Below are 211,766 nucleotides of genomic sequence, written 5' to 3'. Positions count from 1 at the left end.
GAGACAGGGGGTGGGAAGGGGCCATCGTCATCGTCGTCATCGCACGCCGCCAGCAGTGACAGGCCGCCGGTCATCGCTGCTGCTCCGCCGCACAGGCGGATGAAGTTGCGCCGCGCCTGCCGCTGGGTCTCGGCACGCTCCATGAGGTCGAGGAATTCCATCTTGTCGCTCATCGCCGCCTCCTCAGTTCGCGCCCGAGCGGCGCAGCGCCGGGTTCGGATTGTTGGTCCCGTTGGGGAAGAAGCCGCCCGATGTCGCCGCATTGGGCGTCAGGTACGCGATGTTGTGCACCTGTTCGGCGTTGCGGCTGAAGACGATCCCGTTGCTGTCGGTGGGGACGAAATTGGCGGTGAGGCCGAATTGCGTCTGCACCGGCGAGACACCGGAATCGTCATTGGCGACACGCTGGGGCGGTCCGGGCGAGTTGACGTTGCCGTCGACCTGATTGCGCAGCGCGGAAATCTTGTCGGTGTCGGTCCACAAGGCGGGGATTTCCACCCCGCGGCGATAAAGCGCGCCGCGGATGATCCCGGCATGGAAGCCCTCCGCCGCGAGGATGCCGGCCGCCCCGTCGATATTGTCGATATCGCTGAGCAGCGGCGCCGCACCCTTGTAGGCTGTGACGCCGACATCCTCGAAAATATAGGCGGCGAGCAGGAAGTTATCGTCGCTGGCATAGGGATCGAACACCCCGCCGCTGGCCGATAGGTCGATCCCCGCCAACGTAGCGCCGGTGGTGAAGATCTGCGGCGACAGATCAATCGCCGGCTGGGCAACGACGGCGGAGCCCAGCACGCGCCGCAGCGTGGTGACATGCGCCAGTTCGTCCGAGGCGATTTCCCGCGCATATTGGATCACCACCGGATCCTGCAGGTTGGCCTTGCGCGCGCCGGTGGCGGCGCCCTGCGTCTGGCTGCCGGTGAGGAGGTTGGGCGGGATGCCGGTGCCGATCGCGGCGAAGCTGTAGAATTGCGCCTCGAGATATTCGAGGTTGAGCGCAAAGTTGAGGATATCGGTGTCGCTTGGCGCGGCGGATTGGGCCGCTGCGCGCCCGGCCAGCCCGGCTGCGCCTAATCCGACCGCGGCGCCGGCCGCTGCCAGCTTGAAGAAGTCGCGTCGCCCGGCGCCCCGCGCCGCGCGCGCCTCGCGCATCAAGGTGAGCTGCTCGCTTTCAGCCATGGGTCTCTCCTTCCCGACATGCGCGATTCTGGTCGCCCTGGTTCGTGCGCCACGCGCCGGAAGGGGCACAATCATCGAAGAAGGATGGTGCCGCGATAAGGAAATAGACCTAGCAGCCGTCGCCTAAGTCGCTGAATCCTCAAGCCGCGCCTGGGCGACCGCGGCGGCATGAGGCGCGACAACAAATTGTGCGGGCAACAAAAAAGCCGCGACGGATGCCGCGGCTTTTTTGGTTTTCAACGCTGGTGCGGCCGATCGCTGTGCCGGCCGACGCGGGCGTCAGCCGTCGTAGTCGGCACCCAGGTTCTGGTTGCGCGGCGGGGCAGCGGCGGTGAGGCGGAGCGCCTCTGCCGATGCGGCCAGCGAGCCGACGGCATCCGCCTCTTCCTCGTCGTCGATCTGGACGCGCTGCAGGCTCTGCACCACGGCTTCCTTCAGATCCTTGGGCTTGACCGTCTGTTCAGCGATCTCGCGCAGCGCGACCACCGGGTTCTTATCCCGATCGCGATCGATCGTCAGCTCGGCGCCACCGGACACCTGCCGCGCACGCTGTGCTGCGAGCAGAACCAGATCGAACCGGTTCGGGATCTTGTCGACGCAATCCTCGACCGTGACGCGCGCCATAGACGCTTCCTTCGCTTAACTATCGCTGGATGAAGGACGGCGATCTAGGGGAGGGGCTTGGGGAAGTCAAGAAAAGCGCGTCCTTGCCGCTGCGGGCCCGGACGGCCAAGGCAGGGCGGATGAACCATGCAGCGCCCTTCACCGTAGACGGAAACCGATTGCGCCTGCTGGTCGAGGGTCCGGAGCGGCTCGACGCGCTGATCGACCTGATCGCGGGGGCCACGCGATCGCTGCGCATTCTTTATTATATCTACGCCGATGATCAGGCGGGAGAGCGGGTGAATGCGGCGCTGATCGCGGCGGCGCGCCGCGGTGTCGACGTGAACCTGATCGTCGACGGATTCGGCAGCGACGAGGCCGCCGATCGGCGCTTCTTCGATCCGCTGGACGAGGCGGGGGTCCATGTCTGCCGCTTCGTACCGCGGCTGGGCCGACGCTACCTGCTGCGCAACCACCAGAAGCTGGCGCTGGCCGATGCGGAGGAGGCCAATCCGCGCATCATCATCGGCGGGTTCAACATCGAGGACGATTATTTCGGCACCACCGGCGACCAGGCGTGGCGCGATCTTGGCCTGTTGATGGAGGGGCCGGCGGCGGCGCGGATCGCCGGCTATTTTGACGCGCTTCGGGCCTGGGTGCGGTCCGATGACGGCAAGCTGCGCCACGTGAACCGTGCGTTGTCGCGGTGGAGCGAACATGCCGGGCCGGTGCGCTGGCTGATCGGCGGACCGACTCGGCGCCTGTCGCCCTGGGCCCGCGCGATCCGACGCGACATGAGCAAGGCACGCAGGATCGACATCATCGCGGCCTATTTCACGCCGAGCCCCAATCTGCTGCGGCGGATCGACAGGGCCGGGCGGCTGGGACAGCAGGTTCGTGTCGTCACGGCGCGCAAGTCCGACAACAATGCGACGATCGCCGCGGCGCGCTTCACCTATCGCGGGCTGTTGCGGCGGGGCATCCGGGTATTCGAATATCTGCCGACCAAGCTGCACACCAAATTGTACGCGATCGACGATGCGGTTCACATCGGCAGCGCCAATTTCGACATGCGCAGCCTGTTCATCAACCTCGAGCTGATGCTGCGGATCGACGACCCGGCGTTCGCCGCCCATGTCCGGCAATATATTGATGGCGAGATCGCCCAGTCGGAGGAGATCACGCTCGACCGCTACATGGCGGCGACCGGCCTGTGGCAGCGAGCGAAGCAGTTCATCGCCTATCTGCTGGTCGGTGTCGCGGACCCGCTCGTCTCGCGCAGCCTGAACTTCGGCATCGACGAATAAAGCCGGCCGTGCGCTGTCACGGATCCGAAACAGTATCGTCACGCATCCGACCCTGAACCTCCACGCGGCTGTCACGCGCCGCGCCTAGCGGCGCTGGGGAGGGCGGCGGGCAATCAGCTCGACTCGCTTCCGGTCCAGGGGACGGACCGTCTGTTCAACGGGAGTGAGACATGCTGAGCTTCAGCCGCCGCAATCAGTTTCTTGCCGGTACCGCCTGCCTTTTGCTGGCCGCTTGTGGCGGCGCTGACGGCGTCGCTTCGCCGGGCGCGGGCAACATCGACGTGATCGTCACGCCGGCCCCGACCCCGACCCCCGCGCCGACCGGCACGCCGAACCCCGGCCCGATCACCGCGGCGCAGTTCGCCCTTGCGACGACGCAGAGCGGCGTCACCATCACCGCCGAAGAGCAGCTCGCCATCGTCAACGCGGGCGCGAACAACAACGTCAACGGCTTCGCGGGGCTGAACGGTGTCTATCCGGTCAGCGCGACCTCGCTGACCCCGGCGACGAACCCGGCCACGATCAACCCGTTCTTCACCGCGACGAACTTTGTCGGCGCGCTGAATGGCCCGAACGACACGTCGTTCCAGGGCTGGACCTGCAATTCGACCTCGGCAAATTTCGGTGGCACCACCGCTGCCTGCACCGCGGTGCCGAACATCGGCACCCTGGCGGCGGGCACGGCCTGCCCGACTGGCACGATCGATGACAATGTGACCGTCGGCGGCTTCAAGGCATGCCGCCTGCCGCAGACGATCACCACCAGCCTGACGCTGCCGAAGATCCCGGGGGTCTTCTACCGCTTCCGCGGGCAGACCGAAGTGGGCACCGACGTCGGCTCCACCGGCGCCGCCTCGGGCGTGGTGCTGACGATCGCGCCGGGCGTGGTGCTGGCGGCGGATTCGAGCGAGAGCTCCAACGACCTGATCCTCGTCAACCGCGGCGCGCAGATCAACGCGGTCGGCACCGCCGAAGCGCCGATCATCTTCACCGCGCAGCAGAACCTGACCAATAACGGCGTGTCGGAAGCCTCGCAGGGCTTCTGGGGTGGCCTTGTCATCCTCGGCCAGGCGCCGACCGCAGTCTGCGCCACGGGCACCGGCCCGAACAATGCAGGTGGCACCAGCACCAGCTGCCAGAACCCGATCGAGGGCGTCACCGGCCGCTTCTATGGCGGGCCGAACCAGACGAGCAATTCGGGCACGCTGCGCTATGTCCAGATCCGCTACACCGGCATCGCGATCAGCGAGGGCAACGAGCTGCAGGGGCTGACGCTGGGCGGCACGGGCAGCGGCACGACGATCGACCACGTGCAGAGCCACAATTCGGCCGATGACGGGATCGAGATCTTCGGCGGCACGACCAACCTCAAATATTTTGCGGTGACCGGGTCGGACGACGACGCGTTCGACGTGGACAACGGCTGGCGCGGGTTCATGCAGTTCATCATTGCCGCGCAGAAGCCGTCGGGCACGACCGCCGATTCCTTCGCGACCGAAATCGATTCGAACGGTTCGGAAGACCTGCTGCCGCGCACCTACGGCCGCTACGCCAACTTCACCTTCATCCAGACCACGCCGTCGGCGCCGGCCGCGATCCGCCTGCGTGGCGGTGCGGACTTCGCCTTCATCAACGGCGTGGTGAAATCCGCCGCCGGGCAGGCGTGCATCAACATCGTCGCCGGCGCGGGCGAGGGCGCGAACCGGACCACGATCCGGCCGGCGAATGCCGAGCTGCAGGATGTCGGCCCGCCGACCTTCAACTCGGTCTATTTCCAGTGCCAGGGCCGCTGAGCCCCGTTCGGCATCCATGACCAAGGCGGGCCCCGGCGAGCGTTTCGACGCGGCCGCGGGCCCGCCCATTGCCATCTGACCGGAAGGCCCGACCATGCTGCGCCAGCGCACCGCCTATTCCACCTTGCTTCTTCTCACGACCACGCTGGTCGCGCCGGCTGCCCTGGCCCAGGTCGCGCCCTCCACGAGCACGCCCGCCGGGCCGCCGGCCACCAGCACCATGTCGACCGGCATCGATCCTGCCCGGCCGCAGGCCGAAACCACCGCTCAGCCTGACGCCGAACAGGGCGTCCCGGAGGTCTCCGCGCCGGGGATCGACGCCTCCTCCGGCGGTGACATCGTGGTGGTGGGGCGCAACATCCCCAATACGGTGCGCTCGACGGCGCAGGTCATCAGCGTCCTGTCGAGCGCCGACATCGCGCGGACGGGTGAGGGCGACATTGCCGGCGCGCTGACGCGGGTCACCGGCCTATCGGTGGTCGGCAACGGCTATGTCTTCGTACGCGGCCTCGGCGATCGCTATTCCTCGGCGCTGCTCAACGGATCGCCGCTGCCCAGCCCCGAGCCGCTGCGCCGCACCGTGCCGCTGGACATCTTCCCGACGACCATCGTCGGGTCGGCGCTGGTCCAGAAGACCTATTCGGTGAACTATCCGGGTGAGTTCGGCGGCGGCGTCATCAACCTGACGACCAAGGCGATCCCGGACGAGAATTTCGTCACCATCGGCGCGTCGGGCGGGATCGATACCCAGACCACCGGCAAGCTCGGCTATACCTATTACGGGTCCAAGACCGACTGGCTGGGCTATGACAATGGCGAGCGCAAGGTACCGGATTTCATCCGCAACGGGGCGCAGGGCAGCGGCATCATCCCGACCGAGCAGGTGGCGCAACTGTCCAATGCGCGCACCACGCTGCTCCAGCGCAACGGCGACATTCCGGCGAACTGGTCGGCCGACATCAACGTCGGCCTGACGGGCGATCTGGGAGCGGGGCGCGTCGGCATGATCGCGACCGGCAGCGTCTCCAACACCTGGCGCACCCGCGCCACGCTGCAGCAGGACACGATCAGCGAAGACGGCACGCTGCGCAACGATTTCAACACCGTCATCACCGACATGCGCGCGGTGGTGAACGGGATGCTCGGCCTCGGCTATGAGTTTGACGAGAACCGCATCCGCTGGACTAATGTCTATATCCACGACACGCTGAAGCAGGGGCGTGCCTCGGCGGCGACAGTGTACAACAATTCGTCGGGCAACCCGCTGTTCCAGCAGAACACCAACTGGTTCGAGCGCCAGTTGATCGAGACCCAGCTGGTGGGTGAGTTCAAGCCGGTCGAGGATCTGTCGCTCGACGTGCGCGGCGCTTATGCCAATTCGAAGCGCAATTCGCCGTACGAGCGGCAGTTCGTCTATAATTGCAACACCAGCTACAATGTGACCGGCGCTAATTCGGTCGGCGGGTCGGAGCTGCAATGCCCCGGCGTGTGGGAGGCGAGCAACTCGTTCGGCCGCTTTGCCACAGTCGTGTTCAGCGAGCTGAACGAGGATCTGTATTCGGGGCAGGCGGACGTCGCCTACAAGCTGCCGGGCGACCGGCCGTTCACGCTGTCGGCGGGCTATTATTACTCGCAGAACGAGCGAACCTCGACGCGCCTGCCCTACACCTACCAGACGGTCGCTGGCGGGGCGATTCCGTTCCCGTGCAACCTGTACCGCCCCGATTATCTGCTGTCGCCCGAGGTGCTGAACGGCTGCCCGGTGGCGACCACGGGAACACCGGCGAGCAATGCGGTGCAACTGCGGTTCGATGCGGGCCTCAACGGATCGACCCGCTATGATGCGAGCCTGCTGATCCATGCCGGCTATGTGCAGGCCGAGGCGGAAGCGATCGACGGAGTGCGCGCGATTATCGGCGTGCGCTACGAGACCGCCAAGCAGACGGTGACACCGCTGGCGGCGCCGTCCACGCGGCTCAACAACGATTATTTCCTGCCGGCGGCGACGCTGACGTGGAATTTCGCGGCCGACATGCAGCTGCGGCTTGCGGCGGCAAAGACGATCGCGCGTCCGCAGTTCCGCGAGCTGGCGCCGCAGGCGTTCCGCGACTTCGAATCGGATCGCCTGTTCTTCGGCAACCCGTTGCTGCGCGACTCGGAGCTCTACAATCTGGAAGCACGCTACGAATGGTTCTTCGACCGTGACCAGCGTCTGACCGCAGCGGGCTTCTACAAGAGGATCGACAATCCGATCGAGCAGGTCGGTTTCTATCCGACGCCCGATGCGCGATTGCAGACCGGCTTCACCTATCTGCCCAAGGCGACATTATGGGGCGGCGAGATCGAGGCGCAGAAGTATTTCCCGCTCGATTTCATCTCGGAGAGCCTGGGCGGCAAGCGCGCGGTCCTCATTGCCAACTACACCTACACCCAGTCCAAGATCACGGCGAATTCCGAATGCGTGCCGAGCGTGCTGGGCGTATCGCTTGGCGGATGCCCGGGTGGCTTCGCGCCGGCGAACCTCCAGTTTCGTGACGGCGCGCCGCTGACGGGGCAGTCCGACCATCTCGTCAACCTGCAGCTGGGCTATGAGGACAAGGACAATGAAACGCAGCTGACGCTGCTGTTCAACTACGCCAGCGACCGCGTGACCAACCGCGGGCCGTCGCTGCTGGGCGGTGTCGGGTTCCAGCCCGACATCATCGAGCGGCCCGGCATCCGGGTCGATTTCGTGGCGCGCCAGACGGTCGACTTCCTTGGCACGCGTGTCGAGATCAAGGGCGAGGCGCGCAACCTGTCGGGTACGAAATATCAGGAATATCAGACGTTCGAGGGCGGGCGCCGGGTGTATATCAACCGGTTCGAGCAGGGCCGGCTGTTCACGCTGGGCGCCAGCGTCACCTTCTGATCGGCCGGATGATACGGCTCTGCGCGCCCGGTGCGGCGCGCAGGGTCAGCCCCACGGGCGCTCACGAAACCATTTGGTGATGACGTATTTGACGCCGGCGCGCACCTTCATCCCGTGGTGAATGGTGGCGGGATTGGGCGTGCCGTCGTCGCGGCGGTTGTTCCAGGCGACGAGCTTGCCCGGTTCGGGCTGGATCGTCTTGTCGAGCGCCTTGAAGCGGGTCGCGCCGCCGGCCTCGGGCGCGTTCAGATAGGCCATCACCGTCCAGGTGCGGTTTCCGGCGACCGCGCAGTAACGATGAAAGTCGATCCCGCCCGGCTCAAAATAGTCCGTGTGCGCCTTGAACTCCTGCCCGATCGCATAGCGCTGGCCCTGCAGCGGTTCGCCATAGGCGGGGTCGATCCCGGTCAGCTCGGCAATCGCCTGCTCCACGCGGTGAACCACCGGATGGGCCGCGGCAAGATCGCAGGTCTCGCTGGTGCGATATGCCGAATCGCCATTGGCGTCGGAGACGGTGGAGGGGCGGCGATCGGCCTCGATCAGCGCGATCAGCGCCGCGCAGGTCTCGGCATCCAGAAAGTCGCGTAGCAGGAACAGGCTGGCGCGCGGGGTAGGTACACGCTGCACCCCCGGGACAGCGGTGAGCCGTGCGACGACGGTGCCATCATGGTCGCCGACGAGCCGGGGGTCGGGAGCAATATTCCGCATCGCCGCAGGGTGTGCCAGCCGATCGCGAGAGGGGCCAGTGCGGAATTATTACACTTGGCTGCAATCGCGCTGTAACATCACGGACATAGCGGCGGCCGGGCGGCGGCCGGGGCGGGGATTGGCAAGCACATGCGATTGAGTTTCGACGCTCGTGCGCGAGCGCTTCTGCGGCGGATCCCCGTGGTGAATGTGTATTCGCTGGCGGAACTGGCGCTGCTGGCGGCTCTGGCGGTGCAGGGCGCGCGGCTGGTGTGGACGGTGGTGACGCCGGTGACCCCGCTGGGCGAATGGCGACCGGCGGGGCCGACATTGCCGATCGCGCCCGGCGAGGTGCTGCGCGGTTTCGATCCGTTCTACCGCATCAGCGGGGCGGCGAGCAGCGGTCCTGCCGTTGTGACATCGTTGCAGCTGAAGCTGTTCGGCACCCGCATCGACGAAGCGACCGGACGCGGCTCGGCCATTCTGGCCGGCCCCGACGGGGTGCAGCAAAGCGTCGCGGTCGGCGAGGAGATCATCCCCGGCGTGGTGCTGCGCGCGGTGGCATTCGACCATGTCACGCTGGAGCGCGGCGGCGCGCGCGAGGACCTGTTCCTCGATCAGTCTGACGGCGCAGCGGCTGCCGCTGTCCCGGCTCCGGCGCCCGGCGTGCCGCAGCCGGCCGCCGCACCTACGACGGCAGGGATCACGGTGCAGCAGTTCCAGAACGAGATCGGCTTCGTGCCACGCGTCGAAGGCGGCCGGATGAACGGACTGGTGGTCCGGCCGGCGGGATCGGGCGCGGCGTTTCGGGCGGCCGGCCTTCGCGACGGCGATATCTTGACCGAGATTGGCGGGCGGGCGGTGCAGGGACCGGGTGACATCGAGCGGCTGTCCGCGCAATTTGCCGGTGGGGGCACGATCGGCCTGACGGTGGAACGAGGGGGGCAGACGGTGGCGTTGAGCGTTCAGGTGACCGGACAATGAAGCACTGGATCCTGGCATCGGCGCTCGCGCCGGTGCTCGCCGCAGCCGTGCTTGCCGCGCCGGTGCAGGCGCAGACCACGCTCAACGTGCGCGACGCCGACATTCGCGCGTTCATCGCCGATGCCGCCAAGGTCACGGGGCGTACCTTCATCATTGACAGCCGGGTGCAGGGCAAGGTGACCGTCGTCACTGACCGACCGCTCAGCCGATCGGAATATTTCGAGGTGTTCCTGTCCACGCTGCGCGCCAACGGGCTGGTGACGGTGCCGACCGCCAATGGCGCGCTGCGCGTCCAGCCGATCGAAAATGCCGCCGCCAATCCGGGGCGGATCGGCAGCGCGGGCGCGGCGCGCAACCAGTTCGTGACGGAGATCGTGCGGCTTCGTTCGGTCGATGCGCAATCCGCGGTGGACACGGTGCGGCCACTGGTGTCGGCGCAGGGATCGGTCAGCGCCAATCGCGCCGGCAGTTCGATCGTCATTGCCGATTTCGCCGACAATGTGCGCCGCGTGCGTGAAGTGCTGCGGCGGATCGATACCGACAACAATTCGACGCGGGTGATCGCGCTGCGCAATGCCGGCGCGCGCGATATCGCGACGGCGCTGCAGGGCCTGATCGGGACGCCCGCGCAGGGGCAGACGGCGACGGCGAGTGTGGTCGCGGTTGAGGGCGCCAACTCGGTCGCGCTGCGCGGTGACCCGACCACCGTCGCCCGGCTGGCGCAGGTCGCCGCGGATCTCGACCAGAAGGCAAAGAGCGGGACCGAGATCCGGGTCGTGTTCCTCGAACATGCCGATGCCGGGCAATTGCTGCCCGTCCTGCAGCAACTTGTCGGGCAAATGCCCGATACGATCCCGCAGAATCAGCTGAGCCAGTCGAATTTCGGCGCCTCTACCAATGGCGGAAACGCCGGCGGGCAACCCACGGTGAACACCGGCGGGCAAACGCAGAGCCAGGCGGCGCCGGGGGGCGGGGCTAGCGGCACGCCGGCGGTGCAGGCGCAGGGCGGCCGCGCGCCGGCGGTGGTGACTCGCTTCGTCGGCGCCAATGCGATCGTGATCGCGGCGCCGGCCGATATCCAGCGCCAGTTGAGCGAGGTGGTCCGCCAGCTCGACACGCGCCGCGAACAGGTGCTGGTGGAAGCGATCGTGGCGGAAGTGTCCGATCAGACGGCCAGCCGGCTCGGCTTCCAGTTCCTGCTGGGCAGCCTGTCGGGCGGGGCGTTCGGGGCGACGAGCTTCTCCAACACCGCGCCCAGCCTGTTGACCATCGCCGGCGCGGTCGCTGCGCGCGAGATCGGCGGGACGACCACCACCGTTGTCGGCGCGGATGGGTCGCGCACCACGACGAGCACGCCCAATCCCGCCGCCGACGCGCTGGCGCAGCAGGCGCTGAATTCGGTGCTGGGCGCGAGCGGCGCCTTTGGCGGTTATGGCGGCACGCTGGGCGGCGACACGGTGTTCGGTGCGATCATCAATGCGGTGAAATCCGACACCACATCGAACCTGCTGCAAGCGCCGAGCCTCATCACGCTGGACAATCAGGAAGCGCGCATCCTGGTCGGTCAGGAAATCCCGATCACAACGGGTGAGGCGCTGAGCCAGAATTTCGACAATGCGTTCCGCACGGTGCAGCGCGAGAATGTCGGCATCCAGCTGGAGGTGCGGCCGCAGGTGAACTCCAGCGGCTCGATCAAGCTGTTCCTGCACCAGCAGGTCAGTTCGATCGCCGGCCCGGTCAGCAACGACAATTCGGACCTGATCCTCAACAAGCGCGAGGTGGAGACCACGCTGACCGTCGACGACGGACAGATCGCGATCATCGGCGGCTTGCTGAGCGACGACGAGCGGCGCACATTGGAAAAGCTGCCGCTGCTGGGTGACATTCCGGTGCTGGGAAATCTGTTCCGATCAAAGGGCAAGCAGCGCACGAAGACGAACCTGATGGTCTTCATCCGCCCCACGATCCTGCGCACGCCGGAGGACAACCGCCGGGTGACCGAGCAGCGCTACGGCTATCTGCGGTTGCAGCAGGGGCTGCATGATCCCGCGCGCGAGCCGTCGATCGACGAACTGGTGCGCGATTACATGGGGGCGGCGGCGCCGATCCCCTCCGCGCCGGTGCCGGGCAATATCGAGGATCCGAGGATCCAGGTGCCGGTGCAACGCAATTCCGCCGTCACCATCAAGCGGCGCGACAAATGATCAGGACCGGGCGCGACCTGTCGGCCGAGGGAGAGGGAGCTGCTCCGGCCGCTGCCATCCCGGCGGCGACGGTGCCGGCGTCCGGTGCGCCGGCCGGCGTCATCGCACTTGAGGCCAGCGGGGTGCCGGTGCTGGACCTCGATCTCGTCACCTTGCCCTATGCCTTTGCGCGCAAGTTCGGCGTGACGCTGTCGGGCGAGGCGGTGGCGTTGCGCGAGGGCGCAGATCCCAAGGCGCTGATCGAGGTGCGGCGTGTGCTGGGGCGTCCGTTCGACGTGGTCGTGCTGGAACCGGCGGCCTTCGACCGGCTGCTGGGCGACAATTATGCGATGGACGGTCAGGCGACCGCGCTTGCCGCCGTGGGCATGGGGGATGAGCTCGACCTGCTGGCCGACGGCATCCCCACCGCCGAGGATCTGCTCGACACGGCGGACGATGCGCCGGCGATCCGCCTGATCAACGGCGTGATCGCCGATGCGGCGCGCAACGGCGTGTCGGACATCCATATCGAGCCGTACGAGACCGGGCTGGTCGTGCGGATGCGGATCGACGGCGTGCTGCGCGAGACGCTGCGCATGCCGCCGCATGTTGCCCCGGTGGTGGTGAGCCGGATCAAGGTGATGGCGCGGCTCGACATTGCCGAGCGGCGCGTGCCGCAGGACGGGCGAATGGGCCTGACGCTGGGGGGCAAGCTGCTCGACGTGCGCGTGTCCACGCTGCCGAGCCGGGCGGGCGAGCGCGTGGTGCTGCGTATCCTCGACAAGGACAATGCCGGGATCGATCTCGACGCTTTGGGCATGTCGCGCGCGATGCACGACCTGCTGGAAGGGGCGATCAACGAACCCAATGGCATCGTGCTGGTGACCGGCCCGACCGGCAGCGGCAAGACGACCACGCTCTACGCCGCGCTTCGTCTGCTGAACGACGGCAGCCGCAACATCCTGACCGTCGAGGACCCGGTCGAATTTGCCGTCGAGGGGGTCGGCCAGACGCAGGTCAATGCCAAGGTCGGGCTGACCTTCGCCGCGGGGCTGCGTGCGATCCTGCGTCAGGACCCGGACGTCGTGATGGTCGGCGAAATCCGCGACCGCGAGACGGCGGAGATCGCGGTTCAGGCCTCCCTGACCGGGCATCTCGTGCTGTCCACGGTACACACCAATGATTCGGTGGGCGCGATCACCAGGATGCGCGACATGAAGGTGGAGCCGTTCCTGCTCGCCTCCACCTTGCGCGCGGTGATTGCGCAGCGGCTGGTGCGGCGGCTGTGCCCGGCGTGCCGGCGGCCGGTGCCGGCGGAGGAAACGGTCGCCCCGCTGCTCGGCATCGCGCGCGACGCCGTGGTTTATGCCGCACAGGGCTGCGCCGAGTGCAACGGGACCGGCTACAAGGGCCGAGTGGGCGTGTATGAGGCGATCCGCATCGACGATACCGTACGGCGCATGATCAATGACGGCGCGGACGAAAGCGCGATTGCGGCGCATGCCTTTGCCCGCAGCGACACGCTGAGCAGCGCGGCGCGACGGATGGTGGAGCAGGGCGTCACCACCGCTGAGGAAGCGGTGCGCGTATCTCGCCGCGATACCGATGGCTGAGCGACCCCTGGCCGGCGTCCGATCCATGGCGCGTTCGGATGGCTGATTTCGACTATCTGGCGATCGACACGCGCGGCCAGGAAATGCGCGGGCATATTGCCGCAGCGAGCATGGAGGCGGCGCGCGCGACGCTGGATCGCCGGCGGCTGTACGTGGTGAGGATCGCGCCGGGCAGTGCGCCGGCAGCGCGCGGTCGCCCGCTGTTCGGCCTGCAACTTGGCGCGCCGAAGATGTCGGCCAAGCAGCTGACGCTGTTCACGCGGCAGCTGGCGACGCTGTCGCGAGTCTCGCCGCTGGAAGAATCGCTGCGGACGATCACGCGCCAGACCGAACAGGACAAGGTTCGCGCCGTCGTGGAGAATGTCCATGCCGGCGTCGTCGAGGGGCGGCGGCTGGCCGATGCGATGGCGCGCGAGCCACGAAGCTTTCCGCCATTGTACCGCGCGATGATCGCGGCGGGCGAAAGCTCCGGCACGTTGCCGGCGATATTGGAACGGCTGTCGACGCTGCTCGAGCGGCAGGCAGAAATACGCGGCAAGTTGCTGACCGCGCTCGCCTATCCCGTCATTCTCGCGCTTGTCGCGACTGGCGTGGTGGCTGCGCTGATGATCTTCGTCGTCCCGCAGGTGGTGGAGCAGTTCGACACGGTGGGGCAGCAACTGCCGCTGCTGACCCGCATCGTGATCGGCATCTCGGACTTGCTGGTCCGCTGGTGGTGGCTGATGCTGCTGGTGCTTGGCGCCGCGGTCGCCGGGTTTGTCGTCGCGCTGCGTCAGCCACCGATCCGGCTGGCGTTCGACAGCTGGTTGCTGCGGATCCCCTTGCTGGGACGGCTGCTGCGCGATCTTCATGCCGCGCGCATGGCGCGTACTCTGGCGACGATGGTGGCGAGCCGTCTGCCGCTGCTCGAGGGGCTCACGCTCACCGCCGGCACGATCCACAACCGGCGGCTGAAGCTGGCGTCGGATGAGATCACCGACGCGATCCGTGGCGGCGGCAGCCTGTCCGCGGCGATGCGGCGCGCCGGCGTATTCCCCCCGCTGCTCACCTATCTTGCGGCGTCGGGCGAGGCGGCGGGGCAGCTCGACGAAATGCTGGAGCGCGCCGCCGACTATCTGGAGCGCGAGTTCGATCGCTTCACCGCGACGGCGATGTCGCTGCTGGAACCGGCCATCATCGTCGTCATGGGCGGCGTGGTGGCGACGATTGTACTAGCGATCCTGCTTCCCATCCTCCAGCTCAACACGCTGGCCGGGCAATGAGAGACATTATGCGAACACAGACCAACAAGCGTCGAAAGAAGAACGGCTTTACCCTCGTCGAGCTGATGGTGGTGATCGTCATCATCGGCCTGCTGGCGACGATCGTCGCGCTGAACGTGATCCCTTCGGGCGATACGGCGCGGGTGCAGAAGGCGAAGGCCGATATCGCCACGATCGAGCAGGCGCTGGAAATGTACCGGCTGCAGCAGAGCAATTACCCGACCACGGCGCAGGGGCTGGCGGCGCTGACGTCCGCGCCCGCCGGGCTTGCCAATCCGGCGGCCTATCAGGCGGGCGGCTATATCAAGAAGCTGCCGGATGACCCGTGGGGCAATGCCTATCTCTACGCCTCGCCGGGCAAGCATGGCGCGTTCGACGTCTGGACCAACGGCGCCGACGGGAAGGAAGGCGGCGAGGGGATCAATGCCGATATCGGATCCTGGCAGTAAGCGGCCGATAGAGGCTGGCCAGAGCGGCGAGGCCCGATGATGCGATCAGCCCGGTCCCGATACTGGACCCGCGAGCGCCCCGGTCCGGCGTGGCGGCGCGATGCGGGGTCGCGCGGGTTCACGCTGGTCGAACTGATGATCGTCATCACCATCATCGGCCTTGCCTCCGCCATTGCCGTGCTGGCGATGCCCGACCCGCGCGGCCGCCTGATCGATGAGGGCGCGCGCTTTGCGACGCGCGTGCGTGCCGCGCATGATGCCGCCGTCATTGGCGGGCGGCCGGTCAGCGTCTGGGTGGATCGCAGCGGCTACGGCTTTGACGAGCGGCGCGGTGGCCAATGGATGGCATTGGCGGACAAGCCGCTGCGCGTATCGCAATGGGGGGAGGGGACCGAGGCGCTGGTGGCCGAGCGGACGCGGGTGACATTTGATCCGACCGGCATGGCCGACCGCGCACTGGTGGTGCCGTTGCGGCGTGAGCGGACCCGCGTGACGGTGACGCTGGGGTCGGACGGAGGCGCGCGGGTCGATGGCTGAACCTGCTCCGCGACGCGGCGGCAGCGCCGGATTCACGCTGATCGAGGTGATGGTCGCGCTGGCGGTGTTCAGCCTGGCTGCGCTGGTGCTGATCCGGCTGGAAGGCGCGACGATCCGCTCCACCGCACTGCTCGGCGATACGGTGGTCGCCCAGATGGTGGCGCGTAATGTCGCAATCGATGCGGTGACGTCGGCGCGCGCGCCGGCGCTCGGCCGGGCGGCGGGGGTGGAGCAAAATGGCGGGCGGGCATGGCGCTGGGTGCGCGATGTTCGCCCGACCGGCGACGCGCGTATCCTGAGGATCGACGTCGCGGTGGCGGATGCGCAGGGGCGGCCGCTGGGTCGATTGACCATGATCCGGCCGCCGCAGTTCGAGGTTCAGATATCGTGACCGCCCGGCCCGCCCGGCGCCGCGCCAACGGCTTCACCCTGGTCGAGGTGATGGTGGCGCTGATGATCTTTGGCATGATCGCCTCCGCCGGGGTCGGGCTGCTGGCGTTCAGCGTGCGCGCGCAGGGTGCGACGGTCGAGCGGCTGGACGATGTCGGGGCGCTGGCGCGCCTGTCGTCATTGATGGGGGCCGATCTGGCGCAGGCGATCGACCGGCCGGCACGTGACGAGCGGGGCACGCGCTTTCCCGCCTTTGTTGGCAACGAGAATAGCGTGACCCTGGTGCGTGCCGGCTGGAGCAATATCGACGCGCAACCACGATCGACGCTGCAGAAGGTCAGCTATCGGCTGGCAGGCGACGCGCTGGAGCGGATCGCATGGCCGATGGTGGACGGCGCGCCGGCGCTGCCGGCAGCGACGACGATCACCGGCGTCCGGGGCGTGCGGATGCGTTATCGGGTCGCTGGCGCCTGGAACGACCGCTGGGATGGCGTGCCGGGTGCGCCGCTGCCCCAGGCGTTCGAGCTGGCGATCCAGCGTGATGACGGCACGGTGTTTCGCCAGATGTTCCTGGTTGGGAGCGGTGCGCCGCCGCGGCCGCGTGAGCAACCCGATGCGCCGCAAACGTGAGGGGGAGCGCGGTGCCGCGCTGCTTACCGTCCTGCTGCTGGTGGCGATCATCGCGGTGATGGCGGCGACCGCGCTGGAGCGATTGCGGCTGTCGACACGGCTGACCGCCAACGCGGTCGCACTGGATCAGGCGCGCGCGCTGGCCTTTGCCGCAGAGGCGCTGGCCACGGGGCGGATCACCGACATGCTGCAACGCGAGCCCGGCCGGATCACGTTGGCAGGCGGCTGGAGCGACCGACCCTATACGATCCCGCTGCCGGGCGGGGTTGCCACCGCGCGCGTGACCGACGGGGGAAACTGCTTCAACCTCAACAGCCTGGTGACCGATCTTGATGGCGTTTATGTCGCCGATCCGACCGCGGTGACTCAGTTCGCGCGGCTTGCCCGGCTGCTCAACGTGCCGGGCGGCGACGGAATTGCCGCCGCCGCAGCGGACTGGATCGACAGCGATGACCAGCCGCTTGGCGCGGGGGCGGAGGATAGCGCTTATGGTGGGCTGGCGACGCCGTACCGGACCGGCGGCACGCTGATGGTCGACCCCAGCGAGTTGCGTGCGGTGGCCGGCGTGGCGGCGGAGGCCTATGCCAAGCTGCGCCCGTGGCTGTGCACGCTGCCCACCGCCGAACGATCGCGGCTGAACGTGAACACGCTGACGCCGGAGCAGGCGCCCTTGATCGCCATGCTGTTGCCGGACACGCTGGGCGTCGATCAGGCGCGCGCGTTGCTGCTGCGCCGACCGGCGGCTGGCTATGGCGAGATAGCCGATTTCTGGAAGCCCTTGTCCGAACAGGGGATTACGCCCGATCCGGCGGCGCAGCAGCAGGCCGATGTGAAGACGAAATGGTTCGACCTGCGGGTCGACGTGACGGTCGCGAACAGCGAATTGCAGGAGCGGGCGTTGATCGACGCGACGCGGCTGCCGGCACGGCTTGTTTCGCGGCAATGGGGGGAATTGTCATGACGGCCACGCTGCTTTTCCTGCCGCCCGGCGCCGATGATCCGTGGCAGTGGCTTCGGATCGACCGGGATGCGATCGTCGATCGCGGTGAGGGGCTGCCCGAGGGAGACGCGGGGGCGGTGATCGCGGTGGCGCCGGCCGATGCGGTGACGCTTCACTGGGCGGATATCCCGGCGCGCTCCGCCGCGCAGGCCGCCGCCGCGGCGCGCATTCTGGTCAGCGATGCGAGTGCGTCGCCGATCGAGCGGCTTCATGTGGCGGTGGGGGCGGCCGAAGCGGGGGGTGGCGAGACCGACCCGCGCGAGCGCCCGATCGGCGTGGTGGCGGCCGAGCGGATGCGCGCGTGGCTCGACGCGCTGGCCGGAATCGGCATCGATCCGTCGGCCGTTATTCCGGCACCGATGCTGCTGCCGCGGCCCGATAGCGGATATGTTCGGGCACAATTCGGCCCCCAATCTGTGGTGCGTGGCCCGTCGAGCGGCTTTGCCGATGAAGCGCGGCTGACCGCGCTGATCACTGGCGACGATTCGCCCGAATCGTTGGGACGCGATGCACTGGATGCCGCCATCGTGTCGGCGGTCGGCCGGCCCGAGCTGGACCTGCGGCAGGGGCCGTTCGCGAAGCGTCGGCGGCGGGCGATCGACTGGCGGCTGCTGCGTCGGTTGGCGGTGCTGGGCGGGCTGATCCTGCTGGCCACGCTGGCGATCGACGTGGTTCGGATCGCCAAATATTCCGCCGCTGCCGACGCCGCCGACGCGCGGGCCGAGGCGATCGCGCGTGACGGATTGCCGCGCGGCGCGGATCAGGGCGATGCGGATCGATTGCTGGCGGAACGGCTGGCGCGGCTGCGCGGACCCGGCGCCGGCTTCACCGCGACCGCGGCGGCGCTGTCGAGCGCGGTGCGCGGCGTCGCGGGCACCGAATTGGTGGCGCTAACCTTCGAGCCCAACGGTACCTTGCGCGCGACCGTCGCGGCGGAAGGGGAGGCGCAGGCCAACCAGATCGTTGCCCGGCTGCGCGAGGCCGGGTTCGTCGTGACCGCGAGCACGTTCGAGTCGAACGGCCAGCGCCTGCGCGGCGATGTGACGGTGGCGCTGCCATGAGGGCCCTGCGATGAGCAATCTGATGAGCTGGTATCAGGGGCGGTCGCTGCGCGAGCGGCGGTTGATCCTGGTCATGCTGGCGCTGCTGGCGGTGACGATCCTGTGGGCCGGCGTGATCCGCCCGGTGCGCGACGGCCTGGCATCCAGCCGCGAGCGATATGCGACTGCCGTCGTTCGGCTGGGCGAGGTTCAGCGCGAGGTGGCGCAGGTGAAGGCGATTCAGCGCGCGCGGCCCAGCCCGATCGAAGGCCCGCTGCCCGATGCGATCCGCACGCGCGCCGACGAGGCAGGCTTTACGCTGACCACGCTGGAGCCGGACGGCAATGCCGTTCGCATCGCCATCGCCACCGCGAAGCCCGGCGCCCTGCTAGGCTGGATCGCCACGCTGGAAGCGGACGGGCTGCTGGTCGATGCGACCACGATCACCGGCAATGGCGACGGCACGGTATCGGCGACGATGACGCTGAGGGGGCGCGAGGCATGAGGCGTATCCGGCTGAAGACAGGACCCAACGCGCTGTTCCTCGCCATGTTCGTGGTGGCGTTGATCGTGTTCCTGCCGCTGCGGCTGGCGCTTGGCTGGTTCGGGCTGGCGGAGCAGGGGCTGACCGCGCGGTCGGTGAGCGGCAGCATCTGGTCCGGCCATTTGCGCGAGGCACGGTTCGGGCAGATCGCGCTGGGTGACCTGTCGGCCGGGGTGTCGCCGCTGCCGTTGCTGCTGGGGCGTGCGCAGGTCGTGCTGGATGGTGTCGCCGTGCCGCCGGCGCCGCGGCTTAGCGGGTCGATCGCGGTCAGCCGGCACAGCTTTGCCCTGGACGACATCACGGCAACGCTGCCGGTGGGAACGGCATTTCGCCCGGTTCCGGTGACGGTGCTGGATCTGGAGCAGGTCAGTGTGCGGTTCAGCGGCGACCAGTGCGAATCGGCCGAGGGACGGGTGCGGGCGACGCTGGCCGGCGACATCGGCGGATTGCCGGTGCCGGCCACGCTGACCGGCAATGCGCGCTGTGACGGCGGGGCGTTGATGCTGCCGCTGGTCAGTGCCGCCGGGAATGAGGGAAGCACCATCAGGCTGTGGCCGGACGGGCGGTACCGTGCCGAACTGACGCTGCAACCGAGCGATCCGGCGGCGGCGCTGCGTTTGCAGGCGGCCGGCTTCGTCCAGACCGACACGGGCATGGAACTGGCGATCGAGGGCAGGTTCTGAACGATCCATCCCGACGCCGCCGAGCGAGAGTTTTGAGGTTGGGGCGAGCCAAGTCCCTTGACGCCGCCAGCGCCCGGCCGTAGGGGCGCCCATTCTAACGGCGATCGTAGCTCAGTTGGTTAGAGCATCGGTTTGTGGTACCGAGGGTCGCGGGTTCAAGTCCCGTCGATCGCCCCATTTTCCCCCTCGCAATTTCCTCCTCGCCTTTTGGCGGTGGCAACATTATTGCGCCGGTCGACAATTTTCGTACGACCACCGGAGGGCTGAAATGACCGCGTGGGGCTTCCCCGATTTCGACGACCATGAGGGCGTCCATCTGTTCACTGATCCGGCATCGGGTCTGCGCGCGGTCATTGCCGTGCATTCGACGGCGCTTGGCCCGGCCGCGGGCGGCGTGCGCTTCTGGCATTATGCGACCGACGCTGCCGCGATCACCGACGCGCTGCGCCTGTCGCGCGGCATGAGCTTCAAGAACGCCATGGCCGGCCTTGCGCTGGGCGGTGGCAAGGGCGTGGTGCTGGCCGACAAGCCGGGCGCGACGATCACCGAGGAGCAGCTGCGCGCGTTCGGCCGCGCGACCGAATCGCTGGGTGGCCGCTATGTGACCGCCGAGGACGTCGGCATGTCCGAAGCGCGGATGAAGGTGATTTCCGAGGAAACGCGCTACGTGTCCGGCCTGCCGGTGGCGAGCGGTGCGGCGGGCGGCGATCCCGGGCCGTACACTGCGCTTGGCGTATATCTGGGCGTGAAGGCCGCGGCGAAGCGCGGGCTGGGCGCGACCGACATGAAGGGCGTGCGCGTTGCCATCCAGGGTGTCGGTTCGGTCGGCGGCGGCCTCGCTCGCCTGCTGGCCGCCGATGGCGCGGTGCTGACGCTGGCTGACGTGAACGCCGATCGCGCCGCGGCGCTGGCGGCGGAGCTGGGTGCGACGACCGCGCCGGCCGAATCGATCCTGGCGTCCGACGTCGATCTCGTCAGCCCCAATGCGCTGGGCGCGGTGCTGACCGAGCAGTCGATCGCGGCGCTGAAGGTGAAGGTGGTGGCCGGTGGTGCGAACAACCAGCTCGCCACGCGCGAGGACGGCCGCCGCCTGCATGAGCGCGGCGTGCTGTTTGCGCCCGATTACGTCATCAACGCTGGCGGCATCATCAACGTCGGCCTGGAATATCTCGGGCAGGGTGACGAGGCCGAGGTTAAGGCGCGCATCGCCCGCATCCCGGACCGCCTGGTCGAGGTGTGGGACGAGAGCGACAGCAGCGGCGATCCCGCCGCCGACGTTGCCGACCGTATTGCGCGCCGCCTGATCGGCCGCGCCTGAGTACCGGCGGGGAGCGGCCGGCGGCTGCTCCCCGACCAAACGGATACGCTTCGCCGTGTCCGGCCAGGCGGTCGCGCGCTGACGGCGATCGGCGGATGTCGTTCCTGATGACGCGCCGCAAATTTCCCCATATGGGAAAATCATCGTGCCTGCCCTTCACGCCCTCGCCAATCCTGCGCGCTTTCTGAAGATCGCCCGCCCGCTGACCCCCGTCCTGGGGTGGCTGGGTCTCGTGCTGATCGCGATCGGCAGCTGGGCGGGGCTGACGCAGACGCCGCCCGATTACCTGCAGGGCGAGACCGTCCGCATCATGTACGTCCATGTGCCGTCGGCCTGGCTGGGCATGGGCGGATGGAGCGGCATCGCGATTTCCAGCATCGCCTATCTCGTCTGGCGCCACCCGCTGGCTGACGTGGCGGCGCGCGCGATCGCCCTGCCGGGTGCTGCCTTTGCCGCCATCTGCCTGCTGACCGGCGCGATCTGGGGCCGGCCGACCTGGGGCACGTACTGGCAGTGGGACGGGCGGCTGACGTCGATGCTGCTGCTGTTCTTCGTCTATCTCGGCTATATCGCGCTGGCGCGCGCGGATCGCGAGCGTGGCGGGGACGGGCGGATCGCGGCGCTGTTCGGCGTGGCGGGCACCATCCTGCTGCCGATCATCCGATATTCGGTGGTGTGGTGGAACACGCTGCACCAGGGGCCGAGCATCGGCCTCACCCATTCGACGATCGACCTGTCGATCCTGTGGCCGCTGCCGATCATGCTGTTCGGGTTTTCGTTCCTGTTCGGCGCGGTGGTGCTGATGCGGATGCGCACGTTGCTGGCGGTGGCAAAGGCAGAGGCGCGGATGCGCCGGAAGGCACGCGCATGATCGCCTGGCCCTATGTCATTGCCGCTTATGCGGTCGCGCTGTCCGCGACGGCAGTGATCGTGCTCGTCAGCTGGCGCGCGATGCGCGAGGCGGAGAAGGGCGGCAAGTGAAGGCAAAGCATCAGCGACTGTGGCTGGCGGGCGCCGCGCTGCTGGCGATCACGCTGGCGGCGCTGCTCGCGCTGTCGGGGCTGCGTGACCAGGCGGCGTTTTTTTATGCGCCGTCCGACGTGACGCAGGAGGTGCTCGCCTCCGACCGCGCGGTGCGGCTGGGCGGCATGGTGGCGGCGGGATCGGTGGCGCGCGCGGCCGACGGCGTGACGATCCTGTTCACGGTCAGCGATGGTCGCGCGACGACCCCGGTGCAGTTCGCCGGAATTGTCCCCAACCTGTTCCGCGAGGGATCGGGCGTGGTGGCGGAGGGGCGTTTCCGCCCGGATGGATCGTTTGTCGCATCCAACCTACTCGCCAAGCATGACGAAAAGTACATGCCGCCTGAGCTGGCCGGGAAGATGCACGAGACGAAGAGCCTGGAGCCGTGAGCGGCTTCATCGGCCTGGCGCTGGTCGGTGCGCTGGTCTTTGGCGCGCTGGTGCTGCTTCGGCTGCCGCGGCTGCTGTGGTCGTTCGCGGGGGCGGCGCTGTTCCTGGGCGCGGCGGGCTATGCCTGGCAGGGGCGGCCGGGGCAGGCGGCGGCCCCGGCCAAGCCGCGAGTCGACGCGGTGCCGATCGAGCCCGAGGCGATCATGCTGCGCGAGCGGCTGATGGGCCGCTACACCGCCGACACCGCCTATATCGTCGCGTCCGACGCGATGCTGCGCGCCGGCGACAAGCGCGCCGCCGCGCAGGTCGTGCTGGGCGGGGTGCGGGCGCTGCCGCGCAGCTTCATCCTGTGGACCCAGCTGGGCAGCACCCTCGTGATCCTGGATGGCGACCAGATCTCGCCGGCGGCGAAGCTGGCGTTCGGGCGGGCGTTTCAACTGGCGCCCGAGCATCCGGCGCCGCCTTATTATGCCGGGATCGCTTATGTCCGCGCCGGCGACCTGCCGGCGGCGCGGCGGATGCTGGCGCGCGCGGTGAGCCTGTCGCCCGAAGGCATGGATTACCGCACCACCATCGCCAACCAGCTCAAGGTGCTGGACCAGTTCATCGCCGCGACGGAGCAGGCGGGCCGCTGATCCGCAAGCCCGGGGCGACGAATCGCCTCAGCGTCCGCGGCCTGTTTTCTCCTGAAGCGCGTCGATCCGCTTTGAGGCGTCGGCCTTGCTAAGTTGTTCCTCGAACGGTTCGCCGGCTTCCTCGCTCAACGTCTTCAAGTAACTTGCCTGCGCGCCGGTCATCGGCTCGTCGCCGGTCGTCCAGTCGTCGGGATCCTTTTCCGCGTTTGAAAAGGGTTCGCTCTTTGGGTTCGAGTCGCTCATGAAACTCTTCCTTTCAAGGGCAGCAACTCCTATGTTCTTGTAACGTTCCCGCTTGCGCGGATGGGAACAAGTGCTAGGCGCGCCGAGGCTTTGACAGGATGACGGTGGCTTTCTTCCCCTTGAACCTGGCGTCAGCGGCGCTTTGATGAGCCCGGCCGCCGGCGCAGCTGTGCCCCAAGCGCATGGCCATCATCACAGCGATTCGCTGCGCAAGCTGGCGCTGGGCGCGATCGGTGTCGTCTATGGCGATATCGGGACGAGCCCGCTGTATGCGATGAAGGAGGTGTTCGTCGGGCACCATCCGCTCGCCGTCGACCAACTGCATATCTTTGGCGTGGTGAGCCTCGTCTTCTGGTCGCTGGTGCTGATCGTCACGTGCAAATATGTGATGACCATCCTGCGCGCGGACAACAATGGCGAGGGCGGGAGCCTGGCGCTGCTGGCGCTGATCCAGCGGCGCAGCGGGGCGGGCAAACGGTGGGAGCCGGGGCTGGTCGTGCTGGGCGTGCTCGCCACCGCACTGTTCTTTGGCGACTGCATGATCACGCCGGCGATCTCGGTGCTATCGGCGGTGGAGGGACTGGCGACGGTCGAGCAGCGGTTCGACAGCTTCGTCATCCCGATTTCGGTCACGATCCTGATCGGGCTGTTCTACCTGCAATCGGTCGGCACCGCGCGGGTGGGGCGGCTGTTCGGGCCGATCATGACGATCTACTTCGTCACGCTTAGCGCACTTGGCCTGTACCATGTGGTGGCGCAGCCGGAGATCCTGCTGGCGCTTGATCCGCGCTGGGCGTTCCGTTTCGCCGCGGCCGACGGGATGCTGGCGTTCCTGGCGCTCGGCTCGGTCGTGCTGGCGGTGACCGGCGCCGAGGCGCTCTACGCCGACATGGGGCATTTCGGGCGCAAGCCGATCGCTTATGCCTGGCTGTGGTTCGTGTTCCCGGCGCTGATGCTCAATTACCTGGGGCAGGGCGCGCTGATGCTGAGCGACCCAACGGCGGCGAAAAACCCGTTCTTCCTGATGGCGCCCGAGCAATGGCGCCTGCCGCTGGTGATCCTGGCCACCATGGCGACCGTCATCGCCAGCCAGGCAGTGATCACCGGCGCCTATTCGGTGGTGCAGCAGGCGGTGCCGCTGGGCCTGATGCCGCGCATCCGGATCGAACATACCAGCGCGTCGGCCGCGGGGCAGATCTACATCCCGTCGATCAACTGGGCGCTGCTGACGATGGTGCTGCTGCTGATCCTGGGCTTTCGCGAATCGTCCAACCTTGCGGCGGCCTATGGCATCGCGGTGACGGGGACGATGTTCATTTCCACCTGCATGGTCGCGGTGCTGATCCAGCGCGTCTGGCATTGGCCCTTGTGGGCGGTGGTGCCGTTCGTCGCGGTGTTCCTGTGCATCGACGGGCTGTATTTCTCATCCAACCTCACGAAGGTGCCCGACGGCGGCTGGTTCCCGCTGCTGGTGGCGATCATCGTCTTCGTGCTGCTGACCACCTGGGCCACGGGCCGCAAGCTGATGCTGGAACGGATGCGCGAGGGGGCGATGCCGATCAAGGTGTTCATCGGCTCCGCCGCGGGCAGCGCGACGCGGGTGCCGGGGACGGCGGTGTTCATGACCTCCACCCCCGAGGGCGTGCCGCACGCATTGCTCCACAACCTCAAGCACAATCGCGTGCTGCACGAGCGCGTGATCCTGCTGACGGTGAAGGTCAGCGACATGCCCTATGTCGCCGAAGAGTCGCGGTTCGAGCACAAGGCGCTGGGCGAGGGGTTCCACCGCGTGATCCTACGCTACGGCTTCATGGAATCGCCGGACATCCCTGCGGCGCTCAAATCGTTTGACGAATGCGGTGGCGAGTTCCGCATGATGGAGACCAGCTTCTTCCTGTCGCGACAGACGCTGCTGCCTTCCGCCCGGCCGGGCATGGCGATCTGGCGGGAGAAGCTGTTCGCCTGGATGCTGCGCAACGCCGAAAGCGCGATGGAATTCTTCCGCCTGCCGACCAACCGCGTGGTCGAGCTGGGCAGCCAGATCGAGATTTGAGCGAGCCCGCGCCCACCCAGCCGCCGGGCCCGCTTGCGGCGCCGATCATCATCGCTGCCGTGTTCGGCAAAGCGGACCAGGCATGGTTCGATCAACAGCGCGCGGCGCACTTCCCGCCGGAGCGTAACGTCCTCGCCGCGCACCTGACGATGTTCCACCATCTGCCGCCCAGCATGGCGGCAGAGGTGAAGCAGCGGCTCATCGCGGAGACACGGGGTGTGCCCGCGCCGGCCGCACGCGTGGAAGCGCCATTCTCGCTCGGGCGCGGCGTCGCCTACCGGATCGCCAGCGACGAGCTGTGGGCGATCCGTGCGCGGCTCGCGGATGGCTTTGCCGGCGTCCTGACGCCGCAGGACCAGGCCGGATGGCGCCCCCACGTGACGGTGCAGAACAAGGTGGAGCCGGCGGTTGCGCGCGCGCTGCTGGCGCAATTGCAGGGCGGGTTCCGGCCGCGCGCGGTACAGATCACGGGACTGGCGGCCTATTGGTATCGGGGCGGCCCGTGGGAGTTGTTGTCGCGGCACATGTTCAGCGCTTGACGCCCCGCGAACCCCTGCTATAGCCCGCGCCTCGCGAGCGGTACTTGCCCCTTCACGAAGGCGCGGCGGAGTAGCTCAGCTGGTTAGAGCACGGGAATCATAATCCTGGGGTCGGGGGTTCAAGTCCCTCCTCCGCTACCACTCGCGACGTATATGAGGTTGGTGATCTGCTTCGCTCGCTAGTGGATTGCCTAGCTTCATTCGAGACAAGTTCAAGGCGTGGCTGCGAATACTTCCCCAGTCGAGACTGGGATCTCACTAAGCTCTATGGCGCGGGCTCAATTGCAGACGGAGTGCAAGCCTACTATCAGTTTAGGTGGGAACTATCTGATGATAATTCGTTCATATGAATTATCTCAAGATAGTATATGTCAAATAGGCTATCACATAAACTCCAGCGAGTAGTACCGCGCACCCAGCGGTATGAATTGAATGGTTAAGATCGGTGGCGTTGCGTTCGGCCAAAGCTGCGTTCTTGACGATTTGACCGTTTATAGTGCGCGCCTGCTCTATTCGTGCCTGCCTAAAGTCTCGTGTTCTTCCGCTTTCCCAATGCTCGGGTAGCCAGTTCTGGGGAAGGTTACCAGGCATGCTGTATTTGCGTGGACGAACCGCCCGCACGGCGTAGTATCCTGAGATGGCCATGAGAATGGCGCCCGCCCCGGAAATTGCTGCAAGCGGTAGTTGTTTTCCGTCGATCGCAAGACTTGCGCTTCCGCCAATCGACGCAATTGCGATCGTAAGAACAAAGCCGGCCCAAGTGAGTGCACGTTGATCCGAGGCTGTGGCTACGCTGAGCTGTGCGGCCATCATCAGCTCGCCCTCCCTGACAACCTCCTTAAGGATGTCGTCGTCGAACTCTCTAAGCCCGTCGAGGCTCTTGAACTGATCCATGACATCTTCATACGTTGTGTCATGGCACGACCACCAGACGATCAATCGCGTAAGAAGAATGATTGGGCACGGCCCGCACCCCCGCCGCCACCCTCGCCTAAGAAGTAAGCGTACAGTGGAAGTTCGAGCCGCTCGCCACACGGCTCCGCCATCAGGTTCAAAAACATTCGAGCGGGGACACAGGAAGGTTGGCACCGCGCAGAGCGGTGCGCGTGCGTTGCTTGCCGTCGAACATGAGGGAGCCGGGGCGGCGCATTGCTGCGGCCGCCCGGCTGATTGTCAGTTGGTGACGGGTACGCCGAACAGGTCGTGTTCGTCGGCGTCCTCGATCGTGACGCGGACGATGTCGCCTTCGTTGAGGTGGCCGGCGTCGCGCAGGTGGACTTCGCCGTCGATTTCCGGCGCGTCGGCATAGGAGCGGCCGGTGGCGCCCTCATCGCCCACGGCGTCAATGATGACGTCGAAGCTGCGACCGATCTTGGCCTGGAGCTTGGCCGCGCTGATCGCCGCCGTCTTGGCCATGATGCGGGCGTAGCGTTCTTCCTTCACCTCCTCTGGCACCGGGTTGGGCAGCGCGTTGGCGCTGGCGCCCTCGACGGGTTCGAAGCGGAAGGCGCCGACGCGGTCGAGCTGCGCCTCGTCGAGCCATTCGAGAAGATATTCGAAGTCCGCCTCGGTCTCGCCCGGGAAGCCGACGACGAAGGTCGAGCGGATCGCGATATCGGGGCAGATCTCGCGCCAGCCGCGCAGCCGGGCGAGCACCTTGGCATCGTTCGCCGGGCGCTTCATCGCACGCAGCACGTTGGGCGCGGCATGCTGGAACGGAATGTCGAGATACGGGAGCACCAGCCCCTCGGCCATCAGCGGGATGACCTGATCCACGTGCGGGTAGGGGTAGACATAGTGCAGGCGGACCCAGGGCGCGATGCGGCCCAGTTCGCGCGCCAGATCGGTCATGTGCGCACGCACGTCTCCCCCGCCCTTGAGCGGGTAGCTGGCATGACGCAGGTCAAGGCCATAGGCCGACGTATCCTGGCTGATCACCAGCAGCTCGCGCGTGCCGGCCGCGACCAGCTTCTCCGCCTCACGCAGGATCGCGTCGGGGCGCCGGCTGACCAGGTCGCCGCGCAATGACGGGATGATGCAGAAGGAGCAGCGGTGGTTGCAGCCCTCCGAAATCTTAAGATAGCTGTAGTGACGCGGGGTCAGCTTCAGCCCGGCATCGGGGATTAGATCGATATAGGGCGACAGGTTCGCGGGCGCCGCCTCATGCACCGCCTCCACCACCTGCTCATATTCATGCGCGCCGGTGATCGCGAGGACGTTGGGGAAGCGGGCACGGATGACATCGGCTTCCTTGCCCATGCAACCGGTGACGATGACGCGGCCGTTCTCCGCGATCGCTTCGCCGATCGCCTCCAGGCTTTCCTCCTTCGCCGAATCGAGAAAGCCGCATGTGTTGACGAGCACGACGTCAGCGCCGGCATAGTCGGGCGACATCTGATAGCCGTCTGCGCGCAGCTGGGTGAGGATACGTTCGCTGTCGACCAGGTTCTTGGGACAGCCGAGCGACACCATGCCCACGCGGGGCGGTGAGGGAAGACGCGTTGCCATGAGTGGTGGCGCACATAATGTGCAATGCACCATTTTGCCATATCTGCGCCGCTATGCGCGTTGAAAGGCTGGCCTTATCGCGGGACAGCGCAGGCAAGATGGGGACAAGATGATGCTGGCGATCGGGCTGATGTCCGGCACGTCGCTCGACGGGATCGATGCGGCGCTGATCGAAACGGACGGCGAGGCGATGGTGAGGGCGGTCGCATTCCGTGGTGAGCCTTATTCGGACACGGCGCGCGCGCAGCTTGCCGCGGCGACCGCGTTGGCGCTGACGTTCGACCGGCCACGCGCCAACCCCGACATGGTGGCGGCGGCGGAGCTGATCACGCGGACGCACGTGCTGGCGGTGCAGAAGCTGCTGCGCGACGCAGGGCTGAGCGCCGCCGATGTCGACGTGATCGGTTTTCACGGGCAGACCGTGGCGCATCGCCCCGATCGTGGCTGGACGTGGCAGATCGGCGACGGACAGGCACTGGCGGATGCAACCGGGATCGTCACGATCGCCGATCTGAGGAGCGCGGACGTGGCAGCGGGCGGGCAGGGCGCGCCGCTGCTGCCGATCTATCACGCCGCGCTGACTGCCGGGCTGCCGCGGCCGCTGGCGGTGCTGAACCTGGGCGGGGTCGCGAACATCACCTGGATCGGCGCAGACGGCGAGCTGGTGGCGTTCGACACCGGTCCTGCGAACGGGCTGATCGACAGCTGGGTGGAGCAGGAAACGGGGGCGCGGTTCGACGCCGATGGCGCGCTGGCGGCGAGCGGCCGCGTCGACGAGGCGATCCTCACCGCCATGCTGGACCATCCGTTTTTCGGGCAACCGGCGCCCAAGTCGCTCGATCGCAACGATTTCACCGTGCAGCCGGTGCGCGGGCTGGGGGCGGCCGATGGTGCGGCCACGTTGACGGTATTCACCGCCGCGACGGTGGCGGAAGCGCTGTCGCACCTGCCCGAGCGGCCGCTTCGCCTGCTGGTGGCGGGCGGCGGGCGGCACAATCCGGTGATGCTGCGGATGATTGCGGAGCGGACCGGCCTGGTGCCGGAGCCGGTCGATGCCTTGGGGTGGAACGGCGACGCGATGGAGGCGGAAGGCTTCGCCTATATGGCGGTGCGTATGCTGCGCGACCTGCCGATCTCCTTCCCCGGAACGACCGGCGTACCCGCGCCCATGACCGGTGGGGTGCGGCACGACCCGGCGAGCGCGAGCGCCGGCTGATCGGCGGGACGGCAAGCCCCGCCAACTCGATCAGCGCTCGATCGTCACCGTCGAGGGGTGATGGCGGTCGAGGTGGCGCCTGATCGTCTTCAGGTTGCGGGTGTTGGAGCGATAGAAGAAATCCGCGGCGTCGCCGACAAAAGGGACGATGCCCAGCAACGTGTCGAAGCCGACGCGCGCGCCCATCCGCGCGAGCTGAAGCCGGCTCATCCCGAGGTTGCGCGCTTCCCATACGATCCACGCGCCGAGCGCCGCAGCCACCGCATCGCCGACCACGGGGATGAGGCCGAGGAAGAAGTCCAGCCCCACCTTTCGGTTCATGCCGGGGACGTCGACCACGCCCTCCAGCAGGCGCTCCATCGCCTCGATCCGGCGCCTGACGGACTCGGGATCGCGCCCGAGCGGCAGCGTCGCGGCGAACGCCATGGGTGAATTGGGATCGGCTTTGATCATGATGATATCAATTGGGGGCGCGGCGCAGCAGGTTCAACGGGTGCCACGCGCGGTCGTTGGGCTGCCACGCGCGCAGCCGCTGCGCCACCAGCGCCCAGCGGAACGGCCGGGCGAGCGGGATGAAGGCGACATCCGCGGCGAGCGCCTCGTCCGCGGCGGCAAGCTCGCGCGCGCGGATCGCCAGCGTTGGCGCGACTCGCGCGGCCTCGATCGCGACGGCGGCGCGTTCGTCACACGGCCGGCAGGCCTGGTCCACGTACCAGCGGGCGCTGTCATAGGGGGCGACCAGATCGACCAGCCGCAGGTCCGCGTCGTCAGTGGCGCTCACGCGGACCGGGCGCACCCCGATCGCGAACAGATCCGCCGCCAGCCGCGCCCACAGCAGCGTGCCACCCGAGCCGCCGGGTAGGGCCAGGCGCAGCGTCGGGACGGGATTTCCCGCGTCGCGCCATGCGCTGACGCGGGCCTGCGCGGTGGCCACCCGGTCGGCCGGGCGAACCGCCTGCCAGGCCCCGTGGGCAGGCGGCGCGGCTGAATCGAGCGCGGCCGGCAGCAGGTCCTCCGCCGGGCGCCAATCCTGGCTGAAGCTGCGGGTAAGCGCGGTGCGGTCAATCGCCATGGCGATGGCGGCGCGATTCTCAGGCAGCGCCAGGAAACCCTCCCGCCGGCTGACGGCCAGCCCGAAGACGCCGGCCGCCGGATCGACGCGGATGTTGACCTGCGCCACGCCGGCCGCGGCGACCAGCGGCCATTCGGACAGTCGCCCGCCGGCGAACAGATCGGACTTGCGCTCCGCGAAGCGGGCGATGCCCGCAGCAGGACGCTCGGCCACCAGCAGAACGTCGTCCTCGGGCACTGGCTCGTGCTGTTCGTCGGCGGCGCGGTTCGGGTCCGGACGCGGGGTGAGGCGCGTGACATTGCCGGCCTGGCGCACGATCCGCATCGGGCCGCTGCCGATCGCGCGGGCGGGGTCGACCAAGGTCATCTCTGGCTGGGCGAACAGCTTCAGCAGATCGGGGCGGGGGCGGGACAATTCGACCTGGATGACCTGCGGCGTCATCTCCACCACCGAATCGACCGCGGTGAGATAGTCGGCGAGCGGGTTGCGCGCGCGCTGCTGCAGCCGGCTGCGCAGGATTGTGACGATCTCTGCCGCGCGGACCGGCCGCCCGTTGGTCCATGTCATCTCGCGCAGGCGGAAGATGTAGGTGCGCCCCTCGTCCGTGACGATCCAGCGTTCGGCAATGCCGGGTTCGATCTGCCCGGCGGCGTCGAACCGGACCAGCCCCTGCGCTGCGGCATCGGCCAGCAGAAGCCCGGCGAGGTCGTCCGGTGCCGGGATCACCGGGCTCAGGCGCGGCGCGGTGCCGGCAGCGCTGACGATCACCGCGCCGACATCGGGCCGACGCTCACAGGCCGTAGTGGCCAGGAGCAGGGAGAGAGCGATGGTGCGGACGGCGGGACTCGAACCCGCACGCCCCTGAGGGCAGAAGATTTTAAGTCTCCGGCGTCTACCGGTTCCGCCACGTCCGCGCATCACGCCCGACGAAAAGCGGCAGGGAAGCGCCGCCGTCAAGCGTTACACGTTCAAGCGAACGCGCATTTCCTTGCCAGGCTTGAAATATGGGACGCGCTTGGCGGTCACTTCGACCACCTCGCCAGTGCGCGGGTTGCGCCCGGTACGCGCGTCGCGGGCCCGCGTCGAGAAGGCGCCGAAGCCGCGCAGCTCGACCCGGCCGTTCTCCGCCAGGCGGCGCACGATCTCGTCAAAGAACGTGGAGACGATCGCCTCGACCTCGCGCAGGGAGAGGCTCGGGTTGGCCTCTGCCAGATGCTGCACCAGTTCCGATCGGATCATCTGTCCCGTCCTTGATCTGCCCGTGGCCGTCGCCGGCTTCGATTCACCTTAATACAGATAAAGCTCTATCAGAATAGGGCCGAAACGAAAGTTTAATTATTACGCCCGTGAAACGACAAGGGGCCGGGCGGCATGTGCCACCCGACCCCCCTTTCGGTAATCCTGGGATGCAGGATTACTGCTTGTTCTGACGAGCCTTGAGCGCTTCGCCCAGGATGTCGCCGAGCGAGGCACCCGAGTCGGACGAGCCGTACTGCGCCACAGCCTGCTTCTCCTCGGAGATCTGCATCGCCTTGACCGAGAAGGTCGGCTTCTTCGAACGATCGAAGCCGGTGACCATCGCGTCGAACTTCTGGCCGACCTGGAAACGCTCCGGACGCTGCTCGTCGCGGTCGCGGCCGAGATCGGTGCGCTTGATGAAGCCGGTCGCGCCATCGTCGCCCGCCTGAACCTCGAGGCCCGCGTCGCGGACTTCGAGAACGGTGACGGTGACAACCTGGTTCTTCGACAGGCGATCGCCAGCGGTGGCACCGCCCACGACCGGTGCGCCACGCTCCAGCTGCTTCATGCCGAGGCTGATGCGCTCCTTCTCCGGATCGACGTCGAGCACGATCGCCTGAACGGTCTCACCCTTGCGGTGCAGGTTGAGCGCGTCCTCACCCGACACGCCCCAGGCGATGTCGGACATGTGGACCATGCCGTCGACGTCGTTGTCGAGGCCGATGAACAGGCCGAACTCGGTCGAGTTCTTGACTTCGCCCTCGACGGTCGAACCGACCGGATGCTCGGCGGCGAAACGCTCCCACGGGTTCTGCTGCGCCTGCTTCAGGCCCAGCGAGATGCGACGCTTGTCGGCATCGACCTCGAGCACCACCACGTCGACTTCCTGCGAGGTCGACACGATCTTGCCCGGATGGACGTTCTTCTTGGTCCACGACATTTCGCTGACGTGCACCAGGCCTTCGATGCCCGGCTCCAGCTCGACGAACGCACCATATTCGGTGATGTTCGTGACGCGGCCCGACAGCTTCGCGCCGACCGGATACTTGACCGATGCGCCATCCCACGGATCGCTCTCGAGCTGCTTCATGCCCAGCGAGATGCGCTGTGTGTCCTTGTTGATGCGGATGATCTGCACCTTCACCGTGTCGCCGATGTTGATCATCTCCGACGGGTGCTGGACGCGCTTGTAGGAGAGGTCGGTGACGTGCAGCAGGCCGTCGATGCCGCCCAGGTCCACGAAGGCGCCGTAATCGGTGATGTTCTTCACCACGCCTTCGATGATCTGACCCTCGGCCAGGCTCTGGATCAGGCCCGAACGCTGCTCGGCGCGGGTCTCTTCCAGAACGGCGCGACGCGACACGACGATGTTGCCGCGCTTGCGGTCCATCTTCAGGATCTGGAACGGCTGCGGGATGTCCATCAGCGGCGTGACGTCACGCACCGGACGGATATCGACCTGCGAGCCCGGCAGGAAGGCCACGGCGCCGTTCAGGTCGACGGTGAAGCCACCCTTCACGCGGCCGAAGATCACGCCCTCGACGCGCGCGGTCTTGGCGAATTCGGTCTCCAGCTTGTCCCATGCAGCTTCGCGGCGTGCGCGGTCGCGCGACAGCATCGCTTCGCCATGCATGTTCTCGACGCGGTCGACGTACACTTCGACTTCGTCGCCGACCTTCAGCTCGGCCTTCTGGCCCGGCGCCGGCGCGAATTCGCGCAGCGGCACGCGGCCTTCGCTCTTCAGGCCGACGTCGATGACGGCGAGGTCATTCTCGATGCCAGTGACGGTGCCGAGCACCACGCGGCCCTCGAAGCTGTCGGCGCCGCCGAACATGTCATCGAGCATCGCCGCGAAATCGTCCCGCGTGGGAGCTGCCGTTGAGGCCATAAAATCGTTCGTCCTAGTCAGTTCGTTTCCGGCCAAGCGGTTGGTTCCGCTGGTCTTGGCCATCGTTGCCGCGGCAGCCGCATGCCGTCGCAGCATCCGTGCAACCGGGGTGGGAAGGGCCAAGACGCACGAAATGCGAAAAGGGCGCTGGAGTGCTCCTCCGCGCCATGCCTCCACGAACCCAGGTTCGCCGGACGGTGCGCCATACTGCAAAGGACGGCCGGGAGCAAGGTTGGCGTAGCACCGGCGTGGGAGCAAGGTGGGGCGGAAAGGCGGGGCAATTTTGCGAGGCGCTCACCGCGCCGCCGACCAACCCCTGGCCCCGAGTCGTCAGCCCTCCTTGCGGCGCCGTGCCTCGACCAGGGCGATCGCCTTTTCGATCGACGCCTCGATCGACAGGAAGCTGGTGTCGAGCAGCGCCGCGTCATTCGCGGGCACCAGGGGGGCGGTCGAGCGGGAGCTGTCGCGCGTGTCGCGCGCGCGGATGTCGGCGAGCACCTGGTCGAAGCTGACCGATGCGCCGTGGGAAATCAGTTCATTGTGGCGGCGGCGAGCGCGGATCGTAGGCGTCGCGCGGATGAACAGCTTGGCATCGGCGTCGGGCGCGATGACGGTGCCGATGTCACGCCCGTCGAGAACAGCGCCGCCCTCCTGATGTGCGAACCTTTTCTGCCGCTGGAGCAGCGCGGCGCGGACCAGCGGGTGCGCCGATACGACGGAGGCGAGCTTCCCGATCTCCTCCTCGCGCAGCACCGGGTCTGCGAGCGTCAGTTCGTCGAAGTCGCACGCGGCGACGGCATCGGCCTCGCGCGTCGGATCGAGTTCCAGCCGGCGCACGGTGGCGGCCACCGCGCGGTACAGCAGCCCGGTGTCGAGATGCGGGAGATTATAGTGGCGCGCCAGTGCCTTGGCGATCGTGCCCTTGCCCGACGCGGCGGGGCCATCAACGGCGATAATCATGCCCGGGGTCATGCCAGCGCGTCCTGCCGGGCGAGCCAGGCACGCAGCATGCCGATCGTCTCCGCCGGGCGATCGTTGAACAGGCCGTGCGCGGCCCCCGGCACCACGCCGAAGCCGGCCCCCGGGACGCGCGCGGCAAAGGCGCCGACCGTCACCGGCCGCGCCTCATCATACTGACCGCAAAGGAACAAGGTACGCTTCCCCTCCAGCTTGGCGAGCAACGGCTCGCCATCATAATCCTTGAGCGTCCCCGTCGAAACGAACTCGCTGGCGCCCCACATCGCGCGATACAGCTCCGCGTTGAAGCCGCGGCCCTGACCGGTGTAGGCCTTGATATCAGGCGCCGGCGGCTCGCGCCGGTTGAACGCCGCATAGAATGCACGGGTCGGCTCGTCGCAGCTGGGCGGCGGGGCGGGCAGGGTGAGCGCGCCGCAGCGACGCAGCTCCTTCTGGATGGGGGCGGGCAGTTCGCCGATCAGCGCGCGCGCATCGGCCAGCCAGCTGCGGGTCGAGATCAGCGGGCTGGCGAGCACCAGCCCGGCGAGCGCCGCCGGCCGGCGGGCGCCATATTCGAGCGCGATCGTTCCGCCCCAGCTTGCGCCGAGCATGTGCCAGCGAGCGACACCCAGCGCGGCGCGGATCGCCTCCAGCTCATCTACGAAGCGCGAGACGCACCAGTTGGCAGGGTTGTTGGGGTGATCGGAGCGGCCGGAATCGAGCTGGTCGTAGAGGATCACCGCCCGCTCGCCAGCGAGCGCGAGCGCTTCGAGGAAGCTCGCGTGCGTTCCCCCGGGGCCGCCATGGGCCATGATGATCGGCGCGCGCGCGCCGGCGAGGTCGCCATCGACGCGGACATAGACGCGCCCGCCCTCGACCGGGACCATCAGCTCGCGCGTCGGCCGCGCGAGATCTCGCGCCCGCGCGGGGCCGGCACCGGCCAGCGCGACGCCCGCCAAGCTGGCACCGCCAGCGATCAGCGCGCGGCGGTCGATCAATGAGGCGCCGGTCGGCCTCCTGTTTGGCCCCCTGTTCAGGCCCGTGCTCAGGCCCATGTGACGCGGCCGCCAAGCTGGGTCAGCAGATCGAAGAAGCTGGGGAAGCTGGTGGCGACGGGGCTCGCGTCATCGATCGCGATCGGCTGCGCGGCGTGTAGGCCGGCCACCGCCATGCTCATCGCGATACGATGGTCGAGCCGGGAGGCAACCGTGCCGCCGCCGGGGATCGGATCGCCGCCCGTCCCCTTGATCGTCAACCCGTCCTCATGCTCCTCGCAAGGGACGCCATTGGCCTCCAGTGCGGCCTTCATCACCGCGATGCGATCCGATTCCTTGACGCGCAGCTCGTCCGCGCCACGCGCGATCGTCCGGCCGCTGGCAAAGGCGGCGGCGACGAACAATACGGGGTACTCGTCGATCATCGACGGCGCGACGTCATGCGGCACCTCGATCCCGGACAGCGCGGCATGGCGCACCCGCAGGTCCGCGACCGGCTCCCCGCCGACGACGCGCGGATCCTGTTCGACGATGTCCGCGCCCATCAGGCGAAGCACCGTGACGAGGCCGGCGCGGGTCGGGTTCAGGCCGACGTTCTCGATCACCACGTCGCTGCCCGGCACGACCGACGCGGCGACCATCCAGAAGGCGGCGGAGGAGGGGTCGCCCGGTACGACGATCGACTGTGGGCGAAGCTCCGCCTCGCCCGTGAGCGAGATGATGCGCCCTTCATCGCTCTCCTCGACGCTGATCTCCGCGCCAAATCCGGCGAGCATCCGCTCGCTATGATCGCGCGTCGGCACCGGTTCGATGACGCGCGTGATGCCGGGCGTGTTGAGGCCGGCGAGCAGCAATGCGGACTTCACCTGCGCCGAGGCGACCGGCAGGCGATAGGTGATCGGCACCGCGGGGCACAGGCCACGCACCATCAGCGGCAGCCGGCCGCCCGGCGAGGCGGTGAACTCCGCGCCCATCGTCGAGAGCGGATCGATGACGCGGTTCATGGGCCGCGTTGACAGCGACGCGTCGCCGGTGAAGGTGGCGGTGATCGGATGGCTGGCGACCAGCCCCATCAGGAGGCGCGTCGAGGTGCCCGAATTGCCCATCTCGAGCGCGGCCTGTGGCTGGAGCAGCCCACCGACGCCGACGCCGTTGATCCGCCAGATTGCGTCATCGCCGCGTACGATGGTGGCGCCCATCGCGCGCATCGCGGCGGCAGTGGCGAGCACGTCCTCCCCTTCCAGCAGTCCCTCAACCTGGCTTTCACCAACCGCCAGCGCGGAGAGCATCAGCGCACGGTGGCTGATCGACTTGTCGCCTGGGACGCGAATGCGGCCGGCGAGGCGAGGGGCCGAATGAACGGAGACGGGACGGGGATCAGGGTGCGCCATTGCGCGCCGCGCCTTGCCAGCGGGGTTGCGCTATGGCAAGGCGCGCGCCACTTCACAGGTCAATACCTGCTGAACCAATTTTCCGAAAGGCAAGAGACGGCATGATCAAGCCGGAATGGGGCACGAAGCGGACGTGTCCGAAATGCGCGACGCGTTTTTACGACCTGCAGAAGGACGAGCCGGTCACCTGCATCGAATGCGGCTACGCATGGGAGCCGGAGCCGATCCTCAAGTCCAAGCAGCCGATGCCGTTCGAGGCGGCGAAGTCCGAGAAGGCAGCCGACAGCGATCTCGCTGGCGATGACGATACGGATCTGGTCGAGAACGAGGACGAGGAGCCCAACGCTGACGATGAAGTCGATCTGGGCGGTGACGACGATCTGGGCGTGGAAGCGCCGACCGACGACGACGACAACAACTGATCGTCTGAAGAAAAATAGACTGGCAGGCGGCTTTCTTCAAAAAGGCCGCTTGCCAAGTCTGAAGCGCCCCGTTAGTGGGCGCCTTCCCAACGGAATGGGGCCGTAGCTCAGCTGGGAGAGCGTCGCAATGGCATTGCGAAGGTCAGGGGTTCGATCCCCCTCGGCTCCACCATTTCCACCACATTACGATCCATCCACAGCGCGTGATCGCGCGGTGAGGCGCACTTGCGAGCCACACGGCTGCAGCGTGCCGCGGCGGCTAAACCGTCGCCATCCCATCGGAACGGTCACGATCCCAGGTTCGTGCGAGCGTCAGTCCGCCAAGACGGCACCGTCGTGCGCGATCCGTGCCGGCCATTATCGATCGGGTTCACGCAACCGCGCCAAAAAGTGTGCCGACGCGGTCAGCGCCGGCACCGAGGCGGGGAGTTAACGTTTCATGCCGGCACGCTGCTGCGCCATGGCACGGCGGACGGCGGCGACGAAATTGTTGCCCGGGGTTGCACGACAAGCGTCCACCACGACTGGCACGACGCTGGCGACGCCGTCGACGGTGACCGACGGATCGGACATCTTTCCCTTCGGGCCATAATTCGCGGCAAAGACGACGGCCTGCGGGCGATAATTGACGTCCACGAGGTTGAAGTCGCGGCAGGTGATCGTCTCCATCTTCTTGTTCACCTTGAACACGTCGATGTAGGTCATGCCGTCCTTCTGCGGCACCTGGGCCTGCCGTTCGATCTGGGGCGTCGTCTGGGCCGAACCGGTGGTAGCTGCGCAGGCGGCCAGGATTGCCCCCGCGATTACAAAGCTTCGCGTCATCGGAAACTCCTTCGAGTAGGGCAGCACGGGTTGAACGCTGTCCCGAAACCAGAGTTCAGCGGATCAGCGCCGAGGTCTAGTGAGGGGATGCACGGATGGCTCGGGTGGCCGTGGCCATTACAGGGCACGACGACAGGTGCTGCCGCCACGCGGCTGGGCAGGCGGCTAGCGCAGCTCAAAGAATTCCTGATGGAAGCGGGACGCCGGAAAGCCGTTAGCGATCATGCCGCCGCGGATCGCATCCCCGAAGGCGGCGGGGCCGCAGAACCAGACATCGGCACATCGCCAGTCGGGCACCATTTCCTCAAGGCGTGGAACCGTCAGCTGCGGGTCGGGCGGGGTGACGAGCAGGTGCAGCCGCACGCCGGTGCGATCGACCAGCTCGGACAGACGATGCAGCAGTGCATCGTCGCGCATCCTGGTGGAATAGATCAGGTCGACGCTGGCTGGCCGATCCTCATCCGCCAGCCATTCGAGCCCGGCGACGAAGGGGGCGATGCCGATCCCGCCGGCGATCCACAACTGGCGGCGGCCGGAATCGAAATCGAACCGGCCATAGGGCCCCTCGATCGTGACGGTCTGTCCGGGAAACAGGCGGTCGGGCAGCGCCTTGGTATAATCGCCCAGCCCCTTGATGCCGAAGCGGAGACGGCCGTCATGGCGCCAGGCAGAGGCGATCGAAAAGGGGTGCGCGCCCTCCCGGTCGCCAAAGTCGACAAAGGCGAACTGGCCGGCAAGATGCCCGGGCCAGGCAGTCGTGAGGCGGACGACCACCTCGGTCACGTTGCTGTCACGATAATGCTCGACCGCCTCGATCGTACCCGTCGCACGGCGCGATTTGCCGATGCGGTGGAACAGCGATGCCATGGCCGCGACCGATGCGGCGGCCATCAGCACGCTCAGGAAAGGCCCGATCGGCGCCGCCCAATAGGTGCGCCCCATGAGGATCGTGGCGTGGAACACCAGCACGAGAAAGACGACCGAGAGCAGCCGGTGGGTGGTGAAGAACAGCCGATAGGGAAAGCGTTTCCACAAGGCGATCAGCACCAGCGCGATCATCAGGTACAGCGCAGGCTCCGCCACGCTGACCGCGGCGCCATGCCAGTCGCGGAACGGGTCGAAGCCGGCCGGTACTGCGGCGCCGCTTCGTGGGCGGCGCACGGGTGCTTCCAGCCAACCCCAACGCACAAAATTGCGCGGCAGGATCTCGATCAACCAATGGATGATCGCGACGATCGTCGCCGCGATCCCGAACCATTTGTGCAGGCGGTAGTATTTATCCAGCCCACCCAGGAAGCCTTCGATCTGGACGGGGCGCGCGGCCAGGATCAACCCGACGGACATGAGCCCGATCGCCACCAGCCCGGTGTAATTGATCAGCGTATGGCGAACCCCCCAGAAGCCGCCGGAGCCTGGGGTGCGCATCATGCTGAAGGCCCACAGGATGCTCAGCAACAGCGGTACGGCGACAAACGCGAGCACGATCCGCGCGCGATGCGCCATCTCCTGTCCTCCGCTCCCGTTGGCTTTTTGTCCGCTGTGCGGATCACAGGGAATGACAGGCCGTGCGCGCGGGTGCGCTCAGCAATCTTACGGAGCGGCGACCGTCAGCGCGCGTCTCCGACCGCAGTGCGCAGGCTGCGCAAGGTGATCGACCAGCGGATTTCCTCTATCGCGGCGATGCTATGTTCCCAGTCGTCGCGTGCCATGCCGCTGAGGTGATAGGCGCCGCGCGGCGCCAGCGGCACGGTGACGCGGGAGAATTTCGCGCCTGCCCGGCGACGAAAGCGCATCGCGGCCGGCGCGCCGAGCGAGATGCCGAGCACATGGCCGAAGGCAGGCCGGTCGCGATGCCAGCCGATGCCAGCGCCGGGATCGTAGCGGATGAGGAGCGCCTGGACGAGATCGGCGGCGGCAATGCCGGCAAAGGCGGCGGCCCGATCGCGGATCGGAATCAGCCAGTCGGGGAAGGGCACCCCCGGCTCCAGCCGACCGCGATCGAAATCATAATGCCAGCCAAAGGAGCTGGTCAGCCGCTTGCCGGTCCAGCCTTGGAAGCGGAATGGCGCGAGCGCCGTGGCATCGATCGCGGCGATCAGTTGCTGCTCCTCCGCTGCCGTGACCAGATCGCTGGTGGTGGACAGGCCGGGGAGGGCAGGCTGCGCAGGCATGGCAGGCAGGTCGAACAGCATGTCCATGGTCATCATTGTGCCGCGGCGTCGCGCGGCGCGACTTCATGGCCGAACACGCTGCGACCGCCGTAGGCGTGCGACTGGCGGCGTTCCTCGGCGATGAATGCCTCGACTGACGGGCCGCGCGCACGCGCCTCGAGCCGGCGTGCCTGCCGATCGAGGCGTCGGATCGCGGCGCTTTTCTCATCCTGCCCGAGCCGTGCGGCCGTGACGGCCGCCTTCATCACGCCGATCGTCTGATCATAAACGTGCGTCGGCACCGGGAAGGGGTGGCCGTCCTTGCCGCCATGCGCCAGACTGAAGCGTGCCGGATCGCTGAACCGACAGGGTGCGCCGTGCACGACCTCCGCCACCATCGCGAGCGCGCGGACGGTACGCGCACCGATGCCGGGGATCAGCAGCAGCTCCGGGAAGTCCGCCGGCCCGCGCTCAGCCGCAGCGGCAAGCGCACCATGGAGGCGGCGGGTGACGACGTTCTCCGACCTGACATCGTGATGGGCCGGCATCGCGAGATGCGGCAGCATCGCCTGCGGATCGGGCGGCGCGGGTCGGTGGCCGCCCGCTTCCGGATCGATGTCGCGGAGCAGCCCGACAACGCCGTCCGGGCCCTCATCACGCAGCAGCGACAGTTGCCGGTCGCGGGAGGCGGCGGCGCGGGTGTCTGCCAGGTTCACGATTCGCCCGCGGCTGTTCCCCTCGATTGCGGCATGGGGCGCATCGAGGAAGCTTCCCATCCCTTCCGACAGCCAGTGGTAACGCCGGGCCTGACGGCGATCGCCATTCATCCCCTGCTGGATGACCACCCAGCGCCCGTCGTCGCCGACGATGAAGCCGTGAAGATAGAGATCGAACCCGTCCTGCACCGCCGCGCTGTCCACCTTGGCGACCAGCCGGCTGGCGCGGGCAAGCGCGTCGCCGTCGATACCGACGCGCGCACCCACCGCGGCGAGTTCCGCCGGCGTGGCGCGGCTATGGCGGCCGCGCCCGCCGCAGACGTGGAGGCCAAGGTCGCCCGCGCGCGGCGCCAGCCCCCGCTTCAGCGCGCCCAGCACGCTGGTGGTGATGCCGGAGGAATGCCAGTCCATCCCCATCACCGCGCCAAAAGATTGAAACCAGAAGGGATGGGCCAGCCGGCGAAGGAATTCGTCGCGCCCATATTCGATTACGATCGCCTCTGCGATCACCGCGCCCAGTCGCGCCATCCGCTGCCCCAGCCACGCAGGCACGCGGCCGCCATGCAGCGGCAGATCGGCACTGCCCGCGCGCCGCGCCATCAGCGGTGATCCGCCAGGAGCGCGCGGTGGGAACGGCGGGTGATCGGCCGGATCGGCATGGCAGCGGCTATAGCTGATCCGGAACGAAGGTGGAACATCGAATCGCCGCTCATGGTCGGTGGCTGACCGGGGCGGGGCGGCCATGGGAACTGACGACGCCATCCTGCGCTGTGTTCCGCGACAAGGATCATTGATGTGATGGAGACGCTGGTGGCGGATCAAAAGTCTGCGATTTTGTACCGGATGGTGCTGCCCGACCATGTTTGCCCGTTCGGGGTGCGTGCGAAGGAGATGCTGGAAACGGCGGGATATGCCGTTGACGATCGCATTCTCTCGACGCGCGAAGAGGTGGATGCGTTCAAGGCGGACCAGGGTGTGGAGACCACGCCGCAGGTCTTCATCGATGGTGAACGGATCGGCGGCAGCGACGATCTGCAGCGGTATCTCGGCGCATGATCGCCGCCCGCACGCAGCCCGCGACTGGGCTTTCGCTCGTCGCCGCAGCGACGATCGTTGCTGGTGTCATGGGCGTGAGCGCGCTGGTCGGTCGACGCAACGCCCCTGACAAGAGCCACCCCGGCATCCGCGGGTGGTATCGCCGGCTGGACAAGCCGTCGTTCACCCCGCCCGACGCCGCCTTCGGTGCGGTCTGGCCGGCACTCGAAGCGAGCCTCGCGGTCGGCGGCTATCGCCTGCTCCGCGCACCCGCGAGCACGAGCCGTAATCTGGGCGTTGGCCTGTGGCTGCTCAACACCGGGATGATCGGCGGCTGGACCGAATTGTTCTTCCGCAAGCGCGCGCTTGGCGCGAGCACCGCGGCATCGGCGATGATGATGGGCACCGGCGCAGGCTATGTCGTCGCGGCGAGCCGGGTAGACCGACCGGCCGGGCTGCTCGGCGTGCCGTTCGTCGCCTGGCTCGGCTTTGCCACCCTGCTCGCCGAACAGGTGTGGCAGCGCAATCCCGATCGCGGCGCGGCGGCGGCGTGAGCGCGATGCGCGCGGGCGTCACCTTTGCTGGATCGGTCGAGCGTCGCTGACGGCGTGGCGCGCAACCGTTATTACCACGGGCCCCCGACCGACCATTTCGACGGCACCCGCTTCTTCAACCCCGGGCAATCGGGGCCGGAGGGCGGGCTGCGCGCCATCTTGCGGTGGAAACTGGCGGGGGGCGCAGCACGCTGGCCCGAAACGGTGCCGGTATCGCCCACGGTGCCGGACGCGCACGTGCCGGGGATCCGCATCACCATGGTCGGCCATGCCTCCACGCTGATCCAGGCGGCGGGTTGGAACATCCTGACCGATCCTGTGTGGTCGCCGCGCGCCAGTCCGTTCAGCCGGCTCGGGCCCCGACGTGTGACGGCGCCCGGCATCCGGTTCGAGGATCTGCCGCCGATCCACGTCGTGCTGATCAGCCATGCGCATTACGATCATCTGGATATCGCGACGTTGCGCCGGCTGCAGGCGGCGCATGATCCGCTGATGGCGATGCCGCTGGGCAATGACGCGATCGTCCGCGCCGGCGTGCCCGGCGCACGCTGTCTCGCGGGGGATTGGTGGGACACGCTGCGGCTGGGCGAGGGCGTGGCGACGACGCTGACCCCCGCCTATCATTGGGCGAACCGCTGGCCGACGGACGTGCGCATGTCCTTGTGGAGCGGCCATTATCTGACGACGCCGGCGGGGACGATCTGGTTCGCCGGCGACACTGGCTATGGCGACGGCGCGATCTTTGAACAATTGCCCGAGCGGCTCGGCAGCCCGGACGCCGCGCTGATCCCGATCGGCGCCTATGCCCCGCGCTGGTTCATGGCGCCCCAGCATGTCGACCCGGCCGAAGCCGTTCGCATCTGCGAGCAGGTCGGCGCGGCACAGGCAATCGGCATCCACTGGGGCACGTTCCAGCTCACCGACGAACCGCGTGAGGAGCCACCGCGGCTGCTCGCCGCCGCCGCGCGTGCGATGGGCTTTGCGCCGGACCGGTTTGTCGCTGGAGAGCCCGGCGATGCATATGACATCAAGCGCTCATCACCGCGCGGGGCGTGAGCAGAAGTCGCCTGGCTCAAGCAGCGCGCAGCTTCATCATCATCGAACGGCCGGGCGCGGTCCGCACGCGGACATAGCCCTCCATGGCGCGGTCCAGCGCCGCGTCGCCGCTGTCGACCAGCAACGTCGCATCGCTGAGCGCGGCCAGCTTCCCGGCGTCCGCCAGCACGATCAGGCCCTGCGGCGCAGCGCGGGCGATTACCGCGGCGTCGATCTGCTGGTTGCCGCGGCCAAGTAGGAAGCCCTGGCCGCCGATCACGCCCAGCACGAGGCGCGGCGGCGTATCGGCGGTCAGTTCGCGCAGCGTCGCGGCACCGGCGTCGATCGCCACCGGCTCGCCATGCGCGAAGGCATCGACGCCCAGCAAGGTGCCGCATCCCGCCAGCGCATGCTTCACCATCATCATCGTGGCGCCAGGACCGATGATCGCCAGCGGTTCGCCGCGCAATTCGCGCGCCAGCGCGGCGGCGGCACGCTCCAGATCAGCGGCCGAGGTACTGGCCGATGTTGCCTTGGCCGCCTGCATCCCGCGCGCCCGCGGCACATGCAGTACGCCATATAGCGTGATAGCGCCCCGGTCATCGCGATCCATCACGTCCGCCGCAACGGGCGGGCGACCGTAGCCGGTGAGGCAGCTTTTCAGGATGGTGCCAGCCGTCGCGGGACTCGTCGCAAAGACCGCACTGTGCATCTTCACCCCGGCGGGTATGCCGATGACGGGCAAGCACCCCAGGTCAGCGGCAAGAAGGTCACGTGCCGTGCCGTCCCCCCCTGCAAAGACCAGCAGGTCGACGCCGGCGGACAGGATCGCTCGCGCTGCCGCAATCGTGTCGGCTGAGGTGGTCCGCTCGGCAGCTGCCGCGTGGGCCAGGTCGCACGGTAGGGAGGCGGACCGGGCGGCATCCTCGCCCATCGCGCCTGCGCTGGTCACGATCGTGCACGGTTCGCCGGCAAGCGCGGCCAGCGCCGCCGCGGCACGCGCCGTTGTCAGCGACGGAGCCGTCGCCGCCAGCGCGGAGCCGCTCACGCCATCGGATCCCTTCAGCGCGAGCGGCCCGCCAATCCCGGCGACCGGGTTGACAATCAGGCCGAGGCGCACGCAAGTCCTGTTCGCACAGCAATCATAATGTGCGCTGTTAGCACAAATCCATGAGAGACTCCATGCCAGCACCGGATCGCGCGCATCCTTACATGCCCAATTCGACGGCCGAGCAACGCGCAGACCTGCTGCGGGCGATTGGCGCCGACACGACCGAGGCCCTGTTTGGGCAAATCCCAGATTATCACCGCCTGCGCACGCCGATCGAAATGGCGCCGACGCTCAGCTCCGAGGTGGAGCTGGCGCGGCATCTTGACGGGCTGTTGGCGCAGAACCGGCCGGCGGCGTCGATGACGAGCTTTCTTGGCGGGGGCTGTTGGCAGCATCACGTCCCCGCCGTGGTGGACGAGATCGTCAACCGCGCCGAATTCCTGACGCCGGTGTGGGGCACGCCATCGTCCGATTTCGGGCGCAACCAGGCGTGGTTCGAATTCACCAGCCAGCTGGGCGCGCTGCTTGAGCTCGAGATGGTCGGCCTGCCAGTGTACAGCTGGGGCTGCGCCGCCGGGCACGCGCTGCGCATGGCGGCGCGGATCAACGGCCGACGCCGCGTGCTGGTCCCGGCGCGGATGTGCCCGGAGCGGCGCGCGGTGCTCCATTCCTATTGCGCCTCCGCCGGGGCTGATCGCGGGATCGTGGTCGAGACATATCCGTGCGACCTGCTGGGGCGCGCCGACGTCGACGCGCTGCGCATGCTGGCGGATGACGGGATCGCGGCGGTCTATTTCGAGAATCCTGCATTCCTCGGCGGGCTGGAGCATCGCGTGGCCGATATCGTCGATATCGCGCATGCCGTGGGTGCCGAAGCGGTGGTTGGTGTCGACCCGATCAGCCTGGGCGTCATTGCCGCACCGGGCGCCTATGGCGCGGACATCGCAGTTGGCACGATCCAGACGCTGGGCATCCACATGCATGCCGGCGGCGGTCTGGGCGGCTTCATCGCGTCGCGCGATGAGGAACGCTATACCGCCGAATATCCGACGCTGTTGAACAGCATCACCGAAACGGTCGATGGTAAGATGGCGTTCGGCATGATGCGGTTCCACCAATCCTCCTACGGTTCGCGTGAGGAGGGGAAGGACTGGACTGGCAATTCGACCTACCTCTGGGCGGTTGGCGCCAGCGTGTACATGGCGCTGCTCGGCCCGGCCGGCTTTCGCGAAGTGGGTGAACTGATCCTCGATCGATCGCACCGGGCCGCCGAGCGGCTGGCCGGAATTGCCGGAGTGTCCGTCCCCGAGACGGGCGGGTTCTTCAAAGAATTCCCGGTCTCTTACGATCGTGCCGACTTCGCGAGCGTCGATGCGGCGCTGCGCGCGCGCAACATCCTGGGCGGGATCGACGTGGGCAAGCTGTGCCCCGAGCTGCCGTCGGCCGCGCTTTACGCCTTCACCGAAATTCATGACGACGCCAGTGTGGATGCGCTGGGCGTCGCGCTGCAGGAGATCCTGGCATGACGCTCCGTCGCTATCACGCACCCGTCTGGGACGAGCCGATCATCATGGAAATGGGCGCGCCGGGCCGGCGTGGACAGCATTTCCCGCGCGTGGAGGGCGGGGCCTCCCGCGTGCCCGCCGCGCTGCGCCGTGCGAACCCGCCCGCGCTGCCGGAAAATTCCGAGCCGGACGTGCTGCGCCATTACCTGCGCCTGTCGCAGGAGACGATGGGCATGATCGGCATCAGCCTGTTCGGCACCTGCACGATGAAATACAATCCGCGCCGCGGCGAGCAGACGGCGATGCGGCGCGAGATCGCGGGCGTCCATCCGGCGCAGCATCCCGATACGATTCAGGGCCTGCTGGCCGCGGTTCATGGGATGGAAGAGGCGCTGCGCGCGCTGTCGGGCATGGACGGTTTCACTTTCCAGCCGGCGGGCGGGGCGGACGCCGCCTATACGCAGGCATGCATCACCCGCGCGTGGCACGCGTCGCGTGGCGAGGCGGGGCAGCGCACCGAGATCATCACCAGCATCCAGTCGCATCCGTGCAACCCGGCGACCGCCGCGACCGCCGGTTTCGATGTCATCACGCTTCCGCTGGGGCCGAACGGCTATCCCGAACTGGACGCGCTGCGCGCCGCGGTGTCGTCGAAGACGGCAGCGCTGATGATCAACAACCCCGACGACATGGGCGTTTATAACCCCGAGATCGACGAATGGGTGCGGATCGTAAAGGCCGCCGGTGGCCTCGCTTTCTACGATCACGCCAATTTCAACGGCGTGATGACGAAGATCCGCGCGCGCGACCTGGGCTTCGATGCGTGCATGTTCATGCTGCACAAGACGTTCGGCGTGTCGAAGGGCGGCGGTGGGCCGGCTGTCGGCGCCTATGGCTGTTCGGCAGAGCTGTTGCCGTTCCTGCCGGGGCCGCGCGTGGTGCGTGCCGAGGATCGCTTCACGCTTGAGGACGGATCGGTCGATGCGCCCAAGGTGCGCGAATATCTCGGCAACCTGCATCAGGTGTTCAAGGCATATGCCTGGGTCCGCGCGATGGGCGTCGAGGGGCTGTCCGAAGCGTCCGACATGTCGGTGCTGCTGAACAATTACATGGAGAAGCGCCTGCTTGAGGTGCGCGGTGTCACCCGCTCGCACCCCGACATGCCCGGCTGGCGTCTGGAAATGACCCGCTTCAGCATGGAGAAACTGTTCGAGGACACCGGCGTCAGCGCGCTCGATGTGCAGAACCGCATGGGCGATTTCGGCATCGACGCATTCTGGCTGAGCCATGAGCCATGGATCGTGCCGCAGCCGTTCACGCCGGAAGCCGGCGAGATGTGGTCGCGCGAGGACGTGGATTACTGGATCGATGTTCTCGCCCATGTCGTCGATGAGGCGTATCGCGATCCGGAGATGGTGAAGACCGGACCGCACAATCAGGTCGTGAAGCCGCTGGCCCCGCGCAACCTGGATGATCCGGCGATCGGCTCGACCACCTGGGCCGCGCATCAGCGGAAGAACGCCCGCGCCTGAACGGCAGTCGTGACCGCAGATGGAAAGGGGCGCGGACCGATATGGTGCGCGCCCCTTTTCGCTTGTCTGTGCCGCCGCTTTTTGGGGTGCGGCGGCACCCAGTTTCAGATCAGGCGTCGCCGCTGCCGCGCAGCTCGGCCAGAACCTGATCCGCGGCATCGCGGAACGCAGCAACCGAGCGGTCGATCTCTTCGCGCTGGATGACGAACGGAGGTGAGAAGGCGACGGTGTCGGCCGACGGCAGCGCGCGGCCGATGACGCCGCGATCCAGCGCGCCCTTCACGATGCGCGCCGCGACCTTCAGCGCCGGATCAAAGGCGACCGGCCCGGTGTCGCGGATTTCCTTCACGAACTCGACCGCGCCGATCAGCGCCTGGCCCCGCACTTCGCCAACCAGGGGATGATCCGCAAAGGCCGCGCGCAGCGCCGCCTGCATATGCGCACCCTCGTCAGCGACGCGGGCGAGCATGTTCTCATTTTCGATCAGGTCGAGGTTGGCGAGCGCGGCGGCCGCGCCCAGCGGGTGGCTGGAATAGGTGTAGCCATGGCCGAAGGCGCCGAACTGGCTGCCCGCGCCGCTCAGCACGTCCCACACCCGCTGCCCGACGATACAGGCGGAGAGCGGGAAGTAAGCGGAGGTCAGGCCCTTCGCGACGGTGATCATGTCTGGCTGCATGTCGAGCAGCTCGGACCCGAACATCGCGCCCAGGCGGCCGAAGCCGCAGATCACTTCGTCGGCGATCAGCAGGATGTCGTGACGACGCAGCACGTCGCGCATGGCGGCATAATAGCCCTGCGGCGGGGCGATCACGCCGCCGGCGCCCATCACCGGCTCCATGATCATCGCGCCGATCGTGTCCGCGCCCTCGCGCGCGATCAGTTCCTCAAGGTCGGCGACCAGCTTGGCGGTGAATTCCGCGTCGGTCAGGCCATGGCCTTCCCACAGGCGGCGCGGCGCGGTGGTGTGGCGCACCATCGGCAGCGGCAGGTCGAACCCGGCGTGGAGGCCCGGCAGGCCGGTCAGGCCGGCGGTCATGATCGTCACGCCATGGTAGCCGCGCCGGCGGGCAATGATCTTCTTCTTCCGCGGGCGGCCCAGCGCATTGTTGTAATACCACACGAATTTCACCTGGGTGTCGTTGGCGTCCGAGCCCGAATTGCCGAAGAACACCTTCGACATGCCGGCGGGGGCCATGTCGATCAGCCGCTGGGCCAGAAGGGCGGGCTTGTCGCTGCTCATCGAGGAAAAGGCGTGGCAATAGGAAAGCTGATTGGCCTGATCGCGCAGCGCGTCGGCAATCTCGCTGCGACCATAGCCGACGTTGACGCACCACAGGCCGGCCATCGCATCGACATAGTCGATACCGCGCTCATCGGTCAGGACGGCGCCCTTGCCCTGCGTGATCACCACGGGTGGGCCGCTGCGCTCATGGTCGGCCAGCATGGTGAAGGGGTGGAACACGAACTTGCGGTCGATCTCCGCCGTGCTGAGACCGGAACTGCTCACTGCCATTACGTAAAACCCCTCGCTCGTCACGCGAACACATGTGCGCTATGTGGTAATAATGCCGCGGGGCGCGATCGCGCAAGGGGATGGTGCATTCTGCGCTGCGCGGAATCGACGCAATGGCTGAAGCATTGTAGGCCGGGTTCAAACAACGCCGCCTCGATCGACGGTCGGGCACGGCAAAGGAGTGAATATGGTTTCAGCCGAACAGGACGTCAGTGATCGCGATTATGTCAATTCGCTGGCCCGCGGGCTCGAAGTGATATCGGCGTTCACGCGTACACGGCCGAAGATGACCTTGAGCGAGATTTCACGCGCCACTGGAATGACGCGCGCCACGGTGCGGCGGTTCTTGCTGACGCTGGTGCGCGAAGGATATGCCGAAAAGGACGACAAGCTTTTCAGCCTGAAGCCCAAGGTGCTTGAGCTTGGCTATTCGGCGCTGTCCTCGATGGGTATTCTCGACGTCATCCAGCCCGTCATGAATGACCTTTCGCGAGAGCTTCAGGAATCGGTCTTCGCCGCGGTCCTGACGGGTGACTACGTAACCTATATCGCGCGGGCGACATCCGAACGGCTGGTGAACGTAAGCATCACGATCGGCAGCACGACTCCCGCCCATGCGGTGTCGACGGGGCGCGTTCTGCTGGCGGCCGAGCCGAACGATGCGCTGGAACGCTATATCGATCGCGTGAAGCTGGAGCCGATCACGCCGCACACGGTCACGTCCAAGGTCAAGCTGCGTGCCGAGATCGAAAAGGTCCGGCTGGAAGGCTATAGCTTCGTCGATCAGGAACTGGAGATCGGGCTTGGCTCGCTGTCCGTCCCGGTGCGCAACCGAGAGGGCCGGGTGCTCGCCGCCCTCAACGTCTGCTGCCCGACGGCGCGCGTTACGTCGGAGGACATGCGCAAGAACATCCTGCCGGAACTGATAGCGGCGTCGCAGACGGTGACGCGCGGCATGTAAGGAAATCGCCTCCCGCCGGCGTCATGCGGGGCGGGGGGCAGGAGGACGAGCGGCCGGCGAAGTACGCCGGTCCGCTCGCCTCCCGATCGATCAGTTCGCGCTTGTCAGCGCGGCGCGTGCCGGCGGCGTGGCATCGCTCCGGTTGAATTTGGGCGTGCTTTCCCCGCGCAGCGTGCGCACGAAGAAGCTGTACTGGCGACGCAGCACGTACTCCATCGGCTCCTCCGACCGGCCCACGCCGTGATCGGCGCCCGGTACCACCAGCAGGTCGAAATCCTTGCCCGCCTTGATCAGGCGATCGGCCACCTGCATCGTCACCGCCGGATCGACATTCATGTCGAGCTCGCCGGAGATCAGCAGCAGGTCGCCCTTCAGGCGCCAGGCATTGGCGACGTTGGACGACCGCGAATAGCTTTCGTCGATCGGCCAGCCCATCCACTGTTCGTTCCAGCTGACCTTGTCCATGCGGTTGTCGTGGCAGCCGTTGTACGCCACCGCCGCCTTGTAGAAATCGGGGAAGAACAGCAGGCCGCCAAGCGCGTTCTGCCCGCCCAGCGAGCCGCCATACAGGCCCACGCGATCGGCATCATAATAGCTGTACTTGGCCGCGGCGGCGCGGTGCCACAGGATGCGATCGGGCGCGCCGCCTTCGCCGACATTCTTCCACGTCACATCATGGAACGCCTTTGACCGGTGCAGCGTGCCCATGCCGTCGATTTGGACGACGATGAAGCCGAGGTTCGCCTGGGCCTGCATGCCGACCACTTCGTCGCCGCCGGCGTGGAAGCCGAACGGCCACCATTTCTTCGGCACGAAGGCGTCGAAGCCGGCGCCGTAAATGTTCTCGATCACCGGATATTTCTTGGTCGGGTCGAAATCGGCCGGGCGGACGATCACGCCCCAGATGTCGGTCTTCCCGTCACGGCCCTTGGCGACGAACGTCTCCGGCGCCTTCCAGCCAGCGGCGAGCAGGCGCGAGATGTCGGCTTTCTCGATCGTGTCCACCAGCGAGGCGTCGGCGGTGCGGCGCAGCTCGGCGACCGGCGGCATGTCGGTGCGCGAATAGATGTCGACATAATGCTGCCCGTCCGGCGAGAAGACGACATCGTGGAACGCGTCCGCCTGCGTCAGCCGCGTCAGGCCGCGGCCGTCGAAGCCGATGCGGTAGAAATGCTGGAGATATGGATCGCCGCCCTCGCGGCCATTGGCGGTGAAGATGATCGTGCGGGTCGCGGGGTCGACGCTGACGATGCGGCGCACCACCCAGTCACCCTTGGTGATCTGGTTGCGGATCCTGCCCCCGCGCCCGTCGACCAGGTAGAGGTGGTTCCAGCCGTCGCGCTCCGACATCCAGATGATCTCGCGCCCGGTGCCATCGACATCGCGATGGTCCATGCGGGGCGCATAGACGAAGGTGTCGGACTTCTCCGCCATCACCTCGCGCGGCTTGCCGGTACGCGCATCCACCTCGATCAGCCGGTACACCGCATGACCGCGCTGATTGTAGGTGAAGGCGAAGCTGGCGGAATCCTTGCGCCACGTCACCTTGCCCAGCTGATAGGGATTGTCGAACAATGCCGGGTCGACGTCGATCTGCTTGGCGGCAGCGACATCGAACAGGATGGGGCGATCGATATCGATCACGTCGCCGGGCTTCGGGTACAGCTGGGTGATCAGCTTGGGTTCGAGCTGGTCGGTGGGCGAGCTCGCCACGCGATAGATCTCGCGGCGATGCCCCGCGCGCACGCGGTTGATGACGACGCGCGCAGAATCCGGCGACCAGGTGATCGTCTCCGGATCGTAGAAATTGGCCGGTGAGCCGTCGCCGCTGCGGACCAGCTCGCGTCCGTCGCCAGTAGCGCGCACCACCAGATTGTCGCCCTCGACCATCGCGACATAGCGGCCATCCGGTGACACGCGCGGCGTGTTGTCGGCCGGCACGCTCAGGTCACGCAGCACGCCGATCGCCTTGGGACGACCCGGCGCGGCAGGTGTGGGGCGGCAGACATAGGTGTCGAGCGCGCAGGTGAGCCGCCGGTCACCAACCGCGATCAGGATGGCGCGATCGTCGGGGGAGAGCGCGAACTCACTGAACGGCAGGCGATCGGCGCGATAGGTGTCGCCAGTGATCTTGCCGATCGCACCGCCAAGACGCGCATGATCGAACGCATCGCGCTTCTCCCTGTCCGCCAAGCGAACACTGATGAAGCGAAAACCGTCCTTCTCGGTCCGACGATAGTGGAAGTGGCTGCCGTCGTTTGACCAGACGGCCGCATCCGCCACCCCATCGGTCAGGTACATCGTGCGCTCACGCAGGCTCAGCGCGTCCTTGTAGGCGGCTTCGTTAGGCTGGGCGGCAGCCGCCCCGCTGCATGCCACCAAAAAAACGCCGGCTGTTGCAGCCCGAACTAAGCGCATCAGATCCCTCCAAAAAGTTCCACGTAGCGCGAGGAAATCGCAAATTTGTTGTGCCCCGCGTTCGAACTACGCAGGAAAATGCTTGACGACAAGTGCGCTCTACGAACAAAACTGCGCCGTGCGAACGAAAAGAGCAAAGGGGTTTGTTGATGACTAGGGCTTCCGCAGCCAGGCGTATCCTGTTGACCACTGCTGCGCTGTTTGTGTCGATTCCGGCGGCCGCGCAGGACGTGAGCGGTGAACTGGCGGGCCAGCCCGCCGCGGACAATGGCGGCGGCGATATCGTTGTGACCGGCTCGCGCATCGCGGTGCCGAACCTTCTGTCGAACAGCCCGATCAACACCACGGATTCGCAGGAGCTCGCGCTTCAGGGCACCGTCAACGTAGAGGACTCGCTGGTCGAAATTCCCCAGGCGACGCCTGGCACCAGCAGCACCAACAACAACGGCAGCAACGGTACGACGACCGTCAACCTGCGCGGCGTTGGCGATATCCGCACGCTCGTCCTCGTCGATGGCAAGCGCTGGATGCCGTCGGGCAACACCGGCGTGGTCGATCTCAACACCATCCCGGTCGCGCTGCTGAAGCGGGTCGAGGTCGTCACCGGCGGCGCATCGGCCGTGTACGGCTCGGACGCGCTGGCTGGCGTCGTCAACTTCATCTTCAACGACCGCTTCGAGGGGGCGCAGCTTGGCCTGACCTCGCAGATCACCGAGCGTGGCGACGGGCATCTGTTCGACGCAAACCTGACGGTCGGCGGCGAATTCGCCGACGGTCGCGGCCACATGACCATGTGGGGCGGCTATACGAAGCGTGAGCCGATCTTCCAGGGCCAGCGCGAATTCTCGCGCTACGCACTGCAGCCGAGCCGCGACCGCACCAGCCTGATCCGCGCCGGCTCCACCACTTCCTTCCCCGCGAACATCGTGCTGTCGGCCCCGGGTAACCGCGGCATCGACGCCGATGGCGACGGCACCGTCTCGTTCGGTCCCGGCGGCACGCTCAACGGCGAGGCGAGCTTCTACAACACCAATCCGGTCAACTATTTGCAGGTCCCGCAGGAGCGCTGGCTGGGCGGTGCGAACGTCCGCTATGACGTGACCGACGATATCGAGGCGTTCGGCCGCTTCACCTTTGCGCACAACCGCGTCTCCACGCAGCTTGCGCCGAGCGGCACCTTCTTCGCCTCCTTCGGCCTCAATCCGGACAACCCCTTCCTTGCGCCGGCGACCGTCGCGGCGCTGCGGGTCGAGGCGGGTGCCGGCGGTGTCGACGCCAACGGCAATTTGCGCACGCAGATCGGCTATCGGTTCGCCGCGCCGCGCTTCTCCGAATTCACCCGCAACGCCTTCCAGGTGCAGGGCGGCCTGCGCGGCAAGGTGGGCGGCTGGAACTGGGAAGTATTCGCCCAGCATTCGCGCACTGACCTCAACACCCAGCTGACCGGCGACGCCAACCTTGGCCTCATTCAGCAGGCGCTGCTGGTGCGCGACGTCAACGGCACGCCGCAGTGCATCGATCCGACCGGCGGCTGCGTGCCGCTCAACATCTTCACCAACGATCCCTCGTCGGTGAGCCAGGCCGCGCTCGACTTCATCTCGCTCGACCTTCAGGTTCAGGCGATGACCCGTCAGACGGTCGCCGGCGGTACGCTGTCGGGTGACCTTGGCAACATCCGCTCGCCTTTCGCCGACAATCCGATCGGCCTCGCTTTCGGTGTCGAATATCGCGAGGAAGGGTCGAGCTATCGCCCCGACGCCAATTACGAGGCAGGCCGCTCGGCCGGCTTCGGCACCGCGGCGACCGTCATCGGCAACTTCAACGTGAAGGAAGCCTTTGGCGAAATCCGCATCCCGCTGATCGAATCGCGGCCCTTCTTCGAGGCGCTATCGTTCGAGGGTGGTTATCGCATCTCGGACTATTCGACCGCCGCCGGCACGGTCCACACCTTCAAGGCAGGCGGTGACTGGGCCCCTGTCCGCGACATCCGCTTCCGCGGCCTGTACCAGCGCGCGGTTCGCGCCCCGAACATCAACGAGCTGTTCCAGCCGCGCGTCGAAACCGCCGTCACCGGCATCGATCCGTGCGCGGGCATCAGCCCGACTGCCAGCCAGTCTTTGTGCGAGGCGACCGGCGTCCCCGGCGGCCGCTATGGCGCCGTGCCGCTGCCGCCGGCCGGCCAGTTCCAGGGCTTCACGGGCGGTAACCCGAACCTGAACGTCGAGAAGTCGGACACCTATACGATCGGCGCGATCTTCCAGCCGTCGTTCATCCCGCGGCTCGTCGTCTCGGTCGATTATTACAGCCTGAAGATCGTCGATGCGATTGAATCGCTGGCCGGCGGCGCACAGAACGCGCTCAACGCCTGCTATTTCAACACGCAGAACATCAATTCGGTGTTCTGCCAGAGCATCCTGCGTGATCCGATCAACGGCTCGCTGTTCGGCGGCAACGAGACCGGCGTCTACGCCACGCTCGTCAACACCGGCCGGATTGAGACCAAGGGCTTCGACTTTGCGGTCAACTATTCCGTGCCGGTCGGCTCGGGCCAGGTCCGCTTCGGCGGCAACGCGACTTATGTCGACAGCTTCATCCGTCAGGGTGGCGAAGGGCTGCCGGCCTATGAATGCTCGGGCCGGTTCGGCGCGATCTGCAACGGCCTGATCCCGCAGTTCAAGTCGACCAGCCGTCTCGCCTACGAAAATGGCGGCACGATCGTCTCGCTGCGCTGGCGGCACATCGGCAAGGTGGAGCTCGATCGCTTTGCGCTCGGCACCGACACCCGTCCGTCGCCGGTCACCAGCCTGCGTGCGGCGAACTACTTTGACCTCGATACCTCGCTCAACGTGTCGGAAGCCTTCACGCTCACGGCCGGCATCTCGAACCTGTTCGATCGCCAGCCGCAGGTGTTCGGCAACGACGTGGGCGGCCTCGGCGCCACCGCGAATACCTATCCGGGCACCTATGACGGCCTGGGCCGCATGTTCCGGATCGGCGCTGTCGCGAAGTTCTGAGGCAAGGAAGCAGTAAGATGATGGATCGGCGGAGCCTTCTGAAATCCGGCGTTGCGTGTGCCGCAGTCGCCGCACTTCCCGGCGGGGCCATGGCCCGGGCCGGGAAGGGGGCTCCCCGATCCGATCCTGCCACGGCGGCGCGGCTCGATGCTCTTTATGCCCGTGTGTGGCGCGAAGAGATCGCGTCGTCGCCCCAGCGGCTGACCTCGTTGGGGCTGGACCGCGGCGCGGAACATGCCGCGGCACGGCGCCTGCTGAACGACCGGTCGGAGGGCGCGTTCGCCCGCTCGATGGACACGCTGCGGCGTGCCCGGACCGAGCTGGCGCAGATCGACACGACGAAGCTGGCGGGGATCGACCTGGTCAATCATCGGTCGATGAAATTCTACGCCGACATCACCCTCGAGGGGTATGACCGGTTCAAATATGGCGAGCCGGGTTACCCGCGCGCCTATGCCGTCAACCAGCTCGACGGCACGTACAACAACATCCCCGACTTCCTCGACACCGCTCACCGGGTCGAGACGACGGCGGACGCCGAGGCGTATCTCAGCCGCCTGGATGCCTTCGCGACGGTGCTGGATCAGGACACCGAACGCTCACGGCGCGACGCCTCCAAGGGTGCGTCCGCCCCCGATTTCATCCTCGATACGTGCATCAGGCAAATTTCGCTGCTGCGCGGCGTGCCCGCGGCGCAATCCACCCTCGCCACGTCGGTGACGCGGCGTGCGACCGCGCGCGGCGTGGCGGGGGACTGGGCGAAGCGATCGACCGAGCTGGTCGAGAAGCGCGTCTATCCCGCGCTCGACCGCCAGATCGCCGAGCTGCGACGCCAGCGGCAGACCGCCAATCACGATGCCGGCGCGTGGCGCCTGCCGGATGGCGAGGCCTATTACGATTGGGGCATCCGCCTCTTCAACACCAAGGCCTTCAGCGGTGACGAGATTCACCGCCTTGGCCTGGAGATGGTGGCGCAGAACACCGCCGATATCGAGGCGATCCTGAAACCGGGTGGCTATACCCGCGGCACGCTGGGCGAGCGCATCCACGCGATGGCGATCGACATGAAGGGCGTGTACGAGAATTCGGACGCCGGCCGGGAGAAGATGCTGGTCGACGCCACGCGCCAGATCAAGGAGATCAGCGCGCTGCTGCCGCGCTATTTCCGCACCCAGCCACGCGCATCGGTTGTCGCCAAGCGGATCCCGCAGGCGATCGAGGCCGGCAAGGCAGGCGGCTATTACAGCCGCGGCAGCATCGACGGCAGCGTGCCGGGCTCCTATTTCATCAACATGCGCGAGATGGAGGATCGCTCCATCGTCGGACTGGCCACGCTCACCCATCACGAGGCCGTTCCGGGCCACCACATGCAGATTTCGCTCTCGCAGGAGAATGAAAGCATCCCGATGTGGCGCCGGACGATGGAATGCAGCGCCTATGTCGAGGGCTGGGCACTCTACGCGCAGACCGTCGCCGACGAGATGGGCGTGTTCGAGAAAGATCCGCTTGGTCGCCTCGGCTATTTGCAGAGCGAATTGTTCCGCGCGGCGCGCCTGGTGGTCGACAGCGGGCTCAACCACCATCGCTGGAGCCGTGAGAAAGCGGTCGATTATATGGTCGCGGCCACGGGCAGCAGCCGCGATTCCGTTACGTCGGAGGTCGATCGCTATTGCCTGATCCCGGGGCAGGCGCCGAGCTACAAGATCGGCCAGCGCGAATGGATCCGCCTGCGGGAGGACGCACGTCGCCGGCTCGGCGCGCGCTTCGACATCCGCGCCTTCCATGATGCGGGGCTGTTGTCGGGCATCATGCCGCTCGGCGTGCTGGAACAGCGGATCGAGGAATGGATCGGCACGCAAGCGATCTGAACAACCACATCAGGCAACGGAAAAGGGCGCGGGGGCTGATGCTCCGCGCCTTTTTTGTGTTTGTCGCCGGTTAAGTGCTTGACCCGCCGATCCAACAAGTCACAAATGACACATCACGTCCGGCCCGCGGCCGGGACGAAAAAAAAGGGGGGCGACCATGGCCGGTCAGCACCCCTGAGTTTCTGGGTTCCCCCGGCGCGGGAACATGCATGATGACACCGGGGAAAGGTGCCGCCATCGCTGGGGAGCGATGGCGGCCGTTTCCGACTACGCCCCTCCGGGGAGAGGGTCGCGTCGCCAGAAAGTGGACACCTCGTTGTCGTTGCCGGTCATCTCGAATCGGATCAGCGACAAGGGTATGCGGCCGATCGTCATCATGCGATCGTGGAAATCGCGGAGGACGAACTTGTCGCCCTGATGCCGGCGAACGTCACCCAGCAATTTCTGCATCTCGACCATGCCGATCGTATAGCCCAGGCCATAGCCCGGCGGCCGCCGCAGATAGATTTCGGCGTCGACGCGCGCCACGTCCGCGTCGAGCCAGGGCGTATATTTCTGCCACTCGGCCACGACCTGCGAGACATTGGCGCGGTTGAGCTGCAGGTCGAGGTCGCCGGCGACGCGTACCGCGCGGAAGATGCCGAACAGGTCGATCAACTCACGCGTGCGCGCGCGATCCTTGTCGAAGAAGCCCAGCCGCTGGGCCGCTTCCTCCAGATACGTGCCCCAGCCCTCGGTGCGCACGCCATCGTCGATCTTGCTGCGGATCGGATGGGTGTCACGCTTGTCCATTTGCCCGTCGAAGGCGTGGCCGGGGATGGTGGCGTGGAACAGGTCGGGGCTGGGATCGCGATACTGGATCTGCTCCCAGAAATTCGGCCCGTTCGGCCGAACGATCCACGGCACGTTGACATAGAGATAGCCGATGTCCGCCGGGACGGTGATGATCTCCTCGTCCTTCAGGAAGGCGTGGATGTCGCGCAGCGTGTCGGCCTTGCGCTTCTCATAGTCCGCCTCGCTCGCCGGCAGCGTCAGCTCGGGCAGGTTGCGGTTCCGGTGCTTCTCCAGCGCGTGCATGCCCCACAGCCGCTCGGTCTCGCGGTGGCCGATCGTGCGCAGCTGGTCCGTATTGTACGGCAGCAGCTTCACGTTCTTCACATACCAGTTGAAGTTCGCTTCGCCGACGCCGGCCGGCGCGGTCATCTTCGGCCGCTCCGCTTCCAGCCACGTGCGAAGGTCCGCCGCGGCCGCGCGTGCGGCGCGAATGTCGGGAAGGATCGCTGGCTGCGTGGTCTTCGCGCGCGCTTCCAGATCGTCGAACCAGCCGATGATGCCGGCGGGCGGCACCTTGCGGTACGGATGGCCATGGCCGACGCCATCGGCGTTGGTCAGGTTATGCAGCGCCAGATCGGCATAGTCGCCGGGCACGTTGCGCAGCGTTGCCTTGGCGCGCGCGACGATCGTCGGCATCTCGCGGAGCTGGCCGCGCAGCGTGATCAGCGCGGCGCCCTTGGCGGGCAGTTCGGTGAACGACACGCGCAGCATCTGGTCGACGTAGAAACCGGGATCACGCTCCCACGGCTTCGAGACACGCAGGAGGAAATCCTCCTCGTTCATCTTGGCGCGCGCGGCGAGCCAGTCGACCTGCTGCGCCCGCTCCCAGCCGGCGACGTTCATATTCTCCATCGCGCTGAGGTAGCCGCCCACTTGCGCACGGCGTGCCTCGATCGCGGCGGGGGTGAAATCCTTGCTCTTGGCCTGCGCCGTGCGCCATTCCAGGAACTCACCCCAGGTCCGCAGCAGGTCTTGGTAGCTGCCCTGGCCCGAGGGCGGGCGTGCGGTGGTGGATGCCGCGGCGAGCGTCGTTCCGCCCTGAGCAACGGCAATGCCCGGCACCGCGGTCGTCACCAGTGCGGCAGCGATCACCAGCGTCATTGGCCGGCGTTTCAAGGACATGGCATCGACTCCTTTTAGCATCTTGTTGCTTCGCGCAGTGTGCACGTCGGCAGGTCCGGGCGCCGATCCAACCGTGGTCGCTCAGCGAACATCCTGCTCTCTGTGCGTACTATCGTGTGGGGGCATCCGAACTGTCAAGAAAGATATCATCAGGCGAACACATAGCCGCTGTGCGCACATAGTGTCTGGTGTGACCACTGCTGCTGTGTCATGGCCGGCAAAGGCAAGATGCCGGTGTGCTTGGTGGATGACCGGGTGCCCGGTACCGCGCGGGAAGGGGATGGTAGATGAAACATGGTTTGTTGCTGGCGGCGGCGATGATGGGGACGATGGCGGCGCTCGCCGTGCCGACCCCGCTGGCGGCGCAGGTACGGCACGACACGCTGGAGAGCGTGTTCCGCGACTGGCGCACGCTGCAGCTTGGCGAGGTGAAGAACGGCGCGACGGATTACAGCGCCCCCGCGCTGGCGCGGCAGGCGGCGGGGCTGAAGCAGCTTCGTGCCCGGCTCGACGCGCTGCCCACCACCGGCTGGACCGTGTCGCAGAAGGTCGATCGCGAGATCATCCGCGCGGAGATGAACGGCCTCGATTTCGACCTGCGCGTCGCGAAGCCGTGGGAACGTGACCCCGCCTGGTACCTTTCCGTCTGGGCGGCGCAGAGCGATACGCCCGCGCACGAAGGCCCGGTCCACCCGATGCCGGTCGAACTATGGACCTACAGCTTCCCGCTCGATGCCGCCGCGTCGAAGAAGTTGGCGGGCGAGCTGGCGCATATCCCCGAGCTGCTGCGCCAGGCGCGCGTCAACCTGACCGGCAACGCCCGCGACCTGTGGACCGCGAGCCTCGTCACGCTGGGCGGCCAGCAGGAGGCGCTCGACGACCTTCAGCGCAAGGTTGCCGGCGGCGATCCGAAGCTGGTGCGCGCCGTCAGCGATGCCGCGACCGCCACGCGCAGCTTCATCGCCTGGGTGAAGGCCGAGGCGCCGCGCAAGACCGGCCCGTCGGGCGTTGGCATCGAGAATTACAACTGGTTCCTGAAGAACGTTCAGCTGTCGACGCTCACCTGGGCCGACGAGGTCGCGATCATGCAGCGCGAGCTGGATCGCTCGCACGCCGCCTTGCGCATGGAGGAACAGCGCAATCGCAACCTGCCGCAGCTGGTCGGCGCCTCCACCCCGCAGGAATATGACGCGCTCGCCGCCGCATCGGTGCGCAAGTACATGCAGTTCCTGAAGGACAAGGACATCCTGACCATCCGGGACTATATGGAACCGGAGCTGATGAAGCGGGTGGGCAGCTATGTCCCGCCGGAAAAGCAGAACTTCTTCCACATCGTGATGCACCGCGCGCCGATGACGCTGTGGACGCATTATTATCACTGGTGGGACCTGCGCATGATGCAGGCCGATCCGCACCCGAGCGAGGTGCGCCGCGGGCCCCTGCTGTACAATGTGTGGCTCAGCCGCTCGGAAGGCATGGCGACTGCGGTCGAGGAACTGATGCTCCACGCCGGGCTGTTCGACGATGAGCCTAGGTCGCGCGAATTCGTGTGGATCATGCAGGCGCAGCGCGCCGCGCGTGGCCTCGCCTCGCTGTATGCGCAGGCCAACATGATCGACCTGAAGGCGGCGATGGACATGCAGGTCGCGCGCACGCCCAACGGCTATATGTCGCCGACGCTGCCGCTGCTCGGCTTTGAACAGCAGATGTACCTGCGGCTGCCGGGCTACGGCCCCAGCTACATCACCGGCAAGGCGATGGTCGAGCGGCTGCTGACCGAAATGGCGGAGGATCGCGGCCAGCAATTCCGTCCGCGCGAATTCTTCGACGGCCTGAACCGCCACGGGATGATCCCGCTGTCGCTGATCCGCTGGGAAATGCTGGGCAAGACCGACGAACTCGAAAAGCTGGGGATCAAGCCGTAACCGATGAAGGGCAGCCGGTGGCTATTCGCCCTGGCCGCCCAGCCCGCCGGCGTCGCGCACCCAGCGCGCGATGTCGGCATGGGTGGCGAACCACGCGCCGCCCAGATCCTTCGCCGCCTCGATCAGCGCCTCCAATATCCAGATGCGCGATCGGTAGCCAATGACGAAGGGGTGCATGACCAGCTGGAACACGCTGCCCTCGACCGCCGCGGCTTCCAGCTCGCGTTTGAAGATTGAATAGACGTCGTCAGGGGTCATCCACGGGCGGGTGGCGGGCGTCCGGTTGAACATCATGTAGACGGCATCGTCGCGCAGCCATTCGACCGGTATCTCGACGACCCCCGTGGCCCGCCCGTCGAGCAGCAGCTCGTACGGGACCTCGTCCGCCATCAGCGAACTGTCGTACAGCAGCCCCATTTCCTCAACGATCGCGATCGTGTTGGGTGACAGGTCCCAGTTGGCGGAGCGGAAGCCGACCGGCGGCGACCCGATCAGCGGGGTGAGCACGTCATGCGCGCGCAGCATCAACTCGCGCTCGGTCGCCGCGTCGAGCAGGCTGTTATTCTCATGCACCCAGCCATGCATGCCGACCTCGTGACCCGCGCCGATCAGCCCACGCGTCTCGTCCGGATCAAGGATGGCGCACAGCGCAGGCATGAAGAAGCTTGCCGGCACGTCATGACGACGCAGCACGTCCAGCACGCGCGGCAGGCCCACCCTTCGCCCGAACTCGCCCCAGGCGAGGCGCCCGATCGCACGCCCGCCGGCGCCGATCTCGAACGATTCATGATCGCAGTCGAACGACAGCGCGACGGCGAAGCGCGCCCCGTCCGGCCATGATGCGGGCTGCAACGTTCGTCCCGCGCTTACGCGGTTGATCAGCGAACGTAACTCGTCCTGCGGGATCATCCACGGCTTGGCATCCTGCATCGCCGATCCTTCTCACTTAAATGCGCCATGCGAACTTGCGTTCGCACTGTGATCGTGTTTCGGTTGGCGGACAAGGGAGGGGTTTGATGAATAGAATGTTCCGGGGAATGATGAGCGCGTCGCTGGCGCTGATGGTGCCGCTCGCCCCAGCTATCGCGGCTCCCGAGGCGCTTCAGGCCGCGCCATCCATGACGACGCCGACAGGCAGCGTGCGCACGCATGACGGTCTGGTCGCGCTCTATCAGCAGGCGCGCAAGGACGTGGACTTCACCGTCCGCAACCATGTGCCCGACGTGTCCGAAGCGGCGATGGTCGCGCGGCAGCAGGCGGCGCAGCGTGCGGTCGCTCAGATCGGCGCGATTGATGACAAGGCGTGGCCGATCCCGCAGCGCGCCGACCTGATGCTGGCGCTTGCCGAAATGCGCGGGGTCGATTTCGAGCACCGCGTCCTGCGCCCGTGGGCGCGCGATCCAAGCTGGTGGTCGACGCTCGACCTTGGCTGGGGACCGAAGGTGAAGACCGCTTTTTCCCCGCCCAAGCTGCCGATCACCGACGCGGCCGCAAAGGCGACATTTGCGGCGCAGTTGCGGGCAACGCCGACGATCCTGGCCAATGCGCGCCTGACGCTGACCGATGCGCGCGGCGACCTGATCGACCTCGGCATCATGCACCATGATATTGAGACGCGCGTCTATGGCCGGATGGCGCGCGATCTGGCGAAGCATCACCCAGAGTTGGTCGGCCCGGCGCGTGCCGCAGAAAAGGCTTCGAGCGACTTCGCGGCATGGCTGCGCGCCGAAAAGCCGCGGGTGAAGCAGCATGCCGGCATCGGCGTTGCGGACTTCGATTGGTACATCAAGAATGTCATGCTGATGCCGTGGACCTTCGCCGAGCTGAAGGCGCTGGGCGAACGCGAATGGGAACGCAGCATGGCCTTCCTCGCGCTTGAGGAACATGAGCATAAGGCGACGCCGATGCCGGCGCCGGTGACGTCGCTCGAGGGGTTCGAGGCGCTTCGGCGTGAGGCGGATGAGGATCTGCTGCGCTTCCTGAAGGAACGACGGATCATGACCGTGCCCGACTGGCTGACGGTGCCGCCGCCCGAGGGCCCCTATGTCATGCCCGCCAACCAGGACCCCGCGGTGCCGGGGCCGTTCGACGCGCCGATCGACCGCAACTTCTTCCGCGAGGCGGAGGATCGCGATCCGCGCAGCCTGCGCGCGCACAACCTGCCGGGGCACATCTTCGACAGCGCCTATCGCAAGCGCGACACCCGGCCGATCCGCGGCGACGAGCGACTTGGGTTCATCGACAGCGGACGGCTGGAGGGCTGGGCCTTCTATCTGGAGGAAATGCTGCTCCAGTCCGGCTGGCTCGACGATCGGCCCAAGGCGCGTGAGATCCATTATGTCCTGCAGGCCAATCGCGGCGCACGGCTGAAGGCGGAGCTGCTGGCGCAGGCGAATGAATGGACGTTCGACCAGGCGCTCGACTCACTTTCCGGCCGCACCCCGCGCTGGATGGAAAAGACCGACGACACCGCGATCTACGACATGGCGCTTTACCTGCGTCAGCCGGGACTTGGCCTGAACTATTATTTCGGGAAGGTTCAGCTCGAACAATTGCTGGCCGAGGAGCGGCTGGCCAAGGGCGATGATTTCGACCTGACCAAATTCCATGATCGCTTCATCCAGTCGGGTATCATCCCGATCGCGCTGATCCGCTGGGAAATGACCGGCAAGGACGATCAGGTTCGCACGATGCGCTGATCGCCGGAGCCCCGTCGATGATACCGGCGGGGCTCGGGATGAAACGAAGACGCCCGCGCTGCCAGGGGCGACGCGGGCGTTTCCTTGTCGGTTAAGCGAGCTCAGCGATACCGCCGGCGCTCCAGGAAGAAGGCGTAGTTACGCGGGAACACCGCATTGGGCCGCTCCATTCCCAGCTCGGCCGCGGCGCGATAGGCAAAGTTGCTGTCGGCCAGCAATTCGCGCCCGATCGCGACCAGATCGGCACTGCCCGATGCGATCGCCTGTTCGGCAATTTCGGGCGTGACGATCAGCCCCACCGCCATGCTCGCGACGCCGCCTTCGGCACGGATGCGCGCGGCATGGGGTACGAGATAGCCGGGGGAGGGGGCGGCATCGGCCACGCCCGAGCTGCCGCGTACGCCGCCCGACGAACAGTCGACCACGTCGACCCCCGCCGCGCGCAGCGCTGCTGCCAGCCGCACCATGTCATCGACCGTCAGCCCGCCGTCGACGCCGTCGAACAGCGACAGGCGATAGAAGATCGGCATGCCCTCGGGTAGCTCGGCGCGCAGCCGCCGCACGATCTCCAGCGGCAGCCGGAACCGCCCGGCCTCGTCGCCGCCCCAGCTGTCGCTCCGCTGGTTGCTCAGCGGCGAGACGAAGCTGTGGATCAGATAGCCGTGCGCGCCATGCACCTCGACGAAATCGAAGCCAGCAGCGACCGCGCGCTGCGCAGCGGCAGCGAACGCATCGATGACGCCGGCAATCTCATCCTCGCTTAGCGCATGCGGCGTCGGCCAGCCATCGAGGAACGGCAGCGCGCTCGGCGCCACCGTCTGCCACGCGCGCGGGTCCGCCGGGTCGATCGGCTGCGCCCCGTCCCACGGCACCTCTGCGCTCGCCTTGCGGCCGGCATGGGCCAGCTGGATGCCGACGGCGGCACCATGATCGTGGTACAGCCTGGTGATCGTCGACAGCCCGGCGACATGATCGTCGGACCAGATGCCAAGGCACCCGGGCGTGATGCGCCCGTCCGCCGTGACGCCCGTCGCCTCGACCAGCGCGCCGCCCACGCCCCCCAGCGCGAGCCGCGCATGGTGGGCACGGTGCCAGTCGGTGACGTGCCCGTCCTGCGCGACATATTGGCACATCGGCGACAGGATGATGCGGTTGCGGAACGCCACGCCCCGGCACGCAAAGGGCGTGAAGAGGACGGGCGTCTCGCTCACGCGGCGGTCCCGACGGTGTCGGTCTTGCGCGCGTCAATGTCCTTCATCAGCGCGTCGATCTCCTCGAAGATCGCGAGGATCGCGGCCAGCTTCTGCTTGCCCTCATCCCCCAGGCTGGCGAAGGTCGTCAGCGGCTGGCGCACATCGCCGACCGGATGGCCGACCGCAGCGGCCAGCGCCTTGGAATAGCATTGATGGCCATAGGTCGGGTGGCCCTCCGCGATGATGCGATCGGCGCGGTGCACCAGATGCTGGATCGCGGCGGCATCGCGCACGCGCCCTTCCTCCAGCAGCTCCCACATCCGCGTCGTCGAATAGGGCAGGTAATTGCCGTAAGGGTTCACATAGCCGACCGCGCCCAGCAGGAAGCTTTCCACCGGACGCTCGCCGGCGAACACGTTCATCACCCCGCCGGTTTCCTCGACGATGTCGTACACCCGGGCGACGTCCATGCTCGCCTCCTTGATGTAGCGGACCTGCTCGAACGCGGTCGTCAGCCTGGCGATCAGCGCCGCGCTCATGTCGCGGTTCGACGTCACCGGATTGTTGTACACCATGATCGGCACGGTCACCGCCTCGCAGATGGCGCGATAATAGGCGAAGATCTCGTCGTCGGTCGGCGTGTAATAATAAGGCGGGATGATCATCAGGCCATCGGCGCCCAGCGCCTGCGCCTCTGCGCTGTGCGCGACGGCGTTGGGCGTATAGGCATCCATCGTGCCGACCAGCACGTCCATGCGGCCATCGACATGCTTCACCGTCTCCTCGACGATCGTGCGGCGTTCCTCGCGGCTGATGGTCAGGAACTCGCCCGTGGTGCCCAGCATGATGATGCCCGGCACGCCGCAGTCGATCTGCCAGTCGAGGAAGGAGCGAAGCGCCCCCACATCGACGGTGGCGCCATCGGTCGAGAACGGCGTGACCGCGACGGTGTAGCTACCGCGGAATTTCTTCATGAACCTGCTTTCTGTCTGGGGACGCATGACGGTTATGCTTTCGTCATGCGATGCGATAAGCGAACACTTGTAACCATAGCGCCCAACTTTGCAGTGGCAAGATGGGAACGTTACGGTGTTGGTTAATAACGGGAGCATGCGCGTGGACGAGGTGATCGTGGTCGGCGGCGGGATCGCCGGAAGTGCGACGGCCTATTATCTGGCGCGTGATGGCGTTGCCGTGACGCTGGTCGAACAGGCGGGGCTCAGCGGCCTGGCGAGCAGCGCCAATGCCGGGAGCCTTCACGCCCAGATCCCGCACGATCCCTTCCGCAATCTCGGCCCGGAATGGGCGCAGAACTATGCGCAAGCGATCCCCTTCTACATGGCGTCGCTCGACATCTGGCGCACGCTGGAGGCGGAGCTTGGCACCGATCTCGAAATCGGCTTCGGCGGCGGCCTGCTGGTCGGCGCGACCGAGGCGGAGATGGCGGAGATCGCGGCCAAGGCGCAGGTTGAGCGGGCCGCCGGGCTGCCGATGGAACTGCTCGACAGCCGTTCGCTGCGCGAACACGCACCCTATCTTTCCGAATCGCTGATCGGCGGCGCGCTTTGCCCGATCGAGGGGAAGGCCAATCCGATGTTGGTCGCCCCCGCCTTCGCCCGCGCCGCGCAGGCGGCGGGCGCGCAGATCGCCAGCTACAGCGGCCCAGCGGCGCTCCGGCGCGAGGCGGGGGCCTATACCGTCACCACCGACACTGGCCGCTACACCGCCGATCGGATCGTGATCGCCGCCGGCTCGGCCAGCGGCGCGCTGACGCAGTCGCTGGGCGTGACGCTGGGCGTTCAGGCCTTCCCGATCCAGGTGAGCGTGACCGAGCCGGCCGCGCCGCTGATCAAGCATCTCGTTTACAGTGCTGGCGAAAAGCTCACCATGAAGCAGACGCGCGCGGGCAGCATCCTGATCGGCGGCGGCTGGTCGGCGCGGCTCGACGCGGAGGGGCGGCCGGGGGTCGATATCGAAAACCTGGCGCAGAACCTGTCGCTCGCCCGCGCTGCGGTGCCGGCGATCGGCGGGCTGAAACTGGTGCGCAGCTGGGCGGCCTTCGTCAACGGCACCGATGACTGGCTGCCGATCCTGGGCGAGCTGCCCGGCGCGCCCGGCGTGTTCCTGAACTATGTGCCGTGGATGGGCTTCACCGGCGGCCCGGCGGCGGCGCGCGCGATCGCCAGCATGGTGCAGGGCAAGGCGCCCCCGATGGCGGCGCCCTTCGACGCCTTCAGGCCGCGTGCCGGATGACGGCACCGACAAAGGCACGCGTCCGCTCCATCTTTGCCGCGGTGAAGATCTCCGCCGATGTCCCGGTCTCCACCACCTGCCCGGCATCCATCATCACCACGCGGGTCGAGATTTCGCGCACGAACGCCATTTCGTGGCTGACCAGCAGCATGGTGATGCCGTCCCCCGCCAGCGCGCGAACCGTGTCCAGCACTTCGCCGACACGCTCGGGATCAAGCGCTGAGGTCACTTCGTCGAGCAGCAGGATCTCCGGCTCGACCGCCAGCGCCCGGGCGATCGCCACCCGCTGCTGCTGGCCGCCCGACAGCTGATCGGGATAGCTGTCGCCCTTGTGCCCCAGGCCGACCTTCTCCAGCAGCGCCATTGCGCGCTCCTCCGCCTCGCGCTTGGGCACGCCGTGCACCTTCACCGGCGCGATCGCGACATTGGCCCGCGCGGTCATGTTCTGGAACAGGTTGAACTGCTGGAACACGATCGACATTCGGCTGCGCAGCGCGCGCAGGCTGCGCTTGTCGGCATAATCGACCGCTGTGCCGCCGATGCAGACCGCCCCCGCCGTCGGCGGCGTCAGGCCGATCAGGACGCGCAGCAGCGTGCTCTTGCCCGATCCCGACGGGCCGATCAGGCTGACGACCTCGCCCTTGTCGGCGGACAGGGTAACGCCGCGCAGGACAGGGTTGCCGGCATAGCTGGCTTCAAGGTCACGGACGTCGAGATGGTGCAAGGCGGTTCTCCAGGCGCTTGGCGAGCAGGCCGAGCGGCCAAGACAGAAGGAAATAGAGGATCAGGACCGCGCCGAAGCCCAAAGTCGGCGGGAAGCCGCGGTTCACCAGGATCTTGCCCGAAAAGGTCAGTTCCACGACGCCTAGGTGCGAGGCGAGCGAGGTATCCTTGATGAACATGACGATGAAGGCGGTGGCGGGCGGCAGGATGATGCGCCAGCTCTGCGGCAGGACCACCAGCCAGAACACCTGCCAGGCGTTGAAGTTGAGCGCCTCGGCGCCCTCCACCTGGGTACGCGGCACGGAATCGAGGCCGGCGCGGATGATCTCCGACAGATAGGCGGTGGCATAAAGCGTGATCGCCACCGTCGCGATGCCGAGCAGCGACAGCTCCGGCGCGATGATCTGCGTTGCGAACAGCGACAGGATCAGCAGCACCAGGAAGGGCAGGCGGCGGAACGTCTCGACGACCAGCATCGCGGCGAACCGCAAGGGCGTCAGCGCCGGCGCGCGGGTGCGCCGCAGGACGGCCAGTCCCATGCCGAACGCAAAGCCGAGCGAGCAGCCGATCGCCGTCATCACGATCGTTCGCCACAGCGCGCCGAGCAGGAACAGCGCGACGCCCGGCGTGAAGAAGCGCGGCGCGCTTTCGACGATGGACTCGATCATGGTCAGGCCCCCGTGCGGACGCGGAAGAAGGTGCGCCCGAACCACGCCAGCGCCGCGGAGGCGATCAGGGTCAGGGCGATGTAGATGAGGCCCGCGACGGCGAACGTCTCGATCGTGCGCAGGCTCGTGGTGCTGACGTTGATCGCGCGGCCGGTCAGTTCCTCGACGCCGAACAGCGCGGCCATCGAGCTGCCGAGCACCAGCACGATGAAGAAATTGGCCAGCGGGCGGTACACCGTGCGCAACACGTGCGGCACGATGACATGAGTCATCACGTCGCGGCGGTGGAGACCAAGGACGCTCGCCGCCTCGAGTTCCGCCGGCCGCACCGATGCGACGCCCGCGCGGATGATCTCGGTCAGATAGGCGCCGGCGTTCAGCGTCAGGCCGATGACCACCGCAGTGAAAGAGCCCAGTTTGATCCCCGCGTCCGGCAGCGCGTAATAAATGAGGAAGATCTGCACCAGCGCAGGCGTGTTGGTGAACAGCGTCACATAGCCGCTGACGAATCTGCGAACCGGCCCCGCCGCATAAAGCAGCGCCATCGCCCCACCGAGGCCGATCGAGGCGCCGATGATGAAGGCGAGGAACGCGATCTGCAGCGATATCGCCGCGCCGCCCAGCAGATAGGGAATCTGGCCGATCACCCCGCTGAAATCGAAGGCGTAGCCGCTGGTCTCCGCCTGCGTCGCGGCGGGACGATCGCGCAGCGCGGGGGCGATCTGCTCCTCGCCCACCGGCACGCTCATGTCCGCGGCATAATGGTCGCGCCACATGGCGGCGATGCTGCCGTCCTTGTGCAGAGCATGGAGCACGCGGTCGAGTTCGGCCTGAAGGGTGGCATTGCCCTTGGCGACGCCAATTCCGCACCAGGCGGCGAAGATCGGGTCGGGCAGGACGCGCCATTTGACCTCGGGATAGTTGCGCGTGAAGCCCAGGAAGAAATCGGTGTTCTCGATCAGCGCGTCGGCGCGCCCCTGCGCGATCGCGCGGATCGTGTCGGCGTTGCCGTCGACCAGCAGGCGCCGGGGCAGGGGCAGCTTTTCCTGCAGCACGCTGACCGACTGGTTGCCGCGCATGTTGACCAGCGTGATGTCGGGGCGGTTCAGATCCTCCCAGCGATCGGCCGTCACCCGATCGGTGGTGATGACGCCCATCGCTTCCGAATGGAGCGGAATGGTGAAATCGATCAGCGCCTGGCGTTCGGGCGTGATGGTCAGCGCGCCCATCGACATGTCGATGCGGCCCGACACCAGGAACGGGACGCGCTGCGCGGCCTCGGTCGGCACCAGCGTCAATTTGACGCCCAGCGCGTCGGCGATGCGCCGCGCCACATCGACGTCGAACCCGGCGAGCCGGTTGTCGTCGCCATAGCTGCTCATCGGCGGGAAATTGGGGTTCACCCCGACGCGGATCTCACCCGATTGGCGGACGTCCTCCAGCGTGCGCGCATGCGCCATCCCGCCTGCTACCACAGCAATCAGAAACGATACGATCCAGCACAGGCGCAGCACGGCAGCCCTCCCCGCTGCGTCGAATGACAATGACCCTCCGGCCAGTCAATGTTCTTCTGTCGAACTTTCGTTCTTTATGCGACCATTCGTTGCGGTGGCGACGATCTGATCGATCGTGGTCGGCTTGAACGGCGCGCGCGGCGCAAAGCCCGGCAGCGCGGTGGCCACGTTGCCCTCGCCGGCCGCTTTCAGGCGCGCTTCGATCACGGCGGCGCAATATCTTCCCCCGCACGCGCCCATGCCCGCGCGGGTTGCGCGCTTGATGGCCGAAATGTCCCGCAGACCGGCCGCCAGCAGCGAATCCACGGCCGAAACAGGCACGCTTTCACACCGGCACAGCAGCGCATCAGGCCGCAAATTCGGCAGCCCCACGGGCGCGTAGATGCGCCACAGCGCATCCTGAAACACACGATGCCGCCCCAACTCGCGAACCGCCTTCGCACGCTCCGCGGCGGCAACAGGTCGCCCGCCCAGCGCCTCCACCAGCGCCGCGCCGCCAAGCACGCCCTGCGCCATCGCGATCCGCGCGCCGCCCAGCCCACCGCCGTCGCCGATCACCTGAACATCCTCGATCGTGGTGTGCCCGGCATCGTCTCGCACGACGCGGATCGTGCCATCCGCGCTGCTTTCCGTCGCGCATCCCAGCGCCCGCGCCGCCTCCGCCTGCGGCAGGAAACCATAGCCCAGGCACACCGCATCAACCGCGAACGACCGCTTGCTGCCGGGGACGATCGTACCGTCGGCAGCGGTCCTCGCGACCGTGACCCTCTCCGCTTTGTCGAAGCCCTCGATCCCGGTCACCACATGGCCATACAGCATCGGCACCTTCGCCCGGCGCAGCGCAGCCAGCATCGCCGCGCCATCCATCACCAGCCTTGGTGCAGCCTTGGCCATGCGAAGCGCGTCCACCGCGCTCGCCGGCCCCGGTGCCGCCGCAGCCTCAACCAGCGCCACCACCTCACATCCGGCGCGCAGCAATTCGCGCGCTACCTGAATGTTGAGCGGACCGTTGCCCGCCACCAGCACGCGCCGCCCCGGCGCGGTCGCATAGGCGCGCAGCAACGTCTGCGCCGCCCCCGCCGTCATGACGCCCGGCAGCGTCCAGCGGGGCACTGGCCACGGCCGCTCATAGGCGCCCATCGCCAGCACCAGCCGCTTGGGCCGAACCACCACCGCGCCTGCATCACCCGAGAGGCTGATCGACAGCTGCCCCGCCTCGTCTCGCGTGGCGGCCCACATCGTCCGCCCATGCAGCAGGCGGGCGCCGGCGGCCAGGGTCTGCCCGATGAGCGCCCGCCCCTCGGCGGTCTGCCGATCGCTGCGCTCAGGATCGATCGCAAAGGCACTGGCCGGTTGCTTGAAATATTGCCCGCCCGCCATTGCGCGCTCGTCGGCGATCAGGACGTCGAGGCCGGCGGCAGCCGCGATGCGCGCGGCGGACAAACCCGCCGGCCCAGCGCCAACGACCAGCACGTCGGGGGTCTCCACCGTAGCCGCGCCGGGGGCGGGCATTATCGTCTTTTCGCCTGCCACGACGCGGGCAGGCGCCTGCTTGATCTGCTGGTCGGGCTGGGCCGGTGTCATGCAGGCAAGGCGGACCTGCCCATCTACCTCCACCCGGCATTCGCCGCATACCCCCATGCCACACCACATGCCGCGCGGCGCGCCGGTGGACGCCTCCCGCAGCGCCCGCTTGCCCGCCGAGGTCAGTGCGGCGGCGACGCTTTCGCCCGGCCACGCCTCGATCGTCTCCCCATCAAAGGTCAGCGCGAAGGGTGAGCCGCGGCGTTCCGCTCCGGGCAGGGTGATGCGCATGTCAGCGGATGTACGTCGCGCCGTTCACGTCGAGCGTCGCGCCCGACAGCTGCCGCGCCGCGCCGCTGGCGACGAAGGCGACGATGTTGCCGACTTCCTCAGGTGTGACCCATTCGCCGCTCGCCAAGGTGGCGTTGACCGCCTCCTCGCCGCCCTGGCTGGCGGCAAACTCCTCTGACAAGCGCGTGCGGACGACGCCGGGCGCGATGATATAGGCCTGGATATTGTCGCGAGCGTAGGCGCGCGCGATCGACTGGGTGGCGGATCGCACCGCCGCCTTCGACGCTCCGTAAGCGATGGTGGCCGGATTGGTGACGCCGCGCTGCGCTGCCCAGCTCGAAATGGAGACGATCGCACCACCTCCGGCCTGTTTGAAGTGGTTCACGGCCGCGCGCATCAGCCGCGCTGGCCCGCGCACGTTGACCTCCAACGACTGGTCCCACGCCGCCTCGAAATCCTCATCCGGCCCGTCGAAGGCGCCGTTGAACGGCATCACCGCCGCATTGTTGACGAGCACGTCGATCCGCCCGCGCCACGCAAGCGCCGCATCCCACAACGCCAGCGTCGATGCGCGGTCGCCGAGGTTGGCGGAGAGCAGCGTCACGCGGTCTTCGGGATAGCCGTCGACTGCCCGCCGCGCGCCGGCTTCGTCGCTGCCATAATGGGCGATCAGGTGCGCGCCCCCTTCCAGCAGAATACGTGCCGTTGCTGCCCCGATGCCCTTCGACGCGCCGGTCAGAAGGATGGTTTTTCCGCTGAGTGCCTGTGTCATGGTAGAGCCATATCGCCGCGAATTTTGCTCGTAAAGCGAACTTTCCGGCGCTATGCGAACATCAACAGTCGGGGCGCAACGATCGTCCCGCGCGGAGGATTATGGCTTACGATACTGAATTGCAGTTGTTCGTGGACGGCGCGTGGCAGGGCAGCGAAGGACGCGACGCGCAGCCCGTGCTGAACCCGGCAAACGGCGATGCGATCGCGGCGGTACCGCTCGCCTCCAAGGAAGACCTCGACCGGGCGCTGGACTCGGTCGGCCGTGGTTTCGTGACGTGGCGCAACACCGAACCTGCGCAGCGCGCGGCGGTCCTGCACAAGGCGGCGACGCTGATGCGCGAGCGGGTGGAGGCGATCGCCACCTTGCTGACCACCGAGCAGGGCAAGCCGATCGGCGAGGCGCGCGGCGAAGTGGGTGCCAGCGCCGAACTGCTCGATTTCTATGCGGCGGAAGCGACGCGGATCGACGGACGGGTGCTGATGCGCCCGGCGGGGTCACGTTCGATCGTGATTCGCCAGCCGGTGGGCCCGGTGGCCTCGTTCACGCCGTGGAATTTCCCGGTTTATCTGATGATCAAGAAGCTGGCACCGGCGCTGGCGGCGGGCTGCTCGGTCGTGGCCAAGCCGCCCGAGGAGACGCCCGGCTGCACCAGCGCGGCCGTCCGCTGCCTGCTCGACGCCGGCCTGCCGGGCGAGGTGCTGCAGCTCGTCTTCGGTGATCCGGATCTTGTCAGCCGGCACATCCTGGGATCGCCGGTGGTACGCGCGCTGAGCTTCACCGGATCGGTGCCGGTGGGACGTCATTTGATGAAGCTGGCGGCGGAGGACCTGAAGCGTACGACGATGGAATTGGGCGGTCATGCGCCGGTCCTGATCTTCGACGATTGCGATCTGGAGCGTACGCTCGACATGGTCGTGCCGCAGAAGTTCCGCAACGCGGGCCAGGTCTGCGTGTCGCCGACGCGCTTCTACGTCCAGCGCAGCATCTACGAGAAGTTCGCCAATGGCTTTGCGGCGCGTACGCGCGGCGTTGCCGTGGGCAACGGCATGGACCCCGACACCAAGATGGGGCCGCTGGCGCATGGTCGCCGGCCGGATGCGATCGAGGCGCTGGTTGACGATGCCGTGTCTCGCGGCGCGCGGGTGATGGCGGGTGGCGGCCGGATCGATGGCGGCTTCTTCTATCAGCCGACCGTGCTGGCCGACGTGCCGCTGGAGGCGGACATCATGTCGAACGAGCCGTTCGGCCCGGTCGCCCTGATCCAGCCGTTTGACACCGAGGAAGAGGCGATCAGCAGCGCCAATCGCCTGCCGTATGGCCTGGCATCGTTCATGTTTACCGAGAACGGACGCCGTGCCGCGCGCGTGTCGGACGCGATCGAGGCGGGCATGGTCGGCGTTAACAGCTTCGCCATCAGCGGCGCGGATTCGCCGTTCGGCGGCGTCAAGCACAGCGGCTTCGGCAGTGAAGGCGGGCGCGAGGGGCTGGAGCCGTTCCTGAACGTCAAGGCAATCCACCAGGCCTGAGGCACGGCGATGCGCTCCAAGATCTACGACAGCCCGGCAGCGGCGCTGGAGGGCGTGCTGTTCGACGGCATGACCATCATGTCAGGCGGCTTCGGCCTGACGGGCAACCCGGAGAGCCTGATCCCCGAGATCAGGGCCTCCGGGGTCCAGCGGCTGACGGTCATCTCGAACAACGCGGGCGCGAACAACTTCGGCTTGTGGATGCTGCTGCAATCGCGGCAGATCACGAAGATGATCGCGTCCTATGTCGGCGACAACAAGCTGTTCGAGCAGCAATATCTGTCGGGCGAACTGGAGCTGGAGCTGACGCCGCAGGGGACGTTGGCGGAGCGCATCCGTGCGGGCGGGGCTGGCATCCCCGCCTTCTACACCGCAACGGGGGCGGGCACCCTGCTGGCCGAAGGCAAGCCTGCGGAGATGTTCGAGGGCCGCGACTATGTGCGCGAGACTTGGCTGCGCGCAGACCTTGCCATCGTGAAGGCGTGGAAGGCGGACCCGGCGGGCAATCTGGTGTTCCGCCGCACCGCGCGAAACTTCAATCCCGAGATGGCGACCGCTGCGCGGGTCACCGTCGTCGAGGTGGAGGAGATCGTGCCCGCCGGCAACATCGACCCCGATCTGGTCCATACGCCCGGCATCTACGTCGACCGCATCGTCCAGTGCACGATCAACGAAAAGCGCATCGAGAAGCTGATGACTCGTCCCCGGGAGATGGCGTGATGGCCTGGACTCGCGACGAAATGGCGGCGCGTGCCGCGCGCGAATTGCGCGATGGTGATTACGTCAATCTGGGGATCGGCATCCCGACGCTGGTGGCCAATCACATTCCGGCGGGGATCGACGTGATCCTTCAGTCGGAGAACGGCATGCTGGGCATGGGGCCATTCCCCTATGAGGATGAGGTGGACCCCGACCTGGTCAATGCGGGCAAGCAGACGATCAGCCTGCTGCCGACATCAAGCTTCTTTTCCTCCGCCGACAGCTTCGCCATGATCCGCGGCGGCCATATCGACCTGACCATCCTTGGCGCGATGGAAGTCTCCGCGCGCGGTGACATCGCGAACTGGACGATCCCGGGCGCGATGGTGAAGGGCGTCGGCGGGGCGATGGATCTGGTAGCCGGGGTGAAGCGCGTGATCGTGGTGATGGATCACGTGTCGAAGCACGGGAAGCCCAAGGTGCTGGAGAATTGCACGCTGCCGCTGACCGGCGCGCGCTGCGTCGATCTGGTGATTACGGACCGGTGCGTCATGCAATGCGGTGATGAGGGGCTGACCCTGGTCGAGCTGGCGCCCGGCGTCACGCGGGACGAGGTGCGCGCATGCACCGGAGCGCCGTTTCGCGAGCTCGCCGTCGCCTGATCCAGGCGCCGCGTGACCTCAGGCCTTGCGGTGGCTGCGCATCGCGAAACTGGACGTGATGCGCGAGACTCCCGGCAGCCGCGAGAGCACTTCGCGGTGGAAGGTCGCATAATCTTCCATGTCGGCGATCTGCACGCGCAGCAGGTAATCGCCCATACCGGTGAGCAGATACCATTCGCGAATCTGGGCGTGTTTGCGCATCGCGGCCTCGAAGCGGGAGAGATATTCCTCCGACTGGCGCAGCAATTCGACCTGCACGATGGCGATCGTTCCCTCATCCGTGTCGACGCCAGCAACCACCGCAGTGTAGCCGCGAATGACGCCCGATTTCTCCATGATCTTCAGCCGGCGAAGGCAGGCGGATTCCGACAAGCCGACCTCGCGCGCGAGGGCCGTATTCGTGATCCGTGCGTTGAGTCGCAACTGGTTCAGGATGCGACGATCCACCGCGTCGAGCATGGTTGCAGAATCCTTCGAAGATTGAGCGGTTTTTGCTAATGAACACCATATTTCGCAACATCCGTCGCAGAAAAGAGCGGACATTTGCAGGTACCGCATCCACCATGCGCGCAATAATGCCAAGGGCGATGACGCACGAAATGACCTTTTCCAGCGAGCTGACGATCGATCTGGACGCGCTCGCGGCAAACTACCGGAACCTGCGCGATCATGTCGCGCCCGCGCAATGCGGCGCCGTCGTCAAGGCGAACGCTTATGGCCTTGGCGCCCGGCGCGCCGTGCCGGCCCTGTACCAAGCGGGATGCCGGACGTTCTTTGTCGCGCAATTGTGCGAAGCGATCGACCTTCACGACGTTCTTGGCGACGATTGCACGCTCGTGATCCTGAACGGGCTCGATCCAGGGGCAGAGGACGTCTGCGCAGACCATGGCTTCGTTCCGGCGCTCAATGCGCCCGGCGCGCTCCAGCGGTGGCGTGAGGCGGCGCGTCGGCGCGGGCAGCGTTTGCCGGCTGCGCTGCAGTTCGACACCGGGATGTCGCGGCTGGGCGTAGATGGCGCCACAGCGCGGCAGGTGGCCTGTGATCCGGGCTTTGCCACGGAGGTGGAGCTGCGGCTGGTGATGACCCACCTCGCATCGGCCGATGAGCCGGGTGCGCCGAGCAATGCCGCGCAATTGAGCACCTTCGATGCGCTTGCCGCGCTATTCCCCGGCGTGCCGCGATCGATCGCGAACAGTTTCGGAAGCGCCTTGCCGGCGGCTTTCCACAATGACGTCGTGCGTGCCGGAATTGCCCTGTACGGTGTGCCACTGCCGCCGGGCGCGGCGGTGATCCAGCCGGTGGTGGGCCTGCGCGCGCGCATCCTGCAGACGCGCCAGATCGCTGCTGGCACCGGTGTAGGCTATGGGTTGACCTACACCGCACCCGATACGCGTCGGCTGGCGACGCTGGCCATTGGTTATGCCGATGGCTGGCCACGCGCGCTGAGCAACCGGGGCGCGGCATGGCACGACGGCAAGCGGCTGCCGATCGTCGGCCGGGTATCGATGGACAGCATCATGGTCGATATCACCGCGCTGGCCGATGGCGCGCTGGGCGAGGGTGACCTCGTCGAACTGATCGGCCCCGGGCAGAGCCTGGACCAGGTCGCCGCGGACGCCGGCACCATCCCCTACGAAATTTTGACAAGCCTGGGCCGGCGGCACGCGCGCTTCTACAAGGAGCACGGCATGGCCACCGCCTGCATCGCTGGAGAGGTACGTTGAAGGTCGTCGTTCTCGGCGCCGGTGTGATCGGCGTGACTGCTGCTTACTATCTTCGGCAGGAGGGGCATGAGGTGGTCGTGGTCGACCGCCAGCCTGCCGCCGCGCTGGAAACCAGCTTCGGCAATGCGGGCGAGATTTCGCCCGGTTATGCCTCACCCTGGGCAGCGCCCGGCATCCCGGCAAAGGCAATCAAATGGCTGATGATGCGCCACGCGCCCTTGATCCTGCGGCCCAAGCTGGACCCGCAGATGCTGGCGTGGCTGGCGATGATGCTGCGCAACTGCACCGAGCAGCGTTACGCGCTGAACAAGAGCCGCATGGTGGGACTGGCGGAGTTCAGCCGCGATGAATTGCGCGCGCTGCGCACGAGCCTGGGCATCGCCTATGACGAACGGGCGCAGGGTACGCTGCAGCTGTTCCGTACGACCAAGCAGGTTGAGGGCAGCGCGAAGGATGTCGAGGTGCTTCGCTCCTACGGCGTACCATTCCAACTGCTGGACGCCGATGGCTGCGTGCGGGCGGAGCCGGGTCTTGCCTCGTCGCGGCACCTGATCGCCGGCGGCCTTCGTCTGCCCAATGATGAGACCGGGGATTGCCACATCTTCACGACCAAGCTTGCCGAGCGATTGGCGGCCGAGGGGGTGGATTTCCGCTGGTCCACCAACGTGGAGGCGCTGGAGCAGGCAAGCGGAGCGATTACCGGCGTTCGGACGAGCGCCGGGGTGATCCGCGGCGACGCCTATCTGGTGGCGATGGGGAGCTATTCGCCGCACGTCGTCGCGCCGGTTGGGCTGCGGGTGCCGGTGTACCCGGTCAAGGGTTATTCGATCACCGTGCCGATCACCGATACGACGCGTGCACCGGAATCGACGCTGCTGGACGAAACGTACAAGATCGCGATCACGCGATTGGGCGATCGGATCCGCGTCGGGGGCATGGCGGAGATTTCCGGATTTGACCGCTCGCTCCCCCCGCGCCGCGAGGCGACGTTGCTCCATTGCCTAAAAGATCTCTTCCCGGGCGCGGCGGAAACGCGCGAGACCGGGTATTGGAGCGGGCTGCGCCCGATGACGCCGGACGGCCCGCCGATCATCGGCGCCACAAAGGTGAAGAACCTGTTCCTCAACACCGGCCACGGCACGCTGGGGTGGACGATGGCGTGCGGATCGGGCGCGGTTGCCGCGGCGATGATCAGCGGAAAGCAGCCGCCCATTCCCGTCGATGGGCTGGGCCTCGACCGCTACTGAAGGGAAGAAACGCGATGACGATTACCCGGATCGACCAGGATGGCCGGATGAGCCAGGTCGTGATTCACGGCCGTACCGTGTATCTGTCCGGCCAGGTGGGCAATCCCGGCGAGGACATTTCGGCCCAGACCCGGACAACTTTGGCCGAAATCGACGCACTGCTGGCCTTGGCGGGGACCGACAAGTCGAACCTGCTGCATGCGACGATCTGGTTGGCGGACATCGCCGACTTCGACGCCATGAACATGGTGTGGGAAGAGTGGATCGGCGGCGGCAATGCCCCGACCCGCGCGACGGGCGAGGTGAAGCTCGCATCCCCGGACTATAAGGTGGAGATCATCGCCACCGCCGCCCTGCCAGACTGACACGTCACGGCGCTGGCTTGGTCGGCGGATCAACGCAGGTCGACCTGAGCGCGCAGGCATGTAAGAGGGGCCAGACGATGCAGGATCTCGTTTGACCCTTCTTGTTCTTCTGGCGCTGCCGTTCGCAGCCGCAGTCGCGATCGGCCTGTTGGCGCGCTTTCCGCGCTCGGTGCACGTCGCCATTGCGGCGTCGGCCAGTGCGACCGGGCTGGCGCTGCTGCTGTCGCGTGCGCAGGAGGTTCTGGCAGGCGCGCCGATTGCGGTGCAGGTGCCGTGGGTACCGGCGCTCGGCCTCGACGTCAGCCTGTGGCTTGATCCGCTGGGGCTGCTGTTCGCCGGGCTGATCCTCGGCATCGGCCTGCTCGTCGTCATCTATGCGCAAGGATATCTGGCGCGGGCGGAGGCGACGGGGCGGTTCCTGTCGTTCCTGATGCTGTTCCAGGGCGCGATGATCGGCATCGCCTTGTCCAGCAACCTGCTGCTGCTGCTGATCTTCTGGGAACTGACGAGCCTGTCGTCGTTCCTGCTGATCGGTTTCTGGCGCGACCGGGCCGACGCGCGACAGGGTGCGCGGATGGCGCTGGCCGTGACGGGCGGCGGCGGGCTGGCGCTGATCGCCGGGGTGCTGCTGCTGGGGCAGGTCGCCGGCTCCTATGAGCTGCCCGCAGTGCTGGCTCAGCGCGAACTGGTGCAGCAATCGCCGCTCTACCCGGCAATACTGACGCTGATCCTGCTGGGCGCGTTCACCAAATCGGCGCAATTCCCGTTTCACTTCTGGCTGCCGCACGCGATGGCCGCGCCAACCCCGGTGAGCGCCTATCTGCATTCGGCGACGATGGTGAAGGCGGGCGTGTTCCTGCTCGCGCGGCTATGGCCGGTGCTGGCCGGTACCGATTTGTGGTTCGCGCTGGTGGCGACCACCGGGCTGGTCACGTTGATCTTCGGCGCGAGCGTCGCATTGTTCCGTGACGATCTGAAAGCGATCCTGGCCTATTCGACTATCAGCCAGTTGGGCCTGATGGTGATGCTGCTCGGCTTTGCGACGCCCGCGGCGGCAGTGGCGGCGATATTCCACATCCTCAACCATGCCGCGTTCAAGGCTGCGCTGTTCATGAACGCGGGGATCGTCGATCACGAGACGGGAACGCGCGACATCCGTCGGCTGGGCGGGCTGGCGCAGTTGATGCCGCTGACCGCAGTTGGCGGCACGCTGGCTGCCGCGGCGATGGCCGGGCTGCCACCGCTTGGCGGGTTCATTTCCAAGGAAATGATGCTGGAGCAGAGCGCCCATACCGTGGCGTTGGGGCAGCCGTGGCTGGTACCGGCGCTGGCGGCGATCGGTGCGACGCTGTCGGTGGCCTATTCCTTGCGCTACGCCATCGGCCTCTATGTCGGACGTACGCGCACCGGCGATGTGCCGGCGCCGCATGACCCCGGCGCGCTGATGCTGGGACCCTCGCTGCTGCTGGCTGTCCTGGCGCTGGCATTGGGGCTGCTGCCGATGGCGATTGCCGGGCCGCTGGTGATCGAGGCCGCAGCGGCAGTGACCGGTGGCGCAGCGGTGAAAGTCGACCTTGCGCTTTGGCACGGGGTCAACGTCGCCCTGGTGCTGAGTATCGGTGCGGTACTGGTCGGTGCCCTGCTGTTGTCGGGTTATCCGCTGCTGGAACGACGCGTCCGGGCGTGGAAGACGCCAGATGCGAAGACCCTGTTCGAGCATTGGCTTGAGGCGTTGATAGCCGCCACGCGGCGGATGACGCTCACCATCCACGCGCCGTCGCTGCAACGCGCGCTGCTGATGGTTTTCGCGGTCGCGGCGCTGTTCGCCGTCGATGGCGCCGGCGTGGCCGGCACGATCGTCACCGGCGACCGGGCGACAACGCCGGCGAGCATGACCGCAATCATTGCCTGGCTGCTGCTGCTGGTCGCGACGCTGGCGGTTGTCCTGATGCATCGGCAGCGGTTCCTGGTGCTGATCTTCATCAGCGTCATCGGGCTGGTGATGGCGCTGGCGTTCATCCATCTGTCCGCGCCGGACTTGGCGCTGACCCAGATCGCGGTTGAAGTGGTCACGATCCTTTTGCTGCTGCTCGCGCTTCACCTGATGCCCAAGACGCCGCGGTTGCTGTCGGGCAGGGGGCGGCGAGTGCGTGACGGGCTGCTCGGGCTGTTCGTCGGCGGCGCCGCTGGCGTGGGCGCCTGGGCGATCATGACGCGGGTGCAGGGCGACACGATATCGGCCTTCCATTGGGCGAACAGCTACGCCGGTGGGGGCGGGACCAATGTGGTCAACGTGACCCTCGTCGACTTCCGCGCCTTTGACACGTTGGGCGAGATCATCGTGCTTGGCATCGCCGGGCTGGCGATCTTTGCGCTGCTGGAGCCGGCGGTACGCGGCGTCGCGGGGCGGCGGCTGCGCGCGTGGCGCAGCGACATGCCGCATTCACCCGAACGCCATCCGGTGATGTTCGTGATGGTGACGCGGCTGCTGCTGCCGATCGCATTGTTGGTCGGCATCTACATCTTCCTGCGGGGCCACAATCAGCCCGGCGGCGGGTTCGTCGCGGCGCTGGTGTTCGCCATCGCGATCCTGCTGCAATATCTGGCGTCCGGTTTCGACTGGACCGACGAGCGGCGGAAGATCGGCGAGCACCCGCTGATCGCCTTTGGCGTCCTGATCGCGGTGGCGACGGGGCTTGGCTCGCTCGCCTTTGGTGCGCCGTTTCTGTCGAGCAGCTTCGGCTATTTCCACCTGCCGCTGATCGGCGAGTTCGAGCTGGCGACGGCAATGCTGTTCGATACGGGCGTTGCCTGCGTGGTGCTGGGCGCGGTCACCATGGCGCTCGCGCAATTGAGCCATGTGGCGCAGCGCGCGGCACGCCAGCCCGACGACGGGGGCGCGGCATGAGCCTGGAATTCCTGGTGGCGACCGCCATCGCCGCGCTGGTCGCCGGCGGCGTCTACCTGTCGCTGCGGGGCCGCACCTTTCAGGTCGTTCTAGGCCTGACCCTGCTGTCCTATGCGGTGAACCTGTTCCTGTTTGCGGTCGGGCGGCTGATCGTCAATCGACCGCCGCTGTATGACAAGGCGGTGGCGGAACACACCGATCCGCTGCCCCAGGCGCTGGTCCTGACCGCGATCGTCATCACCTTTGGCATGACCGCCCTGGTGGTCATCCTGTCGCTGCGCAGCTTCCTCGAAAGCGGCTCCGACCAGGTTGATGGCCGGATCGAGCCGGACGAGATCGAGGACCAGCCATGACGCTGGCCGATCAACTGGTGATCGCGCCGGTGGTGCTGCCGGCGATCACGGCGGCGGTGGCGCTGCTGGTGATGCGCCGGCGCCGCCATCTGGGCGCGGGCGTGTCTTTGATCGGCTGCATCCTATCGCTGCTGGCGGGCATCGCCCTGTTCGCGCAGGCGGCCGACGGGGTGATCCGCACCTATCCCCTGGGCAATTGGCCGGCGCCGTTCGGGATCGTCCTGGTGCTCGATCGCCTGTCCACCGCCATGCTGGTGCTGGCGGGGGTGCTGGGCGTGATCGTGATGATTCATGCCCTCGCGACCGGTGCTGATCGGCGCGGCTGGCATTTCCATCCGTTGTTCCAGTTTCAGCTGCTGGGGCTGAACGGCGCATTCCTGACCGGCGATCTGTTCAACCTGTTCGTGTTTTTCGAGGTCCTGCTGATCGCATCCTATGGCCTGATGCTGCACGGGCAGGGTGCGGCGCGGCTGAAGGCGGGGGTGGCCTATGTCATCGTCAATATCGTGGGATCCGCGCTGTTCCTGATCGCCCTGGGCCTGCTATACGGGCTGACCGGCACGCTCAACATGGCCGATCTGGCGCGGCGGGTGGCGGAGGTGCCGCCTGGCGACGCGGGCCTGATGCGGGCGGCGGGGCTGCTGCTGACCGCCGTTTTTGCGCTGAAAGCGGCGGCGGTGCCGCTGCACCTGTGGCTGCCGCGGACCTATAGTGCGACCATGCCGGTGGTGGCGGCGTTGTTCGCGATCATGACCAAGGTGGGTGTCTATGCCCTGATCCGTGTGGTGCCGCTGATCTTCGGCGCCGGGGCAGGCGCAGCGGCATGGGTGCCGTCGCCCTGGCTGTTCCCGGCCGCGCTGCTGACGGCGGCGCTCGGCTTTGCCGGGGTGCTGGCGGCGCGGGGCTTGCGTGAGCAGGCGGCGTTTGCGGTAATGGGATCGACCGGCACGGTGATGCTGGTCCTGTCCGACTGGACGCCGGTGACCACGGCGGCCGCGATATATTATCTGATGCATTCGACCTTTGCCGGCGCGGCGCTGTTCTTGGTCGCGGACGTGACGCTGCGGCTGCGCGGTCAATATGGCGAGGCGGCGGTCGCGGCCCCGCGCTTCGCAGGGCAGCAGGCGACGGGATTCCTGTTCCTGGCGGCGGCGATCGCGGCGGCGGGGCTGCCGCCCTTGTCGGGCTTCATCGGCAAGCTGCTGATGCTGCGTGCCACGGCGGACATGCCGGCCCAGGCTGCGATCTGGGCAACCATCCTTGTCACCACCTTGCTGGCGGTGATCGGGTTTGCGCGCACCGGCAGCACGATCTTCTGGAAGGCGGCGGCGCCGGGTGCGGCGGCGATCACCGCCGCGCCATTGTCGCGCGCCGCGTTTCTCGGGCCCGCACTAGCGATTGCCGCGCTGGTTGCGCTGACGATCGCGGCGGGCACGGCGAGCGGCTGGGCAGTGGCGGCGGCCGACCAGCTTTTCGACACGCAGGCCTATATCACGGCGACGCTGGGATCGGCGGACGGGCGATGAGGAAGCTGTTGCCCCATCCCGGCCTGTCGGCCCTGCTGCTCGTCATCTGGCTGTTAATGGCCAACACCCTGTCGGTCGGGGCGCTGGTGCTGGGCGCCGTCTTCGCGGTGGTGCTGCCGCGCTTCACCGCGCCGTTCTGGCCCGACCGGCCGAAGGTGCGGTTCGGCCGCGACCTGCTGGTCTATACGGCCATCGTGCTGTTCGACATCGTGGTCGCCAATTTCCAGGTCGCTGCTGTCATCCTGTTCCGCCGCAATCGCGACCTGCGCGCGCGCTGGCTGGTGATTCCGCTGGAGCTCGACACGCCCGAGGCGATCACGGTGCTGGCGGGGACGATCAGCCTGACCCCGGGGACGGTGTCGTCCGACGTGTCGGCGGACGGCCGCTTCCTGCTGGTCCATGCGCTGGATGTGCCCGATCCCGAAGCCGAGATCGCGCGCATCAAGCAGCGGTACGAGGCGCGATTGCAGCGGGTGTTCGCATGATCGAGACGGCGCTCCACATCGCCTTTGCCGCCGTGTCGCTGGCGCTGTTGTGCAATTGCTGGCGGCTGATGCGCGGGCCGGCGCTGGGCGACCGGATCGTGGCGCTGGACACGATGGTGATCAACGCGATCGCGATCATCATCCTGATCGGGATGATCGGGGAGACCAACGCCTATTTCGAGGCGGCGCTGCTGCTGGCGATGGTCGGGTTTGTCGGCACGATCGCTTATTGCAAGTTCGTGCTGCGCGGGGACATCGTCGAATGAACATGGCGGTGGAGGCCCTGATTGCCTTGCTGATCCTGCTGGGCGCGGCGTTCGTGCTGATCGGCAGCTGGGGGCTGGTGCGGTTGCCATCGACGATGGAGCGGCTGCATGGGCCGACCAAGGCGACGACGCTGGGGCTGGGGGCGCTGCTGGTCGGATCCATGATCTTTTTCCAGGCGCGGCTGGGGGTGTGGACGGCGCACGAGCTGCTGATCTGCGTCTTCCTGTTCATCACGGCGCCGATCTCCGCCAACATGATCGCCAAGGTGCACCTGCACCGGCTGCGGACCGGGGCGATCGTCGAGCCGAACAGTATTGCGGGCGATCCGCCGCACCCGGGCGGGGAGGGCGACTGGGCGACGTTCGAGGCGCCGCCCCCGGGCCCGGCGGCGACGGCGGCGGATCGATAGCGGAGACCATTGGCCTCGCCTGCGTCAGCGGCGGCCGCCTAGTGGAAAATTCCGGCCCGCAACGGTTCGAGATAGGCCTGCACCGCCGCGACCGGATCGCGCGCCTGCGCCCAGCGCCGCATGTCGGACGCCGCGCTGACCGCAGCCATGACCGTCTGGCTGGCGACCAGCGGGTCGACCGGCCGGATCGAGCCATCGGCAATGCCGTCCGCGATCGTGCCGGGGACGTGGCGGGTGAGCTGCCCGGCGAGCGCGAGCATGTCGCTGCGAAGCTCCAGTGGCAGCGCCTGATAGGCGCTCATCCGCAGCAGCGGGCTGTCGTCAGTGAACTGAAGGCCGATCAGCGACGCGAGGCTGATGGCGAGGCGCTCGCCCTCATCATGGCCAAGCCTGTCCCCTTCAGCCTGAGCCGCCTCGATCGTGTCGAAGGAGCGCCGGAAGCAGGCGAGGACCAGATCGTCCTTGTTGTCGAGATGGTGGTAGAAGCTGCCGGTGCTGACCCCCAGCTCGGCCGCGATCCGCTCCACGCTGGCGCCGGCATAGCCATGGGCGTTGATGAGACGGGTGGCGGCGGCGAGGAAGCGGCCCTGCGCGCTGTCCGCCGCATCCACCGGCAGCGGTTCGACGCTGACCGGCCAGGGCGCCGCGCCGCGCGCGAGGCCGTGCGCGAGGACGTCGTAGAGCCGCTCCTCCACCCGCGGGAAATCACGTGTCTGATAGCGGTCGATCCAGGCGGGGAGCCATTGCAGGCTGGCGGCGAGGTGAGTCGCGGCGATGGCCGAGCCCGATCCCGACGCCCGCGTGCCGGTAGGGGCGAAGAAGCCGCGGATGATCGCGAAGCTTTCGAAATAGGCTGTCTCCAGCGGCTCGCGAGTTTTGGCGTCCAGCGCGCCGATGTCGGACAGGACGGCGAAGTCGCCGGCCTTCCCCTCGCGCGCGCGGCGATAGAGATCGAATTGCGCGGCGATCAGGTGGCGGACCCGCGCCTCGGCGGTCGGCTGGCGTGCTGCCTCCCGCGCCGTGTCGAGCGCCCAGTCGAGCGTTCGTTCGTAGCAGGCGGCGGCGAGCTGATCCTTGCGCTTGAAATAATAAGTCACGCTGCTGGTATCGAGGCCGAGCGCCCTGGCGACGGCAGTCAGCGTCATGCCGCGCGCGCCGTGGCGGTTGATCTGCGCCGATGCCGCATCGAGGATCTGCGAGCGCCGCTGCGTGAAGCGGGCGGTACGATCGTGATCCGAGGAGATCCTGCGTGTCACGGCACGAACATAGGCCATTTCGGCGCGTGGCACTACCCATAGCCATTATTGAAACTTGACAGCCGCGACAGTTCTTCCAAAACTGGTTATGGAGAGGAAGATCATGCGGCGGCACGCGGAACCATTCGCGCCGGCCATCGGTCAGGCATGCCGGATCGGGTCCATCGGGCCGTCGATCGGCGCAACGATGCCGCGAGGCATCGGCCACCACGCGTGTGATCCTTCGTTCCTTCGTCTCGACCCTTCGGCATCGAACATCCTGCGGCGCACAAGCAGGTGGCGGTGGCTGGCGTGGTCGGCGACGGCGTCCCGCATCGCGCGTCCGAATGGCGCGGTGAGCCCCTCAATACATGGAAATGAGAAGCTGATGACGTTGGTCTAGCGGACACGGGAGCGACGCGAGCGCCCCCGGCCGCCTCTTTCAGGAGGAGGAACGGCGATGAAGGCGAGGATGCGGGCAGGCGCGACAGCGATCGCGCTGCTGAGTGGGCATGCGGCGGCGCACGCGAGCGAGCCAGGGGGCGTGCAGGCGGTTCCCCCGAGCGACCCCGGCAATCCCCCGGCGCCAAGAGGCGTTGCCGGCGCTCCACAGGCTGGGCCACAGGCGGGGCCACAGGCGGGGCCGCCAGCGCCATTCGATCTTGCGACGATCAACGACATCGTCGTCACCGCGCAACGCCGGGCCGAAGCGATCCAGGACGTGCCGATCGCGATCAGCGTCTTTGAATCGAGCGACCGCGACCGGCGCGGCATCCGGTCGATCCAGGATTTCGCGAACTTCACGCCCGGGCTGACCTTTTCATCGTCGCTCGACCGGCTGTCGCTGCGCGGCATCGGGCGGCTGACCAACACGATCGGATCGGACCCCGGCGTCGCGATCTACAATGACGGTTTCTACACCGCGTCCAATGCCGAGGCGTCCAAGACGCCGATGTTCGTCGAGCGGGTGGAGTTCCTGCGCGGGCCGCAGGGAACGCTCTACGGCCGCAACTCGGTGGGCGGTGCCATCAACGTCATTTCAAAACGGCCTACGGAAGAGCAGGCCGGAGAGTGGCGCTCGTCCGTCGATAATCTGCAGCTGATATCGGAAGGGTATCTGTCGGGGCCGATCGTGGGCGGGCTGAAGGCCCGGCTGTCCGCGCAGGTCACGCGGGCGACGGGGTCGCGGTACGAGAATATCGCGCGCACCGCGACGTCCCGCGACGAGGGGTTCGTCAATCGCTTCTTCCTGGAAGGGCAGCTTCAGTATGATTTTTCCGACACCACGCAGTTGTGGCTGAAATACAGCCATGCCGAGTGGAACGACAGCAATCCGATCGGCGCGCAGGTCAGCCCCTATGTCACCAATGACATTGACGGGGCGACGGACAATTCGCTGACCCCGGCAGCGGCATTCGGCTATGGTGTTCCCAATCCATCGGTCACCGACCCGCGGCGGATCAACAGCAACACGCTGAACCAGTCGCTGCTGAGCGACAATCATACCATCGTCGCGAACTTCACCGCGGATATCGGCGGCGTGGCGCTGAAATATGTCGGGGGGTACACACAGTATAAATATCAGGCGTTCGCCGACCTGGATTATACCGCCAACCAGCTGGTGGTGACCAATTTCGGTTCTGCGCCGATCCCGGCATTGGCGCCATTCGGGTTGGCCAATGCGTTCCGTACCTATTCCTACAATGCAACCTATGTGCAGGATTATCAGGAGGACAAGAAATACTACACCAACGAGCTGACGTTATCCAATGCGACGCAGGGCCGCTTCAACTGGATCGTCGGCGCGTATCAATTCCACGAGAAATACTTCCAGCCAGTCACCTGGTTCGTCGATGGGGACAATAGCGACACGCTGAGCCAGCGGATTGCGGCGCCGATCTGCGTTGCGCCGGGGACCTTCGCGATCGTGCCCAATTGCCCCACCAATCCGCGGCGCGCCTTTTACGACGGATCGGGGGATTTGCGCACCGACGGCCTCGCGGGGTTTGGCCAGGTCGATTACGAGCTGGTCGATGATCTGAAGGCGACCGCTGGCCTGCGTTATTCCTGGGACAAGAAGCGCGGGTTCGAAAGCTATCGCGTGATCCAATGGCAGCCGGCGGGCGCGGCGACCTATTGCACGCTGACGCCGGGGGCAGATGCGGCCGTCGTCGGGCTGGGCGCGTGCGGCGCGGCGGCGGCGGCGCAGGACCTCACCCGCTTCCTCCTAAACCTGCCGGGCGTCGGCGCGGCGACGCGCGAGCTGGAGGACAGCTGGTCGGGCTTTTCCTGGCGGCTGGGGCTCGACTGGAAAGCGAACAACGACACGCTGGTGTTCGGCAGCTACAGCCGTGGCCTGAAGGCGGGCGGATTCAACCTGGGGAGCTATGCCGACAGCCCGGTGGTCGACAAGGAGATCGTCGACGCATTCGAAGTGGGCGTGAAGAGCCGCCCGCTGTCGTCGCTGATGCTGAACGTCACCGGTTTCTATTACGATTACAAGAATGCGCAGATTCCGATCGTGGTGGTGCGGCCGGGATCGACGCTGACCACGACCAATTTCTTCAACATCAACAAGTCGCGGTCGTGGGGCATCGAGGTGGAGAGCGCGTGGAACGTCACGCGGTCGCTGGAAATCTCCGCCAATTATTCGTTCAACGACACCAAGATCCTGCGCGCGCCGCGGCGGTTCGACGATGAGGGGATGCCGGGCAACATCCTGGAGGACATCACCGGCAACCGGTTGCCCGCGGCATCGAAGCACAAGGTCGCCATTTCCGGCCTCTACGATATCGAGGTGGGCGCCAACGACCACATCTTCCTGGCGGCGAGCTACGCCTATCGGTCGGACGCTTATTATTCGGTGTTCGAAAGCCCGATCAGCCGTGCGCCGGGGTGGGACCAGGTCGATGCGCGCATCACCTACACACGGCCGGACGATGGCATCACCGTGATCCTCTACGCCCGCAACCTGTTCGACACGCTGGGCTATGACGGTGCCTTCTCGACCGGCGCGGGGACCAATTACCGCCAAGTCTACAGTTACACCTTCCCCCGCCAGGCCGGGGTGGAAGTGCAATTCAGGTTCTGAAGTTCCGCAGCGGACGCCCCAGCATGGGGGCGCCGCTGCACGGCATGGCAAGCCTGGGGCATCCAGGCGCACGGTAGGAGAGGATCATGGCCACCATTGCAGCCGGCGTGGCGGAGACACCGAGACGGCCTGCGCCCGCGTCCCTGCCGTTGTCGACGAAGGTCGCGCATGGGTCCGGCGCGATTGCGGGCGGATCGATCATCTACCTCAGGTCGCTGATGCTCCTGTTCTACAGCCAGGTCGTCGGGCTGGAGGCGTGGACGGTGAGCCTTGCGCTGGGCATCGTCATCGCCTTCGATGCGGTGTGGGACCCGGCGATCGGGCATTTTTCCGATACCCTGCGATCGCGCTGGGGGCGGCGGCACACGTTGATGTTCGCCGCACCGATCCCGACCGCGATCCTGTGCGCGATGTTGTGGAACCCGCCGGTCGGCATGTCGCCCGGCATGACCTTCGCCTGGCTGCTGGCGTGCGCCATGCTGCTGAACCTGTGCTACAGTTTCTTCGAGGTGCCGGCCAATGCGCTGACGCCGGAACTGGCGCCGGGATATCATGTGCGCACCAATCTGGTCGCCTGGCGCTGGGTGCTGGGCACGGTGGGGGCGATGATCACGGCCTTCCTCGGCCTTGGCTGGTTCCTGTCGCCCGAAGAGGGCGCGGTCGGGCAGCTGGTGCGATCAGGCTATGGCAAGCTGGGGATTGCGTCCGCGCTGCTGATGCTGACCGCGATGTTCGTCAACGCATTCGGCACGCGGCGGTACCGCAGCGTCCTGTACGAGCCGCCCGAGCGCACCGGCGGGTGGCGCCAGTCGCTGCGCGAGGCGGCGGAGACGCTGCGCAACCGGAACATGGCGGTGGCGGTGGTCGCCGGGGCGCTTGCCGGCATCGGCTTTGGCATCCGTACCGTGCTGGAGGCCTATGTCGCGACGTTCATCTGGGGGCTGCCGGCGTCGGCCTTGCTGCTCACCACGGTCGCGGGGTTCGTCGCGACGCCGTTCGGGGCCATCGTCGGCGCGATGCTGTCGCGGCGGTTCGGCAAGAAGCCGGCATGCATGGGGCTGTTCTTCGTCGGGACGATCCTGGTCAACACGCCGCTGCTGCTGCGGCTGTCCGGCCTGTTCTTCGACAATGGCGATCCGCGGCTGCTGCCGACGCTCGTCGGCTTCGCCTTCTCCTCGGCGGTGCTCTATTATGGCGGGTTCATCCTGGTCAGTTCGATGATCGCGGACATCGTGGAGGATGCGCAGGCGAAAACGGGGCGGCGGTCGGAGGGGCTGATCACGGCGGCGGACCAGTTCATCCAGAAGCTGATCACCGCGATGGGAACGGTGATGGGCGGCATGATCTTGACGCTGATCGCCTTTCCGCCCCGCGCGCTGCCGGGGCAGGTGCCGGCGGAAACGCTGGCGTCGCTTGGCTGGACGTTCCTGACATTGGTCACGGCGCTGAGTTTCCTGTCGATCGCGGTGTGGAAATTCTACCGCATCGACCGCGCGGGGCATGAGGCGCGGCTGAGCGCGCTCGATGTGCCGGAGGCGCGGGGAAACTAGGGAAGAGAAACCCTGACTCAGGTTAAAAGCGCAGGCGGGATGCGGAACCGGGATGCGGCGTCACGGCTTGTTCCGTGACGCAGAAACGATAGCCGCCAGGAGGCAATCCGATGGCCGACCCCGACACGCGCATCTATGGCATGGCGGATTCCTCCAACCACCAGGCGCCTGGCGACAATGGCATGCGCGGTGAGGGCGCGGCGGATCGCGCGGCGCCGGGCTATCACCGAACGGTCGACACGGTGGACGAGGTCATTGTCGTCGAGGAGGTGTCCGGTGTCGCCTATGCCGAAGCGCTCCGCCCAGCGCCGGGCGGTCGCGATCGGGCCCAGGAGATGCGCAGCACCATGCTGCCGTGGATCCTGGTCGCGCTGGTGCTGGGCTATGCCGCCGAGCGCCTGCGCCGCGAGGAGGATGACGAGGACGATCGTGACGACCGGCTGGCCTCCGCGCCGCCCGCGGCGCTGGCGCGGCCAGCGGGCGAACAGGGCGGGTTCAGCCAGGTGCGCGACGCAGGGCCCGAGGCGATCCGCGATCCCCAGCCGCGCTGGTCCGAAGTGGACGAGGCGTCGGACGAAAGCTTCCCCGCGAGCGATCCGCCGTCCTTTTCGATGCCAGGGCGCTGATCCCGCCGATCAGGACGTGGCGGCGTCGAACAGCGGCAGATCCTGGGGATCGTCGCGGGCGGGAGTGTCGAAGTTCGAGACCGTGACGCCGACCAGCCGGATGCCGGTTTCGGGCGGGTAGATCGAGCGGACGAGATCGAGGCTGGCGCTGACCAGCAGGTCGCGGCTGTCCACCACCTGGCTGTGGCTGCGGCTGCGGGTGATCTGGCGGAAGCTCTGGAACTTGATCTTCACGGTCACGGTACGGCCGAAGGCCTGCGCCTTTTCGCACCACGCCCAGACGTCGTCGGCCATGCGGATGATGCCGGCCTCAATCTCCTGCGGGTCGGTGAGATCGCGGTCGAAGGTGGTTTCGGAGCCGGAGGATTTGCGCACCCGGTTGGGGTTGACCGGGCGGTCGTCGATGCCGCGTGCGATGGCATGATACCAGCCGGCGGAACTGCCGAAATGCCGTTCGAGGAAGTCGCGCGACTTGGCGCGCAGATCAGCGCCGCTTTCGATGCCGAGCCGCTTCATCTTTGCGGCCGTGACCGGGCCGACGCCGTGAAAGCGCGAGACGGGAAGCGTTTCGACCCAGGCGGCGCCCATGTCGGGCGTTACCGCAAACTGGCCATTTGGCTTGCGATGGTCGGAGGCGAGCTTCGCCAGGAACTTGTTGTACGATACGCCGGCCGAGGCAGTGAGGCCGGTTTCCTCCAGGATGCGCGCGCGGATTGCCTTTGCGGTGGCCCAGGCGGTGGGGAGGCCGGCGCGGTTCTCGGTCACGTCGAGATAGGCCTCGTCGAGCGACAAGGGCTGAATGAGGTGAGTGAATTCGGCGAAGATCGCATGGATCTGCCGCGAGACGGCCTTGTACACATCGAAGCGTGGCGGGACGAAGATGAGGTCGGGACAGCGGCGGAGCGCCGTGACCGAAGGCAGTGCGCTGCGCACGCCAAAGGCGCGCGCCTCGTAGCTGGCGGCGGCCACCACGCCGCGCGCCGCGGCATGGCCGACCGCGACGGGACGGCCGCGCAGCGCGGGATCATCGCGCTGTTCCACCGACGCGAAAAAGGCGTCCATGTCGACATGGATGATCTTTCGAGTCGGACCGCCGGACATGCGGCACGCCATAGCAGCGCGGGAACGGACAGGGAACGATGATCGTCGGGCTGGGCGCGTGCCTCAGTCGCTACGCAGCCCCTCTGCGGGGGAGGCGCGCAGTGCGGGCAAGCTGCTGAGCACGCCGATGCCAAGCGTGGCGACGATCGCGGCGCCAAGCGTCAGCGCGACCACGAGCGGGTCGGGCGCCCATGTCAGATCGAGCACCTGCGTGACGACGTACCAGCCCCCCGCCATGCCGATGAGCAAAGCAACCCCGGCGAGCAGGAGAGCGAGGAGGGCATATTCCAGCGCCTGCCCGGTGAGCAGCTGCGCGCGGCTGCCGCCCAGCAGCTTCAGGATGATAGTGTCGTATCGCCGCGACTGTCCCGAGGCGGTTACCGCGCCGATGAGGACGACAATGCCGGCAACGACGGTGACGGCGGCCGCGGCGCGGATCGCGATGGCGACGCGGCCGAGCAATTCGCTGATCTGGCCGATCACGTCGCCGGTGCGGAGCATGGTGACGGAGGGGAGCGCGCGGGCCACTTCACCCGCGATCGCGCCGTCGCGGCCGGCGGGGGCATAGACGCTGGCGAGGATGCCGTGGGGTGCTTCCTCGATATAGCCCGGCGAGAAGATCAGCGCGAAGTTGAGGCCGAGCCCCTGCCAGTCGACCTTGCGCAGCGCGGCGATACGCGCGGGGACATCGACGCCGAGCACCGCGACGGTGATCGTGTCGCCGACCTTCAGGCCGAGCTGCTGCGCGGCGCGATCCTCCAGCGAGATGAGCGGCGGACCGCGATAGTCGCGCGGCCACCATTTGCCCGCCACCACGCTGTTGCGCGGCGGCACGGTGGCGGACCAGGTGATGGTGCGGTCGCCGCGGACGATCCATGCATCCTCCGGCAGGTTCTTCATGTCCGCCACGCGTTGCCCCTTGAGCGCGACGATCGAGCCGCGCAGCGAGGGGACCGCCTCGATCGTCGCGGCAGGGGCGGCGCGGCGGACGGCGGCACGGAAGGCGGGTTCATCCTCCGGCTGCACATCGATGGCAAAGAAACGCGGGGCCTTGGCCGGCGCGGCGCTGGCGAGCTCGTTCGACAGGCTGGTGTCGATGACGGCGAGCGCCACGAACAGGGAGAAGCCGAGGCCGAGCGCAACGACCAGCCGGTCGGTCTGAGCACCCGGACGATAGAGGTTGGCGAGCGCCAGCCGGAACAAGGGGCGGCGCGGGCGTGGAAGGCGGGAGAGGAGGGCGCGCAGCGCGATACCGAGCAGCCAGAGCAGCGCGAGCACAGCCCCGGTTGCGGCGGTGAAGCCCAGGGCGATCGAACGGTTGCTGGCAGTCAGCACCGTCAGCGCGACGAGCAGGGCAAGGACGACGCCCATGCCGGCGAGGACGCGGGGCGACGGCCGCGTCACGCTGCCGATGGCGTCGCGCAGCAGGCTGGCCGCCGGGACCGAGCGTGCGCGCGCAAGGGCGGGCAGCGAGAAGAGGAGAGCGACGAGCAGGCTGAGGCCGGCCGCGACCAGCAGCGGCGCGGGATAGATGCCGAGGCGTGGTGGCACCGGCAGCGCGTCCCCGGCGAGCTGCGCGACCAGCCACGGGATCGCGGTGCCGAGCGCCAGCCCGGCCACCACCGCCAGCAAGGCCACCAGCCCGAGCTGGATCAGGAACACCGCGGCGATGGTGCGCGAATGCGTGCCCAGCACCTTCAGCGTGGCGATCATCCGGCTCTTGCGGTTGAGATAGGCGCTGACCCCGCTGCCGATGCCGATGCCGGCGATGACCAGCGCGGCGAGGCCGACGAGCAGCAGGAACTGGCCCAATTGGTCGATGCTGCGCTTCACATTGCCGGAGGCGTCCTCCGGCGTCCGCGCGCTCCACCCGGCGCTGGGGTAGCGGCGGGTGATGGTGTTGCCGACCGATGCCGGATCGAGGCCGGGGCGCAGCAGGATGCGGGTGCGCGCCTGATAGAGGCTGCCGGGTTGGAGCACGCGGGTGGCGTCGAGCCCCGCCATGTCGACCAGGGCGGTCGGCCCGAAGCTGAACCCGAGGGCGTCTGGTTCGTCGGCGATCAGGCCGATGATGCGCATCGGGGCGGCGCCGATCCGGACGGTGTCGCCAACCTTCACGTTCAACCGCTGCGCCAGTGCGGGGGCGATCGCCACCTGGTTGCCGGCAGGGCGTGGGCGCAAAGCCCCCAGCTCCAGCGTGAAGCGGCCGATCAAGGGCCAGGCATGGTCGACGGCGCGCAGGTTGATCAACGCCGGGGTGCCGCCGGTGAGCGGCTGGGCCATGGTGTTGACGGCAATCGTTTCCGACGTTCGGCCGAAGCTGGCGAAGGCGGCGTTTTCCTCCACGGTGGCGCGGCGCTGCGACACGCGCAGTTCGAGATCGCCGCCGAGCAGCTGGCGGCTTTGCGCGTCGAGCGCGCCAGTGATCGAGGCCGACAGCGACCCAATGCCCGCCAGCGCGGCGGTGCCGAGGAAGAGGCAGATCAGCAGCAGCCACAAGCCGCGGCCGCCGGCGCGCAGATCACGCAGGGCGAGCCGCCAGGCGTTGGTCATGCGGCGGCGTTGTCGCTGACGATGCGACCGTCGGCCAGGGCGATCACGCGTCCGCAGCGCGCGGCGAGCGCGGGATCGTGGGTGATGACGAAGAGCGTGGTGCCGGCGGCGGCATGGCGCGCGAACAGCAGGTCCATGATCGCGGCCCCGGTTGCGCCATCGAGATTGCCGGTCGGCTCGTCCGCGAAGAGGAGCGCGGGGCGCGGGGCGAGCGCGCGGGCGATCGCGACCCGCTGCTGCTCGCCACCCGACAATTGGGATGGGTAATGGGTCAGGCGATGGCCGAGGCCGACCGCCGTCAGTTCCTCCTCGGCGCGGGCGAACGGCTCCGCCATGCCGGCAAGTTCCATCGGCACGGCGACGTTTTCGAGCGCGGTCATCGTCGGCAGAAGGTGGAACGCCTGCAGGATGATGCCGATGCGACCGCGGCGCGCGATTGCGAGCTGATCCTCGCTCAGCCGGTCGAATTCGAGCCCGGCAACGCTGACGCTGCCGCCGGTGGGCCGTTCCATGCCCGACAGAAGCGCCATCAGCGACGATTTGCCCGATCCGGACGGGCCGAGCAGCGCGACGCTTTCCCCGCTAACGACGGTTAGGTCGATGCCGCGCAGGATCTGCGTTCGGGCGGGGGGGCGACCCAGCTCCAGCGTCAGATTGCGTGCGTCGATGACGACGGTATCGTCGCGGCTGTCATCCGGGCTAGTGCCGGGTGACGAAGGAGAAGCGGATGCTGTCACCATGGCGCGGATACAGGGCGATGATGGCCGCTGTCCAATTGTTGGCCGTCCCATTGCTGGCTGTTCATTTGCTGATTGGCGGCGTGCTGCTGGCGGCGACGCCGGCGCAGGCGCAGGGGGGGCGGTTGATCTGGGCGTTCGGTGACAGCCTGACGGCCGGCTATGGCCTGCCACCGGCGCAGGGCTTTACCACAAGGCTGGAGGCCGCGTTGAAGCGATCCGTGCCGGACGTGACGGTGCGCAATGGCGGCGTGGCGGGCGACACGTCGGCGCAGGGGCGCGCGCGGCTGGCCTGGGGATTGCGCGGTCTGAAGCGCAAGCCGGACCTGGTGATCGTCGAGCTGGGCGCGAACGACATGCTGCGCGGCCTGCCGCCCGGGGCGACGGAGAAGAACCTCGACCTGATCCTGACCGAGCTGAAGCGGCGCGGCATCCCGGTGCTGCTGGTGGGGATGCGCGCGGCCCCGAACCTTGGGAGCGATTATCGGCGTGCCTTTGAGGGGATATATCCGCGGCTGGCGCGCAAGCATGGCGTGCCGTTGTATCCGTTCTTCCTGGAGGGCGTGGCGGGCAACCAGGCGCTGTTCCAGGCGGATGGGCGGCATCCGAATGCGCGCGGGGTGGAGATCATCGTGCGCCGCATCGCGCCAGCGGTGCGCCAGGCCCTGCCGGCCCGGCGCAGCGCCGCGACGCGTGGCTGACGCGCCGGCGGTCAGGCGACCGCCGGCAGCTTGTCGAGATATTTGTCGAGCGTGAGCGGATAGTCGCGCACGCGCACGCCGGTGGCGTTGTAGATCGCGTTCGCCACCGCCGCGCCGACGCCGCAGATGCCGAGTTCGCCGACGCCCTTGGCCTTCATCGGATTGGCCTTGTCATCGGCCTCGTCGAGGAATACGACCTCCTGATGCGGGATGTCGGCATGGACCGGCACCTCATAGCTGGCGAGATCGTGGTTGACGAAAAAGCCGAAACGCTTGTCGACGGCGAGCTCCTCCATCAGCGCCGAGCCGACGCCCATCGTCATCGCGCCGATCACCTGGCTGCGCGCGGCCTTGGGATTGAGGATGCGGCCCGCGGCGCAGACCGCGAGCATGCGGCGGACGCGGGTGACGCCGGTATAGGCGTTGACGCCGACCTCGACAAAATGCGCCCCAAAGGTCGACAATTGCCATTCGTCGCCGAGCTTGCCGAACTCGATCTTCTCCTCGGCGACCAGCTCACCCTGGGTGGCGGCATCGCGCAGCGCGGCGGCGCGATTGCCGCTGGTGACTCGGCCAGCGTCGAACACCGCATCGGCCGAGTTGAAGCCGAGCCGCTGGGCGACCTGCTCGCGCAGCTTGACGCAGGCGGCGTACACGCCGGCGGTTGAATTCGCCGCGCCCCATTGCCCGCCCGACCCGGCCGAGACGGGTAAGGAGGAATCGCCCAGTTTCACCACCACCGCCTCGGCCGGCACGCCCAGCATCTCGCCCGCGGTCTGCGCGAGGATCGTGTAGGTGCCGGTGCCGATGTCGGTCATGTCGGTTTCGACCGTCACGATGCCGTCCGGCGACAGGCGCACACGCGCGCCCGACGTCATGTTGAGGTGGTTGCGGAAGGCGGAGGCGACGCCCATGCCGATCAGCCACTGGCCATCGCGCACCTGCGCCGGCTTCGCCTGGCGGCGGTCCCAGCCGAAACGCTGCGCGCCGTCGGTGAGGCAACGGACGAGTTGGCGCTGCGAGAAGCGGCGTTGCGGTTTCTCGGGATCGACCTGCGTGTCGTTCTTGATGCGGAAGGCGACGGGATCCATGCCGAGCTTCTCGGCCATTTCATCCATCGCGATCTCCAGCGCCATCATGCCCGGTGCCTCGCCCGGCGCGCGCATGGCATTGCCCTCAGGCAGATCGAGTACTGCAAGGCGCATCGCGGTCATGCGGTTGGGGCCCGCGTAGAGCAGCTTGGTCTGCTGCACCGCCGTCTCCGGGCCTCCATCGGGCAAGTCGCCCGAGCCGCTTTCATGGGCGATCGCGGTGATCGTGCCGTCCTTCATCGCGCCGATGCGGATGCGCTGCTGCGTCGCGGGGCGGTGCGTGGTGTTGTTGGCGATGAGTGGGCGTTGCAGCGCGACCTTCACCGGGCGCTTCGCCGCGCGCGCGCCGAGCGCGGCCATCACCGCGTCGGCGCGCACGAACAGCTTCCCGCCGAACCCGCCGCCGATATAGGGCGAGATCAGGCGGACCTTGTCCTCCGGCATGTTGAGCGTCAGCGCGACATCACGCTTGCTCCAGGCGATCATCTGGTTCGACGTCCACAGCGTCAGCTCGTCGCCGTTCCACACTGCGATCGAGGCGTGTGGCTCCATCATCGCGTGGCTGTGATCGGGGGTGTGATATTGGGCGTCGAGCTTCACCGGGGCGGCGGCGAACGCCTCCTCGAACTTGCCGACGCGCTCCACCGGCGAGCTGCCGCTGTTCGGGCCGCCCGACCCGCCGACGAGCGGCGCGACCTTCAGCTGTTCGGTGAGGTCATAGCGGCCATTCGCGCGCGCATAATCGACCCGTACCAGACCGGCTGCGGCACGCGCCTGTTCGAAGGTTTCGGCCACCACCAGCGCGACCGCCTGATGGTAATGTTCGACCTCGGGGCCGGCGAGCAGCTTCGCCGTGTTGTTCTTGCCCTTGCCGAGCTTGCCTGCATCGGCCGCGGTGACGATGGCGATGACGCCGGGTGCGGCCTTTGCCGCCGCGGTGTCGATACGGGTGATGCGCCCCTTCGCCACGCCGGCGCCGACGATATAGCCATAGGCCGGATTCTCGATCCCCTCGTGATGCTCATAGGCGTAGGGCGCAAGGCCGCTGGTCTTGAGCGGGCCGTCGATACGGTCGTGCGCACGACCGACGACCTTCAGGCGGTCGATCGGGTTCTGACCCTCGGCAGTTTCGAACTTCATGGGATCAGGCCTTCGCTTGAGCGATCACGGAAGCCAGCGCGCGCGTGGCGAGCGGCAGCTTGAACGCATTGTCCTTGGTGGGGGTGGCGCCCTGGAAGGCGCGCGCGGTAACAGCCGCCGCGCCCTGCGGCAGCAGCGCCTCCGCCTCCTCCACGCGCCACGGCTTTGGCGCGACGCCGCCAAAGGCGACGCGGCCGGTGCCATCGGGCTGGATCACCGCCGCGACCGAGACCAAGGCAAAGGCGTAGGAGGCGCGATCGCGCACCTTTTCATAGAAATGCTTGCCGCCGAGCGGGGCGGGAAGGGTGACCGCAGTGATCAGCTCACCGCGACTGAGCACCGTATCCTGTTCCGGCCGGTCGCCCCACAAGCGATGGAAATCGGCAATCGGGATCGAGCGGCGCTGCCCCTGCGGGTCGACCGTTTCCACCACCGCATCGAGCAGCCGGAGCGCCACGGGCATGTCGCCGGGGAAGGTGGCGATGCATTTATCGGACACGCCGATGACGCCAAGCTGGCGCGAATAGCCGCCGATCGCGGCGCAGCCTGAGCCGGGCTTGCGCTTGTTGCAGGGCATGTTGACGTCGTAGAAATACGGGCAGCGCGTACGCTGGAGCAGATTGCCGGCGGTCGACGCCTTGTTGCGCAGCTGGCCGCTGGCGCCGGCAACGATCGCGCGGGTCAGCACGCCATAATCGCGGCGTACGCGATCGTCGGCGGCGAGCGCGGTGTTGCTGACCAAGGCGCCGATGCGCAGGCCGCCCTCGGGCGTCGCCTCGATCCGGTCCAGGTCGAGATCCTGCACGTCGACAAGATGGGTCGGTGTTTCCACCTCGATCTTCATCAGGTCGAGGAGGTTGGTGCCGCCGGCGATGAACTTTGCCCCCGGCTTCGTCGCGACGATGCGCGCGGCGGCGACGGGATCGGTTGCCCGTTCGTAAGTGAACGCCCTCATGCCTTTGCCCCCGCGACGTCAGCGCCAGCGACCTCGGCCATGGCATCGGCGATGTTGGAATAAGCGCCGCAGCGGCAGATGTTGCCGCTCATCCGTTCGCGCATTTCAACGGTGGTGAAGTCCGGACGCTGGGCAACGTCTGCCTGAACGTGGCTGGGAATCCCGGCCTTGATCTCCTCCAGCACGGCGACCGCGGAGCAGATCTGACCCGGGGTGCAATAGCCGCATTGATAGCCGTCGTACTTCACGAAGGCGGCCTGCATGGGATGCAGCTTCTCCGGCGTGCCGAGCCCTTCGATCGTGGTGATCGTGTCGCCTTCGTGCATCACCGCAAGGCTGAGGCAGGAATTGATCCGCTGCCCATCGACGATTACGGTGCAGGCGCCGCACTGGCCATGATCGCAGCCCTTCTTTGTGCCGGTGAGCGTGAGATGCTCCCGCAATGCATCGAGGAGGGTGGTACGCGGATCGAGCGTCAGCGAACGCGGTTCGCCGTTCACGGTGAAACGGACGGGCATCATCGGCGCCTCCGGCTTCCTGGGCGGGGGAAGGGGCGCACCATGCGCCGGCGTCGCAGCGACCGCGACCGTGGCGGCGCTGCCGGCCAGCACGCCGCGGCGGGACACGCCCATTTCAATCTTGTCCGACATGGACAGTAATTCTCCTGTTGGATCAGCTTTGCGGCAGCGCGCTGGACATGCGCATGTGCAGCATAACGTCGGTCATGGCGATTGGAGCCGTAAGCCGGTCAAGACGCAAGAATAAACACCGATCGTGCATCGGCCCGCGGTAATAGAGAAAAGCAGCGTTTCCGTCTTACCTCAGGCCGTCGAGTGTTCGGGCTCGACAAGAGGGATCAATCGCGCAGTTCGGAGAACCAGCCGAGCCGCCGCATCAGCAGCTTTTCCAGTTCCAGCACGATCATCAGCGTGGCACCGACGGCAATGATCATCATGCCATCGACCAGGGTCAGCGGACGACTGCCGAACACGCGGTTCATGAATGGTGCGAAGGTGAACAACAATTGCAGCGCGACCAGGACGGCAATGGACAACAATACCAGCGGCGTTCCGAGCACGCCTGTCCAGCTGAACGACGTGAGGTGAAGGTAACGCACGTTGAACAGGTAGAATATTTCGCCAACGACGAACATGTTGACGACCATCGTGCGGGCGACCTCAAGCCCTCGCCCCTGATCCAGCGTGTAGAAAAAGATGCCGAGCGTGGCGATCGCCAACAGGATCGACACGATCACGACCCGCCATAACAGAAAAGGCGAAAGCAGCGGCGCGTCACGACGGCGGGGCGCTCGCTGCATCACGCCGGGCTCCGACGGCTCGAAAGCCAGGACGAGGCCGAGCGTTATTGACAGCACAAGATTGATCCACAGGATCTGCGTCGCGGTCATCGGCAGTGCAAAGCCAAGGATGATGGCGAGGACGACCGTGAGCGTTTCCCCCCCGTTGGTGGGGATTTCCCAGGTAATCACCTTGCGGATGTTGTCGTACACGGTGCGCCCTTCGCGCACCGCGCTGACGATCGAGGCGAAATTGTCGTCGAGCAGCACCATTTCTGCGGCTTCCTTGGCCGCAGCGGTGCCCTTTATGCCCATGGCGACCCCAACGTCGGCCTGCTTGAGCGGGGGCGCGTCATTGACCCCGTCGCCGGTCATCGCGACGGTCAGCCCGTGCGACTGGAGCGCGCGCACGATGCGCAGCTTGTGCTCCGGGCTGGTGCGCGCGAACACCGCGGTGTCACGCACATTGGCGGCGAGCGTCGCGTCGTCCATCGCCTCGATCTCGACGCCGGTCAGCGCGCGCGGATCGAGCGCGAGATCGAGCTGGCGCGCGATGGCGAGCGCCGTGGCGGCGTGATCCCCAGTGATCATCTTCACATCGATGCTGGCCGAATGCGCCTGCGCGATTGCCGACGCGACCTCGTCCCGCGGGGGATCGATGAAGCCGATGATGCCGAGGAAGGTGATCCCGCTCCTGACATCATCAAAGGTGAGGGTGCCGTGATCGTCGGCAAAGGTCTTCATGCCGAAGGCGAGGACACGTTCACCCGAGGACGCGGCGTCGGCCGCGCGCTGCGTCCAGCGGTTGATGTCGAGCCTGGGCGCCGCCATGCCGAACAATGTTTCCGGCGCGCCCTTGATATAGGCGACACGGCCGCCATCGGGATCCTGGTGGAGCGTCGCCATGAAGCGATGCGCCGCATCGAAGGGGATGGAGTCGCAGCGCGGCCAGCTGCTGCGTACCGCATCGACATGCTCCCCGGCCTTGCGGGCCAGGACGAGCAGCGCGCCCTCCATCGGATCGCCCTCGACCCGCCATTCGCCGTCCTCCTGGTGCAGCTCCGCGTCGTTGCACAGTTGCGCGCACCACAGAAGCTCCGCCCCCGCCGCGGCGATTGCGGGCGTGCCGCGCACCTCGCCGGCGGCGGGATCATAGCCCGCACCGGTGATCGACCACTGCCCCGTGGCGGCGATCACCGAGCGGACGGTCATTTCGTTGCGCGTCAGTGTGCCCGTCTTGTCGGTGCAGATGACGGAGGTGGCGCCGAGTGTCTCGACCGCGGGCAGCTTGCGAATGACAGCGTGGCGATGCGCCATCCGTCGCACGCCGATCGCCAGCGTGATGGTGATGACGGCGGGCAGCCCCTCCGGCACGATGCCGACTGCGATCGCCACCACCGCGATCAACGCGTAGATCCAGTCATAGCCGCGCACGGCAACGGCAAAGGCGAACAGAAGGACGCCGCCCATCAGAACGAACCAGGTGAAGCGCCGGGCAAAGTGATCGATCTGTTCCAGCAGCGGCGTCGCCATCGGGGTGACGGCGTGGATCATCGTGCTGATGCGGCCGATCTGGGTCGCGACGCCGGTCGCGACCACCACGCCCGTCGCTTGGCCCGCGGCGACCAGCGTACCGGAGAATGCCATGTTGTGCCGGTCGGCAAGCGGGGCGTCGGCGGGAAGCGGCGCGACGTCCTTGCCCGCGGTGACGGATTCGCCGGTCAGCAGTGCCTCGTCCACCAGCATGCGATGTGTTTCAATCAGGCGCAGGTCGGCGGGGACGCGATCGCCTGCCTCCAGCAGCACGATGTCGCCGGGCACCAGATCGGCGACCTCCACGGTCACGCGGTGGTCCTCACGCAGGACCGAGGCATGGGGCGCGACCAGTTCTTTCAACGATTCCAGCGCACGCTCCGCGCGGCCTTCCTGGATGTAGCCGATCACCGCATTGGCTAGCACCACCGCGATGATCACCGCGGCGTCGATGGCATGATCGAGCAGTGAAGCGGCCAGCGCACCGCCGAGCAGGACGTAGATCAGCGTGTTGTTGAACTGCGCAAGGAAGCGCATGAGCGGGTTGCGGCGAGGCGGGGCGGGGAGGAGGTTCCGGCCGTAGCGTTGCCGGCGCTCCGTGATGCTGTCCGGAGAAAGCCCGCCCGGGCCGGTTTCAAGCGTGGCGCAGACGTCCTCTGCGGCCAGGGCGTGCCATGCGTGATCGTTTCCCGCGTCCGTCAAGACGCCGCCGCGCAGCCGTTGGCGCTTGTCCTGCGCCGGGTTGCCCGTGCGATCGCTGCCATCATCACCCGCTTCTCCCCGGATGTCGCCGTCATTCCAACGCATGGTGTGGTAAAGCGCTCCCCCTTCGGCCGCCCCGGCGTGCGGGCATCGTGCCGATCACGCGGTTGTGCCGTGCCGCTGGGCGTGCTGCTATCCGTGCGGTCCGCACGTTGACGATCACGAACCGAGGGAGATGACAGGTGAAGATCGCGGTTTTCAGCGCCAGGTCGTACGACCGCACGTTCCTGTCGCAGGCCAACGAAAGGCTGGGCAACCAGCACGAACTGGCCTTCCTGGAGCCACGGCTCGAGGCCAAGTCGGCGACGCTCGCGGCGGGGGCGCCGTGCGTCTGCGCCTTTGTCGACGATCACCTCGATGCCGAGACGCTGGCGACCCTGCATGACGGGGGGACGCGGCTGGTGGCGCTGCGCAGCGCCGGGTACAACAACGTGGACCTGGCGGCGGCGCGCGCCCTGGGGATCGTGGTCGCGCGCGTCCCGGCCTATTCGCCCGAGGCGGTGGCGGAGCATACCGTCACGCTGATGCTGTCGCTCAACCGCAAGATCTATCGCGCGCGAGACCGGGTGAGGGAGGGTAATTTCGCGCTCGACGGGCTGATCGGGTTCAACATGCAGGGGCGGACGGTGGGGATCATCGGGACCGGCCTGATCGGCCTGGCGACCGCGCGCATCCTCGCCGGGTTCGGGTGTCGCCTGCTGGCAAGCGATCCGGTGCACCAGCCGGCCTTCGAGGCGCTGGGCGGCAGCTATGTCGAGGTGCCGGAGCTGCTGCGGGAATCGGATATCGTCACGCTGCACTGCCCGCTGACCACGACCAATCATCACCTGATCGATCATGCGACGATTGCCGGCATGAAGCGCGGCGCGATGCTGATCAACACCAGCCGCGGCGGGCTGATCGATACGCGCGCGGTGATCAACGGGTTGAAATCGGGTGCGATCGGCACGCTGGGGCTGGACGTCTATGAGGAGGAGGACGGGATGTTCTTCTCCGACCAGTCCAACAGCATGATCCAGGATGACGTGTTCGCGCGGCTGCTCACCTTTCCCAATGTGCTGGTCACCGGGCATCAGGCGTTCTTCACCGTGGAGGCGATGACCAGCATCGCCGAGACCACGATCCGCAATGTGAGCACGTTCGAGGCCACGGGACGCCCCGATCACGAGGTGCAGGCCGACTGAGCGCCGGAACGGCGCGAGGAGGGCGCTGCGGATCCGCTGCGGCGCTTTAACTTTGTCATAAAGCTAAGAGTCTGAAAGTCGCCGCACCTGCTGATAGGTGCATGTTCTATAGGTCTGGCGCAAGCGCGTCGCCGTCGCCGTCGCCGCGGCAGCGATCGAGCAGCGTTCGGCACATGTCGTTGACTAGGCCGAGTTCCACGAGCGACCGGCGGCACCATGCGTCGTGAAGGCGAGTGACGCCGAGGCGCTTGAGCTCATGATAGAGTTCCACTGCGTTCCTGTTCGAGAAGGCGGCCGCCTCCCCGGTAGACGCGATTGATGCTGCCAGGTTGACGAGGTCGTCTCTCGCGACGCCCTTTCCCTTCTTCCTGCGGATGATCTCGATCTTGGCCGACGCAGTAGCGTTCGCCGTTTCCTCGAAGCCGAGACCCAGGATCTCGCAGGCATCTCGGATCGCGACATGCGTCAGAATCAAGATCTCGTCGCCGCGCTCGGTCTGTGACAATGGTGCGCGCGGCAGTCTCGCCGGATTGACGTGCATGTTGCGCGTGGTCGCACCCTGGGTGCCTTCTACGTAAAACGGGATGTGCCTGTCGCGCATGGCCTTGAGAACGCGTGCCCACGGCTTCTCGCCAGGGAACCGCATCATGGCGCTGCGCAGGGGAACGAAACCGGCAGGTGGTGTCTGGCGAATCGCCGTGGCATGGAGGTGGCGGGCAAAGTCGTCGACCGACCCGGTGCGTAGTTGCTGCCCTTGCAGGATCACGGCGCCCGCATGGTCGTGCGCTTCGAGCAGTTCGAGCGCGATCATCTGCCCGATCGCGTATACAGGAAGTTCGAACCGGGCACCGACCGCTTCGGGTGATACCGAATTCCGCAGAATTCGCCGAAGTTCATCGACGTCGTCCGCGTCGTATCGCACGCGCTTGCGCAGGCCGCCGGGCAGTTCCTCCCATCTCAGGGCTGCGGATTTGCGGAGTTGTTCGAGCTGCCGCGACGAGGTCCACAGCAACGTGTTGGTCTCCGTCGCCGTGTAGTAGCGGACGTCCTTCGCGAAGGTCTTGACCTTGCGGCCGTCAATGTCGGGGAACGCCATGGCGACGAGCTGCTGCTCCTCAGCCACCGAACGCTGCGCGATCCATCGGATGTCGCGCCGCATCGCGTCGTAGGCGGCCACGTTCCCCGCGATCTCGCCGAGCCTGGCGTCGGTGAACGAACGGATCGAAGCCGGCCAGCCCCTGAGGAGGGCGGCGCCGCGCCCGACCACGTCGGCAACAATGGCGGCATCAGCTGAGAGCAGCCTGTCCACGCCGCGGCCGCTGAATTCCAGGCTGCTGATGACGGCGGCCTTGAGAGCCACGTTCACCAGGGCGGTGCGGGAGAACGCCTGCATGGCATCCGGCAGCTGTTGCACGGCATTCTGGCCGATGTCGGGATTGCGCGACATGAGGTCGGCGAAGAGGCGGTAGTCGTCGGCCGATGCGACCGGCAGCGGATCTTCGCTGGACGGTGGGATAGGGTCGCCGCACTTTTCGCAGGCCGCGATCCCACGCGTATGCCGCCAGCCGAGCGGACCGCATACCGGGCAGACGTCCACGAGGAGTTCCAGTGACTCGGGACAGTAGGGCAGCAGGCGATTCAGCCAGTCGCTGCGGTGATACGGCTTGGCCTGCAGCGACTGGGGGCGATCCGCCGACGTTCGAAGTCGAAGAACCTGCGTGGCGCGTGGAGGTCGGCCAGCGCCACGAGCCTCCTCTGGTCCGTCGGCGCGAAGGCGATCGCGTGCAGGTTCTCGGACTCGGTGCGCATGATGCGGGCCAAGCGCTCGATCGTGTCGGGGCCGGTGCATTGGATCAGACCGGTCCTCGGCATCTGGATGCCGCCGCCCTCGAGTGCGGTCGGGATATCGTGGAGTCGGTGCTGCCGGCAGGCGGCCGCCAGCGCGCCGACCAGGCTCTCGCGCGGATCGGGCACGTATTCGAACCGCAGGCGCTTGAACGGGGCGTCGGCGACCTTCACGAGCCGCCGCGCTTCGAGAACGGGTCGTGGAGCACCCATTTCAGCTTCATGGCGAAGCCGCGGGTCGCGACGCTCATGTCATGCCGCTCGATCACGGGCGATCCGCGACGTAGCGCGTGCTGCGCCGCCTCGCATACGACACGGCACACGCGACCGACGTGCCCGCCGCTGACCGTCACGAGCTGCGTGCGGAAGCCCGCCTTGTCGAGGCCGCTCGGCTCATCCATGATCTTTGCGTCGACCATCGAGTGGTCGAGGCGTTCGCAGAAGGTGAGGAAGAGCTCCTTGTCGTGAGCGTCACCGCGGGGATCGAGCGGTTTCAGCTGGAGCGGCGTGCCGAGGCGGGAGGCGAACTTGCCGTTCTTCTCGAAGAACTTCTCGGCGTCCTCGTCCCCGACGAGAATGAGCGGCAGGATGCCACGGTTCAGGAAGGTCTTGAACCGGTCGGTGACCTGCCTGGCATCAGTGGTCTTTCGATCGAGGTGCTGCACCTCGTCGCCGACGATCCCCTCGACGCCCAGTCTGCGGGACATGGTGAGGATGCGATCCTCGAGATCCTCGATCTTCGCGTTGCGATCGTTCCAGTGGTCGTCGCCCATCTCGTAGAGGATGCGGCGGAGCCAGGTCGCGACCGACGTGGTCTTGTCCAGCTCGATGCACAGGATCTGGTGCGGGTTGGGCGGCAGCCCCGCCTCGGCCCGCCTCAACGCCGCCATTCGAACGAGATGTTCGATCATGCGCGACTTTCCGGCGTTGCTGTGCTCGGAAAGGCAGCGACCGTCGATCGGCCCACCGAGGAGCGACTGCATGGACTTGAGGTAGCTGAGCAGCTGCTCCACCACGATGGTCTGGGGCTCGTGCTCGATGTAGTTCGTCTTGAAGAAGGGGACGACCGCCTCGACCCTCGCGTTGCGGGCGGGATCGGTGAACACCGGCTTGGAATCGCCGCGGACGGGTGGCGGCTGGACGCCGAGCGGATCCTTTTTCGCGTTGGTCACGCATCATCTCCCGTGGAGGAATCCTCGGAGCGGCGGTCATCGTCCGCGTCCCAGTCGATGCCGCCGTCCAGGTCCTCCTGCTCCTGGTCGGCGACGAGCATGTCGAGATTGGACCGGGGCGCGGGATCGAGCCCGCCCCAGTCGCCCGCCGGGCCACGGTTCATGTCCGCGCGCGTGTCCGTGGCCTCGTCAGGACCGTCTGCGGAGCGCGACTGCGTGGGACCGAGCGGAACGTCCGCCCGCTGCGTGCCGCCCAGGTCCGTTGGGATCATGAAGGCGGAGAAGTCGGTGAGGTCGGGGTCGTCGGCGACGTTGCGCGCCTTCGCGCGCACTTCCGCACGCTCGAGGACCGCGCCTGCCTTCTTGGCGATGGCATAGGGGAGATTGTGCAGATCCTCCCACTGCTGCTGGAGGGACTCCGCCCGGCGCAGGGCGCGCTGCTCCGCCGTCTGCGCGCCGGTGCTGCCCTCGATCATGCAGGACTGGTGGAACCTGTGCTCGAACCGCGTGAGGAACAGGGTGTAGTCGGGATCGTCCGACCAGAGCTCGACGAAGTCGTTGCCGGCCTCGTCCATGATCTCGATGACGTCGAGGTTCCAGTCGAAGACCCGCAACCACACGTCGCACTTCGCGGTGCCCTCCAACCGCTTGGAGAAAGCCTGGGCGGCGAGGTTGCTCGAAAGCGTCTGCGTCACCCCCTCGCGGTTCCACCTGTAGGTGATGTTGTCGTGGACGACGCCGTCGGTCGTGAGCACCCCGCGCACCGTGCGCGCGAGGTTGCGCCGGACGTCCTTGGGGTCGCTGAACCGAGTCCGCTGGGCCGAGATGAACTCGAGCATGACATCATTGGGCTTCCGCCAGCCGATGGCCTCGTGCCCGGTGTCGTTCCATTCGAGTCGGAGCGCTTCCAGCTTCTGCGCGAAGCTGGCACGGGTCATTGCTGCCTCCTTCATCGGATCGCGGCGGATCGAGCGCCGGCGACTACGGGCGGACAGAACGGTGCCAGGTTCACCTTCCAACCTGCGCTTCAGCCATCCGAAGTAGTTCTCGACGCTGGACTTCTCGTCCGACCCGTATCTCTTCGCCAGTTCGACGCGTCCGATGACGCTCGCGAGGTTTCCGATCGCGGACGGCGGTATGATGGCCTTGTCGTTGTCGCCCCGCAGAAGACCCTGACGGCCGAAGAACAGAACGCGCATGGGATCGGCGGCCATGTCCTCCTCGGTGAGGACCGGGGGCGTGAGCGCGCCCATGAGCGCATACATCCCCATCTCGGACCTGTAGGGTCCGCTGAAGGGGGTGGTCGGATATGCGAAGAGCGCGCAAGCATCCATCACCTGCACGATCTTCATCTTGTTGCTGGGGATCTCGGCGTCGGCCGAGAACAGGCACACCTGCTCGAACTCGGTTCCATCTATGTAGGCGAGCTGGAACGGACGGGTGATCGGCATGCTCTCGCCGGAGGCGAGGAAATACCGATTGGCTTCGTGCGGCCCGTGCTTGGAGGTCCAAGCCTCCATGTCCTCGCACTTGTTGATGCGGTTCACGACCGTGCTCTTGTGCGGCGGGGCATCGCCCAGGCCGGTGGCCCCCGCCTCCTTCAGCCGGTGCCAGGCGGCGACGGTCAGCGCGTAGGCGTCCATCTTCTTGATGGCGTCGACCGACCAGTGGAGAGCCATCGCCTGATGCACGAGCCTGTCGACGATCGGCGGCAGTGGCGAGCGGCCCTTCTCCCGGCCGCTGCGGTTCATCATGACGCCGACCTTCTCACCGAAGGCTTCGAGATTGTTCATCCAGCGGATGATCGAGCGGCCCGATGCGATCTCGTCATCCGGATACATCTCCTTGGCGAAGTCTTCGAGCACCGTCGCGGATCGGGGCTTGCCCTGGACAAGCGCTGCGAGCGCGAGTTCGTATTTGCGGACGGCCCTGGGCTGCTTGGCGAGGCAGGCCGTCCGGTCCCACCCGAGATAGCGTCCGCGCCATTCGGTGAGCGTCGCCTCGCTTGCGGTGAACTCGCGCAGACGACCCGCTGCGAACTCGTCCAGCAGCCACTGGACGGTGGGGCGCACCCTCACGCCGGGTGCCGCCTCGACGAAGAACTCGTCTTCGGTCCCTTCGACGACGAAGCGCAGGACGAAGTCGTCCACCTCCTCGACGAAGGAGATACGCACGCCGTCGTGCGCGAAAACGGTGCCGGCGGGGATGCGGAGCGGGCTCGGCATCAGGCAGCCTGCCGCTGGAAGCGCGCGAGCAGCTCGCGGAGCGCGAACGCGCTCGCGGGTCGCGGCGCCGTCACGATGGTGTCGGCGGTCGGCTCCGACGAGAGATCGAAGTCCACCACGCGCCGCATGAGCATGGCATAGAGCTTGTCGACCGCGTGGGCCTGGTGGCCGCCCAGTGCGGCGACGACGTCGGCGTAGCGCGCCCGCCCGCCAGCCGCCATGACGGTGGCGCGGGCGGCGCGGCCTTCAGTCGACGGGTCGAAGCTGGTGAGGCGGGCCTCCATCGCGATGCCGTGCGCCCTCTGCACCTCGTCCCTGCGGAAAACGGTCCCCTTGATCCTGAGCAGCGTGTCCATGCCCGAGGCCGACATCGCCATGTCGATCCGTTCGAGCGGCCTCCGGATGCCGTCCGCCTGGAACCACGCGTCGTCCGACTTGATCTCGCCGAAGCGGACGCTGTGGTCGTCGTATTCGATCCCGACGTCGGGATACTTGTGGATCACGCGTCCATCCGCGCGGCGGAACGTCAGCCGGAGCGGCTGGAACTGGAAGTCGAGGTAGCGTGGCGACATCTCGAGGTGGTCGGCGACGGCCGGTTCGTTCGGCCCTTCGAAGAACTGGAGGCGCTTCGGCTTCTCGAAGAAGCCGGCGCTCGTCCCGTAGTCCTTGTCGTAGGTCATGCCCGTGCGAACGATGCCGAGATCGTCCGCGGCCTCGATGCCGATCAGGATCCAGCCGGCAGGGTCCTTGGCGCCGTTGAGATGGTCGGCGACGGCATGCCGGTGCGGCACGCGCATGACAGGATGGCGCGGAGGGCGCCGAGACGGGCTCCAGCGCGCGAGTGGATGCGCGTGGGTGAAGGCGGGGAGCCGCGAGGTGGGGACACTCGCCGCACCCACACTTGACGAACCGCTCGCCTCGGCCACCGGCTGCTCGGAATCTGCATCCCCGATCCGCTGTTCGTCTCGCAACATCTGCAACGCCTTCCGCAACCTGCGTGACGGAGCGGCAGCGTCACCGACGCGTCGACTCAGTCAGTCGCATTCTTATTCGGAAGTGGCATATATGCGGTTCGGACGGGGCACCAACAGAATTCTCGCGTTTTTATTCGACAATCGCGACTTTGGTGGTTAACGAGCGCGAATGGAAACGGACAAGGATCGCGAGCTTTCGCTTCCGTCGGAGCTGGTCGCGGCCTTTAAGGATCGTGCGGCCGTCGAGGCGGACGTCTGGCGGCGCCTTACGCCGTCGCAGAGGGCAAGGGCGCTGACGCGCTTCGAGGCGCTGCGGCGCTGGGATGGAGGGCGCGGCGAGTTGGGGGTCGAGGCGGCCGCCACTCTCGCGGGGGACATGAGCGTCAGCCGTTTCTACCGCATCGCCGCGGAGTGGCGCGACGCGCCCTCCCTTGCTTCGCTCGGCGTCTTCGCGCGCGCGGGCGCGCGTAAGTCAAAGGTCGGCAGCGACGTTCTCGACGCGTTGACTGACGCCGCGCGGCAGGTGATCCTGCTGTTCGGCGACATGTCGACCAGCGCGCTGGTCGATCGGATCGTTCGCTTCGCGCGCCTGCCCGAGGGCGCGAAGCTCCCCGGCACGACGAAGCTGCGCGAGATCGTGCAGGCGGAGCAGCGGCGGATCGCTTCCTCGATGCCGCTCGGCCAGGTGATCCTGTCCGATTGCGTCGCGACGTCGCTGCCCCGCGGGGATGGACGTCCCCACATCGGCTTCCTCTGCATGGATGCGGGCACCGGCGCGGTGCTGGGCGTCGCCGTCGGCTCGATCGAGGCGGTGGTCCGGGGGCACAGCGCGGCCGCGAACGACGCACTGCGGACGATGGAGCGCAAGGGCGGGCGGTGGCGCTGGTCGAACGTGTTCTCCGTGATGCGCATCACGGCCGGCGAGGACGTCGCCAGGATATCGAGCGTCATGCACGAACTGAACGCCCGGTTCCGGGACACTCACTTCATTCTCGAGCGCGGGGAGCGGCGCTATGGCCGGATGATCGCCCGGACGCTGGGTCCGCGCCTCGGCAAGGTGACATTCACGCCGACGCGCACCCTGGCAGGCGAGGCGCTCGCCGCGAACGGCGACATGACCGCTTGGACCGAAGCCGACGCCTATGACGCGCTACGCCGCGCTGCCGACGCGCACAACGACGGGATCGACCTGGCCCGCGCGGGGTCCGCTGAACCGCCGCCGAACCTGTACGATGCGCTGGCGACGCTGGGCGGCAAGCACGACTAGATCGGTTCGGCTGCCGCCGCGCTGCCGCTGAGCGCGGCATTGTGCCGGCGGATCGCCTGTTCCACTTCCGCCGCTGCGGCGTGCCGATCTAGCGGAGCGACGGCGCGGGCGGCGAGCAGGCGATCCGGGTTGGCGGTGTGCGGCCGGTGCAGGATCCGCATCCCGCCGACCGTGCGGCCCAGGTTGCCGACGATCGTCGAGCCCGTTGATCTTCCGGCACGCACGGGTTCCCGGCCTAGGCGCGCGAGGTGCACCGGCAGCACTTCTTCGCGGTCGGCGGCGGAGACCTCGACCTGCAGGTCGGCGGGAACATCGTCCATGGTCGCGAACGCTCGGGCGAGGGCCAGCGCCGCGCTGGCGCGCTTGCCGGGATCCAGCGAGACGTCGGCGCCGGTGATCGTCCGTTCGGGCAGCAGCATGGCGATCGCGACTTCCGGGAACATGGTGCCGTCGCCGTGCACCGTGGGCAGTTCGGCCCATACGCGTCCAACCACGATGCGGCGCGGCTCGTCGGTCCGGATGGGGCTGGTGGCGCGCGAGTCCATGACATATGTCCAAAGGGCTCCGCGCGAGGGCGTGACGGTGCCCGCCGCATCGCATCGTCGCGCCACCTCGCGGAGCAGGTCGGCCAGCTTCGCATCCGCGCCGAGTTCGTCGATGACCTCGACCACGATCGACCGCGATTTCTCGGGCACGCCGTCGCGCCGCGTCCTGGGCCGCCCGCGCTCTCCCGCCCCGACCATCTGCGGCTTGCGGTGGAGGCGCCAGGCCTTGGCCAGCCGGTAGAACTGGGCGACGCCGATGCCGATCTCGCCGGCATGCCGTTCCGCATCGGCGCGCGTCGGGCGCTCGATGGCGAGATAGCGGTCCAGCACGCCGATCCGGCGCCTGACCTCGCCGCGACGCAGCGGGTCGATACCCGACAGGTCGAGTTCGCTCATGCTCTTTTCCTTCTCGTAAGGCTCTTCCCCGCCCCTCCCCCCGGACTGGCAGTCAGGTGCCGTCAGCTTGACGGCGCGATCGCGCTCGGGACGGCGCTCCCGATCCGCCTCGCATCGACGCGGCGGCGCTGGCCGAAGCGCGGCCACTCGTCGCGGACCGATCTGAAGCGCGCCGCGCCAGCCGTCGCCAGCCGGGCGTGCGACGAGCGCCCCCGCTTCGGCGAGGCATGCCCGAACGGGCGCTGGAACGATCGAGGGCTAAGGGCGTCCGGCGCGTATCAGAAGGCAGATCCACCTATGGCAGACACCGGAACATCCATGACGCGCACCATCGATCGCCGCCAGCTTCTGCGCGGTGCCACGCTGACCGGCGGCGGCCTCGCTCTCGCGGCCTACATGCCCGCCTGGGCGCAGTCGGTATCCGCAGGGATCGTCAAGCCGCTGCCGACGGTGTCGGGCGAGGACATCACCCTGCGCATCGCGCACCAGATGATGATGATCGACGGTCGCGAGAGCCACGCCATCGGCATCAACGGCACGGTGCCGGCCCCGCTCATCCGCCTGCGCGAAGGCCAGAACGTGCGGCTGCACGTCGAGAACGCGCTCGACGAGGACAGCTCGATCCACTGGCACGGGCTCATCCTGCCGTTCCACATGGACGGCGTGCCCGGCGTCAGCTTCCCCGGCATCAAGCCGCGCTCGACCTTCACCTACGAATTCCCGATCGTGCAGTCGGGCACCTACTGGTATCACAGCCATTCGGGCCTGCAGGAGCAGCTCGGCCACTACGGCCCGATCGTCATCGACCCCAAGGGCGCCGACCCGATCCAGTCGGACCGCGAGCACGTGATCGTGCTGTCCGACCACAGCCAGATGCACCCGCACATCATCTTCAAGAAGCTCAAGCAGCAGGGCGGCTACTTCAACTTCCAGAAACAGACGCTGGCCGGCCTGCTCGCGGGCAAGGACCAGTCGGCCAAGGAACGGCTGGAATGGGGCGCCATGCGCATGGACCCCACCGACGTCTCCGACGTGACCGGCAGCACCTACACCTATCTCGTCAACGGCCACGGCCCGCGCGACAACTGGACCGGCCTCTTCCGCCCCGGCGAGCGCGTGCGGCTGCGGATTATCAACGCCTCGGCCATGACGACATTCAACTTCCGCATCCCCGGCCTCAAGATGACCGTCGTTCAGGCCGACGGCCTGCCGGTCCGCCCCGTCGCCGTTGACGAAATGCAGATCGCGGTCGCCGAGACATACGACGTCATCGTCCAGCCCGCCGACGAGCGCGCCTACACGATCGTCGGCGAAAGCGTCGACCGGTCCGGCATGGCGCGCGCCACCCTCGCGCCGCGTGAGGGCATGGCCGCCGCCGTCCCGCCGCTGCGCCGCCGACCGCTCGCCGACATGAAGGACATGGGCATGGGCGGCATGGACCACGGCTCCGGCGGATCGATGGCGGGCATGGACCATTCCGCCATGGGCCACGCCAAGCCGGCAGGCGCGGCGGCACCCGCATGTCCGCCGGAACACGCCGCCATGGGCCATTGCAAGCCGACCGCCGACGCTGCGACCGGCGGTGGTCAGCAGGGCGCGATGGACCACGCGTCGGGCGGCATGGATCACTCGATGCGCGACTTCTCGGTCGCGCCGGAGGTCAAGAAGACGCCGACCGTGCAGACCATTTCGCCGATGCCGGTCGACCGGATGGGCGAGCCGGGTCAGGGCCTCGACGACGTCGGCCACAAGGTTCTGGTCTACACCGACCTGATGGCGGTCGACCGCAACCCGGACGTGCGCGCGCCCGACCGGTCGATGCGCATCCACCTCACCGGCAACATGGAACGCTACATGTGGGCGTTCGACGGCGAGAAGCTCAGCGAGGTCAAAAAGCCGATCCCGTTCCTGAAGGACGAGCGGGTGCGCATCACGCTGGTCAACGACACGATGATGGGTCACCCGATCCATCTGCACGGGCACTTCTTCGAGCTCGTCACGGGTCATGGCGAGTTCGCGCCGCGCAAGCACACGATCCAGGTCCAGCCGGGCGGCACCGCCACGTTCGACGTCACCACCGACGCCGTCGGCGACTGGGCGTTCCACTGCCACATGCTCTACCACATGCACGCCGGGATGATGCAGGTCGTCTCCGTCCGGCCGCGCGACGGAGATACGAAATGAGCCTCGTCCTCAGCGCCATGCTGCTGGCTTCGGCCGCCCAGTGCACGCCCGAACACGCGGCGATGGGCCATTGCAAGATGCCCGCGGCAGCCAAGCCGAAGGCTGCGGCGGCCAAGCCCGCGCCGAAGCCGAAGCCGAAGCCGAAGGCGGCGGCCAAGCCGAAGCCGGCGGTCAAGGCGCCTGCGCGTCCGGCACCGCGTGCCTCAACGTCGCCATCATCCGCCGCGGCGGCCCCAGGTGCGGCGCCGATCGATCCCTCGTGCCCGCCCGAGCATGCGGCGATGGGCCACTGCACGCCCAAGACGTCGGCGGCGCAACAGTCGGCACCCGCTGCGGCTGCTGCACCTGCACCTGCGCCTGCGGCTGCGGCCGCGACCGATCCCGATTGTCTGCCCGAGCATGCCGCGATGGGTCACTGCACCCCCAAGGCGACCTCGCCTGCCGTCTCTTCGGCCCCCATGGGCAAGGGCGGCACCGCGCTGCCGGCCGGGAACGCACCCGCGCCCGCTACGCCGGAGGCGAACTACGCCGATCGCGTGTGGGGCCGCGACGCGATGGCACCCGCGCGGACGGCACTGCGCCGCGAGCATGGCGGCATGTCGTATTCGCAGCTGATGCTGAACCTTGCCGAGGTGCAGTTCCGCGACGGCCGTGACGGCTACAGGTGGGACGGCGAGTTCTGGTATGGCGGCGACATCAACCGCCTGACGATCAAGAGCGAGGGCGAGGGGACGTTCCGCGAGAATACCGAGGGCGAGGTGCAGGCGCTCTACAGCCGGGCCGTCGGGCCCTATTTCAACCTGCAGGCTGGCGTCCGCCAGGACTTCGGGCCCGGCCCGGACCGCACCTACGCCACGGTCGGCTTCGAAGGGCTCGCACCTTACTGGTTCGACGTCGAAGGCGCGCTGTTCCTGTCCGACAAGGGCGACGTGTTCGGGCGCCTGGAAGGCTATTACGACCAGCGCATCACCCAGCGGCTCGTGCTGCAGCCTCGCGTCGAGTTGAACCTGTCGGCGCAGGACGTGCCGTCCAGCGGCCTGGGGTCCGGACTGACGGACGCGGAAGCCGGGCTGCGCCTACGCTACGAGATCAAGCGCGAGTTCGCGCCTTATGTCGGCGTGTCTTGGGAGCGCAGGCTCGGCGACACGGCGCGCTATGCCCGCGCCGCGGGCGAGGGCACCGGCGGCTTCAGCGTGGTGGCGGGCGTTCGCGCCTGGTTCTGATTGGCCGGGGGGCGAGCGGGCAGCAGGGAGTAGCCGGATGAAGAACCCCTATGTGAACCTCGCGGTGCAGTCGCTGGTCGGCGGCATCATCATGTATTTCGTCATGTTCGTGATGATCGACCGCCTGTCGAGCTTCTACAACAACCTCAACATGTTCTACATGGCGCTGATGATGGTCACGCCGATGATCGTGCTGATGATCGTCGCCATGCCGCACATGTTCCCGTCGAAGCGCGCCAACGGCTTGCTGCTGGTCGGATCGATCGTCGTGTTCGTCGCGAGCTTTGCGCTCATCCGCACGCAGACGACGATCGGCGACACGGCGTTCCTGCGGTCGATGATCCCCCACCACTCGGGCGCGATCCTGATGTGCCGCGAGGCGTCGCTGCGTGACCCCGAGCTGAAGACGCTGTGCCAGGACATCATCCGCTCGCAGCAGCAGGAAATCGATCAGATGAGGGGGATGCTTGCGCGCCAGTGAGGCGCGCCTGACGTCAAGGGGGGCGAATGCGAAGCACGAGGATGCAGCTGCACATAGGCGCGAGCCGGCTTCACCGCTGGCTGGCGCTCGTCGTGGGGGTTCAGCTCCTGCTCTGGTTCACCAGTGGTCTGGTGATGAGCCTGCTGCCGATCGAGCGCGTGCGTGGCGAGCATCTCGTGCAGCGCGAACCCGCCGGGGTGCTTCCGACGCGGTCCTATGCCCCGCTGGAGCGGATCGCGGCGGGATCGCAAATACGCAGCGCGCGCTATCGCCTGCTTCTCGATCGGCCGATCGTCGAGATCGAGACCGCGCCGGGCACGTTTCGGATTCACGATGCCTTGACCGGGGCGCTGCTTCCCGCGGTCGGTGCCCCGGCCGCGGGCGAGATCGCATCGGCCGCCTACACGGGCCGACCGAAACCCCTGTTCGAGGTGACCCGAGTCACTGCCAACACCGCCGAGTATAAGGGACGGCTGCCCGCCTGGCAGGTCGCGTTCGCCGATCCGGATGCGACGCGCGTCTATGTCGACGAGGCCGGGCGGATCGCCGCCGTGCGCACCGAAACTTGGCGCTTCTACGACTTCTTCTGGGCGCTCCACATCATGGACTGGAGCGAGCACGAGAACTTCAACACGCCATGGCTCAAGGCCTTCGCCGCCGGGGGGCTTCTGCTCGCGATCGCCGGGACGATCCTGCTCTATCTGCGCTGGCCGAGAAGAAGGCGCCGCAGGGCGGAGGGGTAGCCGGTGCTCCCGCGTATGGTGGATGAGCGGGGCAACTGGAGAGTTCGTGTGAGAAAAGCAGTCCTGAGCGCCATCGCCCTCGCCGCCATCGCGGGCGGCACCGCCGTCGCGCAGCAGAGCGGCCATGCCGGTCACCGCCAACCGGGCGGAATGACGATGCAGGCGACGCCTGCCAATCCATATCCGCCGGCCGAGATGCGGATGCACGAGAAGATGATGGCCGCCGTCGGCGCCGACGCGACGGAGACCTGGGTCCGCAAGATGATCGAGCACCATCGCGGCGGCATCGAGATGTCGCGCATAGTGCTGCGCGAGACCCGCGACGCCCGGGTCCGCCAGATGGCGACGAAGACCATCGCGGACCAGACGCGGGAAGTCGGGCAGCTCAACGCGTGGCTGCGCGCGCGCGGCAAGCGCACCCAGTGACCCCCCGGCCCCCGCTGCGGCGGGGGCCACCGGCCGCTTCCCAATCGAGGCGCCCGACTGTTCGGGATCGGACTGAGCCTGTATAGGCGCCGGTCAATTTTACCTTCACCCGGGGCAGCCCATGCACCACGATCAGACCAGCGCGCATGTGCACGAACACGTGTTCCTGGGCGACGCACATGAGCATCACGCCCGGCGCACGCGCTACGTCGTCGTCCTCACCGCCGCCATGATGGTCGTCGAGATCGTCGCCGGCTGGCTCACCGGCTCGATGGCGCTGCTTGCCGACGGGTTCCACATGGCGACCCATGCAGGGGCGCTCGGCGTCGCGGCGCTCGCCTACGGCTATGCCCGCCGCCACGCTTCCGATGCGCGCTTCACCTTCGGGACCGGCAAGGTCGGCGAGCTCGCCGGGTTTGCAAGCGCGCTCGTGCTGGCCCTCATAGCGCTTGGGATCGGGGCGGAGTCGATCATGCGCCTCTTCGCGGTGTCGACCATCGCCTATGGCGAAGCGCTCTGGATCGCGGTTCTCGGCCTCGCCGTGAACCTCGTCAGCGCCTGGCTGCTCGGTGCCGATCACCACCAGGGGCATTCGCACGGACATGACCACCATGGTCACGACCACCATGCCCATGGGCACGGCCATCACGACAACAACCTGCGTTCCGCCTACTTCCACGTCCTGGCCGATGCGCTGACGTCGGTCCTGGCCATCGTCGCGCTCCTCGCGGGGCGCTATCTCGGGTGGACCTGGGCCGATGCCGCGATGGGCGTCGTCGGCGCGGTCGTCATCGCCCGCTGGTCGTGGGGGCTGCTGCGCGACACCGGCCGGGTGCTGGTCGACGCAAGCGCGAATCCAGGGCTCGAGCAGGAGATCCGCGAAGGCATAGAGGACGGCGATGCGGTCATCACCGACCTGCATGTCTGGCAGGTCGGCCCCGGCAAGTTCGCAGCGATCGTCTCGCTCGTCGCCGACCAGCCGCTGTCACCGGCCGAATACGCCGCGCGGGTGACGATCCACGAGGAACTGGTCCACGTCACGGTGGAGCCGCACCGCTGCACCGGCGGACACCCGCAATTGCGGGCGGCTTGATTTGCGGGGGCGGCATGGCCGCCCCCGTCCCGATTACTTCTTCGGAGTGCCCGACATGTCATGGCCGGCGTGATCGCCGCCCTTCTTCATGTCGTGGCAGCAGTCCGACTTCTTGCCGTCCTTCTCCTTGCAGCAGTCCGCGCCTTCCTTGCAGCAGGCCATGTCCCTGCAGCAGTCGGCGGTGGCTGCGGCCGCAGCGCCCGAGATGGTCAGCGCCAACGCGGCGCCCATGATCTTCAACGTGTTCATGTGATATTCCTCTAACTCGATGTTCGTGTGCGAAGTCGGCGGGTCACGCTCGAGGAGGGGGCGGGATCAGCGCCAGGCTCATGCCGGCCATCACCAGCTCACCGGTTTCCAACGCTGCCGGAGGCTTAGGCGCCGAGGCCTGAGGTGAAGGTGACATCGGGGGCACGGCCACGCAGGCGGCGCCACAGGTCGCCTGGACGTTCTTGCGATCGCCGTCCTTGCTGCGTTCATGGGACCCAGCCATGCCATGGCAATCCATGTTAGCATCGGCGCGTGCTTGCGCGACTAGCGGGACTGGCTGGAGCATCCCCGCACACGCGGGGCCCGCGCGCACAACGAGCATGACGCCGATGAGCGCCAAGGCAAGCATGCGGAACGGGTGTGATCCGGACATGGCGACCGTTTTAATGCAGCGGCGTGGCAGCCACAACACTCGATCCAGCAAAGGCGGGCGCTTGCTCATTCGCTAGCGGATCTGGGATGGGCTGGCTGCCGGGGCATGCGCGACAGCGCGTCGCGGAGACGGCCGGTGTGGCGCTCGGTGCACCAGGCGAACGCCCAGCAGAACGCGACGGTGATCGAGACGGCGGCAGCCACCATGGCCATACCGACGGTCGTTGGTGGCAGGCGCTGCTCGTTTATGACGATGCCGGCCATCAGCGCGAGCAGCGGGAAGTGGACAGCGTAGAGCGAGAAGCTCGCCTTCGAACCGTAGGACGCCAGCGGCCGGGCCCATGCAGGCAGGGCCGGATCGACGCGCATCAGCGTGTGGAGAAGGACCGCGAACGCCGCGGCGAGCGGCAGCTCCAGGCCGTCCAGCCCGCGCAGCCGCACGACGACGAGCATCGCGGCAAACATCAGCGCGGAAAGGACCAGCCAGCCGCGCGGCGGAGGCGCCTTCGCGTCTCGCTCGCCGTTCGCCCATTGGAGCAGCGTGCCGCAGAGCCAGCAGCCGAAGCCGATCGCCAGATGTGGGTTGAACGCGATCAGGCCGGCGGTGATCAGCAGTGGCGACGGCCGGCGGGAGCGCAGGCTGACCGCCAGCGCGGGAAACCAGATGTAGAACCAGAACTCGAACGCCAGGCTCCAGAGCGGCCCGTTGCTGCCGAACGGCGCCACCAGAATGGTCTGCAGGAAGAGGAGGTTGCCGATCAGCGCGCGCCAGCCGAGCGTGTCGGGGAGGTCCGGCCGCATGACGTAGGTGTCGGTCAGGCCGCGGTGGGTGGTCGAGCCGAGCAGTTCGAGTCCGATCCAGTCGAGCACGCTGCCAAGCGCCAGCGCGGGCACCAGCACGATGCCGAGGCGCGAGAGGCGGTCGATCAGATAGGGTTGCCAGCGCCAGCCGCGATTGAGCCGCCGGCTCACGCTGCGCGTGATCCAGAAGCCGCTCAGGACAAAGAAGAGGATGACGCATGCGTGCGAATAGCCTGCGAGAAGATACCCGGCGGTCGCGGGCACGGACGCGGGCTGCCGAAAATCCTCGATGAGCAGATACCATGCGTGCGCGAACGCGACGGCGGTGGCGAGAACGCAGCGCATCGCGTCCATCCACCCGAAGGCCCCGGCACCGGCGTCACGGCGAAGGTGGCTGGGCTGCCAGCCTTCCCGTCTTTCGTTGTTCGGTCGCGGCGTATCCCCCATGGGAGCGCATACGGCTCGTACCGTGCCAGCCCTCGCAGCCGGAACCGGCGACCATCCGGTTCGCGTGCCCGTGCGGGCGTCAGTTCCGGCCGAGCAGCTGCGCCAGGGTCAGCCGGGCCCGTCGGATGCGCGTCTCGACGGCCTTCTCGCTGATCGCGAGCACCTCGCCCGCCTCGGCCTGGCTGAGCCCATCGACCGCGCAGAGCACGAGCGGCTCTCGCTGTGACGACGGCAGCTGCGCCACGGCTCGGGCCAGCCGGTCGAGCTCGGCTCGGTCGGACGCCTGCACGTCCTGCAGGGGCTGGTCGTCGGCATGCAGCTCGGCGATCTCCTCGACGGGCGTGGCCAGGCCGAGCATACGCCTGACCGCGCGCCGGCGGGCCCAGTCGCGCGACTTGTTGAGCGCGATGCGCGCGAGCCACGCCGATATGGGCCGGTTCGGATCGAACCGGCGGAGCGCGCCGTGGGCCGATACGAACGTCTCCTGCACGAGGTCCAGCGCCTCGTCCGCGTCGGCGACGTTGGCGAGGATAAGGCGGTAGACCCGCTGGCGGTGCCTTCGCATGATCTCGGCGAACGCCTCGTCGTCCCCGGCAGCCGAACGGCTTGCGAGGTCGCCATCGGCGAGTGCCGCCAGATCGGCCCTCACCGGTCGCCGGTGGTCAGCGACTTGGTGACCGCGCGGTCGAATGCCGCCCTCTGCTCGGGGCGCAGCACTTCGCGCATGGCGAACACGTGCGTGAGCGTCGCCTTCTGCAGCTCGCCCATGGCGCGGTGCGACGCGTCCACGGCCGCGGCTACCTTGGGGCCATTCCCGTGCTCGGCCTCGATGGCGGCGGCGAGCCGCGCGTTGTCGGCGCGCAGCTCCGCCTCCAGCGACTTGCGCTTGCCCGCGAACTCGCGCTCGAGCTGCTCGATGCTGGCTTCCTGACTGGCATCGAGCTTGAGGTCATGGTGCAGCAGGGCGTGCAGTTCCGACGTCTGCGCATGCCGCGCCGGGATGAGCACGCGGCCGACGAACACGCCGCCGATCGCGGCGAGGAAGGCGACGACCGCGACCAGCGCGGTCCAGCGTCCGCGCGTCATCGCTCGGTGAGCAGCAGCGTCGACGGTGCGAGTGGACCCGCCACGCCGAAGGGATCGATGGGGGCGGCGCTCGCGGGCGAGGCCGCGGGGCCGGCAGTCATCGTGCCCAGCACGATCGCACCGACGGCGGCGAAGGCGACGGCGCCGATGCCGGTCCGCGCGCTCGTCCGGTTGGCCCGCACGCGATTGAACACGGCCGCGTCGATCGAGCTCAGCCCGGGATGCTCGTCGTCGGCGACCCGACGGAGTGCGGCATCGAGATCGAAGTCCATGTGGTTCTCCATTCCCCCTAATACGGGTTAGTTGCTAGCAGCCCTCGCCGGTGCGCGCAGTCGAGAAGTGCACCGACGTCCGCGAGGGTCCGAGCGGCGCGGCGCGTATTCCTCGATGATCCCTGATCTCACGATGGAGTCGAAGATGCGTTTCCAAGCTGTCGTCGCCGCTGCCGCCCTCATGGCGATCGCGGCACCTGCCATGGCCCACCCCAAGCTGGTCTCGGCCAATCCGGCGCCGAACGCCACGGTCGCACCGACGGCGCGGGTCCAGGTGACCTTCACCGAGGCGCTGCTGCCCAAGCTCTCGGGCGCGGACATCGTGATGACGGGCATGCCCGGGATGGACTCGCACCCGCCGATGAAGATGCCTGCCAAGATGGCCGTCAGCCCTGATCGCAGAACGATGATCCTCACGCTGGCGAAGCCGCTGCCCAAGGGCACCTACCGCCTCGATTGGCACGGCGTGTCGGCCGACACCCACCGGGTCAAGGGCAGCTACGCCTTCAAGGTCGCCTGACGATGGACTGGGCGGGAATCGCCATCCGGTTCGCGCTCTACCTCGACCTGATGCTGGCCTCCGGCCTGGCGGCTTTCGCGCTGACCGCGCCGGCCGGCACCGCCAGGGTCATGCCGCTGCGTGCGGTGCTGGTCGCTTGCGGGTGCCTTGGCCTCGCCCTTTCCGCCGGTGGGCTGCTCGTCATGACGGCCGCCATGGCCGGCACGACGCTGGCGCAGGTCGATCGCGAGGCTCTGACGATGATCGTGGACGAGACGCCGTATGGCGCCGCCTGGACGATCCGGATGGTGGCGCTGGTCCTGGCGGTCGGATCGGCGTCGACCGTCCGCGGCACGGTATCCGCCCGGGTGCGCACCGCGGCGTCGGCAGCCGCCTTCGCGTTGGCGGCCGCCACGCTGGCCTGGGGCGGTCACGGTGCTATGAGCGAGGGCGCGCTCGGCGCGCTGCACCTGGGCGCCGACATCTTGCACCTGCTCGCGGCCGCGTTCTGGATGGGGTCGCTTCTCGGTCTCGTCCTGCTCGTCGCCAGACCGGCGGCGAGGATGGACGCCGGGCATCTCAATCTGTCTTGGCGTGCGCTTCACGGCTTTTCCCGCGCAGGCACGGCTTCGGTTGCGATCATCGTCGTCACGGGGATCGTGAACGGCTGGCTGGTTCTGGGACCCGACGGCCTGTCCGGCCTGACCTCGACGCTCTACGGTCAGCTGCTGCTGGCTAAGCTCGCGGCGTTCGCGGCGATGGTGGGGCTGGCATCCTTGAACAGGTTTCGGCTGACCCCGGCCCTTGGATCGGTCGCGTCATCGGGGGCGGCGCGACGTGAGATCGGCGCGTTGCGGCTGAGCCTGGCGTTCGAGGCCGCGCTGGGTATCGCGGTGCTGGCGCTCGTCGCGTGGCTGGGCACGCTGGAGCCGGTCTCGGCGGCCGGATGACGGTGCGAGCAGCTGCGCGACGGCTGCCCGCACGGCCTCACATTCCGCCCCTGCCGGTCAGCATCCAGACCGCCATCGCGATCATGCCGAGATTCTCGGTCAGGCTGACGAAGCCGAGCGGCACGTTCGAGCTGCCGCCGACGCACGCGCACTTTAGCTCGCGTTTGTCGATGTAGACCGCCTTGAAGACCGAGACGCCGCCTACCGTGCCGATGAACAGCGCGATCGGGATGGAGAGCCAGTTCAGCGCGCCGGCCACCATGAGGACGCCGGCCAGACCCTCGGCGAAGGGGTAGACGTAACCGTAGCGGACCCAGCGCTTGGCGAGCAGGTCGTAGTTGAGGAACATGGTCGAGAACTTCTCGACGTCCTGCAGCTTGAGCAGCGCCAGGATGGCCATGCTGAACCCGCCGAACCACTGCAGCGCATGGAGCGTGAAAGGAGTGCCGAACGCCGCATGGCTTGCCGCCAGAGCGAGCAGCGCGGTCATGGCGAAGAGCGCGATTACCGGGCGGTAGCTGGTGGCACCGGGCTCGGCGACCCGCATGCCGAAGTGCCGCCGCAGGTCATCGTATCCGCCGATGCGTTCGCCGCCGATGAACACCTGCGGCGTCGTCTTCACGCCGTGCTGATCCTTGAACGCGTCCGTCTCGGCGCGCGTCGTGAGATGATGGTCCTCGACCTCGAAGCCCTTGCGCCGAAGCAGGTCCAGCGCCTTGAGCCCGTAGGGACAGGTGTGTTCGGGCATCACCATGCGGTGAAGGACGGCGGTGGGACGGGTCGACACGGGTGCGCTCCTCGTTTGCGGTTCAACGGCACCCGGCCCATATGGGGTCCGTAGTATGGTCCGGAGTCAAGAGCCTATGTCGAGGATGACGATCGCGAGGCTGGCGAAGGCCGGCGGGGTGGGCGTGGAGACGGTGCGCTACTATCAGCGGCGGGGTCTGCTGCGCGAACCCGAACGGCCGGGCGGCGGTGGCTTCCGCAGCTACGGCGAGCCCGATGTCCGGCGCCTGCGCTTCATCCGCTCGGCACAGGGCGCCGGGTTCACCTTGGACGAGATCGGCGAGCTTCTCGAGCTGGACGCGATCGATGACAGGGCTCGGGCTCGTGAGCTGGCACGCTCCCGGGTGGCCGCGCTCGATGCCCGGATCGCGGAACTCCAGGGCGCCCGTGCGGCGCTGGCGCGGCTGGCCGACGCCTGTGCCGGCGGCTCCGCCGGGGCCTGCCCGATCATCACCGCCTTCGAGCCGTGATCACCTGCGCCGCGGATACGACCGCCACGGCCGCTGCGACGGCGTAAGGGTGAGCCCCAGCACCTGCGCCCGGCCTCGCAGGCCGTCGATCGTCCTTCCCATCTCCCGCGCAATCTGCGCCGTCTGCTGGCGCGCCTCAAGGCGGACGCGGAGTTCGGCGTCGTCCTCTTCCGTCCCACCGGCCCGGCGCTCGCCGCGCCGCCGGCGGCTTCCCGTCGTCAGCTATGGAGATGCCCGCTCTCCTCGCACGCCTCGCCCGGTCCCTCGGTCTGGATCGTCGCGTGCTCGATGCCGAACCGCTCGTCGATCAGCTCGGCGACCGCCTTGCGGACGGTGTTGGCATCGGCGCCGGCTGCCAGCGTGACGTGCATCGTGCAGCTGACGTCGTCGTTGGACATCGACCAGACGTGCAGGTCGTGGAGCCCCGCGACGCCGGGGACGGCCGAGACCGCCGCCCGCACCTCGACCAGCCGCAGGCCCGACGGCACGCCCTCGAGAAGCACGTTCGTCGTGTCGCGCAGCAGGAGCCAGGTCCGCGGCAGCACCCACAGGCCGATCGCCACGGCGACGATCGGGTCGATCCACGTCCAGCCGGTGAACTTGATGGCGAGCGCGCCGACGATGACGCCGACCGACCCGATCATGTCCGCCCACACCTCGAGATAGGCGCCCTTTACGTTGAAGCTGCCGTCCTTGCCGGCGGTCAGCAGCCGCATCGAGATCAGGTTCACGACGAGGCCGATCGCGGCCACGATCAGCATGCCCCACGACTGCACCGGCTCTGGATCGGTGAAGCGCTGGATCGCCTCGACGAAGACGTAGATCGCGATGCCGAACAACAGGACGGCGTTGAAGGCGGCTGCCAAGATCTCGAAGCGCCGATAGCCGAACGTGCGCTTGTCGTCGGGCGGGCGCTGCCCGATCCGGATGGCGATCAGCGCGATCACAAGCGCGGCGACGTCGGTGAGCATGTGGGCCGCGTCGGACAGCAGCGCGAGGCTGTTGAAGACGAAGCCGCCGATGACCTCCGCCACCAGGTAGGTGGACGTGAGGGCGAGCGCCCAGCCGAGCATCCTCGCGTTCGCGCCGGCGGTGTGGTCGTGGGAGTGACCGCCGGCTCCGTGATCATGCGCCATGCGTCTGCGGTCCTTCGATGTCGGTGGTCGCGTCCGTCGCGCCCGCCTCGATCCGCCGCTGGCCGAAGCGGGCGTAGAGCGTCGGCAGCACGAACAGCGTCAGCAGCGTGGCCGAGATCAGCCCGCCGATGACGACCGTCGCCAGCGGCTTCTGCACCTCCGCGCCGGCACCGTGCCCGAGCGCCATCGGCACGAAGCCGAGCGACGCGACGAGCGCCGTCATCGCGACGGGCCGCAGGCGCGCCAGCGCGCCCTCGCGGGCGGCCGCGGCCCGGTCGAGGCCTCGGGACATCAGGTCCTGGATCGCCGACAGCATCACCAGTCCGTTGAGCACCGCGACGCCGGACAGCGCGATGAATCCGACCGCTGCGGAGATGGAGAACGGCATGCCCCGGAGCAGCAGTGCGAGGATCCCACCGACCAGGGCCAGCGGCACGCCGGTGAAGACGATCAGTGCGTCCCGCACCGATCCGAGCGCCCCGTAGAGCAGCAGCATGATGACCGCGAAGCAGATCGGCACGACGATCAGCAGCCGGTCCCGCGCCGACGCGAGGTTCTCGAACTGGCCGCCCCATTCTAGATACGTGCCGGGCGGCATCTTCACGCCGGAGGCGATCGCCTGCTGCGCGTCCGCGACCACGCCCGCGACGTCCCGCCCGCGCACGTTCGCCTGCACCACGACGCGCCGCTTACCGTTCTCTCGGCTGATCTGGTTCGGTCCATCGACGATGCCGATGTCCGCGACGGTCGACAGCGGCACGAACCCGCCTTCGGGCGTCGGCACCGGCACCTGGGCGACGGCGGTCAGATCGGAACGCGCGGCTTCGGGCAGACGGATCACGACGGGGAATCGCCGGTCCCCCTCGAAGATCACGCCGGCCTCGCGTCCGCCGATGGCGGCCGCGACGGTGTCCTGCACGTCGCCGGCCGTCACGCCCACCCGCGACATGGCCGTCCTGTTCGGTCGGATGTCGAGCATGGGAAGCCCCTCGGTCTGCTCGATGCGGACGTCGGTGGCGCCCCGCGTCCGACGCAGTATGTCGGCGATCTGCTCGGCAGTGGCGTTCATCTGGGCGAAGTCGTCGCCGAACACCTTGACCGCCACGTCCCCGCGCACGCCGGCGATCAGCTCGTTGAAGCGCATCTGGATGGGCTGGGTGATTTCATACGCGTTGCCGGGGAGCCCGGACAGTCGCTTCTCCAGCCGCTCGACGAACTCCGCCTTGTCGAGGTTTGGGTCCGGCCACTGGTTTCGGGGCTTCATGATCACGAACGTGTCGCTGATGCTCGCCGGCATCGGATCGGACGCGATCTCCGACGTTCCCGTCCGCGAGAAAGCGAACTGCACCTCCGGCTCCCTCGTGATAGCCTTCTCGACCTGCGCCTGCATGGCCTGGCTCTGGTCCACAGACGTGCCGGGGATCCGGATCGCCTGGACCAGCACGTTCCCCTCGTCGAGCTGCGGCAGGAATTCCTGGCCGAGGGTCGTGAACGCCGCGGCGGCGAGCGCGAGCGATCCGACGGCGACGCCCAACGTGGCGCTGGGGCGGCGCATGGCCTTGTCGAGGCCCGGCTCGTAGCGGCGGCGCAGCCATGCGATGGCGCGGCTCTCCTTCTCCTCCACCCGTTTCGACAGCCAGATAGCGATGGCGGTAGGGACGAACGTCAGCGACAGGATGAAGGCGAACACGAGGGCGATGATCACCGTCAGCGCCATCGGTTCGAACATCTTCCCCTCGACGCCGGTGAAGGTCAGCAGCGGCGCGTACACGAGGATGATGATAGCCTGGCCGTAGACGGAGGGCCGGATCATCTCGCGGGCGGACGCCGCGACGATGCCTAGGCGGTCTTTCAGCGGCAGCGGATCGTCCCGACCGTACTGAGCCTCGCCGAGCCGCCGCAGCGAGTTCTCGACGATGATGACGGCGCCGTCGACGATCAGCCCGAAGTCGAGTGCGCCGAGGCTCATCAGGTTGGCCGAGACCCCGGCCTGCAGCATGCCGATGCTGGTGAGCAGCATCGTGATGGGGATCACCATGGCGGCGATCAGCGCCGCCCTGAAGTTGCCGAGCAGCGCGAACAGGACGACGATGACGAGCAGTGCGCCCTCGGCCAGGTTGCGCGACACGGTGACGATCGTCGAGTTCACCAGTTCGGTCCGGTTGAGCACCGGCTTGACGATGACATCGACCGGAAGCGACGGACCGATCTGTTCGAGCCTCTCGGACACGCCGGTGGACACGGTGCGGCTGTTCTCGCCGATCCGCATGACTGCCGTGCCGACGACGACTTCGCGGCCGTTCTCCGAAGCCGATCCCATGCGCAGACCCTGACCGGTGCGGACGGCAGCGACCTGGCTGAGGACGATCGGCACGCCCTCGCGGGTCGCGATGACCGTGCGGGCGAGCTCGTCGGCGTTCCGGACGCGCCCGTCGGCGCGGACGGACAGGCCCTCGCCGTTCCGGTTGACGACGCCCGCGCCGACGCTGGTGTTGTTGCGCTCGAGCGCGGTGGCGAGATCCTGGAGCGTGATCCGCATCGCCGCCATGCGCTGCACGTCGGGCACCACCAGGTATTCCTTGGTGTAGCCGCCGAGCGAGTCGATCCCGGCGAGCCCCGGGGTGCCCTTCAGCTGCGGCGACACGATCCAGTCCTGGACCGTGCGCAGGTAGGTGGCCTTGTCCGCCTCGCTGACCAGATGGTCTCCTTCGGGGCTGATGTAGCTGCCGTCGGGCTGCAGTCCGGGTTCGCCGCTCTTGTGGTTGACCTTGTCCAGCTCGCGGTATTCGACCGTCCACATGAAGATGTCGCCGAGGCCGGTGGCGATCGGCCCCATCTCGGGGTTCACGCCGTCGGGCAGGTCCTCCTCGGCGGTGCGCAGGCGTTCGGACACCTGCTGGCGCGCGAAGTAGATGTCGGTGCCCTCGTCGAACACCGCCGTGATCTGGGCGAAGCCGTTACGGCTGAGCGAGCGGGTGTATTCGAGGCCGGGGATGCCGGCGAGCGCGGTCTCGACGGTGAAGGCGACCTGCTTCTCGACCTGGTCGGGTGAGAGCGCGGGTGCGACGACGTTGATCTGGACTTGGTTGTTGGTGATGTCGGGGACGGCGTCGATCGGCAGCCGCTGGAGCGCGAAGATGCCGGCGATGGCGGCGACGGCGGTGAGCAGCAGGACGAACCAGCGCCGCTCCACCGAGAAGGTGACGATGCGGGCGATCACGGGTCAGTCCTCGTGCTCGGCTTCGCCCATTCCGAGCTCGGCCTTGAGGGTGAAGGAGTTGGTGGACGCGATGCGTTCGCCACCGTTGAGACCGGCCGTGACGACGACTTGGCCGCCGTTGCGCCGGCCCAGCGTCACCGGCACGGCCTTGAAGCCCGTCGCGGTGCGCACGAAGACGTGCGGCTTGTCCTCGATCATCTGGACGGCCGCCGACGGCACCGCGACGGTGCGGTCGCCGCCTGCCGGCACGATGATCGACGCGTTGACGGTCTCGCCCACGCGCCAGGTGTTGCCGCCGTTGTCGAGGGTCGCGATGACCGGCACCAGCCGGGTGGTCTCGTCGAGGACCGGCGACACGAACGTGACCCGTGCCGCCTGCCGGCGCCCCGGGCCCGTGACCTCGACCTGGGCGCCAGGCTGCACGCGTCCGGCGTCGGCCGGAAGCAGCGACATAGCGACCGAGACCTTCGAGAGGTTGGCGATGCGGAACAGCTCCGCGTCGGCGGCGACCGTCTGGCCAAGGGTCGCGGACCGGGCGATGACCTGCCCGGAGATGGGCGAGCGCACGGTGACGCGGTTGAGCGCCCCGCCGCCGCCGCCGGTCGCGGCGAGCTGCTGCTGCGCGAGCCGCAGGGCGATGTTGGCCTCGGTCGCGGCGGTGCGGGCGGCGATCAGGTCCTGCTCGGGCGAGACGCGCTCGGCGAACAGGCGCTGCTCGCGGCGGAGGTTGGACTGTGCCAGCGCCGCGCGGGCGCGCGCCGCCTCGATCTCGCCCTTCAGCGACGCCGCCTCGCGGCTCTCGATCACGGCGAGCACGTCGCCGCGTCCTACCGGCTGACCGAGGTTCCTGGTCAGCGACACGAGCCGCCCGGCGATCGCGGCGGACGCGACCTGCACGCCCTGGGGATCGCCCTCGATGGTGGCGCTCACCTCGATGGCGCCCGCGACGCCGCCGATCGTAGGCCGGACGACCTCTATGCCTGCTTCGGTGATCTGCTGCTGAGTGAGCGTGACCACGCCTTCCTCGGCGTGGCCTTCCTCGGACGCGTGCTCGTTGGCGGCGTTCTCGGCAGGCGCTTCGGCGCCGCCGCCACAGCCGGCGAGCGTCAGTGCGAAGGTCGCGGGGACGAGCGCCCGCAGTATGGTCTTCTTCATGGCTGGGCTTCCGTGTTGGCGGGCGCGCGGGCGGTGAGTCGCTCCAGGCGTGCCTTGGCGTCGTGATAGGCGGCGAGCGCGTCGATGGCGGCCGAGCGGGTCTGGGCGAGCGTGCGTTCGGCCTCGAGCAGGTCCAGCTGGCCGAACTTGCCCTCGCGGTAGCCGATGCGGGCGACGCGGGCGGCCTCCTGAGCCGCGGCGAGCGCCGGTCCGTTCGCCGCGCGCGCGTTCGCCTCCGCGTTGGCTAGGTCGGTCTCCGCCGTGGCGATCGCCTGCTGCGCGTCCAGCAGCGCGACGCGCCGCAGCGCCACGGCCTGGTCGCTCTGGGCTCGGGCGGCGTCGATGCTGGCGCGGCCGTTGTTGAACAGTGGGATCGGCAGGCTGACGCCGAAGACCGCCGCGACGTCGTTAGTGGCCTCAAGCCGACGAGCCCCGGCGCTCAGCGTCAGGTCTGGAACGCGCTGGCTGCGGGCGAGCCGCACCTGTGCATTTGCGGTGGCGACCTCGGCCTCGGCTGCGGCGAGCGCAAGCGTGCCCTCGGCGTTCGCCGCCAGGCGTGGACCGGCACCGGCGCCGACCCTGTCCAGCCAGGCGAGGTCAAACGCGCCGGGGTCTCGTCCGATCAGGCGGGCGAGGTTGGCGCGTGCGAGCACGGTGGCCCGTTCGGCCTGCGACAGTCCTGTGGTCGCGTTGATGCGGGCGACGTCGGCCCGCTGCTCCTCCAGCGGCGATGCCCGGCCCGCGCGCACGCGCACGTTCGCCGCTCTCAGTCCCTCCGTGGCGATGCCTAGCTGATCCCGCGCGATCAGCAGCCGGCGTTCGGAAGCCACCGCCTCGTTGTAGAGCTGGGTCACGCGAAGCCGAAGGTCGGCACGGGCCGCCACCACCGCCAGCCGCGCCCGGGCAGTCTGCGTGTCTGCCACGGCGATCCGCGCCGAGCGCTTGCCGCCAAACTCGATGGGCAGCGACATGCCGACCGTGGTCTCGGCGCCGCGGATGCCGCTGTATTCGCCCGTTCCTACGACGTTCTCCACCTCGACGTTGACCGACGGGTTGGGGCGCAGTCCGGCGACGCGGCGCTGCGCCTCGGCGGCCCGGACGCCCGCATCGGCCGCGCCGACGCCCGGAGCGTTCGCTTCGGCGAGTTCGAGTGCCTGATCGAGCGTGAGCCCGTCCTGCACGGCCGCCGTGGGGCCGGTCTGCGCCTGCGTCGATGATGCGCAGACGGTTGCGGCCAGGGCGGCCGCGAGCATTCGATGCATTTTCCACTTCTCCTGACGCTCGAAAGGTCCGGTGTGAGCCGGTTCGCGTCAGGCCTGCGGAGGGCGGAGCGCCGGGTCCGTCGATGCGCCCGCGAGTGCCGCCTCGGACCGGGGGAAGGGCTGCGCCTCGGCGATGGCCGTCGACCTGCCGGCGGTGTCGCCGGACGTCACCATGACGTGGTGCCCGTGGCAGCTCGCGTGGTGGAGGCAGCCCTTCTTGCAGCCGCCGGGCATCTGGTCGCCACTCGCGTCCGCATCGCCGTCGACGGCCTGGGCGATCTCGGCGCAAGCGATGGAGGATTGCGCGTGCGCGACCGATCCCACCGTCAGCGACAGTGAGAGTGCGAGCATCGCGAACAGGCTGAACAGCCGGGCTATCGGGCGGTTCGTAGCACGGGCCTCGCCGCGTGTCAGCGACGGGCGCATTACCTGGGGCCGCCGTCCATAACCGAGCGGAGATCGTCCGGGATCGGCATGGGGCGGAAGGCGCTCACGTTCGACCGCCCTGTGTTGCCGACGGGGACGCGCCCCGTCATCGCAGCGAGGGGTGCGAGGGCGAGACGCGCCACTTGGCCGGCAACTTCGCGCAGATCATGCAGACGAAGCGCGTAAATGAGCATGCTCCAGTGCACGCGTAGGTGCAGCGGCAGCCTGGGCTGTGACAGGATGTGGGCACGCTCGAGCGCCCACCATGCGCCGCCAACGTCCCCGACGCGGGCTGCGGCGCGGTGGCGCGCCAGTTCGGCATCGACCAGGTGGGGGATCGATGATGATGGGTGCGAAGGCTTCATGCGGTCCTCGCCGAGGAAGGCCGCCTGCCCGAAATAATGCTGCTGCAAGCCATTTTCCACCTCGTGCGACTCGACGTGGAGGGGTAGATGCACCCTGTAGCTGCTGCAGGGTCAAGGGGAAGTTCGGGTGAAGATCGGCGAGCTCGCGCGGGCCACCGCCACGAAGGTGGAGACCATCCGCTTCTACGAGCGGATCGGGCTGCTGCCGGAGCCCGCCCGAACCGACGGCAACTACCGCGACTATGGGCCAGACCAGCTCGCCCGCCTTTCCTTCGTGCGTAGGGCCCGCGACCTCGGTTTCACCCTCGACCAGGTGCGGGAGCTGCTCTCGCTGGCCGACGATCGGGACAGGTCGTGCAAGGCGGTGGACGTTGTCGCCCGCGAGCATCTGGCGCAGGTCGACCAGAAGATCGCCGACCTGCGTTCGTTGCGGAAGGAGCTGAGCGGGATGATCGACCAGTGCGGCCAGGGAGCGATATCCGAATGCCGCATTATCGAGGCGCTGGGGCCTTCGTGATCCGGGCGGGTTGACCCTGTAGCGGCTACAGGGTGCACATGGGTCGCGACTCGCTTTTGGAGGCTGACGATGAGCGACTGCGGATGCGAGGCCGACACGGCCCGGGCCGGTGTGGACCCCGCCTATCGACGCGCCTTGTGGATCGTCGTCGTGCTGAACCTTGGCTTCGGCGCGTGCGAGCTGGTCGGCGGCTTCGTCGCCGGATCGCAGGCGCTGAAGGCCGACTCGCTCGACTTCCTCGGCGACGGCTCGATCACGCTGGTCGGACTGCTGGCGCTCGCGTGGTCGGCGGTCGCCCGCAGCCGCACCGCCCTCGTGCAGGGCGTCTTCCTCGGCGTCCTCGGGGCCGGCGTCCTCGTGTCGGCGATCTGGCGCGCGTTCAACGCCGTCCCGCCCGAGGCCGACCTGATGGGCGGCATCGGGGTCGTCGCCTTGGTCGTGAACGTAGCGGCCGCGCTGGTGCTGGCGCGGTTCCGCGGGAGCGGCGACGCGAACGCACGCGCCATCTGGCTGTTCTCGCGCAACGACGCGCTGGCGAACGTGGCGGTGATCGCCGCCGCGGCGCTGGTCGCGTGGACCGGCAGCGCCTGGCCGGACCTGGTGGTGGCGGGCGTCATCGCGGTGCTCTTCCTCCACTCCGCGTATGACATCATCCGCGACGCACGGCGCGAGATGGCCGAGCGTAAGCCGAGAGGCCGGAGGTGACTGCGCAGACCTACACGCCCCCGCTCGGCACCGGCGACACGGCCGACTACGACCGGGCGATCCGTCGCTGGACGCGCGAGATGCGCTGGCGTCAGGCGATGTTGGCGGCGCTCGAGCCGGCACCCGGCGAGACGATCGCCGACGTGGGGTGCGGCACGGGCAGCTTCGTCGTGATGCTGAAGTCGGCTGCACCCGCCTCCACCGTGATCGGGATCGATCCGGACGACGAGGCGCTCGCCATCGCTCGGCGTAAGGCCGCCGATGCCGGCGTTGAGATCGAATGGCGCAAGGGGTTCGCGCGCGACGTGACGGGCCCCGCGGACGCGGTCGTGTCGAGCCTCGTCTTCCACCAGATGCCTCTGGTCGAGAAGCGCGCCGGCATGGCCGCCATCTATGCGGCGCTCCGTCCTGGCGGCAGGGTGCTGATCGCTGACTATGGGCGGCAGCGCGGGCTGATGCGCCTGTTGTTCCGGCTCACCATCCAGCGGCTCGACGGGGTGGAGGACACGCAGCCGAATGCGGACGGCATCCTTCCGGACCTGATCCGCGAGGCGGGCTTCGAGAAGGTGCGCGAGGTCGACCGCATCCATACGATCACGGGCAGCATCACTCTGCTGGAGGGTCTGCGACCCGGCTGACGTGGGAGGAACGGTCATGGACATCGCGGCCGAGCAGCGGCTCGTCAGGCGGGGTGCCGCGACGGCGTTCCTGTTGACGTCGGCGGTATGCGCAGCCTCGGTCGTCTTCCTGCCGCAGCTGATCCCGATGCCCGGCGGGCTTGCAGAGCGGCTGGCGTTCGGGGTCCAGGCGGGCGTCCCGCACCTGCTCTGCTTGGTCGTGGCGATCCGGCTGGTGTCGAAGGGACGCTACGAGTCCGCGGCCGACATCGGCGGGGCGGCGGCGGGGCCGCCCAGTCCCGTCCTCGCGGTCAAGGCCGCGTTCCTCCAGAACACGATCGAGCAGGCCTTCGTCGGCGTCTGGTGCCAGCTGGTCCTCGCTTCGGTCGCGGACGGTGCCGTGCTCGCCCTTCTTCCCGCGTCCGGCCTGCTGTTCGCCGTGGGGCGCGTGCTGTTCTACCGCCGCTATGCAGGGGGAGCGGGAGCGCGGGCGCTGGGCATGGCGATGACCGTGCTGCCGTCGCTCGCCTGCCTGGGCGCTGCGGGCGTCCTCGCCACTGTGCGGCTATTCGGCTGGTAGCGCCCGCTCTGAGGCTGCCGGCCGGGCGCGGCCGCTCCGCCGGAAGCCCCAGACCAGTGCGAGCACTGCGCACACCTGCGCCCCGAGCGTCTCGACGGTCGGATACAGTCCCAGCATCTCGATGCGCGGGACGTTCTCTATGGGCGCGACACCGATGATGCCCGCCTCCTGCAGGCCTGAGATGCCCTTGCCGGCGAGCACCACCGCGAGCACCGCGATTAGCGCCGAGCTCCACCCGAAGAAGCGCGAGATCGGCAGCCGGGCGCTGAAGCGGAGCATCACCCATGCGATGACCGCCAGGAGCGCGATGGCGGTCCCGGCGCCCGCGAGCATCGCGCCGCCGTTCCCCTCGGCCCAGAGTGCGGCGTAGAACAGGATGGTCTCGAACACCTCACGGTAGACGACAACGAACGCCAGCAGGAACAGGAACCAGCCGGAACGCCTGGTCAGTGCGGCGGTGACCCGCTCCCGCACGTAGCGCTGCCATGCCTCGGCGCTGCTCTTTCCGTGCATCCAGATGCCGACCATCAGCAGGATGACGGCGGCGAACAGCGAGCCGAAGCCCTCGGTCAGCTCGCGCGACGCGCCGCTCACGCTGATGAGGTGGGTGGCGACGAACCAGGTCGCGACGCCCGCGGCGAGCGCGGTCATCCACCCGGCGTGGACGAGCGGCAGGACCGACTGCCGGTCCGTCTTGCGCAGGAACGCGATCATGGCCACGACGATCAGCAGCGCCTCAAGCCCCTCGCGCAGCAGGACGCCGAAGGCGCCGAGGAAGCTCGACGCGCTGCTGGCGCGCTCGGGCGCGAGTGCGTCCTCGGCCTCGCCGAACAGCGAGGCGAGCTCGTGGTTGGCCGCTTCCACTTCGGCGACCGGCCTGCCGGTGCCGATCGCAGCGCGCAGGCGTCCCATCGCCGTCTCGATGCGCGCCATCAGGGCCGCATCGCGTGCGGCGAGGACAGGCTCCACCGGTTCGAACCCGTCGAGATAGGCTGAGAGCGCCAGGTCGGCGGCCGCCCTGCGGTCGCCTCGGCGGTATGCGGCCAGGCTGGCGTCCAGGCGTTCCCGGGTGAGCGCCAGTGAGCCGTCCGGGCGGCTCGTCACGGCGTCGGGGTGCCGGCGCAGGAACGCCGTGACGGCCGCTGCCTTCTCCGGCCCGAGCTCGGTCGACAGGGCGGCGGGCGTGATGCCGACGAGGGCGGCGAGATTCGGCAGCCGCGCGCGGATCGAGGCATCACTGCGCCAGAGCCGTTCGCCTTCGCGTGCGAGCGCATCGGGGTAGGCGAAGCCGCCCGCCTCGAACGCGAGCGCCCAGCGGTCGGCCTCCGGCAGGCCGGCGAAGCTCGGCATGGCGGTGCCCTCAAGGCCTTGGGAGATCACCTGGTAGAGGCCGAAGAGGCTGCGCTGGTCGGCACGGCCTTTGTCTGTGAACGCGATCGGCGGTGGATCGAGGCGGGTGGCCTGCGGTCCGCGTCCGTCTCCCGTTGCGCCGTGGCAAGACGCGCAGTTCTGCGCATAGAGTGTCCGCCCCCGCGTGACATCCGGCGGCGTGGCCGGTGCCAGCGGGACCGGGTATGCGGCGAGCAACGCCTGCGCGAGACCCTTGGCCTGGACTGCGACCGCGTCGGCTGGCGCCTTGCCAGCGATCGTGCGTCTCAGCGCCTGCGAGCGACGGACCAGGTCGGGCTTGGTGGCAGTTGGTGGCAGGCCGGCGACCCGCGCCTCGATCTGCGCCGCGAAATCTCCCATCTCGGCGTATTCAGCGGCGTTCCTGACCTGCCCGCCCGAGACGGCCTCGGGATAGTCGACCGCCACATAGTCGAGCAGCCGCCAGGTGGTCTGCACGTCCGCGTCGCGCGACTGGGCGCTCGCAGACGCCGCCCACGCACCTGAGAGCAGCAGGGTCGCGGCGAGGCAGGTGAACCAGCGGTAGAGCATGACGGCGACGTGTCGGGACATGGTAGGGCTTCTTGCGAGTCGCTCGCTTCTTGCACCCTCTAGCCCCTACAGGGTCAAGGGGCGGCGGCGATCCGGAAGCCGCCAGGTTTCGTTCCGGCGCGGTCGGCGTCCACCACGCTGGCCTAGGCCTTCCCCTTGATCGCGATGGCGGAAGGGTCTTCGGCTGCGGCCTTCTGGCCGGCCGCCTTGCGCTCCGAATACCTGTCGACGAGCTGGGCCGCGTGCGGCCGCATCAGCACCGTGATGCGGACCAGCTCCTCCATCACGTCGACGATGCGGTCGTAATAGCTGGACCGCTTCATGCGCCCGGCCTCGTCGAATTCCTTGTAGGCCATGGCGACCGACGACTGGTTGGGGATCGTGAACATCCGCATCCACCGGCCGAGCAGCCGCAGCGTGTTGACCGCGTTGAACGACTGCGATCCGCCAGACACCTGCATGACGGCGAGCGTGCGGCCTTGGGTCGGCCGCATGCCCTTCATCTCGAGCGGGAGATGGTCGATCTGCGCCTTCATGATGCCGGTCACCTGTCCGTGCCGCTCCGGGCTGCACCAGACCATGCCCTCGGACCACAGCGCGTGTTCGCGCAGCTCGTGGACGGCCGGATGATCGTCACCGGTTACCTGGTCGGGCAGCGGCAGGTCCGACGGATCGAAGACGCGGGTCTCGGCGCCGAACAGCTGGAGCAGCCGCGCAGCTTCCTCGGTCGCCAGGCGCGAGAACGACCGCTGACGGAGCGAGCCATACAGCAACAGGATGCGGGGCGGCGGTTTGTCGTCGCCGAGACCGGCAGCGGGCCGGTGGATCACGAAGTCGCGATCGAGCGCCGGCAGGACGTCCACGTCGTGCAGCTGGCGGAGGCGGCTCATGCGAGTTCCTTGACGAGATATGAGGCGCTCGCTGGGCAGAGCGACGAGAACTGGGCGGTGCCGGTGATTGCGGCCGGGGCCGTCGTGCGGTCGCCGTCGCGATAGCCGCGCCCGCGAAAGAACCCGGCGACGCTCGTAGTAAGCAGGTGCAGGCGCTCGACGCCTTCCCGGCGCGCTAGCGCCTCGGCATGAGCCATGAGAAGCCCACCATGTCCTTGGCGCTTGCGGCTCGGCAGCACCACCAGCGAGCGGAGCAGGCGATCCGGTCCATCGCCCTCGATGCCGATGAACCCGATCGGCCCGTTGTCGTCGGACAGCTCGAAGAAGGCGCGGCCTGGGTGGTCGAGGTCGTCGGTCGGAAGACCGGCGGCGTCCAGCGCCAGCTTCAGGATGTCGCGTGCACCGCCTGCCAGTGGGGCGAAGATCGTACGGTTCACGCCGGAGCGCCCTCATACCAGAAGCGCGTGCGCTTGACGATGGCGACGACGCTCAGCATGACGGGCACCTCGACCAGCACGCCGACCACCGTCGCCAGGGCTGCACCGGACTTGAGGCCGAACAGCGAGATCGCCGCCGCAACCGCGAGCTCGAAGAAGTTGGACGCGCCGATCAGCGCGGCCGGAGCGGCGACGCACCACGCCACGCCGAGCCGCCGGGACAGCCAGTATGCGATGCCTGCGTTGAGATAGACCTGTATGAGGATCGGCATGGCGATCAGCGCGATTATGAGGGGCTGCGCCACGATCTGCTCGCCCTGGAAGCCGAAGAGCAGCACCAGCGTGGCGAGCAGCGCCATGAGCGAGGCGGGGCCGAGCGCTGCCAGCAGCCTTTCTAGCGCCGGCTGGCCGCCGCCGGCGAGCAGGGCCCGGCGGATGCCCTGCGCGACGATCACCGGGACGACGATGTAGAGGGCGACCGACAGCAGGAGCGTGTCCCAGGGCACGGTTACCGAGGCGACGCCGAGCAGCAGCGCGACCAGCGGCGCGAACAGGAAGACCATCAGCACGTCGTTGAGCGCGACCTGGCTGAGCGTGTAGCTCGGCTCGCCGTCGCATAGGTTCGACCAGACGAACACCATGGCGGTGCAGGGCGCAGCGGCCAGCAGGATAAGGCCCGCTATGTAGGACTGGATCTCCCCCGCCGGCAGCAGCGGCGCGAATAGCCAGCCGAGGAACATCGTCCCGAGCGCGGCCATGGAGAAGGGCTTCACGGCCCAGTTGACGAATAGCGTGACGCCGACGCCCTTCCAGTGCTGCCGGACCGAGCCGAGCGCGGCGAAGTCGATCTTCAGCAGCATGGGGATGATCATCAGCCAGACGAGCGCCGCCACGACGAGGTTGACGCGCGCCACCTCGGCGGCAGCGATCGCGGCGAAGACCTTTGGGATCGCCTGTCCCAGCGCGATCCCCGCAATGATGCACAACGCCACCCAGAGCGACAGGTAGCGCTCGAACGTGCCCATCAGCGCACGCGCTGGCCCGAGGCGTCGACGACCTGTTCGCCGTCCTCCTTGGCGAAGGCGCAACGCTGCGGCCCGGGCAGGATGTCGAGCACGGACTCGGATGGACGGCACAGGCGCACGCCGAGCGGCGTCACGACCAGCGGCCGGTTGATCAAAACTGGGTTCGCCATCATCGCGTCGACGAGCGCCTCATCGCTCAAGGCTTCGTCGCCCAGACCGAGCTCACCGTATGACGTGCCCTTCTCGCGCAGCAGCTGCCTTGGGGTTAGACCTGCTCGCTCGATCAGCTGGATAAGCAGCGCCCGGGCGGGCGGCGTCTTGAGATACTCGACGACGTGCGGCTCGATGCCGGCGTTGCGGATCATCGCCAGCGTGTTGCGTGACGTCCCGCATTCGGGATTGTGGTAGATCACGATGTCGGTCGGCATGTATCGGCTCATGTCAGCAGCAGGAGAGTTCGGCCAGCAGCGGCTCGCACAGGTCCGCGCGGCCCTGGCAGCAATCCTTGGCGAGGAAGACCATCAGCGCGCGCAGCGTGTCGATCTCCGCTCGCTGGATCTGCTGCCGGCCGCGCTTCTCAGCCCGGACCAGTCCCGCCTTCGCCAAGACCGCGAGATGCGTCGAGAAGGTGCTCTGTGTCAGGGCCGTTGCCTCGACGAGCTCGCCCGTGGACAGTCCGTCGGGCTCGTGCCTCACCAGCAGGCGAAAGGCGGAGAGCCGCGTGGGATGTGCAAGCGCGGCAAGCGCCGCTAGAGCGATCTCATCGGTCATTCATCGGCAATAGCCGATGTGATCCTGATGATCAACATCCATCGGGTCTGACCGATCCTTCCGTCGCCCGATACGCTCTGGTGCTAATCCATCAGCGGATCGAATTCAGCGGAAACGGGCACGGTAGCTTTGCGCGAGATCGTCCTGCTCCTCGGCCTCCTCCTCGTCGTCCGCGTCGATGTGGAGCAGCACGGTCTGGAAGCCGTTAGCCTGGTCCAGAACCTGCATGCGCAGATCGGGTGCTCGACTGCGTTCCGGCCGGATCCAGTCCGAGGGATCGGCGCGGTCCCATGAACCACCGCCGAAGCGCGTCGACAATGATGTCGGCGCAACATCGCCTGCACGCAGGACGAGCGATGGAAACGAGCGGGAAGGACGCGCATACCGCACGCGCCCGTTGCGGACGAAGACGAACGCGCACGTCTCACCGGAAAGCTCCGCATAGCGGTTCGCTGCCGCCTCCAAGCTGACGTCGTAGGTCGTGGCGAGCGGGCGCAGATGGCCAACGTCGGGTGAACCCATGCCGTCCGTTTGCGCTGCAAACCAAGGCTTGGGCATCAGCAGGCCGGCCGCGAAGCGGTTCGCCTGCGCCTCCTCCTTCTGGTGGAGCGTCTCGCGTCCGCGCTCCATCAGATCCCTGGCCGTGCAGCGCTTGTCGCCCCGGTGGGCGGCGATCAAGAAGTGCCCTAGCTCGTGGGCGATCGTGAATCGGCGTCTGGGCGCGGCCATCCCGACGGCGGACAGGATGATGCCCTTCGTCTTCTCGAGGTCCGTCATCAGCGCGCCTACGAACCCGTCGACTTCCAAGTCGCGGAATTCGAGGATACCGACGCTGAGCGCGAACGTCTCGACATCCACTGGCGGCCTCCAGTCGCGATGGTGGTCAAGGATGACCGCGAGGAGGCGCTCGGGGGATCCGCAATCGGCGAGATCCATCAGCAGCGCCTCGTTGACCATCACCGGTCCTTGAGGCTCGCCGCGACGGTTCGGAGCGTCTCCCAATCCCGTGTCGACAGGTCACCGCCGAACTCGCGGAAGAACTGGAGAGCCGCCGGATCGCGTTCCTCGGCCTCGGCATCATCGGTCAGATAGGCGATGGTGACCGAGAAGTGCTCGGCGAGTTTTCGCACCAGCTCGATCCCGGGATTGCGGCTCTTGCCCGTCTCGAGCTCCCAGATGTGCGCCTTGGACACGCCAACTCCGTCGGCGACCTGCTGAAGCGATTGCCGGCTACGCGTGCGCAGCTCCTTCAGCTTCGTGGCAAGTGACAAGCTCATACCTCCCCGGCACCAACCGGCGCCGTCTGATGAATCTTACGCTACGTGCGCGCTGGTTTACAAGACGTTTCTCGTTCACTATATCTTACACCATGTAGGAAAGGGCTGATGATGGTCGACGAGTCGGACGCGGTGAAAAGGAGTGCAGCGGACCTTCCGCGGCGGATCCTCGCGATCGACGGCGGTGGCCTCAAGGGTGCGCTCCCTGCTGCCTTCCTCGCCGAGATGGAGCGCCTAACCGGCAAGCGCGTCGTCGATCAGTTCGACCTCATCGCCGGCACATCCACTGGCGGCATCATCGCGCTTGGACTTGGACTGGGACTCAGCGCGGCTGAGATTTGCCGCTTCTACGTGGAGCGGGGGCCGACGATCTTCGACCAGGCGCCACTGCGTGGACCGCTCGCAGGTCTGCGAGCGAAGTGGCGTGGCCTCCGGCGCACCGCGCGCCACGTCGGCACCGTCAAGTATGAAGCCGCGGAGCTGCGCAGGGCACTCGAGGAGGTGTTCGGCACCCGCCGGATCCGCGATAGCACGACGCGGCTGGTGATCCCCGCCTATGACTCCGCCCATGGCGGCCCTTACGTCTTCAAGACGGCGCATCACGAGCGCTTCCGAGTCGATCACGAGCGGCTCGCGGTCGATGCCGCACTCGCCACCGCGGCTGCACCTTCATTCCTTCCGGCGCACAGCTTTGAGGGTGCTTCGCACCTGCTCGACGGCGGCATCTGGGCAAACAACCCCATGGGTTCGGCGGCCATCGAGGCGGCCAGCATCCTGTGCTGGCAGATGGACCAGGTCCGTATGCTGTCGCTCGGCTGCACCGACACCCTCCATCCGGTCAAGGAGGTGGTCGGCATGAAGGATGTGAAGTGGCTGCTGGAGTTGATGTTCCAAGGGCAGGATCGGTTCAGCCAGGCGACGGCCAAGCTGCTGCTCGGCCATCCGCATACCAATCCGCACCTTCACCGCATCAACCCCATGGTCGAGCCCGGCTTCGTCTCGCTGGACGATGCATCCAAGGTCGAGACGTTGGTGCAGATGGGACGAGCCAGCGCTCGGTCGCAGCTGCCGATCCTCGAGAAATGCTTCTTTATCGGCACGCGGGAGCCGTTCGTCCCGTCCAACATCGACGAGAGGAACTGAGATGCTGCATTCGACGCCCGTCGACCGATACTATGACGATCTGCTCGCCGACGTGGCCCGGCGGATCCAACTCACGCCCACTGCCTACAAGGAGGCAGTGGGGCACTTCGACGCGGTCAGCCGCTATCTCGACGAGCACGAGAGCGGCTTCCCGGCCTACAGCCCTGTGATCTATCCGCAGGGTTCGTTCCGCATGGGATCGACGATCTCGGCCTATGACGATCGAGAGGATTACGACATCGACCTGCTCCTCGAGCTGGCGCTCGATCCGCAGTCGGATCCAGAGGCGGTGTTGCGCCTCGTCGCGCGGTCGCTTGAACAGGGCAAGGGTCGGCTGAAGTTCACCACCTGCGAGATCAAGAAGCGCTGCGTGACGCTCGGCTACGCCAACATGCACCTGGACGTGACGCCGGCGGTGCTGGTGCCGTTCAGGGATCCGCGTGTGATAACGATCTTCGATCGACACCCGCAGCGTCCCGACCATGCGCTGGCGAACCCGGAGGGCTTCGCCCGCTGGTTCGACGGGCGCGTGCGCCCGCGCAGCGTGATCGCTACCCGCGCCACCCGGGCTCAGGTGGTGCCGGTGCCGGAGCAGACCCCGGCCGAACACAAACCCGACCGGCTGCTCGCCATCCAGCTGCTCAAGCGCTTCCGCGACATCCGCTGCGATCGCGGGGGCTACGACCGCTGTCCGTCCGTGTTGCTGTCCTGCCTCGCCGCTCAGGCCCCGCAGGGCACCGGCCTCGTTACGGACCTGCGCTCTACCGCATTGCATGTCGCCCGCGAGGTATCGGTCGCGAACCTTCGGGTGGAGAACCCCGCGTGCCGCGACGACGTGCTGTCCGACCGTTGGCCGAGGAAGAGCGGATCCAACCATCGTTTCGCCGCCGACCTCGTCTTTCTAGCCGAGCGGCTCGACGAGCTTGCGCGTGCCGACGGCACTCAGGTGCGCAAGCTCGATATCCTAAAGGACCTGTTCGGCGAGAATGCGGCGCGCGGTGGCTTCCAGCAGGCACTGGACCGAGCCGCCGCGCAGAGCCGGTCGGGCCAGTTCGCCGCCGGAAAGACAGGTGCGGTGAGCTTCGCCGGGGCGGTTCCCGCCGGAAGCGTCGCGGCGCCGACGCATCGCTTCTACGGCGAACCCGCGCGGTGATCCGGAACCCGGGCGTTTGTTGGTCTGAGCCGCTTTACACGGCCGGCTCAACAAATTGGCGTCCGAGGTTCGCGGAAGTGCTGTCCGGGATGCAGGCGAAGGCGATGGCCGATAAGTTCCCAGGTTTGCGCCCGGTGCTCGATCTTCCCTGGGTGACGATCTGGGAGGGCGAGCTGCGTCCGGTTTCGGAGGCCTATTTCGTCCGAATAGTTGATCATCGCGGCGCCGACGATGGCCGGTTCGCGTTCGTCAGTCGGTGGCCCAGCGTTCGCGTATTGTCCCCCTTGTCGCGCCGCGATGAGGCGCCGCATGAGCCGGTGCCGCACCTCTATGGCGGCCACGACAATCCGCGTGGTGCCGAACTCTGCCTCTTCCATCCGCGGAGCCGCGACTGGAACGACTGGATGTTGCTGGCGGACTCGATCGTCCCCTGGGCGGCGGAATGGCTCTACTATTACGAGGTGTGGCACGTCACCGGCGTATGGGGCGGCGACGAATGGCTTCACGAAGATCCTGCACCGCGGACGGCGAGCCCGGAACTGTCCGAAAACCAACCTGGCCGACATCGCAGAGTGGAGGCGCCCTTGCTCCGGAGCATGCCCTTTCTGCTTAACGCCTGAGCTTACGGCGGGTGGTCGCCGGCGGCTTTGATGCCTCGGTTGACCCAGCGATCATTGTCTCTAGCCGATCGACTTGTCGCCCAGGCGCGAACGGACCCGCTCCCCGCAGCAGCAGTCCATGCTGCTGGGATCGGGTTCGCTCACGTCGGCGCAGCCGAGGCAGCAGTCATGCATGAGGAACAATGCCAGATCGCGGATCGCGTCGGGTTCCGCCTTGTAGATGATGCTGCGCCCCTTCTTGGTCGATGAGATCAGGCCGGCGCGGGACAGGATGGTCAGGTGCACCGACATGGTGCTCGCCGGCGTGCCGATGCGTTCGGCAAGCTGGCCAGGGGATAAGCCGTCCGGCCGCGCGCGGGCGAGCTGGGTGAAGACCTCCAGACGGGTCGGCTGCGCGAGCGCGCTCATCACCTCGATCGCTTTCATCTTTTCCACCCCTCTAGAATAGTCGAAGCGACAGCCTCCGCAAGCCGTTCCGGCGTGGCCACACTCGTGAAACGAGCGTTAACCATCAAAACATATTTCGTTGTTACTAGAAAGGTTGAAATAGGAAGCGACGGATCCATATCGTCGCCGTCCGGCCATCCGTCGCCAAGGCCGGGCGAGTGAGCGTCAGAACCACCGGCGACTGGGAGTAGGGCTATGAACGCCATCACTCTGGGCGCGGATCATGGCGCCATGCGGGTCGATTATCCGACCAGCGACATCGACTACCAGGATCCCCTGGATGCGGACGAGCCTAACGACGGCATCGTCGCCACCTCGCGGCGGGGGCTGACCCGTCTCGCTCTCGTCGCCGTCGAGGCGGGCGCCCGTTTCCAGCGTGAGGGGATCGCCCACGATCCCGTGGCCTGGATGCTCGCCCCGCGCCGGCTGTTCCGCGGAGCCGCGGCGATCGAGGCCTGTCTCGAGCGCGACGACTGCATGCGCGCGGTCCTGCTGCACGGGCTCTCCATCGGGCTGGACGCCGCGCCGGCTCGCATCGACGCCCTGCTCGCTGACAGCCCGGGCGACGACGACCTCGGCGGCCCGTGGCTCGGCGGGGAGCGTGGAGGGATCGCGAGCGGTCCGCCCGGTAGTCGCCGGCTGCGCCTCTACAGTGCGGTCGTCGTGATCGCCCGGGGCGGCGAGCTGCTCCACGCCTTCCACGCGTCGGTCGCGCCGTCGGCGGCCGTCGTTCGCGAGCGCATCCGCGCGCGGTTCGGCTCGGCGGCGGCGGGACAGGCCGAGATCCGGGTCGGCTTCGACCCAGACTGCCCCGCGACGATGGGCATGGTGCCGCCCGCCGTCGTCGACACGCTGATCGCCGCCGGCCGCCGGCGCCGCCCCGCCATGCTCGCCGGTCTCGACATCACGGTGGAGCAGCGCCTGCCGTCCTGATCCCGGGCGAGCGCACCAGACGACCGACACCACAATCGAATACGGAGGCAACCATGTCGTTCTCGAACGTCGGGTGCGAAGTCGCGCCCGCGGAAGGCGGCGATTCGTCCGTCCGCATCCTGCACAGGCTCGACGTGCAGGAGGGCCCGACCGGTGAGGGCGCAGGCAAGGGCCCGCATGTTGGGCTGGTGCTCGACGTCGAGACCACCGGCTTGGACTTCGAGCGCGACGCCATCATCGAGCTCGCCGCTCGCCGGTTCCGCTATGACGATGAGGGCGTCATCACCCACATCGACCGGCCCTACGAATGGACCGAGGATCCGGGCAAGCCGATCCCGCCGGAGATCGCCGCGCTCACGGGGCTGCGCGACGAGGACGTCGCCGGCCGGTTCATCGATGACGAGGCCGCGACGCGCCTGTTGCGGTCCGCGACCGTCGTGATCGCCCACCACAGCCGGTTCGACCGCCGCTGGGTCGAGCGGCGGCTGGACGGTGCGCAGGGTCTCGCATGGGCGTGCTCGATGGAGCAGATCGACTGGCGGGGGCGCGGCTTCGACGGGCGCAGCCTCGGCTTCCTCCTGTGTCAGGCGGGCTGGTTCCACGACGGCCACCGCGCGGGTGCCGACGTGGACGCCGTGATCCAGCTGCTGCGCCACCCGTTCGAGGACGGGCGGACGGCCTTGGCGGATCTGCTCGAGCGTTCGGCGAGGCCGAGCTGGGTGGTGCGGGCGGTCGGTGCCGACTTCTCGGTCAAGGATCTGCTGCGCTCGCGTGGTTATCGCTGGGACCCTGCGCGCAAGACCTGGTGGACGGAGGTCAGGGACGACGAGCGCGTGCGCGAGGAGTTCTGGCTGGCGGCCAACGTCTATTCGACCTCGGCGAGGGCGCTGGGCCCGACGTTCGAGGAGATCTCGCCCACGACGAGGTTCCTGTGACCACCGCCGGCCATCGCCGCGGCCACCGGGCCGCCGATCGCAGCCACGTGCTGACGGAGGCGCCCGATGCCGGCGAGGGCTGCTGGCCCGCACTCGACGCGGAGAGCGGCGCGGTGCTGCTCGTGCGCGCCGTGCCCGGCGAGGCGGGCAGGCGCGATGCCGTGTGGAGCGGCGAGGTCGGGCCCGAGCGGGCGCGGTGCGTGTTCGACTGGATGGCCGCGCGGCCGGATCAGTGGGCACTTTGGGCGAGGTTGGCCTGCCTGTTCGGCGAGCACGCCGTCACGTCGGTCGTGATCGATGGTGCGGAACGCGACGCAGAGCAGGCCGCCATCGCGGAGGAGACGGCTCGCCTGAAGGCGGAGGAGCGTTGCAGGCTGCACGAGCGGGTCGAGCTGTTCGTGCTCGACCCGAAGAACAAGCGGCCCGGCCTGTCCCTGGAGAGCGGTGACGAGGACCAGCCGTTCTTCGTCATGCGCTTCTCCGAGAAGTGGGAGCGCGAGCGGGTGCTGGACTGGTTGCGCTGGCAGAAGCCCCGCTTCCGCGACTTCCGGGGCATCGTCGAGACCGAAGGGCCGGTCGCGCTCGAGCGCGTCATCATCGCCGGCATGCGCGAGACCGAAGCCGACGTGAAGCGCCGCGGCCTGGCGTCCGGCGGTCGCCGCCCGCTCCGGTTCTGGAGGGGGGAATGAACATGGTCGGCACGGATCACGATCCTGGGCGCGACCGTCCTACGGCAATCGCCCCGAACGTCTCGGCCGGTGCGTCCGCGGTGATCGCGGAGAGCTTCGCCGGGGAGCCGTCTCCACTGGGACTGAGCACGGCGCTCGAGCTGCGCGGCGGTTCGGGTCGAGACCGCGAGCGGCTCACGTTCGATCTCGGCTTCGGCTGGCAGGAGGAGTTGCGTGCGGCCGTCGGGTGCGGTCTCGCCCGCTTCGCCGGGACCGGGGAAGGTTGGTTCGCCCTCCCGCCGCTGCTGCTTCGCGGCCCCGCAGGCGTCGGGCGCACGCACGTGGCGCGGCGGATCGCCGACCTGGCGGGTCTGCCGCACGTCGGAGTGGCGGTGGGCGGTCCTCTGGGCATGGAGCAGCTGCGGCCGAGCGGCTGCGGACCGGATCTCGTGCTGCCGTCCGCTCCCGTGCTGGCGATGGCGGTCTCGCGATGCGCCAACCCGGTCGTCAGCGTCTACGGCGTCGAAGCGCTCGATGCCGCCGCCCAGGCCGAGCTCGCGCGCATGATCGATCCCGAGACCGCCGGCCGCTGGGTGGACTATGCGTGCGGTGCGACCGTCGATCTGCGGCACGTGAACTGGATGATCCAGGGTCAAGAGCCGGAGGCGCTGACCCCGCATCTCCAGCGCCTGCTCCGACCCGTGGAGCTTCGGCCTCCCCTCGGCCGCGACGTGCCGCTGCATCTCGCCGAGGTGCTGGCCGAGGCTGCCGTCGACCTCGGCGTAATCGACCGCGTCGGCGCACGCGCCGAGGAGGGCATCGCGTATCTTTCCCGTCTGCAGGGCGCGAGCTCGACCTCCCGCATCTACGCCGCCGCGCGGCAGTGGCTCGAAACCCAACTCGGATGATCGAAGAAGAGGAGAAGAAGATGAATAAGGATGAAGGATTCTCGATCGAGATCGACGGCAAGGTGGTGTCCGTCACCGCAGCCACCATCGCGATGAGCAAGGTGCTCGAGCTGTCGGGCATTGGCGGCGAGGGGATCGTCGTCCGCATCGACGGCGGCCGCGCCGCTCACGTCGCGAAGGACTGGCACCTCGAGCTGGTGCCCGACGCCCGTCCAGCCTTCCGAACCTTCCGCGGGACCACGGTTCATCACCTGCGTGTGGCGGGGCTCGTCTGGGATTGGGGCGGACCTGCGATCACGGAGAGCGATATCCGCGCGATCGGCGGCATTGGCGAGGATGTCGACCTCTATATGAACGGCGATGCCGAGCCGCTGCGCCGCGGGTCGGTCGTCGATCTCACCACGCCTTGGCCGCCGCAGATCGATGCGCGCGACGCGGTGCCGGAACGCTCGTCCGTGCCGGTGGTCATCAACGGGCGGCAGGTGCTGCTCGAACGCCCGGACGTGACCTTCGAGGATCTCGTCGGCCTGGCCTTTCCCGGGACCGACCTCGCCAGCGCCTCAAGTCGGGCGCTGACGGTCACCTACCGCCGCGGGCCGCCCGAGCGTCCCGAGGGCTCGCTGCTGTCGCAGGATGCGATCAAGGTCCGCCGCGGCGAGGTGTTCAATGTCAGCGCCACGAACAAGTCGTAGCCCGGACCTCAGGCGCCTTGTCGGCGATGGCTACGACGTGGCCATCGTTGCCGGCTTCCTAGTCGTGCGCGACGTTCCTTACGTTGATCGTCATCGGCGGGTTCGCCGAGGTCATCTCGTGTCGCGCCTCGATCTCGCCGGCGATCGCACGGTCGCGCCGCGTGATCATCAAGCCTGGTTCGGCGGCGCCCTTCCCTGCGACCGTGAGGGCCGCCCCCTCGTCAACATGGTTCATGCCCAGCATCAGCGACGCGACCTCGGCGGCGGCCTGATCGTCGATCATTTGCTGTGCAGCAGGCCGATCGGGCGCGAGTTCGTCGACTATCACGAGAAGATGGTCACGTTCGTGGAGCAGATATCTGCTCATGCGGCGGCGCTCGACCCCACCGCCACGGCCCGCACGGGCAGGATCGTAGCCGCCGGTGCCGGCGAATCGCCGTTCCACTATGTGGACACGGCCACCCCGCGCAGCGGGATCGGCAGGCTGTCCGAGCGCATCGCCGGTCAGACCATCGGGATCGTGGGCCTGGGCGGCACGGGCGGCTATGTGCTAGACTTCGTCAGCAAGACGCCGGTCAGCCGCATCCACCTGTTCGACGACGACCAGTTCCTGCAGCACAACGCCTTCAGGACCCCCGGCGCCGTCGCGCTGGACGAGTTCGCGGAGCGGCGCGCCAAGGTCGATCACTTCGATAGGATCTATTCGCGGCTGCATCGCGGCATCGTCCCCCATCGAATGAGGATGGGGCCCGCGACGCTGTCGCTGCTCGATCGAATGGACTTCGTCTTCCTCTGCCTGGACGAGCCGGCGATCAAGCGCCCGCTGATCGAGCGGCTGGAGGATCGCGGCGTCGGCTTCATCGACGTCGGCATGGGTTTGCAGGCGGCGGATGGTGGACTGACCGGCATCGTGCGGGTGACCACGAGCACGCCGACGATGCGGGATCATGTGTGGGACAGGCGCCGGATCCCCCTGGCTGCCGACCCGGCCGCCGACCCTTACGAGACCAACATCCAGGTGGTCGAGCTGAACGCGCTGAACGCCGCGCTGGCCGTGATCAGGTGGAAGCGGCTCTACGGCTTCTACATGGACACCGAGGCCGAGCACTTCTCGACCTACGCGATCGACGGCAATCACATCGTGAACGACGACCGCCACTAGGCGCGCCTGGCAGCTGCGGCGGTGATCGCTGGAGCGCCGCGGCTGCACGCCTGGAATCGCCCGTGTCACTTAAAGCGCCGTTGTGACAATGTTATCGCGCCGCAGCGGGATCGAGGGGGATGCTGGTGGGTCCGCCGGGGCTCGAACCCGGGACCTCTCGATTAAAAGTCGCTTGCTCTACCGACTGAGCTACGGACCCGCACCAGCGCCGCTGCGCCTAGGCAGAGCGCGGCGGCTGGTCAACCGGGCATTGAGCTGTCGCATGGTCAAACCGCTGATCGGATCGCGCCAGCCGGGCACGATCCGCACCAGCGGGCCCAGAACGAAATCGCGGGTGCGAAGCGCGGCGTGCGGGATGATGAGGCCTGGTTCTGCCCAGCTGCCCCCGCTCCACAACAGGATGTCGAGATCGATCACCCGCGCGCCCCAGCGTTGTCCACGCCGGCGACCGAAGGCCCGCTCGATCGCCTTAAGGCGGCGGAGGAGGTCGCCGGGCGCGCAATCGCTCTCGATCACGGCGACCGTGTTGGCAAAGCGCCTGATCGAGGGGCCGAGCGGCGCAGTGACGATGATCGGGGCAAATACGACGAGGCGGCCGGGAAGCGCGGCCAGCGCGGCGGCAACCTCCGCGGTAGGGGAGCCATGTCGCCCGCGCCGGTTTGAGCCGATTCCCACGACATAGGTTGAGCGCGTCATGCCACTGCGCCTATCGGACGGCGATGGATCACGCACCCTCTGCCTTGCCAGCCACCGAACCGCCGCACGATTGCCCGCTGTGCCCACGCCTCGCCGCCTTCCGCGACGCGCTGCGCAGCGAATACCCGGGTTGGTGGAATGCGCCGGTGCCAGCGTTCGGCGACCCCGATGCGTGGCTGGTGATCGTCGGGTTGGCGCCGGGGAAGCATGGCGCGAACCGCACCGGTCGCCCCTTCACCGGCGATTATGCGGGCGAGTTGCTGTACGCAACGCTCGCCAAATACGGGTTGAGCGAAGGGACGTTCGAGGCGCGACCTGATGACGGCCTGCAGCTTCGCGGGGCGATGCTGGTCAATGCCGTCCGCTGCCTGCCGCCCGAGAACAAGCCGACGCCGGAGGAAATCCGCACCTGCCGCCCGTTCCTGGAAGCACCGATCGCCGCTTTGCCAAAGGCGAAGGTGTTCGTCGCGCTGGGGCAAATCGCGCATCAATCGACGGTGAAGGCGCTGGGCGGGCGGCTGCCGAAGGCGAAGTTCGGCCATCTGGCGGAACATCGCATGCCGGACGGACGGCTGCTGATCGATAGCTATCATTGCTCGCGCTACAACCAGAACACCGGACGCCTGACGGCACCGATGTTCGAGGCGGTGTTTGAACGCGCGCTGGCCTGCCGCGACGGCTGAGACTGGTAGCGGTGTCGCGGGCACCGTCAGACGGGCGTTGGGGCGGGTGCGGCCTTCAGCGTGTCAACGAGGAAGGTGAGGGCGGTCCGGGCAAACGCCTCCATGTTGGCGATGCGGTCGGGCGATCCGGTGTCGACCGTGATTGCCCGCGCGACGTCCGGCCCCACCACTGCGATGCAGCTGCGGCCCGTCGGCGCACCGCGTGGATGCTGATCGGGGCCGGCGGAGCCGGTTTCGGCGATGCCCCAGTTGGCACCGAAACGGTCGCGGATGCCTCGCGCCTGGAGAAGCGCATAGGCTTCGGTGACGGACTCCATGCCGGTCAGCGCTTCACGCGGCAGGCCGAGCAGGATGTCGCGCCCCTTCAGCGAATATATGACGCCCCCGCCGCGGCAGAAGCGCGTCGCGCCCGGTACCGTTAGCAGCCCTGCCAGGATCAACCCGCCGGTTGCACCATCAGCGACCGCAATCGTCTGGCGTCGCTGGGTCAGCAGCGTGGCTGCTTGTTGCGCGAGCGGGTGAAGGGCGTGGAGCATCGAAGAGCCTTCGTTGTTGGGGCGACACGACCCACCATCCGCGAGTGGGAGCGCAAGCGCAAACCTCGATTAACGTATGGCCCGCTCGGCGGCTGATCCGATGCAGCTATTCCGCGATCGTCGATGATGAATGCGGCGACTTGTCGGGGGCGCCCGGCGAGAACAGCCAGTTCAGGTAGCTTGCGATGCGTATGCCCGCTTGCTTGAGGCGGCCGTCGAGTGCCGAACGATGCTGGTAGGCGTACGACCAGGAGAGTTTGGGGTCCTGCGGGTAGATCTGCTCACGCAGCTTCACGCTTTCGGTCATCCAGGTGTCCGGGCGCGGATCGCTCCAGGCAATGACATCCTCTGGGGTGATCGCGCGCGAGAGGAAGCTCGCATATTCCGAGAAGGACAGCTGCTTCTGTTCGATCAGGCCAGAGTCCCAAAGCGAGTGCAGGTTGGTCGGTCGGTTGAAGAAGGCCACCGGCGTATCGTTGCCGCCGCGATCGTTACCGCGACCGACATGAAGCGGCTGATGCAGGTCGCCGATGATGTGAACGACAAAGCGCAGCGCGGTGCGCTTGTCCTCGATCGACGCCGCCGGATCCTGCAGCGTTGCGGTGAACGCGCCGAGCGCGGTAATCGCGTCGCCTTCGGGTGGCGCCATGCTCGCCTTGTAGGCGTCGCCATGGGCGACGGTGACATAGTGCCACGGGCTGGCCGTCTTCTGCCAGAACGGCGCGGGATCCGACTTCATGTCGTCCGGCCATGTCGCAGCCTCCGCCAGGGTTTCGGATCCAATCAGCAGTTGCACATTGGCCTTCGCCAGCCCGCTCAGATTCTGTTCGGCGATAGCGCCGGTGATGCGGTGGCCGTTGGCGCCCCAGGCGAGGGCGGGGAAGGCAGCCAGCAGCGCGCCGGCGGTAATCAGGATACGCGTAAACATCGCCGCGCGCATAGCGGCGCGAAGCTGAACGGCCGCTATCTGACGGGCGGCGGGATAACGCGGCGTCGATTATATTAGCGGCCGGGAAGCGCCCGGGATCGTGCCTGCTCGTCCCGGTGGATCAACGTTGGAAGGCTAGACCTGGTGCGCGCTTTTCAGATGAGCGGCTGGAGCGGGTGAAGGGAACAGGTCGAGAACGTAAGTGGCTTAAGGCGACTGCGTAACGTCCGCTGCCGCCCCACACCCTGCCATTCAGGGCCACTAACAAGCGTTCCGAGAGCGATGTCGTGGCCGGAACTGGGCCGGAACCCGACCGGCGGCTTTAGGTGAGCGACACGCGATAGCGGCCATTGCCGATCGACAGCCCGCAACGGCCGCTTGCGCCCCAATTGCCGACAATGTTTGCTACCTTCATACAGCGGTCGATGGCCAACACCCTGGAACCAATCCGCTATCGCACCGCGCTCTGCGTGTCGTCAGCGCTTGCTTTGCTGGCAGTGTCCGGCTTGGGAATGGGCGGCCCTCACGACGCAATCGGCTGGGTCAATTTCCTGCTGCTGCTGTTTTTCCCAATGGCCATTTGGCTATCGCGACACGGTGCAGCCGCGCCTTACCTTCAAGTCTTATCCCTTGCGATTGCCGCGGTGGCGGTTGGTTATGTGGCCTTCGTCGCCTTTGCAGAGTAACGTCCGGTTTCCACCCAATCTCGGTCATTGGCGAAGCGGTCGTCGATCCTAAAAGCGGTCCGGCAGGAAACGCCCCAATAGCGGACATTCGGCTAGGCAACCGCCAAAGCGATTACGCCACCGGTCACTACCAGCAGCGCAAAGCAACCCCACCACGGAAACGCTACGCCATCGAAGTAGTCACCAGTTTCTAGATAGGTCCGAATGGCTTCTCGCTGAGCGTCACCATAGAGGGCATCGCGAGCGCGAATGTTGCTGTCGGACAGAAAATGAGCCACAATCTCGGGCACCTCCTCACCAGATGCGTAAAGCTCGCGGTCAAGTTCGTCGCAGAGGCGATCAACGATGGGCCAGTCAACCGAAGATGCTTCTTCGGCGGCGAGTATCGCCGCTAAGCAGTCCTGAATGTTGCTGATTGCCATAGCTTAAACATAGCGATCTCTGCGGTTACGAACGACCGCTTTCCACCCAATCTATGTCGTTCTTGTGCGGTAAGGCGATTCCGAGAGCGGACAGGCACGAAGCGCCCCAGTTGCGGACACTCATGAAGTTGGCAGAATACGCCTTATGCTGATGATTGCCGCTTCGCCCGTGAAGCACAGTTGCGGCTCAAGGCCAGAGAACGACAGCGTGAACATATCGAGGTAGCCCAAATAGTTTCTACCTACCCAGCACCATCCCAGCGCCGATCCAACGTATTGGGACAACTCGGGGACAGCTTGCCAACCGTCCTTGATATCCGGCGCTGCCGCAAGCTCCACGGCGATCTCGTCGGTATCCGCGTCAACCTGCAGCATGACGGCGCGGTTTCCGATCACCACCGCGACGTCGCGCCAGCCAGCCGCTCCGTCGCGTCGACCGAGCACAGCGGTCGCAACCTGCCCATGGACCTCATCATAGTCGAACTGGAGCATCGTGCGGCCGGTCATTGATCGCCTTTACCGCACCGGCGCAATGTCCGCTAACCACCCAATCTAGGCCGCTCTTGCACGGTGGGGCATTCCACGAGCGGACAGGCAGGAACCGCCCCAGTAGCGAACATTGCGTGTCGCGGCTAATGGAAGTGGATGGTGACCTTCCTCGGAGCATTGATCGCGGCATGTCTGGCGTATTCTGCCCTTGTCGTCGCGCCAGTAATTCTTTTGATGCGTGCCAAATTACCAAAGGTCGCAGCGTTGGTCTTCGTTACGGCATGCCTGTATTGCGACCATGAGAGGAACTGGGACATGCTATCCTATCCTCATTGGTTGCTGCGCGGATTTGATGACTTCTACCCTGCTACCCTCGGCGTGAGCGTTATAGCTTTTTTGTTTGTCCTGAAGATCAATTTGGATCGATTGATCGGAAAGCTTTAAACGCCTGCCGCGCGAACGGCCGCTTCCCACCCACTGTCTGCCGTTCCTGATCTCGGCAGCGTTTCCTAAAGCTGACCGACAGAAAGCGCTGCAGTTGCGGACATCCGGGGCAGGTGCCAATCTCCGATCCATGAATGGTGATTGGCTCCCCCGCCTTAATGAATACCTCGTTGGGCGTCAGTGCGAGATCAGTCGCCGAGAGACCGACTGGGTTGTTAATTTGTTAGGTGGCGGGAGTATCACCCTTCCAGTCCCGTGGCGGATCGTTGCGGATGGTCGGATAGAGTTCGCGAATGAGGATGACGGCCAGAAGTTTGGCCTCCCAGCGCCAGTCGACGGCGAGGCGAAGGCGAACGAACTCATCGGATCACGTTCCATCACGGGCGTCTCTGTAGATAGTCAGACGGCCGACCTCACGGTCCATTATGGCATCGCCCGACGTCTCGATGCATTCAACAACTCATGCGGGTATGAAGGGTGGCACATCAGCCTACCGGCGGAGCGCGGAGGCATGTCGGTCGTTGCGCTTGGTGGTGGGGACGTAGCGATCTTCTGATGACCGCTTTCCACCCCCTGCTGACACCGGATGACTTACGTTGGGGCCGGTTCATAGGAGGGGCGCCGGGAGCGGGTGAAGGGAATCGAACCCTCGTCGTAAGCTTGGGAAGCTTCTGCTCTACCATTGAGCTACACCCGCGTGACCAGCGGCTGACCGCTGATGCCTGATCGCGTCCGCAGTCTGGAACTGCCTCGCGACGGGCGAGCAAGTGCCACGGTTCGGGGTGGGTCGTCAACGTGGATCCGCTGACTTCGTGGCGGAATGAGTCCAGTTGGCGGACGGGCGTGGAAGCCACAGAAGGAGGTTGGGCGGTGGGGTAGTAGAGCCCTGAGCGTTGGTTCGGCGAAACGGTGTGACGGGTGAACGGCGCCGCTGGATCGAAGGCGACGCCGTTGCATGCGGATCAGCGGCCGACGGCTTCCTTTACCTTGTCGGCGGCCTTGGCGAGGAGGCCTTTTTCAGCCTCTTCCGCTTCCGCCTTGGTCTTGAAGGCGGCGCCCTCCGGTTCGGCGGGAGGCGCGTAGACCGAGAACAGTTTCAGCGCGCCGCTGCCCTTGTTGATGATATTATGCTCCGCGCCCTTGGGGATGACCACCATGTGGTTCGCGGTCGCCTTGGTCCGGTGGCCGTCCACGGTGACCTGCGCCTCGCCGGTGACGATGAAGGTGGTCTGGTCGGCAGGGTGCGTTTCGAGGCCGATTTCCTCGCCGGCGGGAATGCTCATCAGCACGACCTGGATCTTGCGATCGCGATAGACCTCCTTCTGCCACAGGTCGTTCTTGGTCGCGAGTTCGATCATGTCCTTGTTGAAGATCGCCATTCCCGGTCCTTTCGATGCCGCAATGCCGCCCAAACGCGCAGGGGAGCGAAGGGATGCGAGCGCCGCGACTGGTGCCGCAGGCCGGATGCCAGAGAGCTTCAGCTGGTGCGTTCGGGTATCTCGGCGGCATCCTGTGCGATTGCGTCTGCGGTGGCGACCGCTTCCCACGGGAAGACGAACCAGTCCTTGACCACGCGGCGGTCGATGACGCGGGCGCGGTAGGACACCTGTTGAGCGGACACTTCATTGTCGAGCAGAGTGGCGAAACGGACCGAGCCGGGCTGAGCGCCGGCCTCGTCTAGCCAGGTGCGCAGCAGTCCGAGCGTGCGGCCGGTGTCGTTGATGTCGTCGACGAACAGCAAGCGTTCGCCGTCACGGGTGCGAGCGGCGAGGCGGGTCAGCAGATCATCGCCCGCCTGCGGGGTTTGCGCGGACAGATCGTAGGATGCCATGGGAAGGCCGGCAGCGTGGCTGAGGTAGACGGCCGGCACCAGGCCGCCGCGGCCGATGCCGACAATCAGCGTCGGCTGCCAGTCGGTCGACATCGCGAGCGCTGTCGCCAGCGTCCGAATGTCGGCAACGAAGTCGTCATGGCTGATGAAGGTGTAGATCGGCTGCACAAGTGCCTCGCGTAGATGAAAGTGTCGCCGGGCGATCAGCTGTCGGCAAAGGCCTTGGTTCCGACCACGCCGATAATGATCAGCGCGATAAAGGCGATCTGCACCGCGTTGACCTTTTCATTGAAGATCAGCGTGCCGAAGATGGTGACGCCGACGGCGCCAAGCCCGGTCCACACGGCGTAAGCGGTGCCCGCGGGCAGGCCTCGCATCGCCAGCGCGAGCAGGCCCATGTTCACGAAGCTGAGCGCAATCGGGATCGCCGAAGCGGCAAGGCTGGCCTGCATGGCGGCCCATTTCAGGCTCAAGGCCCAGATGATTTCGGTCACGACGGCAACAGCCAGAATCAGCCACGCCATAGATTTCTCCTGATGCGGGCTCGAATTGGACGTGTCGGCCGGAAACCCGAAAGAGGCCGGACAGCGTGGGCTTGGACACATGGGTCACGAAGCGGATGGCGCGATAAGGTTGTCGGGCGCGCGCGTAAAGCCCGGAGTAGCGCGACATCGCGCGCTATGGGGAAGGGGGGCTGCCCCCGTCCCACCGCATAGCGGCAGGACGGGGACAGGCACCCGATCAGCGACGTCTTACCAGATGCGAACGCGGTCGCCGGGGGCGACATATTGCTTCTGGTCGGGCGTGATCTTCCACGCGGCATACCAGGCGTCGATGTTGCGCAGCGGATTGACCGCGCGGATCTGGCCCGGTGCGTGCGGATCGCTGACGAGCTGCTGGCGAAGTGCCTCGTTGCGGAACAAGGTGCGCCAGACCTGGCCCCAGCCGAGGAAGAAGCGCTGCTCCCCAGTGAACCCGTCAAGCACCGGCGCCGGCTTGCCGCCCAGCGAGGCATGATAAGCGTCGAGCGCCATCAGCACGCCGCCGAGATCGGCAATATTCTCGCCCATCGACGCCTTGGCGTTGATGCGCAGGCCGGGCAGGCCCTCGAACTCATAAGCCTCGTACTGCGCGCCATAGCGAGCGGCCTGCGCCTCGAACTTGCGCGCGTCGTCCGCGGTCCACCAGTCGCGCAGCACGCCGGCGCCGTCCGACTTGCGGCCCTGATCGTCGAAGCCGTGGATGATCTCGTGACCGATCACGCCGCCGATGCTGCCATAATTGATCGCGTCATCCGCCTTGGGATCGAAGAACGGCGGCTGGAGGATCGCGGCGGGGAAGACGATCTCGTTCTTCACTGAGTTGTAATAGGCGTTCACCGTCTGCGGGGTCATGCCCCATTCGGCCTTGTCCACCGGCAGCGCGATGCGGTTGCGGCGGTAATCCCATTCGAACCGCGCGGCCCGCTCGGCATTGCCGACGAGGTCACCCGGAACGATGCGCAGGGCGGAATAATCGCGCCACTTGCTGGGATAGCCGACCTTGACGCTGAAGCCTTCCAGCTTCTTGAGCGCTTCCTGCTTGGTCTGCGGGCTCATCCAGTCGAGATTGCGGATGCGACCGGCAAAGGTGCCACGCAGGTTGGAGACCAGCGTGTCCATTTTCGCCTTGGATTCAGGCGGGAAGTAGAGCGCGACGTAATCGCGGCCAATGCCCTCACCGATGCCGTTTTCGGCAAAGGCGACTGCGCGCTTCCACCTTTCGCGCTGCTGCGGCTGGCCGTTCAGGAACTTCGAGCGGAAGTCGAAATGCGCGTCCACGAAGCGCTTCGACAGGAGCGGCGCGATGGCATCGGCCGTGCGAAAGGCCTCCCACGCCTTCAGCGTGTCGAGATTGGTGTCGGCATAGACCTTTGCGATCCCCGGGAAGGCGGTGTTCTGCGCGACGATCACGCGCTCCGCCTTGCCGATGCCGGCGGCCTGCCAGAACGGATCCCAGGCGAAGCCGGGCGCCAGCGCCTTGAGCTCGGTCAGCGTCATCAGATTGTAGGTTTTGTCGCGGTTGCGGCTTTCCGCGCGGGTCCAGTGCGCCTGCGCGAGCTTGGTTTCCATCGCCACGACGTCGTTGGCGGCCTTTTCCGGGTTCGGCCAGCCAGCCATGGTCAGCATCTGCGCGACATATTGGCGATAGCGCGCGACCTGCGACTGGAACTTGGGATCGACGTAGAGGTCGCGATCTCCAAGGCCGAGGCCCGACTGGCGCAGGTAGAGCGCATAGGTGTCGGGGTTCTTCGCGTCATCCGACACGCCCGGGCCGAAGAAGCTGGCGCCGAAGCCGCCGATCGAGCGGCCCATGACCGTCGCCATGGCGTTCTTGTCCTTCACCGCCTTGATCGCGGCGAGGCGCTGGACGAGCGGCTTCGCGTCGAGCTTTTCCGCCGCTGCCTCGTCCATGAAGCCGCGATAGAGGATCGCCGCCTTCATCCGGTCGGGATTGGCAGCGTCGTCGGCGCGATAGCTTTCGACAAGGGTGCGCAGCCGCTGTTCGGACAGATCGCGCAGCACGGCGAAGGCACCGTAGGACGAGCGGTCGGCCGGGATCTCGGTCTTGTCGGCCCAGCTGCCGTTGACGAAACGGAACCAGTCATCGCCCGGACGCACCTTGCGGTCCATGCCAGCAATGTCGAAGCCCCAGCTGCCATAGCTTTCAGCGGCAGCAGAAGTGGCGGGCGTGGCGGCCGGTGCGGCTGCCGGCGCGTTCTGGCCAGCGCCCTGCGTGCCGCGGCTGAAGGCCGGCGCGCCGAGAAGGGCAAGGGATCCGGCAGCAGCAAGAAGGATGTGCTTTTTCGTCAAGAAATGAACTCCTGTAGCGCCGCGAAATCATCCGCGGCGCTGGTGTCGGTCGAAGTGGATGCGGGCGCCCTAGCCGACGCCAGCGTGACAGAAGCTGAACGAGTGATGTCCCGTCGACAGATGCCGATGGTCCGCCGCCGCGTTATGGGCACGCGGCGGCGGATCAATGGTCAGGTGCGGGCGGCAGCGATGTAGGCGTTCACCTGCGCCTCGAGCAGATCGAGCGGGAGTGCGCCCTGGCTCAGCACCGCCTCATGGAAATCGCGGATGTCGAACTTGTCGCCAAGCTCCCGCTCTGCCTTGCGGCGCAGTTCAGCGATTTTCAGCTGGCCGACCATGTAGCTGGTCGCCTGGCCCGGCCAGTTGAAGTAGCGGTCCACCTCGCGTGCGATGTCGGTGTCGGAGACCGAGCTGTTCGCCTTGAAATAGGCAATCGCCTGCTCGCGCGTCCAACGCTTCGAGTGAATGCCGGTGTCGAGCACCAGCCGGATCGCGCGCCAGACCTGAAGCGACAGCATGCCGAAGCGATCATAGGGATCGGTGATGACGCCCATCTCGTCGCCGAGCCGCTCGGTGTAGAGGCCCCAGCCTTCCATATAGGCGCCAAAGCCGCCGAACTTGCGGAACTTGGGAAGGCCGGTCAGTTCCTGCTGACGCGCGATCTGGAAGTGGTGGCCGGGCGCGCCCTCATGCACCGAGATGCCGGCGACCTGAACCTTCTGCGTCTGGTTCATGTCGACCAGATTGACGTAGTAGATGCCGGGCCGCGACCCGTCGGCCGAGGGCGGGTTGTAGAAGGCGGTGGAGGCAGTGCCCTCGCGCCATTTCTCGACCGCGCGCACCTCCAGCGGTGCCTTGGGCAGGACGCGGAAGTAGCGCGGCGCGACCTCCATCACCGAGGCAATGATCTTGCGCGCGTCGGCCAGATATTGCTCACGACCGGCGTCGGTGTTCGGATATTTGAACTTCGGATCGGTGCGGATGTGGTTGAAGAATTCTTCCAGCGTGCCGGTGAAGCCGACCTGCTTCTTGATCGCCTCCATCTCCTGCCGGATCGCGGCGACCTGCTGCAGGCCGATGTCGTGGATCTGATCGGCGGTGAGGCTGGTGGTGGTCGAACCCTTCAGGCGATCGTTATAGTAAGCTGCGCCGTCGGGGAGGTTCCAGGCGCCGAAATTCCCCTTCGACAGCGGCTCGATCTCGTCCAGTGCGACGAACAGCATGTCATAGCCGCGCTTGAACGGGCCGGTCAGCGCAGCGCTGGCATCGGACAGCAGCTTCTGCTTCGTCGCTGCCGGAGCATCGAGCGCAGCGACCTTCTTGCGGAAATCCGCCATCACCGTGGAGTCGGCGCCACCGTCGAACGGCGCGCCGGTGACGACCTTACGCGCGTCGGCGCGGGCAGGGGCGAAATTGACCTTGTTGGGGATGATGCCGGCCGCCGCCTGCTTGCGCATCGTCGCCGTCACTTCGCGCATCACGCGCTCCGTCTCGCGGAGGCGGGCGATATACGCCTGGGCATCGGCGACACTGTCGACTTTGTGATTGTTGATCAGCAGGACGGGGATGGCACCCGCGGGGCTGCCGTTGGTCGACACTGGGAAGCGCAGGTTGCGGAAGCGGAAGGATTCCCGATCCCGCTCCACCTGATGTTCGAACAGGCGGTAGCTGACCCGCGCGCTTTCACCCAGTTGCTCCGGCTTGAAGCGGGCGCGCATCTCCTTGAGCTGCTGCTCCGCCAGGTCGCGCCGCCTTACGTTCGCCGCGTCCGTATAATCGTCGAGCTTGTCGTAGTTGGTCTTGAACCCGAGGTGGGTCTGCGATTCCGGGCTGAGCGCGAGCTGGGCGTCGAAGGCAGCGTCAAGGAACTGAAGCAGCGCGGCGTCCTTCGCGCCCGGCTGCGCCGCAACCGGCGCCTGGGCGGCGGCGGGAACGGCCGCAACGACAGGAAGCAAGGGAAGAAGCATGAGGGCAAGCGTGCGACGCATCGAAATCTCCTGAAGATCAGATGCTTCTTGCCGCCCGCGCCCGCCGGCGCAATGCCCCCCGCGTCAGTTCTTCAGGCGATAGCCGGTGCGGAAGATCCACCATACGGCGGTGAGGCAGACGGCGAAGAACGCCGCCGTCACCGCGAGGCTTGCCAGCGGCGACACATCCGCCTGCCCGAAGAAGGTCCAGCGGAAGCCGTTGATCAGATAGGCGATCGGGTTGAACAGCGACACCGTGCGCCATGGCTCCGGCAGCATGTCGAGCGAATAGAAGGCGCCGCCGAGGAAGGTGAGCGGCGTAACGATCAGCAGCGGGATCACCTGCAACTGCTCGAATCCCTTTGCCCAGATACCCAGCACGAAGCCGAACAACGAAAAGGCGCAGGCGACCAGCACCAGATAGGCCAGCATGATGACGGGATGCGCGATCTCAACGTCGACAAAGAGGTTGGCGGTCAGCAGGATCACCAATGCGACCATCAACGCCTTGGTCGCTGCCGCCCCGACATAGCCCAGCACGGTTTCGAACGCGGACATCGGGGCGGAGAGCAGCTCATAGATCGTGCCGGTGAACCGGGGCATGTGGATGCCAAAGGCGCCGTTGAAGGTGCTTTCCTGAAACAGCGACAGCATCATGAGGCCTGGCACGATGAAGCTGCCGTAGGGGATGCTGCCCACCTCGGTCATTCGAGAGCCGATCGCCGAGCCGAACACGACGAAATACAGGGTCGTGGTGATGACAGGGACGGCAAGGCCGGTCCACAGCGTTCGCCGGAAGCGGTGCATCTCGAACCGATAGAGGGCCCAGACGCCGGCGGCGTTGAAACGGGGCGCCTTCATGCCGCGCGCCTTCCATGAACGAGGTCCACGAATATTTCCTCGAGCGAGCTTTGATGGGTGCTGAGGTCGGAGAAGTTGATGCCGAGATCGCGCAGACGGCCGAGCAGGGAAGGCACGCCGGTACGCTCCGCGTGACGATCGAAGACGTAGCGCAGCTCACGTCCCTCCGCCGTCAGCTCGAGATGCCAGTCGGCGAGTTCGGGCGGGATTGCGGGAAGCGGCTCGGCGAGTTGAACGATCAATTCCTTGCGCCCCAGCTTCTTCATCAGCACCGATGTTTCTTCGACCAGGATCAGCTCGCCGCCAATGATCACGCCGACGCGGTCGGCCATCTCCTCGGCCTCCTCGATATAATGGGTGGTGAGGATGATGGTGACGCCGCGATCACGAAGTTTGCGAACCATCGCCCACATGTCGCGGCGAAGCTCGACATCGACGCCAGCGGTCGGCTCATCGAGAAACAGGATGTCGGGTTCGTGCGCCAGCGCCTTCGCGATCATCACGCGCCGCTTCATGCCGCCGGACAGCTCGCGAATCTCGTTGTCGCGCTTGTCCCAAAGCGACAGGTCGCGCAGCACCTGTTCGACCAGTGCGGGATTCCTCGGCCGTCCGAAGAGGCCGCGGCTGAACGCCACCGTCGCGCGAACGGACTCGAACTGGTCGGTATTCAGCTCCTGCGGGACAAGGCCGATGCGCGCGCGGGCCTCCCGATAGTCGCGCACATTGTCATAGCCGTCGACGGTCACGCTGCCGCCGGTGGCGCTCACCAGGCCGCAGATGGCGCCGATCATGGTTGTCTTGCCCGCGCCGTTCGGCCCAAGCAGCGCGAAGATCTCACCGCGCCTTATGTCGAGATCGACACCCTTCAGCGCGCGGTGACCGGATGCATATGTCTTCTGAAGGCCCTTGATCGAAATGATCGGCTGCATGGAGATCCCGGGAGCTTCCTGCGCCAGGACGGCGCGCATGAGGAGGGTAGCGTCCCCTTATTTGGAGTCGGTCACCAGAACCGCAAGCTTGCTACCGGTCCCGCTGGTCGCAAGCGTTTCGCGCGTCACCAGCATGGTGGCGCCGGGGGCGAGGATCCCTTCCAGTTTCTGCCGAAATTCGTCTGGCACGTGCCCCTTGGTCCGCTCGTCCGCGGTCAACTCACCGCCATCCTTTCCAGAGCCGTCCGGCAGCGGCAGGCGCATCCAATGGGCACCATCGGCATCGACGGCGCGCAGCGTGAACGCCTCGGTATTGGCGACGGGGACGTCGAGCATCACAGGCGCAGAGCCGATCTGCTTGCCGTTGCGCAGCACCACGATGCGGCGATCACGCCCGCTGACGATGATCGACACAGGCCCCGTCGGCGAAACCTCGGGAGTCCAGCTGAAGGCGGCATTGTTGCTGTGCCCATCGGACGGGGCGGAGGGCACCGGGCTGGCCGCCGGCGCCACTTCGGGTACCAGGCTTTCGTTGGTGATCACCACGGTCAGCCCCAGGCTGGTCACGCCGTAAAGCAGCTTGGCAAAGGCCATGGGCAGGCGGACGCAACCGTGGCTGGCAGGATAGCCCGGGAGGGCGCCGGCGTGCAGCGCGATCCCGTCCCAGGTCAGCCGCTGCATGTAGGGCATCGGGGCGTTGTTGTAGAGGTTGGACTTGTGGTCCACCTTCTTCTGCAAGATCGTGAACACGCCGGTGGGGGTGGTATGCCCCGGCTTGCCCGAAGAGATCGTGGTCACCCCAATCGGCACGCCGTTGCGGTACACATAGGCGCGCTGCGTCTTCAGGCTGACGATCATCGTGACCGGGCCGGCGGGCGCGATCTGCGGCGCCCAGAAGAACTGGCCGGGTTTCAGCCGCTCGATCGCGCCGGGCTCGGTCATCGGGCCGCGCTGCTGCTGGGCGGCGGCGGCCGGGGCGATCAGAAGCGCCAACGCGGCGAAAGGCAACAAGCGGCGCATCATCATCCCCGGCATAATCGTATCTCCCGCCGGCATCCTACCGGGGGGAGAATACGGATTACAGGTCGATCAGGATACGGGTCGGATCCTCGATCGCATTCTTGAGCGCGACGAGGAACGTCACCGCCTCGCGGCCGTCGATCAGGCGGTGATCGTAGCTGAGCGCGAGATACATCATCGGGCGGACGACGACCTGGCCGTCGCGAACCACGGGGCGATCCTCGATACGGTGCAGGCCAAGCACGGCCGACTGTGGCGGGTTGATGATCGGGGTCGACATCAGCGAGCCGAACACGCCGCCGTTGGAGATGGTGAAGGTGCCGCCCTTCATCTCGTCCATCTTGAGCGTGCCTTCCTTGGCGCGCTTGCCGAAATCGCCGATCGTCTTCTCGATGCCCGCGACCGACAGGTCCTGCGCATCGCGGATCACCGGCACGACGAGGCCGCCCGGCGAGGACACCGCGACCGAGATGTCGGCATAATCGTGATAGACGATCTCATCGCCCTCGATCGAGGCGTTGACGGACGGGATGTCCTTCAGCGCCATCGTCGCGGCCTTCACGAAGAAGCCCATGAAGCCAAGGCGGACGCCGTGCTTCTTTTCGAACAGATCCTTGTACTTGGCGCGTGCCTCGATCACCGCGGTCATGTCGACGTCGTTGAACGTCGTCAGCATTGCTGCGGTGTTCTGCGCGTCCTTCAGGCGCTTGGCGATCGTCTGGCGCAGGCGCGTCATGCGCACGCGCTCTTCCTTGCGGCCACCGGCGGCCGCGACCGACGGGGTCGGCGCAGCGGCGGGGGCGGGAGCGGCGGCCGGACGCGAGGACGCGGCGGTTGCGACGTCTTCCTTGGTGATGCGGCCGTCGCGGCCGGTGCCCTTGATCGTTGCAGGATCAACGCCATGCTCCAGCACCGCGCGGCGGACCGACGGGCTGAGCGCGGCGGGGGCGTTGCTGTCGACCGGGGTGGCGCCATGGTTGCCGTAACCGCCGGCCGCCGGCGCAGGCTGTTCAGCCGCCGGGGCCTGAGTCACGGCCGGTTGCTGGGCGCTTTCGGCCGCGGGCGCACCATCGCCGGCCTCGACCGTCGCGAGCATCGCGCCGACCTGTACGGTGTCGCCGACGGCGACCGCATGCTGGCCCATGATGCCGGCGACCGGGCTCGGCACCTCGACCGACACCTTGTCGGTTTCGAGGCTGGCGATCGGCTCATCGGCGGCGACCTTGTCGCCCGGCTGCTTCAGCCACTCGCCCAGCGTTGCTTCGGTGATCGATTCGCCCAGCGTTGGGACCAGAACTTCGGTTGCCATTCCCGTTTCCTTCCACCCCGCCTTTTGCCGGGGCCCTGTTGCGAGCGGGTGTTGCTACCCGCGCCGCTTGATCAACGTTTCGTGCACCGGCGCCCGATGGCGCCGGCACCATGCGCTCAGCTCGCCGCCTTGCCAGCCTTCTTGGTGGTCTCGGCCGAGCGGGTGCGGCGGATTTCCTCGCGCACGCTGTGGCCGAGTGCGTCGGCGATCAACGCGCCCTGTTCCGCCTGGTGGCGCTTCATCAGGCCGGTTGCCGGCGACGCCGCCGCCGCACGGCCCGCATAGCGGGCGCGCTTGATCGCGCAGCCGGCCTCGGCCAGCGCGTCCTCGATGAACGGCTCGACGAAGAACCAATAGCCGTTGTTGCGCGGCTCTTCCTGCGCCCAGACCACGTCCTCGAGGTTGGGCATCCGCGCGATGCGCTTCGCCAGCGCCTCGGTTGGGAAGGGGTAGAGCTGCTCGATGCGGACGATCTGCGTATTCTCGTCACCAGCCGCGTCGCGCGCCTCGATCAGGTCATAGGCGACCTTGCCGGTGCACAGCACCAGCCGCTTCGTCGCCTCGTCCGCCGCGCCGTTCGTGTCCGAGAGGATGCGGCGGAAGTGCGAGTCACCGACGAAGTCCGCGCGGCTCGACACCGCCAGCTTGTGGCGCAGCAGCGACTTGGGCGTGAAGATGATCAGCGGCTTGCGGAAGCTGCGGTGCATCTGCCGGCGAAGCAGGTGGAAATAGTTCGCCGGGGTGGTGCAGTTCGCGACCTGGATATTGTCCTGCGCACACAGCTGCAGGAACCGCTCCGGCCGTGCCGAGCTATGCTCCGGACCCTGACCTTCGTAGCCGTGCGGCAGCAGCATCACCAGGCCGTTGGCACGAAGCCACTTGGCCTCACCGCTGGCGATGAACTGGTCGATCATGATCTGAGCGCCGTTGACGAAGTCGCCGAACTGCGCCTCCCACAGCACCAGCGTCTTCGGATCGGCGAGCGCATAGCCATATTCAAAGCCGAGCACGCCATATTCGCTCAACGGGCTGTCGAGCACCTCGAAGCGGCCATGTTCGATGTTCCACAGCGGCACGTACTTGTGCTCGTCATTCTGGTCGACCCAGACGGCATGGCGCTGCGAGAAGGTGCCGCGGCCCGAATCCTGACCCGACAGGCGAACGCCGAAGCCCTCCGACAGCAGCGACCCGAAGGCGAGTGCCTCACCAGTGGCCCAGTCAAAATTCTCGCCGGTGGCGAACATGTTGCGCTTGGCATCGATCACGCGCGCCAGCGTCTTGTGGATCGCGAGGTCCTCGGGAACGGTGGTCAGCGTGCGACCGATCGAATCGAACAGTTTCTGTTCGATCCCGGTGTCGAAGCTGCGGCGCGCGGTTTCCGGGTCAGCCGGCACCGACAGGCCAGACCAGCGGCCGGCGAACCAGTCCGCCTTGTTGGGCTTGTAGCTCGCGCCAGCCTCGAACTCGCCTTCGAGCAGGGTGGTGAACTGCTTGACGTTCTCGTCCATCCACGCCTGGTCGACGACCTTCTGCTCGATCAGGCGCTTGCCGTAGATCTCGCTGACGGGCGGGTGGTTGCGGATCGCCTTGTACATCAGCGGCTGGGTGAAGCCCGGCTCGTCGCCCTCGTTGTGGCCGAAGCGGCGGTAGCACCACATGTCGATCACGACATCGCGGTGGAACTTCTGCCGGAATTCGATTGCCATCTTGGTGGCGAAGGTGACCGCCTCGGGATCGTCGCCGTTGACGTGGAAGACCGGCGCCTGGACACCCTTTGCGACGTCCGACGGATAGGGCGAGGAGCGCGCGAACTGCGGGCTCGTCGTGAAGCCGATCTGGTTGTTGATGACGAAGTGGACGCAGCCGCCGGTGTTGTAGCCCCGGATGCCCGAGAAGCCGAGGCATTCCCAGACGATACCCTGGCCGGCGAAGGCCGCGTCGCCGTGGATCAGCACGGGCAGCGACTTGGTATGATCGGTAAGGTCGCCGGCGATCGTCTGGATCGCGCGCACCTTGCCCAGCACCACCGGATCCGCCGCCTCGAGGTGCGACGGGTTGGCGACGAGCGACATGTGGACCTTCACACCGTCGAACTCGCGGTCGGTGGAGGTGCCGAGGTGATATTTCACGTCGCCCGAGCCGCCGATATCGTCCGGGTTGGCCGAGCCGCCGGCGAATTCGTGGAAGATGACGCGCAGCGGCTTGCCCATGACGTTGGCGAGCACGTTCAGGCGGCCGCGGTGGGCCATGCCGAACACGATCTCGTTCACGCCGGCCGCGCCGCCGTACTTGATGACGCTTTCGAGCGCCGGAATCATCGATTCACCGCCGTCGAGGCCGAAACGCTTCGTGCCGACGTACTTGCGGCCGAGGAATTTCTCCCACTGCTCGGCCTCGATGACCTTGTTCAGGATCGCCTTCTTGCCTTGCGGCGTGAATTCGATCGCCTTGTCCTTGCCCTCCATGCGCTCCTGGAGGAAGCGGCGCTCCTCGACATCGGCGATGTGCATGTACTCAAGGCCGACGTTGCCGCAGTAATTGGCACGCAGGATGTTCACGAGCTCACGGATGGTGGCCCATTGTAGGCCCATCGTGCCGCCGAGATAGACCGGGCGGTCGATGTCGGCGTCGGTGAAGCCGTGATATTCGGTGCGCAGATCGGCCGGCAGCTCGCGCTGGGTGTTGAGGCCGAGCGGGTCGAGATTGGCCGCCAGGTGGCCGCGCACGCGATAGGTGCGCACCAGCAGCTGGGCGCGGATCGCATCGCCCGCCGCGCGGACGATCTCGTCCTGAGACGGAGCGGCGGCTGCCGGAGCGGCCGCGGCGGGCGCGGGCTTGCCACCCTTCGCGGGCTTGGGCGCGGGCTCCATCTGGGTCGGGTCGAGCGCCGCGGTCAGATCGTCGGTGGTGGTGAGCGGCCAGCGATCGTTGCGCCAGCTGGGGCCGGACGTGCCGCTTTCCAGCCCTTCGAAGAAGCCGCGCCAGCCGGGCTCGACGCTGTCGGGCGAGGCCTTGTAGCGCGTGTAGAGCGCGTCAATGAACGCCGGCGATACGCCGCCGGCAACGTCCAAGAAATCCTGACCTTCGTAGCCCATCACCAACTCCACTCCCTTCCCTCCGGCAGAGGGAGAGGGTCGCGCGGACGACGCCCAAGCGGGCACGTCCAAGCCGGGAGAGGGGCAGGGGTCACTGACCTTGGCAGGCACTGGCCTGCACGACCCCTCTCCATCTTCGTCTAGGCAACGACTTGCCTCGACTTAATATCCCCTCCCCGGCGGGGAGGGGGTGTCCAATCAACCCTTCAGCACCGACAGCAGCGTGGAGCCGAGCTCGCTCGGGCTTGCCGCCACCTTGATGCCGGCAGCTTCCATCGCCGCGATCTTGTCCTCGGCGCCGCCTTGGCCGCCCGAGACGATCGCGCCGGCGTGACCCATGCGGCGGCCCGGAGGCGCCGTACGGCCCGCGATAAAGCCGGCCATCGGCTTCTTGCGGCCACGCTTCGCTTCGTCGCGCAGGAACTGGGCTGCTTCTTCCTCGGCGCTGCCGCCGATTTCACCGATCATGATGATGGATTCGGTCGCATCGTCAGCGAGGAAGAGCTCGAGCACGTCGATGAAGTTCGTGCCGTTGACCGGGTCGCCGCCGATGCCGACCGCGGTGGTCTGACCCAGGCCGGCGTTCGAGGTCTGGAACACCGCCTCATAGGTCAGCGTGCCGGAGCGCGAGACGACGCCGACCGAGCCCTTCTTGAAGATGTTGCCCGGCATGATGCCGATCTTGCACTCGCCCGGCGTCAGCACGCCCGGGCAGTTCGGGCCGATGAGGCGCGACTTGGAGCCCGTCAGCGCACGCTTCACGCGCACCATGTCGAGCACCGGAATACCCTCGGTAATGCACACGATCAGCGGCACTTCGGCGTCGATCGCCTCAAGGATCGAATCCGCGGCGAAGGGCGGCGGGACGTAGATCACGCTGGCGTCGGCGCCGGTCTTCTCCACCGCCTCGGCAACGGTGTCGAACAGCGGCAGGCCGAGGTGGGTGCCACCACCCTTGCCCGGGGTGACGCCGGCGACCATCTGCGTGCCGTAGTCGAGCGCCGCCTGGGTGTGGAAGCTGCCGGTGTTACCGGTCATGCCCTGCGTGATGACCTTGGTATTCTTGTCGACGAGAATGCTCATTGGCTCTCCAATCACTCAACCCGGCGCGCGCGGCCGGATGCCGGCGCGCACCGGGTATTCAATCCGGCGTTATGCCAGGCTCTCGTCGATGCCCTTGCAGGCGACGAGCAGTTCCTTGACCGCGTCGACCGACACCTGAAGGTTGCCCTTGGCTTCGTCCGACAGCTTCACCTCGACGATCTTCTCGACGCCGCCGGCACCGATCACGACCGGGACGCCGACGTACAGGTCGTCGATGCCATACTGGCCGGTCAGGTGTGCTGCGGCCGGCAGGATGCGCTTCTGGTCATAGAGATAGGCCTCTGCCATCGCGATGCCGCTGGTGGCGGGCGCGTAATAGGCCGAGCCGGTCTTCAGCAGGGCAACGATCTCGCCGCCACCGCCGCGGGTGCGCTTCACGATCTCGTCGACCTTCTCCTTGGTGGAGAAGCCCATCTCGATCAGGTCGCTGACCGGGATGCCGGAGACGGTCGAATATTCGAGCACCGGGACCATCGTGTCGCCGTGGCCGCCGAGTACGAAGGTGTTCACGTCCTTCACCGACACCTTGAACTCGTCGGCGAGGAAGTGGCTGAAGCGCGCCGAGTCGAGCACGCCCGCCATGCCGACCACCTTGTTGTGCGGCAGGCCGGAGAATTCGCGCAGCGCCCAGACCATCGCGTCGAGCGGGTTGGTGATGCAGATGACGAATGCGTCGGGCGCATTGTCGCGAATGCCTTCGCCGACCGCCTTCATCACCTTCAGGTTGATGCCGAGCAGGTCGTCGCGGCTCATGCCCGGCTTGCGGGCGACACCGGCGGTGACGATGATCACGTCGGCGCCAGCGATGTCCTTATAGTCGTTCGAGCCGATGATCTTGGCGTCGAACCCTTCGACCGGGCCGCACTGCGACAGGTCAAGCGCCTTGCCCTGCGGTACGCCTTCGACCACGTCGAACAGAACGATGTCGCCAAGCCCCTTGAGGGCAGCGAGGTGCGCGAGCGTGCCGCCGATATTGCCGGCGCCGATCAGCGCGATCTTCTTGCGGGCCATCCAATCCCTTTCCGTAACGTGAGGTCGTGATTGGAGAGGTCGGGTACGCCCTTTGGTCAGTCTGCACAAGCCACTAAAGGCGCATAGGGCGCTTTTAATCAATAAGCGTTCTCAATAGCAATAAGGCTTTCACTCGGCGCCATGGCCTTGTGCCAGATAGTCCTCGGATCGCATTTCCTCGAGCCGGCTGACGGTGCGCTGAAATTCGAACCGTCCGTCGCCAACGGGGTAGAGATCGGCGGGTTCCGCATCCGCCGCGGCGAGGAGCTTCACCTTATATTCGTAGAGCGCGTCGATCAGGCTGACGAAGCGTGCGGCCTCGTTTCGGTTCTCCGGGCCGAGGACGGGGATGCCGACGAGGATCACGGTGTGGAAGCGGCGCGCGATGGCTAGATAGTCGGCGCTGCCGCGCGCTTCGCCGCACAGCTTCTTGAAGCTGAAGACGGCGACGCCCTTCAGCGATTTTGGGACGCGCAGCGAGCGGCCCTGAACGATGAGGTCCTCGCTGGGCACGTGGTCGCGATCTTCGGGCGGATAGTCGGTGAGGCGGAAGAACGCTGCCGACAGTTGCGCCGTCGCCTCCGGCCCGTTGGGCACGAGCCAGGTGTTTTGCTGGCCCAAGCGATCGCGGCGGTAATCGACCGGGCCGTTGAGCGCTAGCACGTCAAGCCGCTCCTGGATCAAGGCGATGAAGGGCAGGAAATGCTCGCGGTTGAGGCCGTTCTTGTAGAGGTCGGTAGGGACGCGGTTGCTCGTCGTCACCACCGTCACCCCCGCCTCGATCATCGCAGTGAACAGGCGCGAGAGGATCATCGCGTCGGGCGAATTGTTGACGATCATCTCGTCAAAGGCGAGCAATTGCGCTTCCTCTGCCAGCGCGGCGGCTACGGGAAGGATCGGGTCGCCCGCCTCCTTGCGTCGCTCCGCCGCGATCCGGCCGTGCACCTCCAGCATGAACTCGCCGAAATGGACGCGGCGCTTTCGGGCGACGTTCACGTTGGCGAAGAACAGGTCCATCAGCATGGATTTGCCGCGGCCGACGTCGCCCCACATGTAGATGCCGCGCGGCGGAATCACTTTCTTGCGGAAGAAGCCGGTGGTGCGGGGATGTTCGAGCTCGACGGCCAGCGAGTCGAGCCGCGCCGCCGCGGCGGCCTGTTCGGGATCGGGCCGCAACTCCCCGGCGGCAATCAGGGCTTCATAGGCGTTGAGAACTGCGGCCACGACAAACTCCGTTGGGGGAAGGGGGCTCCCCACTGCGCCGACATGGGAGCGCCGGCGAGTTTCGCGCAGGGGCGTGCGGACGGATCGTGCCTGAGGTGCCGGTTCGCCGCGGCCGCGCGAGTATTTTGTGGGCCCTTTAGGAGATTGTGCACCGCGAGGCCAGTTAACGCTTCGTCGGCTTCCGGATCGTGCCGGAAAATTCCGCCACCGGGCCGTCGCCCTGTACCACCAAGCCGCGCATGAACAGCAGGCGGCCGGTTTCGCGCAGCAATTCGACCTGCGCCTCCAGCGGGTCGCCGATCTTTCCTGCGCCGACGAAATGCGTGTTCAGGTCCAGCGTCACCGCGGTGCCCGCCTCGATCAGGCCGAAGCTGCGCGCGGCGGCGAAGAGCGCGACGTCGATGAACCCGAGCATCGCGCCGCCGTGCACATTGTTGCCGAGGTTGGAGTGGCGCCGTTCGGGCAGCATGCGGACACGGCAGGCGCCGTCCTCGACGCGGACCATCATGTCGCCGAGGAAGGTATTGTAACGATCCGAATTCTTGGGGCCCCAGCGGTGCCACCCGGGATGGTCGGGATGTTCCTCGTACAAAAATTCCGGCTTGTCAGTCATGGCGCCGCTTGTCCTGAGCGTGTCGGCTGGCGTGTCAGGGATGACACGGCGGGGGCGTGCGTCGGGAGGACCGGCACAAGCGGGCGAGATGGCTCCCGACAAAAAGAAGGGAGCCGTGCGGCTCCCTTCTGGATGCGTGGATCAGAGAACCCGCTCGACTTCCATCTTCTTGATCTCGGCGATCGCCTTGGCCGGGTTCAGGCCCTTGGGGCAGGTGTTCGCGCAGTTCATGATCGTGTGGCAGCGATAGAGGCGGAACGGATCCTCCAGGCTGTCGAGCCGCTCGCCGGTCATCTCGTCACGGCTGTCTGCGAGCCAACGATAGGCCTGGAGCAGGATTGCTGGCCCCAGGAACTTGTCGGAGTTCCACCAGTAGCTCGGGCACGAGGTCGAGCAGCAGGCGCACAGGATGCACTCGTAGAGACCGTCGAGCTTTGCGCGGTCCTCCGGCGACTGCAGTCGCTCCTTGCCGGCGGGCGGCGGGGTCACCGTCTTCAGCCAGGGCTGGATCGAGGCATATTGCGCGTAGAAGTGCGTGAAGTCGGGGACCAGGTCCTTGATCACGTCCATCGCCGGCAGCGGGGTGATCTTCACCTCGCCCCTCACGTCCTCGATCGCGGTGGTGCAGGCGAGGCCGTTCTTGCCGTCGATGTTCATCGAGCAGGAGCCGCAAATGCCCTCACGGCACGAACGGCGGAACGTCAGCGACGAATCCTGCTCGCTCTTGATCTTGATCAGCGCGTCCAGAACCATCGGGCCGCATTCGTCGAGGTTCACCTCGAACGTGTCGTAGCGCGGGTTCTCGCCGCTGTCCGGATCGTAGCGGTAGATCTTGAAGTTGCGCATCGTCCCGCCCGGTTCAGGCGAGGGAATCTTGCGACCGCCCTTGATCTTGCTGTTCGCCGGCAGGGTGAATTCGGCCATTTTCCGTTCCCGCTTCAGTCGGTTGAGGACTGGGCGCGCAAACCGCTCCAGTCGAGGTTACGCGTCAGATACATAACACCGGCCAAGGCCGCAAACAGAAGCAGCGATCCGATGAGCAGCGAATAGGCTTCGAGGTTCAGCAGGACGTACAAAATGGCGTACAGCGCCGCCAGCAGGGCCGCGATGTAGCCCGCGCGGCGCCAGCTGCGGAGGACCGCAGCGGAATAGCTGGTGAGGAGCGCAATGATCGCCCCCGCCGCGATCAGATAGGCCAAGGTGAACCCCACGACCTCCGCAAAGGCGAGCAGGAGCGCGAAGAACAGCACCAGCCCGGCGCCGACCAGCAGATATTCGACCGGCGACACGCGCACTCCGCCGATCACGTCGAACAGCAGAAAGGCGAGAAAGGTGAAGCCGATGAACAGGAAGCCGTATTTCACCGACCGGTTGACCTGGCTGTAGAGATCGACCGGGGAGACGAGCACGACGCGGGCCTCGTAGGCGTTGGCCGGAGTCGCCACTGGCTGACCATCGGACAGGTCGGGGCGCGACTCGGGCACGACGTCGCCGGACGAGACGAGGCTGCGTCCCAGCGCCAGATTGCCGACGCGCCAAGTGGCGGCGAAGCCGTCCGTGTTCACGCTTTGCGCGGTGGGAAGAAAGCCGCCCTGAAAGCTGGGGTGCGGCCAGGTGGAGGTCACGCGCCAGCGCGTGTCGCCCGCCTGTGGCGCCAGCGCGAGCCAGCCATTGCCGCGGAACGCGAAGCTGTACTGCACGCGGAGCGGTCGGCTGCGGATGCTGCCAGCGTCCAGCCAGGTGAAGAAGCCCGCGTTGTTGGTCGCCGGCGAGCCCTTTCCGGGTTGAAGGCGCAGTTGCTGGCCATCCACTGACACCATCGGCGGCCGCCCGAACAGTCCGCGCGGATCCTGCAGCCCGAAGCGGAGTTCCGCGCGATCGAAGGCGAGTTCGTCGGGGGTGATCCCGAAGCGGGCGAGATCAGGCGGCAGATCGAAGCGCGCGGTGCCCGTGGCCGCGGCCTCGAACACGACGGCTTCGTAGATCGACCGGCGCCGTCGTTCGGGGGTGAGTTGCGTGCTGAGATCGGCGACTTGAGGGGACAGCGTCAGCTCTCGCCAGAGCTGAGTGGTGCGGGTGACCTGACGGCCGCCCTCCGTGACCGTCTCGGCGGCTTGGGCCTGATAAGGGATGACGAGCACCGGCCCGGCGATCGTCTGCGGCCCGCCCCAGCCTCGCGCTATCGAGGCGCGGGCCGTGGCGGACTGATCCTGCCGATCATATACCAGCAGGTAGACGGCAAACAGCGGGATCGCGAGCAGCATGGCGATGAGGATCGCCATGCCCAGCTTGCGCCCGGGGGTCGGGTCTTTGCTCATTCCGCCTCGCTCGGTTGCCGGTTGCTTATCCGGCGGGCGCGGGTGCGTGACAAGGTGGAGATGGGCAAGGTGGAGGTGGAAGGCTGCCCGGGCAGCGTCAGATCAGGTCGAGGACCAGGCCAAGATCACGCGCCTCTTCCGCCTCGATATACCAGTTGGACGGCGCCTTTGCCTTCAGGGTTTCGAGCGTTACCTGCGAGCCTTCGACAAGGGCGGCGAACCCTTCGTCCTGGATGCGGATCGAATCCTCGATCTCGTTCAGCTTGGCCAGCAGGACGGGGGCCAGGGTGTTGAGCGGGCCGGACAGCTGGATGGTCGAATTCATCAGCCGTTCGTGGATCATCAAACGCGTGCCGCGCGTCAGGAAGCGCTTGTCGGCGGGGAAAGCGGACATGAAGGTGGCGCCGGCCGAGTAAACAGCGACCTTGCCAAGAAAAAGCGTCTCACGGCCGGTATATTCGCGCAGCAGGCGTACCGTATCGCCCATCGCGCGGGCCATTTCCGGATCGCCCCCCAAGGTTGTGATCGAGAAGATCAATGGGCCATCGGATGGTGCCGCGGCGACCTGATCCTTGAAGCTTGCGTACATGGCCTCGTCGACCGTGCCGTAAAGCTGGACATGCGGGCTGGCGAGGAGCGGATAGTTGCTGGCGTTGCCGGTGGAGTTCATGGCGACGCGAACCGCGAATGGGGCGCACCGGTTCCGAGGTGGCGGAAAATATCGCGCGCTGCGGTGGCGGTTTGGTTTCACAGCGGGGGCTAATGCTGCGCCATCAACACCGCGTTGGCCGGGCGGCCGACCGGCGCGGTTGCACTGCGCGGCGCGCGGGCGTCGAGCACCGCCAGCCAGCGCGCCGCGCCGGCGCCGATCGCGACCTGCGGCTGCGAAGGCTCAAGCCGGCCGTCGCGTTCCCACGTCGCGATGGTGCTGGTGGCTTCCTGGACGGCGGCGGCGAGCGGCTTTGGCTGGCGGAGCGCGCGATTGACGAGCGCGTCACCAAAGAAGGTCCAGTCATTGTTGGCGACACAGCCGAAGGAGCTTCGATCCCACGAGGCGGCGGTGATGATCGCGGTGGTATCACTGGAGAGGAGCGGTACGAAGACGCCGGCGTAACAGGCGGAAATCATGATCAGCCGATTGCGGATGCCGAGCTGGGACAGGGTCTGCCACAGCCGCGCCGGCGAGATCGCGCCAAAGCCCTGGTCGGCGTCATTGTAGACGATGCCGAAGCGTGCGCCGTGGCTGGTGGTGTAGAGGATCAGCACATCCTCGTTCACGTCCATAAGCTCGGCCACGCGGGCGAGCGCGACGTCGAGATTGGAAGGGGAGCCCATGGGCAACGCGCTGTCCGCCCTGCCGTCGGTGCCGGCGAGGACGATCGTGCGTCCTTCGGCGCCATAGCGGCGCGCCAGGACCTTCGCCGCCTCTCGCGCCTCGCGGCCGAACACCGGGTCACTGTCCAGCGCGGCGCTGATGACGAAGGCGTCGGTGGTACCCTTGCGGTGCGGCTGCACCGTGGCGAGCATGGCGGCGAGGCGGCGATGCTCAGCCAGCTGCCACCCGGCCTTGCGATCATATTCGATCGCGCCGCCCTGATCGGCGAGCTGGACAAGTTCCGCCTCGCCACCGCGCGCAATCAGCGGGGCGGGGCGGCTGTGCTGGGGAGGGATATAGGTCTGCGCCGGCACCGAACCGGCGCAGGCGGCAAGAAAGACGGTCAGCAACCTCTTCATCGCGAGCCCCCTCCACAATGGAAGGAGTGTCGCGGTGGGCGGCGATTGGAGTCAATAGTTTACCGCCGCGCAACATTCGAAATATTGCGCGATGTGGCCGCAGATACTTGAGTTCGTTTCCCGGCGATGAGGCGCGGCCCGGAAGGCCGCGCCATCTGCCTTAGTACACCCGCTTCTTCGGCTTGATGTACTCGGCGTCGTCGGTGAGCGTGTAATCGTGCACCGGACGGTAATCGAGCGAGCAGCTGCCGCCCTTGCCGCCCCAGCCATCGAAGGTCGCGATGGTGTGCTTCATCCAGTTCACGTCGTCGCGCTCGGGATAATCCTCGTGCATGTGCGCGCCGCGGCTTTCCTTGCGGTTCTCCGCACCGCGCATCGTCACGACCGCCTGGCTGATGAGGTTGTCCAGCTCGAGCGTCTCGACGAGGTCGGTGTTCCAGATCAGCGAGCGATCCTTGATGCCGACGTCCTCCATCGACTTGTAGATCGCGTCGATCTTGGTAACGCCCTCGGAAAGCAGCTCGCTGTCGCGGAACACCGCGGCATGGCGCTGCATCGTCTTCTGCATCTCGGCGCGAATCTTCGCCGTGGGCGAACCGCCGGTCGAATTGCGGAAATGATCGAGCCGGCCGAGCGCCATCTCTTCCGAGCCCTTGGGCAGCGGATTGTGCGGCGTGTTGGGCTTCAGCGTTTCCTTGAGGCGCAGGCCGGTGGCGCGGCCGAACACCACAAGGTCGATCAGCGAGTTGGAGCCGAGGCGGTTCGCGCCGTGCACCGACACGCAGGCTGCCTCGCCGACCGCGAACAGGCCCGGGACGACCGCGTCCGGATCACCGTCCTTCAGCTGGACGACTTCGCCGTGATAGTTAGTCGGGATACCGCCCATATTGTAGTGGACGGTCGGCGTGACGGGGAGCGGCTGGCGGGTAAGGTCCACGCCGGCGAAGATCTTGCCCGTCTCGGTGATGCCCGGCAGGCGTTCCGCCAGCACCTTCGGATCGATGTGATCGAGGTGAAGGAAGATGTGGTCCTTGTCCTTGCCGACGCCGCGGCCCTCGCGCATTTCCGCCGCCATCGAGCGCGACACGACGTCACGGCTGGCAAGGTCCTTCGCGCTCGGCGCGTAACGCTCCATGAAGCGCTCGCCCTCGGAATTGGTGAGGTAGCCGCCTTCGCCGCGCGCACCTTCGGTGATGAGGACGCCCGCGCCGTAGATGCCGGTCGGGTGGAACTGCACGAATTCCATGTCCTGCAGCGGCAGGCCGGCACGCAGCGCCATGCCGTTGCCGTCGCCGGTGCAGGTATGCGCCGACGTCGCCGACTGGTACACGCGGCCACCGCCGCCCGTCGCCAGCACCACCGCATGGGCACGGAAGCGATGGATCTGCCCCGTTTCCATGTTCAGCGCGATCACGCCGCGGCACGCGCCGTTCTCCATGATGAGATCGAGCGCGAAAAATTCGATGTAGAAGTCCGCGTCATACTTCAGCGATTGCTGGTACAGCGCGTGGAGCATGGCATGGCCGGTGCGGTCGGCGGCGGCGCAGGTGCGCTGCACCGGCGGGCCTTCGCCCATGTTTTGCATGTGGCCGCCGAACGGACGCTGGTAGATCGTCCCGTCCTCGTTGCGGCTGAACGGCACGCCGGCGTGCTCCAGCTCGTACACTGCGGCGGGGGCCTCGCGCACCATGTACTCGATCGCGTCCTGGTCACCGAGCCAGTCGGAACCCTTGACGGTATCGTACATGTGCCAGGACCAGTGATCCGGCGAGTTGTTGCCGAGGCTCGCCGCGATGCCGCCCTGCGCCGCCACGGTGTGGCTGCGGGTCGGGAACACCTTGGTGATACAGGCGGTCTTGAGGCCCGCCTCCGCGATGCCCATCGTGGCGCGGAGGCCAGAGCCGCCGGCGCCGACGACGACCGCGTCGTACGTATGGTCGATGATCTGGTAAGCGGCGGGCATCAATTTGCTCCGAAGGCGATCTTCAGGATCGCGAAAAGGGCGGTGCCGGTGACGGCAGCAGTGAACAGGTTGAGGAGGACCATGGCGACGACGCGGCGTTCGTCACGCTGGTAATCCTCGATCACCACCTGAAGCCCGAGGCGGAAGTGGTAGAAGACCGAGACGACCAGCAGGATCATCGGGATCGCGACCCAAGCCGAGGACAGCCAGTCGCGCATCGTGCCGTAATCGTAGCCGGGGCGACGGGCGAGCGAGATCATCAGCCAGCTCATCAGCAGGATGTTCGATCCCGCCGTGATCTTCTGATGCCACCAGTGATGCGGACCTTCGTGCGCGCTGCCGAGGCCGCGGACGCGGCCGATCGAGGTTCCCGTACCCATTACTTGGTTCCCACGTAGAGCCAGAAGGCGAGGGTAAGCAGCGTCGAGCCGACGAAGGTGAGCCGCGCGAGGTTGCGGTTCAGCTTCAACTCGAACGCGGCGCCGGTATCCAGCACGAGGTGGCGGATACCGCTCATCATGTGCTGGAACAGGCTGAACGTCAGGCCGACTCCGATGACCCAGCCCAGGATGTTCAGACGGCCATCCGACAGGGTGAAGACGTCGCGGAACGTGGCATAGGTCTCTGCCCCCGACGCCAGCGCGGCGAGGAACCAGACGAGCAGCAATGCCCCCAGTGTCGCCATCCCGCTACCGGTGGCGCGGTGCAGGATCGACACCGTCATCGCCGCGCTCCAGCGGTAATGGAGGGCGAGCGGGCCGCTGAAGAGATGCGGACTTTTGGGGCGGGCGGGTTTTGTGGCCAAGGCTACGGTTTCCTGCGGTAAGCCGACGGTTTGGCGCGGTCTATGAGACCCGAGGGCCGATGTTGCAAGCGGGAGTGACCTCCTGCGAATGAATCGCATGGCGGATGGGCGCCGCGCCTCAACCAGCACTTAACGATCAATCCCCTATGACCCGGCCGATAATGAACCGGGAGCGCAACAACTTGTCCGCCGATCTGCCAGCACCAGGCCAACTGGCCCGCTCGATCGATCTCGACACCCGCCTGCGGGCGTTCGACTTTGACGGCACGCTTTCGACCGCGTCGCGAGAGGTGTGGGACGTGCTGGAACCCGAGGTGCGCCAGATCGCCGAGGCGTATTGGGAACATGGCCGGCGGTGCTTCCACGAGGAGAAATCCTGGGTCGAACAGGACGCCGCCAGGATGATCGATCTGGGCTGTGCGTTCTTGCAGGATCGTTTCCTGCGTACCGACCAACGTGCGTGGGTCGAATCGATCGAGCGATCGGTGGCTGCCGCCTATCAGAGGCAGGTCTCACCGCTGGCGTTGCTGTCGATGATCAGCGCAAGCGATCGCGCGGCGCTGCGCGTCCTGATGGCGCGGTGCGAACCAGCGGACCCGCGCCTGCCGGTCATGATCGACACGCTGATGCGGCTGTCGGCGCTGGAAGGGGAGATCACCGTCGCGCTGTACGGCGACTATCGCAAGCACAGCTCGCAGACTGCACGCGATCGCCTGGCGGCGGATTTCCGAGGGGGAATCGCGACGACGGTCGGCGATGCGACGGCCGAGGGGGCGACGCTGCGCGACCAGGCATCCACCGCCTCCCGGTCGGCGCGAGGCGTTCTGGGGAAGGCGAGCGAGGTGGCGGCGGCGGCCGAACAATCCGCGCTGGCGATGCGCGATGCAGCCTCCACGGCCGCGGGGCTGATCCGCGCGATCGGCGATGCACGAAGCGAGGTGGAGGCGGCGGCGGATATCGCGACGCGGGCGGCGGTCCAGGCCGACGAGGCGGTCGGCGTGACGGAGATGCTGAATGACCATGCCAAGTCGATCGAGTCGATCCTTGGCCTGATCCGCGACATTGCCGGGCAGACCAACCTGCTTGCGTTGAACGCAACCATCGAGGCGGCACGCGCGGGGGACGCGGGGCGCGGCTTTGCCGTGGTGGCGCAGGAGGTGAAGAGCCTGGCCAGCCAGACGGCGCGCGCCACGGACGATATCGCCGCGAAGATCACCGCGATCCAGACCGCCACTCAGGTGACCGTGAACGCCAATGTCGGCATTCGCGCGACCGTCGACGAGGTGCAGGTGTCCGCGACGCGCATTCGCGACGCGATGGAGGCGCAGGCGCATACTGTGACGGCAATCACTGCGGCGGTCGACGAAACGGCGCTCGCGGCGGATTCCATGTCCAGCACGATCGCAGCGATCCATTCGGACACCGAAGCGGTCGCAGGTGAGATCGACTCGCTTGGCGCCGGGTTCGACCGACTGGCGGGGCGCCTGGTCCTGCTCAATCGAAGCGCCGGTGACTTTGCCGAGCGCGTGGCGGCCTGACGATAGGGCAGGATGGACGATGCCCCGGCGGAGACACGGGGCACGCGAGATAATCAAGGGGAGGAACCACGATGCCGATCTGGGACAGTGTGGCCCGTTCGATCGCGGCGCAGGTTCGCGAATATGACTGGGATGGCACCATTGGTGCCGCGGCGGCGGACATCGACGCTCTGCTGACCGCTGCCGATTGCGAGGATATCGCCCACGCATTCTGGCAGCAGTACCGGAGCCTTCCGGCGACGAAGAAGATGCTGGAGGGGATCGAGGACGTCTGGCTGCAGCGCCAGCTGGCGCGGAGCGCACGCTACATGCGGATGAAATATTCTGCGCCGTTCGATGAGCAATGGGGGCGGTCGGCCACCAAACATGCGGAGATGACGCGCGAAACGGGCGTGCCGCTGGCGGCGCTGCTTTCCGCGCTGGCCTTTGCCCATGCCCGGACGCTGGCGATCCTGGAGACTCGCGTTGAAGGGGACGTGGCGCGGATGCGGCGCTTGTCCGATGTTGTTCAGCGACTGGCGCTGATCGAGGCGGATGTCATGGCGGCGCATCTTGGCCGTAGCGAGCGGGCGCAGGTGGCGGAGGAACGCGCCGCCCATGCTGCGGCCTTTCGCCTGCATATCGCCGATGCGATCGAGGGGGCGGCGGTACTGGGGGAACGCGTGCGTGCGCAGGCGGCGAGTGCCACACAGTCGGTCGGATCGATGGTCGGGCGCGGCGCCGAAGTGGCGGCCGCGGCCGGCGAGTCGGCGCTTGCCATGCGCGATGCGGCGTCGACCGCAGCGGGGCTGATCCTGGCGATCGAGGATGCGCGCGGCGAAGTGGAGGCGGCAGCCGACATCGCGTCGCAGGCGGCGGCGCAGGCGGACCGGGCGGTCACGGTCAGTGAGGCGCTGAGCGCCCATGCCAAGTCGATCGAGTCCATCCTGGCGTTGATCCGCACCATTGCGGGGCAGACCAACCTGCTGGCGCTGAATGCCACGATCGAGGCGGCGCGGGCGGGGGATGCCGGGCGTGGCTTTGCCGTGGTGGCGCAGGAGGTGAAGAGCCTGGCTAGCCAGACCGCGCGGGCCACCGACGATATCGCGGCGCAGATCGGCGCGATCCAGGCCGCAACTCAGGTCACGGTAGAATCGAGCGCCAGCGTCCGCGCGACCATCGATGACGTGAAAACGTCGGCCACCAGGATCCGGCGGGCGATGGAGGCGCAGGCGCAGACCGTGACCGCGATTACCGCTGCCGTCGACGAGACCGCGCTGGCGGCGGACGCAACCGCGGGCAACATGACCGCGATTATGCGCGAGGGGGCGGGCCTGGCACGCGACGTCGATACGCTGGGCACCGAATTCGCGGCGATCGATGATCGGCTTGCCTCGCTGCGCAGCGCGGCGGAGGAATTCAGCGCGAAAGTTGCCTGACGGTCGTTTCGGTCAACGAGGCGGTGCCGGGATGACGGGCTGCTTGCCAGCTTCTATGGACGCGGCATGACCAATGTTCTTCTTACGGGTGCTTCGCGCGGCATCGGGGCTGCTGCCCGCAGCGCATTGTCCGGCAGCGCGACGGTTCTGGGGCAGGCGACGCGCGACGCGGACGGCCTGATTGCCGCCGATCTGGACACGCCGGGTGCTGCCGCAGCCTTGTGGGCGGAAACGATCGAGCGTCTGGGGCATGTCGATGTGCTCATCAACAATGCTGGCGTGTTCGAGGCCAATCCACTCGACAGCGCGGATGACGAATGGCTTGCCGGGTGGGAGCGCACGATGCGCATCAACCTGACCGGCGCGGCGCAATTGTGCCGCCTCGCGGTGCGTCACTGGCACGAGCGCGGTGTCGGCGGGCGGATCGTCAATGTCGCCAGTCGCGCCGCCTATCGCGGCGACAGCCCGGCGCACTGGCATTACGCCGCGTCAAAGGCCGGCATGGTGGCGATGACGAAGACGATCGCGCGCGCCTATGCAAAGGACGGCATCCTGGCGTTCGCCATCTGCCCCGGCTTTACCATGACGGGCATGGCGGATGATTATCTCGCCAGCCGCGGGGGCGACAAATTGCTGGCGGACATTCCGCTCGGCCGGGTCGCCATGCCTGATGAAGTGGGCGAGATGATCCGCTGGCTCGCGCTTGATGCGCCCGAGTCGATGACGGGCGCGGTTCTGGACGTGAACGGGGCCAGCTATGTCCGCTGAGGAGGCAAATGCGTCCATGAGCGGCGCGGTGGACAGCTGGCGCGTGTCGCTGCCATGCACGCGCGCGGAAGCCGAGGCGATCGACGCGGCGGATGACCTCGCGATCGACGCCGTTCTGATGACCACCGAGGAGGTGGAGGACGATCGCGAGCGGTGGCGGCTGGACGCTTATATGGAGCGCGAGCCGGACGCGGCGGCGCTGGCGGCGATTTGCGCGCTCGTGCCCAGCGCGTCGGGCACGGCGCCAACCGTCACTGCCCTTGCCGAACAGGATTGGGTGGCGCTGTCGCAGGAGGGGCTGGAGCCGATCCGCGAAGGACGGTTCGTCGTCCATACCAGCGCGCATCCCACGGCGGCGCCGGAGGGAGGATGCGCGCTGCTGATCGACGCTGGCCGCGCCTTCGGCACGGGGCACCATGCGACGACCAGCGGCTGCCTCGCGATGCTCGACGGGCTGGCGGAGAGGAGCCTCGCACGGATCATCGACGTGGGCACGGGTACCGGCGTGCTGGCCTTTGCCGCTGCTTTCCTGTGGCCGGACGCGACGATCGTCGCGACGGACATCGATCCGGCGGCGGTCGAGGTGACGCGCGCGAATGCCGCCGCGAACGGGATCGCGGATCTGGAACTGCTGGTGGCGGACGGCGCGCTGCATGACGCGATCACGGAACGCGGGCCTTATGACCTGGTGATCGCCAATATCCTGGCCGGGCCGCTGGTTTCGATGGCGCCGGAGCTTGCGGCTATTGCAGCACCGGGAGCAGCCATCGTCCTTGCCGGGTTGCTGGAGACTCAGCGCGGGCAGGTCATCGAGGCCTTTGCCGCTTGCGGTTGTACGCTGGAGGCGGTCGACCGGCGGGGGGACTGGACGATCCTGCGGCTGGCCGCTGGCGCCACGCGCTTCGTCCCCGCAACGCCGCCCGATCCCAAGGGGCGGGACGGCTGGGCGCTGGACCTCTGACCGTCCTCGGTCTTGCGTGATGATGCGGACGGGTCAGCCCGTCCGCATCGTTCCGTGCTCCATGAAGCGCTGGTGCCATGACAGCGCCTCGCCCGGCAGCGAGGGGGCATGGCGGCCGTAGGCGCCGCGCAGGGCGCGCTCATAATAATCGCGCAGGCCGTCGCGATAATCGGGATGGGCACAGCGGTCGATCACCAGCGCCGTGCGCTGCTTGGGCGGCAGGCCGCGCAGGTCGGCCAGGCCCTGCTCGGTCACGAGTACCGCGACATCCTGCATGATGTGATCGACGTGCGAGACCTGCGGCACGATGGCGGAGATGGCGCCCCCCTTCGCCGTCGAGGGCGTCATGAAGATCGAGATAAAGGCATTGCGCGCAAAGTCGCCCGAGCCGCCAATGCCGTTCTGGATGCGCGATCCCATCACACAGGTGGAATTGACGTTGCCATAGATGTCCGCCTCGATCAGCCCGTTCATTGCCAGGCAGCCGAGACGACGGATCAGTTCAGGGTGATTGCTGATCTCCTGCGGACGCAGGATCATCTTGCTGCGATACCGCACCATCTCATCGTTGATCCGCTTCGCCGCGTCCGGGCTGAGCGAGAAGGCAGTGGCGGATGCCATGCGCAGGCGACCCGCGTCCATCAGGTCGAGCATGCCGTCCTGGATCACCTCGGTGTAGGCGGTCAGATCGTGGAACGGACCGTCCACCAGCCCGGTCAGGACAGCATTGGCGATGTTGCCGACGCCGGACTGGATCGGCAGCAAGGATGACGGCAGGCGTCCCTTGGTCACTTCATGCGCGAGGAACTCCAGCAGATGCTCCGCGATCGCCTTTGCCGAGGCGTCGGGCGGCGTGAAGGGGAGGTTGCGGTCGGGTGCGTCGGTCTCCACCACGGCCACGACCTTGTCCGGGTCGCAGCGCAGGTAAGGATCGCCGATGCGGTCGTCCGGGCGCAGCAGCGGGATCGGCACGCGGTTGGGCGGCAGCGCCGTGCCGTAATAGATGTCGTGCATCCCCTCCAGCGCCGGATTCTGCCAGCGGTTGACCTCAAGGATCACCGACTTGGCGCGATCGAGCCACGTCTTGTTGTTGCCGACTGAGGAGGAAGGGACGACGCTGCCGTCGGCGCGGATCGCCGTCACCTCGACGACCGCCACGTCGAGTTGGCCCAGAAACCCCTGCCAGGCCATCGGCGCGACCTGGCTCAGGTGCATGTCGAGATAGTCCATCTCGCCGCGATTGATGCGTTCACGCGCGATCGGATCCGAATTGTACGGCAGGCGAAGCTCGATCCCGTCGGCCTCTGCCAGCGCGCCATCCAGTTCGGGCCCAGTGGACGCGCCGGTCCACACCTTCACCCGCATCGGTCGCCCGGCGGCGTGTTCGGCAGAGATCCGCTTGGCGAGCGCGGTCGGCACTGCTTTTGGATAGCCGGAGCCGGTGAAGCCGCTCATGCCGACGGTGTCGCCCGCCTGTATGAACATCGCAGCGTCCTCCGGGGACATCACGCGGCTGCGCAAGGTGGGGTTGGCAATACGATCGATCACGTCTGGCTCCTCTCCGACCCCTCACGCGGGCCGTGCTGCCCTCATCATCTTAACGTTTGCGATAAACAATAGGTGCTTTCCGTGCAGGGCTTGAACTATATTCGTTCAAATGTCGGACCTGGTACGCACACTTCGCCTATTCCTGAACCTGCGTGACCAGGGCAGCTTTTCCGTCGTGGCCCGACAACAACGATTGAGCCACACGACGGTGGCACGCGCGATCGACGAACTGGAGGAGCGATTCGGCGTGCGGTTGTTTCACCGTTCGACCCGGCGGCTGCGCCTGACGCATGACGGCGAGCGGCTGGCCGAGCATGCGTTGCGGATCCTTGAGGATGTGGCCGCGGCGGAAGCGGATCTTGCCGGTGTCGTCGCGGCACAGGGTTTGGTACGTCTTGGTGTCACGACCGCGCTTGGCCTGCATTATGCGAGCAAGCTTGTCCGGCTGCGTGAAGCTCATCCGGGGCTGACGATCGAATTGATGGTGGCTGACTGGCGGGAGATGGCGGGCAATGAAGCGCTCGATCTGTGGCTGCGCGTCGGCGATGAGCCGGGCGGGAAGCGGCTGGGAGACGTGCCGCGCATGCTGGTTGCGGCGCCATCGTATCTTGCACCGCGCGGCGCTCCAGAGGCGGCCGGCGATCTCGCCGCGCACGATTGCCTCACCTATGGCTATGCGGCGCGGCCGGGCGGGTGGCCGATCGACGGCGCGACAGTTCGGCCGCGCGCCTGGCTGCGCGCGAACAGCAGCGAAGCGGTGCATCGGGCGGCGCTAAGCGGCCTCGGCATCGCGTTGCTGCCACACCTGCAGGTGGCTGAGGACCTTGCGGCAGGGCGGTTGGTGCCCGTGTTGCCGCAAGCAGTCATTCCGGCGATCCCGATCACGCTCATGACGGCGGCGCCGGCCGATCGCCTGCCGATCCGGGTGAAGGTGGTCGCCGATTTCCTGGCTGACTATTTTCCGGATGCGCGCGAGCGGGCGTAATCCTGCGTGCCGCGGGTGATCACCTCGTCGTCGCTGATGATCTGCGCGACGGGAATGTCCGGCTGTTCGCGCAGGCTGTCGTAGAGCGGTGCGAAATCGGTCTCGACGGTGACGCGCAGCAGTTCGTCGAAGCTGGGGATGACGAAGTAATTCTGCTGGAAGTCGTCGATGCGATAGTCGGTGCGCATGACGCGTGCGAGATCGAAGCGCAGCCGATGCGGCGACGGATCATCGAGCGCGAAGCGACTTTCGGCATAGCTGGAGACAATGCCCGAGCCGTAGATCCGCAGCCCGTCCGGCTCCGCGATCAGGCCGAATTCGACCGTGTACCAGTACAGGCGCCCGAGATATTTCAGCGCGTCGTGCTGCATGGCGCGCTGACCGCCGCGGCCATAAGCCTCGAGATAGTCCGCGAACACGGGGTCCGCGAGCATCGGGACGTGGCCGAACACGTCGTGGAACACATCCGGTTCCTGCAAATAATCCAGCTGATCCGGGCGGCGGATGAAATTGCCGGCGACGAAGCGGCGGTTGGCCATGTGATCGAAGAAAATCTCGTCGGGAACCAGGCCGGGCACGGCCACGACCTGCCAGCCGGTGAGCTTCATCAGCCGTTCGGACAGTTCCTCAAAATCGGGGATGCCGGGCTTCGACAGTTTCAGGACATCCAGCCCGCGCAGCCATGCGTCGGAGGCGCGGCCGGGCAGCAGCTTCGACTGGCGCGCGAAGAGCGTGTCCCAGGTGGCATGTTCCTCCGGCGTGTAGTGCGACCAGTTCTGCGGGACGGTCCAGTCCGAAGCAGCGCCCGGCGGCGGGGAGAGCACGGTGGAATGATCAGCCATTGGATCGACATAGCACAGGCCAGTCAGCCTGCAAGATGGTTGCATATGTAACCACCGCCCGGTTCGGTGGCAGTGGCACCGTTTCGGTGCCACTGCCACCGTTTCCCTGCGCATCGCTGCCAGGCGGCGGTGTTACTCCGCCGCGACCCCGGCGCGGGAGAACATGTCGCCCTCCAGCGCCAGATCCTCGTTCGCCGCCGGCACGGACTTCGCCTTCTGCCGCTTGTCGAACGAATCCCAGACGTCGCTCCACTGGCCCTTGGTCGCTGCCTTGGAATATTCGGTCGCGCGGGTTTCGAAGAAGTTCGCATGCTCGACGCCGTTCAGCAGTGGGGTGAGCCAGGGGATAGGGTGTTCGTCGATCATGTAGATCGGCTTCAGCCCGAGCTGTCCCAGCCGCCAGTCGGCGATGTAGCGAATGTACTTCTTGATATCCTTGGCGGTCATGCCGTTCACCGGGCCCATCTCGAACGCGAGATCGATGAACGCATCCTCCAGCCGGATCGTCGTCTGGCACTGATCGGCGATATCGTCCTTCACCGCCTTGGTCAGGCAGTTGCGCTCCTTCACGAAGGCGTGGAACAGCTTGATGATGCCTTCGCAGTGGAGGCTTTCATCGCGCACCGACCAGCTGACGATCTGCCCCATGCCCTTCATCTTGTTGAAGCGCGGGAAGTTCATCAGCATCGCGAAGCTGGCGAAGAGCTGCACGCCCTCGGTGAAGCCGCCGAACATGGCGAGGGTGCGCGCAATATCCTCGTCATTGTCGACGCCGAACTGCTGCAGATAGTCGTGCTTGTCCTTCAACTCGGCATATTCGAGGAAGGCGCCATATTCGCTTTCCGGCATGCCGATCGTGTCGAGCAGGTGGCTGTACGCCGCGATATGCACCGTCTCCATGTTGCTGAACGCGGTCAGCATCATCTTGACCTCGGTCGGCTTGAACACGCGGCCGTACTTTTCGTGGTAGCAATCCTGCACCTCGACGTCCGCCTGGGTGAAGAAGCGGAAGATCTGCGTCAGCAGGTTGCGTTCGTGATCGGTGAGCTTCTGCGCCCAGTCACGGCAATCCTCACCCAGCGGCACTTCCTCAGGCAGCCAGTGAAGCTGCTGCTGACGCTTCCAGTACTCGAACGCCCAGGGGTATTCGAATGGCTTGTACTGCTTGGAGGCTTGGAGGAGGGGCATGGGTTACTCCGACCGGAAATTGTGGAAGTTCATAAAGATTGCGCGTGTGAGGGATAGATGGGGGGTCATGCCTCCATGCTCCACTGCCACATGGCGGTGGCGCTCATCGCGAGGACGGCGGCGCCAGCGAGGGCCATGATGCCGACCATGCGGAAGGCATAGACCTGACCGGCGGTGCGCGGACGGGCGAGGGCGACCAGCAGCGCCGTGCCGACGATCGCGAGCGCCAGCGCGACCGCATACATGACGGGGACCTGCCAGTTCATCGCCGCACCCGGCGGGTGACATGGACGGTGCGGGTGCTGCGCGCGCCGACGCCGAGGAACACGATGCCGACGAAATAGCCGAAATCATACCAGCCGCCATTGTTGGGCACGGCATAGATGGCGACGTCCGGCATGAACAGGCTGAGCACCCAAGCGGCCGGGAAGATGAAGCCGTGCCACAGGCCGAGCAGGAAGCCGGGCGTATCGGGCGTGTGCGCCACCGTGGACGGGACCTGCGTGGCGCAGCCCGCCAGGAGCAGGGCGAGCGCGACAAGGGACCAGCGCGCGATCATGCCGCCACCCGCGCGATGCATCCAAAGCGGCGATGTGTCGTTGTGTTGCCGACCCCAAGAGGAGATCCACGATGCACGATCACAGCAACATCAAGGAGCATATGAAGGTCATCGGCGCGGACGGCGTTCACGTCGGTACGGTGGATCACGTCGACGGCGAGCGGATCAAGCTGACCAAGCAGGACAGCCCGGCCACGCAGGACGGGACCGGCGCCAAGCACCACTATCTGCCGGCGGGCCTGGTGGCGGCGATCGAAGGCGACACGGTTCGCCTGTCGGCGACCGCGCAGAACGCCGTGGACATGTTCGAAGAAGCGGAATGACACTGTTCCCGGGCCACGGCGCGGGGCGAACCGGGCGCTGCCCCCGCGAGGCGTAGCGCCAGACGGGCGAGCGACGGCATGAAGAGGGGCGGTTCCGGGAGGCCGGAGGCGTCCCTTTCGATCGCTTATCGTACGATCATCATGACCCGTGAAGGGCCGCGCTGCGACGCGTTGCAAAGCTGCCCTCCGGCCCATGATCTGATCCATCCGCCGCACGCCTCTTGCCGAACCGGTACCGCGACTCTCATGATCCGTGAGCGAGCCCCGGATCGGACGGACTTGATACCGTTCTTCGCCCCGCAGTGTCACGGCTAAAATGCAATATCTGGTAATTGGCGCATCGATGCAGCCCCACATCTAGACACGGACGCGCCGGGCGCCGCGTCGCGCCAAGCCGCCTGCCGATTCGCGATGTTCGCATAATGTTCCATGGGCACTTCCTTGGGTCAAGCCGGCGCGCGTGCGCCTGCGTTGATCCCATCAGCGATGCCACGACGCACGGCGCTCGACGGCGGCTGTCAACGAACCGCTAGCATTAGCTTCGATTGCCATGATCGCATCTACACGTTCAGATTCGAGAGCAGGAAGGCTGAGGCCGTGCGGAAGCTGGTGATAGCGCTCGGAGGTGTCGCATGAGCGGCATGACCCTCAACGATTGTTGACTGGAAGCCATTGACGCGAGCAAGGAACACAACCGCGTCGCCTTCCCCGAAAGCTATCCCAACAAGTCGATCAACAAGGGTAGTAAGACCACATACGCCGACTGATGTGACAAGCATGGCCTTCGCGTGGAAAGAGGGTCCGAAGAAGTGATTTCGTATCTGCGCCGCCGCTTATCCACAATCTCCTTGTCGACTTCAGCGTGCGCCCTGTAGGATATGCACCATGTCGGCAACACAGCCGCGCTTAGAACGGTGCGTATCTGACGGCCAAAACGGCGGCTACAATAAGGGCAGGTAATCGGTAGGTTATCAGAGCCGTGAGGCCCATCCAGGGATGCCCCGACGAGGTGAATAGCTTCACCGTCTCTGTTTCACGCGATCGGGTGAACCGGTGTATGAGGTCGGGATAGTGGCGCATCGTGAAAATATACAGGAAAACACCATCCCCGACCAAACAATGTCAGCGGCCACTTCCAGCCGCCACCCACAACGAAGCCCCGAAAAGCCGTCATCCGGCCACGGGGCTTTCCTTTGCTGCGCCTGCCGCGCCTTCACATAGATCTAAGTCAGCGACGGTAGATCATCCCTGTCCGACAATTTGTGCTGCGCCCATGCGATAATCCTGATGGCGGACCATAAGAGCGATGCCCGCGGCGGTCGTTTCGCGACGCGCGAGAACCATGGGGCGCTCCGCGGCGGCTACCAAAGGGTTGCTACCGTCATGATCGGCCAGAGGGTGGGGCTAAGCCGCGGCGACTGCCGCGCATAGCGGGAGTGCGGGCATATCCCCCGGCAGCGCCTGCGGCATGAGGCGAACACGCGCGACTGCCGCCCGGGGCGCTGCGGTCCAGCCGAGGATCATTCACGGTGATGGGCGGGATGTGGTCGCGCCAGCGCAGGAGCGGGCCCGACGGATGGGTCAGGCCCGCCTGCCGTTGTCAGTCGGCGTCAGCGGCGAGCAATTTGTCGATCGTGATCGGGAGCGAGCGGATGCGCTTGCCGGTGGCGTGATAGATGGCGTTGGCGATTGCCGCGGCCGTGCCGACGATGCCGATTTCCCCAAGCCCCTTCACGCCGAGCGGCGTCACCTCGGGATCAGGTTCGTCGACGAAGATCACGTCAATGTCATGGACGTCGGCATGGGCGGGCACGTGATATTCGGCAAGATTGTGGTTCATCCACCGGCCGAGCTGGCGGTCGGCGAAGGTTTCCTCATGCAGCGCCATGCCGATCGCCATGACGACGCCGCCCAGGATCTGGCTGCGCGCGGTCTTGGGATTGATGATGCGCCCGGCGGCGACGGCGTTGACGACGCGGGTGACGCGGACCTGGTGGAGTTCCTCGTCCACGCGCACCTCGCAGAAGATCGCGCTGTGCGTGTTGCGTGACTTGCGCGCCATCGAGATCATGTCGCCGACGCCCGGCGTCGCGGTTTCCTCGACCTCGATCGAGGGGAGGCCAGCGGCGCGCATGATCTCCGTAAAGGGCATGGCGGCGCTGCCGTCGCGCAGGCGAAGCTCGCCGTCGGCGCAGATCACGTCATCGAAGGAGGCGTTGGCGAAGGGGCTGTCCTTCAGCTTGTGCACCGCCTTGAACAATTGCTTTGCCACCGCCTCGCACGCCAGCTGGACGGCGGCACCGGTCGAGGCCGCCGCCCACGAGCCGCCCTGGACCGGGGCGGTCGGCAGGTCGCTGTCGCCCAGCCGGGCGGTGATCCGCTCGGGCGGCAGGCCCAGCGTGTCGGCGGCGACCTGCGCCATGACGGTATAGGTGCCGGTGCCAATGTCCGACGTGGCGCTTGCGACCTCGAGATCGCCGTTGGCGCTCAGTTTTGCCGAGGCGGCGGTCTTGGAGAATTGCGCGTCCCACATGCCGGTCGCGACGCCCCAGCCGATCAGTTCGCGGCCGTCGCGCATCGAGCGGGGCTCTGGCGACCGGCGTTCCCAGCCGAACCGTGCCGCGCCCTCGCGATAGGCCTCGCGCAGCGCCTTCGACGTGAAGGGCGTGCGATTCATATTGTCGATGTCGGAATAGTTGAGGAGGCGGAATTCGAGCGGATCAACCTTCGCGCGATAGGCCATTTCGTCCACCGCGATCTCGAACAGGGTCATGCCGGTCGCCGCGCCCGGCGCGCGCATGTCGGCCGAGGTATAGGTGTCGCGCGGGGCGATGGTATATTCGCCGTGGATGTTGGGGCTGGCGTAGTTCATCATGCCCCAGGTCACGATATCCTCCATGTTGCTTTCAAAGCGCGAGGTGGAGGTGGTGGCGTCGCCGAGCACGGCGCTGAGCTTGCCATCGGTATCGGTGCCGAGCCGGATCGAATAGGTGCATTCGGGGCGATGCGCGTGGGTGAACATCTGCGCGCGCGTCATGACCACGCGAACCGATCGTTCGAGGTGGATCGCGGCCATGGTGGCGAGCTGCACCTGCCATTGCGGGCGCAGGCCGGAGCCGAAGCCGCCGCCGACATAAGCGTTGACGACGCGGACGTTCTTCTTGCCGAGGCCAAAGGCGCTGGCGAGATAGGCCTGGACGCCCTGCGAGCCTTGCGTCTTGTCATAGACGGTGATCGTGCCGTCGCCGTGCCATTCCACCGTCGAGGCGTGCATCTCCATCGGATTGTGATGCTCGGTCGCGAGATGATAGGTCGCGGCGTGCTTCAGCGGGGCGGCATCATAGGCGGCCTGCGCGTCGCCATGGTTCTTGGGCGGGTGGAAGGAATTGCGCCGGCGCAGCGGGAGCGGGAGGAATTTCTCCGCCAGCGAGGCCTCGAAATCCACGTTGTGCGCCTGTTCCTCATAGGAGACGTCGACGAGGCTGGCGGCATATCGCGCCGCCTCGAAGCTTTCCGCGATGACCACGGCGATCGGCTGGCCGGCGAAGAGGATTTCGGCATCGTGCAGCGCCTTGAACGGGTCGCCCGGAATGGCGAGTTCATCCTTCCAGTTGCGGTCGAGCCATGCCTGTCTGGGGCGGTTATTGTGGGTGATGATGTCGACCACGCCGGGGACGGCGCGTGCCGCCTCCTCGTCGATCGCGGTGATCCGCCCCTTGGCGATGCGCGACGAGACGGCAACGCCGTAGAGCAGGCCGGGGACGTGATATTCGGCGGCATATTTGGCCGTGCCGGTCACCTTGGCGAGGCCGTCGACGCGCGACAGGGCGGTGCCGATGCCGACCGGGGCGGCGGGAGCGGGGGATGCGTTGCTGGTCATCGTATCGGCTCCTCAGGCGATGCGCTTGTCGATCTGCGACTGCGGCGTGCCGGCCGCGGCCTGGGCGAGCGCACGCATGATCGCACGGCGGGCGAGATCGATCTTGAAGTCATTGTCGCCCTGGCCGCGGGCGCCGGCGAGCAATGCGCGGGCTGCGGTGTCGAACGCCATTTCGCCCGGCGGCTCATTGCGGATCGCCTCTTCCGCCTCGCGCCGGCGCCACGGCTTGTGCGCGACGCCGCCGAGCGCGATGCGCACGTCGCCGATGCGGCCATTGTCCTCCAGCCGCATCGCCACCGCGACCGAGACGAGCGCAAAGGCGTAGGACAGGCGATCGCGCAGCTTGAGGTAGGTGTAATTGTGCGTGAAGCGCTCGGCCGGAAGGTCGATCGCAGTCACCAGTTCGCCGGGGCGTAGCGTGTTGTCGCGCCACGGCTCATCGTCGGGCAGGCGGTGGTAGTCGGCGAAGGGGATGGTGCGGCTGCCGTCAGGGCCGGTCACCTGTACCTCCGCCTCCAGCGCGGCGAGCGCGACGCACATGTCGGAGGGGTGGGTGGCGATACATTGCGGGCTGGCGCCGAGGATCGCGTGGATCCGGTTCACCCCGCCAATCGCGCCGCAGCCCTCGCCGGGGTTGCGCTTGTTGCAGGGCGTGTCGACGTCGTAGAAATAATAGCAGCGGGTGCGCTGGTTGAGGTTGCCGCCGTTGGTGGCGGCGTTGCGCAACTGCGGCGAGGCGCCGGCGAGGATCGCGGAGGACAGCAGGGGATAATGCTGCCGCACGCGCAGGTCGTAGGCGGTGTCGGCATTGGTGACGAGCGCGCCGAGGCGCAGGCCGCCGTCCTCCCGTTCCTCGATCTGATCCAGCGGCAGGCGATTGATGTCGATGACGTGGAGCGGCCGGGCGACATTCTCCTTCATCAGATCGACGAGGTTGGTGCCGCCGGCGAGGAACGCGGCGTGCTGGTCCCCGGCGGCGCGGACCGCCTCCTCGACCGCCGTGGGCCGGGCATAGTCGAAGCGGATCATGCCTGCTTCTCCTGCCCGAGCACGTCGAGCACCGCGTCGGCGATGTTGGTGTAGGCGCCGCAGCGGCAGATGTTGCCGCTCATCAATTCGCGCACATCGTCGCGGCTGCGCGCCTGCCCTTCGTTGATGAGGCCCTGCGCCGAACAGATCTGGCCCGGGGTGCAATAGCCGCACTGAAAGGCGTCCCGCTCGATAAAGGCGGCCTGCAGAGGGTGGAGGTCGTCGGCGCTGCCCATGCCCTCGATCGTGGTGATCTCGCTGCCGTCGAGGGTGACGGCGAGCTTCAGGCAGGAATTGATCCGTTTGCCGTCGACCAGCATGGTGCAGGCGCCGCACTGGCCGTGGTCGCAGCCCTTCTTGGAGCCGGTCAGGGCGAGCGTTTCGCGCACCAGATCGAGCAGCGTCGTCCAGGGTTCGACCGCCAGATCATGCGGCGTGCCGTTGATCGTCAGGTGAATCGGGACGGTGCCGATCGGCCGGGCGGCGACCTTTCGGGCGATGGTGCGGTCCAATGTCGCGGCTTGATCCATGGTCGACGCACTCCTCGATCGGGCAAAGGGGGCGGGCGCCCCGGTCGCAGGGGAGAACCTTCGGTCAGGCATTCGGTTCACGGCCGTCGAAAACGGCGCAGCGCCCGCACGCATGCGGGAGACGGATGCCGGGCGGCGCGTTTGCCGCTCATCACTGCCAAGGAGCGGCGCATGACCGACAAGACCTTCACGTCCGGCGATCACGTGAAATGGGACACGCCGCAGGGCGAGACGCACGGCAAGGTCGTGCGCAAGGAGACATCGACCGCCAAAGCCGGTGGGCATGTCGCCAAGGCGACCAGAAAGGACCCGCAATATCGCGTGAAGAGCGACAAGTCGGGCAAGGAGGCGATCCACAAGCCCGAGGAATTGCGCAAGGCCTGAGCCCGGCGGGGCGGGCCGGCAGGGCCGGCCGGCGGGGTCAGCCCGGCGGGATCAGCGTCGTGCGCTGCCCCGCGCGGCCGGCTTTGCCTTGGGCCGCGTGATCCAGCGCAAGCCGCCGGAGGTGGCGAGGAGCGTGACGCCCAGCGCCGCCTTGTCACGCCGCCCGATCAGCGCGAGGCCGCAGGTGGCAAGCGCGGTGGGGAGAAGACCGGCCTTTCCAACCCGCGCGATGCGCAAGGCGCGATGGGTGCCCTCCGCCGCGAGCAGGCTCTGGCGCATGCCCGGCGCGGGTGGGGCGGCGCGGGCCGGCGCCGCTGCGGCGGGAGGGGGCGCGGGCTGCTGGTGGGCGGCGAGCCCCGGGGCGGATTGCGGCTCCGGCCCCTCGGCCACCGTATCGGCGGCGAACGCGCCGCGGCTGCCGAGCGGCTGTTCCGGGCCAGTGGTGGTGTCGCGCGCCGTCTGGCGTTCAAGCTCGCAATTGAACTCCGCGCCGAGCAGCAGGACATAGGCCGACAGATACAGCCACGTGAGCGTCACCACCGCGGCGCCGAGCGAGCCATAGGTTGCGTCATAGCTGCCGAAATTGGCGACATAGATGCCAAAGCCAAAGGTCATCAGCACCCAGCACAAAGCGGCGAGGACCGAACCTGGTGTGAGCCAGACCCACCGCGCGTGGCTGCGATTGGGCGCGAACCGATACAGGCTGGCGGCGGCTGCCGAGCCGACCACCGCCATCAGCAAATAGGGTATCAGCCGCGCGAGGAAGGCGAGGGGGCCGGGAAGCTCGGGAAACAGTGTTTCGACAGCCGCCATGGCGGTGATCGAGAAGATGGCGAGCACCGCGACCAGCACGGCGCAGGCAGTGATGCCGAGCGCCACGAGGTTGAGGTGGATGAAGCCGCGTGTCTCCTCCTCATCATAGGCGACGTTGAGCGCGGTGATGATCGCGGTCGCGCCCTTCATGGCGCCGTAGAGCGCGATCGCCAGCGCGATGAGGAGGCCAAAGCCCTTTTTCCCGTCCGACGTGCTGACGATATTGGCAAGCTGCTCGCCGATCAGCCGGGCAGCCTCCGCCGGCATGACCGAGGTAAGCGAGCGGACATTGGCGAGCACAGTGTCGGGGGTCGCGATCAGACCGTAACTGAGCACCACCGCGCCCAGCATCGGCACCATGGCGAGGATGGCGCAGAAGGCGACGCCCGACGCGATCAGGCTGATATTGTCCTGCCCGGATTCCTTCCAGCTGCGCAGCGCAACGTCTTTCCAGCCGCCCGCGGGGATCGCCCAGGGGCGCGTTGCTGCATGTCCGTGATCCTGTCCGGTCGGCTGCCGGTGCCCATCCCCATCGATCGTCGTCATCAATCCCGTCCCTGTGTGTCAGACGAACCGGTTGGACAGGCGAGCGTTCCACAGGCGCGGGGAATTGCCGAGGCGGCATGAGCCATGGCGATCCGGCAGACGGCGTTGATTTTGCAATGCAGCATGACGATAATCGGGCGGCAGACGCACGGTGAAGTGCCCGACGCCTGGCGAAGCCCGGCCAACATCCCCATCGGAGAACAGCATGCAGCCGCCGTCACGGGCCCGCGCGTCCATTGCCATTTGCCATTGCGCCGCGTGCGGGGCCCGAGGATGACGCATCCTGCCAATGCTGCCGCCGGGCATCGCGTCAACGTGCCCATGGCGTTGCTGGCGCTCGCCATGGGCGGGTTCGCAATCGGCACCACCGAATTCGCCTCGATGAGCCTGCTGCCGCAGCTCGCGGGCGGGCTGGGGATCGACGAGCCGACAGCGGGGCATGTCATCAGCACATATGCGCTGGGCGTTGTCGTCGGTGCGCCGCTGCTGGCGGTGCTGGGCGCGCGCATGGCGCGGCGTACCTTGCTGATCGCGCTGATGAGCTTCTTCGCGCTGGCCAACGGGCTGTCGGCGCTGGCGCCCGACCTTGGCTGGATGCTGGTGTTCCGTTTCCTTAGCGGGTTGCCGCACGGGGCCTTTTTCGGGGTCGGCGCGCTGGTCGCTGCGGGCATGGTGCCGCACGAGCGGCGCAGCCAGGCGATATCGCGCATGATGCTGGGGCTGACGCTGGCGACCGTCGCCGGCGTGCCCTTCGCCAATGTCGTCGGTCAGGCGCTCGGCTGGCGCTGGGGCTTCGGCATCGTCGCGCTGCTGGCGGTGGCGACCGCGGTGATGCTGTTCGCCTTTGCGCCGCGCACCCCGGCTGATCGCAGGGCCAATCCGATGCGGGAGCTGGGCGCGCTGCGCAACGGGCGGGTGTGGTTGACGCTCGCCACCGGGGCGATCGGCTTTGGCGGGCTGTTCTGCGTCTATACCTACCTTGCCTCCACCATGACCGCGGTCACTGGGGCGCCGGGGCTGATCCCGGTGGCGCTGGCGCTGTTTGGCGTCGGCATGACGCTGGGCACGATCCTGTGCGCCTGGGGCGCCGACCGCGCGCTGATGACCACCGCGGGGCTGACGCTGGCGTTCAGCGCCTTGTCGCTGTCGCTCTATCCGATGGCGGCGCAGCAGAGCTGGTCAATCCTGGGGGTGGTGGTGCTGATCGGCATGGGCGGCGGGCTGGGCAGCGTGCTCCAGACGCGGCTGATGGACGTGGCGGGCGAGGCGCAGATGCTTGCGGCCGCGCTCAACCACAGCGCGTTCAACGTCGCCAATGCGCTGGGGCCATGGCTGGGCGGGATGGCGATCAGCGCGGGGCTTGGCTGGACCTCGACCGGGTGGGTCGGGATGGCGCTGGCGCTGGGCGGGCTGGCGATCTGGGCGGTGTCGCTGCTGCTCGACCGGCGGCGGCCGACGCGCGCCGCCGCCGCCTGATCGCCGGACCGGCCGCCTCGCCAGCGGTCAGGCGAGCAGGGCCGCCAGCCGCTCCAGCCGCTCGGCCGCATCCTCATGCGGCTCCTTGAGGAGGAGGCGGCCATCCTTTTCGACAAGGCCGTCGATCTCGCCCAGCGCGGGCGGTGCGTCGCGTCGGGGGGTGAGGGCGATGGCGGCTGGGCCAGCGTCGATCCGGGCGATGCCCAGTGCGCGAGCGCGCTCCCGCACCCGCGCAATCGACAGGAGCAGCGCAGCTTCCTCCGGCAATTCGCCGAAGCGATCCTCCAGCTCCGCCTCGAAGGCGTCGAGATCGGCATCGCTGCGCAGCCGGCCGAGGCGCGCGTAGAGCGAGATGCGCAGATCCTCGTCGGGGATCCACTCGGCAGGCAGGCGGCCGTCGATGCCGAGGCGGAGGTCCGGCGTCCAGCGCTCCACCGTCTCGCCGCGTGCGGTGCGCAGCGCGTCCTCGAGCAACTGCTGATAGAGTTCGACACCGATGAGCCGCATGTGCCCGGCCTGTGTGTCGCCGAGCAGGTCGCCGGCGCCGCGCATGTCGAGATCGCGCGCGCTGATCGCGAAGCCGGCGCCGAGCCGGTCGAACGCCTCCAGCGTGCGCAGCCGCTTCAGCGTGCGCGGGGCGATCGCGTCATCGGCATCGGTGAACAGCAGTACCTGACCGCGGCGATGCCCGCGCCCGACGCGGCCGCGCAACTGGTGAAGCTGCGACAGGCCGAACCGGTCGGCGTGGATGATCGCCATGGTGTTGGCGCGCGGCACGTCCAGCCCTGCCTCGATGATGTTGGTGGCGAGCAGCACGTCGCCGTCGCCATGGCCGAAGCGGACCATCGTGTCGTCGATATCGGCGGCCGGCATCTTGCCATGCGCGTGCAGGATCTCGAGCTCGGGAACGAGCGTGGCGAGCTTCTCCGCGAGCGGGGCCATGTCGGCGATGCGCGGGACCACGACGAAGCTCTGGCCGCCGCGCGCGCGCTCACGCAGCAGGGCGGCGCGCAGCGTTTCGGGCGCGAAGGCGGAGACGGCGGTGCGGATCGGCTGGCGCCGCGCGGGGGGCGTCGCAATGACGGACAATTGCCGCAGGCCGACGAGCGCCGCCTGCAGCGTGCGCGGGATGGGGGTGGCGGACAGCGTCAGCACATGCCCGGCGGATAATGCCTGTAGCTTGTTCTTGTCGGCGGTGCCGAAACGCTGTTCCTCGTCGATAATGACGAGCGCGAGATCCTTGTAGGCGACGCCCTTGCCCGCGACCGCGCCGGTGCCGATGACGATATGGATGCTGCCGTCGGCGAGCCCCGCCTTCACGCGCCGCTTGTCGGCTGCGCTGGTGAGGCGCGACAGGCCGGCGACGACCACGTCGGTTCCCTCGAACCTTGCGGTGAAGCTTTCGAGGTGCTGGCGCGCGAGAACGGTGGTGGGGGCGGCGATCGCCACCTGCTTGCCGGCGAGCGCGGCGAGCGCGGCTGCGCGCAGCGCGACCTCCGTCTTGCCGAAGCCGACGTCGCCGATGACCAGCCGGTCCATCGGGCGGCCGGAGGAAAGGTCGTTGCGTACCGCCTCGATCGCGGCGAGCTGATCCGGCGTTTCCGAAAAGGCGAAGCCGGCGGCGAACCGCTCATAGGCGGCGACGGGGGGATCGAGCACGGGGGCGGTGCGGGTGGCGCGCTCCTCCGCGAGTTCGGTCAGCCCGCGGGCGGTTTCGGCGATGGCGGCGGCAATCTCTCCCCGGCGGTCATGCCAGCTCTTTCCGTCGAGCGTGTCGAGCGTGACGGCGTCGTTCTCCGCGCCGTAGCGCCACAGGCGGTCAGCCTCCGCGATCGGCACCAGTCGGACGGCGTCCTTGGCGTAGGTGAGCTTGATCGTGTCGCCGCCGACGCCTTCGCCGGCGGGCAGCGGCTCGATCCCGTCGACGACGCCGATGCCGTGATCCTCATGGATGACGGTGTCGCCGACGCGGATCTCGGCGCTGTGGACGAGCGAGAGGTCGACGCGGTGCGCGCTGCCGTCCTCGCGCTCCGCCCGGCTGCCGATCAGGTCGGCGGCGGCGATGGCGAGCGCGCCGTCGCGGCGGAAACCCTGGTCGGCGGGGCCGGTGAGGGTCAGCAGGGTGCCCGGCGCGGCGGCACCGACACCGGCCCAATCCGCCACCGCCTCGGCCGTCAGCTTCAGCCGCTGTTCGATGCGGCGGGTGAGGAAACGAACGTCCCGCTCGCCACCGATGAGGACGACGCGCTCGCCATCCGCGATGGCCGCCTGCGCGGCGCGGGCGAAAGCGGCGAGCGGCGCGCGCTGTTCGACGAAGCGGGCGGGGGGCTCTCCGGCGCGGTCGAGCGATGCGGTGTCGCGGGCGGCCAGCGCCTTCTGCCAGGCGGCGTCGACGATCATGTCGGCCGGAGCACGGCGGCTGCCGCGCTTGGCGGTGTCGGCGCTGAGCAGCAGCAGGCGGCGGCGACGCTCGTCGGCCGCGGCGGTGACGACGACCAGCGCGCCGGGAAGGTGATCGAGCAGCGTCGTGCGATCGCCGTCGAGCGGCGGCTCCATCACGCGGCCGAGTTCGTGGCGTTCCAGTTCGTCGGTGCTGCGCTGGTCCGCCGGGTCGTAGCGGCGGATGCCGGCGATCACGCCGTCGGCGACCTCGATCCTGAGCGGAAGGTCGCTGTCGGCGGGAAAGACATCGAGCACCTGGCCGCGCAGCGCGACTTCGCCAGGCTCGTCGACGCGTTCGTCGGCGACATAGCCGAGCGACAGCAGGTCGTCGTGCAACTGCGCCAGATCGCATGGCTGACCCACGGCGACGGAAGGGGGCTCGGCGTCGAAGGCGGCAGGCGCCGGATAGGCGCGGGCGAGCGCCTCGCCCGACGTGATCAGCGCGATCCGGCCGGGCGCCTCCGCCTCCAGCGCGCGGCGTATGGCACGGAGCGCGGACACGCGCTGCCCGACATTGGCGGGGGAGGCAGGGGCATTGTCGCCGGGGAGCGCGTCACTGCCGGGGCAGAACATGGTCGCCGCATCGGGGACGAGTGCCGCGACCATCCGCGTCAATGCCAACGCGCGGGTCTCGTCGGCGACGGCGACGATGACGTTCGCGTCGGCCAGAAGCTCCGCCACCGCCGCGCTCGCCTCCGCGATGCTGAGCGTCGGGGCGGGCACGTCGGCGCGCGGAGTCATTACGGCAATCTCCGCTTCGGATCGGGGGCGCATGTCGGGTGGTTGCATCCGCTGTAGTGAGGTTCACCGAACGGGCGGCGCGGCGCGGCGTTCCCGCGACCGCAGCGAGGATGCGCATCATCCTGCCGCCCGCCAGCCACGCCGGGGCTGCCGCTCGCCAGCCACAGGGAACCATGAAGGGCGATGGCGCTTAAGGACGGTGGCTCCGCCGCCCAGTGCGCGGTGGGTGGCAGAGGAGGATGAATATCATGGCCCGTACGGCGGAAAAACGCGGCAAGGACGAAACCAAGGCGGCCGAGAAGAAGGTCAAGTCGACCGGGAAGTCGGCCGGCGGCGCGCGCGGCGGCATCACCGCGCCCGTGACCCCGTCCGCCGAACTGGCCGAGATCGTCGGCAAGAACGACCTGCCCCGCAGCGAAGTGGTCAGCAAGGTCTGGGACTATATCAAGAAGAACGACCTGCAGGACGCCAAGGACCGGCGGCAGATTAACGCCGACGACAAGCTGGAGAAGATCTTCGGCAAGAAATCGGCGAGCATGTTCGAGATGAACAAGCATCTCAGCAAGCATCTGACCGCCAAGAAGGATTGACGGCAATCCCGGCCGACGCGCGGCGATGCTGCCCGCGTGCGCGTCGGCGGGGTGATCAGTCCATGATCTCGCGGATCCGGGCGGCGAGCGCATCCATCGCGAATGGCTTCGTCACGAGCGCCATGTTGGGCGCGAGCTGATCGCTGCCGATCACGGCATTTTCGGCATAGCCGGTGATGAACAACACCCTCAGCGTCGGCCGCAGGCTGAGCGCCGCGTCGGCGATCTGGCGCCCGTTCATGCCGCCGGGCAGCCCGACATCGGTGATCAGCAGGTCGATGCCCGGATACGCCTGCAGGATGCGCATCGCGCTCTGGCCGTCGAACGCCTCCAGCACGTCATAGCCGAGATCCTCGGCCACCTCGACGACCAGCATGCGCACGGTGGGTTCGTCATCGACAACGAGGATGCAGCCGGCATCCGCCTGCGCATCCTGTTCCAGCATCGACGATCCGGTTCCGGCCTGCGCCGCCTCGACGTCCGGCGCCTCCATATGGCGCGGCAGGTAGATGCACATCGTCGTGCCCGCGCCCAGTTCGGTGTCGATCCGGACATGGCCGCCCGACTGGCGCGCGAAACCGTAGATCATCGACAGGCCAAGGCCCGTTCCCTCGCCGATCGGCTTGGTGGTGAAGAAGGGGTCGAAGGCGCGTGACACCACATCGGGCGGCATGCCGGTGCCGGTATCCGTGACCGAAATGGACACATATTCGCCCGGCGCGAGATCACGCTCCCGTGCGTCACGATCGTCGAGGCGGCAATTGGCGGTGTCGATCGTGATCCGCCCGCCGTCGGGCATGGCGTCCCGCGCATTGATGCACAGGTTGATGATCGCGTTTTCGAGCTGGTTCGGATCGACCAGGGTCGTCCACAGGCCGGTCTTGCCGGCGGTTTCCACCTCGACATGAGGGCCGACCGTGCGGCGGATCAGTTCCTCGACATCGAAGATCAGCCGGTTGACGTCGGTCGGGCGGGGATCGAGCGTCTGCCGGCGCGAAAAGGCGAGCAGCCGGTGGGTGAGCGCCGCGGCGCGGCGAACCGCACCCTGCGCCGCGACGGAATATTTCTCCAGCTCCGCAACCCGGCCCTGCGTGATGCGCACCTGCATCATCTCCAGCGCGCCCGAAATGCCGGTCAGCAGATTGTTGAAATCATGCGCCAGGCCGCCGGTGAGTTGGCCGACCGCCTCCATCTTCTGCGACTGGCGCAGCGCCTCCTCGGCGCGGTCACGCTCCGCCGTGGTCTCCTCGATCTCGTGCACGAGCCGCTGGTGTTCCTGCTCCAGCAGGCGCTCGTTCGCCTTGCGCGCCGTCACGTCGAGGAGCGCGCCGACCATGCGGATCGGCGCGCCATCGCTGTCGCGGATCAGATAGCCGCGGTCGAGCACGTCGGCGTAGCGGCCATCCTGCCGCTGGAAGCGATATTCGTCCGACCAGTCGGTGCCCTGGCTGTCGATCACCAGATGGATGCTGGCATAGACCCGGGCGCGGTCGTCGGGATGAATGTGGTCCAGCCACCACTGGCTGGTCTCCTCCGTTTCTGACGGCGGGTGGCCGTAGACCGCGTACAGCGCCTCGTTCCAGGTCACGTGATCGGTTCGCAGATCCCAGTCCCAGATCGCGTCGTTGGTCGCCCGGCTGGCGAGGCGCAGGCGTTCGCTCACCTCGCGCAGCGCGGCGGTCGCCTCGCGGTCGCGGGTCACGTCCTGCACCGTGCCGATGAGGCGGGTGGCAACGCCATTTTCGAAAAAGGCGAGGCCATGCGCGCTGACGTAGCGCAGCACGCCATCCTCGATGCCGATCGTGCGATATTCCGCCGCGAACCGGCCCGGTCCCGCGGGGTCGAGCGCGGCGTTCACCGCGGCGACCGCCCCTGCCAGATCATCCGGGTGGACGCCGGCCATGAAGGATCCGTCGTAGCTGACCGGGACGCCGGGCGAGAGGCCGAACAAGGCACGGCAGCGATCATCCCATGTCAGGCGTCCTTCGCGCGGCCGATAATCATAGCGGCCGAGATCAGCGGCGGCGGCGGCGGCCTCCAGTTCCTCCCGGCTGCGTTCCAGCGCGCGTTCGGTGCGCTTGCGCTGGGTGAGGTCGGAAAAGAGCACCGCGACATGATGCTCCTCGGGCGCGTCCAGCGGATAGGCGTTCACCATCAGCCAGCGCCCGTCGCGGGTCGTGGCGGGCAGTTCCACCTGCTCGGGAATGCCGGTCTTGGCGACCCGGCCGTATAGGTCGAACCAATGCTGTTCGTGATCGGGTGCGATGTCGCGCATCCAGCGGCCACGCGCATCGGCGATGCCGGTCTGCGCGGCGAAAGCATCATTCACCTCGAGAATGCAATAATCGCTGGCCCGGCCATCGGGATCGAAGCGCACCTTGATGACGCAAAAGCCGATGTCGATCGCGTTGAACAATTCGCGATAGCGTTGCTCGCTGGCGCGCAGCTGCCCCTCCGCACGCGCGCGGTCGAAGGCGTCACGCACGCGCAGCGCGACATCCTGAACCAGCGTCACCTCCTGCGCGGTCCAGGCGCGGGACGCGGGCTCCTGCACATACACCAAGGCGTCGAGCCTGCCGTAGCGGAGCAGCGGAAAGACGATCATCGCCTGGGCGCCACCGGGGATGTCACCCTCGGATTGCGGGTCGGCGGTGACATCGGGGATGATCAGCGTCTCGCCAGCGCGCAGCAGCGCCAGTGACGGCGCACTGATCAGCTTCGCGCCCGGTATCCGGCCCGTGAGTTCCGAGAGGGCGGGGGACCAGTCGGCCTCGATCTGAAGCGTCGCGCCGTCATCGCACACCGTCGCATAGCCGCAGCGGCCCACGCCCAGCTTCTGGCCCAGCGCGGCGACGGCCGTCGCCACGATCTGCTGGGGATCGCTCAGGTCGTGCAACTGATCCAGCAGCCGAAGCTGGAATGTCTGTCGGTCGAGCAATTGCTCGCGGCTAAGCTCTTCTGATCGCGACATTCGGCGTAGGCCCATCGATGGACCGGCAGAGATACATGGTTTGTTCCGCAAAAAGCAATCGGGGTGCCCCGCAGGCAGCGGCTAGGTCGCGGGCGCCACTTCGATGACGGGCGTGTAGTGGATCGGGAAAGCGACAGACCGGGCTATGAAGCACATGGCATGGGCGCGTTCGTGCAGCGCGGCGGCCAGCGCCGGGTCCGAACTCGCGGTGATCGTCACGGTTGGGGATAGCGTCACCGCAGTGAACTGCCCGGCGCCGCCCGGCTCCTCTTCCATCATCCCTTCGGCCCGGTCGCGGTAGGAGAGCACGGTGACCCCCGCGTGCGCGCACAGGCCAAGGTACCAGAGCTTGTGACAGGCGCAGATCGAGGCGAGCAGCAGCTCCTCCGGGTTCCAGCGTGTCGGATCGCCGCGAAAGGCGGGGTCGGAGGAGCCATGGATCGGCGGCTTGCCGGGCGCAGTGATGCGATGATCGCGGCTGTAGCCAGCGATCGTCCGGGTGCCTTCCCCGCGATTGCCGGTCCATTCAACATCCAGCGCGTAGCGATGAACCTTCATCGGGGCCTCCAACCGTTCGCGATCGACGGGTGAGAGGATGAAGTCCCGCGCCGCCGCGATCAAGCGGCAGCCAGGCAGGTGTCAGGCGGGGGAGGACAATTTCATCAGGACAAGGCCGCCGACGATCATCGCGGCGGCTAGGATGCGTATCGGGCTGGCCTGTTCGCCGAGCAGCAGCACGCCAGCGACAAAGGCGCCAACCGCACCGATCCCGGTCCAGATCGAATAGGCGGTGCCAAGCGGCAGGGTGCGCATCGACAGCGACAACAGGCCGAAGCTGACGAACATGGTCGCGAAGGTGATCAGCGTCGGCTGCCATTTGGTGAAGCCGTCGGACTGCTTCATGAAGAAGCTCCAGACCACTTCGAGAATACCGGCAACAACAAGATAGATCCACGCCACAGCAGCCTCCATTCAGGACTGCCGGGCCGTCCCGGACTTGACACCCTTGGCGGGGCGGGAACGTGGTCGCCGCGGGGCGGCGTCTAGCGGCGTGGCGCCGACGGGTCAATCGCGGAGCGCTGGCCGTGACCTGCGCCCCGCTATCAACCCCCCAGGGATCAGGCGCGAAGCCCGTTCAGGATCACGTCGAGCACCGCGGACGGGAAATCATGCGCGAACGCCTCGTCGCTGAGCTTGCCGTCCATGATCTCGGCAAAGGCGACGCGCGAGGAGAACAGATATTGGCAGGCGCCGACGATGATGAAGTAGAGCTTGTCCGGGTCGATCGGGCGGAACTGGCCGGCGGCGACGCCTTCCTCGATGATGCGCCGCTGCGCGTCGATCAGCGGGATCACGAAATTGGCCTTGATCTGGTCCGACCCCTCCGTCCGGGATTCGCGCAGCAGGTGGTTCAGGAGCCCGACGAGATAGGGATAGCGGCTGTAGGTGCGCACGATGCCGGCGATATGGATCTTCAGCTTCGCCAGCGGATCGATCGCCATCGCGTTCAGCCCGTCGAGCTGCGCCAGCGAGCGCGACGTGTCGCGTTCGACCAGCGCCACCAGCAGCCCCTCCTTGCTGCCGAAATAATATTTGACGAGCGGGGCGGTGACGCCGGCGCGCCGTGCAATGGCGTGGAGCGATACTTCCGGCGTGCCCAGTTCGATCATCAGGTCGCTGGCGGCCTGTAGCAACACCTCCCGCGCCGGTCCTTCGCTCCGCCCATTATGTGCCCCCGAGCTACTACTTTCGACCGCTTTCGCCATTCTGTCCCCTTGTTCGGCCTTTACGACCGTTATGCCGCCGTCTTGGCGGTCTCGATACCGAGTTCTTCCCGGATTGCATTGCCATCGGCATCCAGCGCAGGCGCGAGCCGCGCGGACGGGCGGTGGGATTCGAAATCGATCGGTGTCGCGGGCAGGCGGATCTCGCCCTGCGGCCCGGCGACGTCGACATAGCAGCCGGCGGCGAGCGCCTGCGGATCACGGGTGGCCTGCGCCACGCTCTGCACCGGCCCGAAGATCACCTTCTCCGCCTCCAGCGCGACCTGAACCTCGGGCCAGGTCATCGCGCCGAATGCCTCATCGAGAATGCCGACCAGCGCGGGCCCGTTGCTGCGGCGATCGCGCACGCCGGTGAAGCGTGTGTCCTCCAGCAATTCCGGGCGGCCGATCGCGCGGGCGATGCGCGGCCAGTCGCCCGAGCCCTGGCGTGGCACCATGACAAACCACTGGCCGTCCGCGGTCTTGAAGAAATTGTTGAGCGGATTGACCGCCTCCGGCCGCGACTTCGTGGAGGCGAGCTTGTTCATCTGAAGCTGGATCGCATGTTCGCAGGAGGCGGCGTAGATGCCCATGCGCAGCAGCGAGGTTTCCAGTTTCTGCCCCTCGCCTGTGCGCGCGCGGTGGAACAGCGCCCCCATGATCCCGGCGACGAGGCCCATTGCGGCCATGTGATCGCCGATGCCAGTGCGCAGTTGCGCCGGATCGCCGTTCTTCACCGTGGTGAGCGAGCAGAGGCCGGAGCGCGCCCAGAAAGCGGTGATGTCGAAGCCGGGTTTGTCCGCCTCAGCACCCTCGCTGCCATAGCCGGTGAAATTGGCGAAGATCAGGTCGGGCTTGATCGCCTTCAGCTGCTCCCAGCCGATGCCGAGCCGTTCCAGGCTGGCGGGGCGGGTGTTGGTGACGAAGACATCGGCGGTCGCGACGAGGCGGCGCAGCACTTCGGCATCCTCCGCATTCGTCAGGTCGAGCGCGATCGAGCGCTTGCCGCGATTGTCATTGTCGAACACGCGATTTTCGGTGTTTTCAAGGCCAATCGAGCCGAAGAACTGACGGAAGGGGTCGCCGGCGGGCGGCTCCACCTTGATGACCTCTGCACCCCAGTCGGCCAGGATCCCGCATGCGCCTGGCGCTGCCACGTAGCTGGCCAGTTCGACCACCCGAATGCCCTGCAACATGATTTCCACTCCCGTCCTGCGTCCGGCTGTCGCCGACCGCTTGTGCACCATTTAACGTGCTGGTTTCTGATTGTTCAAGCAAAGCCTGAACGTTGGCGTAAAAGTTTCGCGTGCCGTAAAGTAATCGGCGGCGCGGCAATATTGCGCTCGGCCGCGATGGTCAGGCGGTTCGTGCGGCCTTGTCCTTCGCGGTGGTGGCGCGGATCGAATCGCGCGCCGCGGCCCATTGTTCGTCGCTCCACGACCGCATCGAGGAAAAGTTGCCGCCGGTCGCGAGGTAACGCGCGCCGTCGATCGCGATCGTCTGACCACTGACATATTCCGCCTGCGGCGACATGAGGAAGGCGGCGAGATTGGCCAGTTCCGGCATCCGCCCAACGCGACCCATCGGGTAATCAGTCGTGTCGCGGAACGCCTGTTCACCATCGGTCGGGCGCAGCCGGGCGGACATGCCCTCGGTCGGGAAGGTGCCCGGTGCGATGCAGTTGAGCCGGATGCCGCGATCGGCCCATTCGACCGCCAGACTCTGCGACATTACGTTGACGCCCGCCTTTGACATGGCGCTGGGCACGGTGAAGGCCGAGCCGTTCCACACCCAGGTGGCAAGGATCGACAGCACGGAGGCGGAGACGCCCTGGTCGATCCAGCGTTTGCCGCAGGCCAGCGTCATCGCGAACGACCCGCGGAACACGATGGAGGAAATGGCGTCGAAGCCGCGCATCGAGAGATCTTCGGTGCGGCTGACGAAATTGCCCGCGGCATTGTTGACGAGGCCGGTGAGCGCGCCGCCATTGTTCCAGATACGGTCAAGCATATCCTCGATCGCGGCTTCGTCGCGGATGTCGCAGGCGAGGCCGACCATCTTGCCGCCATGCGCGGTCATCAATTCATCGGCCGTCTGATCGAGCACACTGCCACGACGCCCGCAGATGAATACGTCGGCGCCGAGGATCAGGAACGCCTCCGCCATTACCTTGCCAAGGCCAGTGCCGCCGCCGGTGACCAGGATACGATGACCCTCAAGCAGATTGTCGCGGAACATCAAATCGTCGCGGTTCATCGTCTCTCTCCCAACATCGGGCGGGCAGCGTGCCATGCGCATCCGCTCCCTTGCCAATTTGTCTTTATGGTCGTTAAAACAGGCGAAGGGGAGCCGCAAGCCGAAATGCGCCTGTGGTTTTACCGGATGGAAAAAGGCGAGAGGAAGCTGCGGTGAGCGACGAACATCTGTCCACCCTATCGAACGTGATTGCGCGGCGCGCGGAGGAGGCGCGCGATCACGTGCTGCTGATCAGCGACGACGCACGGGTGACCTATGGCGAGATGAACCGGCTGGGTGCCCGGATTGCGGCCGCGCTTCGTCGATCAGGCGCCAGCGCCGGGGACACGATTGCGGTGCTGGCGGCGAACGGGCCAGCCTATCTGGCGCTGATGGTCGGGGCGGCGCGGGCCGGCATGGTATTGGCGGCCATTCCCGTGTCGGCGGAGGATGGCGCCAAGCAGGCGATGATCCGCGATTCCGGCGCGACGCTGCTGTTCACCGACGAGGCGCTGCCGTTCAAGGTTTCAGCCGAGGTCGTGATGCTGGGCGAGCCGTTCGACCGGTGGCTGGCGCAGGACGGCGCGGCCGATGCGGACGATGAGGCGCCGGTCGCGGTGGATGGCGATGCGCCGATGACGATCATCTATTCCTCCGGCACCACCGGCACACCCAAGGGAATCGTCCAGCCGTTCCGCTATCGCGCGCGGATGCTGGAGAGTGGCGGCGCACGGGGGTACGGCCCCGATGCCGTGACGCTGCTGGCGACGCCGCTTTATTCCAACACCACGCTGTCGGCGCTGGTGCAGACGATCGGCGCGGGCGGGACGATCGTGCTGATGACGAAGTTCGATGCCGGCCGATGGCTGGCGCTGGCCGAGCGGCATCGCGTGACCCATGCCATGCTGGTGCCGGTGATGTGCGCCCGGCTGCTGGCGCATCCCGATTTCGACCGTACCGACCTTAGCGCGTTTCGCGTCAAATATTGCACCTCGGCGCCCTTCGCGCCGGCGATGAAGCGCGAGATGCTGGATCGCTGGCCCGGCGGGCTGGTCGAATATTATGGCATGACCGAAGGGGGCGCGAGCTTCGTTCTGTTCGCGCATGAGCATCCCGACAAGCTGCACACCGTCGGCCGGATCGCGCCGGGCGGCGGCGAGGTGCGGCTGCTGGATGATGATGATCGCGACGTTGCGCCGGGCGAGCAGGGGGAGATCGTCACCCGCTCCGGCGGCATGATGATCGGCTATCACAATCGGCCCGAGGAAACCGCCGCCAGCCGCTGGATCGCGCCAGACGGCAGCGTATGGCAGCGCACCGGCGACATCGGGCGGATCGACGAGGACGGGTTCCTGACGATCGTCGACCGCAAGAAGGACATGATCATTTCCGGCGGGTTCAACATCTACCCCTCGGATATCGAGGCCGTGGCCGTGGTCCATCCGGCGGTGCAGGAGGCGAGCGTGGTCGGCGTTCCGAGCGAGACCTGGGGCGAGACGCCGGTCGCCTTCGTGGTGGCGCCGGGTGCTGACGCGGGTGCGATCAAGGAGTGGATCAACGCGCGCGTCGGCAAGATGCAGCGCGTGGCCGACGTGAGCATCGTCGAGGAATTGCCGCGCGGCCCGATCGGCAAGGTGCTGAAGCGTGAGTTGCGCGACCGCTATGTCGGTGCGTTGAAACTGGCCGCCTGACGCCGCCGGGATACCCGCTCACCATGTGGCGAGCGGGTATCCGGCAGGCTCAGTTCGGCGTGTTGCCGGTCATCGTGCCGGCCTGACCCGACACTGGCACCGGCGGGGTGGAGGAGCGCGCGTCGCTCACCGCCTCGTCATACCAGCTCGCCAGATCACGCTTCATGTCGCGCAGCGCGTCCGGGTTCAGATAGGTCATGTGGCCCGCCGGATAGTAAGTGTACTTCAGGTTGGCCTGAAGCGCGGGTTCCAGCATCATCCGGCCGAGATCGTTCTCGGTGCCGAAGAACGGCGTCGCCATGTCGTAATAGCCGTTCAGCGACAGCACTTTCAGATAGGGATTGGTGCGCATCGCGGCGGCGAGATCGATCGCGGTGTTGGGATTGTTCTGGCTGCCATAGCCGCCGCCCGGTG

Annotated in this window: 196 protein-coding genes and 6 tRNA genes (1 of these 202 only partly in view); 90 read left to right on the top strand and 112 right to left on the bottom strand. The window is 67.2% G+C overall.

Annotation, left to right across the window (positions count from 1 at the left end; all coding sequences use genetic code 11):
• Window positions 1-183: 183 nt before the first annotated feature.
• Together CA236_RS05605 and rpoZ are read right to left on the bottom strand one after the other, a co-directional pair.
• Entirely contained in the window at window positions 184-1,179 is a 996-nt protein-coding gene (locus CA236_RS05605) for a ferritin-like domain-containing protein (protein WP_125944860.1), read from the bottom strand.
• 279 nt (window positions 1,180-1,458) lie between these two features.
• The gene (gene rpoZ / locus CA236_RS05600) at window positions 1,459-1,803 is read right to left on the bottom strand and encodes a DNA-directed RNA polymerase subunit omega (RefSeq protein WP_046411514.1); all 345 of its coding nucleotides are present in this window, start codon (window positions 1,801-1,803) and stop codon (window positions 1,459-1,461) included.
• Between the two features lie 119 nt (window positions 1,804-1,922).
• Here rpoZ and CA236_RS05595 point away from each other — a divergent pair, with 119 nt between their 5' ends.
• The 3 genes from CA236_RS05595 (at window position 1,923) to CA236_RS05585 (ending at window position 7,790) form a co-directional block, all read left to right on the top strand.
• On the top strand, window positions 1,923-3,089 hold the full coding sequence (locus tag CA236_RS05595) for a phosphatidylserine/phosphatidylglycerophosphate/cardiolipin synthase family protein (RefSeq protein WP_125944859.1): 1,167 nt from the start codon (window positions 1,923-1,925) through the stop codon (window positions 3,087-3,089).
• A gap of 170 nt (window positions 3,090-3,259) precedes the next feature.
• On the top strand, window positions 3,260-4,882 hold the full coding sequence (locus tag CA236_RS05590) for a hypothetical protein (protein WP_125944858.1): 1,623 nt from the start codon (window positions 3,260-3,262) through the stop codon (window positions 4,880-4,882).
• A 94-nt stretch (window positions 4,883-4,976) separates the two neighbouring features.
• Entirely contained in the window at window positions 4,977-7,790 is a 2,814-nt protein-coding gene (locus tag CA236_RS05585) for a TonB-dependent receptor (protein ID WP_125944857.1), read from the top strand.
• A gap of 45 nt (window positions 7,791-7,835) precedes the next feature.
• On the opposite strand, the gene CA236_RS05580 is transcribed toward CA236_RS05585, so the two are convergent.
• The gene (locus CA236_RS05580; protein ID WP_125944856.1) at window positions 7,836-8,498 is read right to left on the bottom strand and encodes a 2OG-Fe(II) oxygenase; all 663 of its coding nucleotides are present in this window, start codon (window positions 8,496-8,498) and stop codon (window positions 7,836-7,838) included.
• A 129-nt stretch (window positions 8,499-8,627) separates the two neighbouring features.
• On the opposite strand from CA236_RS05580, the gene CA236_RS05575 reads away from it, so the two are divergent.
• The 17 genes from CA236_RS05575 (at window position 8,628) to CA236_RS05495 (ending at window position 23,157) form a co-directional block, all read left to right on the top strand.
• On the top strand, window positions 8,628-9,461 hold the full coding sequence (locus tag CA236_RS05575) for a type II secretion system protein N (protein WP_125944855.1): 834 nt from the start codon (window positions 8,628-8,630) through the stop codon (window positions 9,459-9,461).
• Entirely contained in the window at window positions 9,458-11,665 is a 2,208-nt protein-coding gene (gspD, locus tag CA236_RS05570) for a type II secretion system secretin GspD (RefSeq protein ID WP_125944854.1), read from the top strand. Before CA236_RS05575 ends, gspD begins: the two co-directional genes overlap by 4 nt.
• Entirely contained in the window at window positions 11,662-13,257 is a 1,596-nt protein-coding gene (locus CA236_RS05565) for an ATPase, T2SS/T4P/T4SS family (protein WP_125944853.1), read from the top strand. Before gspD ends, CA236_RS05565 begins: the two co-directional genes overlap by 4 nt.
• 38 nt (window positions 13,258-13,295) lie before the next feature.
• The gene (gspF, locus tag CA236_RS05560; protein ID WP_125944852.1) at window positions 13,296-14,519 is read left to right on the top strand and encodes a type II secretion system inner membrane protein GspF; all 1,224 of its coding nucleotides are present in this window, start codon (window positions 13,296-13,298) and stop codon (window positions 14,517-14,519) included.
• Between the two features lie 8 nt (window positions 14,520-14,527).
• Window positions 14,528-14,968 (top strand): type II secretion system major pseudopilin GspG, encoded by a 441-nt coding sequence (gene gspG / locus CA236_RS05555; protein WP_046411500.1) that lies wholly within the window; start codon window positions 14,528-14,530, stop codon window positions 14,966-14,968.
• A gap of 36 nt (window positions 14,969-15,004) precedes the next feature.
• Window positions 15,005-15,505, top strand: coding sequence for a GspH/FimT family pseudopilin (locus tag CA236_RS05550; protein ID WP_314470073.1), 501 nt, complete (start codon window positions 15,005-15,007; stop codon window positions 15,503-15,505).
• The gene (gspI, locus tag CA236_RS05545; RefSeq protein WP_125944851.1) at window positions 15,498-15,896 is read left to right on the top strand and encodes a type II secretion system minor pseudopilin GspI; all 399 of its coding nucleotides are present in this window, start codon (window positions 15,498-15,500) and stop codon (window positions 15,894-15,896) included. Before CA236_RS05550 ends, gspI begins: the two co-directional genes overlap by 8 nt.
• Window positions 15,893-16,525, top strand: coding sequence for a type II secretion system minor pseudopilin GspJ (gene gspJ, locus CA236_RS05540; RefSeq protein WP_082103209.1), 633 nt, complete (start codon window positions 15,893-15,895; stop codon window positions 16,523-16,525). The genes gspI and gspJ overlap by 4 nt, the downstream gene beginning before the upstream one ends.
• Window positions 16,509-17,486, top strand: a complete 978-nt coding sequence (gspK, locus tag CA236_RS05535) for a type II secretion system minor pseudopilin GspK (RefSeq protein WP_125944849.1) — start codon at window positions 16,509-16,511, stop codon at window positions 17,484-17,486. The genes gspJ and gspK overlap by 17 nt, the downstream gene beginning before the upstream one ends.
• Entirely contained in the window at window positions 17,483-18,586 is a 1,104-nt protein-coding gene (gspL, locus tag CA236_RS05530; RefSeq protein ID WP_125944848.1) for a type II secretion system protein GspL, read from the top strand. The genes gspK and gspL overlap by 4 nt, the downstream gene beginning before the upstream one ends.
• A 10-nt stretch (window positions 18,587-18,596) precedes the next feature.
• On the top strand, window positions 18,597-19,070 hold the full coding sequence (locus CA236_RS05525; protein ID WP_125944847.1) for a type II secretion system protein M: 474 nt from the start codon (window positions 18,597-18,599) through the stop codon (window positions 19,068-19,070).
• Window positions 19,067-19,792, top strand: coding sequence for a type II secretion system protein N (gspN, locus tag CA236_RS05520; RefSeq protein ID WP_125944846.1), 726 nt, complete (start codon window positions 19,067-19,069; stop codon window positions 19,790-19,792). Before CA236_RS05525 ends, gspN begins: the two co-directional genes overlap by 4 nt.
• 100 nt (window positions 19,793-19,892) lie before the next feature.
• Window positions 19,893-19,969: transfer RNA gene (locus tag CA236_RS05515), tRNA-His, on the top strand.
• 91 nt (window positions 19,970-20,060) lie between these two features.
• Window positions 20,061-21,110, top strand: a complete 1,050-nt coding sequence (locus CA236_RS05510; protein ID WP_125944845.1) for a Glu/Leu/Phe/Val dehydrogenase dimerization domain-containing protein — start codon at window positions 20,061-20,063, stop codon at window positions 21,108-21,110.
• 145 nt (window positions 21,111-21,255) lie between these two features.
• Window positions 21,256-21,981: a heme ABC transporter permease CcmC gene (gene ccmC / locus CA236_RS05505; protein ID WP_125944844.1), complete on the top strand. Its 726-nt coding sequence runs from the start codon at window positions 21,256-21,258 to the stop codon at window positions 21,979-21,981.
• Window positions 21,982-22,087: 106 nt separating this feature from the next.
• The gene (gene ccmE, locus CA236_RS05500) at window positions 22,088-22,522 is read left to right on the top strand and encodes a cytochrome c maturation protein CcmE (RefSeq protein WP_125944843.1); all 435 of its coding nucleotides are present in this window, start codon (window positions 22,088-22,090) and stop codon (window positions 22,520-22,522) included.
• Window positions 22,519-23,157 carry a hypothetical protein gene (locus tag CA236_RS05495; protein ID WP_125944842.1) on the top strand — a complete coding sequence of 213 codons (639 nt, stop codon included), beginning with the start codon at window positions 22,519-22,521 and terminating at the stop codon, window positions 23,155-23,157. Before ccmE ends, CA236_RS05495 begins: the two co-directional genes overlap by 4 nt.
• Window positions 23,158-23,184: 27 nt before the next feature.
• On the opposite strand, the gene CA236_RS05490 is transcribed toward CA236_RS05495, so the two are convergent.
• Complete coding sequence (locus CA236_RS05490; RefSeq protein ID WP_046411486.1) at window positions 23,185-23,400, bottom strand: DUF3072 domain-containing protein; 216 nt, start codon at window positions 23,398-23,400, stop codon at window positions 23,185-23,187.
• A 145-nt stretch (window positions 23,401-23,545) separates the two neighbouring features.
• Between CA236_RS05490 and CA236_RS05485 the strand changes: the two genes are divergently transcribed.
• From CA236_RS05485 to CA236_RS05475, 3 genes are all read left to right on the top strand, one after another.
• Window positions 23,546-25,453 (top strand): potassium transporter Kup, encoded by a 1,908-nt coding sequence (locus tag CA236_RS05485; RefSeq protein WP_125944841.1) that lies wholly within the window; start codon window positions 23,546-23,548, stop codon window positions 25,451-25,453.
• On the top strand, window positions 25,450-25,992 hold the full coding sequence (locus CA236_RS05480) for a 2'-5' RNA ligase family protein (RefSeq protein WP_125944840.1): 543 nt from the start codon (window positions 25,450-25,452) through the stop codon (window positions 25,990-25,992). Before CA236_RS05485 ends, CA236_RS05480 begins: the two co-directional genes overlap by 4 nt.
• Window positions 25,993-26,056: 64 nt before the next feature.
• Window positions 26,057-26,133: transfer RNA gene (locus CA236_RS05475), tRNA-Met, on the top strand.
• A 210-nt stretch (window positions 26,134-26,343) separates the two neighbouring features.
• Here the strand turns inward: CA236_RS05475 and CA236_RS05470 are convergent.
• Both CA236_RS05470 and rimO read right to left on the bottom strand, forming a co-directional pair.
• Window positions 26,344-26,886 carry a hypothetical protein gene (locus tag CA236_RS05470; protein ID WP_125944839.1) on the bottom strand — a complete coding sequence of 181 codons (543 nt, stop codon included), beginning with the start codon at window positions 26,884-26,886 and terminating at the stop codon, window positions 26,344-26,346.
• A gap of 279 nt (window positions 26,887-27,165) precedes the next feature.
• Window positions 27,166-28,500 carry a 30S ribosomal protein S12 methylthiotransferase RimO gene (gene rimO / locus CA236_RS05465; protein ID WP_046411480.1) on the bottom strand — a complete coding sequence of 445 codons (1,335 nt, stop codon included), beginning with the start codon at window positions 28,498-28,500 and terminating at the stop codon, window positions 27,166-27,168.
• 112 nt (window positions 28,501-28,612) lie between these two features.
• Here rimO and CA236_RS05460 point away from each other — a divergent pair, with 112 nt between their 5' ends.
• Window positions 28,613-29,716, top strand: coding sequence for an anhydro-N-acetylmuramic acid kinase (locus tag CA236_RS05460; RefSeq protein ID WP_125944885.1), 1,104 nt, complete (start codon window positions 28,613-28,615; stop codon window positions 29,714-29,716).
• Between the two features lie 30 nt (window positions 29,717-29,746).
• Here the strand turns inward: CA236_RS05460 and CA236_RS05455 are convergent, their stop codons facing one another.
• The 8 genes from CA236_RS05455 to aroA form a co-directional block, all read right to left on the bottom strand.
• A complete protein-coding gene (locus CA236_RS05455; RefSeq protein WP_125944838.1) occupies window positions 29,747-30,169 on the bottom strand; it encodes a DUF4112 domain-containing protein in 423 nt (140 codons plus the stop codon).
• A 7-nt stretch (window positions 30,170-30,176) separates the two neighbouring features.
• A complete protein-coding gene (locus CA236_RS05450; protein ID WP_241212533.1) occupies window positions 30,177-31,556 on the bottom strand; it encodes an ABC transporter substrate-binding protein in 1,380 nt (459 codons plus the stop codon).
• A gap of 59 nt (window positions 31,557-31,615) precedes the next feature.
• Window positions 31,616-31,702, bottom strand: a tRNA-Leu gene (locus CA236_RS05445).
• A gap of 46 nt (window positions 31,703-31,748) precedes the next feature.
• On the bottom strand, window positions 31,749-32,027 hold the full coding sequence (locus tag CA236_RS05440) for an integration host factor subunit beta (RefSeq protein WP_046411477.1): 279 nt from the start codon (window positions 32,025-32,027) through the stop codon (window positions 31,749-31,751).
• A 175-nt stretch (window positions 32,028-32,202) separates the two neighbouring features.
• Window positions 32,203-33,915 carry a 30S ribosomal protein S1 gene (rpsA, locus tag CA236_RS05435; RefSeq protein WP_046411993.1) on the bottom strand — a complete coding sequence of 571 codons (1,713 nt, stop codon included), beginning with the start codon at window positions 33,913-33,915 and terminating at the stop codon, window positions 32,203-32,205.
• Between the two features lie 330 nt (window positions 33,916-34,245).
• Window positions 34,246-34,875, bottom strand: a complete 630-nt coding sequence (cmk, locus tag CA236_RS05430) for a (d)CMP kinase (protein WP_046411475.1) — start codon at window positions 34,873-34,875, stop codon at window positions 34,246-34,248.
• 8 nt (window positions 34,876-34,883) lie between these two features.
• Entirely contained in the window at window positions 34,884-35,870 is a 987-nt protein-coding gene (locus CA236_RS05425; protein WP_241212532.1) for an alpha/beta fold hydrolase, read from the bottom strand.
• A gap of 47 nt (window positions 35,871-35,917) precedes the next feature.
• On the bottom strand, window positions 35,918-37,258 hold the full coding sequence (aroA, locus tag CA236_RS05420) for a 3-phosphoshikimate 1-carboxyvinyltransferase (protein WP_125944836.1): 1,341 nt from the start codon (window positions 37,256-37,258) through the stop codon (window positions 35,918-35,920).
• 101 nt (window positions 37,259-37,359) lie between these two features.
• Here aroA and CA236_RS05415 point away from each other — a divergent pair, with 101 nt between their 5' ends.
• Window positions 37,360-37,680, top strand: a complete 321-nt coding sequence (locus tag CA236_RS05415) for a TIGR02300 family protein (RefSeq protein WP_046411472.1) — start codon at window positions 37,360-37,362, stop codon at window positions 37,678-37,680.
• Between the two features lie 96 nt (window positions 37,681-37,776).
• Window positions 37,777-37,852: transfer RNA gene (locus tag CA236_RS05410), tRNA-Ala, on the top strand.
• Window positions 37,853-38,109: 257 nt separating this feature from the next.
• On the opposite strand, the gene CA236_RS05405 is transcribed toward CA236_RS05410, so the two are convergent.
• From CA236_RS05405 to CA236_RS05390, 4 genes are all read right to left on the bottom strand, one after another.
• Window positions 38,110-38,502 carry an HdeA/HdeB family chaperone gene (locus tag CA236_RS05405; protein WP_046411989.1) on the bottom strand — a complete coding sequence of 131 codons (393 nt, stop codon included), beginning with the start codon at window positions 38,500-38,502 and terminating at the stop codon, window positions 38,110-38,112.
• A 165-nt stretch (window positions 38,503-38,667) separates the two neighbouring features.
• On the bottom strand, window positions 38,668-40,005 hold the full coding sequence (locus tag CA236_RS05400) for a ferric reductase-like transmembrane domain-containing protein (protein WP_125944835.1): 1,338 nt from the start codon (window positions 40,003-40,005) through the stop codon (window positions 38,668-38,670).
• A gap of 104 nt (window positions 40,006-40,109) precedes the next feature.
• Window positions 40,110-40,706 carry an alpha-ketoglutarate-dependent dioxygenase AlkB gene (locus tag CA236_RS05395; RefSeq protein WP_206430511.1) on the bottom strand — a complete coding sequence of 199 codons (597 nt, stop codon included), beginning with the start codon at window positions 40,704-40,706 and terminating at the stop codon, window positions 40,110-40,112.
• A complete protein-coding gene (locus CA236_RS05390; RefSeq protein ID WP_125944833.1) occupies window positions 40,706-41,968 on the bottom strand; it encodes a DUF763 domain-containing protein in 1,263 nt (420 codons plus the stop codon). Before CA236_RS05390 ends, CA236_RS05395 begins: the two co-directional genes overlap by 1 nt.
• 198 nt (window positions 41,969-42,166) lie before the next feature.
• Between CA236_RS05390 and CA236_RS05385 the strand changes: the two genes are divergently transcribed.
• Genes CA236_RS05385 through CA236_RS05375 form a run of 3 tightly spaced genes read left to right on the top strand, consistent with a single transcriptional unit; the run spans window position 42,167 to window position 44,013 of the window.
• Window positions 42,167-42,424 carry a glutaredoxin domain-containing protein gene (locus tag CA236_RS05385; RefSeq protein WP_231622021.1) on the top strand — a complete coding sequence of 86 codons (258 nt, stop codon included), beginning with the start codon at window positions 42,167-42,169 and terminating at the stop codon, window positions 42,422-42,424.
• A complete protein-coding gene (locus CA236_RS05380; protein WP_125944832.1) occupies window positions 42,421-42,957 on the top strand; it encodes a TspO/MBR family protein in 537 nt (178 codons plus the stop codon). Before CA236_RS05385 ends, CA236_RS05380 begins: the two co-directional genes overlap by 4 nt.
• Before the next feature lie 24 nt (window positions 42,958-42,981).
• On the top strand, window positions 42,982-44,013 hold the full coding sequence (locus CA236_RS05375) for an MBL fold metallo-hydrolase (RefSeq protein ID WP_241212531.1): 1,032 nt from the start codon (window positions 42,982-42,984) through the stop codon (window positions 44,011-44,013).
• A gap of 16 nt (window positions 44,014-44,029) precedes the next feature.
• Here CA236_RS05375 and CA236_RS05370 read toward each other — a convergent pair whose 3' ends face one another.
• Entirely contained in the window at window positions 44,030-45,112 is a 1,083-nt protein-coding gene (locus tag CA236_RS05370; protein WP_164518873.1) for an NAD(+)/NADH kinase, read from the bottom strand.
• Window positions 45,113-45,174: 62 nt separating this feature from the next.
• On the opposite strand from CA236_RS05370, the gene gcvPA reads away from it, so the two are divergent.
• Together gcvPA and gcvPB are read left to right on the top strand one after the other, a co-directional pair.
• Window positions 45,175-46,569: an aminomethyl-transferring glycine dehydrogenase subunit GcvPA gene (gcvPA, locus tag CA236_RS05365; RefSeq protein ID WP_206430510.1), complete on the top strand. Its 1,395-nt coding sequence runs from the start codon at window positions 45,175-45,177 to the stop codon at window positions 46,567-46,569.
• Window positions 46,566-48,080, top strand: a complete 1,515-nt coding sequence (gcvPB, locus tag CA236_RS05360; RefSeq protein ID WP_125944830.1) for an aminomethyl-transferring glycine dehydrogenase subunit GcvPB — start codon at window positions 46,566-46,568, stop codon at window positions 48,078-48,080. The genes gcvPA and gcvPB overlap by 4 nt, the downstream gene beginning before the upstream one ends.
• Window positions 48,081-48,189: 109 nt before the next feature.
• On the opposite strand, the gene CA236_RS05355 is transcribed toward gcvPB, so the two are convergent.
• Window positions 48,190-49,593, bottom strand: coding sequence for an aminotransferase (locus tag CA236_RS05355; RefSeq protein WP_125944829.1), 1,404 nt, complete (start codon window positions 49,591-49,593; stop codon window positions 48,190-48,192).
• A gap of 187 nt (window positions 49,594-49,780) precedes the next feature.
• Here CA236_RS05355 and CA236_RS05350 point away from each other — a divergent pair, with 187 nt between their 5' ends.
• Window positions 49,781-50,554, top strand: a complete 774-nt coding sequence (locus CA236_RS05350) for an IclR family transcriptional regulator C-terminal domain-containing protein (RefSeq protein WP_125944828.1) — start codon at window positions 49,781-49,783, stop codon at window positions 50,552-50,554.
• 90 nt (window positions 50,555-50,644) lie between these two features.
• Here the strand turns inward: CA236_RS05350 and CA236_RS05345 are convergent, their stop codons facing one another.
• On the bottom strand, window positions 50,645-52,933 hold the full coding sequence (locus CA236_RS05345) for a DPP IV N-terminal domain-containing protein (RefSeq protein WP_241212530.1): 2,289 nt from the start codon (window positions 52,931-52,933) through the stop codon (window positions 50,645-50,647).
• Window positions 52,934-53,154: 221 nt separating this feature from the next.
• Between CA236_RS05345 and CA236_RS05340 the strand changes: the two genes are divergently transcribed.
• Together CA236_RS05340 and CA236_RS05335 are read left to right on the top strand one after the other, a co-directional pair.
• The gene (locus CA236_RS05340; RefSeq protein WP_164518872.1) at window positions 53,155-55,986 is read left to right on the top strand and encodes a TonB-dependent receptor; all 2,832 of its coding nucleotides are present in this window, start codon (window positions 53,155-53,157) and stop codon (window positions 55,984-55,986) included.
• Window positions 55,987-56,075: 89 nt separating this feature from the next.
• The gene (locus tag CA236_RS05335; protein ID WP_164518871.1) at window positions 56,076-57,854 is read left to right on the top strand and encodes a DUF885 family protein; all 1,779 of its coding nucleotides are present in this window, start codon (window positions 56,076-56,078) and stop codon (window positions 57,852-57,854) included.
• Between the two features lie 267 nt (window positions 57,855-58,121).
• Here the strand turns inward: CA236_RS05335 and CA236_RS05330 are convergent, their stop codons facing one another.
• Entirely contained in the window at window positions 58,122-59,810 is a 1,689-nt protein-coding gene (locus CA236_RS05330; RefSeq protein ID WP_125944824.1) for a DUF885 family protein, read from the bottom strand.
• Window positions 59,811-60,097: 287 nt separating this feature from the next.
• Here CA236_RS05330 and CA236_RS05325 point away from each other — a divergent pair, with 287 nt between their 5' ends.
• Window positions 60,098-61,735 carry a DUF885 family protein gene (locus CA236_RS05325; RefSeq protein ID WP_125944823.1) on the top strand — a complete coding sequence of 546 codons (1,638 nt, stop codon included), beginning with the start codon at window positions 60,098-60,100 and terminating at the stop codon, window positions 61,733-61,735.
• Between the two features lie 21 nt (window positions 61,736-61,756).
• On the opposite strand, the gene CA236_RS05320 is transcribed toward CA236_RS05325, so the two are convergent.
• The gene (locus tag CA236_RS05320; RefSeq protein WP_125944822.1) at window positions 61,757-62,665 is read right to left on the bottom strand and encodes a polysaccharide deacetylase; all 909 of its coding nucleotides are present in this window, start codon (window positions 62,663-62,665) and stop codon (window positions 61,757-61,759) included.
• Window positions 62,666-62,751: 86 nt separating this feature from the next.
• On the opposite strand from CA236_RS05320, the gene CA236_RS05315 reads away from it, so the two are divergent.
• Window positions 62,752-64,434, top strand: a complete 1,683-nt coding sequence (locus tag CA236_RS05315) for a DUF885 family protein (RefSeq protein ID WP_164518870.1) — start codon at window positions 62,752-62,754, stop codon at window positions 64,432-64,434.
• 101 nt (window positions 64,435-64,535) lie between these two features.
• On the opposite strand, the gene CA236_RS05310 is transcribed toward CA236_RS05315, so the two are convergent.
• Complete coding sequence (locus tag CA236_RS05310; protein WP_125944820.1) at window positions 64,536-65,645, bottom strand: NADH:flavin oxidoreductase/NADH oxidase; 1,110 nt, start codon at window positions 65,643-65,645, stop codon at window positions 64,536-64,538.
• On the bottom strand, window positions 65,642-66,601 hold the full coding sequence (locus tag CA236_RS05305; protein WP_164518869.1) for a dihydrodipicolinate synthase family protein: 960 nt from the start codon (window positions 66,599-66,601) through the stop codon (window positions 65,642-65,644). The genes CA236_RS05310 and CA236_RS05305 overlap by 4 nt, the downstream gene beginning before the upstream one ends.
• A 142-nt stretch (window positions 66,602-66,743) precedes the next feature.
• On the opposite strand from CA236_RS05305, the gene CA236_RS05300 reads away from it, so the two are divergent.
• Complete coding sequence (locus tag CA236_RS05300) at window positions 66,744-67,880, top strand: FAD-binding oxidoreductase (protein WP_164518868.1); 1,137 nt, start codon at window positions 66,744-66,746, stop codon at window positions 67,878-67,880.
• Here the strand turns inward: CA236_RS05300 and CA236_RS05295 are convergent.
• The 5 genes from CA236_RS05295 to CA236_RS05275 form a co-directional block, all read right to left on the bottom strand.
• Complete coding sequence (locus tag CA236_RS05295) at window positions 67,861-68,604, bottom strand: amino acid ABC transporter ATP-binding protein (protein WP_046411444.1); 744 nt, start codon at window positions 68,602-68,604, stop codon at window positions 67,861-67,863. The genes CA236_RS05300 and CA236_RS05295 overlap by 20 nt on opposite strands.
• Window positions 68,582-69,271 carry an amino acid ABC transporter permease gene (locus CA236_RS05290; RefSeq protein WP_125944817.1) on the bottom strand — a complete coding sequence of 230 codons (690 nt, stop codon included), beginning with the start codon at window positions 69,269-69,271 and terminating at the stop codon, window positions 68,582-68,584. The genes CA236_RS05295 and CA236_RS05290 overlap by 23 nt, the downstream gene beginning before the upstream one ends.
• Window positions 69,272-69,273: 2 nt before the next feature.
• On the bottom strand, window positions 69,274-70,731 hold the full coding sequence (locus tag CA236_RS05285) for an ABC transporter substrate-binding protein/permease (RefSeq protein WP_125944816.1): 1,458 nt from the start codon (window positions 70,729-70,731) through the stop codon (window positions 69,274-69,276).
• A gap of 99 nt (window positions 70,732-70,830) precedes the next feature.
• On the bottom strand, window positions 70,831-72,600 hold the full coding sequence (locus CA236_RS05280; protein WP_125944815.1) for an FAD-dependent oxidoreductase: 1,770 nt from the start codon (window positions 72,598-72,600) through the stop codon (window positions 70,831-70,833).
• Between the two features lies 1 nt (window position 72,601).
• Complete coding sequence (locus CA236_RS05275; protein WP_125944814.1) at window positions 72,602-73,372, bottom strand: SDR family oxidoreductase; 771 nt, start codon at window positions 73,370-73,372, stop codon at window positions 72,602-72,604.
• 101 nt (window positions 73,373-73,473) lie between these two features.
• Between CA236_RS05275 and CA236_RS05270 the strand changes: the two genes are divergently transcribed.
• The 3 genes from CA236_RS05270 to CA236_RS05260 are packed head-to-tail and all read left to right on the top strand — an operon-like array spanning window position 73,474 to window position 76,262.
• Window positions 73,474-74,901: an NAD-dependent succinate-semialdehyde dehydrogenase gene (locus CA236_RS05270; RefSeq protein WP_125944813.1), complete on the top strand. Its 1,428-nt coding sequence runs from the start codon at window positions 73,474-73,476 to the stop codon at window positions 74,899-74,901.
• A 9-nt stretch (window positions 74,902-74,910) separates the two neighbouring features.
• Window positions 74,911-75,621, top strand: a complete 711-nt coding sequence (locus CA236_RS05265) for a CoA transferase subunit A (protein WP_125944812.1) — start codon at window positions 74,911-74,913, stop codon at window positions 75,619-75,621.
• On the top strand, window positions 75,621-76,262 hold the full coding sequence (locus tag CA236_RS05260) for a 3-oxoacid CoA-transferase subunit B (protein ID WP_125944811.1): 642 nt from the start codon (window positions 75,621-75,623) through the stop codon (window positions 76,260-76,262). The genes CA236_RS05265 and CA236_RS05260 overlap by 1 nt, the downstream gene beginning before the upstream one ends.
• 18 nt (window positions 76,263-76,280) lie before the next feature.
• On the opposite strand, the gene CA236_RS05255 is transcribed toward CA236_RS05260, so the two are convergent.
• Window positions 76,281-76,805 (bottom strand): Lrp/AsnC family transcriptional regulator, encoded by a 525-nt coding sequence (locus CA236_RS05255; protein ID WP_241212529.1) that lies wholly within the window; start codon window positions 76,803-76,805, stop codon window positions 76,281-76,283.
• A gap of 44 nt (window positions 76,806-76,849) precedes the next feature.
• Between CA236_RS05255 and alr the strand changes: the two genes are divergently transcribed.
• The 9 genes from alr (at window position 76,850) to CA236_RS05210 (ending at window position 85,546) form a co-directional block, all read left to right on the top strand.
• Window positions 76,850-77,986 (top strand): alanine racemase, encoded by a 1,137-nt coding sequence (gene alr / locus CA236_RS05250; protein WP_241212528.1) that lies wholly within the window; start codon window positions 76,850-76,852, stop codon window positions 77,984-77,986.
• Window positions 77,983-79,233, top strand: coding sequence for a D-amino acid dehydrogenase (locus CA236_RS05245; protein ID WP_125944810.1), 1,251 nt, complete (start codon window positions 77,983-77,985; stop codon window positions 79,231-79,233). Before alr ends, CA236_RS05245 begins: the two co-directional genes overlap by 4 nt.
• Window positions 79,234-79,247: 14 nt before the next feature.
• The gene (locus CA236_RS05240) at window positions 79,248-79,598 is read left to right on the top strand and encodes a RidA family protein (RefSeq protein ID WP_046411425.1); all 351 of its coding nucleotides are present in this window, start codon (window positions 79,248-79,250) and stop codon (window positions 79,596-79,598) included.
• A gap of 91 nt (window positions 79,599-79,689) precedes the next feature.
• A complete protein-coding gene (locus CA236_RS05235) occupies window positions 79,690-82,506 on the top strand; it encodes a monovalent cation/H+ antiporter subunit A (RefSeq protein WP_125944809.1) in 2,817 nt (938 codons plus the stop codon).
• Between the two features lie 2 nt (window positions 82,507-82,508).
• Window positions 82,509-82,859: a Na+/H+ antiporter subunit C gene (locus CA236_RS05230; protein ID WP_125944878.1), complete on the top strand. Its 351-nt coding sequence runs from the start codon at window positions 82,509-82,511 to the stop codon at window positions 82,857-82,859.
• The gene (locus CA236_RS05225; RefSeq protein ID WP_125944808.1) at window positions 82,856-84,385 is read left to right on the top strand and encodes a monovalent cation/H+ antiporter subunit D; all 1,530 of its coding nucleotides are present in this window, start codon (window positions 82,856-82,858) and stop codon (window positions 84,383-84,385) included. The genes CA236_RS05230 and CA236_RS05225 overlap by 4 nt, the downstream gene beginning before the upstream one ends.
• The gene (locus tag CA236_RS05220) at window positions 84,382-84,870 is read left to right on the top strand and encodes a Na+/H+ antiporter subunit E (protein WP_046411419.1); all 489 of its coding nucleotides are present in this window, start codon (window positions 84,382-84,384) and stop codon (window positions 84,868-84,870) included. The genes CA236_RS05225 and CA236_RS05220 overlap by 4 nt, the downstream gene beginning before the upstream one ends.
• The gene (locus tag CA236_RS05215; protein ID WP_125944807.1) at window positions 84,867-85,136 is read left to right on the top strand and encodes a K+/H+ antiporter subunit F; all 270 of its coding nucleotides are present in this window, start codon (window positions 84,867-84,869) and stop codon (window positions 85,134-85,136) included. The genes CA236_RS05220 and CA236_RS05215 overlap by 4 nt, the downstream gene beginning before the upstream one ends.
• The gene (locus CA236_RS05210) at window positions 85,133-85,546 is read left to right on the top strand and encodes a Na+/H+ antiporter subunit G (RefSeq protein ID WP_125944806.1); all 414 of its coding nucleotides are present in this window, start codon (window positions 85,133-85,135) and stop codon (window positions 85,544-85,546) included. Before CA236_RS05215 ends, CA236_RS05210 begins: the two co-directional genes overlap by 4 nt.
• A 38-nt stretch (window positions 85,547-85,584) precedes the next feature.
• On the opposite strand, the gene CA236_RS05205 is transcribed toward CA236_RS05210, so the two are convergent.
• Complete coding sequence (locus CA236_RS05205; protein WP_164518867.1) at window positions 85,585-86,835, bottom strand: TetR family transcriptional regulator; 1,251 nt, start codon at window positions 86,833-86,835, stop codon at window positions 85,585-85,587.
• Between the two features lie 406 nt (window positions 86,836-87,241).
• Between CA236_RS05205 and CA236_RS05200 the strand changes: the two genes are divergently transcribed.
• From CA236_RS05200 to CA236_RS19320, 3 genes are all read left to right on the top strand, one after another.
• Entirely contained in the window at window positions 87,242-89,872 is a 2,631-nt protein-coding gene (locus CA236_RS05200; protein ID WP_125944804.1) for a TonB-dependent receptor, read from the top strand.
• An 86-nt stretch (window positions 89,873-89,958) separates the two neighbouring features.
• On the top strand, window positions 89,959-91,422 hold the full coding sequence (locus CA236_RS05195) for an MFS transporter (protein WP_125944803.1): 1,464 nt from the start codon (window positions 89,959-89,961) through the stop codon (window positions 91,420-91,422).
• A gap of 110 nt (window positions 91,423-91,532) precedes the next feature.
• On the top strand, window positions 91,533-92,048 hold the full coding sequence (locus tag CA236_RS19320; protein WP_346962763.1) for a hypothetical protein: 516 nt from the start codon (window positions 91,533-91,535) through the stop codon (window positions 92,046-92,048).
• A gap of 9 nt (window positions 92,049-92,057) precedes the next feature.
• Here CA236_RS19320 and dinB read toward each other — a convergent pair whose 3' ends face one another.
• The 3 genes from dinB to CA236_RS05175 form a co-directional block, all read right to left on the bottom strand.
• A complete protein-coding gene (dinB, locus tag CA236_RS05185) occupies window positions 92,058-93,149 on the bottom strand; it encodes a DNA polymerase IV (RefSeq protein ID WP_125944802.1) in 1,092 nt (363 codons plus the stop codon).
• A gap of 63 nt (window positions 93,150-93,212) precedes the next feature.
• Complete coding sequence (locus CA236_RS05180) at window positions 93,213-95,702, bottom strand: FtsX-like permease family protein (protein ID WP_125944801.1); 2,490 nt, start codon at window positions 95,700-95,702, stop codon at window positions 93,213-93,215.
• Entirely contained in the window at window positions 95,699-96,442 is a 744-nt protein-coding gene (locus tag CA236_RS05175) for an ABC transporter ATP-binding protein (RefSeq protein ID WP_125944800.1), read from the bottom strand. The genes CA236_RS05180 and CA236_RS05175 overlap by 4 nt, the downstream gene beginning before the upstream one ends.
• Window positions 96,443-96,459: 17 nt before the next feature.
• Between CA236_RS05175 and CA236_RS05170 the strand changes: the two genes are divergently transcribed.
• Complete coding sequence (locus CA236_RS05170; protein ID WP_241212527.1) at window positions 96,460-97,140, top strand: arylesterase; 681 nt, start codon at window positions 96,460-96,462, stop codon at window positions 97,138-97,140.
• A gap of 11 nt (window positions 97,141-97,151) precedes the next feature.
• Here the strand turns inward: CA236_RS05170 and paoC are convergent, their stop codons facing one another.
• The 4 genes from paoC to CA236_RS05150 all read right to left on the bottom strand — a co-directional run bounded on the left by paoC (window position 97,152) and on the right by CA236_RS05150 (window position 103,963).
• On the bottom strand, window positions 97,152-99,371 hold the full coding sequence (paoC, locus tag CA236_RS05165) for an aldehyde oxidoreductase molybdenum-binding subunit PaoC (RefSeq protein ID WP_125944799.1): 2,220 nt from the start codon (window positions 99,369-99,371) through the stop codon (window positions 97,152-97,154).
• A gap of 4 nt (window positions 99,372-99,375) precedes the next feature.
• Complete coding sequence (locus CA236_RS05160; protein WP_125944798.1) at window positions 99,376-100,326, bottom strand: xanthine dehydrogenase family protein subunit M; 951 nt, start codon at window positions 100,324-100,326, stop codon at window positions 99,376-99,378.
• Window positions 100,323-100,976 (bottom strand): aldehyde dehydrogenase iron-sulfur subunit PaoA, encoded by a 654-nt coding sequence (paoA, locus tag CA236_RS05155; protein WP_125944797.1) that lies wholly within the window; start codon window positions 100,974-100,976, stop codon window positions 100,323-100,325. Before paoA ends, CA236_RS05160 begins: the two co-directional genes overlap by 4 nt.
• A 206-nt stretch (window positions 100,977-101,182) precedes the next feature.
• Window positions 101,183-103,963, bottom strand: coding sequence for a cation-transporting P-type ATPase (locus tag CA236_RS05150; RefSeq protein WP_125944796.1), 2,781 nt, complete (start codon window positions 103,961-103,963; stop codon window positions 101,183-101,185).
• A 137-nt stretch (window positions 103,964-104,100) separates the two neighbouring features.
• Here CA236_RS05150 and CA236_RS05145 point away from each other — a divergent pair, with 137 nt between their 5' ends.
• On the top strand, window positions 104,101-105,102 hold the full coding sequence (locus CA236_RS05145; protein ID WP_046411401.1) for a 2-hydroxyacid dehydrogenase: 1,002 nt from the start codon (window positions 104,101-104,103) through the stop codon (window positions 105,100-105,102).
• A 106-nt stretch (window positions 105,103-105,208) separates the two neighbouring features.
• Here CA236_RS05145 and CA236_RS05140 read toward each other — a convergent pair whose 3' ends face one another.
• Genes CA236_RS05140 through CA236_RS05120 form a run of 5 tightly spaced genes read right to left on the bottom strand, consistent with a single transcriptional unit; the run spans window position 105,209 to window position 111,318 of the window.
• On the bottom strand, window positions 105,209-106,699 hold the full coding sequence (locus tag CA236_RS05140; RefSeq protein WP_125944795.1) for a hypothetical protein: 1,491 nt from the start codon (window positions 106,697-106,699) through the stop codon (window positions 105,209-105,211).
• A 41-nt stretch (window positions 106,700-106,740) separates the two neighbouring features.
• The gene (locus CA236_RS05135) at window positions 106,741-107,121 is read right to left on the bottom strand and encodes a hypothetical protein (protein ID WP_125944794.1); all 381 of its coding nucleotides are present in this window, start codon (window positions 107,119-107,121) and stop codon (window positions 106,741-106,743) included.
• Window positions 107,118-108,119, bottom strand: a complete 1,002-nt coding sequence (locus CA236_RS05130) for a TniB family NTP-binding protein (RefSeq protein ID WP_125944793.1) — start codon at window positions 108,117-108,119, stop codon at window positions 107,118-107,120. Before CA236_RS05130 ends, CA236_RS05135 begins: the two co-directional genes overlap by 4 nt.
• The gene (locus CA236_RS05125; RefSeq protein WP_125944792.1) at window positions 108,116-110,344 is read right to left on the bottom strand and encodes a hypothetical protein; all 2,229 of its coding nucleotides are present in this window, start codon (window positions 110,342-110,344) and stop codon (window positions 108,116-108,118) included. Before CA236_RS05125 ends, CA236_RS05130 begins: the two co-directional genes overlap by 4 nt.
• Window positions 110,344-111,318: a hypothetical protein gene (locus tag CA236_RS05120; protein ID WP_164518866.1), complete on the bottom strand. Its 975-nt coding sequence runs from the start codon at window positions 111,316-111,318 to the stop codon at window positions 110,344-110,346. The genes CA236_RS05125 and CA236_RS05120 overlap by 1 nt, the downstream gene beginning before the upstream one ends.
• A gap of 169 nt (window positions 111,319-111,487) precedes the next feature.
• On the opposite strand from CA236_RS05120, the gene CA236_RS05115 reads away from it, so the two are divergent.
• Window positions 111,488-112,585, top strand: a complete 1,098-nt coding sequence (locus tag CA236_RS05115) for a hypothetical protein (protein WP_125944790.1) — start codon at window positions 111,488-111,490, stop codon at window positions 112,583-112,585.
• On the opposite strand, the gene CA236_RS05110 is transcribed toward CA236_RS05115, so the two are convergent.
• The gene (locus tag CA236_RS05110) at window positions 112,582-113,526 is read right to left on the bottom strand and encodes a hypothetical protein (protein ID WP_125944789.1); all 945 of its coding nucleotides are present in this window, start codon (window positions 113,524-113,526) and stop codon (window positions 112,582-112,584) included. The genes CA236_RS05115 and CA236_RS05110 overlap by 4 nt on opposite strands.
• 318 nt (window positions 113,527-113,844) lie before the next feature.
• Here CA236_RS05110 and CA236_RS05105 point away from each other — a divergent pair, with 318 nt between their 5' ends.
• The 6 genes from CA236_RS05105 to dmeF all read left to right on the top strand — a co-directional run bounded on the left by CA236_RS05105 (window position 113,845) and on the right by dmeF (window position 119,676).
• Window positions 113,845-115,710, top strand: a complete 1,866-nt coding sequence (locus CA236_RS05105; RefSeq protein ID WP_125944788.1) for a copper resistance system multicopper oxidase — start codon at window positions 113,845-113,847, stop codon at window positions 115,708-115,710.
• Entirely contained in the window at window positions 115,707-116,933 is a 1,227-nt protein-coding gene (locus CA236_RS05100) for a copper resistance protein B (RefSeq protein ID WP_125944787.1), read from the top strand. Before CA236_RS05105 ends, CA236_RS05100 begins: the two co-directional genes overlap by 4 nt.
• A gap of 37 nt (window positions 116,934-116,970) precedes the next feature.
• Entirely contained in the window at window positions 116,971-117,414 is a 444-nt protein-coding gene (locus tag CA236_RS05095) for a DUF305 domain-containing protein (protein WP_125944786.1), read from the top strand.
• A 41-nt stretch (window positions 117,415-117,455) separates the two neighbouring features.
• Entirely contained in the window at window positions 117,456-118,157 is a 702-nt protein-coding gene (locus tag CA236_RS05090; RefSeq protein ID WP_125944785.1) for a PepSY domain-containing protein, read from the top strand.
• Between the two features lie 3 nt (window positions 118,158-118,160).
• The gene (locus CA236_RS05085; protein WP_241212526.1) at window positions 118,161-118,583 is read left to right on the top strand and encodes a DUF305 domain-containing protein; all 423 of its coding nucleotides are present in this window, start codon (window positions 118,161-118,163) and stop codon (window positions 118,581-118,583) included.
• A gap of 121 nt (window positions 118,584-118,704) precedes the next feature.
• Entirely contained in the window at window positions 118,705-119,676 is a 972-nt protein-coding gene (dmeF, locus tag CA236_RS05080) for a CDF family Co(II)/Ni(II) efflux transporter DmeF (RefSeq protein WP_125944783.1), read from the top strand.
• Window positions 119,677-119,709: 33 nt separating this feature from the next.
• Here the strand turns inward: dmeF and CA236_RS05075 are convergent, their stop codons facing one another.
• The 5 genes from CA236_RS05075 to CA236_RS05050 form a co-directional block, all read right to left on the bottom strand.
• Window positions 119,710-119,925: a hypothetical protein gene (locus tag CA236_RS05075; RefSeq protein WP_125944782.1), complete on the bottom strand. Its 216-nt coding sequence runs from the start codon at window positions 119,923-119,925 to the stop codon at window positions 119,710-119,712.
• A gap of 459 nt (window positions 119,926-120,384) precedes the next feature.
• The gene (locus CA236_RS05065; protein ID WP_164518865.1) at window positions 120,385-121,473 is read right to left on the bottom strand and encodes an acyltransferase; all 1,089 of its coding nucleotides are present in this window, start codon (window positions 121,471-121,473) and stop codon (window positions 120,385-120,387) included.
• Window positions 121,474-121,645: 172 nt separating this feature from the next.
• Entirely contained in the window at window positions 121,646-122,215 is a 570-nt protein-coding gene (locus CA236_RS05060; RefSeq protein ID WP_125944779.1) for an RNA polymerase sigma factor, read from the bottom strand.
• On the bottom strand, window positions 122,212-122,652 hold the full coding sequence (locus CA236_RS05055) for a periplasmic heavy metal sensor (RefSeq protein ID WP_066686836.1): 441 nt from the start codon (window positions 122,650-122,652) through the stop codon (window positions 122,212-122,214). Before CA236_RS05055 ends, CA236_RS05060 begins: the two co-directional genes overlap by 4 nt.
• Entirely contained in the window at window positions 122,649-122,924 is a 276-nt protein-coding gene (locus CA236_RS05050; protein WP_069318675.1) for a hypothetical protein, read from the bottom strand. The genes CA236_RS05055 and CA236_RS05050 overlap by 4 nt, the downstream gene beginning before the upstream one ends.
• A 145-nt stretch (window positions 122,925-123,069) precedes the next feature.
• Between CA236_RS05050 and copC the strand changes: the two genes are divergently transcribed.
• Complete coding sequence (gene copC, locus CA236_RS05045) at window positions 123,070-123,444, top strand: copper homeostasis periplasmic binding protein CopC (RefSeq protein ID WP_125944778.1); 375 nt, start codon at window positions 123,070-123,072, stop codon at window positions 123,442-123,444.
• Between the two features lie 2 nt (window positions 123,445-123,446).
• Window positions 123,447-124,373 (top strand): copper homeostasis membrane protein CopD, encoded by a 927-nt coding sequence (gene copD / locus CA236_RS05040; protein WP_125944777.1) that lies wholly within the window; start codon window positions 123,447-123,449, stop codon window positions 124,371-124,373.
• Window positions 124,374-124,410: 37 nt separating this feature from the next.
• Here copD and CA236_RS05035 read toward each other — a convergent pair whose 3' ends face one another.
• Complete coding sequence (locus CA236_RS05035; RefSeq protein WP_125944875.1) at window positions 124,411-125,127, bottom strand: glutaredoxin; 717 nt, start codon at window positions 125,125-125,127, stop codon at window positions 124,411-124,413.
• A gap of 109 nt (window positions 125,128-125,236) precedes the next feature.
• Between CA236_RS05035 and CA236_RS05030 the strand changes: the two genes are divergently transcribed.
• On the top strand, window positions 125,237-125,629 hold the full coding sequence (locus tag CA236_RS05030) for a MerR family transcriptional regulator (protein ID WP_079246837.1): 393 nt from the start codon (window positions 125,237-125,239) through the stop codon (window positions 125,627-125,629).
• Between the two features lie 218 nt (window positions 125,630-125,847).
• Here the strand turns inward: CA236_RS05030 and CA236_RS05025 are convergent, their stop codons facing one another.
• The 6 genes from CA236_RS05025 to CA236_RS05000 form a co-directional block, all read right to left on the bottom strand.
• Window positions 125,848-126,702, bottom strand: a complete 855-nt coding sequence (locus CA236_RS05025; RefSeq protein WP_277600061.1) for a cation diffusion facilitator family transporter — start codon at window positions 126,700-126,702, stop codon at window positions 125,848-125,850.
• A gap of 52 nt (window positions 126,703-126,754) precedes the next feature.
• Complete coding sequence (locus tag CA236_RS05020) at window positions 126,755-129,985, bottom strand: CusA/CzcA family heavy metal efflux RND transporter (protein WP_125944775.1); 3,231 nt, start codon at window positions 129,983-129,985, stop codon at window positions 126,755-126,757.
• A 3-nt stretch (window positions 129,986-129,988) separates the two neighbouring features.
• Complete coding sequence (locus tag CA236_RS05015; RefSeq protein ID WP_125944774.1) at window positions 129,989-131,140, bottom strand: efflux RND transporter periplasmic adaptor subunit; 1,152 nt, start codon at window positions 131,138-131,140, stop codon at window positions 129,989-129,991.
• The gene (locus CA236_RS05010; protein WP_069318668.1) at window positions 131,137-132,402 is read right to left on the bottom strand and encodes a TolC family protein; all 1,266 of its coding nucleotides are present in this window, start codon (window positions 132,400-132,402) and stop codon (window positions 131,137-131,139) included. Before CA236_RS05010 ends, CA236_RS05015 begins: the two co-directional genes overlap by 4 nt.
• Window positions 132,403-132,450: 48 nt before the next feature.
• Complete coding sequence (locus CA236_RS05005; protein ID WP_164518864.1) at window positions 132,451-132,753, bottom strand: hypothetical protein; 303 nt, start codon at window positions 132,751-132,753, stop codon at window positions 132,451-132,453.
• A 74-nt stretch (window positions 132,754-132,827) separates the two neighbouring features.
• Window positions 132,828-133,286: a DUF3703 domain-containing protein gene (locus CA236_RS05000; RefSeq protein ID WP_241212525.1), complete on the bottom strand. Its 459-nt coding sequence runs from the start codon at window positions 133,284-133,286 to the stop codon at window positions 132,828-132,830.
• 34 nt (window positions 133,287-133,320) lie between these two features.
• Here CA236_RS05000 and CA236_RS04995 point away from each other — a divergent pair, with 34 nt between their 5' ends.
• The 4 genes from CA236_RS04995 to CA236_RS04980 all read left to right on the top strand — a co-directional run bounded on the left by CA236_RS04995 (window position 133,321) and on the right by CA236_RS04980 (window position 135,612).
• The gene (locus tag CA236_RS04995) at window positions 133,321-133,710 is read left to right on the top strand and encodes a helix-turn-helix domain-containing protein (protein ID WP_079246836.1); all 390 of its coding nucleotides are present in this window, start codon (window positions 133,321-133,323) and stop codon (window positions 133,708-133,710) included.
• A 69-nt stretch (window positions 133,711-133,779) separates the two neighbouring features.
• Window positions 133,780-134,415 carry a cation diffusion facilitator family transporter gene (locus CA236_RS04990; protein WP_125944772.1) on the top strand — a complete coding sequence of 212 codons (636 nt, stop codon included), beginning with the start codon at window positions 133,780-133,782 and terminating at the stop codon, window positions 134,413-134,415.
• Window positions 134,412-135,053 (top strand): class I SAM-dependent methyltransferase, encoded by a 642-nt coding sequence (locus CA236_RS04985; RefSeq protein WP_069318664.1) that lies wholly within the window; start codon window positions 134,412-134,414, stop codon window positions 135,051-135,053. Before CA236_RS04990 ends, CA236_RS04985 begins: the two co-directional genes overlap by 4 nt.
• Before the next feature lie 16 nt (window positions 135,054-135,069).
• Window positions 135,070-135,612 (top strand): MAPEG family protein, encoded by a 543-nt coding sequence (locus CA236_RS04980; RefSeq protein ID WP_069318732.1) that lies wholly within the window; start codon window positions 135,070-135,072, stop codon window positions 135,610-135,612.
• Here the strand turns inward: CA236_RS04980 and CA236_RS04975 are convergent.
• From CA236_RS04975 to CA236_RS04940, 8 genes are all read right to left on the bottom strand, one after another.
• The gene (locus CA236_RS04975; protein ID WP_125944771.1) at window positions 135,598-137,571 is read right to left on the bottom strand and encodes a cytochrome c/FTR1 family iron permease; all 1,974 of its coding nucleotides are present in this window, start codon (window positions 137,569-137,571) and stop codon (window positions 135,598-135,600) included. The two genes, CA236_RS04980 and CA236_RS04975, sit on opposite strands and share 15 nt — an antisense overlap.
• A gap of 122 nt (window positions 137,572-137,693) precedes the next feature.
• Complete coding sequence (arsH, locus tag CA236_RS04970; protein ID WP_125944770.1) at window positions 137,694-138,440, bottom strand: arsenical resistance protein ArsH; 747 nt, start codon at window positions 138,438-138,440, stop codon at window positions 137,694-137,696.
• Complete coding sequence (arsN2, locus tag CA236_RS04965; protein WP_241212524.1) at window positions 138,437-138,877, bottom strand: arsenic resistance N-acetyltransferase ArsN2; 441 nt, start codon at window positions 138,875-138,877, stop codon at window positions 138,437-138,439. The genes arsH and arsN2 overlap by 4 nt, the downstream gene beginning before the upstream one ends.
• Window positions 138,874-139,902 (bottom strand): ACR3 family arsenite efflux transporter, encoded by a 1,029-nt coding sequence (gene arsB, locus CA236_RS04960; RefSeq protein WP_125944769.1) that lies wholly within the window; start codon window positions 139,900-139,902, stop codon window positions 138,874-138,876. Before arsB ends, arsN2 begins: the two co-directional genes overlap by 4 nt.
• On the bottom strand, window positions 139,902-140,330 hold the full coding sequence (arsC, locus tag CA236_RS04955; protein ID WP_125944768.1) for an arsenate reductase (glutaredoxin): 429 nt from the start codon (window positions 140,328-140,330) through the stop codon (window positions 139,902-139,904). Before arsC ends, arsB begins: the two co-directional genes overlap by 1 nt.
• A gap of 13 nt (window positions 140,331-140,343) precedes the next feature.
• On the bottom strand, window positions 140,344-140,673 hold the full coding sequence (locus CA236_RS04950; protein WP_125944767.1) for a metalloregulator ArsR/SmtB family transcription factor: 330 nt from the start codon (window positions 140,671-140,673) through the stop codon (window positions 140,344-140,346).
• Window positions 140,674-140,778: 105 nt separating this feature from the next.
• Complete coding sequence (locus CA236_RS04945; protein WP_125944766.1) at window positions 140,779-141,630, bottom strand: ImmA/IrrE family metallo-endopeptidase; 852 nt, start codon at window positions 141,628-141,630, stop codon at window positions 140,779-140,781.
• Window positions 141,630-141,950, bottom strand: a complete 321-nt coding sequence (locus CA236_RS04940; RefSeq protein ID WP_125944765.1) for a helix-turn-helix transcriptional regulator — start codon at window positions 141,948-141,950, stop codon at window positions 141,630-141,632. The genes CA236_RS04945 and CA236_RS04940 overlap by 1 nt, the downstream gene beginning before the upstream one ends.
• Window positions 141,951-142,058: 108 nt before the next feature.
• Between CA236_RS04940 and CA236_RS04935 the strand changes: the two genes are divergently transcribed.
• From CA236_RS04935 to CA236_RS04925, 3 genes are all read left to right on the top strand, one after another.
• Entirely contained in the window at window positions 142,059-143,093 is a 1,035-nt protein-coding gene (locus CA236_RS04935; protein ID WP_125944764.1) for a CBASS cGAMP-activated phospholipase, read from the top strand.
• A gap of 1 nt (window position 143,094) precedes the next feature.
• The gene (locus CA236_RS04930; RefSeq protein ID WP_125944763.1) at window positions 143,095-144,246 is read left to right on the top strand and encodes a nucleotidyltransferase; all 1,152 of its coding nucleotides are present in this window, start codon (window positions 143,095-143,097) and stop codon (window positions 144,244-144,246) included.
• A gap of 104 nt (window positions 144,247-144,350) precedes the next feature.
• Window positions 144,351-144,866, top strand: a complete 516-nt coding sequence (locus tag CA236_RS04925; RefSeq protein ID WP_125944762.1) for a hypothetical protein — start codon at window positions 144,351-144,353, stop codon at window positions 144,864-144,866.
• 60 nt (window positions 144,867-144,926) lie between these two features.
• Here the strand turns inward: CA236_RS04925 and CA236_RS04920 are convergent, their stop codons facing one another.
• Window positions 144,927-145,274 (bottom strand): metalloregulator ArsR/SmtB family transcription factor, encoded by a 348-nt coding sequence (locus CA236_RS04920; RefSeq protein ID WP_241212523.1) that lies wholly within the window; start codon window positions 145,272-145,274, stop codon window positions 144,927-144,929.
• A 234-nt stretch (window positions 145,275-145,508) separates the two neighbouring features.
• Between CA236_RS04920 and CA236_RS18940 the strand changes: the two genes are divergently transcribed.
• From CA236_RS18940 to CA236_RS04890, 6 genes are read left to right on the top strand one after another with little or no spacing between them, the layout of a single operon-like run.
• On the top strand, window positions 145,509-146,246 hold the full coding sequence (locus CA236_RS18940) for a hypothetical protein (protein WP_206430509.1): 738 nt from the start codon (window positions 145,509-145,511) through the stop codon (window positions 146,244-146,246).
• Between the two features lie 53 nt (window positions 146,247-146,299).
• Entirely contained in the window at window positions 146,300-147,181 is an 882-nt protein-coding gene (locus tag CA236_RS04910; RefSeq protein ID WP_125944760.1) for a 3'-5' exonuclease, read from the top strand.
• On the top strand, window positions 147,178-147,870 hold the full coding sequence (locus tag CA236_RS04905; protein WP_125944759.1) for a hypothetical protein: 693 nt from the start codon (window positions 147,178-147,180) through the stop codon (window positions 147,868-147,870). The genes CA236_RS04910 and CA236_RS04905 overlap by 4 nt, the downstream gene beginning before the upstream one ends.
• Window positions 147,867-148,757: a hypothetical protein gene (locus tag CA236_RS04900; protein WP_125944758.1), complete on the top strand. Its 891-nt coding sequence runs from the start codon at window positions 147,867-147,869 to the stop codon at window positions 148,755-148,757. Before CA236_RS04905 ends, CA236_RS04900 begins: the two co-directional genes overlap by 4 nt.
• Before the next feature lie 20 nt (window positions 148,758-148,777).
• Complete coding sequence (locus tag CA236_RS04895; protein ID WP_125944757.1) at window positions 148,778-149,449, top strand: multiubiquitin domain-containing protein; 672 nt, start codon at window positions 148,778-148,780, stop codon at window positions 149,447-149,449.
• Window positions 149,391-150,611, top strand: a complete 1,221-nt coding sequence (locus tag CA236_RS04890) for a ThiF family adenylyltransferase (protein ID WP_346962762.1) — start codon at window positions 149,391-149,393, stop codon at window positions 150,609-150,611. The genes CA236_RS04895 and CA236_RS04890 overlap by 59 nt, the downstream gene beginning before the upstream one ends.
• 123 nt (window positions 150,612-150,734) lie before the next feature.
• On the opposite strand, the gene CA236_RS04885 is transcribed toward CA236_RS04890, so the two are convergent.
• Together CA236_RS04885 and folK are read right to left on the bottom strand one after the other, a co-directional pair.
• Window positions 150,735-150,810 (bottom strand) — tRNA-Lys (locus CA236_RS04885).
• Window positions 150,801-151,307 (bottom strand): 2-amino-4-hydroxy-6-hydroxymethyldihydropteridine diphosphokinase, encoded by a 507-nt coding sequence (folK, locus tag CA236_RS04880; RefSeq protein ID WP_046411960.1) that lies wholly within the window; start codon window positions 151,305-151,307, stop codon window positions 150,801-150,803. Before folK ends, CA236_RS04885 begins: the two co-directional genes overlap by 10 nt.
• Before the next feature lie 23 nt (window positions 151,308-151,330).
• Between folK and CA236_RS04875 the strand changes: the two genes are divergently transcribed.
• The gene (locus CA236_RS04875) at window positions 151,331-151,990 is read left to right on the top strand and encodes a uracil-DNA glycosylase (RefSeq protein ID WP_046411400.1); all 660 of its coding nucleotides are present in this window, start codon (window positions 151,331-151,333) and stop codon (window positions 151,988-151,990) included.
• A gap of 26 nt (window positions 151,991-152,016) precedes the next feature.
• Here the strand turns inward: CA236_RS04875 and CA236_RS04870 are convergent, their stop codons facing one another.
• Window positions 152,017-152,526: a CinA family protein gene (locus tag CA236_RS04870; protein WP_046411398.1), complete on the bottom strand. Its 510-nt coding sequence runs from the start codon at window positions 152,524-152,526 to the stop codon at window positions 152,017-152,019.
• Window positions 152,527-152,632: 106 nt separating this feature from the next.
• Window positions 152,633-153,466: a S1/P1 nuclease gene (locus CA236_RS04865; protein ID WP_125944755.1), complete on the bottom strand. Its 834-nt coding sequence runs from the start codon at window positions 153,464-153,466 to the stop codon at window positions 152,633-152,635.
• A 413-nt stretch (window positions 153,467-153,879) separates the two neighbouring features.
• On the opposite strand from CA236_RS04865, the gene CA236_RS04860 reads away from it, so the two are divergent.
• Window positions 153,880-154,140, top strand: a complete 261-nt coding sequence (locus tag CA236_RS04860) for a hypothetical protein (protein ID WP_125944754.1) — start codon at window positions 153,880-153,882, stop codon at window positions 154,138-154,140.
• A 92-nt stretch (window positions 154,141-154,232) separates the two neighbouring features.
• On the opposite strand, the gene CA236_RS04855 is transcribed toward CA236_RS04860, so the two are convergent.
• Both CA236_RS04855 and CA236_RS04850 read right to left on the bottom strand, forming a co-directional pair.
• A complete protein-coding gene (locus tag CA236_RS04855; RefSeq protein ID WP_125944753.1) occupies window positions 154,233-154,562 on the bottom strand; it encodes a hypothetical protein in 330 nt (109 codons plus the stop codon).
• Window positions 154,563-154,682: 120 nt separating this feature from the next.
• Entirely contained in the window at window positions 154,683-155,069 is a 387-nt protein-coding gene (locus CA236_RS04850) for a DUF6334 family protein (RefSeq protein ID WP_125944752.1), read from the bottom strand.
• 138 nt (window positions 155,070-155,207) lie between these two features.
• Between CA236_RS04850 and CA236_RS04845 the strand changes: the two genes are divergently transcribed.
• Window positions 155,208-155,495 (top strand): hypothetical protein, encoded by a 288-nt coding sequence (locus CA236_RS04845; RefSeq protein WP_125944751.1) that lies wholly within the window; start codon window positions 155,208-155,210, stop codon window positions 155,493-155,495.
• 626 nt (window positions 155,496-156,121) lie between these two features.
• Here CA236_RS04845 and CA236_RS04840 read toward each other — a convergent pair.
• The 22 genes from CA236_RS04840 to sdhC form a co-directional block, all read right to left on the bottom strand.
• Window positions 156,122-156,192 (bottom strand) — tRNA-Gly (locus CA236_RS04840).
• A 265-nt stretch (window positions 156,193-156,457) separates the two neighbouring features.
• Complete coding sequence (locus tag CA236_RS04835) at window positions 156,458-156,874, bottom strand: cupin domain-containing protein (RefSeq protein ID WP_125944750.1); 417 nt, start codon at window positions 156,872-156,874, stop codon at window positions 156,458-156,460.
• Window positions 156,875-156,972: 98 nt separating this feature from the next.
• On the bottom strand, window positions 156,973-157,494 hold the full coding sequence (locus CA236_RS04830) for a phosphoribosyltransferase family protein (protein WP_241212522.1): 522 nt from the start codon (window positions 157,492-157,494) through the stop codon (window positions 156,973-156,975).
• Window positions 157,495-157,529: 35 nt separating this feature from the next.
• A complete protein-coding gene (locus CA236_RS04825; protein ID WP_125944749.1) occupies window positions 157,530-157,850 on the bottom strand; it encodes a multidrug efflux SMR transporter in 321 nt (106 codons plus the stop codon).
• 228 nt (window positions 157,851-158,078) lie between these two features.
• The gene (locus CA236_RS04820) at window positions 158,079-160,178 is read right to left on the bottom strand and encodes a M13-type metalloendopeptidase (protein WP_125944748.1); all 2,100 of its coding nucleotides are present in this window, start codon (window positions 160,176-160,178) and stop codon (window positions 158,079-158,081) included.
• Window positions 160,179-160,348: 170 nt separating this feature from the next.
• Complete coding sequence (locus CA236_RS04815; protein WP_197075586.1) at window positions 160,349-162,166, bottom strand: DUF885 domain-containing protein; 1,818 nt, start codon at window positions 162,164-162,166, stop codon at window positions 160,349-160,351.
• Window positions 162,167-162,229: 63 nt separating this feature from the next.
• On the bottom strand, window positions 162,230-163,006 hold the full coding sequence (locus tag CA236_RS04810; protein WP_125944747.1) for an ABC transporter permease: 777 nt from the start codon (window positions 163,004-163,006) through the stop codon (window positions 162,230-162,232).
• Window positions 163,003-163,935 carry an ABC transporter ATP-binding protein gene (locus CA236_RS04805; RefSeq protein WP_125944746.1) on the bottom strand — a complete coding sequence of 311 codons (933 nt, stop codon included), beginning with the start codon at window positions 163,933-163,935 and terminating at the stop codon, window positions 163,003-163,005. Before CA236_RS04805 ends, CA236_RS04810 begins: the two co-directional genes overlap by 4 nt.
• A 57-nt stretch (window positions 163,936-163,992) precedes the next feature.
• On the bottom strand, window positions 163,993-164,955 hold the full coding sequence (locus CA236_RS04800; protein ID WP_241212521.1) for a L,D-transpeptidase: 963 nt from the start codon (window positions 164,953-164,955) through the stop codon (window positions 163,993-163,995).
• Between the two features lie 58 nt (window positions 164,956-165,013).
• Window positions 165,014-166,264: a 2-oxoglutarate dehydrogenase complex dihydrolipoyllysine-residue succinyltransferase gene (gene odhB, locus CA236_RS04795; RefSeq protein ID WP_046411382.1), complete on the bottom strand. Its 1,251-nt coding sequence runs from the start codon at window positions 166,262-166,264 to the stop codon at window positions 165,014-165,016.
• Window positions 166,265-166,380: 116 nt separating this feature from the next.
• Window positions 166,381-169,359, bottom strand: coding sequence for a 2-oxoglutarate dehydrogenase E1 component (locus CA236_RS04790; RefSeq protein WP_082103183.1), 2,979 nt, complete (start codon window positions 169,357-169,359; stop codon window positions 166,381-166,383).
• Between the two features lie 198 nt (window positions 169,360-169,557).
• Entirely contained in the window at window positions 169,558-170,442 is an 885-nt protein-coding gene (sucD, locus tag CA236_RS04785; RefSeq protein WP_046411381.1) for a succinate--CoA ligase subunit alpha, read from the bottom strand.
• A gap of 69 nt (window positions 170,443-170,511) precedes the next feature.
• The gene (gene mdh / locus CA236_RS04780; protein ID WP_046411380.1) at window positions 170,512-171,474 is read right to left on the bottom strand and encodes a malate dehydrogenase; all 963 of its coding nucleotides are present in this window, start codon (window positions 171,472-171,474) and stop codon (window positions 170,512-170,514) included.
• Window positions 171,475-171,603: 129 nt separating this feature from the next.
• Entirely contained in the window at window positions 171,604-172,698 is a 1,095-nt protein-coding gene (gene zapE / locus CA236_RS04775) for a cell division protein ZapE (protein WP_046411378.1), read from the bottom strand.
• Between the two features lie 163 nt (window positions 172,699-172,861).
• Window positions 172,862-173,311 carry a PaaI family thioesterase gene (locus tag CA236_RS04770; protein ID WP_125944745.1) on the bottom strand — a complete coding sequence of 150 codons (450 nt, stop codon included), beginning with the start codon at window positions 173,309-173,311 and terminating at the stop codon, window positions 172,862-172,864.
• 141 nt (window positions 173,312-173,452) lie between these two features.
• Window positions 173,453-174,235, bottom strand: coding sequence for a succinate dehydrogenase iron-sulfur subunit (locus CA236_RS04765; protein ID WP_046411375.1), 783 nt, complete (start codon window positions 174,233-174,235; stop codon window positions 173,453-173,455).
• Between the two features lie 14 nt (window positions 174,236-174,249).
• Window positions 174,250-175,629 (bottom strand): cell envelope integrity protein CreD, encoded by a 1,380-nt coding sequence (creD, locus tag CA236_RS04760; RefSeq protein ID WP_125944744.1) that lies wholly within the window; start codon window positions 175,627-175,629, stop codon window positions 174,250-174,252.
• 97 nt (window positions 175,630-175,726) lie between these two features.
• A complete protein-coding gene (locus tag CA236_RS04755) occupies window positions 175,727-176,299 on the bottom strand; it encodes an ATP-dependent Clp protease proteolytic subunit (protein WP_046411371.1) in 573 nt (190 codons plus the stop codon).
• A gap of 89 nt (window positions 176,300-176,388) precedes the next feature.
• The gene (locus CA236_RS04750) at window positions 176,389-177,363 is read right to left on the bottom strand and encodes a C13 family peptidase (protein ID WP_125944743.1); all 975 of its coding nucleotides are present in this window, start codon (window positions 177,361-177,363) and stop codon (window positions 176,389-176,391) included.
• A gap of 160 nt (window positions 177,364-177,523) precedes the next feature.
• Complete coding sequence (sdhA, locus tag CA236_RS04745; RefSeq protein WP_125944742.1) at window positions 177,524-179,326, bottom strand: succinate dehydrogenase flavoprotein subunit; 1,803 nt, start codon at window positions 179,324-179,326, stop codon at window positions 177,524-177,526.
• A complete protein-coding gene (gene sdhD / locus CA236_RS04740; RefSeq protein WP_046411367.1) occupies window positions 179,326-179,706 on the bottom strand; it encodes a succinate dehydrogenase, hydrophobic membrane anchor protein in 381 nt (126 codons plus the stop codon). Before sdhD ends, sdhA begins: the two co-directional genes overlap by 1 nt.
• Window positions 179,706-180,131 (bottom strand): succinate dehydrogenase, cytochrome b556 subunit, encoded by a 426-nt coding sequence (gene sdhC / locus CA236_RS04735; RefSeq protein WP_241212520.1) that lies wholly within the window; start codon window positions 180,129-180,131, stop codon window positions 179,706-179,708. Before sdhC ends, sdhD begins: the two co-directional genes overlap by 1 nt.
• Before the next feature lie 182 nt (window positions 180,132-180,313).
• On the opposite strand from sdhC, the gene CA236_RS04730 reads away from it, so the two are divergent.
• From CA236_RS04730 to CA236_RS04715, 4 genes are all read left to right on the top strand, one after another.
• Complete coding sequence (locus CA236_RS04730; RefSeq protein WP_231622017.1) at window positions 180,314-181,669, top strand: methyl-accepting chemotaxis protein; 1,356 nt, start codon at window positions 180,314-180,316, stop codon at window positions 181,667-181,669.
• Window positions 181,670-181,740: 71 nt separating this feature from the next.
• Window positions 181,741-183,087, top strand: coding sequence for a methyl-accepting chemotaxis protein (locus tag CA236_RS04725; RefSeq protein ID WP_125944740.1), 1,347 nt, complete (start codon window positions 181,741-181,743; stop codon window positions 183,085-183,087).
• 66 nt (window positions 183,088-183,153) lie between these two features.
• Window positions 183,154-183,855, top strand: a complete 702-nt coding sequence (locus CA236_RS04720) for an SDR family oxidoreductase (protein WP_046411362.1) — start codon at window positions 183,154-183,156, stop codon at window positions 183,853-183,855.
• Between the two features lie 16 nt (window positions 183,856-183,871).
• Window positions 183,872-184,816 carry a 50S ribosomal protein L11 methyltransferase gene (locus CA236_RS04715; protein WP_125944739.1) on the top strand — a complete coding sequence of 315 codons (945 nt, stop codon included), beginning with the start codon at window positions 183,872-183,874 and terminating at the stop codon, window positions 184,814-184,816.
• A 33-nt stretch (window positions 184,817-184,849) separates the two neighbouring features.
• Here the strand turns inward: CA236_RS04715 and CA236_RS04710 are convergent, their stop codons facing one another.
• Complete coding sequence (locus CA236_RS04710) at window positions 184,850-186,364, bottom strand: acetyl-CoA hydrolase/transferase family protein (RefSeq protein WP_241212519.1); 1,515 nt, start codon at window positions 186,362-186,364, stop codon at window positions 184,850-184,852.
• A gap of 109 nt (window positions 186,365-186,473) precedes the next feature.
• Here CA236_RS04710 and CA236_RS04705 point away from each other — a divergent pair, with 109 nt between their 5' ends.
• Window positions 186,474-187,349, top strand: a complete 876-nt coding sequence (locus CA236_RS04705) for a LysR family transcriptional regulator (RefSeq protein WP_125944738.1) — start codon at window positions 186,474-186,476, stop codon at window positions 187,347-187,349.
• Here the strand turns inward: CA236_RS04705 and phhA are convergent.
• From phhA to CA236_RS04685, 4 genes are all read right to left on the bottom strand, one after another.
• The gene (gene phhA, locus CA236_RS04700; RefSeq protein WP_125944737.1) at window positions 187,319-188,191 is read right to left on the bottom strand and encodes a phenylalanine 4-monooxygenase; all 873 of its coding nucleotides are present in this window, start codon (window positions 188,189-188,191) and stop codon (window positions 187,319-187,321) included. The genes CA236_RS04705 and phhA overlap by 31 nt on opposite strands.
• 132 nt (window positions 188,192-188,323) lie before the next feature.
• Window positions 188,324-189,379 carry a ribonucleotide-diphosphate reductase subunit beta gene (locus CA236_RS04695; RefSeq protein WP_046411357.1) on the bottom strand — a complete coding sequence of 352 codons (1,056 nt, stop codon included), beginning with the start codon at window positions 189,377-189,379 and terminating at the stop codon, window positions 188,324-188,326.
• Between the two features lie 65 nt (window positions 189,380-189,444).
• Window positions 189,445-189,645, bottom strand: coding sequence for a hypothetical protein (locus tag CA236_RS04690; protein WP_046411355.1), 201 nt, complete (start codon window positions 189,643-189,645; stop codon window positions 189,445-189,447).
• Window positions 189,642-189,959 (bottom strand): hypothetical protein, encoded by a 318-nt coding sequence (locus CA236_RS04685; protein ID WP_241212518.1) that lies wholly within the window; start codon window positions 189,957-189,959, stop codon window positions 189,642-189,644. The genes CA236_RS04690 and CA236_RS04685 overlap by 4 nt, the downstream gene beginning before the upstream one ends.
• 50 nt (window positions 189,960-190,009) lie before the next feature.
• Between CA236_RS04685 and CA236_RS04680 the strand changes: the two genes are divergently transcribed.
• The gene (locus CA236_RS04680) at window positions 190,010-190,261 is read left to right on the top strand and encodes a DUF2171 domain-containing protein (protein ID WP_046411353.1); all 252 of its coding nucleotides are present in this window, start codon (window positions 190,010-190,012) and stop codon (window positions 190,259-190,261) included.
• A gap of 1,600 nt (window positions 190,262-191,861) precedes the next feature.
• Here CA236_RS04680 and CA236_RS04675 read toward each other — a convergent pair.
• From CA236_RS04675 to CA236_RS04665, 3 genes are read right to left on the bottom strand one after another with little or no spacing between them, the layout of a single operon-like run.
• Window positions 191,862-194,141, bottom strand: coding sequence for a xanthine dehydrogenase family protein molybdopterin-binding subunit (locus CA236_RS04675; protein ID WP_125944736.1), 2,280 nt, complete (start codon window positions 194,139-194,141; stop codon window positions 191,862-191,864).
• A gap of 12 nt (window positions 194,142-194,153) precedes the next feature.
• Complete coding sequence (locus tag CA236_RS04670) at window positions 194,154-195,170, bottom strand: xanthine dehydrogenase family protein subunit M (RefSeq protein ID WP_125944735.1); 1,017 nt, start codon at window positions 195,168-195,170, stop codon at window positions 194,154-194,156.
• Window positions 195,167-195,700 carry a (2Fe-2S)-binding protein gene (locus CA236_RS04665; protein ID WP_125944734.1) on the bottom strand — a complete coding sequence of 178 codons (534 nt, stop codon included), beginning with the start codon at window positions 195,698-195,700 and terminating at the stop codon, window positions 195,167-195,169. Before CA236_RS04665 ends, CA236_RS04670 begins: the two co-directional genes overlap by 4 nt.
• Before the next feature lie 171 nt (window positions 195,701-195,871).
• On the opposite strand from CA236_RS04665, the gene CA236_RS04660 reads away from it, so the two are divergent.
• Window positions 195,872-196,084 carry a DUF2945 domain-containing protein gene (locus CA236_RS04660; RefSeq protein ID WP_125944733.1) on the top strand — a complete coding sequence of 71 codons (213 nt, stop codon included), beginning with the start codon at window positions 195,872-195,874 and terminating at the stop codon, window positions 196,082-196,084.
• A 51-nt stretch (window positions 196,085-196,135) separates the two neighbouring features.
• Here CA236_RS04660 and CA236_RS04655 read toward each other — a convergent pair whose 3' ends face one another.
• Window positions 196,136-197,443 carry a YihY/virulence factor BrkB family protein gene (locus tag CA236_RS04655; RefSeq protein WP_125944732.1) on the bottom strand — a complete coding sequence of 436 codons (1,308 nt, stop codon included), beginning with the start codon at window positions 197,441-197,443 and terminating at the stop codon, window positions 196,136-196,138.
• Window positions 197,444-197,461: 18 nt separating this feature from the next.
• Window positions 197,462-197,680: a hypothetical protein gene (locus CA236_RS04650; RefSeq protein ID WP_164518862.1), complete on the bottom strand. Its 219-nt coding sequence runs from the start codon at window positions 197,678-197,680 to the stop codon at window positions 197,462-197,464.
• A gap of 36 nt (window positions 197,681-197,716) precedes the next feature.
• Between CA236_RS04650 and CA236_RS04645 the strand changes: the two genes are divergently transcribed.
• Complete coding sequence (locus CA236_RS04645; protein WP_125944730.1) at window positions 197,717-198,919, top strand: MFS transporter; 1,203 nt, start codon at window positions 197,717-197,719, stop codon at window positions 198,917-198,919.
• 27 nt (window positions 198,920-198,946) lie between these two features.
• Here the strand turns inward: CA236_RS04645 and CA236_RS04640 are convergent, their stop codons facing one another.
• Window positions 198,947-202,102, bottom strand: a complete 3,156-nt coding sequence (locus tag CA236_RS04640) for a TRCF domain-containing protein (protein ID WP_241212517.1) — start codon at window positions 202,100-202,102, stop codon at window positions 198,947-198,949.
• A gap of 248 nt (window positions 202,103-202,350) precedes the next feature.
• Here CA236_RS04640 and CA236_RS04635 point away from each other — a divergent pair, with 248 nt between their 5' ends.
• On the top strand, window positions 202,351-202,692 hold the full coding sequence (locus tag CA236_RS04635) for an SWIB/MDM2 domain-containing protein (RefSeq protein WP_125944728.1): 342 nt from the start codon (window positions 202,351-202,353) through the stop codon (window positions 202,690-202,692).
• A gap of 55 nt (window positions 202,693-202,747) precedes the next feature.
• On the opposite strand, the gene CA236_RS04630 is transcribed toward CA236_RS04635, so the two are convergent.
• The 6 genes from CA236_RS04630 to CA236_RS04605 all read right to left on the bottom strand — a co-directional run bounded on the left by CA236_RS04630 (window position 202,748) and on the right by CA236_RS04605 (window position 209,682).
• Complete coding sequence (locus CA236_RS04630; protein WP_125944727.1) at window positions 202,748-205,663, bottom strand: PAS domain-containing protein; 2,916 nt, start codon at window positions 205,661-205,663, stop codon at window positions 202,748-202,750.
• 81 nt (window positions 205,664-205,744) lie between these two features.
• Window positions 205,745-206,221 (bottom strand): OsmC family protein, encoded by a 477-nt coding sequence (locus tag CA236_RS04625; RefSeq protein WP_125944869.1) that lies wholly within the window; start codon window positions 206,219-206,221, stop codon window positions 205,745-205,747.
• Between the two features lie 81 nt (window positions 206,222-206,302).
• Window positions 206,303-206,623: an SMR family transporter gene (locus tag CA236_RS04620; RefSeq protein WP_125944726.1), complete on the bottom strand. Its 321-nt coding sequence runs from the start codon at window positions 206,621-206,623 to the stop codon at window positions 206,303-206,305.
• A 158-nt stretch (window positions 206,624-206,781) separates the two neighbouring features.
• Entirely contained in the window at window positions 206,782-207,429 is a 648-nt protein-coding gene (locus CA236_RS04615; protein WP_125944725.1) for a TetR family transcriptional regulator, read from the bottom strand.
• A gap of 29 nt (window positions 207,430-207,458) precedes the next feature.
• Complete coding sequence (locus tag CA236_RS04610; protein WP_046411936.1) at window positions 207,459-208,622, bottom strand: CoA transferase; 1,164 nt, start codon at window positions 208,620-208,622, stop codon at window positions 207,459-207,461.
• 160 nt (window positions 208,623-208,782) lie between these two features.
• The gene (locus CA236_RS04605; RefSeq protein ID WP_125944724.1) at window positions 208,783-209,682 is read right to left on the bottom strand and encodes an SDR family oxidoreductase; all 900 of its coding nucleotides are present in this window, start codon (window positions 209,680-209,682) and stop codon (window positions 208,783-208,785) included.
• 152 nt (window positions 209,683-209,834) lie between these two features.
• Between CA236_RS04605 and CA236_RS04600 the strand changes: the two genes are divergently transcribed.
• Window positions 209,835-211,352, top strand: coding sequence for a class I adenylate-forming enzyme family protein (locus tag CA236_RS04600; RefSeq protein ID WP_241212516.1), 1,518 nt, complete (start codon window positions 209,835-209,837; stop codon window positions 211,350-211,352).
• A 49-nt stretch (window positions 211,353-211,401) separates the two neighbouring features.
• Here the strand turns inward: CA236_RS04600 and CA236_RS04595 are convergent, their stop codons facing one another.
• Window positions 211,402-211,766 carry the 3' portion of a peptidase S10 gene (locus CA236_RS04595; protein WP_046411934.1) on the bottom strand. 1,285 nt of this gene lie beyond the right edge of the window, so 365 of the gene's 1,650 nt are visible here — the last part of the coding sequence; its start codon lies off the right edge, out of view — the gene reads right to left on this strand; it ends in the stop codon at window positions 211,402-211,404.

Origin of the sequence: Sphingomonas sp. ABOLG (assembly GCF_003950435.1) — a bacterium.
GTDB lineage: Bacteria > Pseudomonadota > Alphaproteobacteria > Sphingomonadales > Sphingomonadaceae > Sphingomonas > Sphingomonas panaciterrae.
Note: the sequence above shows the minus strand (reverse complement) of the source record. Positions and strands in the feature narration are given on the sequence as shown.

Bases quoted from the DNA above. Each gene is read 5' to 3' on its own strand.
- CA236_RS04655 (WP_125944732.1), bottom strand. From the start codon at position 197,443: ATGACGACGATCGATGGGGATGGGCACCGGCAGCCGACCGGACAGGAT.
- CA236_RS05035 (WP_125944875.1), bottom strand. From the start codon at position 125,127: ATGGTGATGCCCGAACACACCTGTCCCTACGGGCTCAAGGCGCTGGAC.
- CA236_RS05320 (WP_125944822.1), bottom strand. From the start codon at position 62,665: ATGCAGGATGCCAAGCCGTGGATGATCCCGCAGGACGAGTTACGTTCG.
- CA236_RS05015 (WP_125944774.1), bottom strand. From the start codon at position 131,140: ATGAAGAAGACCATACTGCGGGCGCTCGTCCCCGCGACCTTCGCACTG.
- CA236_RS04855 (WP_125944753.1), bottom strand. From the start codon at position 154,562: ATGGCAATCAGCAACATTCAGGACTGCTTAGCGGCGATACTCGCCGCC.
- CA236_RS04650 (WP_164518862.1), bottom strand. From the start codon at position 197,680: ATGGACGCGCGGGCCCGTGACGGCGGCTGCATGCTGTTCTCCGATGGG.
- CA236_RS05150 (WP_125944796.1), bottom strand. From the start codon at position 103,963: ATGCGTTGGAATGACGGCGACATCCGGGGAGAAGCGGGTGATGATGGC.
- mdh (WP_046411380.1), bottom strand. From the start codon at position 171,474: ATGGCCCGCAAGAAGATCGCGCTGATCGGCGCCGGCAATATCGGCGGC.
- CA236_RS04755 (WP_046411371.1), bottom strand. From the start codon at position 176,299: ATGAACTCCACCGGCAACGCCAGCAACTATCCGCTCCTCGCCAGCCCG.
- CA236_RS05030 (WP_079246837.1), top strand. From the start codon at position 125,237: ATGTCGAGGATGACGATCGCGAGGCTGGCGAAGGCCGGCGGGGTGGGC.
- CA236_RS05355 (WP_125944829.1), bottom strand. From the start codon at position 49,593: ATGGCAGTGAGCAGTTCCGGTCTCAGCACGGCGGAGATCGACCGCAAG.
- CA236_RS05215 (WP_125944807.1), top strand. From the start codon at position 84,867: ATGATCGAGACGGCGCTCCACATCGCCTTTGCCGCCGTGTCGCTGGCG.
- CA236_RS04695 (WP_046411357.1), bottom strand. From the start codon at position 189,379: ATGCCCCTCCTCCAAGCCTCCAAGCAGTACAAGCCATTCGAATACCCC.
- CA236_RS04765 (WP_046411375.1), bottom strand. From the start codon at position 174,235: ATGGCCGAATTCACCCTGCCGGCGAACAGCAAGATCAAGGGCGGTCGC.
- CA236_RS05090 (WP_125944785.1), top strand. From the start codon at position 117,456: ATGCAGCTGCACATAGGCGCGAGCCGGCTTCACCGCTGGCTGGCGCTC.
- arsB (WP_125944769.1), bottom strand. From the start codon at position 139,902: ATGGGCACGTTCGAGCGCTACCTGTCGCTCTGGGTGGCGTTGTGCATC.
- CA236_RS04990 (WP_125944772.1), top strand. From the start codon at position 133,780: ATGAGCGACTGCGGATGCGAGGCCGACACGGCCCGGGCCGGTGTGGAC.
- gspK (WP_125944849.1), top strand. From the start codon at position 16,509: ATGCGCCGCAAACGTGAGGGGGAGCGCGGTGCCGCGCTGCTTACCGTC.
- arsH (WP_125944770.1), bottom strand. From the start codon at position 138,440: ATGAGCCGCCTCCGCCAGCTGCACGACGTGGACGTCCTGCCGGCGCTC.
- CA236_RS05055 (WP_066686836.1), bottom strand. From the start codon at position 122,652: ATGACGCGCGGACGCTGGACCGCGCTGGTCGCGGTCGTCGCCTTCCTC.
- CA236_RS04675 (WP_125944736.1), bottom strand. From the start codon at position 194,141: ATGACCAGCAACGCATCCCCCGCTCCCGCCGCCCCGGTCGGCATCGGC.
- CA236_RS04925 (WP_125944762.1), top strand. From the start codon at position 144,351: ATGGCCGATAAGTTCCCAGGTTTGCGCCCGGTGCTCGATCTTCCCTGG.
- CA236_RS04705 (WP_125944738.1), top strand. From the start codon at position 186,474: ATGTCGGACCTGGTACGCACACTTCGCCTATTCCTGAACCTGCGTGAC.
- CA236_RS05025 (WP_277600061.1), bottom strand. From the start codon at position 126,702: ATGCTCGGCTGGGCGCTCGCCCTCACGTCCACCTACCTGGTGGCGGAG.
- CA236_RS05350 (WP_125944828.1), top strand. From the start codon at position 49,781: ATGGTTTCAGCCGAACAGGACGTCAGTGATCGCGATTATGTCAATTCG.
- CA236_RS05240 (WP_046411425.1), top strand. From the start codon at position 79,248: ATGACGATTACCCGGATCGACCAGGATGGCCGGATGAGCCAGGTCGTG.
- CA236_RS05395 (WP_206430511.1), bottom strand. From the start codon at position 40,706: ATGACCATGGACATGCTGTTCGACCTGCCTGCCATGCCTGCGCAGCCT.
- CA236_RS05400 (WP_125944835.1), bottom strand. From the start codon at position 40,005: ATGGCGCATCGCGCGCGGATCGTGCTCGCGTTTGTCGCCGTACCGCTG.
- CA236_RS04800 (WP_241212521.1), bottom strand. From the start codon at position 164,955: ATGCGCCGCTTGTTGCCTTTCGCCGCGTTGGCGCTTCTGATCGCCCCG.
- dmeF (WP_125944783.1), top strand. From the start codon at position 118,705: ATGCACCACGATCAGACCAGCGCGCATGTGCACGAACACGTGTTCCTG.
- folK (WP_046411960.1), bottom strand. From the start codon at position 151,307: ATGACGCGCTCAACCTATGTCGTGGGAATCGGCTCAAACCGGCGCGGG.
- paoC (WP_125944799.1), bottom strand. From the start codon at position 99,371: ATGAAGTTCGAAACTGCCGAGGGTCAGAACCCGATCGACCGCCTGAAG.
- CA236_RS04875 (WP_046411400.1), top strand. From the start codon at position 151,331: ATGGATCACGCACCCTCTGCCTTGCCAGCCACCGAACCGCCGCACGAT.
- CA236_RS05575 (WP_125944855.1), top strand. From the start codon at position 8,628: ATGCGATTGAGTTTCGACGCTCGTGCGCGAGCGCTTCTGCGGCGGATC.
- CA236_RS04610 (WP_046411936.1), bottom strand. From the start codon at position 208,622: ATGTTGCAGGGCATTCGGGTGGTCGAACTGGCCAGCTACGTGGCAGCG.
- CA236_RS05335 (WP_164518871.1), top strand. From the start codon at position 56,076: ATGGCCCGGGCCGGGAAGGGGGCTCCCCGATCCGATCCTGCCACGGCG.
- CA236_RS04980 (WP_069318732.1), top strand. From the start codon at position 135,070: ATGGACATCGCGGCCGAGCAGCGGCTCGTCAGGCGGGGTGCCGCGACG.
- sdhD (WP_046411367.1), bottom strand. From the start codon at position 179,706: ATGGGTACGGGAACCTCGATCGGCCGCGTCCGCGGCCTCGGCAGCGCG.
- CA236_RS05460 (WP_125944885.1), top strand. From the start codon at position 28,613: ATGCTGGCGATCGGGCTGATGTCCGGCACGTCGCTCGACGGGATCGAT.
- sdhA (WP_125944742.1), bottom strand. From the start codon at position 179,326: ATGCCCGCCGCTTACCAGATCATCGACCATACGTACGACGCGGTCGTC.
- CA236_RS05380 (WP_125944832.1), top strand. From the start codon at position 42,421: ATGATCGCCGCCCGCACGCAGCCCGCGACTGGGCTTTCGCTCGTCGCC.
- CA236_RS04615 (WP_125944725.1), bottom strand. From the start codon at position 207,429: ATGGCGAAAGCGGTCGAAAGTAGTAGCTCGGGGGCACATAATGGGCGG.
- gspF (WP_125944852.1), top strand. From the start codon at position 13,296: ATGGCTGATTTCGACTATCTGGCGATCGACACGCGCGGCCAGGAAATG.
- CA236_RS05110 (WP_125944789.1), bottom strand. From the start codon at position 113,526: ATGAGCGAACTCGACCTGTCGGGTATCGACCCGCTGCGTCGCGGCGAG.
- CA236_RS05405 (WP_046411989.1), bottom strand. From the start codon at position 38,502: ATGACGCGAAGCTTTGTAATCGCGGGGGCAATCCTGGCCGCCTGCGCA.
- CA236_RS05270 (WP_125944813.1), top strand. From the start codon at position 73,474: ATGGCTTACGATACTGAATTGCAGTTGTTCGTGGACGGCGCGTGGCAG.
- rpoZ (WP_046411514.1), bottom strand. From the start codon at position 1,803: ATGGCGCGCGTCACGGTCGAGGATTGCGTCGACAAGATCCCGAACCGG.
- odhB (WP_046411382.1), bottom strand. From the start codon at position 166,264: ATGGCAACCGAAGTTCTGGTCCCAACGCTGGGCGAATCGATCACCGAA.
- CA236_RS04900 (WP_125944758.1), top strand. From the start codon at position 147,867: ATGAACATGGTCGGCACGGATCACGATCCTGGGCGCGACCGTCCTACG.
- CA236_RS05220 (WP_046411419.1), top strand. From the start codon at position 84,382: ATGAGGAAGCTGTTGCCCCATCCCGGCCTGTCGGCCCTGCTGCTCGTC.
- CA236_RS05260 (WP_125944811.1), top strand. From the start codon at position 75,621: ATGGCCTGGACTCGCGACGAAATGGCGGCGCGTGCCGCGCGCGAATTG.
- copD (WP_125944777.1), top strand. From the start codon at position 123,447: ATGGACTGGGCGGGAATCGCCATCCGGTTCGCGCTCTACCTCGACCTG.
- gspN (WP_125944846.1), top strand. From the start codon at position 19,067: ATGAGGCGTATCCGGCTGAAGACAGGACCCAACGCGCTGTTCCTCGCC.
- CA236_RS04890 (WP_346962762.1), top strand. From the start codon at position 149,391: ATGCGATCAAGGTCCGCCGCGGCGAGGTGTTCAATGTCAGCGCCACGA.
- gspI (WP_125944851.1), top strand. From the start codon at position 15,498: ATGGCTGAACCTGCTCCGCGACGCGGCGGCAGCGCCGGATTCACGCTG.
- CA236_RS05325 (WP_125944823.1), top strand. From the start codon at position 60,098: ATGAAACATGGTTTGTTGCTGGCGGCGGCGATGATGGGGACGATGGCG.
- CA236_RS05100 (WP_125944787.1), top strand. From the start codon at position 115,707: ATGAGCCTCGTCCTCAGCGCCATGCTGCTGGCTTCGGCCGCCCAGTGC.
- CA236_RS04640 (WP_241212517.1), bottom strand. From the start codon at position 202,102: ATGACTCCGCGCGCCGACGTGCCCGCCCCGACGCTCAGCATCGCGGAG.
- CA236_RS05195 (WP_125944803.1), top strand. From the start codon at position 89,959: ATGGCCACCATTGCAGCCGGCGTGGCGGAGACACCGAGACGGCCTGCG.
- creD (WP_125944744.1), bottom strand. From the start codon at position 175,629: ATGAGCAAAGACCCGACCCCCGGGCGCAAGCTGGGCATGGCGATCCTC.
- CA236_RS04850 (WP_125944752.1), bottom strand. From the start codon at position 155,069: ATGACCGGCCGCACGATGCTCCAGTTCGACTATGATGAGGTCCATGGG.
- gcvPB (WP_125944830.1), top strand. From the start codon at position 46,566: ATGACGCTCCGTCGCTATCACGCACCCGTCTGGGACGAGCCGATCATC.
- alr (WP_241212528.1), top strand. From the start codon at position 76,850: ATGACGCACGAAATGACCTTTTCCAGCGAGCTGACGATCGATCTGGAC.
- rpsA (WP_046411993.1), bottom strand. From the start codon at position 33,915: ATGGCCTCAACGGCAGCTCCCACGCGGGACGATTTCGCGGCGATGCTC.
- CA236_RS04660 (WP_125944733.1), top strand. From the start codon at position 195,872: ATGACCGACAAGACCTTCACGTCCGGCGATCACGTGAAATGGGACACG.
- CA236_RS05595 (WP_125944859.1), top strand. From the start codon at position 1,923: ATGAACCATGCAGCGCCCTTCACCGTAGACGGAAACCGATTGCGCCTG.
- copC (WP_125944778.1), top strand. From the start codon at position 123,070: ATGCGTTTCCAAGCTGTCGTCGCCGCTGCCGCCCTCATGGCGATCGCG.
- CA236_RS04860 (WP_125944754.1), top strand. From the start codon at position 153,880: ATGGCCAACACCCTGGAACCAATCCGCTATCGCACCGCGCTCTGCGTG.
- gspL (WP_125944848.1), top strand. From the start codon at position 17,483: ATGACGGCCACGCTGCTTTTCCTGCCGCCCGGCGCCGATGATCCGTGG.
- CA236_RS04825 (WP_125944749.1), bottom strand. From the start codon at position 157,850: ATGGCGTGGCTGATTCTGGCTGTTGCCGTCGTGACCGAAATCATCTGG.
- CA236_RS05175 (WP_125944800.1), bottom strand. From the start codon at position 96,442: ATGGTGACAGCATCCGCTTCTCCTTCGTCACCCGGCACTAGCCCGGAT.
- aroA (WP_125944836.1), bottom strand. From the start codon at position 37,258: ATGGCGCACCCTGATCCCCGTCCCGTCTCCGTTCATTCGGCCCCTCGC.
- gspD (WP_125944854.1), top strand. From the start codon at position 9,458: ATGAAGCACTGGATCCTGGCATCGGCGCTCGCGCCGGTGCTCGCCGCA.
- CA236_RS04690 (WP_046411355.1), bottom strand. From the start codon at position 189,645: ATGAACTGGCAGGTCCCCGTCATGTATGCGGTCGCGCTGGCGCTCGCG.
- dinB (WP_125944802.1), bottom strand. From the start codon at position 93,149: ATGTCCGGCGGTCCGACTCGAAAGATCATCCATGTCGACATGGACGCC.
- CA236_RS05305 (WP_164518869.1), bottom strand. From the start codon at position 66,601: ATGAAGAAATTCCGCGGTAGCTACACCGTCGCGGTCACGCCGTTCTCG.
- CA236_RS05065 (WP_164518865.1), bottom strand. From the start codon at position 121,473: ATGGACGCGATGCGCTGCGTTCTCGCCACCGCCGTCGCGTTCGCGCAC.
- CA236_RS04945 (WP_125944766.1), bottom strand. From the start codon at position 141,630: ATGGTCAACGAGGCGCTGCTGATGGATCTCGCCGATTGCGGATCCCCC.
- CA236_RS04950 (WP_125944767.1), bottom strand. From the start codon at position 140,673: ATGACCGATGAGATCGCTCTAGCGGCGCTTGCCGCGCTTGCACATCCC.
- CA236_RS19320 (WP_346962763.1), top strand. From the start codon at position 91,533: ATGGCCGACCCCGACACGCGCATCTATGGCATGGCGGATTCCTCCAAC.
- sucD (WP_046411381.1), bottom strand. From the start codon at position 170,442: ATGAGCATTCTCGTCGACAAGAATACCAAGGTCATCACGCAGGGCATG.
- CA236_RS05125 (WP_125944792.1), bottom strand. From the start codon at position 110,344: ATGCCGAGCCCGCTCCGCATCCCCGCCGGCACCGTTTTCGCGCACGAC.
- CA236_RS05200 (WP_125944804.1), top strand. From the start codon at position 87,242: ATGAAGGCGAGGATGCGGGCAGGCGCGACAGCGATCGCGCTGCTGAGT.
- CA236_RS05525 (WP_125944847.1), top strand. From the start codon at position 18,597: ATGAGCAATCTGATGAGCTGGTATCAGGGGCGGTCGCTGCGCGAGCGG.
- CA236_RS04630 (WP_125944727.1), bottom strand. From the start codon at position 205,663: ATGTCGCGATCAGAAGAGCTTAGCCGCGAGCAATTGCTCGACCGACAG.
- CA236_RS04920 (WP_241212523.1), bottom strand. From the start codon at position 145,274: ATGAGCGCGCTCGCGCAGCCGACCCGTCTGGAGGTCTTCACCCAGCTC.
- rimO (WP_046411480.1), bottom strand. From the start codon at position 28,500: ATGGCAACGCGTCTTCCCTCACCGCCCCGCGTGGGCATGGTGTCGCTC.
- cmk (WP_046411475.1), bottom strand. From the start codon at position 34,875: ATGATTATCGCCGTTGATGGCCCCGCCGCGTCGGGCAAGGGCACGATC.
- CA236_RS05470 (WP_125944839.1), bottom strand. From the start codon at position 26,886: ATGGATCAGTTCAAGAGCCTCGACGGGCTTAGAGAGTTCGACGACGAC.
- CA236_RS04910 (WP_125944760.1), top strand. From the start codon at position 146,300: ATGTCGTTCTCGAACGTCGGGTGCGAAGTCGCGCCCGCGGAAGGCGGC.
- CA236_RS05285 (WP_125944816.1), bottom strand. From the start codon at position 70,731: ATGGCGCATGCGCGCACGCTGGAGGACGTCCGCCAATCGGGTGAGATC.
- CA236_RS04930 (WP_125944763.1), top strand. From the start codon at position 143,095: ATGCTGCATTCGACGCCCGTCGACCGATACTATGACGATCTGCTCGCC.
- CA236_RS05490 (WP_046411486.1), bottom strand. From the start codon at position 23,400: ATGAGCGACTCGAACCCAAAGAGCGAACCCTTTTCAAACGCGGAAAAG.
- CA236_RS05485 (WP_125944841.1), top strand. From the start codon at position 23,546: ATGAGCCCGGCCGCCGGCGCAGCTGTGCCCCAAGCGCATGGCCATCAT.
- CA236_RS05115 (WP_125944790.1), top strand. From the start codon at position 111,488: ATGGAAACGGACAAGGATCGCGAGCTTTCGCTTCCGTCGGAGCTGGTC.
- CA236_RS04715 (WP_125944739.1), top strand. From the start codon at position 183,872: ATGAGCGGCGCGGTGGACAGCTGGCGCGTGTCGCTGCCATGCACGCGC.
- CA236_RS04790 (WP_082103183.1), bottom strand. From the start codon at position 169,359: ATGGGCTACGAAGGTCAGGATTTCTTGGACGTTGCCGGCGGCGTATCG.
- CA236_RS05550 (WP_314470073.1), top strand. From the start codon at position 15,005: ATGATGCGATCAGCCCGGTCCCGATACTGGACCCGCGAGCGCCCCGGT.
- CA236_RS05255 (WP_241212529.1), bottom strand. From the start codon at position 76,805: ATGTCCGCTCTTTTCTGCGACGGATGTTGCGAAATATGGTGTTCATTA.
- gcvPA (WP_206430510.1), top strand. From the start codon at position 45,175: ATGCCAGCACCGGATCGCGCGCATCCTTACATGCCCAATTCGACGGCC.
- CA236_RS05180 (WP_125944801.1), bottom strand. From the start codon at position 95,702: ATGACCAACGCCTGGCGGCTCGCCCTGCGTGATCTGCGCGCCGGCGGC.
- CA236_RS05440 (WP_046411477.1), bottom strand. From the start codon at position 32,027: ATGATCCGATCGGAACTGGTGCAGCATCTGGCAGAGGCCAACCCGAGC.
- CA236_RS04805 (WP_125944746.1), bottom strand. From the start codon at position 163,935: ATGCAGCCGATCATTTCGATCAAGGGCCTTCAGAAGACATATGCATCC.
- CA236_RS05580 (WP_125944856.1), bottom strand. From the start codon at position 8,498: ATGCGGAATATTGCTCCCGACCCCCGGCTCGTCGGCGACCATGATGGC.
- CA236_RS04665 (WP_125944734.1), bottom strand. From the start codon at position 195,700: ATGGATCAAGCCGCGACATTGGACCGCACCATCGCCCGAAAGGTCGCC.
- CA236_RS18940 (WP_206430509.1), top strand. From the start codon at position 145,509: ATGAACGCCATCACTCTGGGCGCGGATCATGGCGCCATGCGGGTCGAT.
- CA236_RS05160 (WP_125944798.1), bottom strand. From the start codon at position 100,326: ATGAGGGCGTTCACTTACGAACGGGCAACCGATCCCGTCGCCGCCGCG.
- CA236_RS04870 (WP_046411398.1), bottom strand. From the start codon at position 152,526: ATGCTCCACGCCCTTCACCCGCTCGCGCAACAAGCAGCCACGCTGCTG.
- CA236_RS05120 (WP_164518866.1), bottom strand. From the start codon at position 111,318: ATGTTGCGAGACGAACAGCGGATCGGGGATGCAGATTCCGAGCAGCCG.
- CA236_RS04935 (WP_125944764.1), top strand. From the start codon at position 142,059: ATGATGGTCGACGAGTCGGACGCGGTGAAAAGGAGTGCAGCGGACCTT.
- CA236_RS04625 (WP_125944869.1), bottom strand. From the start codon at position 206,221: ATGAAGGTTCATCGCTACGCGCTGGATGTTGAATGGACCGGCAATCGC.
- CA236_RS05005 (WP_164518864.1), bottom strand. From the start codon at position 132,753: ATGCTCGCACTCTCACTGTCGCTGACGGTGGGATCGGTCGCGCACGCG.
- CA236_RS04635 (WP_125944728.1), top strand. From the start codon at position 202,351: ATGGCCCGTACGGCGGAAAAACGCGGCAAGGACGAAACCAAGGCGGCC.
- CA236_RS05280 (WP_125944815.1), bottom strand. From the start codon at position 72,600: ATGCGCATCACCCTGCCCGGAGCGGAACGCCGCGGCTCACCCTTCGCG.
- CA236_RS04975 (WP_125944771.1), bottom strand. From the start codon at position 137,571: ATGTCCCGACACGTCGCCGTCATGCTCTACCGCTGGTTCACCTGCCTC.
- CA236_RS05330 (WP_125944824.1), bottom strand. From the start codon at position 59,810: ATGTCCTTGAAACGCCGGCCAATGACGCTGGTGATCGCTGCCGCACTG.
- CA236_RS05590 (WP_125944858.1), top strand. From the start codon at position 3,260: ATGCTGAGCTTCAGCCGCCGCAATCAGTTTCTTGCCGGTACCGCCTGC.
- CA236_RS05385 (WP_231622021.1), top strand. From the start codon at position 42,167: ATGGAGACGCTGGTGGCGGATCAAAAGTCTGCGATTTTGTACCGGATG.
- CA236_RS05605 (WP_125944860.1), bottom strand. From the start codon at position 1,179: ATGGCTGAAAGCGAGCAGCTCACCTTGATGCGCGAGGCGCGCGCGGCG.
- CA236_RS05510 (WP_125944845.1), top strand. From the start codon at position 20,061: ATGACCGCGTGGGGCTTCCCCGATTTCGACGACCATGAGGGCGTCCAT.
- CA236_RS04835 (WP_125944750.1), bottom strand. From the start codon at position 156,874: ATGGCGATCTTCAACAAGGACATGATCGAACTCGCGACCAAGAACGAC.
- gspG (WP_046411500.1), top strand. From the start codon at position 14,528: ATGCGAACACAGACCAACAAGCGTCGAAAGAAGAACGGCTTTACCCTC.
- CA236_RS05010 (WP_069318668.1), bottom strand. From the start codon at position 132,402: ATGCATCGAATGCTCGCGGCCGCCCTGGCCGCAACCGTCTGCGCATCA.
- CA236_RS05315 (WP_164518870.1), top strand. From the start codon at position 62,752: ATGAATAGAATGTTCCGGGGAATGATGAGCGCGTCGCTGGCGCTGATG.
- CA236_RS04680 (WP_046411353.1), top strand. From the start codon at position 190,010: ATGCACGATCACAGCAACATCAAGGAGCATATGAAGGTCATCGGCGCG.
- CA236_RS05390 (WP_125944833.1), bottom strand. From the start codon at position 41,968: ATGGCGCGGCGCGCGGGCAGTGCCGATCTGCCGCTGCATGGCGGCCGC.
- CA236_RS05455 (WP_125944838.1), bottom strand. From the start codon at position 30,169: ATGATCAAAGCCGATCCCAATTCACCCATGGCGTTCGCCGCGACGCTG.
- CA236_RS05210 (WP_125944806.1), top strand. From the start codon at position 85,133: ATGAACATGGCGGTGGAGGCCCTGATTGCCTTGCTGATCCTGCTGGGC.
- CA236_RS05050 (WP_069318675.1), bottom strand. From the start codon at position 122,924: ATGGACTTCGATCTCGATGCCGCACTCCGTCGGGTCGCCGACGACGAG.
- CA236_RS04725 (WP_125944740.1), top strand. From the start codon at position 181,741: ATGCCGATCTGGGACAGTGTGGCCCGTTCGATCGCGGCGCAGGTTCGC.
- phhA (WP_125944737.1), bottom strand. From the start codon at position 188,191: ATGGCTGATCATTCCACCGTGCTCTCCCCGCCGCCGGGCGCTGCTTCG.
- CA236_RS04670 (WP_125944735.1), bottom strand. From the start codon at position 195,170: ATGATCCGCTTCGACTATGCCCGGCCCACGGCGGTCGAGGAGGCGGTC.
- CA236_RS04685 (WP_241212518.1), bottom strand. From the start codon at position 189,959: ATGCATCGCGCGGGTGGCGGCATGATCGCGCGCTGGTCCCTTGTCGCG.
- arsC (WP_125944768.1), bottom strand. From the start codon at position 140,330: ATGCCGACCGACATCGTGATCTACCACAATCCCGAATGCGGGACGTCA.
- CA236_RS05075 (WP_125944782.1), bottom strand. From the start codon at position 119,925: ATGAACACGTTGAAGATCATGGGCGCCGCGTTGGCGCTGACCATCTCG.
- CA236_RS04940 (WP_125944765.1), bottom strand. From the start codon at position 141,950: ATGAGCTTGTCACTTGCCACGAAGCTGAAGGAGCTGCGCACGCGTAGC.
- CA236_RS04770 (WP_125944745.1), bottom strand. From the start codon at position 173,311: ATGACTGACAAGCCGGAATTTTTGTACGAGGAACATCCCGACCATCCC.
- CA236_RS05265 (WP_125944812.1), top strand. From the start codon at position 74,911: ATGCGCTCCAAGATCTACGACAGCCCGGCAGCGGCGCTGGAGGGCGTG.
- CA236_RS04815 (WP_197075586.1), bottom strand. From the start codon at position 162,166: ATGCGTCGCACGCTTGCCCTCATGCTTCTTCCCTTGCTTCCTGTCGTT.
- CA236_RS05290 (WP_125944817.1), bottom strand. From the start codon at position 69,271: ATGATCGAGTCCATCGTCGAAAGCGCGCCGCGCTTCTTCACGCCGGGC.
- CA236_RS05170 (WP_241212527.1), top strand. From the start codon at position 96,460: ATGATGGCCGCTGTCCAATTGTTGGCCGTCCCATTGCTGGCTGTTCAT.
- CA236_RS05565 (WP_125944853.1), top strand. From the start codon at position 11,662: ATGATCAGGACCGGGCGCGACCTGTCGGCCGAGGGAGAGGGAGCTGCT.
- CA236_RS05105 (WP_125944788.1), top strand. From the start codon at position 113,845: ATGACGCGCACCATCGATCGCCGCCAGCTTCTGCGCGGTGCCACGCTG.
- CA236_RS04605 (WP_125944724.1), bottom strand. From the start codon at position 209,682: ATGAACCGCGACGATTTGATGTTCCGCGACAATCTGCTTGAGGGTCAT.
- CA236_RS04865 (WP_125944755.1), bottom strand. From the start codon at position 153,466: ATGCGCGCGGCGATGTTTACGCGTATCCTGATTACCGCCGGCGCGCTG.
- CA236_RS05585 (WP_125944857.1), top strand. From the start codon at position 4,977: ATGCTGCGCCAGCGCACCGCCTATTCCACCTTGCTTCTTCTCACGACC.
- CA236_RS04810 (WP_125944747.1), bottom strand. From the start codon at position 163,006: ATGAAGGCGCCCCGTTTCAACGCCGCCGGCGTCTGGGCCCTCTATCGG.
- paoA (WP_125944797.1), bottom strand. From the start codon at position 100,976: ATGTCGGACAAGATTGAAATGGGCGTGTCCCGCCGCGGCGTGCTGGCC.
- CA236_RS04750 (WP_125944743.1), bottom strand. From the start codon at position 177,363: ATGAAGAGGTTGCTGACCGTCTTTCTTGCCGCCTGCGCCGGTTCGGTG.
- CA236_RS04845 (WP_125944751.1), top strand. From the start codon at position 155,208: ATGGTGACCTTCCTCGGAGCATTGATCGCGGCATGTCTGGCGTATTCT.
- CA236_RS05415 (WP_046411472.1), top strand. From the start codon at position 37,360: ATGATCAAGCCGGAATGGGGCACGAAGCGGACGTGTCCGAAATGCGCG.
- CA236_RS04645 (WP_125944730.1), top strand. From the start codon at position 197,717: ATGACGCATCCTGCCAATGCTGCCGCCGGGCATCGCGTCAACGTGCCC.
- CA236_RS04895 (WP_125944757.1), top strand. From the start codon at position 148,778: ATGAATAAGGATGAAGGATTCTCGATCGAGATCGACGGCAAGGTGGTG.
- CA236_RS05275 (WP_125944814.1), bottom strand. From the start codon at position 73,372: ATGACACAGGCACTCAGCGGAAAAACCATCCTTCTGACCGGCGCGTCG.
- CA236_RS04720 (WP_046411362.1), top strand. From the start codon at position 183,154: ATGACCAATGTTCTTCTTACGGGTGCTTCGCGCGGCATCGGGGCTGCT.
- CA236_RS05095 (WP_125944786.1), top strand. From the start codon at position 116,971: ATGAAGAACCCCTATGTGAACCTCGCGGTGCAGTCGCTGGTCGGCGGC.
- CA236_RS05225 (WP_125944808.1), top strand. From the start codon at position 82,856: ATGACGCTGGCCGATCAACTGGTGATCGCGCCGGTGGTGCTGCCGGCG.